The organism is Thalassovita gelatinovora (assembly GCF_001458355.1).
GTDB lineage: Bacteria > Pseudomonadota > Alphaproteobacteria > Rhodobacterales > Rhodobacteraceae > Thalassobius > Thalassobius gelatinovorus.
Genome location: NZ_CYSA01000019.1, coordinates 1 through 215,872, shown reverse-complemented (window position 1 = coordinate 215,872; position 215,872 = coordinate 1). Strand labels below are relative to the sequence as shown.

At 58.2% G+C, this 215,872-nt stretch carries 211 protein-coding genes and 1 tRNA gene; 115 read left to right on the top strand and 97 right to left on the bottom strand.

The features are described from left to right. Positions 1-430: 430 nt before the first annotated feature. Positions 431-2,410, top strand: a complete 1,980-nt coding sequence (locus tag TG4357_RS11275; protein WP_058263008.1) for an acetoacetate--CoA ligase — start codon at positions 431-433, stop codon at positions 2,408-2,410. A 367-nt stretch (positions 2,411-2,777) separates the two neighbouring features. Here the strand turns inward: TG4357_RS11275 and katG are convergent, their stop codons facing one another. Then, positions 2,778-4,943, bottom strand: a complete 2,166-nt coding sequence (katG, locus tag TG4357_RS11270) for a catalase/peroxidase HPI (protein WP_058262991.1) — start codon at positions 4,941-4,943, stop codon at positions 2,778-2,780. A gap of 357 nt (positions 4,944-5,300) precedes the next feature. Between katG and TG4357_RS11260 the strand changes: the two genes are divergently transcribed. Together TG4357_RS11260 and TG4357_RS11255 are read left to right on the top strand one after the other, a co-directional pair. Further along, positions 5,301-5,879, top strand: coding sequence for a nitroreductase family protein (locus TG4357_RS11260; RefSeq protein WP_058262989.1), 579 nt, complete (start codon positions 5,301-5,303; stop codon positions 5,877-5,879). Continuing rightward, positions 5,864-6,604, top strand: coding sequence for an EI24 domain-containing protein (locus tag TG4357_RS11255; protein WP_233487483.1), 741 nt, complete (start codon positions 5,864-5,866; stop codon positions 6,602-6,604). Before TG4357_RS11260 ends, TG4357_RS11255 begins: the two co-directional genes overlap by 16 nt. On the opposite strand, the gene TG4357_RS11250 is transcribed toward TG4357_RS11255, so the two are convergent. Further along, on the bottom strand, positions 6,552-6,830 hold the full coding sequence (locus TG4357_RS11250) for a DUF1467 family protein (protein ID WP_058262988.1): 279 nt from the start codon (positions 6,828-6,830) through the stop codon (positions 6,552-6,554). The genes TG4357_RS11255 and TG4357_RS11250 overlap by 53 nt on opposite strands. Beyond that, a complete protein-coding gene (mce, locus tag TG4357_RS11245; protein ID WP_058262987.1) occupies positions 6,830-7,234 on the bottom strand; it encodes a methylmalonyl-CoA epimerase in 405 nt (134 codons plus the stop codon). The genes TG4357_RS11250 and mce overlap by 1 nt, the downstream gene beginning before the upstream one ends. A 161-nt stretch (positions 7,235-7,395) precedes the next feature. Here mce and TG4357_RS11240 point away from each other — a divergent pair, with 161 nt between their 5' ends. Further along, positions 7,396-8,124 carry a response regulator gene (locus tag TG4357_RS11240; protein WP_058262986.1) on the top strand — a complete coding sequence of 243 codons (729 nt, stop codon included), beginning with the start codon at positions 7,396-7,398 and terminating at the stop codon, positions 8,122-8,124. Here TG4357_RS11240 and TG4357_RS11235 read toward each other — a convergent pair. Further along, a complete protein-coding gene (locus TG4357_RS11235; protein WP_058262985.1) occupies positions 8,107-8,820 on the bottom strand; it encodes a GNAT family N-acetyltransferase in 714 nt (237 codons plus the stop codon). The two genes, TG4357_RS11240 and TG4357_RS11235, sit on opposite strands and share 18 nt — an antisense overlap. Positions 8,821-9,109: 289 nt before the next feature. Between TG4357_RS11235 and TG4357_RS11230 the strand changes: the two genes are divergently transcribed. Next, on the top strand, positions 9,110-9,919 hold the full coding sequence (locus TG4357_RS11230; RefSeq protein ID WP_058262984.1) for a division plane positioning ATPase MipZ: 810 nt from the start codon (positions 9,110-9,112) through the stop codon (positions 9,917-9,919). A 66-nt stretch (positions 9,920-9,985) separates the two neighbouring features. Here the strand turns inward: TG4357_RS11230 and TG4357_RS11225 are convergent, their stop codons facing one another. After that, entirely contained in the window at positions 9,986-10,423 is a 438-nt protein-coding gene (locus TG4357_RS11225) for a MarR family winged helix-turn-helix transcriptional regulator (protein ID WP_058262983.1), read from the bottom strand. A 69-nt stretch (positions 10,424-10,492) separates the two neighbouring features. On the opposite strand from TG4357_RS11225, the gene hmgA reads away from it, so the two are divergent. The 7 genes from hmgA (at position 10,493) to TG4357_RS11190 (ending at position 18,406) form a co-directional block, all read left to right on the top strand. Continuing rightward, on the top strand, positions 10,493-11,854 hold the full coding sequence (hmgA, locus tag TG4357_RS11220; RefSeq protein ID WP_058262982.1) for a homogentisate 1,2-dioxygenase: 1,362 nt from the start codon (positions 10,493-10,495) through the stop codon (positions 11,852-11,854). A gap of 64 nt (positions 11,855-11,918) precedes the next feature. Beyond that, the gene (fahA, locus tag TG4357_RS11215; RefSeq protein ID WP_058262981.1) at positions 11,919-13,175 is read left to right on the top strand and encodes a fumarylacetoacetase; all 1,257 of its coding nucleotides are present in this window, start codon (positions 11,919-11,921) and stop codon (positions 13,173-13,175) included. A gap of 12 nt (positions 13,176-13,187) precedes the next feature. After that, entirely contained in the window at positions 13,188-14,138 is a 951-nt protein-coding gene (locus TG4357_RS11210) for an MBL fold metallo-hydrolase (RefSeq protein ID WP_058262980.1), read from the top strand. 117 nt (positions 14,139-14,255) lie between these two features. Beyond that, positions 14,256-15,866: an FAD-dependent oxidoreductase gene (locus TG4357_RS11205; RefSeq protein ID WP_058262979.1), complete on the top strand. Its 1,611-nt coding sequence runs from the start codon at positions 14,256-14,258 to the stop codon at positions 15,864-15,866. A gap of 4 nt (positions 15,867-15,870) precedes the next feature. Further along, on the top strand, positions 15,871-16,074 hold the full coding sequence (locus TG4357_RS11200) for a DUF2783 domain-containing protein (protein ID WP_058262978.1): 204 nt from the start codon (positions 15,871-15,873) through the stop codon (positions 16,072-16,074). A 147-nt stretch (positions 16,075-16,221) separates the two neighbouring features. Beyond that, positions 16,222-17,637, top strand: a complete 1,416-nt coding sequence (locus tag TG4357_RS11195; RefSeq protein WP_058262977.1) for a pyridoxal phosphate-dependent decarboxylase family protein — start codon at positions 16,222-16,224, stop codon at positions 17,635-17,637. Position 17,638: 1 nt separating this feature from the next. Further along, the gene (locus TG4357_RS11190) at positions 17,639-18,406 is read left to right on the top strand and encodes an aldolase/citrate lyase family protein (protein ID WP_058262976.1); all 768 of its coding nucleotides are present in this window, start codon (positions 17,639-17,641) and stop codon (positions 18,404-18,406) included. Positions 18,407-18,465: 59 nt separating this feature from the next. Here TG4357_RS11190 and TG4357_RS11185 read toward each other — a convergent pair whose 3' ends face one another. The 12 genes from TG4357_RS11185 to TG4357_RS11125 form a co-directional block, all read right to left on the bottom strand. Further along, entirely contained in the window at positions 18,466-18,909 is a 444-nt protein-coding gene (locus TG4357_RS11185) for a molybdenum cofactor biosynthesis protein MoaE (RefSeq protein WP_058262975.1), read from the bottom strand. Between the two features lies 1 nt (position 18,910). Next, on the bottom strand, positions 18,911-19,156 hold the full coding sequence (gene moaD / locus TG4357_RS11180; protein WP_058262974.1) for a molybdopterin converting factor subunit 1: 246 nt from the start codon (positions 19,154-19,156) through the stop codon (positions 18,911-18,913). Between the two features lies 1 nt (position 19,157). After that, positions 19,158-19,820, bottom strand: a complete 663-nt coding sequence (gene pgsA, locus TG4357_RS11175; RefSeq protein WP_058262973.1) for a CDP-diacylglycerol--glycerol-3-phosphate 3-phosphatidyltransferase — start codon at positions 19,818-19,820, stop codon at positions 19,158-19,160. Between the two features lie 223 nt (positions 19,821-20,043). Further along, entirely contained in the window at positions 20,044-22,269 is a 2,226-nt protein-coding gene (locus TG4357_RS11170; RefSeq protein ID WP_082644127.1) for an ATP-binding protein, read from the bottom strand. After that, positions 22,230-22,733: a hypothetical protein gene (locus TG4357_RS19310; RefSeq protein ID WP_058262971.1), complete on the bottom strand. Its 504-nt coding sequence runs from the start codon at positions 22,731-22,733 to the stop codon at positions 22,230-22,232. The genes TG4357_RS11170 and TG4357_RS19310 overlap by 40 nt, the downstream gene beginning before the upstream one ends. 200 nt (positions 22,734-22,933) lie before the next feature. Further along, positions 22,934-24,799: an excinuclease ABC subunit UvrC gene (uvrC, locus tag TG4357_RS11160; RefSeq protein ID WP_058262970.1), complete on the bottom strand. Its 1,866-nt coding sequence runs from the start codon at positions 24,797-24,799 to the stop codon at positions 22,934-22,936. 294 nt (positions 24,800-25,093) lie between these two features. Beyond that, positions 25,094-25,876: an SDR family oxidoreductase gene (locus tag TG4357_RS11155; RefSeq protein WP_058262969.1), complete on the bottom strand. Its 783-nt coding sequence runs from the start codon at positions 25,874-25,876 to the stop codon at positions 25,094-25,096. Positions 25,877-25,888: 12 nt separating this feature from the next. Then, the gene (locus TG4357_RS11150) at positions 25,889-26,833 is read right to left on the bottom strand and encodes a calcium/sodium antiporter (protein WP_058262968.1); all 945 of its coding nucleotides are present in this window, start codon (positions 26,831-26,833) and stop codon (positions 25,889-25,891) included. A 172-nt stretch (positions 26,834-27,005) separates the two neighbouring features. Then, on the bottom strand, positions 27,006-27,803 hold the full coding sequence (locus TG4357_RS11140) for a S49 family peptidase (protein ID WP_058263006.1): 798 nt from the start codon (positions 27,801-27,803) through the stop codon (positions 27,006-27,008). 90 nt (positions 27,804-27,893) lie between these two features. Beyond that, positions 27,894-29,078, bottom strand: coding sequence for a cation:proton antiporter (locus tag TG4357_RS11135; protein WP_058262966.1), 1,185 nt, complete (start codon positions 29,076-29,078; stop codon positions 27,894-27,896). Positions 29,079-29,094: 16 nt separating this feature from the next. Further along, a complete protein-coding gene (locus tag TG4357_RS11130) occupies positions 29,095-29,745 on the bottom strand; it encodes a GntR family transcriptional regulator (RefSeq protein WP_058262965.1) in 651 nt (216 codons plus the stop codon). A gap of 30 nt (positions 29,746-29,775) precedes the next feature. After that, positions 29,776-30,468, bottom strand: a complete 693-nt coding sequence (locus TG4357_RS11125; RefSeq protein WP_058262964.1) for a M48 family metallopeptidase — start codon at positions 30,466-30,468, stop codon at positions 29,776-29,778. Positions 30,469-30,589: 121 nt separating this feature from the next. On the opposite strand from TG4357_RS11125, the gene TG4357_RS11120 reads away from it, so the two are divergent. Together TG4357_RS11120 and TG4357_RS11115 are read left to right on the top strand one after the other, a co-directional pair. Next, positions 30,590-30,910, top strand: a complete 321-nt coding sequence (locus TG4357_RS11120) for a TIGR02300 family protein (protein WP_058262963.1) — start codon at positions 30,590-30,592, stop codon at positions 30,908-30,910. Between the two features lie 92 nt (positions 30,911-31,002). Continuing rightward, positions 31,003-31,078, top strand: a tRNA-Ala gene (locus TG4357_RS11115). 173 nt (positions 31,079-31,251) lie between these two features. On the opposite strand, the gene TG4357_RS11110 is transcribed toward TG4357_RS11115, so the two are convergent. Together TG4357_RS11110 and TG4357_RS11105 are read right to left on the bottom strand one after the other, a co-directional pair. Then, entirely contained in the window at positions 31,252-33,477 is a 2,226-nt protein-coding gene (locus tag TG4357_RS11110; RefSeq protein WP_058262962.1) for an ATP-binding protein, read from the bottom strand. Positions 33,478-33,544: 67 nt separating this feature from the next. Further along, positions 33,545-34,060 carry an aldo-keto reductase family protein gene (locus TG4357_RS11105; RefSeq protein WP_058262961.1) on the bottom strand — a complete coding sequence of 172 codons (516 nt, stop codon included), beginning with the start codon at positions 34,058-34,060 and terminating at the stop codon, positions 33,545-33,547. A gap of 668 nt (positions 34,061-34,728) precedes the next feature. Between TG4357_RS11105 and TG4357_RS11100 the strand changes: the two genes are divergently transcribed. Continuing rightward, a complete protein-coding gene (locus tag TG4357_RS11100) occupies positions 34,729-35,289 on the top strand; it encodes a DUF4202 domain-containing protein (RefSeq protein WP_058262960.1) in 561 nt (186 codons plus the stop codon). A gap of 6 nt (positions 35,290-35,295) precedes the next feature. Here TG4357_RS11100 and TG4357_RS11095 read toward each other — a convergent pair whose 3' ends face one another. Beyond that, positions 35,296-36,402: a class II histone deacetylase gene (locus TG4357_RS11095; protein WP_058262959.1), complete on the bottom strand. Its 1,107-nt coding sequence runs from the start codon at positions 36,400-36,402 to the stop codon at positions 35,296-35,298. Positions 36,403-36,506: 104 nt separating this feature from the next. Here TG4357_RS11095 and TG4357_RS11090 point away from each other — a divergent pair, with 104 nt between their 5' ends. Then, on the top strand, positions 36,507-36,767 hold the full coding sequence (locus TG4357_RS11090) for a DUF167 domain-containing protein (protein ID WP_058262958.1): 261 nt from the start codon (positions 36,507-36,509) through the stop codon (positions 36,765-36,767). Here the strand turns inward: TG4357_RS11090 and TG4357_RS11085 are convergent. Next, a complete protein-coding gene (locus TG4357_RS11085; protein ID WP_058262957.1) occupies positions 36,758-37,000 on the bottom strand; it encodes a DUF8831 family protein in 243 nt (80 codons plus the stop codon). The two genes, TG4357_RS11090 and TG4357_RS11085, sit on opposite strands and share 10 nt — an antisense overlap. Positions 37,001-37,277: 277 nt before the next feature. On the opposite strand from TG4357_RS11085, the gene TG4357_RS11080 reads away from it, so the two are divergent. The 6 genes from TG4357_RS11080 to TG4357_RS11055 all read left to right on the top strand — a co-directional run bounded on the left by TG4357_RS11080 (position 37,278) and on the right by TG4357_RS11055 (position 39,821). Further along, entirely contained in the window at positions 37,278-37,877 is a 600-nt protein-coding gene (locus TG4357_RS11080; RefSeq protein ID WP_058262956.1) for a M48 family metallopeptidase, read from the top strand. Between the two features lies 1 nt (position 37,878). Continuing rightward, positions 37,879-38,232 carry a YigZ family protein gene (locus TG4357_RS11075; protein WP_058262955.1) on the top strand — a complete coding sequence of 118 codons (354 nt, stop codon included), beginning with the start codon at positions 37,879-37,881 and terminating at the stop codon, positions 38,230-38,232. Between the two features lie 212 nt (positions 38,233-38,444). Beyond that, complete coding sequence (locus tag TG4357_RS11070) at positions 38,445-38,714, top strand: DUF6455 family protein (protein WP_058262954.1); 270 nt, start codon at positions 38,445-38,447, stop codon at positions 38,712-38,714. A gap of 2 nt (positions 38,715-38,716) precedes the next feature. Then, positions 38,717-39,025, top strand: coding sequence for a DUF6455 family protein (locus TG4357_RS11065; protein WP_058262953.1), 309 nt, complete (start codon positions 38,717-38,719; stop codon positions 39,023-39,025). Next, complete coding sequence (locus tag TG4357_RS11060) at positions 39,012-39,266, top strand: DUF6455 family protein (protein WP_058262952.1); 255 nt, start codon at positions 39,012-39,014, stop codon at positions 39,264-39,266. Before TG4357_RS11065 ends, TG4357_RS11060 begins: the two co-directional genes overlap by 14 nt. Before the next feature lie 204 nt (positions 39,267-39,470). Beyond that, positions 39,471-39,821, top strand: a complete 351-nt coding sequence (locus TG4357_RS11055) for a diacylglycerol kinase (RefSeq protein ID WP_058262951.1) — start codon at positions 39,471-39,473, stop codon at positions 39,819-39,821. Positions 39,822-39,898: 77 nt separating this feature from the next. On the opposite strand, the gene rimO is transcribed toward TG4357_RS11055, so the two are convergent. Then, on the bottom strand, positions 39,899-41,275 hold the full coding sequence (gene rimO, locus TG4357_RS11050; RefSeq protein ID WP_058263005.1) for a 30S ribosomal protein S12 methylthiotransferase RimO: 1,377 nt from the start codon (positions 41,273-41,275) through the stop codon (positions 39,899-39,901). A gap of 143 nt (positions 41,276-41,418) precedes the next feature. On the opposite strand from rimO, the gene TG4357_RS11045 reads away from it, so the two are divergent. After that, positions 41,419-43,341: an AsmA family protein gene (locus TG4357_RS11045; protein ID WP_058262950.1), complete on the top strand. Its 1,923-nt coding sequence runs from the start codon at positions 41,419-41,421 to the stop codon at positions 43,339-43,341. Here the strand turns inward: TG4357_RS11045 and TG4357_RS11040 are convergent, their stop codons facing one another. From TG4357_RS11040 to TG4357_RS11025, 4 genes are all read right to left on the bottom strand, one after another. Continuing rightward, complete coding sequence (locus tag TG4357_RS11040; RefSeq protein ID WP_058262949.1) at positions 43,342-43,824, bottom strand: transglycosylase SLT domain-containing protein; 483 nt, start codon at positions 43,822-43,824, stop codon at positions 43,342-43,344. It abuts the gene before it with no gap. Positions 43,825-43,973: 149 nt separating this feature from the next. After that, positions 43,974-44,900 (bottom strand): ornithine carbamoyltransferase, encoded by a 927-nt coding sequence (gene argF / locus TG4357_RS11035; protein WP_058263004.1) that lies wholly within the window; start codon positions 44,898-44,900, stop codon positions 43,974-43,976. A 103-nt stretch (positions 44,901-45,003) separates the two neighbouring features. Next, the gene (locus TG4357_RS11030; protein ID WP_058262948.1) at positions 45,004-46,173 is read right to left on the bottom strand and encodes an aspartate aminotransferase family protein; all 1,170 of its coding nucleotides are present in this window, start codon (positions 46,171-46,173) and stop codon (positions 45,004-45,006) included. A gap of 273 nt (positions 46,174-46,446) precedes the next feature. Next, positions 46,447-47,238 (bottom strand): ABC transporter permease, encoded by a 792-nt coding sequence (locus TG4357_RS11025; RefSeq protein ID WP_058262947.1) that lies wholly within the window; start codon positions 47,236-47,238, stop codon positions 46,447-46,449. Positions 47,239-47,380: 142 nt separating this feature from the next. Here TG4357_RS11025 and TG4357_RS11020 point away from each other — a divergent pair, with 142 nt between their 5' ends. Next, positions 47,381-47,959, top strand: coding sequence for a GcrA family cell cycle regulator (locus TG4357_RS11020; protein WP_058262946.1), 579 nt, complete (start codon positions 47,381-47,383; stop codon positions 47,957-47,959). 76 nt (positions 47,960-48,035) lie between these two features. Here the strand turns inward: TG4357_RS11020 and TG4357_RS11015 are convergent, their stop codons facing one another. The 3 genes from TG4357_RS11015 to hrpB all read right to left on the bottom strand — a co-directional run bounded on the left by TG4357_RS11015 (position 48,036) and on the right by hrpB (position 52,620). Continuing rightward, positions 48,036-49,517: an inorganic phosphate transporter gene (locus tag TG4357_RS11015; protein WP_058262945.1), complete on the bottom strand. Its 1,482-nt coding sequence runs from the start codon at positions 49,515-49,517 to the stop codon at positions 48,036-48,038. An 85-nt stretch (positions 49,518-49,602) separates the two neighbouring features. Continuing rightward, the gene (locus TG4357_RS11010) at positions 49,603-50,061 is read right to left on the bottom strand and encodes an NUDIX hydrolase (protein ID WP_058262944.1); all 459 of its coding nucleotides are present in this window, start codon (positions 50,059-50,061) and stop codon (positions 49,603-49,605) included. Positions 50,062-50,169: 108 nt separating this feature from the next. After that, on the bottom strand, positions 50,170-52,620 hold the full coding sequence (gene hrpB / locus TG4357_RS11005) for an ATP-dependent helicase HrpB (RefSeq protein ID WP_058263003.1): 2,451 nt from the start codon (positions 52,618-52,620) through the stop codon (positions 50,170-50,172). A gap of 209 nt (positions 52,621-52,829) precedes the next feature. On the opposite strand from hrpB, the gene meaB reads away from it, so the two are divergent. From meaB to TG4357_RS10980, 5 genes are all read left to right on the top strand, one after another. Beyond that, positions 52,830-53,816, top strand: coding sequence for a methylmalonyl Co-A mutase-associated GTPase MeaB (gene meaB / locus TG4357_RS11000; RefSeq protein ID WP_058262943.1), 987 nt, complete (start codon positions 52,830-52,832; stop codon positions 53,814-53,816). 176 nt (positions 53,817-53,992) lie between these two features. Then, entirely contained in the window at positions 53,993-55,879 is a 1,887-nt protein-coding gene (locus TG4357_RS10995; RefSeq protein ID WP_058262942.1) for an ABC transporter ATP-binding protein, read from the top strand. A gap of 91 nt (positions 55,880-55,970) precedes the next feature. After that, positions 55,971-56,258, top strand: a complete 288-nt coding sequence (gene rpmB, locus TG4357_RS10990; RefSeq protein ID WP_058262941.1) for a 50S ribosomal protein L28 — start codon at positions 55,971-55,973, stop codon at positions 56,256-56,258. Positions 56,259-56,373: 115 nt separating this feature from the next. Beyond that, positions 56,374-56,712, top strand: a complete 339-nt coding sequence (locus TG4357_RS10985) for a hypothetical protein (protein WP_139193650.1) — start codon at positions 56,374-56,376, stop codon at positions 56,710-56,712. Positions 56,713-56,762: 50 nt separating this feature from the next. Beyond that, a complete protein-coding gene (locus tag TG4357_RS10980; protein WP_058262939.1) occupies positions 56,763-57,272 on the top strand; it encodes a copper chaperone PCu(A)C in 510 nt (169 codons plus the stop codon). 97 nt (positions 57,273-57,369) lie between these two features. On the opposite strand, the gene TG4357_RS10975 is transcribed toward TG4357_RS10980, so the two are convergent. After that, entirely contained in the window at positions 57,370-58,062 is a 693-nt protein-coding gene (locus TG4357_RS10975) for an NAD-dependent deacylase (RefSeq protein WP_058262938.1), read from the bottom strand. 43 nt (positions 58,063-58,105) lie between these two features. Here TG4357_RS10975 and TG4357_RS10970 point away from each other — a divergent pair, with 43 nt between their 5' ends. Next, positions 58,106-58,540, top strand: a complete 435-nt coding sequence (locus TG4357_RS10970; protein ID WP_058262937.1) for a low molecular weight protein-tyrosine-phosphatase — start codon at positions 58,106-58,108, stop codon at positions 58,538-58,540. Between the two features lie 63 nt (positions 58,541-58,603). Here the strand turns inward: TG4357_RS10970 and TG4357_RS10965 are convergent, their stop codons facing one another. Further along, positions 58,604-59,467 (bottom strand): branched-chain amino acid aminotransferase, encoded by an 864-nt coding sequence (locus TG4357_RS10965; protein WP_058262936.1) that lies wholly within the window; start codon positions 59,465-59,467, stop codon positions 58,604-58,606. A 182-nt stretch (positions 59,468-59,649) separates the two neighbouring features. On the opposite strand from TG4357_RS10965, the gene TG4357_RS10960 reads away from it, so the two are divergent. Next, complete coding sequence (locus TG4357_RS10960; RefSeq protein ID WP_058262935.1) at positions 59,650-60,195, top strand: L,D-transpeptidase; 546 nt, start codon at positions 59,650-59,652, stop codon at positions 60,193-60,195. Between the two features lie 113 nt (positions 60,196-60,308). Here TG4357_RS10960 and trpS read toward each other — a convergent pair whose 3' ends face one another. Next, positions 60,309-61,355, bottom strand: coding sequence for a tryptophan--tRNA ligase (gene trpS, locus TG4357_RS10955; protein WP_058262934.1), 1,047 nt, complete (start codon positions 61,353-61,355; stop codon positions 60,309-60,311). Positions 61,356-61,427: 72 nt separating this feature from the next. Between trpS and TG4357_RS10950 the strand changes: the two genes are divergently transcribed. Continuing rightward, positions 61,428-62,111, top strand: coding sequence for a rhomboid family intramembrane serine protease (locus TG4357_RS10950; protein ID WP_058262933.1), 684 nt, complete (start codon positions 61,428-61,430; stop codon positions 62,109-62,111). A gap of 14 nt (positions 62,112-62,125) precedes the next feature. Here TG4357_RS10950 and murJ read toward each other — a convergent pair whose 3' ends face one another. From murJ to TG4357_RS10935, 3 genes are read right to left on the bottom strand one after another with little or no spacing between them, the layout of a single operon-like run. Beyond that, positions 62,126-63,676, bottom strand: a complete 1,551-nt coding sequence (gene murJ / locus TG4357_RS10945) for a murein biosynthesis integral membrane protein MurJ (RefSeq protein WP_058262932.1) — start codon at positions 63,674-63,676, stop codon at positions 62,126-62,128. Further along, the gene (locus TG4357_RS10940) at positions 63,673-66,438 is read right to left on the bottom strand and encodes a [protein-PII] uridylyltransferase (RefSeq protein ID WP_058262931.1); all 2,766 of its coding nucleotides are present in this window, start codon (positions 66,436-66,438) and stop codon (positions 63,673-63,675) included. Before TG4357_RS10940 ends, murJ begins: the two co-directional genes overlap by 4 nt. Before the next feature lie 19 nt (positions 66,439-66,457). Further along, positions 66,458-67,627 (bottom strand): penicillin-binding protein activator, encoded by a 1,170-nt coding sequence (locus TG4357_RS10935; protein ID WP_058262930.1) that lies wholly within the window; start codon positions 67,625-67,627, stop codon positions 66,458-66,460. A gap of 87 nt (positions 67,628-67,714) precedes the next feature. On the opposite strand from TG4357_RS10935, the gene rsmI reads away from it, so the two are divergent. Genes rsmI through gshB form a run of 3 tightly spaced genes read left to right on the top strand, consistent with a single transcriptional unit; the run spans position 67,715 to position 69,988 of the window. After that, on the top strand, positions 67,715-68,572 hold the full coding sequence (gene rsmI / locus TG4357_RS10930; protein WP_058263002.1) for a 16S rRNA (cytidine(1402)-2'-O)-methyltransferase: 858 nt from the start codon (positions 67,715-67,717) through the stop codon (positions 68,570-68,572). Between the two features lie 15 nt (positions 68,573-68,587). Continuing rightward, positions 68,588-68,995, top strand: a complete 408-nt coding sequence (locus tag TG4357_RS10925; protein ID WP_058262929.1) for a YraN family protein — start codon at positions 68,588-68,590, stop codon at positions 68,993-68,995. 57 nt (positions 68,996-69,052) lie between these two features. Continuing rightward, entirely contained in the window at positions 69,053-69,988 is a 936-nt protein-coding gene (gene gshB / locus TG4357_RS10920) for a glutathione synthase (RefSeq protein ID WP_058263001.1), read from the top strand. A gap of 24 nt (positions 69,989-70,012) precedes the next feature. Here the strand turns inward: gshB and TG4357_RS10915 are convergent, their stop codons facing one another. The 4 genes from TG4357_RS10915 to cobU all read right to left on the bottom strand — a co-directional run bounded on the left by TG4357_RS10915 (position 70,013) and on the right by cobU (position 73,467). After that, complete coding sequence (locus tag TG4357_RS10915; RefSeq protein ID WP_058262928.1) at positions 70,013-71,527, bottom strand: YifB family Mg chelatase-like AAA ATPase; 1,515 nt, start codon at positions 71,525-71,527, stop codon at positions 70,013-70,015. Positions 71,528-71,604: 77 nt separating this feature from the next. Beyond that, complete coding sequence (locus TG4357_RS10910) at positions 71,605-72,294, bottom strand: glutathione S-transferase (RefSeq protein WP_058262927.1); 690 nt, start codon at positions 72,292-72,294, stop codon at positions 71,605-71,607. Positions 72,295-72,376: 82 nt separating this feature from the next. Next, entirely contained in the window at positions 72,377-72,949 is a 573-nt protein-coding gene (locus tag TG4357_RS10905; protein WP_139193648.1) for a histidine phosphatase family protein, read from the bottom strand. Next, positions 72,949-73,467 carry a bifunctional adenosylcobinamide kinase/adenosylcobinamide-phosphate guanylyltransferase gene (cobU, locus tag TG4357_RS10900; protein WP_058262925.1) on the bottom strand — a complete coding sequence of 173 codons (519 nt, stop codon included), beginning with the start codon at positions 73,465-73,467 and terminating at the stop codon, positions 72,949-72,951. Before cobU ends, TG4357_RS10905 begins: the two co-directional genes overlap by 1 nt. 108 nt (positions 73,468-73,575) lie before the next feature. Here cobU and TG4357_RS10895 point away from each other — a divergent pair, with 108 nt between their 5' ends. The 7 genes from TG4357_RS10895 to TG4357_RS10865 all read left to right on the top strand — a co-directional run bounded on the left by TG4357_RS10895 (position 73,576) and on the right by TG4357_RS10865 (position 81,196). Beyond that, a complete protein-coding gene (locus tag TG4357_RS10895) occupies positions 73,576-74,454 on the top strand; it encodes an RNA polymerase factor sigma-32 (RefSeq protein WP_058262924.1) in 879 nt (292 codons plus the stop codon). After that, on the top strand, positions 74,451-75,254 hold the full coding sequence (locus TG4357_RS10890) for a ChaN family lipoprotein (RefSeq protein ID WP_058262923.1): 804 nt from the start codon (positions 74,451-74,453) through the stop codon (positions 75,252-75,254). Before TG4357_RS10895 ends, TG4357_RS10890 begins: the two co-directional genes overlap by 4 nt. Positions 75,255-75,318: 64 nt before the next feature. Continuing rightward, the gene (gene coaBC / locus TG4357_RS10885; protein ID WP_058262922.1) at positions 75,319-76,518 is read left to right on the top strand and encodes a bifunctional phosphopantothenoylcysteine decarboxylase/phosphopantothenate--cysteine ligase CoaBC; all 1,200 of its coding nucleotides are present in this window, start codon (positions 75,319-75,321) and stop codon (positions 76,516-76,518) included. 1 nt (position 76,519) lies between these two features. Then, positions 76,520-76,984, top strand: a complete 465-nt coding sequence (dut, locus tag TG4357_RS10880; RefSeq protein ID WP_058262921.1) for a dUTP diphosphatase — start codon at positions 76,520-76,522, stop codon at positions 76,982-76,984. Next, positions 76,984-78,024 (top strand): HesA/MoeB/ThiF family protein, encoded by a 1,041-nt coding sequence (locus TG4357_RS10875; protein ID WP_058262920.1) that lies wholly within the window; start codon positions 76,984-76,986, stop codon positions 78,022-78,024. Before dut ends, TG4357_RS10875 begins: the two co-directional genes overlap by 1 nt. A 56-nt stretch (positions 78,025-78,080) precedes the next feature. After that, the gene (locus TG4357_RS10870; RefSeq protein WP_058262919.1) at positions 78,081-80,096 is read left to right on the top strand and encodes a M3 family metallopeptidase; all 2,016 of its coding nucleotides are present in this window, start codon (positions 78,081-78,083) and stop codon (positions 80,094-80,096) included. After that, on the top strand, positions 80,093-81,196 hold the full coding sequence (locus tag TG4357_RS10865; protein ID WP_058262918.1) for an NAD(P)/FAD-dependent oxidoreductase: 1,104 nt from the start codon (positions 80,093-80,095) through the stop codon (positions 81,194-81,196). The genes TG4357_RS10870 and TG4357_RS10865 overlap by 4 nt, the downstream gene beginning before the upstream one ends. A 92-nt stretch (positions 81,197-81,288) precedes the next feature. On the opposite strand, the gene TG4357_RS10860 is transcribed toward TG4357_RS10865, so the two are convergent. From TG4357_RS10860 to TG4357_RS10840, 5 genes are all read right to left on the bottom strand, one after another. Beyond that, positions 81,289-82,785: a phosphomannomutase/phosphoglucomutase gene (locus TG4357_RS10860; RefSeq protein ID WP_058263000.1), complete on the bottom strand. Its 1,497-nt coding sequence runs from the start codon at positions 82,783-82,785 to the stop codon at positions 81,289-81,291. Positions 82,786-82,923: 138 nt separating this feature from the next. After that, on the bottom strand, positions 82,924-84,702 hold the full coding sequence (locus tag TG4357_RS10855; RefSeq protein ID WP_058262917.1) for a KpsE/RkpR family capsule polysaccharide export protein: 1,779 nt from the start codon (positions 84,700-84,702) through the stop codon (positions 82,924-82,926). Continuing rightward, a complete protein-coding gene (locus TG4357_RS10850; protein WP_058262916.1) occupies positions 84,680-85,339 on the bottom strand; it encodes an ABC transporter ATP-binding protein in 660 nt (219 codons plus the stop codon). The genes TG4357_RS10855 and TG4357_RS10850 overlap by 23 nt, the downstream gene beginning before the upstream one ends. 191 nt (positions 85,340-85,530) lie before the next feature. Next, a complete protein-coding gene (locus tag TG4357_RS10845) occupies positions 85,531-86,778 on the bottom strand; it encodes a Na+/H+ antiporter NhaA (RefSeq protein ID WP_058262915.1) in 1,248 nt (415 codons plus the stop codon). 170 nt (positions 86,779-86,948) lie between these two features. After that, on the bottom strand, positions 86,949-87,560 hold the full coding sequence (locus TG4357_RS10840) for a uracil-DNA glycosylase family protein (RefSeq protein WP_058262914.1): 612 nt from the start codon (positions 87,558-87,560) through the stop codon (positions 86,949-86,951). A 95-nt stretch (positions 87,561-87,655) separates the two neighbouring features. Here TG4357_RS10840 and TG4357_RS10835 point away from each other — a divergent pair, with 95 nt between their 5' ends. Beyond that, entirely contained in the window at positions 87,656-88,447 is a 792-nt protein-coding gene (locus TG4357_RS10835; protein WP_058262913.1) for an SseB family protein, read from the top strand. A gap of 41 nt (positions 88,448-88,488) precedes the next feature. Here the strand turns inward: TG4357_RS10835 and TG4357_RS10830 are convergent, their stop codons facing one another. The 6 genes from TG4357_RS10830 to TG4357_RS10805 are packed head-to-tail and all read right to left on the bottom strand — an operon-like array spanning position 88,489 to position 95,020. Beyond that, on the bottom strand, positions 88,489-89,421 hold the full coding sequence (locus TG4357_RS10830) for a 2-hydroxyacid dehydrogenase (protein ID WP_058262912.1): 933 nt from the start codon (positions 89,419-89,421) through the stop codon (positions 88,489-88,491). 3 nt (positions 89,422-89,424) lie between these two features. After that, positions 89,425-90,564, bottom strand: a complete 1,140-nt coding sequence (gene rodA, locus TG4357_RS10825; protein WP_058262911.1) for a rod shape-determining protein RodA — start codon at positions 90,562-90,564, stop codon at positions 89,425-89,427. Beyond that, positions 90,561-92,504 (bottom strand): penicillin-binding protein 2, encoded by a 1,944-nt coding sequence (gene mrdA, locus TG4357_RS10820; protein WP_058262910.1) that lies wholly within the window; start codon positions 92,502-92,504, stop codon positions 90,561-90,563. The genes rodA and mrdA overlap by 4 nt, the downstream gene beginning before the upstream one ends. Further along, positions 92,501-93,040, bottom strand: a complete 540-nt coding sequence (locus tag TG4357_RS10815) for a hypothetical protein (RefSeq protein ID WP_058262909.1) — start codon at positions 93,038-93,040, stop codon at positions 92,501-92,503. The genes mrdA and TG4357_RS10815 overlap by 4 nt, the downstream gene beginning before the upstream one ends. Continuing rightward, entirely contained in the window at positions 93,033-93,941 is a 909-nt protein-coding gene (gene mreC, locus TG4357_RS10810) for a rod shape-determining protein MreC (RefSeq protein WP_058262908.1), read from the bottom strand. Before mreC ends, TG4357_RS10815 begins: the two co-directional genes overlap by 8 nt. Positions 93,942-93,973: 32 nt before the next feature. After that, on the bottom strand, positions 93,974-95,020 hold the full coding sequence (locus TG4357_RS10805) for a rod shape-determining protein (protein WP_058262907.1): 1,047 nt from the start codon (positions 95,018-95,020) through the stop codon (positions 93,974-93,976). A 212-nt stretch (positions 95,021-95,232) separates the two neighbouring features. On the opposite strand from TG4357_RS10805, the gene TG4357_RS10800 reads away from it, so the two are divergent. Next, positions 95,233-96,018 (top strand): 23S rRNA (adenine(2030)-N(6))-methyltransferase RlmJ, encoded by a 786-nt coding sequence (locus TG4357_RS10800; protein WP_058262999.1) that lies wholly within the window; start codon positions 95,233-95,235, stop codon positions 96,016-96,018. 14 nt (positions 96,019-96,032) lie between these two features. Here the strand turns inward: TG4357_RS10800 and TG4357_RS10795 are convergent, their stop codons facing one another. Then, positions 96,033-96,851, bottom strand: coding sequence for a zinc-ribbon domain-containing protein (locus tag TG4357_RS10795; protein WP_058262906.1), 819 nt, complete (start codon positions 96,849-96,851; stop codon positions 96,033-96,035). A gap of 155 nt (positions 96,852-97,006) precedes the next feature. Between TG4357_RS10795 and TG4357_RS10790 the strand changes: the two genes are divergently transcribed. The 6 genes from TG4357_RS10790 to TG4357_RS10765 all read left to right on the top strand — a co-directional run bounded on the left by TG4357_RS10790 (position 97,007) and on the right by TG4357_RS10765 (position 101,292). After that, positions 97,007-97,684, top strand: coding sequence for a cell division ATP-binding protein FtsE (locus TG4357_RS10790; protein ID WP_058262905.1), 678 nt, complete (start codon positions 97,007-97,009; stop codon positions 97,682-97,684). After that, positions 97,681-98,583 carry a cell division protein FtsX gene (locus TG4357_RS10785; RefSeq protein WP_058262904.1) on the top strand — a complete coding sequence of 301 codons (903 nt, stop codon included), beginning with the start codon at positions 97,681-97,683 and terminating at the stop codon, positions 98,581-98,583. The genes TG4357_RS10790 and TG4357_RS10785 overlap by 4 nt, the downstream gene beginning before the upstream one ends. Continuing rightward, complete coding sequence (locus TG4357_RS10780) at positions 98,583-99,323, top strand: lysophospholipid acyltransferase family protein (RefSeq protein WP_058262903.1); 741 nt, start codon at positions 98,583-98,585, stop codon at positions 99,321-99,323. Before TG4357_RS10785 ends, TG4357_RS10780 begins: the two co-directional genes overlap by 1 nt. Further along, on the top strand, positions 99,310-99,915 hold the full coding sequence (locus TG4357_RS10775) for a pyridoxamine 5'-phosphate oxidase family protein (RefSeq protein WP_058262902.1): 606 nt from the start codon (positions 99,310-99,312) through the stop codon (positions 99,913-99,915). The genes TG4357_RS10780 and TG4357_RS10775 overlap by 14 nt, the downstream gene beginning before the upstream one ends. A 144-nt stretch (positions 99,916-100,059) precedes the next feature. Further along, the gene (locus TG4357_RS10770; protein WP_058262901.1) at positions 100,060-100,740 is read left to right on the top strand and encodes a nitroreductase; all 681 of its coding nucleotides are present in this window, start codon (positions 100,060-100,062) and stop codon (positions 100,738-100,740) included. 120 nt (positions 100,741-100,860) lie between these two features. Then, positions 100,861-101,292 (top strand): CBS domain-containing protein, encoded by a 432-nt coding sequence (locus TG4357_RS10765; protein ID WP_058262900.1) that lies wholly within the window; start codon positions 100,861-100,863, stop codon positions 101,290-101,292. Between the two features lie 48 nt (positions 101,293-101,340). On the opposite strand, the gene lpdA is transcribed toward TG4357_RS10765, so the two are convergent. The 8 genes from lpdA to TG4357_RS10725 form a co-directional block, all read right to left on the bottom strand. Next, positions 101,341-102,729: a dihydrolipoyl dehydrogenase gene (lpdA, locus tag TG4357_RS10760; protein WP_058262899.1), complete on the bottom strand. Its 1,389-nt coding sequence runs from the start codon at positions 102,727-102,729 to the stop codon at positions 101,341-101,343. A 120-nt stretch (positions 102,730-102,849) separates the two neighbouring features. Continuing rightward, entirely contained in the window at positions 102,850-103,827 is a 978-nt protein-coding gene (locus TG4357_RS10755) for a glycosyltransferase family 2 protein (RefSeq protein ID WP_058262898.1), read from the bottom strand. 152 nt (positions 103,828-103,979) lie between these two features. Continuing rightward, complete coding sequence (gene odhB / locus TG4357_RS10750; RefSeq protein WP_058262897.1) at positions 103,980-105,488, bottom strand: 2-oxoglutarate dehydrogenase complex dihydrolipoyllysine-residue succinyltransferase; 1,509 nt, start codon at positions 105,486-105,488, stop codon at positions 103,980-103,982. 3 nt (positions 105,489-105,491) lie between these two features. Beyond that, positions 105,492-108,461 carry a 2-oxoglutarate dehydrogenase E1 component gene (locus TG4357_RS10745; protein WP_058262896.1) on the bottom strand — a complete coding sequence of 990 codons (2,970 nt, stop codon included), beginning with the start codon at positions 108,459-108,461 and terminating at the stop codon, positions 105,492-105,494. Further along, entirely contained in the window at positions 108,454-108,618 is a 165-nt protein-coding gene (locus TG4357_RS19510; RefSeq protein ID WP_158509070.1) for a hypothetical protein, read from the bottom strand. Before TG4357_RS19510 ends, TG4357_RS10745 begins: the two co-directional genes overlap by 8 nt. A gap of 58 nt (positions 108,619-108,676) precedes the next feature. Beyond that, the gene (sucD, locus tag TG4357_RS10735; RefSeq protein ID WP_058262894.1) at positions 108,677-109,564 is read right to left on the bottom strand and encodes a succinate--CoA ligase subunit alpha; all 888 of its coding nucleotides are present in this window, start codon (positions 109,562-109,564) and stop codon (positions 108,677-108,679) included. Between the two features lie 4 nt (positions 109,565-109,568). Beyond that, on the bottom strand, positions 109,569-110,762 hold the full coding sequence (sucC, locus tag TG4357_RS10730) for an ADP-forming succinate--CoA ligase subunit beta (protein WP_058262893.1): 1,194 nt from the start codon (positions 110,760-110,762) through the stop codon (positions 109,569-109,571). 387 nt (positions 110,763-111,149) lie between these two features. Then, the gene (locus TG4357_RS10725; protein ID WP_058262892.1) at positions 111,150-111,563 is read right to left on the bottom strand and encodes a DUF4345 domain-containing protein; all 414 of its coding nucleotides are present in this window, start codon (positions 111,561-111,563) and stop codon (positions 111,150-111,152) included. A gap of 170 nt (positions 111,564-111,733) precedes the next feature. Here TG4357_RS10725 and TG4357_RS10720 point away from each other — a divergent pair, with 170 nt between their 5' ends. After that, the gene (locus TG4357_RS10720; RefSeq protein WP_058262891.1) at positions 111,734-112,234 is read left to right on the top strand and encodes a TetR/AcrR family transcriptional regulator; all 501 of its coding nucleotides are present in this window, start codon (positions 111,734-111,736) and stop codon (positions 112,232-112,234) included. Between the two features lie 67 nt (positions 112,235-112,301). Here the strand turns inward: TG4357_RS10720 and mdh are convergent, their stop codons facing one another. Continuing rightward, complete coding sequence (gene mdh, locus TG4357_RS10715; RefSeq protein WP_058262890.1) at positions 112,302-113,264, bottom strand: malate dehydrogenase; 963 nt, start codon at positions 113,262-113,264, stop codon at positions 112,302-112,304. 161 nt (positions 113,265-113,425) lie between these two features. Between mdh and TG4357_RS10710 the strand changes: the two genes are divergently transcribed. From TG4357_RS10710 to TG4357_RS10650, 13 genes are all read left to right on the top strand, one after another. Continuing rightward, entirely contained in the window at positions 113,426-114,178 is a 753-nt protein-coding gene (locus tag TG4357_RS10710; protein ID WP_058262889.1) for a sulfite exporter TauE/SafE family protein, read from the top strand. Between the two features lie 323 nt (positions 114,179-114,501). Continuing rightward, the gene (locus tag TG4357_RS10705; RefSeq protein ID WP_058262888.1) at positions 114,502-115,359 is read left to right on the top strand and encodes an HpcH/HpaI aldolase/citrate lyase family protein; all 858 of its coding nucleotides are present in this window, start codon (positions 114,502-114,504) and stop codon (positions 115,357-115,359) included. Between the two features lie 40 nt (positions 115,360-115,399). After that, positions 115,400-115,945, top strand: coding sequence for an NnrU family protein (locus TG4357_RS10700; protein ID WP_058262887.1), 546 nt, complete (start codon positions 115,400-115,402; stop codon positions 115,943-115,945). Positions 115,946-115,950: 5 nt separating this feature from the next. Further along, entirely contained in the window at positions 115,951-116,154 is a 204-nt protein-coding gene (locus TG4357_RS10695; protein WP_058262886.1) for a DUF1737 domain-containing protein, read from the top strand. After that, positions 116,154-117,185 (top strand): MaoC family dehydratase, encoded by a 1,032-nt coding sequence (locus tag TG4357_RS10690; protein WP_058262885.1) that lies wholly within the window; start codon positions 116,154-116,156, stop codon positions 117,183-117,185. The genes TG4357_RS10695 and TG4357_RS10690 overlap by 1 nt, the downstream gene beginning before the upstream one ends. Before the next feature lie 406 nt (positions 117,186-117,591). Then, positions 117,592-117,975: a succinate dehydrogenase, cytochrome b556 subunit gene (gene sdhC / locus TG4357_RS10685; protein ID WP_058262884.1), complete on the top strand. Its 384-nt coding sequence runs from the start codon at positions 117,592-117,594 to the stop codon at positions 117,973-117,975. Positions 117,976-117,988: 13 nt separating this feature from the next. Then, positions 117,989-118,360, top strand: coding sequence for a succinate dehydrogenase, hydrophobic membrane anchor protein (gene sdhD, locus TG4357_RS10680; RefSeq protein ID WP_058262883.1), 372 nt, complete (start codon positions 117,989-117,991; stop codon positions 118,358-118,360). A gap of 13 nt (positions 118,361-118,373) precedes the next feature. Further along, on the top strand, positions 118,374-120,179 hold the full coding sequence (gene sdhA, locus TG4357_RS10675; protein WP_058262882.1) for a succinate dehydrogenase flavoprotein subunit: 1,806 nt from the start codon (positions 118,374-118,376) through the stop codon (positions 120,177-120,179). Between the two features lie 9 nt (positions 120,180-120,188). After that, positions 120,189-120,980, top strand: coding sequence for an FkbM family methyltransferase (locus TG4357_RS10670; protein WP_058262881.1), 792 nt, complete (start codon positions 120,189-120,191; stop codon positions 120,978-120,980). Positions 120,981-121,055: 75 nt separating this feature from the next. Then, positions 121,056-121,838, top strand: coding sequence for a succinate dehydrogenase iron-sulfur subunit (locus TG4357_RS10665; protein ID WP_058262880.1), 783 nt, complete (start codon positions 121,056-121,058; stop codon positions 121,836-121,838). 172 nt (positions 121,839-122,010) lie between these two features. Then, entirely contained in the window at positions 122,011-122,163 is a 153-nt protein-coding gene (locus tag TG4357_RS19505; RefSeq protein WP_158509069.1) for a hypothetical protein, read from the top strand. A 124-nt stretch (positions 122,164-122,287) separates the two neighbouring features. Beyond that, positions 122,288-123,928: an FAD-binding dehydrogenase gene (locus TG4357_RS10660; RefSeq protein ID WP_058262879.1), complete on the top strand. Its 1,641-nt coding sequence runs from the start codon at positions 122,288-122,290 to the stop codon at positions 123,926-123,928. A gap of 264 nt (positions 123,929-124,192) precedes the next feature. Beyond that, positions 124,193-125,038, top strand: coding sequence for an urea carboxylase-associated family protein (locus tag TG4357_RS10650; protein WP_058262877.1), 846 nt, complete (start codon positions 124,193-124,195; stop codon positions 125,036-125,038). 57 nt (positions 125,039-125,095) lie between these two features. On the opposite strand, the gene glyA is transcribed toward TG4357_RS10650, so the two are convergent. Further along, positions 125,096-126,421 carry a serine hydroxymethyltransferase gene (gene glyA / locus TG4357_RS10645; protein WP_058262876.1) on the bottom strand — a complete coding sequence of 442 codons (1,326 nt, stop codon included), beginning with the start codon at positions 126,419-126,421 and terminating at the stop codon, positions 125,096-125,098. Between the two features lie 100 nt (positions 126,422-126,521). Between glyA and TG4357_RS10640 the strand changes: the two genes are divergently transcribed. Further along, complete coding sequence (locus TG4357_RS10640) at positions 126,522-127,394, top strand: LysR substrate-binding domain-containing protein (RefSeq protein WP_058262875.1); 873 nt, start codon at positions 126,522-126,524, stop codon at positions 127,392-127,394. Here the strand turns inward: TG4357_RS10640 and deoD are convergent. The 4 genes from deoD to TG4357_RS10620 all read right to left on the bottom strand — a co-directional run bounded on the left by deoD (position 127,374) and on the right by TG4357_RS10620 (position 130,972). Beyond that, complete coding sequence (deoD, locus tag TG4357_RS10635; protein ID WP_058262874.1) at positions 127,374-128,078, bottom strand: purine-nucleoside phosphorylase; 705 nt, start codon at positions 128,076-128,078, stop codon at positions 127,374-127,376. The genes TG4357_RS10640 and deoD overlap by 21 nt on opposite strands. A gap of 9 nt (positions 128,079-128,087) precedes the next feature. After that, positions 128,088-128,528, bottom strand: coding sequence for a GNAT family N-acetyltransferase (locus tag TG4357_RS10630; RefSeq protein WP_058262873.1), 441 nt, complete (start codon positions 128,526-128,528; stop codon positions 128,088-128,090). 118 nt (positions 128,529-128,646) lie between these two features. After that, positions 128,647-128,925: an acylphosphatase gene (locus TG4357_RS10625; protein WP_058262872.1), complete on the bottom strand. Its 279-nt coding sequence runs from the start codon at positions 128,923-128,925 to the stop codon at positions 128,647-128,649. A 67-nt stretch (positions 128,926-128,992) separates the two neighbouring features. Beyond that, positions 128,993-130,972: a protein meaA gene (locus TG4357_RS10620; protein WP_058262998.1), complete on the bottom strand. Its 1,980-nt coding sequence runs from the start codon at positions 130,970-130,972 to the stop codon at positions 128,993-128,995. A 151-nt stretch (positions 130,973-131,123) separates the two neighbouring features. On the opposite strand from TG4357_RS10620, the gene TG4357_RS10615 reads away from it, so the two are divergent. From TG4357_RS10615 to TG4357_RS10595, 5 genes are all read left to right on the top strand, one after another. After that, entirely contained in the window at positions 131,124-132,482 is a 1,359-nt protein-coding gene (locus tag TG4357_RS10615; protein ID WP_058262871.1) for a 1-acyl-sn-glycerol-3-phosphate acyltransferase, read from the top strand. Positions 132,483-132,617: 135 nt separating this feature from the next. Next, entirely contained in the window at positions 132,618-133,907 is a 1,290-nt protein-coding gene (ccrA, locus tag TG4357_RS10610; protein ID WP_058262870.1) for a crotonyl-CoA carboxylase/reductase, read from the top strand. 150 nt (positions 133,908-134,057) lie between these two features. Next, a complete protein-coding gene (locus tag TG4357_RS10605) occupies positions 134,058-134,600 on the top strand; it encodes a hypothetical protein (protein WP_058262869.1) in 543 nt (180 codons plus the stop codon). A 32-nt stretch (positions 134,601-134,632) separates the two neighbouring features. After that, a complete protein-coding gene (locus TG4357_RS10600; protein WP_058262868.1) occupies positions 134,633-136,165 on the top strand; it encodes an ATP-dependent DNA helicase in 1,533 nt (510 codons plus the stop codon). Further along, positions 136,162-136,881: an SDR family oxidoreductase gene (locus TG4357_RS10595; protein ID WP_058262867.1), complete on the top strand. Its 720-nt coding sequence runs from the start codon at positions 136,162-136,164 to the stop codon at positions 136,879-136,881. The genes TG4357_RS10600 and TG4357_RS10595 overlap by 4 nt, the downstream gene beginning before the upstream one ends. A 31-nt stretch (positions 136,882-136,912) precedes the next feature. Here TG4357_RS10595 and TG4357_RS10590 read toward each other — a convergent pair whose 3' ends face one another. The 7 genes from TG4357_RS10590 to TG4357_RS10560 all read right to left on the bottom strand — a co-directional run bounded on the left by TG4357_RS10590 (position 136,913) and on the right by TG4357_RS10560 (position 141,509). Beyond that, positions 136,913-137,650, bottom strand: coding sequence for a TIGR02186 family protein (locus tag TG4357_RS10590; protein ID WP_233487481.1), 738 nt, complete (start codon positions 137,648-137,650; stop codon positions 136,913-136,915). Between the two features lie 26 nt (positions 137,651-137,676). After that, complete coding sequence (locus tag TG4357_RS10585; RefSeq protein WP_058262865.1) at positions 137,677-138,603, bottom strand: sulfite exporter TauE/SafE family protein; 927 nt, start codon at positions 138,601-138,603, stop codon at positions 137,677-137,679. 402 nt (positions 138,604-139,005) lie between these two features. Then, positions 139,006-139,449, bottom strand: coding sequence for a GNAT family N-acetyltransferase (locus tag TG4357_RS10580; protein WP_058262864.1), 444 nt, complete (start codon positions 139,447-139,449; stop codon positions 139,006-139,008). After that, positions 139,439-140,038: a tRNA (adenosine(37)-N6)-threonylcarbamoyltransferase complex dimerization subunit type 1 TsaB gene (tsaB, locus tag TG4357_RS10575; RefSeq protein WP_058262863.1), complete on the bottom strand. Its 600-nt coding sequence runs from the start codon at positions 140,036-140,038 to the stop codon at positions 139,439-139,441. Before tsaB ends, TG4357_RS10580 begins: the two co-directional genes overlap by 11 nt. Beyond that, positions 140,028-140,591, bottom strand: a complete 564-nt coding sequence (locus TG4357_RS10570) for a NifU family protein (RefSeq protein WP_058262862.1) — start codon at positions 140,589-140,591, stop codon at positions 140,028-140,030. The genes tsaB and TG4357_RS10570 overlap by 11 nt, the downstream gene beginning before the upstream one ends. Before the next feature lie 90 nt (positions 140,592-140,681). Beyond that, positions 140,682-141,137, bottom strand: coding sequence for a universal stress protein (locus TG4357_RS10565; protein ID WP_058262861.1), 456 nt, complete (start codon positions 141,135-141,137; stop codon positions 140,682-140,684). Positions 141,138-141,206: 69 nt separating this feature from the next. Further along, positions 141,207-141,509, bottom strand: coding sequence for a hypothetical protein (locus TG4357_RS10560; RefSeq protein WP_058262860.1), 303 nt, complete (start codon positions 141,507-141,509; stop codon positions 141,207-141,209). 145 nt (positions 141,510-141,654) lie between these two features. Between TG4357_RS10560 and TG4357_RS10555 the strand changes: the two genes are divergently transcribed. Then, positions 141,655-142,239, top strand: coding sequence for a rhodanese-like domain-containing protein (locus TG4357_RS10555; protein WP_139193647.1), 585 nt, complete (start codon positions 141,655-141,657; stop codon positions 142,237-142,239). An 82-nt stretch (positions 142,240-142,321) separates the two neighbouring features. Here the strand turns inward: TG4357_RS10555 and TG4357_RS19500 are convergent, their stop codons facing one another. The 3 genes from TG4357_RS19500 to uvrB form a co-directional block, all read right to left on the bottom strand. After that, the gene (locus tag TG4357_RS19500; protein WP_058262858.1) at positions 142,322-142,963 is read right to left on the bottom strand and encodes an O-methyltransferase; all 642 of its coding nucleotides are present in this window, start codon (positions 142,961-142,963) and stop codon (positions 142,322-142,324) included. Between the two features lie 417 nt (positions 142,964-143,380). Beyond that, positions 143,381-144,007: a hypothetical protein gene (locus tag TG4357_RS10545; protein WP_058262857.1), complete on the bottom strand. Its 627-nt coding sequence runs from the start codon at positions 144,005-144,007 to the stop codon at positions 143,381-143,383. A gap of 6 nt (positions 144,008-144,013) precedes the next feature. Further along, positions 144,014-146,212 (bottom strand): excinuclease ABC subunit UvrB, encoded by a 2,199-nt coding sequence (gene uvrB / locus TG4357_RS10540; protein ID WP_058262856.1) that lies wholly within the window; start codon positions 146,210-146,212, stop codon positions 144,014-144,016. 156 nt (positions 146,213-146,368) lie between these two features. On the opposite strand from uvrB, the gene TG4357_RS10535 reads away from it, so the two are divergent. Together TG4357_RS10535 and TG4357_RS10530 are read left to right on the top strand one after the other, a co-directional pair. Further along, a complete protein-coding gene (locus tag TG4357_RS10535) occupies positions 146,369-146,680 on the top strand; it encodes an ETC complex I subunit (RefSeq protein WP_058262855.1) in 312 nt (103 codons plus the stop codon). Between the two features lie 344 nt (positions 146,681-147,024). After that, positions 147,025-147,687, top strand: coding sequence for a GntR family transcriptional regulator (locus TG4357_RS10530; protein ID WP_233487479.1), 663 nt, complete (start codon positions 147,025-147,027; stop codon positions 147,685-147,687). Between the two features lie 6 nt (positions 147,688-147,693). Here TG4357_RS10530 and TG4357_RS10525 read toward each other — a convergent pair whose 3' ends face one another. From TG4357_RS10525 to TG4357_RS10500, 6 genes are all read right to left on the bottom strand, one after another. After that, positions 147,694-148,560: a dioxygenase family protein gene (locus tag TG4357_RS10525; RefSeq protein WP_058262853.1), complete on the bottom strand. Its 867-nt coding sequence runs from the start codon at positions 148,558-148,560 to the stop codon at positions 147,694-147,696. Between the two features lie 9 nt (positions 148,561-148,569). After that, entirely contained in the window at positions 148,570-149,877 is a 1,308-nt protein-coding gene (locus TG4357_RS10520) for a TRAP transporter large permease (RefSeq protein ID WP_058262852.1), read from the bottom strand. Next, positions 149,874-150,452 (bottom strand): TRAP transporter small permease, encoded by a 579-nt coding sequence (locus TG4357_RS10515; protein WP_168370955.1) that lies wholly within the window; start codon positions 150,450-150,452, stop codon positions 149,874-149,876. Before TG4357_RS10515 ends, TG4357_RS10520 begins: the two co-directional genes overlap by 4 nt. Then, positions 150,449-151,531, bottom strand: a complete 1,083-nt coding sequence (locus TG4357_RS10510) for a C4-dicarboxylate TRAP transporter substrate-binding protein (protein WP_058262851.1) — start codon at positions 151,529-151,531, stop codon at positions 150,449-150,451. Before TG4357_RS10510 ends, TG4357_RS10515 begins: the two co-directional genes overlap by 4 nt. 97 nt (positions 151,532-151,628) lie before the next feature. Then, positions 151,629-152,282, bottom strand: a complete 654-nt coding sequence (locus TG4357_RS10505) for a malonic semialdehyde reductase (protein WP_082644123.1) — start codon at positions 152,280-152,282, stop codon at positions 151,629-151,631. After that, positions 152,279-153,163, bottom strand: coding sequence for a fumarylacetoacetate hydrolase family protein (locus TG4357_RS10500; protein ID WP_058262850.1), 885 nt, complete (start codon positions 153,161-153,163; stop codon positions 152,279-152,281). Before TG4357_RS10500 ends, TG4357_RS10505 begins: the two co-directional genes overlap by 4 nt. A 91-nt stretch (positions 153,164-153,254) precedes the next feature. Here TG4357_RS10500 and TG4357_RS10495 point away from each other — a divergent pair, with 91 nt between their 5' ends. From TG4357_RS10495 to TG4357_RS10460, 8 genes are all read left to right on the top strand, one after another. Then, positions 153,255-153,641: a YciI family protein gene (locus tag TG4357_RS10495; protein ID WP_058262849.1), complete on the top strand. Its 387-nt coding sequence runs from the start codon at positions 153,255-153,257 to the stop codon at positions 153,639-153,641. A gap of 129 nt (positions 153,642-153,770) precedes the next feature. Beyond that, entirely contained in the window at positions 153,771-155,087 is a 1,317-nt protein-coding gene (locus tag TG4357_RS10490; RefSeq protein WP_058262995.1) for a malonyl-CoA decarboxylase, read from the top strand. After that, entirely contained in the window at positions 155,084-156,586 is a 1,503-nt protein-coding gene (locus tag TG4357_RS10485; RefSeq protein ID WP_058262848.1) for a malonate--CoA ligase, read from the top strand. The genes TG4357_RS10490 and TG4357_RS10485 overlap by 4 nt, the downstream gene beginning before the upstream one ends. 57 nt (positions 156,587-156,643) lie before the next feature. Continuing rightward, entirely contained in the window at positions 156,644-157,684 is a 1,041-nt protein-coding gene (locus TG4357_RS10480) for a type 2 periplasmic-binding domain-containing protein (protein WP_058262847.1), read from the top strand. Positions 157,685-157,762: 78 nt separating this feature from the next. Then, the gene (locus tag TG4357_RS10475) at positions 157,763-158,389 is read left to right on the top strand and encodes a TRAP transporter small permease subunit (RefSeq protein WP_058262846.1); all 627 of its coding nucleotides are present in this window, start codon (positions 157,763-157,765) and stop codon (positions 158,387-158,389) included. Between the two features lies 1 nt (position 158,390). After that, positions 158,391-159,713 (top strand): TRAP transporter large permease, encoded by a 1,323-nt coding sequence (locus tag TG4357_RS10470; protein WP_058262845.1) that lies wholly within the window; start codon positions 158,391-158,393, stop codon positions 159,711-159,713. Positions 159,714-159,732: 19 nt separating this feature from the next. Continuing rightward, positions 159,733-160,218, top strand: coding sequence for a GlcG/HbpS family heme-binding protein (locus TG4357_RS10465; protein WP_058262844.1), 486 nt, complete (start codon positions 159,733-159,735; stop codon positions 160,216-160,218). A gap of 275 nt (positions 160,219-160,493) precedes the next feature. Further along, positions 160,494-161,894 (top strand): amidase family protein, encoded by a 1,401-nt coding sequence (locus tag TG4357_RS10460; RefSeq protein ID WP_058262843.1) that lies wholly within the window; start codon positions 160,494-160,496, stop codon positions 161,892-161,894. A gap of 47 nt (positions 161,895-161,941) precedes the next feature. Here the strand turns inward: TG4357_RS10460 and TG4357_RS10455 are convergent, their stop codons facing one another. The 7 genes from TG4357_RS10455 to TG4357_RS10425 all read right to left on the bottom strand — a co-directional run bounded on the left by TG4357_RS10455 (position 161,942) and on the right by TG4357_RS10425 (position 169,607). Next, positions 161,942-162,328, bottom strand: a complete 387-nt coding sequence (locus TG4357_RS10455) for a DUF302 domain-containing protein (RefSeq protein WP_058262842.1) — start codon at positions 162,326-162,328, stop codon at positions 161,942-161,944. Positions 162,329-162,611: 283 nt separating this feature from the next. Continuing rightward, positions 162,612-163,538 (bottom strand): 2-hydroxyacid dehydrogenase, encoded by a 927-nt coding sequence (locus TG4357_RS10450; protein ID WP_058262841.1) that lies wholly within the window; start codon positions 163,536-163,538, stop codon positions 162,612-162,614. Continuing rightward, complete coding sequence (locus tag TG4357_RS10445) at positions 163,535-165,157, bottom strand: ABC transporter ATP-binding protein (protein WP_058262840.1); 1,623 nt, start codon at positions 165,155-165,157, stop codon at positions 163,535-163,537. Before TG4357_RS10445 ends, TG4357_RS10450 begins: the two co-directional genes overlap by 4 nt. Next, complete coding sequence (locus TG4357_RS10440) at positions 165,154-165,993, bottom strand: ABC transporter permease (RefSeq protein WP_058262839.1); 840 nt, start codon at positions 165,991-165,993, stop codon at positions 165,154-165,156. Before TG4357_RS10440 ends, TG4357_RS10445 begins: the two co-directional genes overlap by 4 nt. A gap of 10 nt (positions 165,994-166,003) precedes the next feature. Then, on the bottom strand, positions 166,004-166,981 hold the full coding sequence (locus TG4357_RS10435; protein WP_058262838.1) for an ABC transporter permease: 978 nt from the start codon (positions 166,979-166,981) through the stop codon (positions 166,004-166,006). Positions 166,982-167,090: 109 nt separating this feature from the next. After that, positions 167,091-168,635 (bottom strand): ABC transporter substrate-binding protein, encoded by a 1,545-nt coding sequence (locus TG4357_RS10430; RefSeq protein ID WP_058262837.1) that lies wholly within the window; start codon positions 168,633-168,635, stop codon positions 167,091-167,093. A gap of 90 nt (positions 168,636-168,725) precedes the next feature. Beyond that, on the bottom strand, positions 168,726-169,607 hold the full coding sequence (locus TG4357_RS10425; protein ID WP_233487478.1) for a class II aldolase/adducin family protein: 882 nt from the start codon (positions 169,605-169,607) through the stop codon (positions 168,726-168,728). Positions 169,608-169,744: 137 nt separating this feature from the next. Here TG4357_RS10425 and TG4357_RS10420 point away from each other — a divergent pair, with 137 nt between their 5' ends. The 3 genes from TG4357_RS10420 to TG4357_RS10410 are packed head-to-tail and all read left to right on the top strand — an operon-like array spanning position 169,745 to position 172,892. Then, entirely contained in the window at positions 169,745-170,461 is a 717-nt protein-coding gene (locus TG4357_RS10420; protein WP_058262835.1) for a GntR family transcriptional regulator, read from the top strand. Further along, on the top strand, positions 170,458-171,486 hold the full coding sequence (locus tag TG4357_RS10415; RefSeq protein ID WP_058262834.1) for a histone deacetylase family protein: 1,029 nt from the start codon (positions 170,458-170,460) through the stop codon (positions 171,484-171,486). The genes TG4357_RS10420 and TG4357_RS10415 overlap by 4 nt, the downstream gene beginning before the upstream one ends. Positions 171,487-171,533: 47 nt before the next feature. Then, positions 171,534-172,892, top strand: a complete 1,359-nt coding sequence (locus tag TG4357_RS10410; protein ID WP_058262833.1) for an aspartate aminotransferase family protein — start codon at positions 171,534-171,536, stop codon at positions 172,890-172,892. 155 nt (positions 172,893-173,047) lie between these two features. Here the strand turns inward: TG4357_RS10410 and TG4357_RS10405 are convergent, their stop codons facing one another. Beyond that, positions 173,048-174,208 carry an NADH:flavin oxidoreductase/NADH oxidase gene (locus tag TG4357_RS10405; RefSeq protein ID WP_058262832.1) on the bottom strand — a complete coding sequence of 387 codons (1,161 nt, stop codon included), beginning with the start codon at positions 174,206-174,208 and terminating at the stop codon, positions 173,048-173,050. 193 nt (positions 174,209-174,401) lie between these two features. Here TG4357_RS10405 and TG4357_RS10400 point away from each other — a divergent pair, with 193 nt between their 5' ends. Both TG4357_RS10400 and TG4357_RS10395 read left to right on the top strand, forming a co-directional pair. After that, positions 174,402-175,301 (top strand): LysR family transcriptional regulator, encoded by a 900-nt coding sequence (locus TG4357_RS10400; RefSeq protein ID WP_058262831.1) that lies wholly within the window; start codon positions 174,402-174,404, stop codon positions 175,299-175,301. A gap of 421 nt (positions 175,302-175,722) precedes the next feature. Next, on the top strand, positions 175,723-177,006 hold the full coding sequence (locus TG4357_RS10395) for an acyl-CoA dehydrogenase family protein (RefSeq protein WP_058262994.1): 1,284 nt from the start codon (positions 175,723-175,725) through the stop codon (positions 177,004-177,006). Between the two features lie 175 nt (positions 177,007-177,181). On the opposite strand, the gene TG4357_RS10390 is transcribed toward TG4357_RS10395, so the two are convergent. Further along, positions 177,182-178,027 (bottom strand): transglutaminase-like domain-containing protein, encoded by an 846-nt coding sequence (locus tag TG4357_RS10390; RefSeq protein ID WP_058262830.1) that lies wholly within the window; start codon positions 178,025-178,027, stop codon positions 177,182-177,184. 240 nt (positions 178,028-178,267) lie between these two features. On the opposite strand from TG4357_RS10390, the gene TG4357_RS10385 reads away from it, so the two are divergent. The 3 genes from TG4357_RS10385 to TG4357_RS10375 are packed head-to-tail and all read left to right on the top strand — an operon-like array spanning position 178,268 to position 181,219. Beyond that, positions 178,268-179,317 carry a pyridoxal-phosphate dependent enzyme gene (locus TG4357_RS10385; protein WP_058262829.1) on the top strand — a complete coding sequence of 350 codons (1,050 nt, stop codon included), beginning with the start codon at positions 178,268-178,270 and terminating at the stop codon, positions 179,315-179,317. Next, positions 179,310-180,473 carry a M24 family metallopeptidase gene (locus TG4357_RS10380; RefSeq protein WP_058262828.1) on the top strand — a complete coding sequence of 388 codons (1,164 nt, stop codon included), beginning with the start codon at positions 179,310-179,312 and terminating at the stop codon, positions 180,471-180,473. The genes TG4357_RS10385 and TG4357_RS10380 overlap by 8 nt, the downstream gene beginning before the upstream one ends. Then, positions 180,473-181,219, top strand: a complete 747-nt coding sequence (locus tag TG4357_RS10375; protein ID WP_058262827.1) for a maleate cis-trans isomerase family protein — start codon at positions 180,473-180,475, stop codon at positions 181,217-181,219. Before TG4357_RS10380 ends, TG4357_RS10375 begins: the two co-directional genes overlap by 1 nt. 28 nt (positions 181,220-181,247) lie before the next feature. Here TG4357_RS10375 and pcaD read toward each other — a convergent pair whose 3' ends face one another. The 5 genes from pcaD to TG4357_RS10350 all read right to left on the bottom strand — a co-directional run bounded on the left by pcaD (position 181,248) and on the right by TG4357_RS10350 (position 185,955). Next, positions 181,248-182,036 (bottom strand): 3-oxoadipate enol-lactonase, encoded by a 789-nt coding sequence (pcaD, locus tag TG4357_RS10370; RefSeq protein ID WP_058262993.1) that lies wholly within the window; start codon positions 182,034-182,036, stop codon positions 181,248-181,250. A gap of 83 nt (positions 182,037-182,119) precedes the next feature. Then, the gene (locus tag TG4357_RS10365) at positions 182,120-183,322 is read right to left on the bottom strand and encodes an endonuclease/exonuclease/phosphatase family protein (protein WP_058262826.1); all 1,203 of its coding nucleotides are present in this window, start codon (positions 183,320-183,322) and stop codon (positions 182,120-182,122) included. Positions 183,323-183,459: 137 nt separating this feature from the next. Continuing rightward, entirely contained in the window at positions 183,460-184,431 is a 972-nt protein-coding gene (locus TG4357_RS10360; RefSeq protein ID WP_058262825.1) for a threonine ammonia-lyase, read from the bottom strand. 4 nt (positions 184,432-184,435) lie between these two features. After that, complete coding sequence (locus TG4357_RS10355) at positions 184,436-185,269, bottom strand: alpha/beta fold hydrolase (protein WP_058262824.1); 834 nt, start codon at positions 185,267-185,269, stop codon at positions 184,436-184,438. Then, complete coding sequence (locus tag TG4357_RS10350) at positions 185,269-185,955, bottom strand: haloacid dehalogenase type II (RefSeq protein WP_058262823.1); 687 nt, start codon at positions 185,953-185,955, stop codon at positions 185,269-185,271. Before TG4357_RS10350 ends, TG4357_RS10355 begins: the two co-directional genes overlap by 1 nt. 235 nt (positions 185,956-186,190) lie before the next feature. Between TG4357_RS10350 and TG4357_RS10345 the strand changes: the two genes are divergently transcribed. From TG4357_RS10345 to TG4357_RS10335, 3 genes are all read left to right on the top strand, one after another. Further along, positions 186,191-186,619, top strand: coding sequence for an FKBP-type peptidyl-prolyl cis-trans isomerase (locus TG4357_RS10345; protein ID WP_058262822.1), 429 nt, complete (start codon positions 186,191-186,193; stop codon positions 186,617-186,619). Positions 186,620-186,824: 205 nt separating this feature from the next. Next, positions 186,825-187,412 carry a hypothetical protein gene (locus TG4357_RS10340; RefSeq protein ID WP_058262821.1) on the top strand — a complete coding sequence of 196 codons (588 nt, stop codon included), beginning with the start codon at positions 186,825-186,827 and terminating at the stop codon, positions 187,410-187,412. Continuing rightward, positions 187,409-187,804, top strand: a complete 396-nt coding sequence (locus tag TG4357_RS10335; protein ID WP_058262820.1) for a GFA family protein — start codon at positions 187,409-187,411, stop codon at positions 187,802-187,804. Before TG4357_RS10340 ends, TG4357_RS10335 begins: the two co-directional genes overlap by 4 nt. 60 nt (positions 187,805-187,864) lie before the next feature. Here TG4357_RS10335 and TG4357_RS10330 read toward each other — a convergent pair whose 3' ends face one another. Further along, positions 187,865-188,605 carry an N-formylglutamate amidohydrolase gene (locus TG4357_RS10330; RefSeq protein WP_058262819.1) on the bottom strand — a complete coding sequence of 247 codons (741 nt, stop codon included), beginning with the start codon at positions 188,603-188,605 and terminating at the stop codon, positions 187,865-187,867. A 118-nt stretch (positions 188,606-188,723) separates the two neighbouring features. On the opposite strand from TG4357_RS10330, the gene pyk reads away from it, so the two are divergent. The 7 genes from pyk to pheT all read left to right on the top strand — a co-directional run bounded on the left by pyk (position 188,724) and on the right by pheT (position 195,241). Continuing rightward, entirely contained in the window at positions 188,724-190,172 is a 1,449-nt protein-coding gene (gene pyk, locus TG4357_RS10325) for a pyruvate kinase (RefSeq protein WP_058262818.1), read from the top strand. 29 nt (positions 190,173-190,201) lie between these two features. After that, positions 190,202-190,426: a hypothetical protein gene (locus tag TG4357_RS10320; protein WP_058262817.1), complete on the top strand. Its 225-nt coding sequence runs from the start codon at positions 190,202-190,204 to the stop codon at positions 190,424-190,426. 111 nt (positions 190,427-190,537) lie between these two features. Then, positions 190,538-190,738, top strand: coding sequence for a 50S ribosomal protein L35 (gene rpmI, locus TG4357_RS10315; RefSeq protein WP_058262816.1), 201 nt, complete (start codon positions 190,538-190,540; stop codon positions 190,736-190,738). Positions 190,739-190,753: 15 nt separating this feature from the next. Then, on the top strand, positions 190,754-191,116 hold the full coding sequence (rplT, locus tag TG4357_RS10310; RefSeq protein WP_058262815.1) for a 50S ribosomal protein L20: 363 nt from the start codon (positions 190,754-190,756) through the stop codon (positions 191,114-191,116). A gap of 113 nt (positions 191,117-191,229) precedes the next feature. Next, the gene (gene pheS, locus TG4357_RS10305) at positions 191,230-192,303 is read left to right on the top strand and encodes a phenylalanine--tRNA ligase subunit alpha (RefSeq protein WP_058262814.1); all 1,074 of its coding nucleotides are present in this window, start codon (positions 191,230-191,232) and stop codon (positions 192,301-192,303) included. Between the two features lie 92 nt (positions 192,304-192,395). After that, positions 192,396-192,818 (top strand): ASCH domain-containing protein, encoded by a 423-nt coding sequence (locus TG4357_RS10300; RefSeq protein ID WP_058262813.1) that lies wholly within the window; start codon positions 192,396-192,398, stop codon positions 192,816-192,818. 23 nt (positions 192,819-192,841) lie between these two features. Continuing rightward, entirely contained in the window at positions 192,842-195,241 is a 2,400-nt protein-coding gene (pheT, locus tag TG4357_RS10295; protein WP_058262812.1) for a phenylalanine--tRNA ligase subunit beta, read from the top strand. A 97-nt stretch (positions 195,242-195,338) separates the two neighbouring features. Here pheT and TG4357_RS10290 read toward each other — a convergent pair whose 3' ends face one another. Continuing rightward, positions 195,339-196,244 carry a LysR family transcriptional regulator gene (locus TG4357_RS10290; protein WP_058262811.1) on the bottom strand — a complete coding sequence of 302 codons (906 nt, stop codon included), beginning with the start codon at positions 196,242-196,244 and terminating at the stop codon, positions 195,339-195,341. 85 nt (positions 196,245-196,329) lie between these two features. Here TG4357_RS10290 and TG4357_RS10285 point away from each other — a divergent pair, with 85 nt between their 5' ends. The 16 genes from TG4357_RS10285 to tuf all read left to right on the top strand — a co-directional run. After that, positions 196,330-196,968, top strand: coding sequence for a class I SAM-dependent methyltransferase (locus TG4357_RS10285; RefSeq protein WP_058262810.1), 639 nt, complete (start codon positions 196,330-196,332; stop codon positions 196,966-196,968). Positions 196,969-197,044: 76 nt separating this feature from the next. Further along, entirely contained in the window at positions 197,045-197,494 is a 450-nt protein-coding gene (locus tag TG4357_RS10280; protein WP_058262809.1) for a YtoQ family protein, read from the top strand. Positions 197,495-197,559: 65 nt separating this feature from the next. Further along, positions 197,560-197,757 carry a preprotein translocase subunit SecE gene (gene secE / locus TG4357_RS10275; RefSeq protein WP_058262808.1) on the top strand — a complete coding sequence of 66 codons (198 nt, stop codon included), beginning with the start codon at positions 197,560-197,562 and terminating at the stop codon, positions 197,755-197,757. A gap of 197 nt (positions 197,758-197,954) precedes the next feature. Further along, a complete protein-coding gene (nusG, locus tag TG4357_RS10270; RefSeq protein WP_058262992.1) occupies positions 197,955-198,488 on the top strand; it encodes a transcription termination/antitermination protein NusG in 534 nt (177 codons plus the stop codon). Positions 198,489-198,615: 127 nt separating this feature from the next. After that, on the top strand, positions 198,616-199,041 hold the full coding sequence (gene rplK, locus TG4357_RS10265; RefSeq protein WP_058262807.1) for a 50S ribosomal protein L11: 426 nt from the start codon (positions 198,616-198,618) through the stop codon (positions 199,039-199,041). 1 nt (position 199,042) lies between these two features. Beyond that, positions 199,043-199,741 (top strand): 50S ribosomal protein L1, encoded by a 699-nt coding sequence (gene rplA / locus TG4357_RS10260; RefSeq protein WP_058262806.1) that lies wholly within the window; start codon positions 199,043-199,045, stop codon positions 199,739-199,741. Between the two features lie 369 nt (positions 199,742-200,110). Continuing rightward, positions 200,111-200,629 (top strand): 50S ribosomal protein L10, encoded by a 519-nt coding sequence (gene rplJ, locus TG4357_RS10255; RefSeq protein WP_058262805.1) that lies wholly within the window; start codon positions 200,111-200,113, stop codon positions 200,627-200,629. A gap of 71 nt (positions 200,630-200,700) precedes the next feature. Next, the gene (gene rplL / locus TG4357_RS10250; protein WP_058262804.1) at positions 200,701-201,081 is read left to right on the top strand and encodes a 50S ribosomal protein L7/L12; all 381 of its coding nucleotides are present in this window, start codon (positions 200,701-200,703) and stop codon (positions 201,079-201,081) included. 249 nt (positions 201,082-201,330) lie between these two features. Then, on the top strand, positions 201,331-205,467 hold the full coding sequence (gene rpoB / locus TG4357_RS10245) for a DNA-directed RNA polymerase subunit beta (RefSeq protein ID WP_058262803.1): 4,137 nt from the start codon (positions 201,331-201,333) through the stop codon (positions 205,465-205,467). 52 nt (positions 205,468-205,519) lie between these two features. Next, a complete protein-coding gene (gene rpoC, locus TG4357_RS10240; RefSeq protein WP_058262802.1) occupies positions 205,520-209,761 on the top strand; it encodes a DNA-directed RNA polymerase subunit beta' in 4,242 nt (1,413 codons plus the stop codon). Between the two features lie 156 nt (positions 209,762-209,917). Then, a complete protein-coding gene (locus TG4357_RS10235; protein ID WP_058262801.1) occupies positions 209,918-210,805 on the top strand; it encodes a DMT family transporter in 888 nt (295 codons plus the stop codon). Positions 210,806-210,812: 7 nt separating this feature from the next. Continuing rightward, entirely contained in the window at positions 210,813-211,658 is an 846-nt protein-coding gene (locus TG4357_RS10230) for a glycosyltransferase (protein WP_158509068.1), read from the top strand. 278 nt (positions 211,659-211,936) lie between these two features. Further along, the gene (rpsL, locus tag TG4357_RS10225) at positions 211,937-212,308 is read left to right on the top strand and encodes a 30S ribosomal protein S12 (RefSeq protein WP_005621086.1); all 372 of its coding nucleotides are present in this window, start codon (positions 211,937-211,939) and stop codon (positions 212,306-212,308) included. Positions 212,309-212,320: 12 nt separating this feature from the next. Next, positions 212,321-212,791 carry a 30S ribosomal protein S7 gene (rpsG, locus tag TG4357_RS10220; RefSeq protein WP_058262799.1) on the top strand — a complete coding sequence of 157 codons (471 nt, stop codon included), beginning with the start codon at positions 212,321-212,323 and terminating at the stop codon, positions 212,789-212,791. A 21-nt stretch (positions 212,792-212,812) separates the two neighbouring features. Continuing rightward, entirely contained in the window at positions 212,813-214,930 is a 2,118-nt protein-coding gene (gene fusA, locus TG4357_RS10215) for an elongation factor G (RefSeq protein WP_058262798.1), read from the top strand. 54 nt (positions 214,931-214,984) lie between these two features. After that, the coding region (gene tuf / locus TG4357_RS10210; RefSeq protein WP_058262797.1) for an elongation factor Tu at positions 214,985-215,872 on the top strand (888 nt) is incomplete at its 3' end.

Below are 215,872 nucleotides of genomic sequence, written 5' to 3'. Positions count from 1 at the left end.
CCTGCTTGAGGATATCGCGGGTGTTTGCTGTGATCGTTTGCTGAGCCATTTTGATGTCCTTGCGTCTTAAGTAGGGGCAGTCACGCGCCGTTGATTACCTAAACGACACTACAGACATTCATTTTAGCGCGATATTATCCAAAAGTAATTTTGCTCCCCTATTAAGTATATAAACCCCCATAAACTAACGAGCTTCAAACCCAACCAGAAGCAAAAATAATGCTCAAACTGAGATGAGGCAGGTCAAACCGCCGCTTTCCCCATAAGAAGTCATCCCCCGGATGAGGCCGGCGAAGGACACTAGGGCATTGATACATTGTGCTGAATTTGCCGTGGACGAAGCGCCCCATTTTATGACACCTTTGATCAACTCTTGTGTATGAAACAGCACGGTTTTTTTTCTGTGCGCAGTTTGGATTTGATCGACGCTATGAAGATACGTGAAAACGCCCCCGCATGGACCCCCACGGCTACATTTGCGGACAACAGCAACATGTCAGCTTTCATGCGCTGGCTTGAACAGCGTGAAGGTTTGAACTTTGCGGATTACGCGGCGCTGTGGGAATGGTCGGTTGAGCAACCCGCAGCATTCTGGGCGGCAATCTTTGACTGGGGAAAGGTGCAATCGCCGACTCCGTACCGCACTGAACTGGAACGAAGAGATATGCCAGGCGCTGTCTGGTTCCCGGGCGCGACTGTGAATTACGCCGCGCATGTGTTCAGCCATGTCCGCCCTGACCGGTGTGCCATCCGCCACGAGGCGGAGGACGGGACCTTGACCGAGGTTGACTGGACAACGCTTGAACAGAAAACGGCAGCGATGGCTGAATCGCTGCGTAAGCTGGGGGTCGAACAAGGGGATCGTGTGGTGGCCTATCTGCCCAATACGCCCGACACGATCATCGCCTTTCTGGCGACGGTTAGCATTGGGGCAATCTGGTCCCTATGTGCGCCCGATATGGGGGCCGCCACCGTGCTGGAGCGGTTCCGGCAAATCGAACCCAAGGCGATTCTGACCGTTTCGGGATATACATTTAACGGACGTGCGTATGATCGCAGTGCCGAAGTTTCACAATTGTTGGCAGGCTTGCCCACATTAGAGGCCTGGATTTCGATGGATTCCGCTGACGGGGTCGCGCATGGCAGGCTTGCGCGGCATGATTGGGCAGATATGACGGCGACGCAGGATGCCCCGTTTGAGCCAACAATGGTGCCCTTCGATCATCCTCTTTGGGTGGTTTATTCGTCCGGCACCACCGGCAGCCCCAAGGCGATCGTCCATGGACACGGCGGCGTCGTGCTTGAACAACTGAAGCTGCTGGGGCTGCATTGCGATGTCGGCCCGGATGATGTGTTCAGCTGGTACACCTCTACCGGCTGGATCATGTGGAACTGTCAGGTCGCCGGTTTGCTGACCGGGGCCACCATCGCTTTGGCCGAGGGAAGCCCGAGTTTCCCCGACGCGGGGCGTCTGTGGCGGTTCATCGAACGGGCCGATGTGACCCTGTTTGGAGCCGGGGCTGCGTGGTACACGCTGTGCATGAAAAACGGTATTGTGCCGCGCGAACAAGCGGATCTGAGCAAGCTCAGGATGCTTGGGTCTACCGGGTCGCCGTTGCCGCCGGAAGCGTATCAATGGGTGTATGAACAGGCGCGGAGCGATATTTGGATTGCGCCCATCGCCGGGGGCACCGATCTGGCAGGGGTCTTCTTGGCTGGGGCACCCACGCTGCCGGTCCGCATTGGTGAAATGCAGTGCCGTGCGCTTGGGGCCGGGGTGTATGCTTATGACGCGCAGGGCAAACCGATCTATGACGAAGTAGGCGAGCTGGTCTGTACAACGCCAATGCCTTCGATGCCGCTGTTTTTCTGGGGGGACGAAGATGGAAGCCGCCTGCATGGCAGCTATTTTGATACCTATCCTGGGGTCTGGCGCCAAGGCGACTGGGTCAAGGTCACGTCGGAAGGTGGGGCGATCATATACGGCCGTTCCGACGCCACGATCAACCGCCATGGCATCCGGATGGGGACGGCCGACATCTACCGCGTAGTCGATGAAATGGAGGGCGTCGATGACAGCCTTGTTGTGGATCTGGAATATCTGGGCAAACCGTCTTGCATGATCCTGTTTCTAAAGATGGCAGAAGGATCGTCCCTGACCCTAGGTATGAAAGAAGCCATTATCGCGGCTTTGAAAAGCAAGGTGTCACCGCATCATATCCCCAACCGGATCGAGGTCGCGCCGGATATTCCCTATACGCTGACCGGCAAGAAACTGGAGGTTCCGATCAAGCGGCGTCTGCTGGGGCAGGAAATGGCCGAGGTTGCCACGCCGGATGCTATGTCCAACCCGGACTGCCTGAGCTGGTATGACAGCTTCGCGGAGGATTTCCACGCGCAGGCGGGCTGATCCGGTGATTGGCCTTCACGTCCGAGGGTCTGGATGCCTGGATGTGAAGGCCGAGTTGCAGCAGTTATATGACAGCGATGTGTGGGGGTCGCGGTCGGCAGACGCGGTCTTTCCTTTGCATCGAAGCGACGACACGTCTTATGCGGTCCGGTCAATATCGGTTCCGAAAAAATGATATCGATCAACAATCTCGCCAAGCGCGTCATAGGCATTTGGGGCTAGGATATTCAGATCAACACTCTTCCCGGGCCCGAAGGGGGGCGGTCGCAATTCGGATAACAGGTTGACCAAAGAAAAGCTGAACTGGGCACCACAGGTTCATGCGGCGCCCAGTCTGTTTTCATAGATATGTTTTCACTTGGGCGGGTTAGGCCAAATCGAACCTGTCGGCGTTCATCACCTTGGTCCAGGCGGCCACGAAATCACGAACGAATTTGGCTTGATTATCGTCCTGGGCGTAAACTTCTGCATAGGCGCGCAGGACCGAATTCGAGCCAAATACCAGATCAACGCGGGTGGCTGTCCATTTGGTATCGCCGGAATTGCGATCAACGATGTCATACGCATTGCTGCCCGTCGGTTTCCATTGATTGCCCATGTCGGTCAGGTTGACGAAGAAATCGTTCGTCAGCGCCCCGGCACGGTCGGTGAACACGCCATGCGCAGTGCCGCCGTGGTTGGTGCCCAGAACCCGCATACCGCCGATCAGCGCGGTCATCTCATGCGCTGTCAGCCCCATCAACTGGGCCCGGTCGAGCAACATTTCTTCGGCACTGACCACATAGTCCTTCTTCATCCAGTTGCGGAAACCGTCGGCAACGGGTTCCAATACATCGAAGGATGCTGCATCGGTCATGTCGTCGGTTGCGTCGCCGCGGCCGGGTGCAAATGGAACCGAAAGATCGTGACCGGCTGCCTTGGCCGCCTGTTCGATACCGACGTTTCCGGCCAGAACGATGACATCAGCAATGCTTGCGCCATATTCCACCGCGATCGGTTCCAGAACGGCCAGAACCTTGGCCAGACGGGCCGGTTCGTTGCCGTCCCAGTCTTTTTGCGGAGCAAGGCGGATACGGGCACCATTCGCACCGCCGCGCATGTCAGAGCCGCGATAGGTGCGGGCGCTGTCCCAAGCGGTTGAAACCAGATCGGAAACCGACAGGCCAGAAGCCGCGATTTTCGACTTGATGGCTCCGATATCGTAGTTGTCCGGACCAGCCGGGATTGGATCCATCCAGATCAGTTCTTCGCCCGGAACGTCGGGACCGACATAACGCGCCTTCGGCCCCATGTCGCGGTGGGTCAGTTTGAACCATGCGCGGGCAAAGGTGTCCTTGAAATAATCCGGGTCGGCCATGAATTTTTCGCAGATGGCGCGATAGGCCGGGTCCACTTTCATTGCCATGTCGGCATCGGTCATCATCGGCATACGGCGGACCGAAGGGTCGGTCGCGTCAACCGGCATGTGGTCTTCGGTGATGTCGAACGGTTGCCACTGGTTTGCGCCAGCGGGGCTTTTGGTCAATTCCCAGTCATAGCCGAACAGCAGTTCGAAATAACCCATGTCGAAAGTGGTCGGGTTGGTGGTCCAGGCGCCTTCGACGCCCGAAGTGACCGCGTTGGTGGCTTTGCCGTCCATGTTCGGATTGATCCAGCCCAGCCCCTGATTTTCGACGCCTGCGGCTTCTGGTTCCGCGCCAAGCACACTGGCATCGCCGTTGCCATGCGCCTTGCCCACGGTGTGGCCCCCGGCGGTCAGCGCTGCAGTTTCTTCGTCGTCCATCGCCATGCGGGCGAAGGTTTCACGCACTTGTGCGGCGGTCTTCAGCGGGTCGGGATTGCCGTTCACCCCTTCTGGGTTCACATAGATCAGACCCATCTGCACGGCGGCCAGCGGGTTTTCCATCGTGGCGGGGTTGCCGACATCTTCGTAGCGTTCGTCAGACGGCGCCAACCATTCCTTTTCAGCACCCCAATAGGTATCGATTTCCGGGTGCCATATGTCTTGGCGACCAAACCCGAAGCCGAAGGTTTTCAGGCCCATCGATTCATAGGCTATGGTCCCGGCCAGAATGATCAGGTCGGCCCAGGAAACCTTATTGCCGTATTTCTTCTTGAGCGGCCAAAGCAGGCGACGCGCCTTGTCCAGGTTGCCGTTATCGGGCCAGGAATTGAGCGGTGCGAAACGGATGTTGCCACAGCCTGCACCGCCACGGCCATCGGCCAATCGGTAGGACCCCGCCGAGTGCCAGGCCATGCGGATCATCAAGCCGCCATAGTGACCGTAATCGGCAGGCCACCAATCCTGATTATCGGTCATCAACGCGTGCATGTCTTTCTTCAGCGCTTCCACGTCGAGCTTCTTGAGTTCTTCACGATAGTCGAAATCTTCGCCCATCGGATTTGTCTTGGAGTCGTGCTGATGCAAGATGTCGAGATTGAGTGCATTCGGCCACCAATCCATGACGGTTTTATCATTGGCAGTGATTGCGCCATGCATCACCGGGCATTTGCCGATATCGTTTCCATCCATCTGTGGTCTCCCATTTTGTGTTTCGATTCAAATCGCGCAGGAAATGAATGCCGCCGTCACCGAGGGATGCGCTGTCTTGTGCGTTTCCTCCCACGGCAGAGCGATTCCTCCCAGTTCTGGAATAACTCTAAGTCAAGAGAAGCATTAGAAGAAGTTTCATTTTCTGATGGCTTTGATAGTTATTGGTTATGAGAGATTTTGAAATCAGGGTCAGAAAGCCGATCTGGTGATCTTCGATCCCGGTTGGTGTGACCGGCGTTTTAATCCCCTGCGCAGACCCAATTAGTTCCCGGCAACGGCTTGACCCATCGTCGCGCAGGGCCGACATAAGGATTGTTGTAGACATGAAAGAAGACCATGCCCGAAAAAAATCCTGCCGCCTTGGAATTCCTGCTGACGCGCAGGTCCCGTCCGGCCAAGACTTTGATCACCCCGGTTCCCAATCGCGACGAATTGGTGCCGATCCTGACCGCTGCTGCGCGGACACCCGATCATGGCAAGTTGGAACCTTGGCGTTTCATCGTCATGGAAAAACCCGCGCTTGAGCGACTGGCCGGGATCGCGCGGACTCGGGGGGATGCGTTGGAATTGGACCCGGACCGGATCGCCAAGGGGGTGGATCAATTCGCTAACGGCAATCTGGTCGTGGCGGTGATCGAAATCATCAAACCGACTGACAAGGTCCCCGCGCTGGAACTGACCTATTCCGCCGGGGCGGTCTGCCTGGCAATGCTGAATGCCGCGCTGGCGTCGGGATGGGGCGCAAATTGGTTGTCGGGCTGGCCCAGCCATGATCGCGGTTTCATGACCGACGCTTTGGGGCTGGCCGAGGATGAACGGGTTGCCGGGTTCATTCATATAGGTACCGAAAAATCTGCCCCGTCTGACCGTCCCCGTCCGGATTTGGAGAACATCACCCAATGGCTTTCGGAATAATTTTTTCGTCCTTCTTTGCCGCGCTGGGTCAAATTGGTGACCGTCGGTTCCGCAGGGTGCTGTTTCTGGGCGTCGTGTTGACTTTTGCACTGCTGGTTGCGGTGTTTGCGGGGTTCTTGTGGTTTCTGCAATCCACCGTCGGGGATGAAGCGGTCATTCCGCTGATCGGTCCGGTGACGTGGCTTGACGATCTGCTGAGCTGGTCAAGTTTCTTCGTGATGATCGTGTTATCGGTGTTCCTGATGGTGCCGGTTGCGTCGGCCATCACGTCGATGTTTCTCGACGAAGTCGCGCAAGCGGTCGAGGATCGGCATTACCCGCATCTGCCACCGGCGCATAATGTCGGATTTTTCGAAGCGGTGAAGGATACCGTCAATTTTCTGGGTATCATCATTGCCGCCAACCTGCTGGCGGTGTTGTTGTATGTGATTTTTTCACCTGCCGCTCTGTTCATTTTCTGGGGAATGAACGGGTATTTGCTGGGCATGGAATATTTCACCCTTGCCGCGATCCGCAGGGTTGGTCGGGCCGAGGCAAAGGTTTTGCGAAAACGCTATCGCGTCACGATCTGGGCCGCTGGAACCCTGATGGCGGTGCCGTTGTCAGTGCCGCTTGTGAACCTGCTGATCCCGATCCTTGGCGCGGCCACGTTCACCCATATCTATCACAGGCTTACAGGTCGGGCTGTGCCATCCGGTGGAACCAGTCGAAATCCCGTACGGTGATCGTGCCCGTCAGGATGATGCCGGCAATGATGCACCACAATAAAACGGAGATGATCGTGGTAATGATCGCCTTCTTTTTCAGGTGATGTTCTTGCGGGGCGCCGGCATGGGTGCCCGGCACAACTGTCCCGACATCGCCTTGGGTTTTCAGGCGCAGTGGCAATATGATGAAGAAGGTCATGAACCAGATCACCGCGAACAGGACAATAGCAGAGGTGGGACCCATCAGACCTGTTCCAGTTCCACTAGGCAGCCGTTGAAATCTTTCGGGTGAAGGAACAGCACCGGCTTGCCATGGGCACCGATCTTGGGCTCGCCGGTTCCCAGAACGCGGGCGCCGGTTTCCTTCAGGTGATCGCGCGCGGCGATGATGTCGTCGACTTCATAGCAGACATGATGAATGCCGCCTGAAGGGTTCTTTTCCAGAAAGCCGTTGATCGGGCTGTCATCGCCCAGCGGGTACAGCAGTTCGATCTTGGTATTGGGCAATTCGATGAATACCACGGTCACGCCGTGATCGGGTTCGTCCTGCGGTTCCCCGACTTTGGCACCCAAGGCTGAGCGGTATTGTTCCGATGCGGCGTCCAAGTCAGGAACGGCGATGGCGACATGGTTCAGGCGGCCGATCATTTCTGGTCTCCTTAATCTGGCAAAGCTTGGCAGTCCTTATGCGGGTTGCTGCGTCGTGGTGCAAGAGACAGGGGGACGCAGAAGCGGTACCGACCCGTTAACGCAACCTTAGCCAGAACCGCGTGATGCTGGGACGTTTCAGTTTTGGAAAGGATATCAGAATGGACGATAGCGATCTTTTCGAAATTGCCCGATTTCCGACGCCAAGTCGGCCATTGCAGGGGGTGACGGTGCTGGTGGTCGAAGACAGTCGTTACGCCTCTGACGCGATGCGCCTTTTGTGCCTGCGCAGCGGCGCGCGGATTCGCCGTGCCGATAGCCTGACATCGGCAGAGCGGCATTTGTCAGCGTATCAACCCACTGTGATCAGCGTCGATCTTGGCCTGCCCGATGGCGATGGTCTGCAACTGATTGAAAAATTACACCGGGCCAAACCGCGTATCAGTGTCATTCTGGGAACCTGCGGTGACGATGCGGTTGCCGACGCGGTGAGTACCGCCGGTGCCGATGGTTTCTTGCTCAAACCGGTCCGCAGTCTGGCGAGCTTTCAGGAACTGGTTCTTTCATTGCTGCCGGAAGATTACCACCCGATGGGGCCGCGTATCGTCAATGACGATGTGGTCTGTCCCGATGCTGTCGCCTACGCCGAGGATTTGTTGCTTCTTCTAAGATTGCTGACTGACGATCCATCTGGCAAGACATTGGATTACGTTGCGCAATTTCTGTCCAGTGTGGCGCATATCGCGGGCGACAAGTCGCTGTTATCGGCTGGCGAAGAATTAGCTATCGTGCGGATGCAGCACAGCTCCTGCTGCCCCCCTGTCGCGCGGATCGCCGGATTGATCCAGAACCGCCTGAGCACTGGCCCGGGGTCAAAGAACCGGATCTGAACTGACCCGCACCAATCCGGTCAGGTCGCCCAATCGTTCTTTTTGCCGACCGTTTGCGTCGAAATTACCGGGCGACAGCCAAAAGGTGAAGGCTTCTTGCAGCGCGGGCCATTCCTGATCCGTGGCGGCGAACCATGCGGTATCGCGATTGCGCCCTTTCACGATCAGGTGTTGTCGAAAAATGCCTTCATAGCTTAGCCCCAAACGCTGTGCGGCACGGCGCGACCCGATGTTGCCGGCGTCGCATTTCCATTCGAACCGACGATATCCCTGATCGAAGGCCCATTTCATCATGAGAAAGAAAGCTTCGGTCGCGGCCCGCGTTTTTTGCAACGCAGGGGACAGGTTGATATGACCCAATTCAATTACCCCCATGCCAGGGGTGATCCGCAGATAGCTGGCAACCCCGCCGAACCGACCAGTTTCACTATCCCTGATCGCATAGAATAACGGATCGTCGTCCTGCGTTACATCGCGCATCCAGCGGTGATAAGCTGCTGCCGAATGGAATGGACCATAAGGAAGGTAATCCCAGACCGCATCATGACCTTCGAAGCTGCGGTACAGCAAGGCCGCATGGCGATCCGCCGACAGTTTTTCCAGCCGCGCATATCGACCTTCCAACACTGCGCCGGTGGGGGCAGGTGGGGTTTTCCAGTTTCTTAGCGCTGCGTCGGTTTTGGTCTGTCCGGGCATTAAGATCTCCGTTCTTCGTGGTCTCACGCTAACGGCCCTGCGAAGGGGATGAAAGAGAGAAACAAAGCCCAGGACGCGCGGATTTCCGTCGCCCGGGTGAACCGCGACAGCTGGCCAAGGCGTCGCCGTCCCACATCATTGTAACGGTTTTCTGCGGGGCTCTTCCATATTCTTGCAACACATGCCAATGAAGCCTCCAAATAGAATAACAATCCTTTGCAAAATTCCGCCGACACCATATCCTGTGGTAAATCGGCCGGAACAAGGCAGGTATAGGGGACAGTATCCAATGGCGCATATTATTGTCGTCGGGAATGAAAAAGGTGGTGCGGGCAAATCGACCGTGTCGATGCATATCGCCACGGCGTTGGCGCGGATGGGGCATAAAGTGGGTGTTCTGGATCTTGACCTGCGCCAGAAAACCTTTGGCCGTTATGTCGAAAATCGTAAGAATTTCCTTGAAAAATCTGGCTTGAACCTGCCAAGCCCGGACTATTACGACCTGCCCAGCGTTGAGCAAGACCAGCTCAAACCGGGTGAAAACCCCTATGACCATCGGCTTTCGGCGGCCATTGCCGCGCTGGAACCCGAACATGATTTCATCATGATCGACTGCCCCGGATCGCATACCAGACTGAGTCAGGTGGCACATTCGCTGGCCGATACCTTGGTTACCCCGTTGAATGACAGTTTTGTCGATTTCGACCTGCTGGCCAAAGTTGACCCGGATGGTAAAAAAATCCTTGGTCCTTCGGTTTATTCTGAAATGGTCTGGAATGCCCGGCAGCTTCGGGCGCAGGCCGGGCTGAAACCGATCGACTGGATCGTTTTGCGCAACCGACTGGGCGCACAGCATATGGTGAACAAGGAAAAGATGGGTCAGGCGCTGGACAATCTGGCCAAAAGGATCGGGTTCCGGGTGGCCCCGGGGTTCAATGAACGGGTCATCTTCCGTGAATTGTTCCCGCGCGGCCTGACTTTGCTGGACCTCAAGGATATTGGCGTGACCAGCCTGAACATTTCGAATGTCGCTGCACGGCAAGAACTGCGCGATTTGATCAAGGCGCTGAACTTGCCGGGAGTCACGCCGGATTTCTGAGATCCGGCGGTCATTCCGGACGGAGACCTTCGGCGGTTTCTTTGGTCCGCAGGTCGACCACGGGGGTCAACCCATCTTGGCCAATTTGCGCAACACTTGGCGCAATACCTTGTTTTCGTCCGGGCTCAGGCTGGCCGACAACCTGTTATCATAGGTTTGGGCCACGGTCAGCAGATCGTGATAAGCGGTTCGGCCCAGATGGGTCAGTTCCAAATATTCCAGACGCCGATCCTTGATGTCCTGTTGACGGGTCAGGAAGCGGCGTTCACCAAGCCGCGCCACGGCGCGGCTGATCTTGGTTTTATGCATCTTGGACCGCGTGCCGATTTCCTTGGCTGTCATCCGGCCATAGATACCGAGATGAAACAGTACCCGCCATTCGGTTCTGAGCATCCCGTAGCGGTCTTTGTAAACCTGTTGAAAGGCAAGGCTGCTTTCTTCGGCGGCTTGGTTTAAAAGATAGGGCAGGAAATTCTGCAAATCGAAATCATCTTTTTCTGTCATTTTCTGGCTCCTTTGGTTGTTAGTTACAAAAACAACTATTAACAGGACAAGCGAAAAGGAGGACGCGCCATGAATCACCAGACGAAACCGCACGCTTTCGTGCAGGCTCCGACCCCTGCAGGGACCACCCCCGGCTATATGCCGGGTTTTGGCAACGACTTCGAAACCGAAGCACTGCCCGGTGCATTGCCGCAGGGCATGAACAGCCCGCAGAAATGCGATTATGGTCTTTACGGTGAACAGCTTTCGGGAACAGCTTTCACCGCGCCCAGCCATCAAAACGAACGCACTTGGTGTTATCGTATCCGGCCTTCGGTCAAGCATTCGCATCGCTATGAAAAGATCGAACTGCCCTATTGGAAATCGGCGCCCAATGTCGATCCCGACGTGATTTCACTGGGCCAGTATCGCTGGGACCCGGTGCCGGTGTCCGACACCGGTCAGACATGGCTGACCGGGATGCGCACGATGACGACCGCAGGGGATGTGAATACCCAAGTCGGCATGGCGAGCCATATCTATCTGGTCACGGATTCGATGGTCGACAGCTATTTCTATTCCGCCGATTCCGAACTTCTGGTGGTGCCTCAGGAGGGCCGGTTGCGGTTTTGTACCGAACTGGGGATCATCGATCTGGAACCGAAGGAAATCGCCATCCTACCGCGCGGATTGCTGTACCGGGTCGAGGTATTGGAAGGCCCCTGCCGTGGCTTTGTCTGTGAAAACTACGGTCAGAAATTCGAATTGCCGGGGCGCGGACCAATCGGCGCCAACTGCATGGCGAACCGGCGCGATTTCAAAACGCCGGTGGCGGCGTTCGAAGACCGAGATGCAGACTCGATCGTGACGATCAAATGGTGCGGTCAGTTCCATGAAACGAAGATCGGTCATTCGCCGCTCGACGTGGTTGCATGGCATGGTAATTACGCCCCGGTGAAATACGATCTGCGGACCTATTGCCCGGTCGGGTCGATCTTGTTCGATCATCCTGATCCATCGATTTTCACTGTGCTGACCGCCGCGTCCGGCGTGCCGGGCACTGCCAATATCGATTTCGTGCTGTTCCGTGAACGCTGGATGGTTGCCGAAGACACCTTCCGCCCGCCATGGTATCACAAGAACATCATGTCGGAACTGATGGGCAACATTTACGGTCAGTATGACGCCAAACCACAGGGCTTCATTCCCGGCGGCATGAGCCTGCACAACATGATGCTGCCGCACGGACCGGACAAGAACGCCTTTGAAGGCGCGTCGAACGCCGATCTGAAGGCTGAAAAGCTTGAAAATACCATGAGTTTCATGTTCGAAACCCGCTTCCCGCAGCACCTGACGGCATTCGCCGCGAAAGAAGCGCCGCTACAGGACGATTACATCGATTGCTGGTCGGATATCGAAAAGAAATTCGACGGTACGCCGGGTAAGAAATAACCGGGCAAGAAATGAACGTGGCCGGTGGGCAACGTCCTACCGCCCGTGCAAAAAGGAAACGCGAATGACCCTGATGAAATCCTGGGTGGACAGCGCCAACGACGCCAACCACCCTTTCCCGCTGAACAACCTGCCCTATGGCGTGTTCTCGACCGAAGACGGCGATCCGCGCTGCGGCGTCGCGATCGGCGACATGATCTTTGACGTGACCGCGGCCGAGTCCGAAGATCTGATCGCGCTGACCGATTATCCGCTGTTCGACGTTCCGTTCTGGAACGAACTGATGGAAGAAGGCCCCGCCGTCTGGGCCGCGCTGCGCGAACGGCTGATCGCGCTGCTGTCGGAAGGATCGGCCGACCGTGCCACGGTCGAACCGTTGCTGGTTCCGATGGTCGAGGCGCAGATGCACTTGCCCTTCGCGGTCAGCGAATATACCGATTTCTATGCTGGCAAGAATCATGCGGTGAACGTCGGCACCATGTTCCGCGGCCCGGAAAACGCGCTGCCGCCGAACTGGCTTCATATTCCGATCGGTTACAATGGCCGCGCGTCGTCGGTGGTGGTGTCGGGGACCGATGTGCGTCGCCCCTGGGGGCAGTTGAAATCGCCCGAACATGACATGCCTGCCTTTCTGCCATCGCGCCGTTTTGATATCGAACTTGAGATGGGGGCCATCGTCGGCACTTCGTCCGATGGGCCGATTTCGGTTCAGGAAGCCGACAACAACATCTTCGGTTACGTGCTGTTGAACGATTGGTCGGCACGCGACATTCAGGCTTGGGAATATCAGCCATTGGGCCCGTTCCAGGCCAAGGCGACGGCGACCACGATCAGTCCGTGGATCGTGACCAAGGCAGCGTTGAATCCGTTCCGTTGCGATACGCCGACGCGCGAGGTCGCGTTGCTGGACCATCTCAAGGATTGCGGTCCGATGCTCTATGACATCGACCTTGAGGTGACGATGCAGCCCGAGGGCAGCACCGAAAGCACCATCACGCGGACCAATTACAAGGAAATGTATTATTCCGCCGCGCAGCAGCTGGCCCATCACAGCACCAGCGGTTGCCCGATGAATACCGGCGACCTGCTGGGATCGGGCACCATATCCGGTACCACCAAGGAAAGCCGCGGTTCACTTCTGGAACTCAGCTGGGGTGGTAAGGAACCGCTGACGCTACCCACAGGAGAGACCCGTAGCTTCATCGAAGACAATGACACGCTGACGCTGAAAGGCGCGGCAAAGGGCGATGGATATACCATCGGTTTCGGCACCTGTGTGGGAAAGGTTTTGCCCGCTCTTGATGACCCTTACAAACGCTAAAGGAATACCAAAATGGCCAAGGCATTCGCGTCCCAAGGGGACATGACCGAAAAAACCATCAGCTTCACCGAGGTGGGGGAAGGGCTTTATGCTTTCACCGCCGAAGGCGACCCGAACTCGGGCGTCATCATCGGCGACGACAGCGTGATGATCGTCGAGGCACAGGCCACCCCGCGGCTGGCCAACAAGGTGATCGAATGTGTGCGGTCTGTGACCGACAAACCAATCACCCATGTGGCGCTGACCCACTACCACGCGGTGCGTGTTTTGGGGGCTTCGGCCTTCGGTGCGCAGCAGATCATCATGTCCGACGCCGCGCGTGGTATGGTGGTGGAACGGGGTCAGGAAGACTGGGACAGCGAATTTCAACGCTTCCCGCGTCTGTTCGAAGGCCATGAAAGCATCCCCGGCCTGACCTTCCCCACGACCACGTTTAGCGACAGCATGACTGTTTACCTAGGCAATCGCCGGGTCGATATCATGCATCTGGGTCGTGCCCATACCGCAGGCGATGCGGTGATCCATGTGCCCGATCAGAACGTGATGTTCACTGGCGATATCGTCGAATACCATTCGGCCTGCTATTGCGGCGACGGTCATTTCGCCGATTGGGGCGACACGCTTGACGCGATCAAATGGTTTGATGTCGACGCCATCGCGCCGGGCCGGGGCGATGCTTTGGTCGGTTCCGAAATGGTCAATGCGGCGATCGAAAACACCCGCGATTTCGTGGCGAGCACCTATCGCCCGGCGGCCCGCGTCGCCGCGCGCGGTGGATCGCTGAAGGAAGCCTGGGACGCGGTGCGTGCCGAATGCGACCCAAAATTTGCCGATTACGCGATTTATGAACATTGCCTGCCGTTCAACGTGGCACGCGCTTATGACGAAGCGCGCGGCATCGAAACCCCGCGGATCTGGACCGCCCAGCGCGATCTGGAAATGTGGGAACAGTTGCAGGGCTGAGATTAGAGCCAAAGGGAACGCCCTGTCACGGGGCGTTCCGATCGGGATATCCCGACCCCCCTTGGGCCATAGGCGCAGGGGAACAAGAGAGATTTGTCTTATGCTGGGAGGAACCAGATGAACAAGATTTTCGAAACCCCCCTCTACCCTTATGCCCGCAGCGCCGATCAGGATGTGGCGGAGCCGGTGCGTCACAAGGCCGTCGTGGTGGGCGCTGGGCCGATCGGGCTTGGCGCTGCTATCGATTTGGCGCAACAGGGGATAGAAGTCGTTGTCGTGGATGACAACGACAAGGTCAGTTGGGGCAGTCGTGCGATCTGTTTCGCCAAACGGCCACTGGAAATCCTGGACCGGCTTGGTTGTGGCCATCCGATGGTCGACAAAGGCGTGGTATGGAATCAGGGCAAGGTGTTCTTTGATACCCGTCAGGTTTACGATTTCAACCTGTTGCCCGAGGATGGTCACGAATTCCCCGCCTTTATCAACCTGCAGCAATATTACTTCGAAGAATATCTTCTGAACCGTCTTCGTGAACTTGAAACCGAAGGCGCGTCGATCGAGTTGCGCGGAAACAACAAGGTTCTGAAGGTCGAAGACAAGGGCGATCACACGACGGTTCTGATCGATACGCCCGAAGGCCCCTACACGGTCGAGGCAGATTGGTTGATTGCCTGCGATGGTGCTGCATCGCCGATCCGGTCGATGCTGGGACTGGATTTCGTCGGTCGGATTTTCGAAGATAACTTCCTGATTGCCGATGTGATCATGGAGGCCGAGTTTCCCACCGAACGCTGGTTCTGGTTCGACCCGCCCTTCAACAAGGGACAATCGGCGCTGCTGCACAAACAGCCCGACGGGGTCTGGCGGATTGACCTGCAGCTTGGCTGGGACATCGACAAGGAAGAAGAAAAGAAACCCGAAAACGTCATTCCCCGCCTGAAGGCGATGTTGGGCGACGATGTGAAATTCGATCTGGAATGGGTGTCTATTTATACGTTCCAGTGTCGCCGGATGGAAAAATTCCGTCACAACCGGGTGATCTTTGCGGGTGATGCGGCGCATCAGGTGTCGCCGTTTGGAGCGCGTGGGGCCAATTCGGGATTGCAGGACACCGACAACCTGATCTGGAAGCTCAAGCTGGTGATCGACGGGCTTGCGCCTGAAAGCCTGCTCGACAGCTATGACGTTGAACGGGTCCATGGCGCCGACGAGAACATTCTCAATTCTTCGCGCTCGACCGATTTCATTACCCCGAAATCGGATATCAGCCGTGGATTCCGCGATGCGGTTCTGGACCTGTCCGAACATTATGAATTCGCCCGTCCGCTGGTCAATTCCGGCCGGCTTTCGGTGCCTTGCACCTATGACGGTTCGGCGTTGAACACGCCCGATGCATTGCCCGGTGGCCCGGAGCGGTCGCGCCCGGGATCGTCCTGTTCCGATGCACCGCTGGACGAAGGATACCTGCTGCAGCGGCTTGGCAACGATTTCACCCTGATGGCGATCAATACCGACGCCCCAGCAGAGTTGGAAGAAAGCGGGATCAAGGTCGGCAGCCTGTCGCTCTATAGCGAAGCGCTCGATCCGGCCTTGGCCGAACGCTATCTTGGGGAGGCGCAAAGTGCCGTCTATCTGATCCGCCCGGATCAACATGTCGCCGCCCGCTGGGAAAAATTCGACGAAGCCGCAACCCGCGCCGCGATCCGCCGCGCCATTGGCAAGGAGTAAGCAGATGTCCCTGACCCTGACGCCCAATATCGCAAATGCCGACGATTTCTATGCTGAATTGCTGGCCATCCACGAAGGCCGCAGCAAGGCGGAAAGCGACGCGCTGAACGCGCGGTTGATCCTGATCCTTGCCAACCATATTGGTGATCGCGCGGTACTGCGCGAAGCGCTGGCTGCCGCGTCGCAAGTGGCGAATGAAGAGACGTAGTAGCCCCTGCGCTGCCGAAAAAAACAAAGCGGCCCAACTTGGGCCGCTTTTTGATTCTTGACCTCGCTGGTTGTGGATGGTCGATTTCCCTTGCCGGTCATTCGGCACATATGTTAATTAACATGTTAATTTGTTAGGGAGGTGTCTATGCGCTGGAGCGAGTTCCCCAAATGGGGCAAATGGGCAGCGGATTGGGCCGCGCAGTATCATGCCGGTTTGCGCGACCGTCCGGTGCGGGCACAGACCAAACCCGGCGAAGTGATGGCGCAACTTCCGGCCGCGCCCCCCGATGCACCGCAGCCGATCGAAGATATTGTTGCGGATTTCGAAGCCATCGTGATGCCCGGCATCACCCATTGGCAGCATCCCCGCTTCTTCGCCTATTTCCCCTCCAACGCCTCGCCTGCCGCCGTTCTGGCCGACAACCTGGTCACCGCGATGGCACCGCAATGCATGTTGTGGCAGACCTCTCCGGCGGCGACCGAAATGGAAACAAGGATGATGGACTGGCTGCGCCAGTCGCTGGGCCTGCCCACGGGTTTTTCCGGTGTCATTCAGGACAGCGCATCCTCGGCGACGCTGGCCGCTGTGTTGGTGATGCGCGAACGCGCGCTGGGCTGGGATGGTAATGCGAACGGGTTGCCGGGACAGAAAACCCTGAGGATCTATTGTTCGAACGAGGTTCACACTTCGGTCGATCGGGCGATCTGGATCGCCGGGATCGGTCAGGCCAACCTGGTGCGTATTCCAACCCAGGGGCCGCTGCGCTCGATGGATACGGAAGCGTTGGACGCGGCCATCGAAGCCGATTTGCAAGCCGGATACCTGCCCGCTGGGGTGATCGCCTGTACCGGCGGCACTGGCACCGGTGCCTGTGATGACCTGACCGCGACCATCGCGGTTGCGAAGAAATACGATCTTTACACTCATGTCGATGCGGCTTGGGCCGGATCGGCGATGATCTGTCCGGAATACCGGGATTTATGGACCGGGGTGGAAAAGGCCGATTCAATCGTCTTCAACCCGCATAAATGGCTGGGGACGCAATTCGACCTGTCGGCCCATTTCGTCAAATCACCCGAAGATCTGACTCGCACATTGGCGATTCAACCGGAATACCTGAAAACCCACGGTGCCGATGGGATCATCAACTATTCCGAATGGTCGGTGCCCTTGGGGCGCCGGTTCCGGGCGCTGAAACTGTGGTTCCTGATCCGCGCCTACGGGCTGGACGGGTTGCGGCAGATGATCCGCAATCATGTCACCTGGTCACAAGCGCTGGCCGAACGGCTGCGATCCGTGCCGGATATAGAAATCGTCACCGACCCGGTGTTGTCGCTGTTCACCTTCCGCTGGATGCCGCAGGGGCATGATGCGGATGACGCCACGCTGGCCTTGATCAACGCGATCAACGACGATGGCCGCATCTACCTGACCCAGACCCGGACGGGGGGCAAACTGGTGATCCGCTTCCAGGCTGGGCAATTTGACTGTACCCAGGATGATATCGATACTGCCTTCGACGTGATCGTCGAAACCGCCAACCGACTGAAGGACGCCTGACATGCCCGCACCCCAAAACACCTTCAAAGCCGCGCTGAAGCGGGGCGACATGCAATATGGCTGCTGGGCCGGGTTCGCCGATCCCTATGCTACCGAAATCCTCGCCACCGCGAATTTCGACTGGCTGGTGATCGACGGCGAACATGCGCCCAACGACCTGCGCACGATCATGCACCAGTTGCAGATCCTCGATGGCAAACATTCCGAGGGTGTGGTGCGGTTGCCGATCGGCAATGACTGGTTGATCAAGCAGGCGCTGGATGTCGGTGCGCAGACGCTTTTGATCCCGATGGTGGAAACGGCAGAACAGGCGCGCGATCTGGTCCGCGCCTGCCGCTACCCGCCCGAAGGCATCCGCGGGTCGGGCGCGGCATTGGCCCGCGCCTCGCGGTTTTCTGACATTCCCGATTACATTCAAACTGCGAATGATCAGATTTGCCTGCTGGTGCAGGTCGAAACCCGCAAGGGGGTGGAAAACCTCGACGCGATCCTTGACGTGGACGGTGTCGACGGCGTCTTTATCGGGCCGTCGGATTTGGCGGCGGACTTAGGATATCCGGGGCAATCCGGCCATGAGGCTGTGCGCAATGTGATCAAGGACGGTATTGCCGCCATCGCGGCATCGGACAAGGCGGCTGGTATCCTTGCGGTCGACCACGGCGTCGCCGCCGAATACCGCGACTGGGGCGCACAATTTCTGGCCGTGGGCATTGATGTAGTCATGTTGGCCAAGGCCGCGCGTGACACGATGGCACAGTGGAAAGGCTAGGGGGCGCACAGCTACTCCTGCCGGAGGCGTCCGAAGGATGCCGCGGGCGCTGGTTCTGGTTACCAGCGATCCAGCGCGGCTTCGTCGGTGTCCTTGGAGGCGACCCATTCGGCGCCCGAACTGGTGAATTCCTTCTTCCAGAATGGCGCGCGGGATTTCAGATAATCCATCAGGAAGTCCGCCGCCGCAAAGGCATCGGCGCGGTGGCGCGACGATGTCGCCACCATCATGATCCGGTCATCGGGGCGCAAGACGCCATATCGGTGGATGATCAGCACATCGCCCAGATCCCAGCGTTGCATCGCTTCGCTGGCGATCTTTTCCAGCGCCTTTTCGGTCATGCCGGGATAATGTTCAATTTCCATTCGGTCCAAACCGGCCCCGGGCAGGTCGCGCACGATGCCGGTGAATGTCACCACCGCGCCCATTCCCGATTGCGCCTTGGCGAATGTGTCGGTTTCTGCGCCCAGGTCGAACGGTTCAGATTGCACCCGGAGGATCATCTTAACCCCCTGTCATTGGCGGGAAGAAGGCCACTTCACGTACACCTTCGAGCGAGGCGTCGAAATCGGTCAAATCCTGATCGACCGCAACGCGCAGTGCGGAGAGGTCGGCAAAGGCCGCCGCATAGCGGTCTTCGCGACCGCGCAATTCCTCGACCAGTTCGGCCACGGTCCTGGCCGAGGTGTCGAGTGTTTCGCGCGGAATACCGATCCGTTCACGCACCCATGCGAAATAGAGCACATCCATATCAGCCTTCCTTCAGATGCGGCAGCGCCTTGCGGAAATAGTCCGCGCCGGTAATCAAGGTCAGCAGCGCGGCAATCCAAAGCAGCACCAGTCCGACATTCCCAGCCCAGATCATGCCGCGCAGTTTCCAGCCCAGCCCATGAATATCTTCTTCGCGCCCTTCAAGGATGTCGGTGACGATAATTTGGTCCATGCCTTGGGTGCTCATGCCCAAATAGTGTTCGAACACGCCTTGGGCAAACAGCGTCGCGATGGCGACCATCTGAAAGGTGGTTTTCCACTTCGCCAGTTTGGTGACTTTCAGTGTTCCCGCGGTATCACCCAGATATTCCCGCAGGCCCGACACGAATACTTCACGAAACAGGATCACCGTTGCCGGCAGCACCAGCCAGGGCGACATCGAGGAATAGCCAACAATCACCATCAGCGCGATCACCACCATCGCCTTGTCGGCGATCGGGTCGAGCATGGTGCCGATCTTGCTTTCCTGCCCCCAGAGCCGGGCCAGATAGCCGTCGAACCAATCGGTCACTGCTGCGCCGACGAACAGCATCAGGGCGAACCAATCTGCATAGGGTCTGGTGAAATAGAGAAACATCACCGCTACACCTGGCGCGGCCAGAAGACGGATAACCGTCAGGATATTTGGGATCGTCCACTTCATGGCATTTTGAATACTCTTTCTGTTCGGTGGTGGGAAGCGGACGTTTCACCGCAAACTGCGCTTTCATCTGATTTTTTCGGGCGATCCCAAACCCGATGTGCAATTCAGTCCAGAAGGTGTGCTGATATAGCCATCCGCCGGAAAGCGTGACGAACGGAATCCACGTCCTGCGAATATTGCAATATCCGCTACTGGCGTTGTCAGGCGGGGGATGATCCCAAAGTTATGTGTTTTCCGGGGCCTTGATTGTATTTTGTTCACCGCTCCATTTTTGCAATACTCTTTCCAACTCGGCGGTTTGCACCGGCTTGGTCAGATAATCGGACATACCGGCTTGGTAGCAACGATCTGCTTCTTCCCTGAGCACACCAGCGGTGATTGCGATGATCGTGGTCTTGGGGGCACCAGTCCGGGCTTCTGTTTCGCGAATTTTACGCGTCATCTCCAGACCATCCATCACCGGCATCTGACAATCGGTCAGCACAGTCTGGTATTGATTGCTCTGCCACTTCTCAAAACCCTCAGCGCCATTCGTGGCGGTGTCATGGTCATGTCCAAGAAGTTTCAGTTGCTGCTTCAGGACAGACATGTTCAGCGGGTTGTCTTCGACGATCAGTATGGGCTGCGTTGGCACTTTCAGATCAACCGGTAGCTGTCGTTCCGCCGGTTCCGAATCGAGCAGACCAACCTGCTGTACCCGCCCGGTCATAAGGGCAATACCCCTGATCGTATCTGACAGGTGCCACGGGAACCGGTAAGAGACGTAGAGCTGTTTTCTGAGCCATCCCTTGGGGTGTTCGCGCGTCGGGTCCAGTACGATGACATTGCAAGCCGGATTACGATCGGTGATCTTGTCGATCATCAACAGGTTTTCGGCCAGCGTTTCAAGGGCCAGATAGATCACCGTATCATCATCGGCCGTTGCTGCGGCTTCAAGCAAGTCTTCCTCGGTTTGAGGCAGTATGACCGTGGCTCCTCTGGTTCCGTAGAATTTCGAGAGCCGCTCGTTGTAGACAGGGCTATCCAACTTGAGAACGAGTTTGGTGCCGGTGATGTTCGGCAGTTTTTCGCGGCAATCGGCGACCTTCAAAGGCAAATGCACCGTGAAAGCCGACCCTTTGTCCGGTTCGCTTTCGACCTCGATTTTTCCATCCATAAGATCGACCAGATTTCGGGTAATGACCAATCCAAGCCCTGTGCCGCCGAAGCGCCGCGTGGTCGAATCTTCGGCTTGTTGAAACGGACGGAATAGTTTCGCTATCGTTTCTTGGGACATGCCAATCCCGTTATCGCTTACCCGAAAGCGAATGAATTGGCGTTGTTCGTCGCAATCGACCCAAAGTTCAACAAAGCTGAGCTTGTCATTGCCCTTTTCCGCCCGGGTAAATTTGATTGCGTTGCTGAGCAGATTCAAAAGGATTTGGCGTAACCGCAAAGGGTCGCTTGCGATACAATCCGGAATATCGGGATCAATATAGATAAGCAGCCGCACATTGCTTTTATGTGCCACTGTTGCCATTGATTCCGCTGTCTTTTCGATCGCTTCCAGAAGTGGGAAACTGGTATTTTCGATCTCGAGTTTGCCTGCTTCGATCTTTGATGCATCAAGGATGTCATCAATGATGCGCATAAGAAAAAAGGATGAATCGTGGATCACGTCGACCATGCGCCGCTGATCTTCGTCCAGCTTGGTGGTTTTTTGCAGCAACTCGATCATGCCAACGATGCCGTTTATCGGCGTTCTGATTTCATGGCTCATGTTGGCCAGGAAAGACGATTTTGCCTGACTGGCATATTCCGCCTCTACACGTTTGGCGTGGTTCAGCTTTTCCGCCCGCTGGAACAGCATGATGATCATGAACACGATCAGTGCGATCATCAATGTGACCAACAGGAAATGAAGCGCAATCGAAGTTCGGTTATCAACCGTCTGAAATTGCGAAAATTCGGTCAGAAATTTTTTGTAGATGGCTTGTTCATATTGCGATGCAATTTGTTCGACGCGTTTCTCATTCGCCCACATTTGCGCAAGCTGCGTTTCGGTCGGGGAAAGTCCGGCGCTTTCCATCAGGTCCAGGTTTTCGCGGATATACTGGCGCGCCGACATGAGGGTCGAAAACTTATAGGCGGAAGAACTGTCACAAAAGCCAAGAGCGGCATTCAGGTAATCTCGTGCCTCATCGAAACCTTCGTCAAACTGACGCGCGACTGCGTTGTTGTAGGTTTCAATGCCTTTGTTGTGAAACAGGACGATCTTGAAGGTCAGCCGATTCGAGGTGACCGTGCTGATCACCTGTTGCGACTTTTCAAGTTGCTGAGCACCACTGCGATACATGAAGGAAGCATAGCCAACCACGGCAGCAACACCGATCAAGATGACTATGATATATCTGGCATTCCAGAATTTGGTTACTTGTTGAATTCGATCTTGGTGATCATCCACATCCATTTAGGTAACATTTCCTGATATTCCAATTGGTTGGGATCAAAATCCGGAAACACGATCCGCACTGGGCCCTTTTCTTCGAAACCGATATAATCACCATTGACCCGGGTGGCGAGCATGATGCGGAATTTGTTCCATTCCCGCTTCTCAAAATGAATTTCATAGTGGTCAATCGCTGTCGTTGTAAGTGATTGAACGGCATTAGTGCCAAGGACTGTAACCAAATCTTGGAGCAAGACACCGGTATAGACTTCACTGCGGTGTTCCAGAGGATTATATGCTTCGGCCTCTTGCAATCCCAATTTTTCCAGTTCCTTGACGGAAATACTGCCAGTTTGACCTCGAGCCAAAGCTCCGGTCAATCGAATCCTGTAGGTCCCATCTTCAGAAGCCATGGCGGGGGTGCCCGACGCTGCTGCGGATGCCACTAGCAAGGTCACAAGCAATCGCCGAAGCGATTTCCACATCAGCAACGGTCCCCTCCAACGTTTTGTCTTGGATTACTAGGAAGTGTTCTGCTTGAGCGTGATGATTTAAAGTTCATTCTTGGAATGTGGGGCTTGGGAAAAGATTCGTCAAATTCAATGTCGCGCTCAACGGTTACCTTTTCGGCAAGATGGGCGGCAGCGCGCGGTGGTTGTGTTTGGTCGAATTGGGCGGTGCCGGATCACCCCTTCTCGTGAAAGAAGTCGTAGATCGATTCTGCCAAGGTGCTGGAAATGCCATCGACCGCTTTCAAATCGGCCAGTGCCGCGCGGCTGACTGCTTTGGCTGATCCGAACCGTACCAGTAAGGCGCGTTTTCGGGTGGCACCAACCCCCGGAACATCATCCAGCGGTGTTGCGCCGATGGCTTTCGCCCGTTTCGCCCGATGCGTGCCGATGGCAAAGCGATGCGCTTCGTCGCGCAGGCGCTGGATGAAATACAATACCGGGTCGTTCATTCTGAGCGCAAAGGGCCTGCCGCCGGGGCGGTGGAATTCTTCCTTGCCGTGATCGCGGTCCACACCTTTGGCGACGCCAACCATGGGGATGTCTTCGACGCCGAATTCCTCCATGATCTGGTAAACCGCCGATACTTGCCCGGCACCGCCGTCAATCAACAGCAGGTCAGGCCACAGACCCTTGTCGCGGTCGGGGTCGTCTTTCAGCAACCGCTTGAACCGTCGGGAAAGCACCTCTTTCATCATGCCGAAATCGTCGCCGGGGGTCAGATCGTCGCCCTTGATGTTAAATTTTCGATATTGGTTCTTCATGAACCCGTCGGGTCCCGCCACGATCATGCCGCCGACAGCATTGGTCCCTTGAATATGGCTGTTGTCGTAAACTTCGATCCGCTGTGGCGGACCATCCAGCCCAAAGGCGTCGCCCAGTCCGGTCAACAGCTTCGATTGGGTGGCGCTTTCCGACATTTTCCGGGCCAGGCTTTCGCGGGCATTGCGCGCCGCACCCGCGACCAATTCGGCTTTTTCGCCCCGTTGTGGCACCAGAATTTCAACTTTGCGGCCCAATTTCTGGCCCAAGGCTTCTTCCATCAGGTCGGTGTTTTCAATCGGATGGGACAGGATGATTTGCCGCGGTGGTTCCTTGGTGTCGTAGAACTGACCCAGAAACGCCTCCAGCACTTCAGGGGCTTCGATTTCGGCCCCGACGCGGGGATAGAAATCGCGGTTACCCCAGTTTTGACCGGCACGGATGAAAAACACCTGAACACAGGCTTGGCCTTTTTCCAAATGAAGCGCCACGATATCGGCTTCGGTCACGGTGCGCGGATTGATCCCCTGCGCGGTCTGGACCTGGGTCATCGCCTTGATCCGATCCCGCAACCCTGCGGCGCGTTCGAATTCCATCGCTTCGGAGGCCGCCATCATCTCGACCGCCAGGCTTTGTTGAATCTCGGTCGATTTTCCGGACAGGAAGCGTTTGGCATCGGCCACGGACGTGGCGTAGTCGGTTTCGGAAATCTTCCCGACACAGGGGCCTGAACAGCGCTTGATCTGATACAGCAGGCAGGGCCGGGTTCGACCGGTGAACATTGCATCGGAACAGTTCCTGAGCAAAAACGCCTTTTGCAATTGGTTCAGTGTCCGGTTCACCGCGCCAGCGCTGGCGAACGGGCCATAATAACTGCCCTTCTGTTTCTTTGCACCACGATGTTTCTTGATTTGCGGGAAAGGATGGCCGTCGGTCACCAAGATATTTGGAAAGGATTTATCGTCCCGTAGCAGCACGTTGTAGTGCGGTTTCAACTGCTTGATCAGATTTTGTTCCAGCAGCAGCGCTTCGGTTTCCGTCCGCGTGGTCAGAAACATCATCGACGTGGTTTCGGAAATCATACGCGCGATCCGACCGGAATGGCCGGTGACGCGGGCATAATTTGACACCCGCGCCCGCAGGTTTCGCGCCTTGCCGACATACAGCACCCGCGCCTGTGCATCCAGCATCCGGTAAACACCCGGAGATGTGTCCAAGGTCTTCAGATAGGATTGAATCAGCGCGTGGCCGGTCAGCGAATCAGTGGTCGGGTCCGTCATGTCACAGAAATATGATTCCCTGCCCCCCGCTGCAATCTTTGGTGGATCAGAGCAAGAGAAAACCTGTCCACCATTTCTGTGGATAAGTCTGCAGATAACTTCCGTGCTTCTGGAAATTTTCGTTGTATTTGGTTGATTTCGCCGGTCTGCCTAAAAAATAGGCATGCAGGTAAGCTGTTGAATTTATAGGTAATTTTTTATATTAATAGGCAAGTGATTGAAAATAAATAGTATTTTATGACAGAGGCGTGACAATCCGGTGATCGGTGCAAAACTTGCCTCGGCAGGCCTGATTTATTCTTCGACACCCATGACATCTGGGGTCTGCCACCCCAAGTGCTGACCACCATCGGTACAGATCAATTGGCCGGTAACTGACGGCGAATCGAGGAAGAATCCAAGCGTAGCAGTGACGTCCGAGGGATTCGAACCACGCCTTAAAACAGTCGCGGCCCGTTGGCCTTTGAAATGGGTTTCGGACTGCCGTTCACCCTGCAATGTGGGTCCGGGACCAATGGCATTGACCCGCACTCTGGGGGCCAAGCCCTGCGCGGCGGTCTGGGTAAAGGCCCAAAGTCCCATCTTGGCCAGCGTATAGGACATGAATTCCGGCGTCAGTTTGCGCACCCGCTGGTCGATCATGTTGACCACTACGCCCTGCGCGACCGGTTCGCCTGCCTCATCTGGGATCGGATCGGGCACCTGCGCCGCCATCGCCTGTGTCAGGACAAAGGGCGCACGCAGATTGGATTCAAAATGCCGGTCCCAGCTTTCGCGGGTGGCGGTTTCCAACCGGTCATGTTCAAAGACCGACGCGTTGTTGACCAGACAGGTCACTGGGGTGTCGAAGCTGGCGCGGACTTTCGGGAACAGGGCTTGTGTTTCCGCTTCGGACAGCAGGTCAGCCTGAAACGCGACGGATTTGCGCCCCAAGGCGCGGATTTCATCAACCAGGGACTGAGCATGGGTGTCCGAACTGGCATAATGTACGGCGACATCGAAACCGCGCTGGGCCAGATAGGTGGCCATCGACCGTCCAAGCCGTTTTCCCGCGCCTGTGACCAATGCGACCGTCATATCATTGCCCCCTTAGATTAGCACCGCCACGATGTAGCCGATGTAGAGCAGTGACAAAAGTGCACCCCAAGCCCTGGTGATGTCTGTCTTGAAAAATACGAAGGGGATCAGCAACAGCGATGCACCCAGCATCACCCACAGGTCGAAACGCAGGAAGGCGGGGTCAACAGGAATCGGGCTGACCAAAGATGCGATACCGATAATGGCCAGCAGGTTGAACATGTTCGACCCGATCACATTGCCAAGCGCAACATCGGCCTGTCGGCGCAGCGCGGCCATAACCGTGGTTGCCAATTCCGGCAGAGACGTGCCGAGAGCGACCAGAGTCAACCCGATCACGCTTTCGGAAATATTGAACATCCGCGCGATCGTGACTGCGCTTTCCAGCAACAGGTTGGCCCCCAGCGGCAGGCCGATCAGGCCCAGCATGATATACATGACGATTTTCCACCAAGGCATATTGGGGTCGACGCCTTCGAGGTCTTCTTCAGCGTCTTCCCCTGCTGCGATATGGGCCCGTGCGTCGCGGAAAGCGTCGATCAAAACGCCGGTCAAAGCTGCCAACAGGATAATGCTGCTGATCCAGGTGAATTCGCCAAAGAAACACAGCGCCACAAACAGCACCGATCCACCGATCATCAAGACATAACTTTTACGGCTGTCGCATTCGCTGGTGTGCATCCGGGCCAGCAGCGCGGGCAGCCCCAGCACCAACAGGATGTTGGCGGTGTTCGATCCTACCACGTTGCCCAGAGCAATTCCCGGCACACCTTCCAGCGCGGCGGTGATTGAAATCAGCAGCTCGGGTGCCGATGTGCCGAAAGCCACGATCGTCAGGCTGACGATCAGCGCCGGAATGCCAACCCGCAGGCTGAGATTCACCGCCCCTTTGACCAGCGCGTCTCCCGCCAGCAATAGGATGATAAGCCCAAGTGCCCCAAAGAGCCATTCCGTCATGATTTAGCGTGCTCCCTTTTTGCAGGGGCAGGGGCCCTTGCCGATCCTGTAGCGCCCGCAACGCGGACATTTGGCTGCCTTCAGGCGGTCCTGTCCGGGAAAACGGAACTTTCCGAACATGGCCAGCACGGCCATACCGGCAAGGAAAAGAACGATGACTTTAAAAATCATGTCAGAGCCCAAAACGGGCATAAGCAGCCCGTTCCTCTATTGCAGTGACGGCATCATCGGCAAGTGACAGGCCAAAGCGCTGCATCACGCTGCGGCGGCGGCCATATCGAATGAAACGGGTCTTGTCGCCATAGATCTGTTTTAATCTGGGTTCGGCATGAGCCAGTCCATCGATCAGGCCCAGTTGCTGCGCCTTTTCTCCCATCCAGACCCGACCGCTGAACATATCCGGATCGTCGGTCAATTTCCCGGCCCGGCGGGACTTCACATAGGTCTCAAACACCTGATGCATGTCGCCAAGGATATCTTTCAGCCGCGCCACGTCGTCGGGCTTTTCCGGCAAGAACGGGTCCAGCATGGATTTCGATTTGACCGAAGTATAGACGCGGCGTTCGATCCCGTGGCGGGAAATGAAATCATGCGCCCCGAAGCTGGCGGATATTACCCCGATTGATCCGATGATCGATGCGGGATCGGCATGGATGTCATCCGCCGCAGCGGCCAGCCAATAACCGCCCGAAGCGGCGACATCTTCGACAAAGGCATGCACAGGCACCTGTTTGTCTTCCGACAGGCGGCGGATACGGGCGGCGATCAAGGCCGATTGGACCGGCGATCCGCCAGGTGAATTGATAATCAACGCCACCGCTGCGGGTTTGCCTTTGCGAAAGGCTTTTTCAATCACCGGGGCCAACGCGGAATCGTTCAGTGGCGCACGCCCACCGGCCGCGATCGTGCCATGCAGGCGGATTACGGCGACACGTGGACGGGATGTCAGGAAGGGCAATTTCAAGCTCATGAAACCCATGTAGAGATCGGATGCGGAGCAGACAAGGTACAGGCCAATCTGGCCCAGTCTTTCGTGGCGAAAATAGCGCGAAACCGAAGGCTAGGTGTGGCCATCCAACTTATGAGCGACCTGCCGCAACGCAATCATGGTCGACAGCGGTCCGATCAGTTCGAACAGAACTGTGGTGCCGATCACCAGCGCCAGCAGCGTTTCGGCATGTTCGGGGAATTTCTGTGCCGCGACCAAAGCCATGCCGACCGCGACCCCCGCCTGCGGCAACAGCGCCAGCCCGAACCAAGGCCGTTGCCAGCGCGGTATCCCGGCCCATGCCCCACCAATCATCCCACCAATGGCGCGGGACAAAATGCGCAGCACGACATACCCGGCCCCGATCCAACCGATCCCGGCAAGATGCGATAGGTTCAGCGAAGCCCCGGCAAGGATGAAAAACAGGATCATGAACGGCCATTGGATATGTTCGATTTCGTGAAAGGCATAGTCGTGGTGCTTGGCCCGGTTGGCCACAACGGCCCCCACGACCATACCGGTCAGCAGGAAGGACACGCCAAGCCACATCGAAACCCCAGCGGTAAGGAAAACCAGACCCAGAGCTTCGGACTGCAACGGTTCGCCTTTGCGGACCCGCCCGGTCAATGTCGCGGCGGGCAACCCGATCACCAATCCCAAGGCCAGCGCGCCGCCGATTTCCTTTGCTGCGTCTTGCAGTACCGCAAGTTCCACGTTGCCAGCTTGCAGGGCTTCGGCGACGACAACCGCCAGGCTGAAAACGATCATGCCCCAGGCATCGTCGATTGCCACGATTCCGCGCAACGTATCGGGAAAGCGCCCCTTTGCCCCCGATTGCGCAATGGTGTCCTGGGTCGACGCCGGGTCGGTGGCGCAGGCAATGGCCCCGGCACTCAGCGCCAGGGTTGGTGCGATCCCGATCAGCCAAAGCCCGCCCGCCACGCAAAAGACCGTGGTCAACACGATCGCGATGGATACACGTATGATTGCCCGACCGTTTGAAGTGATCTGGGCGGCTGTCAACCCGCCACCCAGAAGGAAAGCGACCATTGTCAGGGCCATGGCAGACAAAAATTCGTACCAATCCTGTACCGCAGCGGGAATCAGGTTCAGCCCGGCACTGCCGGCCAGAACACCACAGGATAAAAGCAAGGTAACGCGCGGCAAATGGGTGCGACGCCCGATTTCGTCAGCGGCCAATCCGGCTAGGAACAACATTCCAAGAACCATCAGCGTCTGGGCGATATTCACGTTCATGGCGTACATTTCAGTCTTACCCGGCCAACATTTTCAGGCCTTGGGTCACGTCCGAGCGCACCGCCAAACGCAAGCCCGGTTCATCCCCGGCCCGTAAGGCGGCAATGATCAGGCGGTGGTAATGCGGCGGTTCCTTGCGCCGCAAACGCCCGTAAAGCGCCCGCATCGTAGGTCCCAGTTGCAGCCAGACGGTTTCGGCCATTGCCAGCATCGCCGGCGCCTGTGCCCGCAGATACAGCGTGCGGTGAAATTCCAGATTGGTGCGGATATATCCGACCGCATCCTGACGCGTTATGGTTTCGGCGACGCTATTATTGATCGTCTGCAGCCGTTCGATCAGCGCCATGTGCGCCCGCGGCAGGGCGCGGCTGGCCAGTTCGACCTCGATCAGGGACCGCAGCGCGGCCAGTTCCTCGATCCTTTCGTTGCTCAATTCGGGCGTCGAAACCCGGCCCGAGGTCGACAGCGTCAGCGCCCCTTCGGCCACCAGACGACGCACCGATTCCCGCGCCGGTGTCATCGATACCCCGAATTCCTTGCCGATCCCGCGCAGGGTCAGGGCCTGACCCGGGGCGATTTCGCCATGCATGATGCGGCTGCGTAAGCCGCGATAAACACGGTCATGGGCAGAGCTGGGGGTGGATTCGGGGCGCGATGTGATAAGCATACCTTTTTTGTGATCACATCTTGTGGGATGTCAATTGCCAAACCGGAAGCGGTGCAATTTCGCGCCATTATCGCGCAGCCATGCGCGCGGTACATCATAGTCGCCATAGAGGTTTTCGACCTCTTTCCAGAATGTGGCGGAATGGTTCATGTGGCGCAGATGGGCGACCTCGTGCGCGGCGACATAGGTCAGTACCTCGGGCGGTGCCATGATCAGCCGCCAGGAATACATCAGCGCCCCGGCTGACGAACATGATCCCCAGCGCGAACGGGTGTCGCGTAAGGTCAGCCGGTGATATTCCTGCCCCAGCGCGGCGGCATAGCGATCTGATGCCTGTGACAGCCGCGTGCGCGCCAACTGTTTGAGATGCCCCGCCAGCCGCGCTCCAGCGCTATCGGGATTTCCGGGGACAAGGATTTCACCATGTTCCATGCGAATCCGCCGACCAGACCCTTGCACGACGCGCAGCAGTTCACCTTCACAGGGCAATTCGGTTCCCGGACCGACTGTATTGGCTTGGGGGGTTGTCCTCAGTTGTAGGCGCAGCCAGTCGGCCTTTTCTTCTGCAAAGGCGACGGCTTCGGATTTTGCTACCCCTCGGGGCAGGGTCAGCGTGACCTTGGCGTCCAATCCCGACACCCGCAGCGATATCCTGCGAGCCTGCGCCGAACGGCGCAGATAAACCCGAACCGGGGGATTGCCATCCAGAATATGTTGCCCCATATCGGCTTTGCCCGATCTCACGACCCATCTATCCTTTAAAGCCTTTGACTCACACGGCCCGTTATGGCAGGTGGCGCAGATCGTCGACAAGACCAATTGAATGAATTGAAAGGGATCGCAGATGCCCAAGGAAGAATGGGGTGTGAAACGTGTTTGCCCGACCACGGGCAAGCGGTTTTACGACCTGAACAAAGTTCCGATCGTCAGCCCGTATACCGGCGACATCGTCGAGATGCAGAATGGCAAGAGCCGGATGATTTCGGCCGACGCCGAAGATGCAGCCACCAAGAAGGCCGCAGCGGCTGAATCCGATGACGATACCGATCTGGTCGATGACGCAGATGTCGATGTCGATCTGGACGACGATCTGCTGGATGACGAAGAAGACGATAACGTTTCGTTGGATGAACTGGCGGATGTTCCAGCCGACGACGACGAATAATCACATTTCGTGACTGCGGGCGGAATTTTCCGCTTGATCCCGCCCGCAGCATTGCCTAAGTAGCGGCGCACAGGTCAAATCGGCCTGAAAATGGGGCCTTAGCTCAGCTGGGAGAGCGCTTGCATGGCATGCAAGAGGTCAGGGGTTCGATCCCCCTAGGCTCCACCAAATTCCCTGCATATTCAGTATTGTGGCCGTTTCCTGACGCTGGCGCTGGAACGGCGGTTTTGCGTTGCCAGCGGGTTTTTCATCGTGCCGAAAATAAAATAAGGCACCGTTCCCGGTGCCTTACCTGTAGGTTCGTGCTGTTTCCGGGGGGGGGGGCGGCTGCAAGCGCCGGTTTAACTCACCATCTGCACCTTCTGATGTGGTGGTGTCACGTTGCGTAACCAAAATTCCAGCTTGTCGCCTAGTTCTTCGATCGAGGTCGGCTTGATCAGGAAATCGTTCATCCCCGCCTCAAGGCATTCGATCTTCTGCTCTTCGAAGGCATCGGCGGTCAATGCGATGATCGGGGTCTTATTGCGGCCTTGCTCGGTTTCGGTTTCCCGGACTTTGCGGGCAAATTCGATCCCGTTCATCACCGGCATGTTACAGTCGCTCAGAATCAGGTCATAAGCCGCGCTGGACCACTGCTGAAGCCCCTGCGCACCATCCCCGACAATGTCCACATCATATCCCATGCGGCTTAGCTGGGTGCGTAGCACCATCTGATTGATCTGGTTGTCTTCGGCGAGCAGAATTCGTTTACGGTTCTGCGTTGCGGTTGGTGCAATGATTTCAGGTATATCGCCGGGAACGCCACGGGCTTCGGTGCGATCGCTGTTTTGCAGCGCGTCAAGCAGGCTGGACGGCAGAAGCGGTTTGGTGTCCATAACCGTACAATTGGCAGGCAGTGTCAGAGCGGGCACTGCGTCGCTGGCCAGCACGATGAAATGCACTCGCGGGTGACTATCGGTGATGCGGATCATGTTATCCAGCAGGTCCTGCGAAATCGCATGTTGCAGCAATACGACCGGCGGGGCATCGAATGTGTGCAGTAGATCTACGACTTGCTGATAGCTTTGCGCATCATGATACACGCCGTTGGCGGTGCGGATATGACCGCTAAGATTGCTGGCTTCTTTCGGGTCGGCAAAATAGCCGATTACCGCTTGATGCTTCAGGTCGATCTTATGTTCGTGACTGACGATTTTCTTGACCGGGAAATCGACACTGAAGGTTGATCCAACGCCCGGTTCGCTGCGGACATGGATTCGGCCTGACATCAATTCGACAATCTGTTTGGAAATGGTCAGCCCCAAGCCAGTGCCGCCGAACCGGTTCGATGTGTCGGCGGAGGCCTGAGTATAGGGGGAAAACAGCCGTTCGACCACCTCGGCGCTCATACCGATGCCGTTATCCGAAACCTCGAAATAGGCCCGCCCTGCTTCATGCGCCGAAAACGTGACGTCGACCGCGCCTTTCCTGCCGCTGACCTGCCCGGCCGAAAACTTGATCGCGTTGCTGCACAGATTCAGCAGAACCTGTTTCAACCGAGTGCCATCGGCATGGATGCTTTCGGGCAGATTGGGCGAGAAGGAAAAGGTCAGGTCGACATCCTTTTCCCGGGCGATCGACGAACACAATTGAACCGTTTCTTCGATCGTTTGGCGGAAATCGATCGGTGACGGGGCCAGTTCCATCCGCCCGGCTTCGATCTTGGCGATGTCCAGAATATCGTTGATGATCGCCAGAAGGGTCGAAGCCGAAGTCGCGATCAGCCCGACATTCTTTTTCTGGTCGGGCTTCATATCGGACGAAGACAGGATCTGTGTCACTCCGATGATGCCCTGCATCGGGGTGCGGATTTCATGGCTCATCGAAGCGAGGTATTTGGTCTTGGCCGCGCTTTTTTCCTCTGACGCGATCACTTCTTTGCTGCGCTCGGTTAGCTTGCGTTCCTTGTTGGTCAGCACATAGGCGAAAATCGACAGCGCGGCGATCATGATCACGTTTATAGCGAACAGGAAATTGAAATCGCGCTGCACATTTCCGACCAGATTGATTTCCTGTCGCCGGGCTGTCTGATTGGAAAAATCAGACAGGAAAATCAGTTCGGAATTGAATTCGAACATGTAGGCCTGAAGCTTGTCCGCAAGCCGCCGCCCCTGATCCGGATCGTTCGAGGCCAGATACTGCGTCACCTCGGTCCCGATCAGATCGACCATTCGCGGCAATGTTGCCACCACGGTCATCGACCCACCCTGTGGCAAATCGGATGTATCCCAATTCTGCGTCGGGCCGTCCTGGGTGCGGATTTGAAGGATTTCTTGATGGAACAAAATTTCTTCACGGGCGCTGTCCGAGCCGTGAAGCCGATATTCGTTCACCGAATCCAGCAATTTGCGGAACCGGAATTCGACCTGCATCAACGCATTGATGTCATCATACATTTCAAGATGGTTGAAAGTCAGATTGGGGCGTTCCCGTTTGACCGCAAACATGAACGGAAGCGCTGCCAGATAAATCAAAACCAGAAGTATCGGGAGTTTCTTGATGCCCGAAACTTTCTGAAAGATACTCATTACGGGTCTCCAAACATTCGCCCTACATGATCTTCCCTCGATGAGGGCGTCGGAGGGTTTATTCAAATCAGGTTCTTGAAAACAGGTCTTGTCCATAAATACGGATCGAAGCCGAGGTTTTTTTATCGGAAATCTCATCCAACACGATTTGACCGGAGCCGTCGTTTGACCAGAATTCGAGCTTGATCGAGTTGTGCTGCTCTTGTTGCTGCATTTTCTTTCCGTAAGGTGTCTGGTTCACGGCAGCCTCAATTTCCGCAAGCAAGGCCTCACGGTCCATCGGAATCGCCAAGTCGATGATCATCAGGCTATCCGTAGATGTTTTCGACACGATACGGGTGCCTTCGGGAAACCGGAAAAAAGTTTCATGCGCGATCTTGACCGCAGGCCCTTGCTCGGCGCCGCTGTCAGGACCGATCCTGATCGTCTGGGCAACGTTTCGCGACGCCTGAGCCTTGGGTTGCGGCGCAGCAGATGCCGAGGAGGATGTCGCTCCTTCCGGGCCAGAATAATTAGCCAAGACCATCAAATGGGCGGAAACGGACCCTACGGCGGCCAATACGGCTATTGGCTTCCACATCATCCCGTTTCCTTTCTGTTGAAAGACGCGCCCGAACGGGGTGGGCAACTGCAGATGCCATGCGCATAGAATGCTCTTGGGTCGGCCGCTGCCCGCAATATTAACTTTCTGTTAATATTCGGAAAACTTGATTTTCCGCAAATGGCCGCAATCATAACACTCTCTTTTTCATGTACGCGAAACAGCAGCATTGGTCTTCACTTACTAATCTAAATAACGTCACGCCCGCCGTTGGGTTTACCCGAAAAATCCCCGTAGACTTGCACAAGAGGCAAAAAAACAACCCAAGGGATAGTTTTGACGAATAAGATCGGGATTCCTGACATGGTTAAAAAGATGCAAACGGCAGAGATGTTTTTTCGATGAGAGCGTTTGGAAGCCCGTGAATCCAAAGGGTTTGGTGTCACGACGATCCGGTCGGTCAGGGCGTCCAATCGTCTAGTCGCGCTAGGCCAAATGTCCAGTCGGTTGTTTATCGCCAAAAAAATGACAATGCTTAGGATAGTTGATCTTTAGGGTAAAACACCCTGCCGGAGACGCCGGTCCTGATAAATCAAGATCGGCTGCAATGGAGTATTTGTCATGGGGGGACTTATTAGCTCGCTGAAACGCTTGCCTTCCAATGCGGATTGCGACGTATTGGCCCCCACCTGAACCAAAAGGGAAATCCCATGACCCGCCTGACAGATGCGCTTGCTGCCATAGACAGCGCCAATTCCGCCGATCCGACACTGGAAGGAGGCCGCCCTGCGGCGCTGCTTTATGGCGAAAGGATGAGCGAAGAGGTTGCGAAACTATTTCCGGATGCGTCCGAGGTTTTGCAGATTGCGGCACGTGGTCAGCATGTCGAACGCTGGTTGTTGCCGCGCAAGGACTATCCCGAAGGCAAGGCCGGGTATTACGCTTGGCGCAAGGAACAGGGCCGCCGGCACGGCGAACGGGTTGCCGGGATCATGGCCGAAGCGGGATACCTTGGGATCGATCAGGACCGTGTCCGGGTGTTGCTGCGCAAGGAGGGGATCAAGACGGACCCCGAAGTTCAGGCGCTGGAAGACGTGATCTGTTTCACCTTCATCCGGTGGTATCTGAAACCGTTTGCAGATGATCGCAGCCAAGAACAATTGGTCGATATCGTCACCAAGACCGCCCGCAAAATGTCTCCAGAGGGCCGGGCGCGGGCCTTAGCCGATTTCGACATGCCCGACGCTCTGGCCACCGCGTTTCGGGTCTGAGGCGCGTTACTGTAACAGTTCGGCCGCCATTTCACCGATCAAGCCGCTGATAAAGCTATCGAACCGGGCATTGGGTTGTCGCGCCTTGACGGTTTCGGCCATCGGGTCATTGGCGCGCAGGGCGCTGCCGGACAGTTCTTCCAGCACGGCATGCCCGCAGAACGGGACATAAACTTCGGAATAGCCGCCTTCATGGACCATGGCCACCCGGCCATCGCACAGGTCATCCGCTGCCTGCATGACCTGACGGGTCATCATGCGATAGGTTTCCGGCGTGCACATCATTCGGGACAGCATGTCATAGATGCTGGCATCGAAACCGCAGGCGACGATGATCACATCGGGTTTGAACCGGGTGAGCGCGGGCAGAACGATCCGGTCCATCGCTTCGATGTAACCGGTATGTCCGACCCCGGGCGGCAGTGGGATATTCATGTTGAAGCCTTCCCCCCGACCGCTGCCGCGCTGCGACAGTTCGCCAGTGTCCAGCGGGTAATTCCATTCCTGATGCAGCGAAATCGTCAAGACATCGTTACGGTCGAGAAAAATCGCTTCGGTGCCGTTGCCATGATGAACATCCCAATCCACCACCGCGATGCGCTGTGCCAATCCGGCGGCTTTGGCGGCTTCGATTGCGACGGCGATGTTGTTCAACAGGCAAAACCCGTTCGGCCAATCCGGCAGGCAGTGATGCCCCGGCGGGCGCGACAGCGCGTAGGCATTGTTCACATTGCCGCGCAGCACATCGAACAGTGCGGTCTTGGCCAACCCGGCAGACAGGGCCGCGATTTCGAAGCCGCCTTTCAAGAACGGGGTGCGCAGGCCCAATTCGCCGCCGCCCTGATCCGACAGATCCTTGAACTTGCGCAGGAATTCGTCGGGGTGCACACGGGCGAGGTCCTGCCATTCGGCCGCCGGGGCCTGCTGCATCGCCAATTCACCGGACAATCCGGTAACATCCATTAGGTTCTTCAGGCGCCGCTTGGTTTCTGGGTTTTCCGCCAATCCCCCCGCAGCCAGCGGTTGGACATGCCCGCCCAGCGGGAAAGTGACCGCATAGTCCCCACCGCCATGCCAGAAACAGCGTTCGTCCCAGTAAAAACCCGTGCTCATCGATGTCTCCTTTATTGTGCTCGCCCAATATTCGTGGCGGAAACGGGGATGTCCATGCCGTTAAAATCCGGTATGGTTCTGGCCGGATCAAACAAGGGGATGGCATGGCAAAGGACGATCTGAGTCATCTGGCCGTGGCAGGGGCCGAAATCACTGTGCGTGTCACACCGAAGGCATCTCGCAACAAGATCGTTGTGCAAGACGATGTGATCCGCGTCTATGTCACCACCGTGCCCGAAGCGGGTAAGGCGAACGCGGCGGTGCAAAAACTGCTGGCCAAGGCGCTGGGTCTGGCCAAAACCCGTTTGACGCTTGTGCGCGGGCAGACCGCCCGCGACAAAGTGTTTCGGATCGATCAGTCCTGATCCGCCGGGCGCAGTTTGTACACCCCTTCGGGAAGATCCAGCGCAGCCGCCAATTCCTGCATCTGAGACAGCGAAAAGGTGATTTTCTGCACCTTGTCCAGCCGTGCAACGTATTGTTCGACCGTGATGCAATCTTCGAAGGCGTTTATGGTGATATCTTCCTGCAAAGGCGCGGTGCCTTCGTCGATCAGGGTGACGACCGTCGCGTCGAAATCGTGTTCGATGGTAAACATGGGATCAAGATACGCGATGTCGGCCCCAAGACAAGCGCGATCATCTCCCGTTCGCGTGAAGAACTCTTTTCGCAGGCTGGTGCTTGCGTCGCGACATGGTAAAATGTCTTGGATTAGTTGAGGAAGTTGGATGCACAGGTTCTTGATCCTTTTTGTCGTTCTGGGGCTTTCGGGGTGTATGGCAGCTCCCGGTCCGGCGGGAAAACCGGCACCTACGGAAACTGCAGAACAAGGGGTTGTAAAGGTACCTCAAAAACCATCGCGCAAGGCGGCTAAGATGTTCGTTGATGTCGTGACGGCGGTCGAACCGGTGGCCGAAACGATGTGCAAAGAACAAGCGGCGAATTTGAATTGCGATTTCAGGATCGTGGTGGATGTGCAGGATCCCGAAGCCGCCAATGCCCACCAGTTTCTGTCGCGCCGCGGTCAACCGATCCTGTCGGTCAACTTTGCGATGATCAATACCGTGCGTAATTCCGAAGAAATGGCCTTTGTCCTCGGCCACGAAGCGGGCCATCATATCGCTGGGCATCTGGCCCGGCAGGAAGACAGCGCCCGGCAAGGGGCTATTGTGATGGCAGAATTGGCCTCGGTGAACGGTGCGACCACGACGGAAATCAAGAATGCACGCAAACTGGGCGCGGTGCTGGGCATGTTGCAATATTCCAAGGACTTCGAACTGGAGGCGGACCGGATCGGCACGATCATTGCGATCAAGGCGGGATATAATCCGGTGATCGGGGCGCGGTTCTTTAGTCGCTTGCCCAGTCCCGGCGACGAAATGCTGGGCACGCATCCGCCGAATGAGAAACGGATTGCCATCGTCCGGAAAACGGCCAGCGATTATCTTCTGGCCCCTGACGCTTTGCTGAATTGAAATGCTTCAACTTGAAAACGTCGTCAGTGATCGCGGATCACGATATGCCGTGTCCGGAGGGCTTGTTGCGAATGTCGAGGACATCGATGCCTTCCTGAAAACGCTTAAACGGCAAAAGAAATATGCCAAGGCCACCCATAACAGTTGGGCGGTGTTTCAGTCGGATGGTACCCAGCGCAAGAATGATGACGGGGAAAGCGGCGCAGGCAACGTGATCCTGCGCATGCTGGAACGTGAAGGGCTTACCGATCAGATCATCGTGGTGACACGCTGGTATGGTGGCAAGCATCTGGGCGGTGATCGCTTCCGCCATGTACAGACCTGTGTGAAGGCTTATCTCGACGCGCTTGGCTGAGTCGGGCCAGAGGTTTTGCCCCCATAGGCTGGGGTGGCAGCTAGGGAAATGCGCCGAACCGGGGCGGGCGGCGCAGCCCGGATTTTTGCCGAAACCATACATTTTTTAGGGTTTCAGCGCCCGAAAGGCGAAAATCGGCCTTTTTGATCCTCGTCAATGTCAGGCCGATCACTTGCGGTTAGCCTATTCAGCATGACGACAGGATTTAGCTGATGAAACCTCTGGGCGAAACGACCCGTCATTACTGGATGGCGCAACGGATGGCCAAGGCCACGCAAACCGATCTGTTCGGGGCTCAGGGCGCTGGTGTTTTGAGTCAGGAAAAATGGGCCGACATCGTTCAGACATGCCGTGGATGCAGTTGGGTCGATGGCTGCGAACATTGGTTGTCCAAGCAGGACGGCAACAGCGAAATTCCCAGAGAATGCCCGAATTTCGGGGCGTATATGCAGCTTAAAAAAGCCGCCTTGGAGGAGCAATAACAATGGGTATCGTAACGCCGCTTGGCGATCCGGTTTTTCACTTCTGGCTGACGCGGTCGGTGGCCCGCAGCGTGGGGGTGAACCTGAGCGATGCAATGAATGCAGGGCAACTCGATCCGCAAGGGTATGTCGAAATGGTGACGCGCTGCCGCCAATGCCGTTTTGTATCGCAATGCGAACAATGGCTGGCCGTGACCGGAGCCGGGGCGGACCGAGTGCCCGAGATGTGCGTGAATGAAGATAAACTAAATGCTTTGATCGCCCCTAAGCGGGCAACAGAAAGGGAGCAAGAAAACCATGGGTATTTTTAAGAAAATCAGTCACCATGCCGATGTTATGGACCGGATGGCCGAAACGATGGGTGCCGATTTTGCCAGCAGAATTCAAGCTGATCCAGCCGTCGCCTATCAATACCGTAGCGCTGTGATGCGCTGTAGTTCGTGCAAGCATGATGCGGAATGTTCAGTCTGGATGGACCATCATAGCAGCGCGTCTCAAACCCCGCGCTATTGCCGGAACAAAGACCTGTTGGAAGCGCTTTCCGAACACTGAAAGCTCCTTCTAGGGAGGCGGAATTGGGCGTGACTTGTAGGGGAGACAAGCCCAATTCCGCCTGACTCCGTGAGTGGAGCTATTATTAGAACGCGCCTTCTGGCGCATTCCGTCGCTGGGAATTTCTTTTTTGGCGTGTTTTTGCTTTTCGAACCGTCTTGATCGTATTGCCGGGCCGGTCCATGATCGTGGATCGGAGGGGATATGCTGTATTTTTTCAAACGCTTGCGCCTGCGTGTGATCTGGAGCTGGGACGGGTTTTCAGATGTCTGGCGCAGTGAATATTCTTTTCGCAGCTGGATCTGGGCGAATATCGCGTCAGCCGGTTTGGCTTTTGTCCTGCCGTTGACGGGGGGCGAACGGGCGTTGATTCTGGCGCTGGGCATTCTGGTGCTGGCGGCAGAGCTGTTCAATTCGGCCATCGAACGAGTGGTTGACGATATTTCCAGGCAAGAACGCGATCTGGCAAAGCAGGCCAAGGATGCCGGATCGGCGGCTGTCGCCGTGACGGCAACGGCTGTGGGCGTGGCGTGGGTGGCGGTGTTGGTTTGGTGATTGGCTGCCGTTCGGTCCAGCCAAGGCTCTGATTTAGCGGCACCCGACCCGCCCGGTTAGGTATGCGCGGGTATTGCTCAGGTCGTCAACACGCCCCATAAATCATATTCCCCGGCTTCATCGACCTCGACCCGTACGATATCGCCAACCGACAGGTTTTCGGTGCCTTCATCGATGAACAGGTTGCCATCGATTTCCGGTGCGTCGGCTTTGGTGCGGCAGGTGGCAATGCCGTCTGCATCGATATCATCGACGATCACATCCATCCGCTGACCGACCTTGGCGTCGAGCTTGGCTTCGGAAATCGCTTGGGCTTTGGCCATGAAGCGATCCCAGCGGTCCTGTTTGACCTCGTCCGCCACATGATCGGGCAAAGCGTTCGACCGTGCCCCGTCCACGTTTTCGTATTGGAAACATCCAACGCGGTCCAGTTGCGCTTCGTCCATCCAATCCAGCAGGGTTTGGAATTCGTCCTCGGTTTCGCCCGGGTAGCCGACGATGAAAGTCGACCGCAAGGTGATCTCGGGGCAAATGCTGCGCCATTCTGCGATCCGGTCCAACGTCCGTTCCGCCGCCGCAGGGCGCGCCATGCGTTTCAAAGTTGCCGGATGGGCGTGTTGGAACGGGATATCGAGATAGGGCAGGACCAAACCGTCTGCCATCAGCGGGATCAGGTCGCGCACGAACGGGTAGGGATAGACATAGTGCAGCCGCACCCAAGCCCCCAAAGACCCCAGATCCCGCGCCAGATCAACGATATGGGACCGATGGCCGCGTTCCGACCCGTGCTGCCGGTCCAGCCCATAGGCCGAGGTGTCCTGACTGATCACCAGCAATTCCTTGACGCCGCTTTCCACCAGCTTTTCGGCTTCGCGCATGACGGCAAAGGCTGGACGGCTGAGCAGCTTGCCGCGCATGTCGGGGATGATGCAGAATTTGCATTTGTGGTTACAGCCCTCGGATATCTTCAGATAGCTGTAATGGCGCGGGGTCAAGCTGACGCCACTGGCAGGCAACAGATCGACAAACGGATCGGGGTCGGGCGGCACCGCAGAGTGGACCGCATCCAGCACCTGTTCGTATTGATGCGGTCCGGTGACGGCTAGGACCCGCGGGTGTATGCCGGTGATATATTCGGGGTCGGCACCCAGACAGCCGGTGACGATCACCTTGCCGTTTTCTGTCAGCGCTTCGCCGATGGCTTCCAGGCTTTCGGCCTTGGCGCTGTCGAGAAAACCACAGGTATTCACGATCACCGCATCGGCCCCGGTGTAATCGGGGCTGATGCCATATCCTTCGGCCCTGAGCCGGGTCAGGATGCGTTCGCTGTCGACCAATGCCTTGGGACATCCCAAGGACACCATGCCGATGGTGGGTTGACCATGGCGGGGCGCATCCGAGATGTGTGCACGCGGGGCGAGGTCGGGGCGAAGTTCGGGCGGGTTTTGCGACATGAAGGGCATATAGGGGAGCGACCCGCCCGGTGCAAAGGAATTTGCCGAAAGGCGGGTTATCGCCGCCTTGTTGTTCAATTCCGTTGTTGTGGCGGTTCCCCTGAATTACGCTGGACCCGAAGCACAAGCGCAAGGGGGCCGCGATGCGTTGGGTATTTCGTCTGATCGGATTTGTTTTCGTGTTGATCGGCGTGGCTCTGGTTGGGGTGATCTTTCTGCCCGGCGACCGGATCGCGCAGGTGGCAGTGGATCAGATCAAGGCGCAGACCGGGCGATCGGTGGTTCTGAAGGGCGAAAGCAAGGTCAGCTATTATCCGGTTCTGGGTATCAGCACCGGGGCGTTGGAAATTGCCAATGCGGATTGGTCCGACAAGGGTCCGTTCATGGTGGCCGACAGCCTGAAGGTCGGGGTCGACCTGATGGCGCTGATCGGTGGCGAGGTGAAAATCACCGGGCTGGAAGCGGTCAATCCGGCAATCCTGTTGGAAAAACGCGCGGACGGTCGGGTGAACTGGGAATTGGGGGTCGAAGGGGTCGCGCCGTCGGGCCAGACTTCGGGCACCAGCAATGCTTTGGCGTTGTCGCTGGACCGGGCGCTGATTTCCGGCGGCAGCCTGCGCTATGTTGATCATGGGGCAGGCAGCGAAACCCGGATTGGGGAGATCGCGCTGGATTTGCGTTGGCCGGAGTATCGCGGCAATGCGGATTTCGATTTGTCCGCCCGGCCCGACGGGGCGGCAACCCTGTCAGTGACGGGGGATATCGACAATCTGGCTGCGCTGATCGAAGGCGACATTACCGACCTGTCGGTCACGGCCAAGGCCGGGGGCGGTCGGGTGGTTTTTACCGGGCGGGCAGGCTTGCCAAACCAGGCGCAAGGCAAGGTGACGGCCGATTTGCCCGATACGGGCACATTCATGGCAGCAATGGGCCTTGCCGGGGTCGATCTGCCTCAGGGGTTGGGACGCAAGGCGACGGTCGCGGCAGACCTGACGTTGACATCGGCCATGCAATTGAGCTTGCGGGCATTGCAAATCACGCTGGATCAGAACAGTTTTTCCGGGGACGTCGATGTCGATCTGGCTGCCAACGTGCCGACGGTGACGGCGAATCTGTCAGCGGGGGTAGTGGATCTGTCCGGGCTTGCTGGGTCCGGCGAATCGACCGGCGCGTCGGGGTGGTCGAAAGAACCGATAGATGCCAGCGCGCTGGGACTTTTCAACGGGCGGGCCGCGCTGAACCTGCAAGGCCTGCGCGTCGCGGGGCTGAGTTTCGGGGCGGCACAGCTCAGCGCCACGGTCGAGCAATCCCGCGCAGTGGTGGTATTGAACCAGATGGCGGGCTATTCGGGCGCGTTTTCGGGGCAGGTGGTGGCCAATAACCGCAACGGGCTAAGCGTTGGCGGCAAGGTACGGGCCAGCGCCGTAGAAGTGCAGAAACTGTTGGGGGATCTGGTCGGGATCACACGGTTTACCGGTCAAGCAGAAGCATCGCTCGACTACCTTGGGGCGGGCAATTCGGTGCATGCGATCATGAATTCTCTGTCGGGCAATGGATCTGTCAACATGGGGCGCGGCACCATCGAAGGCATCGATCTGGACAGCTTGATGCGCAAAGGGCTGGCCACGGGTGGGACCACCGTATTCGACAGCTTGTCGGCCAGTTTCACTATGGAAAAGGGCAATCTGTTCAACAAGGACCTGCTGTTAAAACTGCCGGTGATTTCCGCCAGTGGCGAAGGCCGCGTCGGGCTGGGTGCGCAAGATATCGACTACCTGTTCAGTCCCAAGGCCAGCAGCGCGTCGAATGAAAAAGGCGTGGTCATTCCGGTACGGATCAGGGGGCCATGGGCGGGGCCGAAAATCTGGCCCGATCTGGAAAAGGCGATCGATCTGAACTTGAAGGACGAAAAGGACGCTTTGCGCGAAAAGGCCGAAACCCGGGTCAAGGACAAGCTGAGCCAAGAACTAGGCGTCGAAGTGGAAGAGGGCCAAAGCGTCGAAGATGCGGTTAGACAGAAGATCGAGGACGAAGCGGTGAAGGGGCTTTTGAATCTGCTGAAATAATCAGCCGCGCAGCCCGGTTTCCTGCAATAGCCCACGACGCTTGGCTTCGTAGTAGTAGCCGCGCGCATACCACATCACTGCCTTGTCTTGACTGCCATCGGACACCATCCACGCCCCGCGCAGGTACTTGACCGCGTATTTCAGGTTGGTTTCGGCATTCAGCAGGTCCTTGGGTTTGCCGCGAAACCCCATGCCGCGTGCGGTCTGCGGCAGGATTTGCATCAGCCCGTAATAGGGGCCGTTGCGCGCCTTGGGCCGATACATGCTTTCGCGCTGAACTACCTTGTGGACCAAGCTGCGCGGCACCTCGTACTGATCGGCGTATTTATTGATCAGTTTGCGCAATTCCCGTGTTTCATTCGGGTACAATTGCGGTTCGGAGGATCGCGTGGACCGGGTTTCGCGCCCGCGACGCCCGCCGCAGGCAGACAGCGCAGCGGCGGAAAACAAAAACAATGCGGTGCGGCGTGAAAACGTCGTCATATCGAGACTCCTGAGAACTGGTTCGGGTTTTACAGGTCTCTGACACAGGACGATAGGGTCAGGCAAAAAGACAGCGGCTTTTTGCCGGTGGGTCGCGGCGGATCGGTTGCACCGTCAAGCGGCGCGTAGCCGCGACCGGCAGGCCAGCATTAGACCCCGAGGCACCAGCGCATGACCGCCTTTTGCGCATGCAGCCGGTTTTCGGCCTCGTCGAAGATCACCGAATGCGGCCCATCCATCACCGCGCTGGTCGCTTCGTCGTCGCGGTGCGCGGGCAGGCAATGCATGAACAGCGCATCGGGTTTGGCGTGACGCATCAGGTCTTCGTTGACCTGGTAGGGGCGCAGCTGATTGTGCCGCCTCTCGCGGGCCGATTGTGGATCGTGCATCGAAACCCAGGTGTCGGTGACCACAAGGTCGGCACCTTCGATCGCGGCAACCGGATCGCGGACGATCTCGACATTCGACCCCTTGGCGCGGGCTTCTTCGACGAACACCATTTCAGGGTCCAGCGGCGGTGGCCCGGTGAAGGTCAGGTCGAAGCCGAACTGCCCGGCCGCATGGGCGAAACTGGCAAAGACGTTGTTGCCATCGCCGCACCAGACCACCTTCTTGCCCTTGATCGATCCGCGATGTTCTTCAAAGGTCTGGATATCGGCCATGATCTGACACGGATGGGTGCGGTTGGTCAGCCCGTTGATCACCGGAACGGAGGCGTATTCGGCCATTTCCAGCAGGGTTTGTTCTTCGAATGTGCGGATCATGATCAGGTCGACATAGCGCGACAGCACACGGGCGGTATCGGCAATGGTTTCACCATGCCCCAGCTGCATGTCCGCGCCCGACAGAACCATCGTCTGGCCGCCCATCTGACGTACACCGACATCGAAGCTGACCCGGGTTCGGGTCGAGGGTTTTTCGAAGATCAGCGCGACCATCTGACCGTCCAGCGGCTGATCGTCATCAGGCGCACCTTTCGGGCGGCCATTGCGGGCGGTTTTCATCGCCTTGGCACTGTCGATCATTGCATGCAGGTCTTCAGGGGAGGTTCTATTGATGTCGAGAAAATGAGCCATTGTTTTGTCTTTCGTCGGAAACGGGGAGGAGGCGCTGCCCCCGTCGTTGAAAATCTGGGCGATTTTCAACGACACCCCCGGGATATTTTTGAACAGAAGAAGGTCAGCTGAGGCTTTGCGCGGCTTTGTCGAGCCGGTTGAACGCTTCGTCGATTTCTTCTTCGCTGAGATTGAGCGGCGGCAGCAGGCGGATCACGTTGTCGGCGGCAGGTACCGTGATCACCAGGTTGTCATATCCGGCTTTTACCAGGTCGGTATTGGTCACCTTGCATTTCAGACCTAGCATCAGGCCGGAGCCGCGCACGCTGTCGAAGATTTCAGGATGTGCCGCGACCAGTCCTTCCAGTTTCTGCCGGAACAGGCCCGAACGGGCGCGAACACCGTCGAGGAACGCGTCATCCGAGACGATATCCATGACCGCGCTGCCGACGGCGCAGGCCAGCGGGTTGCCGCCATAAGTCGATCCATGGGTGCCTGCGGTCATACCGCTGGCGGCGTCTTCGGTGGCCAGAACAGCCCCCAGCGGGAACCCGCCGCCAATGCCCTTGGCGACCATCATGATATCGGGAGTGATCCCGGCCCATTCATGGGCGAACAGCTTGCCGGTCCGGCCCATGCCGCATTGCACTTCGTCAAGGATCAAGAGAATGCCTTTTTCGTCGCAAAGCGCGCGCAGCGCTTTGAGATCGGCATCGGGTAGCGGCCGGATGCCGCCTTCGCCCTGTACCGGTTCGAGCAGGATCGCGCCCACCGTGTCGGTGATGGCGGCGTCGAGCGCTGCCATGTCACCCCAGGGCAGGTGAATGAAGCCCGGCAGGATCGGGCCGAACCCCTTGGTCATTTTTTCGGATCCTGCCGCAGCGATCCCGGCAGAGGAGCGACCGTGGAACGAACCCTCGAATGTGATGATATCGGTCTTTTCCGGTTGTCCTTTGTCGTACCAGTATTTGCGCGCCATCTTGACCGCCAATTCGCACGATTCGGTGCCGGAATTGGTGAAAAAGACGGTATCGGCAAAGGTCTGGTCAACCAATTTGTCGGCCAGCGCCTGTTGCTGCGGAATGTTGTAGAGGTTGGACACATGCCACAGCTTGCCCGCCTGTTCGGTCAATGCGGCGACCAGCGCGGGATGGGCATGGCCAAGCGCATTCACCGCGATCCCGGCCCCGAGATCCAGAAAACGTCGGCCATCCGCTTCGATCAGCCAAGAGCCTTCGCCCTTCACGAATGAAAGTGGCGCACGGGAATAAGTCGGCAGGACAGACGGGATCATGGTTTGAATCCTTGTTCCATGGAAGGCCCCGAGGTTGCATCGCGGGGACCGGGTGTCAACATTTTAGGTAAGGGTTTGCCGTATTTACGGCGGTTCAAAGCGGATCGGACGTCAGGCGCGGGTGCGTTGGCGTCGAATCGGAGCGATATGAATGCTTTTGAACATGGCCGGGCAAATAGCCTGTTCTGGCCGCTGACGGAAGGGAAAATCCGCATCCTGTGCGGGAGTGTGGTGAATGGATCACTGGGCGGGCAGACGGCCGGTGCCGCGGGATCAGTTTTTCAGTCTGAATCCGGTACGAAACATATTCCAGGCCAGCGCACTTACCACGGCGGTCGATCCCGCCGCCACCAGCAACGCCAGCCAGGGATTGCTGTCGGACACGCCCAGTACACCGTAACGCACCCCGTCGATCAGGTAGAAGATCGGGTTGAAATGGGTCAGTTCGCGGATCACTGGCGGCAGCGCGCTGACCGAATAGAAGGTACCGGAAAGGAAGGCCAAAGGTGTGACAATGAAATTGGTGATCGCGGCCATCTGGTCGAATTTATTGGCATAGATGCCCGCGGCCATGCCGATGGCCCCCATCAGGGTCGACCCCAGCACCACGAAGGCCAGCGCCCAGATCGGATGTTGCGGCACGATGCCCAGAAGCAGCACCAAACCGACACTGATCGCCAGCGCCACCATCACGCCTCGTGCAATGCCGCCAGCCAGATAGCCGATCACAAGTTCGAGCGGCGCCAGCGGTGGCATCAACGTGTCAACGATATTGCCCTGCACCTTGGAAATCATGATCGATGAGGATGTGTTGGCAAAGGCGTTCTGAATCACCGTCATCATCAGGATGCCCGGTGCGATGAAGGTCGAAAATGGCACCCCCATCACATCGCCGCGCGCCTTGCCGATGGCGAGTGAAAAGATCATTATAAACAGCGCGGCGGTGGTCAGAGGGGCCACCAAAGTTTGAGTCCAGACCGCCAAAAAGCGCTGCACTTCGCGTGCAGACAGCGTGTAAAGGCCCAGCCAGTTGACGCGCCCGAAGCGCCGTGTGCCCATTTCCATACTCGTTGCTCCTTCAGCGGCAGGTCGCCAGACCCGATTCGATGCCTTGTAACTCAGGCATGGATGGATAAAATAGGGGCTGATCTAGAAATATGAGGGCGGCCCGCGCAAGAGGGGCCGCTTTTTAGGTAAGGAAACCGGCATGTCCTGGACCGACGAGCGCGTTGAACTGTTGAAGAAAATGTGGGGCGAAGGGCAATCTGCCAGCCAGATCGCCAAAGAACTGGGCGGGGTCACCCGCAATGCGGTGATCGGCAAGGTGCATCGTCTGGGGCTGTCGAACCGGTCCAGCGGCACCGCCGCGTCGGATGCGCCCAAATCCGAGGCCAAGGCCAAGCCGGCCCCCGCCAAGCCCAAGGCCGAGGCAAAACCCAAGGCGAAACCAACCACCGAACCGGCGGCACCCGCTGCGGCGGCGCGTCCGGCTGCCATGCCTGCGCGCAAAGCGATTATTCCGGCTGGGCAACCGTTGCCGCCACAGCCGTCGGCCAATGAAATCAGCCCCGAAGCCTTGGCCAAGGTGAGCGAGATTGAAAAGAAGGCGAAGCGTCTGACCTTGCTGGAATTGACCGAACGGACCTGCAAATGGCCAGTGGGCGACCCGGCGACCGATGATTTTTGGTTTTGTGGGCTTCCGGTGCAAGCGGGCAAACCTTATTGCGAAGCGCATGTCGGCGTGGCGTTCCAACCGATGTCGTCGCGCCGCGATCGTCGCCGTTAAACAGTTCGTCAAATCTACAAAAGAAAGCCCCGCAGGTTTCTGCGGGGCTTTTCGTTATGCAGGTGAGGTGAACGGATCAGCCCGCGACCGAATACAGCAAGTAGTAAATACACGCCGACATCAGTGCAGCGGCGGGGACCGTGATGACCCAAGCTGCGACGATGGTCATGAAATGCGACCGCCGCACCAATTTGCGCCGACGACGTTCTTCCGGTGCCAGAAGCTTGGCTGAAGATTTCTTTTTGCTGTTCGCCCGATACCGGCGTTCGGTATGCCATTCACGGAAGAAACCGACGCCGAAAACACCGCCAACCGCGATATGGGTGGAACTGACCGGCAGTCCCAGCCAACTGGCCACGATCACCGTGATCGCGGCGGCCAGCGACACGCAATAGGCGCGCATCGGGTTCAGTTTGGTGATCTGACTCCCCACCATACGGATCAGTTTGGGTCCGAACAGGAACAGGCCAAACGAGATCCCGAAAGCACCGATCACCATGACCCAGCTGGGAATGGTTACCTTGGCTGCGATATCGCCTATGGTGGTGACATGGACAATCGCCGCCAGAGGGCCGACCGCGTTGGCAACATCATTGGCCCCATGTGCAAAGGACAATAGCGCCGCCGACAGGACCAGCGGTATGCCAAACAACACCTTCAGCGATTTGTTGCGATTTTCCAGCCCTTGGGACTGACGTCGGATCAATGGTACCGAAACCAGATAGAGAAGGACGCCGACGACAACGCCGATACCGACCGAGGTCAACAGGTCGATCTTGATGACATGTTTCAGACCCTTCAGGGACAAATATGCAGCAAAGGCCGCTGCCATGATACCGATCAGAACCGGGACCCAGCGGCGCGCTGCGGCAATCTTGTCTTCGGTATAGATGATTTTGGCCTTGATGAAGGCCAGAAACAGCGCAGCAATCACTCCGCCCAGAACTGGCGAAATGACCCAACTGGCAGCGATCTTTGCCATCGTTTCCCAATTGACGGAACTCAGCCCCGCTGCTGCGATACCCGCCCCCATGACGCCACCGACCACAGAATGCGTGGTCGAAACCGGTGCGCCGACCCAAGTTGCCAGATTGACCCAAAGCGCCGAGGAAATCAGCGCGGCCATCATGGCAAGGATGAAAACGGTGGGATCGGACATACCGGCTGGATCAATGATCCCCTTGGCAATGGTCGATACCACGTCACCACCCGCCAACAGCGCCCCGGCGCTTTCGCAAAGCGCCGCAATGAAGATTGCGCCGCCCATGGTCAGGGCGTTGGCCCCGACTGCCGGGCCCATATTGTTGGCCACATCGTTAGCCCCGATATTCAGCGCCATATAGGCGCCGAAGACCGCTGCTGCCGCAACGGTCAAAGTGCCGGAGCTTTGGCCAAAGAACATGGCCGCGATCAGGCCGGCCAGAATGATGAATGCCAGCGCGATCCCGGGTGCCACAAGAGGCCGTGAAACATAGTTTGCGGCGTATTCAACCTGTGAAATTCGCCCCAGATCTTTGTCGAGCGTCTTCCACTGTTTGCCAGTGTTCGGGTCAGTCATCGTGTTCTCCAGCAATCCTTCTGTGCGCCCTAGGTGCAGGGCGCTCTCAAATCAAGGATTTTGTCACGAAACTGTCGCAGAACCGTTACAAAGACAGCAGCAGCGCCTTCAGCCCTTTTTCGCTTACCAGCCGCGCCGCTGCTGCCGGAGCGACCCATTGCCGGGTGCGCTGATCGGCCTCGGGGTAATTGGCGCTAAGCTCTTCGACGTCGACCAGAAACGCCTCGGCTTCGATCGGGGTGATGTGCCCGTCATCGTGCAGTTTGTCATAGTGAAACCGGCCCAGCGGCTTTTTAGACACTTTGCCGGATTTGACACCCGCTTCTTCCCAAGCTTCCTGTAGGGCGGCTTCTGCGTTTGATTTGTTACGCATCGGCCAACCCTTGGGAACGATCCAGCGGCCGGTCCCGCGCGACGTGATCAGAAGAATCTGCTTTTCGCCGGATTTTACGCGCACGCAAATAGCCGCCACCTGCATTGCAGGCGGACGCAGAACCAGCCGACTGGCCAAGTGGGGCCAGGTTTTCTTTATGCGTTTGCTCATGAACTTCTGCTCGTTCTTGATTGATGCACGCCTTGCGGGACGTCTTGGCAGAGTTTTATATCAGAAAGATAACAGGAGCACAAAATTTTAGGGAATATGCCCGCATAATTAGCGTCCGCGTGGTTTTGCCCTGAGCGTCGGGTCGGCCTGTGTCGGGTCTTCGGGCCACGGGTGCTTTGGGTACTTGCCGCGCATATCCTTGCGCACATCCGCATAAGAACTGGCCCAGAATCCGGGAATGTCCATCGTTGTCTGCACCGGGCGTCTAGCCGGGGACAAAAGCGTGACTTTCAGCGGCGTGCGTCCCACCATGGGATGGCTGGTCTGGCCAAACATTTCCTGCAAGCGCAGGCTGATTTCGGGGACTTCGCCGGAATAATCTATCGGGATCTGCCGCCCGAGCGGGGTGGTGAAATGTGCTGGGGCAGCGCGGTCGAGCACCTGCATCTGGGTCCAGTCGAGCATCGCCCTGAGCGGATTGAGAAGGTCGAATTTTTTCCACCCTTCGGCGGTTTTGACGCCAGAAAGATGCGGTAGCAACCAGTCTTCGAGACTGTCCATCAGCGCGGGGTCGGACATGTCGGGCAGGGCGTTTTCAGCATCACGCACCAGCTTCACCCGGGCAATGAACCGTTTCGCGGCGTCGGATGGGACAAGGCCCAGATCGCGCACCCCGTCCAGCATGGCGCGGGCGATGGCTTCGGGCGGGGCGTCTTTCCAAATCCGGTCGTCCAGAACCACCGCGCCCAACTTTTCCTGTGTGCGTGCAATCACCCGGCGGTCGCGGCGGGACCATTCACAGTGATCGATCCAACCGATCTGATCGGCAAACAGACCGCGCAGTTCGGCTTCGTTGATCTGGATCGCCTGACGGATGCGGGCTTCGCGCGGATTGCCGTCAAGATCGGTGGCAACGATCAGCCGGGCCCCGGCAAGCGGATCGTGGTCGTCCATCACCGCGCCTTTGCCGCCCGACAGGATATAGCGCGCGGCGTCGCCCTTGCGGCGCAATCCGATCCGGTCGGGATAGGCGAGGGCGGCCATTTCGGCGTCGCTCATCCCTCCTTTGCGGTCGGGCTTCACACGCTTGGCCAGCCGCTTTGCTTCTGATTTGATCCGCTCAATAGCACCGCGATTGGCTGAGAAGGGATGGCGGTCAGTATAACCGCGCAGGTCGCGCAACGCCGATAGCCGTAGTGACAAATCCACCGGGGCAGATCGGGCCAACGGATCGCGATCGGCCAGTAGCGCGGCCAGCACGGCAGCATCAGGCCCGGCAACCGTCAGCATATGAGCAAGCCGCGGATGCAGCGGCAGCGCTGCCAAGGCGCGACCGTGATCGGTGATCCGATTTTGCGCATCAAGCGCCTGCAGCATCCGCAACAGGGACCGTGCTTCGGCAAATGCACCGGGATTGGGTGCGGTGAGAAGGGCCAGATCAGATGGTGATGCCCCCCAAAGCGCCAGTTCCAGCGCCAACCCGGCCAGATCGGCGGTTTCGATTTCCGCCGGTGGAAACGGTTGCAATCCGCCTTCTTCGCCCTTGGTCCAGAGCCGATAGCATTGCCCTTCGGCCACGCGCCCGGCGCGTCCTGTGCGCTGTGTGGCTTCGGCCTTGGTGACCTTTTCGGTCACCAGCCGAGACATGCCCGATCCGGGGTCGAAACGGGCCCGGCGGGCCCGGCCCGCATCGACCACCACGCGCACATCCTGAATCGTCAGCGACGTTTCCGCGATCGAGGTTGCCAGCACCACCTTGCGCCCGGACTTCGCCGGTTCGATCGCGGCGCGTTGTTTGCCGAACTCCATCGCGCCGAACAAGGGGCGAATATCGCAATCGGTGGGCAGGCGGCCTTTCAGAAGGGCTTCGGTGCGGCGAATTTCGCCTTCACCCGGCAAGAAGACCAGAACGCCACCTTCTGTTTCCGACACGGCTTGCTGAATTAAGGTTGCTGTGGCTTCTTCCAGCCGGGTTTTCGGCCCCAGCGGCCGATCAAGCCAACGGATATCCACCGGAAAGGCACGCCCCTGCGAGGTAATTACGGGCACATCGCCCATCAAAGCCGCCACCGGACCAGCGTCGAGCGTGGCAGACATCGCCAGCAGGATCAGGTCGTCGCGCAGCGCTTCGGCAATTTCGAGACAGAGCGCCAACCCTAGATCGGCATTGAGCGAACGTTCGTGGAATTCGTCGAAGATCACGGCACCAATGCCGGACAGTTCGGCATCTGACTGAATCATCCGGGTCAGGATACCTTCGGTCACGACTTCGATCCGGGTGGATTTCGAAATTTTTGCGTCGCCCCGGATACGGTAGCCAACAGTCTGCCCCACCGGTTCGCCAAGCGTCTGCGCCATCCGTTCGGCAGCGGCGCGGGCGGCCAGACGGCGGGGTTCCAGCATCAGGATGCGCCCCGTGGTCAGGCCTGCTTCTAGCATCGTCAACGGCACAACCGTGGTTTTACCCGCACCGGGGGGCGCTTGCAGCACCGCGCGGGAACGGTTGGTCAGCGCCGTAAGCAGGTCGGGCAGGGCGGAGTGGATGGGAAGGGTCGTCATGGCCTGTTTATCAATGATGTGCTGCGCGGGGTAAAGTGATCCGTCTGTATCGACTTTTTCCTTTCGGGTCGCCTGCAACCCGGTCGCGGCCAGCCATTTTCACGTTTTGGTTATGCGTTTTGCATCTTCGCAGGCTCTTTTTCTGTCGCTGTCTGGACAAATGGGCCCCGGTCAAGGCAAGAAAGCCCCCGGATCAACGGGATGATGCAATGGATATCGCAAAGCTCAGTGACAAGATCGTGGCCGGCGACCGTCGCGCCTTGGCCCGCGCCATCACCTTGGTGGAAAGCAGCCGCCCCGATCACCGCGAACACGCGGCCGAACTGATCGAAACGCTGCGCCGAAAAACCGATGCGCAGGCTGTTCGCATTGGTCTGTCGGGGACGCCGGGGGTGGGCAAATCCACCTTTATTGAAAGCTTCGGCATGATGTTGACCGAACAAGGGCTGCGGGTTGCGGTTCTGGCCGTCGATCCCAGTTCAGCCCGCTCCGGTGGGTCGATATTGGGCGACAAAACGCGGATGGAACTGCTGAGCCGCAATCCCAATGCATTCATTCGCCCGTCCCCCAGCGGAACCCACCTGGGCGGTGTGGCGCGGCGATCGCGCGAAGCGGTTGCCCTGTGCGAAGCTGCCGGGTTCGACGTGATCCTGATCGAAACCGTGGGTGTCGGCCAATCCGAAACCGTGGTGGCGGAAATGTCTGATCTGTTCATCCTGCTTCTGGCCCCGGCGGGGGGCGATGAATTGCAGGGGGTGAAGCGCGGCATCATGGAAATGGCCGATATCATTCTGGTCAACAAGGCCGATGGCGATCTGAAACCGACCGCGATGCGCACCTGTGCGGATTATGCCGGTGCCCTGCGCCTGCTGCGCAAACGCCCCTATGACCCCGAAGGGTTCCCCAAGGCGATGACCGTTTCAGCACTGGAACAGGATGGGCTATCCACGGCTTGGGACGAAATGAATACGCTGGTCAATTGGCGACGCGAAACCGGACATTTTACCGGCCGCCGGGCGGAACAGGCACGCTACTGGTTCGAAGACGAAGTGAAACAAGCGTTGCTGGCGCAGCTGCGCACCGGTCAGGCCCGCGCCGCGTTGGACCGGATCGGGGATCAGGTGGCCAAAGGTCAGACCACGCCATCGAAGGCCGCCGCGCAGTTGTTGCAGGAACTTCAAAAATCCTCCGAGTGACAAATGCGTCCCCTTCCGCTATCACTACCAGAGCCAAAAGACGGAGGGCACAGAATGTATTGCGGGATCACAAGCACCTTTTGACAAGGTAATCGATCCCGCGTGGCCGGTTGCTGAAAAACCGCCCCGCATCTGTGCTCTAACATTTCCCACAAATTCCATTTTTGGTGGCCACCATGTTTCGTTTCTTTGAAAATCTTGTCGATCCATTTACGTCTTTTGACGAAGCGACCCCACCAGGGACACTTTGGGCCTATCTGAAATCCCAGTTCGGGCCGTTCCGCAAATGGATGCTGGCCTTGGCGTTGAGCGGCATCGTCGTGGCGCTGATCGAAACCGGTCTGATTTTCTATTCCGGGCGGATCATTGATCTGCTGTCGGCCAATACGCCCGACATGCTGATGAGTCTGCATGGGCGCGAATTGCTGTTGGCTGCGGTCTTTGTCGTGACGGTGCGGCCTTTGTTCATCATGCTGAATCATCTGTTTCTGGAACAGATGTTGGCAGGTAATATGCAAGAACAGGTGCGTTGGCGGGCGCACAAGCACTTGCTGGGCCAATCGTCATCGTTTTTCCAAAATGATTTTGCCGGGCGGTTGACCAATCGGGTGATGCAACTGGGTGCTGCGGTCGAAGATGCAACCTATATGGCATTCGAAGGTATTTGGTATGCGCTGACCTATGTGGTCAGTGCCGCCTTGATCCTGTCGCAGGTCGATCCGTTGCTGGCGGTGCCGCTGATTCTTTGGGTCGTTCTGTATGTCGCCTATGTTCGCCACGTTGCGCGCCGTGTGGCGGTGGCATCCGAAAAATGGTCCGAAGCGCGTTCAACTGTGACGGCGCGGGTGGTGGATGCCTATAGCAATATCGAAACAATCAAGCTGTTCGCCGATGAAGGCACCGAAGAAGGCTATGTTCTATCGGCCATGAAACGGCTGCGGTTGCGGTTTCAACGATTTTTACGGCTGATGACGGAACTCAGCTTTGGTCTCAACGTGGTCAATGGCGTGCTGATCCTGGGTATGATGACGCCCGCGATCTGGTTGTGGATGCGCGGAACGATTTCGGTGGGTGAAGTCGCGGCGGCTTCGGCACTGACGCTGCGGCTGAACGGGATGTCGGGGTGGATTATGTGGGTTACGGTACGACTGTTCGAACATGCCGGCGTCATCCGCGAAGGGCTGCAATCGGTAGCGGTGCCACATGATGTGGTCGACGATGCCGATGCGGCGCGGTTGCAAGTCACCAACGCACGGATCGAATTCCGCGATATCAGCCACCACTACGGCAAAGGCGAAGGTGGGCTGGATCATATCAACCTGAATATCGAACCGGGTCAGAGGGTCGGGCTGGTTGGTCGGTCGGGGGCTGGGAAATCGAGTCTGGTCAATCTTTTGCTACGGTTCCGCGATACCGAAGCCGGACAAATTCTGATCGACGATCAGGATATTCGTCACGTGACGCAGGTGTCACTGCGCCAGGCCATCGGCATGGTCAGTCAGGATAATTCCCTGCTGCACCGTTCGATCCGGGCCAACATCCTGTACGGTCGGGCCGCTGCGCCCGAGGCCCAGATGATCGGGGCGGCGAAACAGGCCGAGGCGGACGAGTTTATCCGAAACCTGATCGATCCCAAGGGGCGTATTGGCTATGACGCACAAGTTGGTGAACGCGGTGTGAAGCTGTCAGGTGGGCAACGGCAACGGATCGCCATCGCGCGGGTCATTCTGAAGGACGCGCCGATTCTGGTACTGGACGAAGCCACCAGCGCGCTGGACAGCGAAGTCGAAGCCGCGATCCAAGAAACGCTGTTCGGCCTGATGCAGGGTAAAACGGTGATCGCCATTGCCCATCGGTTGTCGACGATTGCCCAGATGGACCGGATCGTGGTGATGGATCAGGGCCGGATCATCGAAGACGGCAGCCATGATGAATTGCTGGCGCAAGGCGGGGTCTATGCCCGGCTATGGGCGCGGCAATCGGGCGGTTTTCTCGGGGAAGAGGCCGAAACGGACAAACCATCGGCCTTGGGCCTTGACGCGCCCGCTGATTCCGCCTACTGACGCGAAACGGAATTCAGGGCGCTGCCTGCGGCGGCGTCCATTTATGTTGTAGGGGCCGGAAGTGCTCCGTTGATGAGACGAGGATAGACACATGTCGCGCCGCTGCGAACTGACCGGTAAAGGCCCGATGTCTGGCAACAATGTCAGCCACGCCAACAACAAAAACAAGCGTCGTTTCCTGCCCAACCTGAACGACGTTACGCTGCAATCCGAAACCTTGGGTCGCGGTTTCAAGATGCGCATCACCGCCGCTGCTTTGCGCTCGGTTGATCACCGTGGTGGGCTGGACGCGTTCTTGGCCAAAGCCAAGGATACCGAACTGTCGGCCAACGCGCTGAAGATCAAAAAAGACATCGCCAAGGCACAAGCCACAGCCTAAGTCTTTTTGACATCTCGAATTGGTGCAGCCCTGCCGGATACCCGGCGGGGCTGTTTCCTTTTGTCGCTTTCACATTCTCGTTCAGCACAATATATCTGCTTTGATGAAACCGGTGTTGCGCTCATATCTTGCCCTTGTGCTGGCTGCGCTGCTGACCTTGACCGGTCAGTCGATGGCGGTAGCGCGTGGTATGCCCAATGCCGCGGGTGAGATTGTTCTGTGCACCGGATTCGGCCCGATATCGGTATTGGTCGATCAAAACGGTCAGCCGGTGGGCAAGCCGCATATTTGTCCCGATTATGCCTTATCACTTTTCGCGCTGCATGAGGGACCGCCTCTCCAGTTCTTGCGTCCCTTGGGGCAGGTGGTCACGTTGCAGATCGAAACCGGCAGGGTGGTGGCCATGGGCGATATCGTTCCCGCAACCGCCCGCGGGCCACCTGCGATTTTTTGACAACTCGAAATCCAAACATTTATCCAACCGTCAAAAAAAAGGAGCGATCCATGTCGTTCAAATCCACCATTTTCGCCGCCGTTGCGGCCACTGTTCTTGCCGTCCCCGCCTTTGCAGACGGTATCATGGTCAAAGACCCTTATGCCCGCGCATCGTCGATGATGTCGAATTCCGGCGCGGCCTTCATGATGATCGAAAACCAAACCGGTCAGGACGATCATCTGGTTTCGGCCAGCTCGGACGCAGCCGAACGGGTAGAACTGCATACCCATATGGAAAACGCCGATGGCGTGATGAAGATGGTGCATGTGGAAGAAGGCTTCGATCTGCCCAAGGACGGCATGATTGCCATGCAGCGCGGTGGCAAACACGTGATGTTCCTGGGCCTGAAAGCCCCGTTCGAACAAGACGCGATCGTCACTGTGACCCTGAGCTTTGAAAAGGCGGGCGATGTCGTCGTCGAAGTACCGGTCGACCTGAACCGCAAGCCGATGGCTGGTAACATGGATCACAGCAAGATGGGGCATGGAAAAATGAAAATGGGCCAACCGTCGAACTAAGTCGGCAACCGGTCCATAGGACCGTTTTGGCAACGCAACAGCCGGGTTTCGTACCCGGCTGTTTTCGTTTCAGCTCTGCCCGGACCCGAAGCTGGCTTCAGCCGTTCAGCAGGTTTTTCACCCATAGCGGTACGGTTTCGGTCGCTTTTCCGAAATGGGTTTCGGAAAAATCGGACACGACCGACGAGGGTTCCAGATTCAGTTCCACCGTATGTGCTCCATGGCGGTCGGCATCTTGCACAAAGGCCGCAGCGGGATAGACTTCGCCTGATGTACCAATGGCGGCGAACAGATCGGCGTCGCGCAGATGGTCCCAGATTTCACCCATGTGATAGGGGATTTCACCAAACCAGACGATATCGGGCCGGGTTGCAGGGGTGGAACAGGCCGGGCACGGATCATCGGGCCGCATGGCGTCGGGTGCGGCCCAGCGGTGACCGCATTTGGCGCAAAGTGCCCCCGCCAAACGGCCATGCATATGCAGCACCGTGCGCGATCCGGCCGCTTCGTGCAACCCGTCCACATTCTGGGTGATGATGATCACTTGCGCGGGATGCTCGGCCTCCAGCAGGGCCAGCGCGGTGTGGGCGGAATTGGGCAGGGAACGGGTGGCTTGCAAGCGCCGCGCATTGTAAAAGTCGTGCACCAGCTGCGGATTGCGGGCAAACCCTTCGGGTGTTGCCACATCTTCGATCCGGTGTTGCGCCCAAAGCCCGCCTTCGTCACGAAAAGTACCAAGGCCGCTTTCAGCGGAAATGCCCGCGCCGGTCAGAATAACGATCTTTTCCATCTCTCCCCCTTACCCTAGATACTGTGCCGTAAAGGAGCCCCCTGTGACCAGCCATATCCTGTTCGTTTGCCTTGGAAACATCTGCCGATCCCCCGCAGCCGAGGGGGTGATGCGCAAATTGGCACCTGAATTGCGGCTCGACAGCGCGGGCACGTCGAATTGGCATGTGGGCGAAGCGCCGTATGGCCCGATGCAGAAGGCCGCCCTGCAGCGTCAGGTTGATTTGTCCGAACTGAGGGCACGGCAGTTCACGGTTTTGGATTTCAACAGGTTTGACCTGATTCTGGCGATGGATCGGGACAACCTGGCCAATATCGAAAACCTGCGGCCCGACGGTAGCGAAACGCCGGTGCGGCGGTTTGCAGAATATGCTGATCGGGGCGTTTCAGAGGTCCCCGATCCCTATTATACACGCGATTTCAACGGTGTTCTGGACCTGATCGAAGCCGCAGCGCGAGGATTGCTGGCCGGGCTTTAGGCGGGGCATTCAACAGCTGCGCCCAAATTCCTGCCCGGCCTGATGGTGTCTCAGGGGCTCTGCTCAGCCCTTCGAATGGGCCCAGTCCCAGTAAAGTTCGCGGGCGCGTTTGGTGATCGGGCCGACGGCGTAGGTTGTGTCGTCCAGCGCGGTGACCGGGGTGACCTTGTTCATGTTGCCCGACAGGAACACTTCGTCAGCCTGTTCGAAATCCTCGAAGGTCAACACGGCTTCATGAACCTTGAACCCATCCGCGCGCAGGTTCTTGATATGACGCGCTCGGGTGATCCCGGACAGGAAAGTGCCGTTTCCGATCGGTGTGAAAACCTCGCCATCGCGGACCATGAAAACATTCGCGGTGGCGCTTTCGGCGACATTGCCCATCGCGTCGGCGACCAAGGCATTGCCGAAGCCTTTCGATTTCGCTTCGGCGATCATCCGGGCATTGTTGGGATAAAGGCAGCCCGCCTTGGCATTGCAGACCGCGTTTTCCAGCACCGGGCGACGGAACCGGGTGCGGGTCAACGTGGTGGCCGCTTCGGCCGGGGCCATTGGCACGGCTTCCAGAGAAATTGCAAATCCGGTTTCGCCGGCCATCGGCATGATGCCAGTGCTATCACCATGTATCGCCCAATACATCGGGCGGATATAGACTGCGGTACCTTTGTCGAAACCGCGCAGGCCCTCGTGGACCAGATCGACCATGTCTTCATCCGACACCGTGGGTTCGATCATCAACGCCTTGGCGGATCGGTTCACCCGGGCGCAATGGGCGTCCAGATCGGGTGTCAAACCATCAACGAACCGGGCCCCGTCAAATACGGTACTGCCCAGCCACGCGCCATGATCGGCGGCATTCATCACAGGGTAGTCCCCCTGATGCCAGGTGTCTTTGAAATAGGTGCGGATCGTATTGCTGAGTGCCATGGTCTTCTCCTTCGTGGCGCAGACTAGGGGCGCGCACGGGGAAGGTCCATACCGTAGATCACCGGGGCAAGAGGTTCGGCGATGGCGGTGCATAGGCGGCCACGATGCCACACCATCTTGTGAATTGCGAATAGGTGCCTTTTGCTCAATTTGTCCCTGAAGCAAGCGAACAGGAGACATCAATGGCACCCAAGATATCGCGACGAACGGTTCTCGCCACAGGGTTGGCAGGACTGGCCAGTCCCGCATTGGCGGTCGAGACGGTTCGGCACAACGTATCCAGTTTCAAACGTGTCGACTGGCGCGATCATTTCGAGGATCTGGGCGGGGGGCTGATCATCGCGGATACCGCGTCGCGGGCTTTGCATTTCTGGAACGCGGATGAATCGATCTACCGGATCTTTCCCACCTCGGTTCCGCTGAGCGAGGATCTGACGCGGTTGGGATACACCAAGGTCGTGCGCAAGAAAGAAGGGCCGACATGGACACCGACGCCGTCGATGCGCGAACGCGACCCAAGCTTGCCACCGATGATCCCAGCCGGTCCGGAAAATCCGCTGGGGACACATGCGCTGTATCTCAGTTGGCAATATTACCGAATCCACGGCACGCATGACACGCGCAAAATCGGTCGGCGGTCATCGGATGGCTGCATCGGGCTTTATAATGAAATGATTGCCGAACTGTATGGCATGGTGGCGGTCGGAACCCGGGTCCGGCTGATCTGAGCACCGGTTGAGATGGGGCGGAGGAGGGGGCTTTCTGCCCCCTCTTGGCCTTCGGCCAATTCACCCCCGAGGATATTGTTCAGAACAGAAGAAGCCCCGGGGGGGGGGAAGGTTCACGAGCGGATCATGCCGGTGATATCGTAGGTTTTCTGCAGGATCGGCGTGGCGATTTCCCTGGCGCGGTCGGCACCGCGGCGCAGGATGCTGTCGATTTCACCCTGGTCCTGCATCAGCCGCGACATTTCGGTCGAAATCGGCGCGAGCTTCGCTACTGCAAGGTCGGCGAGCGCCGGTTTGAATGCTCCGAATTGCTGACCAGCATGTTCGGCGATCACCTGTTCCGGCGTCAGATCTGCCAGCGCGGCGTAGATGTTGACCAGGTTGCGCGCCTCGGGGCGGTCTTCTAGCCCCTCGATGCTGTCGGGCAGCGGTTCGGGATCGGTCTTGGCCTTGCGGATCTTCTTGGCGATGGCATCGGCATCGTCGGTGAGGTTGATCCGGCTCATGTCCGACGGATCGGATTTCGACATCTTCTTGGTGCCGTCGCGGAACGACATCACGCGGGTCGCCGCGCCCTCGATCACCGGTTCGGTGATGGGAAAGAAATCGACGCCGTAATCGTGGTTGAACTTGATCGCGATGTCGCGGGTCAGTTCCAGGTGTTGTTTCTGGTCCTCACCCACCGGCACATGGGTGGCGTGATAGACCAGGATGTCGGCCGCCATCAGCGCCGGATAGGCAAGCAGCCCCAACGAGGCATTCTGCGCGTTCTTGCCCGCTTTGTCCTTGAACTGGGTCATCCGCTGCATCCAGCCCAACCGGGCGACGCAGTTGAAGATCCAGGCCAACTGGGTGTGTTCGGGCACCTGGCTCTGGTTGAACAGAATCGATTTTTCCGGGTCGATGCCAGCGGCGATGAAGCCGGCGCACAATTCGCGGGTGGCGCGGGCCAAATCGGCAGGGTCCTGCCAGACGGTGATCGCATGCAGGTCGACCATGCAATAGATCGATTGAATGCCCTTGTTCTGAGCATCGGCGAAGCGTTTGAGCGCGCCGAGATAATTTCCCAAATGCAAGTTGCCTGTGGGTTGGATGCCCGAAAAGACCCGGGGGGTGAAACCGGCATTCGGGGTGGATTGCGTTTGGACCGCATCCGACATGGTACATCTCCGTCTGGATTTATCTGTGCGGCTGGCTTACCCATGGCCCAATGGCCCGTCAAGGAGAGCCCGATGAGCAGTCACAATAACAGCCCCCTGAATCCTTTGCCGCCGGTGGTCGCCGCCCTGGCCCTGTTGATCGTTGGAATCGAGGCGGTGTTTCAGCTTGGCGCGCGTGCTGGCTTTTTCGGGCCCGAAGCGGTGGGGTGGCGATTGGAGGCGGTGCAGCGCTATGCCTTTTCTTCGGATATCTTTGATTGGATGCTGTCGAATGGGCGCTGGCCAGCCGAACATGTGATCCGGTTGCTGTCCTACGCCTTTATCCATGTCAGCTTCACCCAAGCGCTGTTTGCCGGGGTGATGGTTCTTGCGCTGGGCAAGATGGTCGGAGAAGTGTTCAGCCAAGTTGCGGTTTTAGCGGTTTTTGTCGTTGGGGCTGTCATCGGGGCATTGGCGTATGGTGTTCTGGTGCAGACACCGATCCCGTTGATCGGGGCGTTTCCCGGGGCTTATGCGTTGATCGGGGCGTTCACTTATTTGTTATGGTTGCGGTTGGGGCAGCTGGGCGAACGGCAAACACGGGCCTTTTCACTGATCGGGTTCTTGATGGGAATCCAATTGGTCTTTGGTTTGCTCTTTGGGTCTCAGCCCGATTGGGTCGCTGATCTGGGCGGTTTTGTTTCGGGTTTTGTCCTGTCGATCTTCGTCTGTCCGGGCGGTTGGCGCCGGATGCGCGACCGGATGCGCCACCGCTGAAGGGGATGTGGGGGTCAGGAGCCCCGGCGCATCGTGCGTTTGAATTCGGACAGTCGGAACGCGCCGATCATTTGACCGATGGCGAAGTAGCTGACGATGCCCAACAGTACCAAAACGGCAAGCGCGCCATAGCGAATTCCGCCCATGCCAAGGAACGGCGTCAGCAGGACCATGCCGCCCCATAAAATGGCCCCCATCGCCAGCGCGGCAGCGACAATGCGCCAAATACGGGCGCGAAAGCGGGAATCAAACCGCGCCACATCGCCAAAACTGCGCGCCCCTTTTGTCAAAAGACCCACCATCACCCAACCGGCCAAAGTGGTCGCAATGGCCGAAGCCAGCCAGCCGATGACAAAGGCCAACCCGATGGCAACTGTGGCGTTTACCAGCATCGCCACCAGCGCATAATAAAAGGGCGTGCGGGTGTCTTCGCGGGCGAAGAACAGCGGTTGCAGGATCTTCTGCATTACGAAAGCGGGCAAGCCGAGGCCATAAATTGCCACCGCCACCGCGATGGCCGCGCTGTCATCGGCGCGGGTCGCGCCGCGTTCAAACAGGACCGAAACCAGCGGCAGCGGGATCACCACCAACGCCACGGCGGCAGGGATGGTCAGCGCCAACGATATTTCCGCCGCGCGGCTGAGCGCATCCCGTGACCCGGTGTCGTCGGCGTCTTTCAGGCGGCGTGACAGATCGGGCAGCAAAACGATCCCGATGGCGATGCCAACGACGCCCAGCGGCAACTGATAGAGCCGGTCCGCGGCATAAAGCCAGCCTACTGCGCGGTCGAAGTAGCTGGCCACTTGCTGCCCCACCAGCAGATTGACCTGAACCACGCCACCGGCCAAAGCGGCGGGAATCGCGACCCGCACCAAGCGGCGCATTTGGGGCGTCCAGCGTGGCCGCATCCAGGTCAGTTGAAAACCCGACCGCCGCGCCGCGATCCAAACCAGACCCATTTGCGCAACCCCGGCAACAGGGATGGTCCAGATCAAAGCAAAGGCGATATCGAAGCCGCCAAACACGGCAACGACCATCGCGCTGATCACCAGAATATTCAACAAGACCGGAGCGGCAGCGGCGGCGGCAAACCGGCCATGGGCATTCAAGACGCCGGATAACAGCGCGGCCAGCGAAATGAACAGGATATAGGGAAAGGCGATCCTGCCAAAGACCACGGACAGATCATATTGATCCTGACCGGCAAAACCCGACGCCAATCCGTAAATCAGCCACGGCATCACAAGCTGCGCCAGAAGCGTCAGCGCGATCAGTACCGACGCCAATCCGGCAAAGGCCTGACTGGCAAATGCGTCGGCGTTTTCTTCTCCCTCACCTGCCAGCCGCTTGGAATATTGCGGAATGAAAGCCATGTTGAACGCCCCTTCGGCAAAGAAGCGGCGGAACATGTTGGGCAGGCGGAAGGCGACGACATAGGCTTCATAGGCGGGGCCGGTGCCAAGGTAATTCAGGATTATCGCATCCCGAACGAAGCCCAGAATCCGGCTGGCCATGGTCCACATGCCGACGGTCAAAAAACCGGAAACCAAGCGGATCGGCTTCACGATCTGGCCCTTTCAGCACCTTTTTCGATGGCATCGCGCAGCTTCTTCACCAGTGTTTTCTGGCGCTGTTCGGAATGGAATTTCAACCCGAACATATCCTTGACATAGAAGCTGTCGACCACCTGTTCGCCATAGGTCGCGATCACCGCGCTGGCGATATAGACGTTGTTGGCCGCCAGCGTCCGGGTCAGGTCGAACAGCAAACCGGGCCGGTCGCGGGTATCGACCTCGATGATGGTGTAGATATCCGATCCTTCATTGTCGAAAGTGATCGATGTCGGAACCCGGAAGGCACGTTCGCGCTTCTTGATCTTGTCGCGTGAACGCATTGCTTCGGATGTCTTGACTTCGCCCAGCAGCGTTTTGTGGATCATCTGCCGTAACCGTGGCAGGCGGGCTTCTTCATAAGGGTGGCCATCGGCATCCTGAACCCAGAATACGGCGGTGGCGTAGCCATCTTTTGAAGTGTAGGTGCGGGCATCGACCACATTGGCCCCGACCAGAGCCAGCGCACCGGCGAGGCGCGAAAAAATTCCGGGATGGTCAACCAGCGCGAAACAGGCACGGGTGGCATCGCGATCTTCGTCCGGATGCAGATCAATCCGGACCTCGTCGTTGGGGATGTCGCGCAGCAGGTTGGCGAAGATGACATGAGTGTTGGTATCCAGACCATGCCAGTAGGGCGGATAGTGCCGCCCGGTTTCGGCTCGCAGCGCCGCCGGATCCCAGCCATCCAGCGCCTTGCGCAACTGTTTGCGCGCTTCCGCGCCGCGGTTTTTGCGGTTGAGGTCTTCCAGCCCATGTTCCAGCGCATCCGCAGTATCACGGTGCAATTGACGCAGCAGAACAGCTTTCCAGTTGTTCCAAGTACCGGGGCCGACGCCGCGGATATCGCAGACGGTCAGCACCGTCAGCAGATCCAGCCGCTTGCGCGTTTTGACCGCCTTGGCGAAATCGCGCAAAGTACGCGGGTCTGAAATATCGCGTTTCTGCGCCATGTCCGACATCAGCAGGTGATATCGCACCAACCATTCCACGGTTTCCGAATCGGATTTGTTCAGACCCAGACGCGGCGCGACCTTGCGTGCGATGCGGGCACCAAGGACGGAATGATCTTCGTCCCGACCCTTACCGATATCGTGCAGCAAAAGCGCAACATAGATCACCTTGCGATTAACGCCTTCTTTCAGAATCCGGCTGACCAGCGGCAATGGTTCCACCAATTCACCATGTTCGATTTCGCTCAGGTTGTGGATGCATTGGATCGTGTGTTCGTCGACCGTGTAATGATGATACATGTTGAATTGCATCATCGCCACGATCGGTTCGAATTCGGGGATGAAAGCGGCCAGTACCCCCAGTTCGTTCATCCGCCGCAGCGCCCGTTCCGGGTTGCCATGTTTCAGCATCAGGTCAAGGAAGATCCGCCGCGCTTCCTTGTCGTTTCGCATGTCGTCGTCGATCAGGTCGAGATTGGCTACCACCAGTCGCATCGCGTCAGGATGGATCAGCATCCCGGTCCGCAAGCCTTCTTCGAAAACCCGCAGCAGGTTCAGTTTGTCGGTCAAAAACGTTTCTTCGTTTTCGACTCCCAAGCGGCCATGCACCACCCTGTATCCTTTTTTGACTTTCGGAGTGCGGCGAAAAATGCGTTCCAGCAGGGGTTCGCTTTTGACATGCATCGCTTCCAGCTTGGTCAGGAAGATGCGGGTCAGGTCCCCGGTCGCGGTGGCATACCGGAAATAGTCCTGCATGAAATGTTCGACCGCGCGGCGCCCGCCCTTGTCTTCGTATCCCATGCGTTCAGCCACCTCGACCTGCAAATCGAAGGTCAATTGGTCCGAGGCGCGATTCGTCACCAGATGAAGATGGCACCGCACCGCCCAAAGAAAATCTTCGGCGGTCATGAAGGTCTCGTATTCTTCCTCGGTGAAGACATCGAGCTTCACAAGATCCTCGACCTTTTGCACGCCGTGCAGGTATTTCGCGATCCAGAACAGCGATTGCAGATCGCGCAAGCCACCTTTGCCCTCTTTCACGTTGGGTTCAACGACGTATCTCTGACCGCCCTGTCGTTTGTGGCGCTGGTCGCGTTCGGCCAGCTTGGCTTCGATGAATTCCGGCGCGGTGTTGCGAAACAGGTCATTGGACAAGCGGGTTGCCAATTCCTCGGCCAGCGCGGTGTCTCCGGCAAGGAATCGGTGTTCCAACAGTGCGGTTCGGATGGTGAAATCCTCGCGCCCCAATTTCAGACAGTCGCGTACGGTGCGCGACGCGTGGCCGACTTTCAGCCGCAGATCCCACAGGATATACAGCATGCTTTCGATCACCTTCTCGGCCCATTCGGTGGTCCGGGCCGGGGTCAAAAACAGCAAGTCCACATCTGAATAGGGGGCCATTTCACCGCGTCCATATCCGCCGACAGCAACCAGGCTCAGCCGGTCGTCGCTGTTGTTTTGCGGGGTCGGATGCAGCAGCCGGGTCGCCACATCCAGCGCGACGATGACGATGCAATCGGTTAACCATGTATAGGCCCGCGTGGTGGGCCGGGCGGCAAAGGGATCGGCGGTGAAGGCATCCGCGATTTTCGCCATGCCGGTCATGCGGGCGTCCATCAGGATCGGGACAACGGCGGCACGGATCGCCACTTCGTCAGTCGCTGAACCGATGGCGGCATCGATCTGCTGTCGGATGGTTTTGGCATCGAAGATGGATTCGGCCGGACAGATGAGACTGTCCGGCGCTGGGGGAAGGTCAAGCATATATATGTCTTCTGTTGGGTTAGAAACCGGAACCGGCAAAGCTGCGCGGCGCTGGGTCGATTACGACAACTTGCTTGTTTTGAATTTGAGCAACCGCCAGACCACGTTCATTGGTGCCGCCGGCAAGAAGCCGGAAAATTCCGTTCACCCCTTGGAAACCGGCCCCTTGCGTCAGCACCGCACCGGTCAGCGCATCGCTTTTGCCAGCCTGAACCAAGGCCCCAATCGCGGCGATCCCATCATAGGACAGACCACCGATTGGATGCGGCGCAACCCCGAAGGCTGCGGTGTACCGGCTGGAAAACCGCTGCGTCATCGTCGGGTCGGGCATCGCAAACCAGCCGTTTTGAACACCCGGAAGTTCCAGCGTTTGCGGCGGGATGTCCCACCGGGTCAGACCGATATACTGAGTGGTTTCGGGATCGACACCAGATTCGTCAAGAAGCTGGGTCAAAAGCGGCAACGCGCCTTCGGTCAGGGCGGTCAGGAATACCGAATCCGCGCCTTTCTGCACTTCGCTGCGAATCGACGGGATGGCTTGGATCACCCCTTGCTGTGACTTTTCGTATGCGACGGCACCGACCAGTTCGGCCCCCGAACGGGCTGCGGCGGATTGAACCGCGTTGCGCCCCAATTGACCGGCGACACTGTTGTCATGGGCCACCACGATACGGCCTTTGCCCTGCGCCGCGGCAAAGCGCACCATCCGGTCGGCCGTGTTCTGGAACGTCGGGCCCAGAATGAACAGGTTGCCACCAGCGATGGTCGTGTTGTTGGAGAAAGACAAGACATTGATGCCGCGCGATGCAACGGCCACCGCCGCAGCATTGGCGGATTCGCCGTAAACCGGGCCAAGAATGATCTTGGCACCATCCTGAACCGCTGCGATCGCCTGACTGCGTGCCTGTACGGGGTCGCCTGCGGTCGCATAGACGCGCAGGTCGATATTCACGCCCTCCAGATCGGATATCGCCAACCGGGCGGCGTTTTCAAGGCTTTGCGCCAGCAGGTCGTCACCGGCGTTCGGGCTGCCATGGGGTACCAGCAATGCCACCGGGACCGGGGCTTTGGTGTTGATCGAAGGACCGCCTCCGGTCGCGACCGGCTGACAGGCGGTGACGGCGATAAGGGACAGCAATACGGCAAGCGGCGCGATTGCCTTGCGGGCGGCTTTGAAAACGGCGAACATGGATGAAACGGCTCCTTCGTGACCGGCGAAAACACAGCTTGGGTCTTCGCTATAGCATAATAAAGACAGTGAGGTTCGGGTCCAGTGGTGAATCTGCAACAGACGAAACTGGCGCCGGGGCTTTACCTGATCGCCACGCCGATCGGCACGGCCCGTGATATCACGCTGCGGGCGCTTGATATCTTGGCATCGGCGGATGTTCTGGTGGCCGAAGACACCCGCAGCCTGCGCAAGCTGATGGAAATTCACGGGATCGGTTTGGGCGACAGGCCGATGTTGTCTTATCACGACCATAACGGGGCGCAGATGCGGCCACGCCTGTTGGCCCTGCTGGGCGAAGGTAAATCGATGGTCTATGCGTCCGAGGCGGGCACGCCGATGGTCGCCGACCCGGGTTTCGATCTGGCCCGTGTTGCCCGTGCCGAAGGGCATGACGTGACCAGTGCGCCGGGCGCTTCGGCGGTCATTACCGCGCTGACCTTGGCCGGTCTGCCAACTGACCGCTTCTTTTTTGCGGGTTTCCTGCCCAATGCCAAAGGGCAGCGGAAAACCGCTTTGGCCGCAGTGAAAGATGTACCGGGGACACTGGCCTTTTACGAATCGCCCAAGCGGGTTGCTGCGATGCTTGCCGATGCCGCCGAAGTCCTGGGCCCCGAACGTGACGCGGCGGTGTGCCGCGAACTGACCAAGAAATTCGAAGAAATCATCCGTGCGCCGCTGAGCGAATTGGCCGAAATCTGCAAAGAACGCAGCCTGAAGGGCGAAATCGTGGTTCTGGTGGATCGCGGGCATTTACCGAATATTGAGGATTCAGAGCTAGAGTTGAAACTGTCTGACCTGTTGACACGGTTAAGCGTGCGCGATGCGTCAGATCAACTGGCGGCGGAAACCGGGATTGCGCGGCGTCGGATTTACCAATTGGCGCTGAAACTGGATCACGCCTGACACCGGGGGATTTCAGTGGCGACAAAGCCTGCAACCGACCGATCTGTACCGGTGACCGAACGGGGCTTGCGTGGGAAAGTGGCTTATCTGTCCGGTCTGGCGGCCGAAGATCAGGTGGCGGAGGAGTATCAGTCGCGCGGCTATGTCTTGGCGCAAACCCGTTGGCGCGGTGCCAGCGGCGAAGTCGATCTGATTTTCGCAGACGGCGACGGCTTCGTCTTTGTCGAGGTGAAGAAAAGCCGCTCTTTTGATCGCGCTGCCGAACGGTTGGGCCACGCACAGATTGCGCGGCTATGTTCCTCTGCCGAAGAATATCTTGCCCAACAAGGCCGTTCGCTGATGACGGATCTTCGTTTTGACGTCGCTTTGGTCAATTCCCAAGGGGCAATCAAGATCCTTGAAAACGCTTTCGGGCATTTCTGATTTGCCTCTGGCCGGTGGTTGCGCCATGTAAATGGCGAAACTGAGCGAGGGATGACGATGAAGATCGCTTTTCAGATGGACCCGATCGGGCCTATCGACATCAATGCAGACAGCACGTTCCGAATTGCGGAAGAGGCGCAGGCGCGTGGGCATGAGCTGTTTTATTACACCCCCGATTGCCTGTCCTATCAAGAAGGCCGGGTTATCGCGCGCGGCTGGCCGCTGACGGTGCGCCGGGTCAAAGGGGATCATTACAGTCTGGGTGATGAACAAGAAGTCGATCTGTCCGACTACGACGTGGTCTGGCTGCGTCAAGATCCGCCATTCGATATGTTCTACATCACCACCACCCATCTGCTGCAACGGGTGCATCCGGGCACATTGGTGGTCAACGATCCGTTCTGGGTGCGAAATTACCCTGAAAAGCTGCTGGTGCTGGATTTCCCTGACCTGACTCCACCGACCACCATCGCCCGCGATCTGGCCACGATTCGGGCGTTCAAGGAAAAGCATGGCGATATCATCCTGAAACCGCTTTACGGCAATGGCGGTGCCGGGGTGTTCCGGCTGACCGAAAGTGATCGCAACCTGGCGTCGCTGCACGAATTGTTCACCGGGTTCAGCCGCGAACCCCTGATCGCACAGAAGTTCCTACCCGATGTCAGCAATGGCGACAAACGGGTGATCCTTGTCGATGGCGAACCGGTCGGTGCGATCAACCGGGTTCCGGCGGCGGGCGAAACACGTTCGAACATGCATGTCGGCGGGCGGCCGGAAAAGATCGGTCTGACCGAACGCGATCTGGAAATTTGTGCCCGGATCGGGTCACTTTTGCGCGAAAAGGGGCAGGTTTTTGTCGGGATCGACGTGATCGGTGATTACCTGACCGAAATCAACGTGACCTCACCCACCGGCATTCAGGAACTGGACCGTTTCGACGGCACCAACACTGCCGCAAAGATCTGGGAGGCGATCGAGGCACGACGCGGATAGTCCGGGCCTTTAACGGGCATCGTTTCAGGCATCACGATGCCCGGCCAGCCTGTAACTGATCGCCTCGGCCACGTGGTGCCGCTGCACGCTGTTGGACCCTTCCAGATCGGCAATGGTGCGGGCCACCCGCAGCACCCGGTGATATCCGCGTGCCGACAGGCCGAACCGTTCCGCGACCTTTCCAAGCAGCGCCTTGCCTTCGGCATCGGGACCGGCAACCCGTTCCAGCAGTTCACCTTCGGCTTCGGCATTCAGTGTCACGCCATCGACATCGGCGAACCGGTCAGCCTGAACCTGCCGGGTTCGGGCGACGCGTTCGGCGACCTGCACCGACGTATCGCCCGAAGCCGGCAGGTCGAGATCAGTATAGGCCACCGGCGGCACTTCGATTCGCAGATCGAACCGATCCAGCAGCGGGCCGCTGATCCGACCCATGTAATCTTCACCGCAATTGGGCGCGCGGTTGCAGGCGCGCGCCGGGTCGGTCAGGTGGCCGCATTTGCACGGGTTAGCGGCGGCAACCAGCATGAATCGGCAGGGGTATTGTACATGGGCATTGGCGCGCGACACCATCACTTCACCGGTTTCAACCGGTTGACGCAGGGTTTCCAGCACCGTGCGGGGAAATTCGGGGAATTCATCCATGAACAGAACGCCATTATGGGCCAGCGAAATTTCTCCCGGCTTTGCATTGCGCCCGCCGCCCACGATGGCTGCCATGGACGCGGTGTGATGCGGTTCCCGAAACGGTCGGACCCGGGAAATCCCGCCTTCGTCCAACAAACCGGCCAGCGAATGGATCATCGAAGTTTCCAACGCCTCCACCGCCGTCAGTGGTGGCAAGATGCCGGGAATACGCGCCGCCAACATCGATTTCCCCGATCCCGGTGGCCCGGTCATCAACAGGTGGTGCCGCCCGGCCGCAGAGATTTCCAATGCGCGTTTGGCCCGTTCCTGCCCCTTGACGTCGCGCAGGCAACGGCCCGATCGATCCGGCACGACTTCGCCCGGTTCGGCCGGGGTTAATGGGGATTGGCCGGTATAGTGGCGCACCACATCAGCAAGCCCCGTAGCGGCAATGACCTGACAGGCCCCGACCCAAGCCGCTTCCGCACCTGATGCCTTGGGGCAAAGCAGAATCCGGTCCTCAGCCGCAGCGGCCATCGCCGCGGGCAGGGCGCCGATCACGGGGATCAATGACCCGTCCAGCGACAGTTCGCCCAAGGCGGTGGTGCCTTCCACTGCGTCGCGGGGAATGATTTCCAACGCCGCCAGCAGCGCCAGCGCGATCGGCAGATCGAAATGGCTGCCTTCCTTAGGCATGTCGGCGGGCGACAGGTTGATGGTGATCCGTTTCGACGGCAAGGCGATGGCCAGCGATCCCAGCGCGGTGCGCACCCGATCACGCGCTTCTGACACCGCCTTGTCCGGCAGGCCGACGATGGCAAAGGCAGGCAGGCCCGGCGTCACGGCGCATTGCACCTCGACCCGCCGAGCCGTCACCCCTTCGAACGCCACGGTATAGGCCCGTGCCACCATGTCACCACCCCACCAATCTTTGGTGATCAAGGTTAACGGCGGTGGGCTTTAGGAACGGTTAACGTGCGTTTGCCGCTTCAGGTCGCTGGGCCCGGCCAAGCCTTCGTCGGTAACTTCAAGGCATAGGGCACCGGGTCGTAAGTTTTGGTCAGTCCCTGCGCACGCCATCGGCAGAAGGCGGGGTCGACCAAGGTCGTTTCGATATAGGCTTGGGCCTGATCCCCCACCGGCAGGTCATAGCCCGCTATTCGCGCGGCAACGGGGGCAAAAAACGCGTCGGCAAGGCTGTAGCGACCAAACAGCCACGGGCCACCTTGTCCGAATTCGGATCGGGCTTTGTCCCATAGCAGTTCCAACCGGTCAAGATCGGTGCGGACCGCGTCGGACACCGCAAATCCTTGATATTGGTGTAAAAGCTGCATCGGACATTCGGAGCGCAATGCAGTGAACCCGGCATGCATTTCGGCCACGATCCAACGGGCAAAGGCGCGGGCGTTGGCCTGTTGCGGCCACATATTGCGGTCGGGATGGCGGCTGTTCAATTCTTCCGCGATGGCAAGCGTTTCGCCGATGACAGTGCCTTCGGCGGTGCGTAGAACCGGCACCAGCCGGGCGGGGGCCAAGGCTGACAGGTCTTCTTTGAACGTCCCGCCGTAAAGCCCGACCAAGTGGGCTTTGAACGGCAAATCGAATTTTTCCAACATCAGCCAGCCGCGCAATGACCAACTGGAAAAACTGTGATCGCCGATATACAGTTCATATCGCATCCCTTAACCTCCTTGGGCAGTATCCGGGGCAGGGTAGCGGCAAAAAATCATCACAAAAATTAAATAATTTTTGCTGAATTGATCACAGAATTTGATTTATTTCAAGCGCCTGCCATTCCTCGCCATCCCAATGCAGTTCGGTCAGGGACAGATTTTCGATCCGATGAGAAAATGCCTCAAAGGCACCAATGTTCAACGCCTTTTGCACTTGGGTCAGGATGACCCCGAAATGAGCAACGGCAACGATATCGCGCTTTGGGTGATCGTTTAGCAACTGTGCAACGGCGCGATCGACCCTCGTGGTGACATCGTTCCAGCTTTCGCCATTTGGTGCGCGAATGTCGCCGGGATTTTCCCAAAACGACCGGATATGATCTTGATCTGCGACCGCATCGAAACGCTGTAATTCCCAATCCCCGAAATGGATTTCCCGTAAATCGGGGTCGTGCGGCAACCGGGTGCGATTGCCCGATATCGCATCGGCGGTGGTTACGGCGCGGCTCAGGTCCGAGGAAATGACCGCTGCCTTCGATGGCAAAGCGGCTTCAAGCCGCTGCAATCGCGCGGTATCAGACAGGTCGGCGGGCAGATCGGACCAGCCCACCATTGTTTTTGCATGCGTCGGGCCATGCCGGACCCAGAATAACCGCGCCATCAGATCTGCCCCTTCAAAACCAGTGGCAACCCGGCCATCACGGCCACGACCAAATCGGCCTGTTCGGCAATGCTTTGGTTTAGCCTACCCTGCGCATCGCGGAAGGTGCGAGCCAGAGCGTTTTCAGGGACGACAGACATCCCGACTTCGTTTGTAACCACCACGACCGGTGCGGCGCAGTCGTTCAGCGCGGTGATGAACCGCTCTTCCTCCGCCGCCAGATCGGATTCGGCGAGCAGGTGATTGCTGAGCCACATCGTGGCGCAGTCGAGCAATACAATCTGGCCTGGACGGGCTTTGGAAAGCGGAACAGATATATCCAACGGGGCTTCTATCGTTGACCAATTGTTACCGCGTTGGTGTCGATGCCGATCTATCTTGGCCTTCATTTCATCATCCCAAGCCTGCGCCGTAGCGACATAAACCATGTCGCAACCACTTTGAATCACGGCATTTTCTGCCCAGGATGATTTGCCGGATCCGGCCCCGCCTATCACCAGAGTTAATTTATTATGCATTTTTTGCACACCTTATTGTGAACTGGCGCATATTGCGGTGCGTAGCATTCCCGCTTGTAATGAAACAAGCCACTGCGCTGCGGCGCTTTCAATCGCGGGGGAACTGGAATGCCACTTGATGCACCAAATGACACCTCCCTGTCCCGCAAGGCCATGAAGGCCGAGCTTCTGGATGCGGAAACCGAACGACAACTCGCCTATGCTTGGCGCGATCACCGGGACGAAGCCGCGCTTCATCGGTTGATCACCGCCTATATGCGGCTGGCGATTTCAATGGCGGCCAAGTTCAAGCGCTATGGCGCGCCCATGAACGACCTGATTCAAGAAGCGGGTCTGGGCCTGATGAAAGCGGCAGACAAATTCGATCCCGATCGCGGGGTGCGGTTTTCGACCTATGCGGTGTGGTGGATCAAGGCTTCGATTCAGGATTATGTCATGCGCAACTGGTCGATGGTGCGCACCGGGTCCACGTCGTCGCAAAAATCGCTGTTTTTCAACCTGCGCCGGGTGCAGGCCCAATTGGAACGCGAAGCGCGCGCCCGCGGAGAAGATCTGGACCAGTATCAAATGCGGCAGGCGATTTCGATGGAAATCGGCGTCCCGCTGCGCGACGTCGAAATGATGGAAGGCCGATTGGCCGGTTCCGACTTTTCGCTGAATGCGACCCAAAGCAGCGAAGACGAAGGTCGTGAATGGATTGATACGCTGGAAGATGATGGCGCTGGGGCGGCCGAAATCGTCGAGGATTGGCATGACACCAAGACTTTGCGGGATTGGCTGGTCGCTGCGATTGGCAGCCTGAATGAACGCGAACAGTTCATCATCCGCGAACGCAAGCTGAGAGATCAGCCGCGCACACTGGAATCGCTGGGCGTCGAATTGAATCTCAGCAAGGAACGCGTGCGCCAACTGGAAGCGGCTGCGCTGAAAAAGATGAAAAAGCGACTGGAAGAAGAAAGCCTCGAGGTGCAAGACTTCCTTCTATGAAGACGTTCGGTTCTGGTCTGGGTTTGGTTGCGCTGCTGGCGCTGCCGGGGAGTGCGATGTCGGATCCGGTCGAGGCGCTGGTGCGGGACCGTGATGTGGTGATCTTGGGGGAAGTGCATGATAATCCCGCTCATCACCAGACACAGGCGCGTCTGACCGGCGTGGTTGGCCCCAAGGCCTTGGTCTTTGAAATGCTGACCGCGGATCAGGCCGACCGCATCACCGGCGAATTGCGCACCGACCCTGTGGCATTGGAAACGGCATTGGATTGGGACAACAGCGGCTGGCCCGATTTCGATATGTATTTTGAAATCATGCAGGCCGCCCCAACCGCCGCCATCTTTGGCGCTGCGATCCCGCGAAACGCAGCGCGGGCAGCGATGAAAACCGGGATCGTGCAAAGCTTTGGGTCCGAGGCTTCGGAGTATGGATTGGACCGGCCTCTGCCCGAAGATCAGCAAATCGTCCGGCTGGCCTTGCAACAAGAGGCGCATTGCAACGCGCTCCCAGATGATTTGTTGCCGATGATGGTTGAATTGCAGCGGCTGCGGGACGCCGAATTGGCCCGCACAACGTTACAGGCGCTGGGCGCGACGGGGGGACCGGTCGTGGTCATCACCGGAAACGGTCATGCAAGGGCCGATTGGGCGGTGCCGCTTTCGCTGCGAAAGCTGGCCCCTGAACGGAACATCGTGACCATCGGACAATCCGAACAGGGACATTCCCCCGATGGTGGCTTCGATGCGGTTATTGATGCACCGGCGGTGGACCGGCCCGATCCTTGCGACGCGTTTCGTTAAGCCGGTCTTGTCTCTCAATCACGACATGCCTACTGTCCGGCGCAACACAGATCGGGGGGGCGGCATGCTGAATGGTAAGCGCATTTTATTGATCATCGGGGGCGGGATTGCGGCGTTCAAAACGCCCGATCTGATTCGACGCCTGCGCGAACGCGGGGCGGCAGTAACGCCGGTGATGACCCGGGCCGCGCAAGAGTTCGTGACACCGCTGACGATTGCCTCGGTTTCGGGGGAAAAAGCCTATACCGACCTGTTTGATCTGACCGACGAAGCCGAGATGGGCCATATTCAGCTATCGCGTGCCGCAGACCTGATCGTGGTGGCACCTGCAACCGCCGATCTGATGGCCAAAATGGCAGGTGGACATGCCAATGACTTGGCTTCGACCCTGTTGATGGCGACCGATACGCCGGTGATGATTGCACCGGCGATGAATGTGCGGATGTGGGACCACGCTGCGACTCAACGTAATTTGGTCCAATTGCAGCAAGATGGGATCACCGTTCTGGGCCCGGACGAAGGCGATATGGCCTGTGGCGAATACGGACCCGGTCGGATGGTTGAACCGATGCAGATCGTCGAAGCGGTCGGGGCTGCTTTGTCCGATGGGCCGCTAAAGGGAAAACGGATTTTGGTGACATCGGGGCCAACCCATGAACCGATTGACCCAGTGCGGTACATCGCCAACAGGTCGTCTGGGGCACAGGGAACAGCGATTGCCAAGGCGCTTGTCGCGCTTGGCGCGGATGTGGTTTTCGTCACAGGCCCGGCCGACGTGCCGCCACCCTCTGGGGTCGCCGTGATCGCGGTGCAAACCGCGCAACAGATGCTCGACGCGGTGCAAAATACGCTGCCGGTCGATGTCGCGGTGTTTGCCGCCGCCGTTGCCGATTGGCGGGTGGCATCGTCTTCGGCATCGAAGATCAAGAAACAAAACGGGCAATTGCCGGTGCTCGAATTCGCCGAAAACCCCGATATTCTGGCGACGGTTAGCCAGATGAAATCGGGTCGTCCGGGGTTGGTGGTCGGCTTCGCCGCAGAAACCGATGACGTGATCGCACATGCACAGGCGAAACGGGCACGCAAGCAATGCGACTGGATTGTGGCCAATGATGTCAGCCCAGAAACCGGAATCATGGGCGGCAGCGAAAACGCCGTCATCCTGATCCGCGACGACGCGGTCGAACAATGGCCAAGGCTGAGCAAAGATGAAACCGCCCGGCGGTTGGCGGTTCGGATCGTCGAAGAATTGGAGAGGGCGTAATATGGTGCAAATCGCGGTGATCTGGGATCAAGGTGCGGATCGGTCTATTCCATTGCCGACCTACGCGACTGTCGGGGCGGCGGGGGCGGATATCCGTGCCAATTTCGCCCCCGATTTCCGCGAAGAAGGGATGACCATTGCGCCGGGTTTCCGGGCGGTGATCCAGACCGGGCTGCGGTTCGAAATCCCCGAAGGGTTTGAGGTGCAGATCCGACCGCGTTCGGGTCTGGCGCTGAAACACGGGATCACGATTCCCAACAGCCCCGGCACCATCGACAGCGATTATCGCGGTCCCGTCGGGGTGATCTTGCACAATGCCAGCAACCAACCTTTCCATGTTGCCCATGGGGATCGGGTCGCGCAAATGGTCGTGGCTCCGGTAGTGCAGGCGCAATTCGCCATCGTAGACGGGTTGAGTGATACCGGCCGGGGCGAAGGCGGGTTCGGGTCGACCGGGCACGGCTGATGGGGCTGGTTCTGATCATTGCGGCGGCGCTCTGGGTGATCGGGGCTGCGCTCAAAACGCCCTATGCGTTACGCGGCTTGATGATCGGGCTGTTATGGCTTGCGGTGGTGGCGCTGCACCTTGTGCTGCCTGAAGGGCACGTTTTGCGCCAATCCACCGGCGGTTCTGCCGCACCTTGGCTGCTGCTGGGTGGTTTCGTGGTGTTGGTTCTGGTCTATCGTCAGGGGTTGGGCTGGGCGCGGAACCGGGCGCAACCCGAACCGGGGACGAACACAAAACCCGCAGGCAGTTTCAGTGAAACAGAACTCAATCGTTATGCCCGCCATATCATGCTGCGCGAAATTGGCGGCACGGGTCAGAAGAAGCTGAAAAATGCACGGGTTTTGGTGATTGGGGCCGGTGGCTTGGGGGCGCCCGCATTGATGTACCTGGCCGCAGCAGGGGTCGGTACAATCGGTGTGATCGACGACGATGAGGTCGACAATTCCAACCTGCAACGGCAGGTGATCCACCGCGATGCGGATATTGGCAGCGCCAAGGTGTTTTCCGCCAAAGCCACGATGCAAGCGCAGAACCCTTTCGTGACGGTGCGCCCTTACAAGCGGCGGCTGGAACCAGATATGGCGACAGAACTGTTTTCCGATTACGATCTGATCCTTGACGGCACCGACAATTTTACCACCCGCTACCTGTCCAACGAAACAGCGGTGAAGCTGGGTAAGCCGCTGATTTCAGGTGCCTTGTCGCAATGGGAAGGTCAATTGAGCGTGTTTGATCCGGCCACATCCGGCCCTTGTTATCAGTGTATCTTTCCCGAAGCACCGGCGCCCGGTCTGGCACCGTCTTGCGCCGAAGCGGGGGTGATCGGACCTTTGCCCGGAGTGGTGGGCGCAATGATGGCGGTCGAAGCGATCAAGCTGATTACCGGTGCAGGGGCTGCGCTGCGCGGTGAAATGCTGATCTATGACGCGCTCTGGGGCGAAACCCGCAAGATCAGGCTGAAGCCGCGCGACGACTGTCCGATCTGTGGTGGGCATTAGGGGGCTGGAAGTCGGAAAACATCAGGCCTACCTTGCCGTGCAAAGGAGACCTGTTCATGACCAACCCGCTTCTGTCCCATTGGGACACACCGTTTGAAATCGCCCCGTTCGATCGGATCGAAGATGCCGATTTTGCCCCCGCTTTCGACATCGCGCTTGCCGAACACAATGCCGAAATTGCCGCGATTTCAGGCAATCCCGAAGCTCCGACTTTCGCCAACACGATTGAAGCGCTGGAAGCTGCAGGCGAGGGGATGCACAAGGTTCTGTCAGTTTTTTACACAGTGGCCGGGGCCGACAGCAATCCTGTGCGCGAAGGTTTGCAACGCGACTTTTCACCAAAGCTTGCCGCCCATTACGCGGCGATTTCATCGAATAAACCCCTGTTTCAGCGGGTGGAGGATCTGTGGCAGCGCAAAGATGATCTGGGGCTGAACGCGGAACAGGAACGGGTTCTAATGTTGACCCGTCGCGGCTTTGTACGTGCGGGCGCCGCATTGGAAGGCGCCGCGGATGCACGGATGGCCGCGATCAAGGGACGTCTGGCGACTTTGGGCACCGAATTCACCCAAAACCTGCTGGCCGATGAACGTGAATGGTTCATGGAAGTGGCCGAGGACGATCTTGAAGGTTTGCCCGATTTTGTCACGGGAGCAATGCGCGCCGCAGGCAAGGAAAAAGGTGTCGATGGTCCCATCGTCACCACCTCGCGGTCGATCATCACACCGTTTTTGCAATTTTCACCGCGCCGTAATTTGCGCGAACAGGCCTATCGTGCCTTCGTGTCGCGGGGGGCGAATGGCGGACAACATGACAACCGTGCCATCGCCGCCGAAATCCTGAAGCTGCGCGAAGAACGTGCGCAGTTGCTGGGCTATGACAATTTCGCCGCCTACAAGCTGGAAACCGAAATGGCGAAGACACCTGAAAAGGTGGAAGACCTTCTGCTTGCCGTCTGGCAGCCAGCCAAGACGCAGGCGGAAGCGGATGCCAAGGTGCTTGAACAGATGATGCATGACGACGGCATCAATGGCGATCTGGAAGCGTGGGATTGGCATTATTACGCTGCCCGACGTCGCAAGGCGGAACACGATCTGGATGAAGCGGCACTGAAACCCTATCTGCAGCTTGACCGCATGATCGAAGCCGCTTTCGACTGCGCCAACCGGCTGTTCGGGCTGGAGTTCAAACCGCTGGATGCGGCGCTTTACCATCCCGATTGCCGTGCATGGAACGTGACGCGGGGCGGCAAGCACGTCGCCGTTTTCATCGGCGACTATTTCGCGCGCGGATCGAAACGGTCGGGCGCGTGGTGTTCGGCGATGCGGGCGCAGGCGAAGTTTCCCAAAGACCAGACTCCAGTCGTGATCAATGTCTGCAACTTCGCCAAGGCCGATCCGGCGCTTTTGTCCTATGACGATGCGCGTACTCTGTTCCACGAATTCGGCCATGCGCTGCACCAGATGTTGTCGAACGTGACCTATGAAAGCATATCCGGCACATCAGTGGCGCGCGATTTTGTTGAATTGCCGAGCCAGCTTTTTGAACATTGGCTGGAAGTGCCCGAAGTCCTGTCGCAATTCGCCACTCATGCCGAAACCGGGGAACCGATGCCGCAGGAGATGTTGGATAAGGTGTTGGGCGCTGCGAATTTCGACCAAGGGTTCCAGACGGTAGAGTATGTTGCCTCGGCCCTTGTCGATCTGGCTTTTCACAAAGGGGCAGCACCTGCCGACCCGATGGCGATGCAGGCTGACATTCTGGACCGGCTGGGCATGCCGAAACAGATCGCGATGCGCCATGCCACGCCGCAATTCGCCCATGTGTTTTCCGGTGACGGCTACAGTTCGGGTTATTACAGCTATATGTGGTCGGAAGTGATGGATGCCGACGCGTTCGCGGCCTTCGAGGAGGTGGGAAACCCGTTCGACCCAGAAATGGCACGGGCGTTGGAAGCCAATATCCTGTCCACCGGCGGATCGCAGGAGGCGGAAGCGCTTTATACCGCCTTCCGAGGCCGGATGCCGGGGGTTGAAGCGCTGCTCAAAGGGCGCGGGTTGGCAGCAGTATGACCGGCGCTGATGTCATCGTTATCGGCGGAGGTATCGCCGGGGTCAGCGCTGCCGCACGGTTGGCAGATCACATGTCGGTTCTGCTTCTCGAAGCGGAACCGCGCACGGGGTATCACGCCACCGGGCGGTCGGCGGCGATATTCATCCGCAATTACGGCAATGCGGCTTTGCGTGCGCTGAACGCGGCCTCGGCACCGTTCATGGAAGCCCCGGACGGGGTGGCGGACAGTTCCCTGCTGTCGCCACGCGGCGAATTGCTGTTGGCGCAAGATGACGAATTGGATCAGCTAGATGCCTATGTCGCGGACGCGACCGGGATGGAAATGCTGAGTCCGGCGCAAGCGGTGGAATTAGTGCCGATCCTGCGGCCGGATTGCATCGCCCGGGCAGCGATCGAATGGGATGCGCAGGATATCGACGTGGATCGCATGTTGGCGGGCTTTGCGCGGCTGCTGACGGCGCGCGGTGGCCGGATCGTGACTGGGGCGATGGTGACGGCGTTACGGCGCGGGGGTGATGGCTGGCAAGTCAGCGCGGGCGGCACTGAATATACCGCGCCCATCGTGGTGAATGCCGCCGGGGCATGGGCTGGTGCGGTTGCAGACATGGCTGGGGCGTTGCCGATCGCGGTGCAACCGATGCGCCGCTCGGCGGCGATCCTGCCCGCACCGGAAGGCCGAGATGTGCGTCGCTGGCCGCTTTTCGGCAGTATTTCCGAACAGTGGTATGCCAAACCAGAAGCCGGCAAGTTGATGGTCAGTCCGGCGGATGAAGACCCGATCGAACCACAAGACGCCTGGGCCGACGATATGGTGCTGGCCGAAGGTTTGCACCGGTTCGAACAAGCGGTGACCGTGCCCGTTACCCGGGTCGAACACAGCTGGGCCGGACTGCGCAGCTTTGCGCCCGACCGGACCCCGCTGGTCGGTTTCGATCCACAGGTCGAAGGGTTTTTCTGGCTGGCCGGGCAGGGCGGCTATGGGGTGCAGACGGCCCCGGCGTTGTCGCGGCTGACTGCCGCGTTGATTGCAGGGGATCACCCGGATGTTGCACCGGAAGTAATCGCGGCTCTCGATCCCAAGCGGTTCTTGACAGCCTAGAGGAAGGAGGGGGCGCTGCCCCCTCTGCGCGCGCCGCGCGCATTCACCCCCGGAGTAATTTTACCAAGAAGAAGCTGAAGGGCTGTACGGTGTCAGATCGTTTGATCGTAGTCACCGACCAGAGGTTCGGTCCGTATCACCGCATCGATTTCTGCGAAGATGGCGCGCATTTCTGCTTCGCTTTCACTGGATTCGATGACCACCACCAGGTTCGGGGTGTTCGATGACGCCCGCACCAGCCCCCAGGAACCGTTTTCAAGGATTACCCGGGCACCGTTTACCGTCACCACTTCCTTGATTGCCTTGCCCGCGAAAGTATCTCCAGCCGCCGCCTTGGCGACCAGTTTTTCCACCAGCCGGTCCAGCACGGCATATTTTTCCGTATCGGCACAATAGGGCGACATGGTCGGTGTTGACCACGTTTTCGGCAGCGCCTTGCGCAGATCGGACATTTTCATATCCGGGTTGCGGTCCATCAGTTTGCAGATTTCCACAGCCACCCGCATGCCATCATCATAGCCGCGCCCGATATCACCGGCGAGGAAATAGTGACCGGATTTTTCGAACCCCGCCAACGCGCCAAGGGCATGAACCCGGCGTTTCATGTGGCTGTGGCCGGTTTTCCAGTAATCGGCCTTGATGTCATATTTCTGCAATTCAGGATCGGAGGCGAACAGTCCGGTCGATTTCACATCCGCGACGAAGGTCGATCCTGGGTAAAGCTTGGCCAGATCACGGGCCATGATCACCCCGAATTTATCGGCGAAAATTTCTTCGCCTTCGTCATCGACCACGCCGCAACGATCGCCGTCGCCATCAAAGCCAAGGGCAAAATCTGCCCCGCTGGCTTTGACGCTGTTGGACATGTCGTGCAGCATTTCCATCGCTTCGGGATTGGGGTTGTAATGCGGGAAGGTGTAATCGAGCCGATTGTGGCTTGGCACGACTTCAACGCCAAGCCGTTCGAACAGCAGAGGACCAAAGGCCGAGGCGGTGCCGTTACCAGTGGCGCAGACGACCTTGAGCTTGCGGGACATTTTGAAATCACCCACCAGATCGTCCATATAGGCATCGAACACGCCATCGACGATTTCATAGCTGCCGCCGGGGGCTGTCACGCCTTTGCCTTCCAGAACGATGTCTTTCAATTCGGACATTTCATCAGGGCCGTGGGTCAACGGGCGTTGGAACCCCATCTTGACCCCGGTCCAGCCATTGGGGTTATGCGACGCGGTCACCATCGCCACGGCGGGTGCGTCGAGGTGGAATTGGCTGAAATAGGCCATCGGCGTGATGCACGGGCCGATATCCTTGACCTGAATGCCGGCTTGCATCAGTCCGATCACCAGCGCCTGTTTGATCGTCACAGAATAATCGCGGTAATCGTTGCCGACAGCGATCACCGGGTCGAGCCCGTGTTTGCGCATCTGGGTGCCGATCCCAAGACCAAGCGCAGTCATCCCAGGCAGATTGATTTCGTCGGGATATTTCCACCGCGCATCGTATTCGCGAAAACCGGTTGGTTTGATCATCGGATCTTTGAGGAATTCCCAAGTATTTGGGGTGACGTCGAAATTGGGCTTGGTCACTGTAAGGCTCGCTTCGAGATTGAAATTACTGCTGACTTGTATGCCCAGCATATGGCGGGAATACAACAAAACGGGTTGATTTTTTCGGTAATCGAAAAGGGGCTGCTTGCGGATGACGCAAACAGCCCCGGATACAGATCAGGTGGAAACCTGTTCGCGCAGGATCGATGCAGTGAGCGACAGCATCAGATAAGCCCCGGACAATACCAGAAAGGCCAAGATCGTGTTTTCGAAGGCGCGAGGATAGGCGGCGGCGTCTGGTGCCACGGGGCGCACCGAGGTGGTCAGGTAGCGCACCTGACGGTTGGCTTCCATGGCGGTCTGCTTTTCATTCTGCAGCGCCGATTGCAAGAAGAGATCAGCGGTGGCCAGATCGGCCTGCGCCATCTGGATCTGTGCCGCCTTGGCGGCCAGCGAGGTGTCGCCGTCCTTGGCTTGGTTCAGGCGTGCTTTTTGCCGGTTCAGTTCTTCCCGCAGCAGGCGGGTTTCGGTTTCCAGCGCTTGCACTTTCGATTTGTTGGGCCGTGGGTTGTTCAACTGCGTTTGCAGTTGCAAATCTTTATCCTGAAGCTGCATTTCCACATTGTTGACCAGCGCCCGGATGCTTGCCATTTCGCCTTCGGGATCAAGCAGGGTGCCTTCTTGCAGCAAAACAAGCTTCTGCTGCGCCTCGCGGCGTTCCTTGCTGGCTTCTTCCAAGGTGGTGCGGGCTTCGCGCATCTGGTCTTCGCGCTTGCGCCGCGACAGGTCGTCAACCCGTTTTTCGGCATAGGAAATCAGATGTTCGGAAAACGCGGCGCTGACCTGCGGATCGGTGGCGATCACTTCCATCTTGATCACCCCTTCGGTTGGGTCATAGCCGATTTTCACATAGCGTTTGAAAAGCTTGTAGGCTGTTTCGTCGGTCGCATCAGGTGGCAGCCGCTTGATCGGATCGATGAAGTCCTGACTGAAATGCGCCTTGAACCCCATATCCTTTTCCAGCCGCTGCATCGCGTCGCGCGACATCAGATAGCTTTGTACCGCGATCGCATCCTGGTTGGTGGCGAATTGGGTGCCGGATAACAGACCACCCAAGGCCGACCCGCCGGTGGCGTCGGCTTCGAGGATCAGGAATTCTGCTTTGGTCGCATAAAGCGGCGAGGCGACGAAATAGAAATACCAGCCGACAAGGATCGTTGGCAAAAAGATGAAAAAGGACAACCGTGTCAGCAGCAAAGTCAGTTTGCGACGGCGACGGCGTGCAATATCTCGCTGAATTTGCATGATTTCGGCGCTGCGGCGGTCGGCGGGACTGAATTCGGTCGAAGGCAAATTCTTGTCGGGCGACGGCACGGTTTGTGGCAATTGTTGCGGCGCTGTTTTCGCCGGTAGCTGGTCCGTTGCATCGGGTTGATCATCCCGAGGCACGACAAGTTCCAGCATGGTCGACCGTTCGAACGGATCGATCCCGTTGGCGCGCAGCAGGCGGACGGCGTCGAAATCCGACGTCGGTGCCAGTCCGTGTTTTTGCGCCACCCGGCGCGCCATGCGCAATTGACGCCCAGTCAGGCCTTCTTTGCGGATTGCATCGATTTCCTGATCCACCTGAGTTTCGGAAGCAGACGACACCATGCCCTGCATTGCGGGGTCTTGAGTTTGTTTCTGGTCCGGGATCTGGGGCCCGCGTTCCACCTGCAATTTACGAACCTGCGGCCTAGGCTGTGCGGTGCCATTTCCGGCGGCAGAAGCGGCTTCGGATCGGGTGCGCACATCGGAAATGTAAGTGCGCGTCGGCTGACCGGGGGCGGCGGTTTTAGGGGCCAGAGCCTGATCGGGGACATCCTGCATCGCATCGGTTTGCGGCTGTGCGGCCGCGCCACCGGTCGGCATGGTGCGGCGAATGCGGAATTTCTTAGCCTTGGGTTTCATAGTCATAGAGCTGTTTCGCTTCTTCCAAGGTGTCAAACATATGCAGCTGGCCATTCATCAGAACAGCCGCTGAACGGGCAAATTTTTCCAACGTCGCGGGCTGGTGCGAGACGATGATCACAGTCGTGGTACGCAGGCGTTCGCGCAGGATGTCGCCGGCTTTCTTGTTGAATTCGACATCGGTCGATCCGGGCATACCTTCGTCGATCAGATAAATATCGAACTCCAGCGCTAACAGCAATGCAAAGGAAAACCGCGCCTTCATCCCCGAGGAATAGGTGCCCAAGGGCTGTTCGAAATATTCCCCCAAGCCGCAAAGCCAGCGGCAGAAAGCTTCTACATAATCGGGGTCCAATCCGTAAAGGCGGGCGATATAGCGGCTGTTTTCCACCGCCGAATGCTTGTTGACCACGCCGCCCATGAATCCCAGCGGGAAAGACACCCGGCTACTGCGGCGGATCACACCTTCGTCCGGTTTTTCTAACCCTGCCATCATATTGACAAGGGTCGTTTTGCCAGTGCCGTTGGGGGCCAGAATGCCAAGTGATTGTCCCAATTCCACGCGGAAGGACACGCGGTCAAGGATCACCTTGCGCTGTGTTCCGGTCCAAAAGGACTTGCTGACATTCTCAAATTCGAGCATCGCGGGCTTGGTTCCTCCTCGTGGTCCCCAGTTTAGCGATCTGATCTTAAAGGTTCCTTTGCCGCTTCGTTAACGACCAGATTGGTACTTAAGTATAGATATGCCATGCAGTAGAGGGCAAAATTAAGGCTAAATATAGAAAAACCGGCACCTTTCGGAGCCGGTTTCTTTGATTTGAGGTCGATGTCGGGTCAGAATTCTTGCTTAACAACTCGGAAAAACTTGCCGACAATCAATGATAGTCCGGCTGCGCTGAAGCTGAACAGTGCCCCCATTTTTGCAGCGTCCTGAACCGGACCGCCGGGGAAGGCGACCGAAGCCACGAACAACGATACCGTAAAGCCGATCGCCGCGACACAGCCGATCACCAGCAAATCGATGGTACGCATGCCCTGCGGCAGGCCGAGACGCAAAACATGTGCGCCAACGACACCGAAGATCAAAATCCCCACCGGCTTGCCAACCAAAAGGCCGAACAGCACCAGCCAAGTCGGTTCGGAAATCGCTGAAAATTCCACACCGGCATTCAGCAATCCGAAGAAGAACAAGATAATTTCAACAGGGTGTTTCAGCAAATGTTCGATCTGATTTAGCAGATCCGATAAATATTGTTCGGCTTCGCTGAATATACCAAAGGCGCGATCGGCATGCGGGATCGTGGGCACGATCGGCAGCAGGCCCAAAGCGGGGTGAATGCCCGCTTCTTGAAATCCGAACCAGCTGACGCAACCCGCGATCAGATACGGCCAGAATTTCAGCTTCTGCCGCACCCAAGTTGAAACCGGGCGGGCCTGATTGCCACGATCCATATACCGCGGCAGCCAGTTTGCCAGAGCAAATACCGCAATTGCTGCGCCGAGTGACAAGAACAACCATTCGGGGGCCAGTTCCGACGATGGATAGAATACTGCCAGAATGATCAGTCCGGCAGCGTCATCGGCGATCGCCAGCAGCAGCAGGAAACGCACCGCCGGATGCCCCGCGCCAAAGACCATTCTGCCAACCAGATAAGAAAATGCGATATCGGTGGCCGTCGGGATCGCCCAACCGTTTTGAACGTCGCCATAAGTGTCGGGCCAGATGAAATACGCCATGCCGAGATAGACCGCGATTGGCCCCAACATGCCGCCCACGGTGGCGAAAAGGGGTGTTGCCGCCTTTTTCCCACGCAGCGATCCGTTTTTCAGGATGATGGCTTCCCACACTTCTTTTGCGGCAATGGCAAAGAAGAACGCCATCAGCACATCATTGATCAGGTAATGCAAAGTCAGGGTGCGGCTTCCGTCATGCATTTGGCCGATCGGTGCGTGTTCCCAGATCGCAAAATCGACGATTTGGTGATAGCTATGTGCGTCCAGATTTGCCCAAATCAGGGCCGTCACCGCACCGAAAATCAACAGCAGTGAATAGTTGGTTAAGAAGTTCCAGACGCGATACATGTAATCTCCAACCTCTAGCCCTTGGAATTTCCGCGACAGTTAGGCGAAATGGCCTAGGTCGGCAAGGTTTTGAGCCGTAAATTTGACTAATAGCGGCGTCTAGGTCACGAATCTTTGACCGCAGGATGACGTCGACCCGTGGCGTTCCCGCGATTTGACTGGGGCAGAGCTTAAGAACTGTGTTGCTGGTTGGATTGGGTCTGATCCATCACGGACCGTATCGTCGCTTTGAGTTCCGGCAAAAGGTCGGCTTCGAACCAAGGATTGCGCCGCAGCCAGCCAGTATTGCGCCAAGATGGATGCGGCAGCACGAAAACTCCGGGCGCATGGCGTTGCCAGTTTTGCACCGTTTCTGTCAGCGGGCCTTTTTCCCCCAGATGGTTGCGATGGGCATAGGCCCCGACCAATATCTTGAGTTGCAGCGCAGGCAGTTCCTCCATCACCTTGTCTTGCCATGTTCCGGCACAGATCGGCGGTGGTGGTAAATCGGCGCGTTTGGCGTTGTAGCCGGGAAAGCAGAAAGCTGCCGGTACACAGGCGACAAGATTCAGATCGTAGAATTCTTCTTGGCTAAGTCCCAGCCAATCCCGCAACCGGTCGCCGGATCGGTCGAAGAACGGCTTGCCTGCCTCATGCACCCGCAGCCCCGGGGCCTGACCGGCGATCAATATCCGGGCCGAGGGCCGGAACCACGGCACCGGGCGCGGCGTATGCCTCGTCGCGGTTGCGGCGAAACGGTCGGCGCAGATCCGGCAGGCGGCGATGTCTTTGGCCAGACTCATATGTCATTCCTCGTCCTGTGACCATTCGCGGGGCGGATTAGGCTTGCTCAAAGATGGAGGGCGAAGTACCGCAGGGCAAGCCGAAAGGATGACCGATGACCGACCTGACTGCACTGGACAATGCCCATGCCGCAATGACGGCAGATGACACGAACGACGCGGCGAGGCTGCGGTTTTATGAACGTCTGGCCGATAGCGAGCTGTTTTTGTTGCTGAGCGAAGAACCCGCAGATGAAAATGTGACGCCCGAACTGTTCGATCTGTCCGATCATCGTTTCGTTCTGGTGTTCGACCGTGAAGACCGGCTGACGCAATTCACCGGCGCCCCTGCACCCTATGCCGCTCTGTCGGGGCGGGTGATTGCCGGGCTGCTGGCAGGGCAGGACATCGGACTGGGTGTTAATCTGGATGTGGCGCCTTCGGCGATCCTGATCCCGCCCGAGGCGGTCAACTGGTTGGCCGAAACGCTTGGTCACGCACCCGAACAGGCCGAGGCGCGGATCGAAGAAATCGGGCGTCCGACCGGGTTGCCCGAGGTGCTGCTTCAGGGGCTGGATGCCAAGCTCGCCACTGCGGCAGGGTTGGCGCATTCGGCCTATCTGGCGACGGCGGTTTACGAAGGCGGTGGCCGCAATCACCTGCTGGCCTTTGTCGATGCAACGCCCGGGGCCGAAGACGCTTTGGCCAAGGCGGTGTCCGAAGCGCTGACGTTTTCCGGGGTTGAGGCCGGGGCGCTGGATGTCAGTTTCGTGCGTGCCAGCGACCCGCTGGCGGCGAAGCTGGCGCAATGGGGGTTGCGATTCGATCTGCCGCAGCCGGAACAACCGCAGGAAATCGGTCGAAATGCGCCCGGATCAGACCCGGACAAACCCCCCATTTTGCGCTGACCGCTGACGGCCTCTGCCGGAGCGTTTCGCAGCGCGTCCCGTCAATACCCAAGTCCCCGATCCACCAGATGCAAAAACGGCTCGCCTGCCTCTCCGCGCCGGATGTTTTCTGCAATCACTTCCGAAGCCGTTTCGGGCCGCGTTTCTGACGCGATATGCGGTGTCACCGTCACATTCGGATGCGCCCAATAAGCATGTTCGGCCGGCAGCGGTTCAACGCGGAACACATCAAGCGTGGCGCGCGCAATTTTTCCATCATCCAGCGCGTCCAGCAAAGCGTCGTCATCGATCAACTGACCTCGGCCGGGATTGATCACACATGCGCCTTGCGGCATCCAGCTCAGGCTTTCAGCATTCAGCACGTTTTCGGTGGCCGGGGTGAAGGGCAACAGCAGCACCAGAATATCGGCCTGTTCCAGCGTTGCTTTCAGCCCGGCATCGCCAGAATAGCAACTGACGCCGTCAATCTGTTTGGGGCTTCGGCTCCAGCCGCTGACCGGGAAACCTAGTCCGGCCAAAGCTTGCGCACAGGCGCTGCCAAGCGCGCCAAGCCCAAGAACACTCACCCGGCGGCTACGCGCCAGCGGCGGCACCCGTGGCAGCCAGTCGCCGTCCTGATGGCGAAGCGTGTAATCGATATCCAGATGATGGCGCAGCACGTGGCCGGTCACCCATTCCGTCATGCCCTGAGTCAGGCCGAAATCGACCATCCGGGCTAATGGCATGTTGAGCGTAGCGTTTCCGGTGACAGTTTCCACCCCCGCCCAAAGGCTCAAAACGGCCTTGGCGCGGGTATAGGGGGTGAAATCCTGCAACGGGCTTGAAGGCGCATAGACGATATAATCCACCTCTTCAGGTGTCAGATCGCGGGACAGGTTGGCAGGAACCCCCGCATCCGTCAGCGCCTTTTCCAACGTGCCCTTATAGACGTCCCAATTGACATCGTTATGGGCGAACAGGACATTGACCGTCATGTGTTACCTCGGTTTGTGAATATGTGCGCTTTGAACCAAACCGAAAGCGGCCAGAAGTACAAGCATTGCCGACCCGCCATAGCTGACCAGCGGCAGCGGCACCCCCACCACCGGTGCCAACCCCATCACCATCGACATATTGACGGCGAAGAACAGGAAGAACGTGACCGCGATGCCCAACGTCAGCAGCGACGAAAACCGATCCTTGTTCGACATCGCCGAAGATATGCAAAAAACGATGATCAACAGGTACAGCGTCAGCAGCGAAAACGCCCCCAGGAACCCGAATTCTTCGGCTAGGGTGGTGAAAATGAAATCGGTGTGCTTTTCTGGCAGGAAATTCAACCGCGACTGGGTGCCCTGCATGAAACCACGCCCGGCCCAGCCGCCGGATCCAAGTGCAATTTTTGACTGGGTGATGTGATACCCCGCCCCCAACGGATCGCTGGACGGATCAAGGAAGGTATCGATCCTGCGATATTGGTAATCCTTCAGCATTTGCCAACCGGTACCCCGGGATTGGAACACGGCCGTGATCAGCCCGACCCCCATGGCGATTACGGCTGCGAAATAGCCCCAATGCACACCTGCAAAAAACATCATCGCCGCACCGGCAAAAACCAGCAGCAAAGAGGTTCCCAGATCGGGCTGTTTCAACACCAATGCGGTGGGCAGCAGGATCAGGAACACCGGGATCATCACCCAAACCGGGCGAGAGACCCGTTTCAGGGGCAACCAATCGTAATAGGCCGCCAGCAGCATCACCAAGGTGATCTTGGACAATTCCGAAGGTTGCAGCCGCATAAAACCCAGATCGATCCAGCGCTGTGCCCCCATGCCAACCGCGCCGAATAGATCGACAAATATCAGCAATAGCAGGGACCCCAGATAGGCGACCCCTGCCATGTTGCGCCAGAACCAGATCGGTACCATGCCGACCATGACCATGACCACCATCCCTAGGGCAAACCGTTTCATCTGTGGTGCGGCCCAAGGCGTGAATGACCCGCCTGCCACCGAATAGAGCATCAGAAACCCGAACCCTGCCACAGCGGTCAGCAACAGCGCCAGCGGCCAGTTTAGATAAAGCAGCTTGCGCAGGCCCGCTGGGACGGTCTTTACGGAATATTCAAGATAGCTCATGCGCGCGACCGGGCGGTGCTGAGCAAGTCGGGCCGTTCCCGGCGCAGCCTTTCCTGCTGCGCTTTGATCCGGGATCGGTCGGCGGCGGGATAGGCTTCGAGCGGCGGATCACCGTCATAGAGCGCCTGCAAGGTAACGTCACGGGCGATCGGCGCGGCAACGGTCGATCCGCCACCGCCGTGTTCAACCACCACCGCCACCGCGTATTTAGGCGACTTGTAGGGGGCAAAGTCGACGAACAGGGCATGGTCGCGCCGTTCCCAGGGCAAGTCCTTGTTGCTGGTTACCCCGCGGGCGCGCTCGGCGGTCGTAATATTGCGCACTTGGCTGGTGCCGGTTTTTCCTGCCATTCGAAACGCATCTTCGATGATACGGCTGCGATAGGCGGTTCCTCGGCGGTTGTTTGACACCGCGAACATCGCCTTGCGCACCTGTTTAAGCAATTCTTCGTCCACCGCCAAGGCTTCGCCACCGCGATGCGGCTGCTCGACGCCATCGATCGTTTTGATCAGCCGCGGTTCGACGGCACGACCGGTGGCCAGCCGGGCGCTCATCACTGCCAGTTGCAGCGGAGAAGCCAGCACATAGCCCTGTCCGATCGAAGCGTTGACCGTGTCACCGATCACCCAATCCTGATCGTAGGTTTCCTTCTTCCACGCTTTGGTCGGAGCGCGGCCCCGGGCGACAGCCGACATTGGAATGTCATACCGCTGACTCAGTCCAAGCTGTTCGGCCATGGCCGAGATATTTTCGATCCCCACCCGCATGGCCAGATCATAATAATAGACGTCACAGCTTTCTCTGAGCGAGGTTTCCAGATCGACATGGCCATGACCGGCCCGTTTCCAGCAATGGAAACGCCGGTTGGAAATCTCGATATGGCCGCGGCAGTACACGGTTTCATCGGGCGTCACCACGCCTGCATCCAGCGCCGCAAGCGCTGTGACCATCTTGAAGGTCGACCCGGGCGGATACAGCCCCTGCACCGTCTTGTTGGCCAGCGGCCGATAGGGGTTTTCGGTCAATCCCTTGTAGTCGGCCACAGATATACCGCGCACGAAAAGGTTCGGGTCGAATGTCGGGGCAGAGGCACAGGCCAGAATGTCGCCGGTATTGCAATCCAACACCACGGCGGCGGCGCTTTCCTGACCTAGTCGGGCCTGAACATAGTTCTGCAACCGGTGATCGAGGGTCAGTTGCAGGTTTGCGCCGGCCTGACCTTCGCGCCGGTCCAGTTCCCGCATCACCCGGCCAACCGCGTTTACTTCGACCCGTTTCGCCCCGGCCTTGCCGCGCAGTTGCTCTTCCAGTTTAGCTTCAAGCCCGACTTTACCGATCTGGAAACGTGGAATGCGCAACAATTGGTCGGGGTCTTCGATCTTGCTGAGGTCGTAATCGGATACCGGCCCGACATAGCCCGTCACATGGGCAAAATCAGGACCCAGTGGATATTGGCGCGACAATCCGACTTCGGGGGTTATCCCGGGCAAGGCGGGCGCATTGACCGCGACCCGGCTGATGGCTTCCCAACTGACCCGGTCGGCAACCGTTACCGGCAAAAACGGTGCGCTGCGTTTCATTTCGGCCAAGGCGCGGTTCAGTTCTTCTTCGTCCAGTTCGACCAGTGCCGATAGTCGGCGGATGACGTCATCCACGTCACCTGCGTCTTCGCGCACGATGGTGATCCGGTAGCTTGGTTCGTTCTTGGCGATGACCATGCCGTGGCGGTCGAACACTTCGCCGCGTGCGGGCGGAATCAGGCGGATATTGATCCGGTTTTCTTCGGCCAGAAGACGGAATTCATCGGCCTGATCGACCTGCATATAGCGCATCCTCAGCGCCAGAAGACCACCAAAGCCGATCTGCGCCCCACCCAACAAAAGGGCACGGCGGGAGACCTTGCGCGCACTGTCGACGCTTTCGCGGGGTGAGCGTCTCATGACCCGTGCCTCAGCGCTTCGGCGTCATTGGCCGCGATGGGGCGCACCCCGAACAAGAAATGCGACAGCGCCGCGATCAAGGGATAGGTCAGTATGGTCATGATCAACTGGATCAGGGTCAACCCGACCGGGGCCTGCGGGATCAACAGGATCGCCAGCACCAGCCGATTGCCAAGCATGACCAGAAGCAGCGCACCGGATACAATCAACCATTCCACAGGAAAAGTCTGGTCGCGCAGGCTGCGCGAACGCCGCTTGAGCGCTTCGCACGCCAGCACGGTCAGCGCCGCCAGCAATCCCGGCGGGCGCTGAAACAGCAGATCGCCCAACAGGAAGACAACCGCGACCAGAATTGCCGGAACGTAGTCGGGGCGGCGCACGGCCCAGACAAAGGTGATCAGGATCAGAAGATCGGGACCGGTCCAGCGCCGCGGCACCGTTTCCAGCGGCAGGAGCTGAAAAAACACAATGGCCAGCGACAGTGCAACAAAGGCAAGCTGCATCGTCCAGCGTCGGGATAGCAGCGCGTTATTCATTGATTGCGTCCTTTGCCGGGTCGGCGGTGGCGAGAGGTACCCCATCCGGGACGATCAATGCACCGGCATCAGTAATCGCTTCGGTTCCCGGATTGCGCAGCACCCGCAAAAATTCCAGCCGTTCGTAATCGGCCGACAGGCGCACCCGCATTCGGCCGCCGGGATCCTGTGCCACCTGTCCGACCAGCAGACCCGCGGGAAATACCCCGCCATCGCCCGATGAAACCACCCGGTCGCCCGGTCGAACCAGATCCGGGTCTTCCAGAAATGTGATCGGCGGCGCGGCAGTATTGTCCCCGGCAATCATCGCGTGTTGATCCGAGGGCTGAATCATCACCGGAATCCGGCTGGACGTATCGGTCAGCAGGATCACCCGCGAGGTATTCTTGCCGACGCCAGAAATCCGTCCGACCAACCCGATTCCGTCCATCGTCGCCCAGCCATCGACGATCCCGTCACGGGCACCTACGTTCAGCAATACCGATTGCCGGAATGGTGATCCGCTATCGGCCAACACCACGCCGGTGACATAGGTCAGGCGCGGATCCAGCCGGACCTTGTTCAGATCCAGCAGGCGCGCGTTTTCCTGTTCCAGCTGCAACGCGGCTTCTTTCCAAGCCTTCATCTGCTGCAATTCGCGGCGTAATTCGCGGTTCTGGTCGACGATGCGTTGATAGGATTGGAAATCGTGGATCAGGTTCACCGTTCCGGTGACTGGTGCCATGGCCCAATCGAAACTGGGCACCACCTTGTCGACCACTTGGGCCCGGAACCGTTCCACCCGCGGGCTGTCGATCCGCCACACCAGAAAAATTCCGATCAGGCAGAGGACGATCACCCCCGTCAGCAACCGCTTCAGGGGCCCCAGATAGTCTTCGCCCTGTGATCTGTCTTTCGCCACGGATACCCCTTTTTCAGCAAAAGGTGGGTCGCTCAGCTGTCGTAGTCAATCGCGTGCCGCAGTTGTTTTTCGTATTCCAGCGCCTTGCCGGTGCCCAGAGCAACGCAATTCAGGCTTTCGTCTGCAATGGAAACCGACAACCCGGTTGATTCCCGCAGTGCCAGATCGAGATCACCGAGCAATGCGCCGCCACCGGTCAGCATCACGCCACGGTCGACAATATCAGCGGCCAGATCCGGAGGGGTCGCTTCCAGCGCAGTCATCACCGCTTCGCAAATCTGCTGCACCGGTTCGGACAGGGCTTCTGCCACTTGGGCCTGGCTGATTTCGGTTTCCTTTGGCACGCCGTTCAACAGGTCGCGCCCGCGGATCTGCATCGACGCGCCGCGCCCATCATCGGGCATCCGGGCGGTGCCGATGGTGGTCTTGATCCGTTCTGCGGTGCTTTCACCGACCAGCAGGTTCTGGTTGCGTCGCAGGTAGTTGATGATCGCTTCGTCCATCCGGTCGCCACCGACGCGAACAGAACGGGCATAGACGATGTCCCCCAAGCTCAGCACCGCGACTTCGGTGGTGCCGCCACCGATATCGACGACCATGTTGCCAGTCGGGTCGGTGATCGGCATACCGGCACCGATCGCGGCCGCAATCGGTTCGGCGATCAGCCCGGCGCGGCGGGCGCCAGCAGACAGAACCGATTGACGGATCGCGCGTTTTTCAACCGGGGTAGCCCCATGCGGAACGCAGACGATGATTTTCGGTTTAGAAAAGGTCGACCGCTTGTGCACCTTGCGGATGAAGTGCTTGATCATTTCCTCGGCGACGTCGAAATCCGCGATCACGCCGTCGCGCATCGGGCGGATCGCTTCGATTGACCCGGGGGTGCGGCCCAGCATCAGCTTGGCGTCTTCGCCCACTGCAAGAACCTTTTTCACGCCATCCTTGACGTGATAGGCCACCACCGATGGTTCGCTCAGGATGACGCCGCGGCCTTTGACATAGACCAGCGTGTTTGCCGTACCCAGGTCGATCGCCATGTCTGACGAAAACAGGCCCGGCAGTTTGTCGAAGAATGCCATGCGGATGGTGCCCTTTGGTGAAAATACCCATTCAGCCTCCGCGACTCTGCGGTCTGGAAGCAGATGCTGTTATAGGGGCAGGTGGCACAATGGAAAAGGGCCGATCCGGTGTAAATCAGCGTCTTTTCGCCCAGCCTGCCCGGAAAGCGGGCAAAGGCCGATTGCCATGGCCTGACCTGACACCGTATCAGCAGATAAAAGAAGGCGCGGACATGCTGTCATATCAACATATTTATCATGCAGGAAACTTGGCGGATGTGCAGAAACATGCACTGCTGGCCCGAATGCTGAGCTATATGACGGTCAAGGACAAACCGTTGAGCTATTTCGAAACTCATGCCGGACGCGGGCTTTATGCACTGGATGCGGCCGAGGCGGTCAAAACCGGCGAAGCGTCGGCAGGTATCGATGCGGTCGAGGCGCTGGGCTGGTTTTCCCAAGATCATCCCTACATGGCCGCGCTGACGCAGGTCCGGGCACAATACGGGGGCCGCAGCTATCCCGGATCGCCTGTACTGGCGGCGCAATTGCTGCGCCCACAGGATCGGATGACGCTGGCCGAACTGCATCCGCGTGAATTCGAAGCGCTGGATCGGACCATGAACGGCACCGGCGCGCGCTGCCTGAAGCAAGACGGGTTCGAGATGCTTCTGGCCGCAACCCCGCCCGAACCGCGTCGTGGTCTGGTGCTGATCGATCCCAGCTACGAGCTGAAAAGCGATTACGACATGCTGCCCGGTTTTGTCGCCAAACTGCACCGTAAATGGAATGTCGGGGTCGTGGCATTGTGGTATCCAATCCTGACCAGCGGGGCGCACCAGCCGATGTTGCAGGCGCTGGAGGCCAAGGATCTGCCCGGCGTTTTACGTCATGAGGTGCAGTTTGGCCCGGCAAGGCCCGGCCATCGGATGATCGGGTCGGGCCTGTACCTGATCAACACGCCGTTCGGCACCAGTGACGAAGCCGACCGGCTGTCGACCCTGTTCGCAGCGCTTTAATGCGGTGCTGATGCTCAGCTGGCGGCTTCGGAACTAAGAGCATCCAGTTTGACCAGCAAAGCTTGGATTTGTGCGTCCAGCACCCCACGTGCCTGATCGATGACGGTGACATAAGATGTCAGAACCGGCTGCAACGCCGGAACTTTGGTGCTGATCGGGACGGAATAAAGATAAACCGTCCAAAACGCCGCTGCCACCGCAATGGCCAGCACGAAGCCACGGCGGAACCCGCTGCGACGCGGTTGCGTTTCGACATCTGTTGGCATGCCGGGGGCGGCGTGGTCATCCGCTTCGGCCGGGCGACGGTCCGAAGCGGCGCGCAGAGAAGAATTGATTTCATCGATATCGGGCAGCAGGTCGCGGCGCGAAGACGGCGCGTCTTCGGCCATGATGTCTGGTTCTGGTTCCTGTTCTTCTTCTGACGCCCCACGCATCCGCGCCATCCGTGCCTGCGCTTCGCGCGATCGGCGGGATGCTTCATCTTCGGGTTCTCTAAGCCCCAGTTCAGGCTGGCTTTCCAATCCTGTGCTGCGTTCGGCTTCGCGCGCCAGGGCTTCGCGCTCTGCTTCGGCCTTCAGCACTTCTGCAATCGACGGATCAAGTTGACGCCGTTGAGGTGATTTGGTTTCTGGGGCGGGTTCCGGTGTCAGTCCGGCTTCTGGCAAAGCCTCTTGTTCCATTTCCAACGCGTCCGGGGATGCGGCGGCGTCATCGGGGTGATGCTGGAACCAGGTTTGACCGCAATTGGAACATTGCACGTCACGACCGGCCTGTGGAACCACGCCATCAGGCACTTCATACTGCGCGCCGCAATTCGGGCAAGTTAACCGCATTTCGCCCCCTTTTTCCCGTTCTACGGGAACCCCTGTCTTCGCCGACTATATGGCGGATCACCGAGTTCGAAAAGCGTAAAGGTAAACAGAGCTTTGCTGCATTGCATCTGCGCTGCACCTCGTGCAGAAAAAGACAGCTTTCAAAGGGGGCGGCGGTGATCGAATTAGAAAACGTAGCCTATAGTTATGGTGGCGGCGAGTTGTTGAGTGAAATCTCGGTCAAATTGGCGCCCGGGTCGTTTCATTTCCTGACCGGCCCGTCCGGCGCAGGCAAGACTACGTTCATGAAGCTTTGTTATGGCGCATTGCTGCCCACAGCCGGGCATGTCCGGCTGTTCAATCACGACGTCCGGTTAATGGACCGCGACGATATCGCGCTCAATCGTCGCAGGATCGGAGTGGTCCATCAGGATTGCCAGTTTCTCGATCACTTGCCGGTGCATGAAAACATTGCATTGCCTCTGTCTGTCTCGGGGCGCGACAGCTTGGACGAACTGGCCAATCTGAAGGAACTGGTGAGCTGGGTCGGATTGAAATCCCGGGCCGAGGCGTTGCCTCCGGAATTATCGGGGGGAGAAAGGCAGCGCGCGGCACTGGCCCGTGCGGTGATCATGTCCCCCGATGTGGTGCTGGCGGATGAACCGACTGGCAATGTCGATTGGGAAATGTCACAACGCCTGCTGCAATTGCTGATCGAACTGAACCGGATGGGCAAAACCATTCTGATCGCCACCCATGATTTGAACCTGATCCGCGCCGCCAAAAGCCAGGTGCAGGCACGGGTGCTGCGGATCGCCAACCGACGGGTGCAATTGGCGGGGGCGGATCTATGAAATTGCTGTCCCGTTGTTCCGCGTTTTTTGTAGGTGATGCCCAAGCCGACCGAGTGGTGCCGCCGACTGGGTTTACCGCGAACCTGACCATATTCAGCGCTGCCGCGATGGGGTTCTTGGCGGTGTTCGCGCTGGCGCTGTCATTGGCTGCTGGACGGTTGGCGGATCGCTGGAGCAATGAATTGGCCCGCAGTTCGACTTTGCGGATTTCGGCCCCGGCCGACCAGATGGATGCCCAGATCGCCGCCGCTTTGCGGGTGTTGGAAACGACGCCCGGCGTGGCCACCGCCCACGCGTTGAACGACGATGAACAGCGCACCTTGCTGGAACCGTTTTTCGGTCCGGATCTGCCGCTGGATACCTTGCCCATCCCCCAACTTATCGCAATCAATGAATCCGTTCAGGGCTATGACGCCACCGGCCTGCGGTTGCGGCTGGCTGCGGAAGTGCCCGGCGCGGTTCTGGACGATCATACCCGCTGGCGTAAACCGCTGGTCCGGGCCGCGTCGCGGCTGCGGTTGTTGGGCTGGACCGCTTTCCTGCTGATTGGCGGTGCGATGGCGGCGATGATTACGCTGGCGGCGCAGTCGGCCCTAGCCGCCAATACCCAAGTGATTTCGGTGCTGCGGTTGGTCGGGGCGCAAGACAGCTATATTGCCGGGGCTTTTGTGCGCCGCTTCACCTTGCGCGGGTTCTCCGGGGCCGCGATTGGCATGGTGGCTGGCGTTGTCGCCATTGCCTTGTTGCCTGCAGCTCAGGATGAGGGCGGGTTTCTGACCGGCCTTGGGTTCCACGGGGCGCATTGGCTCTGGCCGCTGCTGATCCCGATGGTCGGTGGCATTGTCGCTTTTGCTGCTACCCGCGCCGCCGCCCGCCGCAAATTGAAGGAACTGCCCTAATGGCCTATGCTTGGCGCTGGTTCCGCAGTCTGATCTTTGTCGGCCAGATGTATGTAATGATGGGGATCATGGGCATCGTTTTCTTTCCTTGGGCCGTGTTCAGCCGGAAAGGCGCTTTTTTCACCTGTAAAGCCTATTGCCGCTGGGTTCTGTGGACGGCCCGCTGGATGATCGGATTGCGCGGTGAAATTCGTGGGGAGGTGCCGACTGACGAAGTCATGATTGCGGCCAAGCATCAGTCTTTTTTTGATATTTTGCTGATTTTCCACGCCCTGCCAGCAGCGAAATTCATCATGAAGCGGGAATTGCTGTGGGCACCGATCATTGGCCAATACGCCTATCGCATTGGTTGTGTTCCGGTGGATCGCGGCAAGCGTGGTTTGGCGATCAAGAAGATGGTTGCCGATGTCGCCAAGGGAACACAAATTCCCGGTCAACTGGTGATCTATCCGCAGGGTACCCGGGTCGCGGCAGGGGATCGCAAGCCTTACAAGGTCGGTACGGCGGTGTTGTCCGACGAATTGGGCCAAGATTGTGTGCCGACGGCCACCAATGTGGGCGTGTTCTGGAAACGCACCGGGATTTACCGCAAGCCGGGACTGGCAGTGGTCGAATTTTTACCACGCATTCCGCACGGATTGCCGCGTAAGGAATTCATGGCGCGTTTGGAAGACGAGGTTGAAACAGCATCGAATGCCTTGATGCGTGAAGCGGGGTTTGATCCGGATGGAATGGATTGAAAGCATAGAAGCGCTTGAGGTGCTATATGGCGAACCGGGCGCGGCATCGCTGAAAAAGGTGGCGCGGCGGCTGACGCCGGACTACCGGCGCTGGATCATGGCGTCACGGTTTTGCGTGGTCTCTACCGTGGGGCCGGAGGGCATTGATGGCAGCCCGCGCGGTGACGATGGTCCGGTGGTGCTGGAACTGAATGAAAACACTTTGGCGCTGCCCGACTGGCGCGGCAATAACCGGATCGACACGTTGTGCAATATCGTGCGCGATCCGCGTATCGCGCTGATGTTCCTGGTGCCGGGGTCATCAAATGCGGTGCGGGTCAACGGCGCGGCGCGGGTGACGGCGGATGCCGGTCTGATCGCGCGCTTTGACCGCGACGGCAAGAAACCCCGCACAGTTATCGTGATTCGCATTGACGAAATCTATACCCAATGCGGCCGCGCGATCCTGCGGTCGCGTTTATGGTCGGGCGCGGATGAAAGCGCCGACTTGCCCACGGTGGGACAAATCCTGTCGGCGATGACCGTGGGCGATTTCGACGGCGATGGCTATGACCGCGACTGGGCCGGGCGTGCCGCAAAGACCATGTGGTGAGGCCGAGGGCGGTTGGCCGCAGGTTACGCAGAGCAAATGTTTTTATATTGCCCCGCTTTGGACCACTGTGACGCCGCGTCCTGCGTTGACCCTTCTCCCTGATTGTCGAACCCTTGCGCAGGAGACATTGAAAGGGAGAGCAGGATGGAACTGGAACAGGCAATGATGGGGCGGCGCAGCATTCGGGGCTATAAATCGGACCCCGTGCCACGCGAATTGCTGGAAGAAATCATCGCACTTGCTGGCCGTGCACCATCCTCGATGAATACGCAGCCTTGGCATTTTCACGTACTGACCGGCGAACCGCTGGAAAGGGTGCGGCAGGGCAATTCGGAAAAGATGCTGGCCGGTGTGCCGCCACAGCGGGAAATTTCTGATCATGGCAGCTATGAGGGCGTCCACCGGGAACGCCAAGTCGAGATTGCCAAGCAGCTATTCGCCGCCATGGGGATTGCCCGCGAAGACAAGGAAATGCGGCAAGATTGGGTGATGCGCGGTTTTCGCCAGTTCGACGCGCCGGTTTCGATCGTGGTGACCTTTGACAAATCTGCAGGGATGCATGGCACCATTGCCCATTTCGATCTTGGGGCGGTGACCCACGGGTTGGTGCTGGCGGCATGGAACCGGGGCTTGGGAACGGTGATCAACGGGCAAGGCATCATGCAATCGCCCGTCGTTCGCGAAGTGGCGCAGATCCCCGATGATCAGGTGATCATGACCTGCGTGGCGCTGGGATGGCCGAACGAAGATTTCCCGGCCAATACCGTGCAGTCAACGCGTCGCCCGGTGGCGGAAACCACCCGCTTTATCGGGTTTCCCGAATAACGCTGCGGGCCCGGACATTCCTTCTCGGTCCGCCCGGGCCCCATTACACCTCTGTCGCCCTGAGCGACTGGATCGCTAGTTGTCTGGTGTTTCCTTGGTCTTGCGGCTAGAAAAGGAACCATGAGCACGACAACCATTCGAAATATTCTTGGCACCCGCAAGGTGCATTCCGTTTCGCCAGAAACCCCGATTCAGGAAGCGGCCCGACTTATGGCCGAACTGAACGTGGGGGCGTTGGCGGTTCTCGATGGGGCTACGCTTAAAGGTATCCTGTCTGAACGCGACATCGTGTTCCGCGTCGTGGCGCAGGGCCTGTCCTTGGCCGATACGCCGGTCAGCACGGCGATGACCGCAGACCCGGTGACCATCGACATAGATGACGCGGTTTCCGAAGCGCTGATCGTGCGGCTGGGCGAGTCGTTCCGCCATCTTCCTGTGCTGGAAACGGGCCGGGTGGCCGGGCTGTTATCCTACCGCGATATCCCGGCGGAATACGCGATGCTTTACGAACGGTTCCGTGAAATGTCCGGAGCGCGCGCGGATCAGAAGTGAAAGGCCACCCTTGCGGGTGACCTTTGTTTTGTCTGCCTGTGCGGCTGATTACGCGTGGATCGCGCCGTCACCACAGGCCAGCGCAGCTTCGCGCACGGCTTCCGAAAAGGTCGGGTGCGCGTGGCAGGTCAGCGCCACGTCTTCGGCCGAGGCACCGAATTCCATCGCCACGCAAATTTCGTGGATCAGGTCGCCCGCGCCGGGGCCGATGATGTGGCAGCCCAGAACCCGGTCGGTTTCAGCATCCGCCAGCAACTTGACGAAGCCCTCGCCCTGAAACACGGCCTTGGCGCGGGCATTGCCCATGAAGGAAAATTTGCCAGCTTTGTAAGCGACGCCTTCTTGCTTCAACTGTTCTTCGGTCTTGCCCACCGTGGCGATTTCGGGCGCGGTGTAGATTACACCGGGGATCACGCCGTAATTCACATGCCCTGCCTTGCCGGCGACAACTTCGGCGCAGGCCATGCCTTCGTCTTCGGCCTTGTGCGCCAGCATCGGCCCGTCGATCACATCGCCGATGGCATAGATGCCTTTGACACTGGTCTGCCAATGGTCATCGGTCTTGATCTGGCCGCGCGGGCTGATTTCCACGCCGAGCGCTTCAAGTCCCAACCCATCTGTGTAGGGTTTCCGGCCCGTTGCAACCAGAACCACGTCGGCGTCGAGCGTGGCTTCGCTGTCATCCTTGCGCAGCTTGTAGGTCACCTTGGCCTTGGTCTTGGTGGCGTCGACTTTCTGCACCGCCGCGCCCATGATGAAGTCCAGCCCTTGTTTTTTCAGTATCCGCTGGAAGGTCCTTTGCACTTCGGCATCCATGCCCGGGGTGATCTGATCGAGGAATTCCACCACCGTGACCTCGGAACCCAGACGTTTATAGACTGAGCCCAATTCCAGCCCGATAACACCGGCACCGATCACCACCAATTTCTTCGGAATCTTCGGCAGTTCCAGCGCCCCGGTGGAACTGACCACCACTTTTTCGTCGATCTTGACCCCGGGGATTGAGGACGCTTCGGACCCGGTTGCGACGATGATGTTCTTGGCGTCATGGATATCGTCGCCGACCTGCACCTTGCCTGTGGCAGGGATCGAAGCCCGGCCTTTGATCCAGTCGATCTTGTTCTTCTTGAACAGGAATTCAATTCCCTTGGTGTTGCCTGCCACGACCTCGTCCTTGTAGGACAGCATCTGTTTCCAATCGACCGAAGGCGATTTGCCCTTCAGCCCCATCTTGGCGAAATTATGTTCCGCTTCGTGCAACTGGTGGGAAGCATGAAGCAACGCCTTGGACGGGATGCAGCCCACGTTCAGGCAGGTGCCGCCCAAGGTGTCGCGGCTTTCGACACAGGCGGTTTTGAGGCCAAGCTGGGCGCAGCGGATGGCTGCTACATAGCCGCCGGGGCCAGCGCCGATTACGATTACGTCATATTGTGCCATTGGCTGTCTCCGTCAGATCTTTGAGCGTTTGTTGGATGGGTTTAGCGGGCGGGGCGGGGAGTGTTTGCCCCCCACGGCCCCTGCGGGCCTCCCCCCGAGGGTATTTGCGAACAGAAGAAGTCATGCAGCCCCCCTTTTGGTCCAGGCGCGGAGGGTTTTCGGGGTCAGGATTGTGGCGCGGCGGGTTTCAAACCAGTCTTGGCAGGTGCGTTCTGCGGTGGCAATCTGCTGATCACTGCGCAGCGCGGCAAGGCGGCGGTCTGTGTCGGGCCAGTGACGCAGGATGGCGCGGTCTTCGACATCGTTGCGATTGGCCTGTCGGTGCCAGCTGGAGTGCAGCAGGTATTTGTCCATGCCCTGTTTGCCTTGGCCATCGCCGCGGTCATTTTTCATCAAGAACAGGTCCTGTGATTTGACCCCGTAATGGTTCAGCCGCGCATTGCGGGCGCGGCACGATACTTCCCGGTCGCGGAAGCGGGCGGATTTGGCATCGTAAAGCGTGCGATTGGAGAGCCATTCGTCATCCGGCGACAGCACCAGCGGGTTTTCGGCCAGCGGGTCCAGCGGGTTGTGATCGGTGGCACGGGCAAAGCTGGCGACGCGGAACAGGCATTTGGATTTGGTTTCGCCCGGCGTGGGTCCGGGTTCGGCGCGGGTGAAGCTTCGCAGCACTGACGCACCCGGGGTCCAGTGGGTCAGGCCGCTATCGCCGAAATTGCGCCAGCAGATCGGGACGACATCGGCGCGGCCGACAAGGGTCAGCAGGTCGGCAATTTTGCCGTCGCCGAGATCGATCAGCAGAAATTCATCGCTGTCGATATGCAGGCACCAGGTAAAGCCATTGTCGCGCAGATGTTTCAGCGCGAGGTCCATACCGTAATCCTGTGGATTGCTTCCTTCGGGGAGGGTCTGTCGGATATGGATAATATGGCCCAAGGCAGCCAACTGGTCGAGCAGCGCGTCGGAGCCGTCAGTATTGTCATTGCTGACGATAACGATGGCGTCGAAGCCAAGCCCCTGATGATAGGCGATCCATTCCAGCACGAAGATCCCTTCGTTGCGCATGCAGGAAACGAGGGCGGTTTTTTCCGGGGTCATCTCGGCCCGACCTTCCGGTTTTTCCGGGCGGGATCTTCTGACGGAAAGTACATCACGAGGATCAACACGAAAACCCTTCCTGTTGCGGACAAGGCGGGCCGCAGCCCGCCCCATCGCGGTGTCGTAGGCCGGGCTTCAGCCCGGCCCTGCCTTTAGAGATCCATCAGCAACCGGCGCGGGTCTTCCAGCGCTTCCTTGACGCGCACGAGGAAGGTCACGGCACCCTTGCCGTCGACGATGCGGTGATCGTAGCTGAGCGCCAGATACATCATCGGGCGGATCTTGATTTCGCCGTTGATGACCATCGGCCGGTCCTGGATCTTGTGCATGCCGAGGATCCCCGATTGCGGCGGGTTCAGGATCGGCGAGGACATCAGCGAGCCGTAGACACCGCCGTTGGAGATGGTAAAGGTGCCGCCCTGCATTTCGGCCATGCTGAGTTTACCATCGCGGGCGCGCTTGCCCTTTTCGGCAATCGCTTTTTCGATCTCGGCAAAGGACATCTGGTCGGCATCGCGGATCACCGGAACCACCAGCCCCTGCGGCGTGCCCGCAGCGATGCCCATATGGACGAAGTTCTTGTAGACGATGTCGGTCCCGTCGATTTCGGCGTTCACTTCCGGCACTTCTTTCAGCGCGTGGCAGCAAGCCTTGGTGAAGAAGGACATGAAGCCAAGTTTCACGCCGTGTTTTTTCTCGAACAGTTCCTTGTATTCTTTGCGCAAAGCCATCGTTTCGGTCATGTCCACCTCGTTATAGGTGGTCAGGATCGCAGCCGCGTTCTGCGCGTCCTTCAGACGCCGCGCAATGGTTTGGCGCAGGCGGGTCATCTTGACCCGTTCTTCGCGACCAGCGTCGTCGGCATTGACCGGGCCGCGCGGCATTGCGGTTGGCTGCGGGGATGCCGCTGCGGGCGCAGTGGTGGCAGACGCAATGGCCTTGGCTACGTCTTCTTTCATCACGCGGCCATCTTTGCCGCTTGCGGTGACGGCGTCGCGGCTGATGCCGGCTTCGGCCATGGCTTTCTTGGCAGAAGGGGCGTCTTCGACATCCTTGCCACCAGCAGCGGGGGCTGTGGTGGAGGCGGATTGCATGTCCGCTGCGGGCGCGGCCACGGTTCCGGCGGCACCTGCTGCAATGACCGCCAGTTTGGCACTGGCATCAACGGTACTGCCTTCAGGGGCCACGATTTCTGCCAGCACACCGGCGGCGGGGCTGGGCACTTCGACCGACACTTTGTCGGTTTCCAGTTCGCACAGCATTTCATCCTGTGCCACGGCGTCGCCGACTTTCTTGAACCAACTTGAAACGGTGGCCTCGGTCACCGATTCACCCAAAGAGGGGACCATCACATCCACCGATTTTCCGGCGGCTGCGGTCGGGGCGGCGTCGTTGGCGGCCGGAGCAGGGGCCGCTGCGGTTGCCCCTTCAGTGATGTTTGCCAGCAGGGCATCAACGCCCACGGTGGTGCCTTCGGATGCCACGATTTCGGTCAGAGTGCCTGCCGCGGGACTGGGCACTTCGACGGTTACCTTGTCGGTTTCCAGTTCGCACAGCATTTCATCGGCTGCGACGACATCGCCGGGTTTCTTGAACCAGGTGGCAACCGTCGCTTCGGTGACGGATTCGCCGAGGGTGGGGACACGTACTTCGGTCGTCATCGGTTAATTTCCTTCGATGGTCAGCGCGTCGTCGACGAGCTGTTGTTGCTGGGCTTTATGCTGGCTGGCTAGACCGGTCGCCGGCGATGCCGAGGCCGAGCGGCCGACATAGGTCGGACGGGTATGCTTGGCGCCGATCCGGGTCAGAACCCATTCGATATTGGGTTCGATGAAGTTCCAGCCGCCTTGGTTCTTGGGTTCTTCCTGACACCAAACCATTTCGGCATTCTTGAAGCGTTCAAGTTCCTTCACCATGGTCATGGCGGGGAACGGATAGAACTGTTCAAGCCGCATCAGGTACACATTGTCCAGACCGCGTGCATCGCGTTCTTCCAGCAGGTCGAAATAGACTTTGCCGGAACACAGGACGACGCGCTTGATCTGGTCATCCGGGGCAAGTTTGGTATCGGAATGGCCTTTTTCGGCGTCATCCCACAACACCCGGTGGAACGAAGATCCGGTCTGGAAATCCTCGGCATCGGAAATGCACAGTTTGTGACGCAGCAGCGATTTCGGTGTCATCAGGATCAGTGGCTTGCGGTAGGTACGGTGCAGTTGCCGCCGCAGGATGTGAAAATAGTTCGCCGGCGTGGTGCAGTTCGCCACGATCCAGTTATCGCCGCCACACATGGTCAGGAACCGTTCCAGACGGGCCGAGCTGTGTTCCGGCCCCTGGCCTTCGAACCCATGCGGCAGCAGGCAGACCAAGCCCGACATGCGCAGCCACTTGGCTTCGCCCGAGCTGATGAACTGATCGAACATGATCTGAGCGCCGTTGGCGAAATCGCCAAACTGGGCTTCCCACATGGTCAGTGCATTCGGTTCGGCAAGCGAATAGCCGTATTCGAAGCCCAGCACCGCATATTCCGACAGCATCGAGTCGATGACTTCGTAACGGGCCTGACCTTCTCGGATGTGGTTCAGCGGATAGTAGCGTTCTTCGGTTTCCTGATTTACCAACCCCGAATGGCGCTGCGAAAAGGTGCCACGGGTCGAATCCTGACCAGACAGACGGATCGGATACCCTTCGGTCAGAAGCGAACCAAAAGCCAGAGCTTCGCCGGTGGACCAGTCAAATCCGGTGCCGGTTTCGAACATCTTCTTCTTGGTTTCCAGCAACCGGGAAACGGTTTTATGCAGTGGGAACCCTTCAGGCGCACGGGTCAGCGAATCGCCGACTTGGGCCATGGTTTCTGGCGAAATCGCGGTTTGGCCACGCTGGTATTTGTTGCGTTCTTGCTTATCAAGATGCGACCAGCGGCCATCCAGCCAATCGGCCTTGTTCGGCTTGAAGTCCTTGCCCGCTTCGAATTCTTCATTCAGATGGGCCTGAAACGAGGCTTTCATGTCCTCGATTTCGCCTTCCGGGATCAACCCGTCCTTGACCAGACGTTCTGTATAAAGCTGAAGCGTGGTCTTGTGCTTCTTGATCTGATTGTACATCAGCGGATTGGTGAACATTGGTTCGTCACCTTCGTTATGGCCGAAGCGGCGATAACAGAAGATGTCGATCACGACGTCCTTGTGGAATTTCTGGCGGAATTCTGTCGCCACCTTGGCGGCGTGTACCACTGCTTCGGGATCGTCGCCATTCACGTGGAAAATGGGAGCTTCGACCATCAGCGCGATATCAGTCGGATAGGGTGATGACCGCGAAAAATGCGGCGCGGTGGTAAACCCGATCTGGTTGTTCACGACAATGTGGATGGTGCCGCCGGTTCTGTGGCCACGCAGGCCCGACAGGCCGAAACATTCCGCGACAACGCCTTGACCGGCAAAGGCGGCGTCACCATGCAGCAGCACAGGGATCACCGATACACGATCAGGATCGTTCATCTGGTCGGTCTTGGCGCGGACCTTGCCCAGAACGACCGGGTTCACCGCTTCCAGGTGCGACGGGTTTGCGGTCAGCGACAGGTGGACTTTGTTATTGTCGAATTCGCGGTCTGACGATGCGCCGAGATGGTACTTCACATCGCCCGATCCGTCGACGTCTTCGGGTTTGAAGCTGCCGCCTTGGAACTCATTGAAAATGGCGCGATAGGGTTTTTCCATCACGTTGGCCAGAACCGACAACCGGCCCCTATGTGGCATCCCGACGACAACTTCCTTTGCCCCCAGGCTACCGCCACGCTTGATGATCTGTTCCATCGCAGGGATCAGCGCTTCACCGCCATCAAGGCCGAACCGCTTGGTACCCATGTATTTGACATGCAGGAACTTTTCAAAACCCTCGGCCTCGACCAGCTTGTTCAGGATCGCTTTGCGCCCCTCGCGGGTAAAGGTGATTTCCTTGTTGAAGCCTTCGATCCGTTCTTTCAGCCAGCCAGCTTCTTCGGGGTTCGAAATGTGCATGTATTGCAGTGCGAAGGTGCCACAATAGGTGCGTTTCACGATATCGAGGATTTGCCGCAGTGATGCGATCTGCAAACCCAGCACGTTGTCGATGAAAATCGGTCGGTCCATGTCGGCTTCGGTGAAGCCATAGGATTTCGGGTCCAGTTCGGGATGCGGGTTTTCTTCCTGCATGCCCAGCGGATCCAGATCGGCCACCAGATGACCGCGAATCCGGTAAGCGCGGATAATCATCAGGGCCCGGATCGAATCCAGAACGGCGCGTTTGACTTCCTCATCGCTGACCTCGACGCCTTTTTCGGCGGCCTTGGCGGCGATTTTCTTGCCGGCTTCCTTGCCTTCCTTGATCGGGGCGGCGGGCCATTGACCATCCAGAGCGGCGGTCAGATCGTCATTCGGAACCGGCGGCCAGTCAGCGCGGGCCCAGGACGGGCCTTGGGCTTCGGCCTTCACGTCCATGTCCGTATCGCCGAGCTGGCGGAAAAATTCCTGCCACGCCTCATCGACCGCATTGGGATCGTTGGCGTATCGGGCATAAAGCTGTTCGAGATATTCCGCGTTATGCCCCTGCATGAAACTGGAGGCGTGGAAGGTATCGTTCGGAGACTGATCATTCATGGCGCTGTTCCTCGAATGAGGCGGGGGATGAGGAGGAATAAGTGAGTGGATTGGGGCGAAGCATCGCCCCGTCCCAGAAACGAGTCGTCGGGTCGGCCTTTTTGACCGATACGACGGTGATCGGGACCAAAGCCCCGATCAAGGCGACAAAGAGCATGACCGCCGGAATGTCCCGAATGCGGCTGTGCCCGTTATGGTCGCATGGAGGCTCCATATCAGCCGAGTTCGATCGCTTTCAGCACGGCTTCACCCAAAGTGGCTGGGCTGTCGGCGACAACGATCCCGGCGGCTTTCATTGCTTCGATCTTGTCTTCCGCGCCGCCCTTGCCACCGGCAACGATGGCACCGGCATGGCCCATGCGACGGCCCGGAGGGGCGGTGCGCCCGGCGATGAAACCGGCAACCGGCTTCCAGCGGCCTTTTTTCTTCTGTTCGGCCAGGAATGCGGCGGCTTCTTCTTCGGCCGAGCCCCCGATTTCACCGATCATGATGATCGACTGGGTTTCATCGTCGTCCAGGAACATGTCCAGCACGTCGATATGTTCGGTGCCCTTGATCGGGTCGCCGCCAATGCCCACAGCCGAAGATTGGCCCAGACCGATATCCGAGGTCTGCTTGACCGCTTCATAAGTCAGGGTGCCGGAGCGAGACACAACACCAACCGAACCACGTTTGTGGATATGGCCGGGCATGATACCGATCTTGCAGGCACCGGGGGTGATGACACCAGGGCAGTTCGGGCCGATCAGGCGCGATTTGCTATCTTCCAGCGCGCGCTTCACCTTCATCATGTCCAGCACCGGGATGCCTTCGGTGATACAGACGATCAGTTCCATTTCCGCGTCGATCGCTTCGAGGATCGAGTCGGCCGCGAACGGCGGGGGAACATAGATCACGGTAGCGTTGGCTTCGGTTTTCGCCATCGCTTCGTGGACCGAGTTGAAGACCGGCAGGCCCAGATGGTCCATGCCGCCCTTGCCGGGGGTGACACCGCCGACCATCTTGGTGCCATAAGCAATGGCTTGTTCGGTGTGGAAGGTGCCTTGCGAGCCGGTCAGGCCCTGACAGATCACCTTGGTGTTTTCGTCTACGAGTACTGCCATTGTCTTAGCCCTTCACCGCTTTCACGATCTTTTCTGCACCATCCGACAGGTTGTCGGCGGCGATCACATCAAGACCCGAAGTGTTGATGATTTCTTTGCCTTGTTCGACATTGGTGCCTTCCAGACGTACGACCAGCGGAACTTGCAGGCCGACTTCTTTCACTGCAGCGATCACGCCTTCGGCGATGACATCGCAGCGCATGATGCCGCCGAAGATGTTGACCAGGATGCCTTTGACGTTGGGATCACTGGTGATGATCTTGAACGCTTCGGTCACTTTTTCCTTGGTCGCGCCGCCGCCCACATCGAGGAAGTTGGCAGGCTCGGCACCGTAAAGCTTGATGATGTCCATCGTGGCCATCGCCAAACCGGCACCGTTCACCATGCACCCAATTTCGCCGTCCAGCGCGATATAGTTCAGGTCGAATTTGCTGGCTGCCAATTCCTTGGGGTCTTCTTCGGTTTCGTCACGCAAAGCGGCGACATCGGCATGGCGGTAAATCGCGTTGCCATCGAACCCCAGCTTGGCGTCCAGCACTTTCAGGTCGCCATTGTCCATAACGATCAGCGGGTTGATTTCCAGCATCTCCATGTCCTTCTCGACGAAGGCTTTATAGAGCTGACCCATCAACTTGACGCATTGTTTGACCTGACCGCCGGTCAGACCCAGAGAAAAGGCGATGCGGCGGCCATGGAACGGCATGTAGCCGGTGGCCGGATCGACGCTGAAGCTGAGAATTTTTTCCGGGGTATTGGCGGCGACTTCTTCGATGTCCATGCCGCCTTCGGTCGAGCAAACGAAAGAAATCCGCGACGTCTGGCGATCCACCAGCAGCGCCAGGTACAATTCGCGTTCGATGTCGGACCCGTCTTCGATATAGATCCGGTTGACCTGCTTGCCCGCCGGGCCGGTCTGATGCGTGACCAGGGTACGGCCCAGCATTTTCTTGGCTTCTTCGGCGGCTTCCTCTACCGACTTGGCCAGGCGCACGCCGCCTTTTTCACCGGCATCGGCTTCCTTGAAGGACCCTTTGCCGCGGCCACCTGCGTGGATTTGTGCCTTAACCACCCAAAGCGGACCGTCGAGTTCGCCTGCGGCAGTTTTTGCGTTCTCGGCCTTCAGGACGACACGTCCTTCCGATACCGGGGCGCCGTATTCGCGAAGCAGTGCTTTCGCCTGATACTCATGAATGTTCATGAAATTGTCCCGTCTTGCTACGATTAAGCATGGTCTGACATAGGCCAACGCAATGTTTAATTGTTTTTTTAGGGCGTGGCGGGATTTGGCGGATATTTCTGCGTTTTGTGATCACAGCTTTGAAAAGTGTGATCACAAACGCGGAGTCTGCTTTTGACGTGATTCGCAGTCCGCCAAATTTATTCAAATAGCCGAAGATTATCAGGTCAAGTTTTTCCGCAGGGCCGAAGAACGCGGCCCCTGTCGGTTTTTTTAACGGTGGCTTGCCGCGTCTGCGGGGCGGGTCGTGTCGAAGGGAGCGCGCAGAGTGTACGGGTTCGGCGCAAAAAAAAAGGCGGGCCTCATCACCCAGATGAGACCCGCCTGTTTTCGGTTCTGAATGCGGACTTAATTCGCAGCCATCGGCGTGCCGTTCCCGGCTCCTTTGCCCCGCCACAGCAAGACGAGCGCGGTCAGCCCCAAGACCCATTCAATGGCCATGACCGTGGCGAGCGTCGTGTCCGGCGCCCCGTCGAAGCCAAGGCTGACAACGCGACCCAGACCGTAGCCGAGATAGGCCAGGGCAGACAGCAGCAGCGCCAGTTCGATGCGGCTGCCCCGCAGCGCGGACCAGAGCACGAACAGGCCGCAGACCAGCAAGACCATCCCGCCCGAACGCAGGTCGGAGCGCAGCAGGGTCATGTCGGGCAGGCTATGACCCGAACTGGCATACATCACGTCCGGTGCGAAGCTGAGCATCAGGCCGACCAGTAGCAGGACGGCCGAAGACAGGAAGAGGAAGGGTTTGATGAATTTTGTCATGGTAAGTCTCTTTTTGACACGGTGTAAGAATGTTGGTTAGATGCCGCAAAACCTTACATCATGTCAATTAAAAATCTTACATCATGTCAAATAAGCGAACGAAAACCCGCCATCTCCTTCTGGATACTGTACTTTCTCTGTTGCTCGCCCCCGAGGGATCGCTCCTGCGGATGATCGATGTGGCCAAGGCCGCAGGGGTCACCCGGCAAACGGTCTATGACCATTTCACCAATCGGTCCGAGATGCTGACCGCTGCGATTCTGCATTTCGGCGACCAGCTGGATGTCGACGCCCGGCTGGCACCCAGCCGCGCCGCACCGGATGGGCGCAGCCGCCTCACCGCTTATACCCAGGCGATGCTGGAATTCTTTCCCGCTATTTACCCGTTGAAACAATCGCTGATGCGGATGGGACCCGGCGACGAGGAGGCCAAATCCGCCTGGGAGGACCGCATTCGCGCGATGAAGGAAGGCTGCGCGGCGGCGGTCAGCGCGCTCAAAGCCGATGGCGATCTGCTGGATCACCTGACCGAGGCAAGGGCGACAGATTTGTATTTCACCCTGCTTAACATGGACGGCTGGGCGCATTGCGTGTTGGAAAACGGCTGGCCGGAAGTTGAGTATCTGGCCGAAATGCAGCGGGTCACCCATCTGGCGCTGGTGAAGCCCTGAGCCGAAAGCAAAGAAAAAGGGCCCGGAAACCGGACCCTTTCGAGATGCCTTGCAGGTGATCTGACGCTTATGCCAGCGACGGATCGATTTCCTTACACGCGGCGACTAGGCCTTTCACGGCGTCGACCGACTTGTCGAACATGACCTGTTCTTCTTTGGTCAGCTTGATGTCGATAACTTTTTCGATGCCACCAGCGCCGATCACGGTCGGCACGCCGACATACATGTCCTTGACGCCAATTTCGCCATCGCAATAAGCGGCGCAGGGAAGAACGCGCTTCTGATCCTTGAGATAGGCTTCGGCCATTTCGATTGCCGAAGTGGCGGGTGCATAGAAGGCCGACCCGGTTTTCAGCAGGCCAACAATTTCGGCGCCGCCGTCACGGGTGCGCTGCACGATGGCGTCCAGCTTGTCCTGCGTGGTCCAGCCCATTGCGACCAGATCGGGCAGCGGAATGCCGCCAACGGTCGAATAGCGAACCGACGGCACCATGGTGTCGCCGTGGCCGCCCAGAACAAAGGCGGTGACGTCTTTCATCGACACGCCGAATTCCACCGACAGGAAATGGCTGAAACGGGCGCTGTCCAGAACGCCGGCCATGCCACAGACTTTGTTCGCGGGCAGACCCGAGAATTGCTGCAGGGCCCAGACCATCGCGTCCAGCGGGTTGGTGATGCAGATCACGAATGCGTTTGGTGCGTGGTCGCGAATGCCTTCGCCGACCGACTTCATGACCTTCAGGTTGATACCCAGCAGGTCATCGCGGCTCATGCCGGGTTTGCGCGGCACGCCTGCGGTCACGATGCATACATCGGCACCGGCGATGTCCTCATAGGACTGGGTGCCTTTCAGCGTCGCGTCGAAGCCTTCCGAAGGGCCTGATTCAGCGATGTCCAACGCTTTGCCTTCGGGGGTGCCTTCGGCAATGTCGAACAGAACGACGTCGCCGAGTTCTTTCAGGGCTACGAGGTGGGCAAGGGTGCCACCGATCTGTCCTGCGCCGATGAGGGCGATCTTGGGTCTGGCCATGGAATTTATCTCCGGTCCGTTGAGAAATCGCGCATGGGGTAGACCCTTCCGGTCTTTCACGCAAGGGTGCTGCGATGCGGCACCGGGATTTTTGTGACTGTGATGTGACGATTTTTGCAGCTAAATCAGGCATGATAGCGCGAACGAAAGGGGTTGCGGAAATGCAGATGGATTTGATGGCTTCGGCGATTGCCGCAGCTGCTGCGGTTTTTGCGGGTATTTCCAAGGGCGGTTTTGGGTCTGGGGCTGCTTTCGCTTCTGCCGCGATTCTCGCCATCGTGTTGGAACCGGCTCAGGCACTTGGTATCATGCTGCCGCTGTTGATGCTGATCGATGTCTCGACCCTGCGACCCTATTGGAAAAAGTGGAACTGGCCTGATGCTCGGATACTGATCTTGGGCGCGTTGCCGGGGGTTGTTCTGGGCGGTTGGCTGTACCAGAGCGTCGATGCCGATATTCTCCGCGTGCTGATCGGAGGAATCGCGGTGGTTTTTGTGCTGTGGCAGGTGGGAATGCGACTTGGCGTAATTTCAGCCCCAAAGCGATCGCTGCCGATCTGGGGCGGGGCAATTGCCGGGGTGGTCACCGGCTTTACCAGCTTTGTCAGTCACGCGGGTGGGCCGCCTGCTGCGGTTTATCTTCTGTCACGGAAGTTGGGCAAAACCCCGTATCAGGCGACGACCGTGCTCATCTTCTGGGCCATCAACCTGTTCAAATTTGTTTTGTATGGGTTTCTTGGTATCTTTACATATCAGACTTTGCTGGCGGATATCGTGTTGGCCCCGTTTGCCCTGCTGGGGGCATGGATCGGGGTGCGGTTGCATTACAAGGTTTCGGACCGGGTCTTTTTCGGGCTGACATATGTTTTGCTGATCCTGACCGGGACGAAACTGATCTGGGATGGTGTGACCTGACCACGCCGGATCAGGCCCCGTGCCCCCCCTGTTTCCGGCAACTTTGCCCGCTATGCCAAGGCAAACTGTCCGGTCGACCAGCCCCAAAAAGACCCGAATCGAAGGGTTGGACATCTTGTCGTTCATGTTGGGAGGATTTGGCCGAACGGTGATCCCGCTTCTGATCCGGTGGGGTGGAGAGGCACATCAGTGGTTGAAGCCGCGGTAAACGTGACGTTACGCAGGATCATTGTCTTGCGATTTCTGCAATGCGGCAAAAATCTGCTTGAAGTTTTTGATTAAAAATGCCCAATTCCGCGCAAGATTGTTGCGAGGAGATGCAAATGGACATGACCGCCCGCCCTTATCGTTCGGTACTCTATATTCCCGGGTCTAAGGACCGGGCGCTGGAGAAGGCCCGCAGCCTGCCGGTCGATGCGATCATCTTTGACCTTGAAGACGCAGTAACCCCCGATGCCAAGGTTGACGCCCGCGCGACGCTGAAGGCGGCGCTGGGGCAGGGCGGCTATGGCAATCGTGTCAAGATCATCCGGATCAACGGGCTTGATACCGAATGGGGGGCAGGTGATGTCGAAGCGCTGCGCGACGCGGACGCCGATGCTTTCCTGCTGCCCAAGGTCAATTCGGCCGCAGATGTGCAGGCGCTGGCCGATCTTTTGGGCAATGGCAAACCGATCTGGGCGATGATGGAAACCCCTCTGGGCATTCTCAATGCGCTGGAAATCGCCGCCCACCCGCAACTGGCCGGTTTCGTGGCGGGGACCAATGATTTGGCTAAGGAATTGAATTGCCGGTTCCGCGCCGACCGTTTACCGATGCAAGTGGCGTTGCAAACCATCCTGTTGGCGGCACGGTCGCATAACGTGGTTGCCATCGATGGGGTCTATAATCAGTTCAAGGATGACGAGGGGTTGAAGGTCGAATGCGATCAGGGCCGCGATCTGGGCTATGATGGCAAAACCCTGATCCATCCAGCGCAGGTGGACGTAACCAACGCCGCCTTCGCCCCTTCCGAGGCTGAGATCGAGCTGGCCAAACGCCAAATCGCCGCCTTTGAAGAAATCGAAGCCGCTGGGCAGGGCGTCGCGGTGGTTGATGGCAAGATCGTCGAAAATCTGCATGTCGAAACCGCGAAAAAAGCCCTGGCCAAGGCTGCGGCTATTGCCGAACTGGCCAAATAAGGCACAGTAGCGCCCAGAAATTTCTCTAATGGAGGCCTTCATGATCTGGCTTGTTCTGGGCGTATTGCTGTGGTCCGCAGCGCATTTGTTCAAACGGGTGGCACCCGAATTGCGCGCCACTTGGGGCGAAAAGGGCAAGGGGCCGATCGCGTTGGCGCTGCTTGTGTCGTTGGTGCTGATGGTGGTCGGGTACCGTATGGCGGACGGCGCAGTATTCTGGGGACGCTCCCCGATGCTGGCCGGGATCAACAACCTGCTGATGCTGGTTTCGATCTATTTCTTTGCTGCTTCGGGCATGAAAACCCGGATCACAGCGAAAGTGCGCCATCCGCAATTGACCGGGGTCAAGGTCTGGGCCTTGGGCCACTTGATCGTGAACGGCGACGTGCCGTCCTTCATTCTATTCGGTGGTTTGATGATCTGGGCCGTATTGGAAGTGGTCCTGATCAATAAAATCGAACCGGACTGGAAGAAACCGACCGAATTTTCGACCGGCAAGGAAATCGGTGCCGCTGTCGGGACGGTTTTGGTGTTCGGCGTAATCGCCATGATCCACATCTGGCTTGGCTATAACCCGTTTGGATGACACCCATGAAAATCTATCGTTTTCTGACTGCCGATGACACCTCGGCCTTCTGCCACAAGGTGACAGAGGCTCTGAACAAAGGCTGGGCGCTGCATGGCGATCCGACTTATGCCTTTGATACCGCCAACGGGGTCATGCGCTGTGGACAGGCGGTGATCAAAGACACCCCCGGCGAATACCATCCCGAACTGAAACTTGGAGACCAATGATGGCGAAGACCAATGCAGGCCGCTTTTTCGAGGATTACAAGCTGGGCGATGTTATCGCACATGCGGTTCCGCGTACCGTGGGCGAAGGTGAACGGGCGCTTTATCACGCGCTCTATCCCGCCCGTCACGCGCTTTATTCCTCTGATGAATTTGCCCGTGACTGTGGTCTGGAAGCAAGTCCGCTTGACGATCTGGCCGCGTTCCACGTGGTGTTCGGCAAGACGGTACCGGATGTGTCGCTGAACGCGGTGGCCAATCTGGGGTATGCCGAAGGCCGTTGGTTGCAACCGGTCTATCCCGGCGACACGTTGCGGTCGGTGTCCGAAGTGATCGGGCTGAAACAGAATTCCAATGGTAAATCCGGCGTCGTTTACGTGCGCACCCGTGGCATGAACCAGATGGGGGAAGTGGTTCTGGACTACGTCCGTTGGGTGATGGTGCGCAAACGCGATCTGGACGCAGCTGCCCCTGATACCGTTATCCCCGATCTACGCACGGTGATCCCGGCCGAAGATCTGGTGATCCCCGACGGGTTGGATTTTTCCAATTATGATTTCGTTCAGGCGGGCGAACCGCATCGTTGGGGCGATTATGAAATCGGTGAAAAGATCGACCATGTGGATGGGGTGACGATTGAAGAAGCCGAACATATGCTGGCAACTCGCTTGTGGCAGAACACCGCCAAGGTACATTTCGACGCTACCTTCCGCCCTGACGGACAGCGGTTGATCTATGGTGGTCACATTATTTCGATGGCCCGCGCGCTGTCGTTCAACGGGCTGGCCAATGCGCAGATGATCGTCGGCCTGAATGGTGGGGCCCACGCCAACCCCTGTTTCAGCGGATTGACGGTCAAAGCCTGGTCCGAAGTCCTGGACAAGGCCGAAACATCCGCACCGGGCGTCGGCGCGATCCGGTTGCGGCTGGTCGCCACTAAGGGTGGCGATGCGTTCCAACTGAAGGGCGAGGATGGGAAATACTTGCCTGAAGTTCTGTTAGACCTTGATTATTGGGCCTTGATGCCGATCTGATCACTGTTGACTCGAATGATCACACGGTCGCAGTGAACTCCGGTTTCGCGCCTTTGCTGCGGATCGAGTTTTCAGGCAATCCTGTGGTCAGCCGGACGCCCGTTACCGACTGATCGCGACACGGGATATTGAAGTGCCCCGATGTCGGATGATTTGGCGTCATGTGCATTGATTGAATGAAGCGGCGTTGCTGCATATGCAAAGTTACGTTCTGGAATCGCTCTCAATTCCGATAAAATCAATAAGGTTATTTTTGTGATCACACTGGGTTTCGCTGTGATCACAAATGATTGGATTTCTGAATTTTATGCAAAGTTTAGCGCTATAGCTGCACCCGTTGCGCGTGACATGAGCGAAAAAAACGGTAAGAAGGGGGTTAAGCAAGGGAACCCTGAAAGGATCTGATATGGCTGATGTGAAAAAGGCCGAGCGCCCGCTTTCTCCGCACATCCTAATCTATCGCCCGCAGCTGACAGCGATCACCTCTATTCTGACGCGGATCACCGGCAATGCTTTGATTGTCAGTGTTGTTCTGGTCGTGTGGTGGTTGCTGGCCGCGGCGACAAGTGCTGAATATTATGCTCTGGCCGATGCCGTCCTGACTTCGTGGTTTGGCGATCTGGTCATGACCCTGTCGGTGCTGGGTCTGTGGTATCATTACCTCGCGGGTCTGCGTCACCTCGCTTTTGATGCGGGCAAAGGGATGGATTTGCCTACTGCTGAAAAACTGGGTTGGGCCTGCCTGATCGGATCGGTCGTGTTGACCGTCCTGACCCTGATTATCGTTTAACCGGAGCCAAGCCATGCGTTATCTGACCGCCCGCAAACGCGCCGAGGGCAAAGGCGCTTCCCATACCGGGACCGAACATCACTGGTACATGACCGTCAGTTCGGTCGGACTGGCCTGTATGGTCCCGCTTTTCATCTTCATCTTGGGCCGTGCCCTTGGATCGTCACACGACGACGTGCTGGCCACGTTTTCCCGTCCATTCACGGCGGTTTTAACCGGTCTGGTTCTTCTGGTCGGCCTGCGCCACTTCGCAAAAGGTGCTCAGATGATGATCGAAGATTATGCACAAGGCACCACGCGCAAGCTGCTGGTGATGTTCGTGATCGGCCTGTCCTACGTTCTGACCGCATTCGGTCTGTTCGCCCTGGCCAAGATCGCGCTCTGAAGGAATTAGAAAAATGGCTGCATACGAATACGAGACGCACGATTATGACGTGGTTGTCGTCGGTGCCGGCGGTGCCGGACTGCGTGCCACTTTGGGCATGGCCGAACAGGGCCTGCGCACCGCTTGCGTAACCAAGGTGTTCCCGACCCGGTCGCATACTGTGGCGGCACAGGGCGGTATTGCCGCTTCGCTGTCCAACATGGGTCCCGATAACTGGCAATGGCACATGTACGACACCGTCAAGGGGTCGGACTGGCTGGGTGATACCGACGCGATGGAATACCTCGCCCGTGAAGCGCCCAAGGCGGTTTACGAACTGGAACATTACGGCGTGCCATTTTCGCGCACGGAAGAGGGCAAAATCTATCAGCGCCCCTTTGGTGGTCATACCACCGAATTCGGTGACGGCCCGCCGGTGCAGCGCACCTGCGCCGCAGCCGACCGGACCGGCCATGCGATCCTGCACACGCTTTACGGTCAGTCGCTGAAGAACAATGCCGAATTCTACGTCGAATATTTCGCCATCGACCTGATCATGTCCGAAGATGGCGTGTGCCAGGGCGTGGTGTGCTGGAAACTCGATGACGGCACCATGCACGTGTTCAATGCCAAGATGGTGGTGCTGGCCACTGGCGGGTATGGCCGCGCGTTCTTCTCGGCCACCTCGGCGCATACCTGCACCGGCGATGGCGGCGGCATGGTGGCGCGTGCCGGTCTGGCATTGCAGGACATGGAATTCGTGCAGTTCCACCCGACCGGCATCTACGGCTCGGGCTGCCTGATCACCGAAGGTGCGCGTGGGGAAGGCGGTTATCTGACCAACTCCGAAGGCGAACGATTCATGGAGCGCTATGCGCCTCAGTATAAAGATCTGGCACCGCGCGATTACGTGTCGCGTTCGATCACGATGGAAATCCGCGAAGGTCGCGGGGTTGGTGAAATGGGCGATCATATTCACCTGAACCTGTCGCACCTGCCCGCCGAAGCTTTGGCTGAACGCCTGCCGGGCATTTCCGAAAGCGCCAAGATTTTTGCCGGTGTCGATCTGCACAAGGAACCGATCCCGGTTCTGCCGACCGTTCACTATAACATGGGCGGCATCCCGACCAATTACTGGGGCGAGGTTCTGAACCCGAGCAAGGATGACCCGACTGCCATCGTGCCGGGCCTGATGGCCGCTGGCGAAGCTGGCTGCGCTTCGGTGCATGGGGCCAACCGCCTTGGCTCCAACTCGTTGATCGACCTTGTTGTGTTTGGTCGCGCGGCTTCGATCCGGGCAGGACAGATTGTCGATCCCGATGCGCCGAACCCGGAACTGAACCAAGCCTCGATCGACAAGGCGTTCGACCGGTTCGACGGGTTGCGCAACGGCAACGGGAATACGCCCACCGCTGAATTGCGGTTGGAAATGCAACGCACCATGCAAGCAGACGCAGCTGTGTTCCGGACCGACAAGACCCTGAAGGAAGGGGTTGAGAAGATGACCGCGATCGCCGCCAAGCTGGACGATCTGAAAGTCACCGATACCTCGCTGATCTGGAACAGCGATTTGATGGAAACGCTGGAATTGACCAACCTGATGCCGAACGCTTTGGCCACCATCGTCGGGGCGGAGGCACGCAAGGAATCCCGTGGTGCCCATGCCCACGAAGATTACCCGGATCGCGACGACAAGAACTGGCGTATTCACACCGTCAGCCGTGTTGAAGGCAACAAGGTCGATCTCAGCTACCGTCCGGTGATCGTCGATCCGCTGAGCACCGAAGCCGAAGGCGGTATTTCTCTGGCGAAAATCGCACCCAAGGCGCGGACGTTCTAAGGAAGCGCGATGGACCGGAACCAGCAAAAACACCTACGCAAAGCGTTTCAGGCCGCCGGGCCCAAGGTCCGGCGTCACCTGCGAGCGTTATTGCCTCAAAGCGCGATCAGCTTTGCGGGGGTGGAACTGCTGGTCAACCCGCAGGACAACTACACCGAACAGTGCATCTGGTTGAACGGCGAACCGCCCGAGGCGCAATCGTTGAAAGCGTTGACGGATATGATCGCCGGCAAGCGGGCGCTGGTGCTGGATATTGGCGGCAATTGCGGTGCGTTTGCCGTGCCTCTGGCCCGTGCTGCCGGCGACGGGTCGCGGGTGATCGCCTTTGAACCCAACCCGGTGATGCTGGGGCGCTTGGGCGAAAACGTGCGCCGCAACGACCTTGGCCATGTTGTGCGCATCGAAGGCTGCGCCTTGGGGGCCGAGGAAGGCGAAGCCAAACTGATGCTGCGGGCCGGAAATTACGGTCAGGCATCGTTGCGCGGCGTCGCCGCGAGCAAGGTCGACGGCGCAGTCTGCGTGCCGGTCCGGCCCTTGGCCCCGTATCTGAAGGGCGCGGATGATTACGATGTCTGCGTCATGAAGATAGATGTCGAAGGCTTCGAAGATTCGGTGCTGAACCCATGGCTGGATCAAGCGGGCGAGGCTGACATGCCCGACGCGATCCTGATGGAAACCGAACATGCAAAAGAATGGGATACTGACCTGATCGGGCGGGTTACTGCCGCAGGCTACAGCGCCTCGTTTGAAGGTGAAGGAAACACTTTGTTTGTCCGCGACGCGGGCCGACTAAGCACTTAACGCGGCGCTGGCCGCAGCAAAGATCACAAGGGCTCCGGGCTGCGACCCCGGGCCGTCCAAGCAGGAGATGCGACAATGGTCCAACTGACGCTCCCCAAGAATTCTCGGGTTCGTACCGGGAAAACCTGGCCCAAACCCGAGGGCGCGACGAATGTGCGCAAATTCCAGATCTATCGCTGGAACCCTGATGACGGCGAGAATCCCCGGGTGGATTCCTATTTCGTCGACATGGATAAATGTGGTCCGATGATTCTGGACGCGCTGATCAAGATCAAAAACGAAATTGACCCGACCCTGACCTTCCGCCGGTCCTGCCGCGAAGGCATCTGCGGGTCCTGTGCGATGAATATCGACGGCATCAACACGCTGGCCTGCATCTATGGTATGGACGAGGTCAAATCGGCCACGGTCAAGATTTACCCGCTGCCGCATATGCCGGTGGTCAAGGATTTGATCCCCGACCTGACCCATTTTTACGCCCAGCATGCCAGCATCATGCCGTGGTTGGAGACCAAGACAAACCGCCCGGCGAAAGAATGGAAGCAGTCGATCGAGGACCGCAAGAAACTCGATGGTCTGTATGAATGCGTGATGTGCGCCAGCTGCTCGACCTCCTGCCCCAGCTATTGGTGGAACAGCGACAAATATCTTGGCCCGGCTGCGCTGCTGCATGCCTATCGCTGGATCATCGACAGCCGGGATGAGGCCACCGGCGAACGGTTGGACGAACTGGAAGATCCGTTCAAACTGTATCGCTGTCACACGATCATGAACTGCACCAAGACCTGCCCCAAAGGGTTGAACCCGGCTGCGGCGATTGCCGAAATCAAGCGCATGATGGTCAACCGCACCGTGTAAGGTTTCATGCAGTTCGAACCATTCAAAAGGTCCGCCATCAGGCGGGCCTTTTTCTTTACCTATGGTCAATTTTGCAAATGCTGCATAGCGGCAAGGCACGATTGTCGGATGTTATTTTCGGCCCGATCGCTATCTTCAAAGCCACAGGGGGGATCATCAAAGAACCGAGGCTATGATGTCCAACACCGCACAAACCCAACAACAGCAGGCTCGCCAAGCCCTTGAAGTCTTGGAACAGGCTTATGCCTATTACACGGCAGAACCCACTGTGGCGACCAAGGGCGAAAACTTCGTGGAATACTACGAATACGCCGCTGCTGCCTAAATCGCTACTCCCATCCGGAAAAGACAAAGGGCGCACCCGTGATCGGGCGCGCCTTTTCTTTACGCAAGGTTCGTGTTTGCGAATGCACCTCCTCGGCCTAGCCTGACCGTCGGGAGGAACAATCATGGTCGATGTTATCGTTGTGGGCGCGGGTCTTGCCGGTCTTGTCGCAGCATCCGAAGCCGTTGCACGCGGGCGCAAGGTTCTTTTGCTGGACCAAGAAGGCGAACAATCGCTGGGGGGACAGGCGTTTTGGTCGCTGGGCGGGCTGTTCATGATCGATACGCCGGAACAGCGACGGATGGGCATCCGTGACAGTCATGAACTGGCAACGATGGATTGGATGGGAAGCGCCGGTTTTGACCGCGCCGAAGACGCCAACCCCCGCAAGGTGGCAGACGCCTATCTGGATTTTGCGGCGGGGGAAATGCGCCCTTGGCTGAAAAACCTTGGCATGCGCTGGTTCCCGGTGGTGGGGTGGGCCGAACGCGGCGGTGCGCTGGCCGATGGGCATGGCAATTCGGTGCCAAGGTTTCACGTAACTTGGGGCACCGGTCCTGGGGTTGTTGCACCGTTTGAACGGCTGGTGCATGCGGCGGCAGCGGATGGTCGGCTCAGGTTCGGGTTCCGCCACCGGGTGACGGATCTGATCGTGGAAAATGGTGCGGTGGCCGGCGTTTGCGGTGAGGTGCTGCGCCCAGATGCGGCTGATCGGGGACGGTCCACCACGCGCGCCAGCGTCGGGCAGTTCGAACACCGCGCCGGGGCGGTGATCGTGACCTCGGGCGGGATCGGTGGCAATCACGACATGGTGCGCGCCCATTGGCCGGTTGATCGGCTTGGCCCGGCACCGCAGCGCATGGTGGCCGGGGTGCCGGATTACGTCGATGGACAGATGCAGCAGGCAGCCAAGGCCGCCGGGGCCGGAGCCATCAACGAAGACCGGATGTGGCATTACACAGAAGGTTTGGCGAATTGGGATCCGATTTGGCCCAATCACGGCATTCGCATCCTGCCTGGTCCCAGTTCGGTCTGGTTCGATGCCTTGGGGCAGCGGATGCAGGCCCCTTGTCTGCCGGGGTTCGACACGCTGGCAACCTTGCGGCGTATTCTGTCAACCGGGCACGAACATAGCTGGTTTATCCTGAGCCAGAAAATCATCGAAAAGGAATTCGCGCTGTCGGGCAGCGAACAAAACCCCGACCTGACAGCAGGCAAATGGTCGGCGGTGATCAAGGCGCGACTGGCAGGCAAAGGGGCCCCGGCTCCGGTCGAGGCGTTCAAATCTCATGGCGAGGATTTCATCGTCGCAAATTCCCTGCCCGCACTGATCGACGGCATGAACCGGCTGACCCCCGATGCGCCACTGGACCCGGCCCGAATCACCGCGCAAATGCAGGCGCGCGACGCCCAGATCGACAACCCATTCGCCAAGGACGCGCAAGTGATCGCGATCCGGCAGGCCCGTGCTTATCGCGGCGACAGGCTGATCCGCACCGCGAAACCGCACAAGATCCTCGATCCTGCCAACGGGCCGTTGATTGCGGTGCGGTTGAATATCCTGACCCGTAAATCGCTGGGTGGGCTTCACACCGATCTTGATGGGCAGGTTCTGCGCCCCGACGGTTCGGCCTTTCCGGGGCTTTTTGCCGCCGGGGAAGTCGCGGGTTTCGGTGGCGGCGGCTATCACGGCTATAATGCGCTTGAAGGGACGTTTTTGGGTGGTTGTATCTTTTCTGGGCGGATGGCGGGGCGGGCGGTCTGACTTTCCCCTTTGGGTCGGAACCTGTAGACCGGCGGCATGATTTATCCCATCGGCCTGATTGTCGCCTTCATCCTGATCATGATTTTTTCGAACCGTCGGACGCGGCACTGTAAATGGCGTGCCGACCGGCGCGGCGATCGCGATGGGCAAAGCTGTTATCGCTGTGCGGTTTGCGGTGCCGAAAGCTTTACAATGGACAATTCCCCACCCAAAGTTTGCTGTCAGAAAACGCCACCCCCGGCTTTTTAATGACCCGAGGCCAATATGACTGATATTCCCGCCGATGCCGAAGCTCGCCGCGCGATTGCGCCGGTGATCGCTTATCCCAACGACAGCTTGCCGCGATGTGATCTGGATCTTTACCGGACTGCCCGGGCCGGGGCGCAAAAGGTGGACGAAGTTCTGGTTGCGCCGCGCGATGCAGGCTGTTTCCGGGTCAAGGCTGGGCAGTTTTTCCGCATCAGTTCGGTTGAGGGGGCGCAAGTCGGCGATCTGAACCTGTGGAATGCCAATGATCTGTCCGAACGGTTTTATTCCGGCAAGACAAGGGCGCTGCATGGTACCCATTTGACGGTAGGGGAACGGATGTGGTCGGCTTTCCCCTATCTACGTCCGATGGCGACGATCATCGACGATACGCTGGGCTGGTATGGGATCGATCCCTATGGCGGATCGGTGCACGATGTGATCGGTACTCGCTGTGATCCTTATACCCATACCCTGCTGACCGGTGGGCAGTATCATCATTGCTGCCATTCCAATTTGACCCGGGCGTTGGCCGATGCAACGGGCATGAGCCTGACAGAGGCAGAACCGCATGTTCATGACGTGCTGAATGTTTTCATGTGTACCGGGTTTACCCGCGACACCGGGCAGTATTTCATGAAGGCCAGTCCTGTCCGGCCCGGTGATTACCTGGAATTTTTTGCCGAAATCGATCTGCTGGGGGCTTTGTCGGCCTGTCCGGGCGGGGATTGTTCCGCCGAACATTCCAGCGATTCCACCGCCTGCTATCCGCTTTTGGTCGAGGTCTTTGCGGCCAAACCGGGGGCATTGTCGAGCTGGGCGATACCGCAGGTGAATGGCTACGACCGCAGCCACGGGCGGTAAGGTCGGACCGGGGCGCTGCCCCGGACCCCGGAGTATTTTTGCCAAGAAGAAACCGGATCAGTTGGCGTTGATGAAATGCAGCTTGTCGAAGCCTTGCCGCCAAGCAGAAACTTCGCTGGCCAGCGTTTCTGGTGCGTTCGAGCGCAGGGCACTGGCGATCAGCCGGGCCAGTTCCGGCATATGGTCCGGGGTCATGCCCCAGCGAACAAGTTCTGGCGTCCCGAGACGCAGACCGTTCATGTCACCGTCAAGTTCCGGCAGTGGCAAACCGATGCCGCAGGCCAGGAATCCCGCTTTGCGCAGGGTTTTCGACGCCGTCTGACCGCCGCCGAACCGGGTCGCATCCAGCGCGAATTGATGCGACGTGGTGGCCCCCTTTTCGGCTCCAAAGACCGGCAGATCCAGATCGCTAAGCGATCTGGCCAGCGCCCGGGCGGTATCGACCATCATCCGGGCATAGTCGGTGCCGTGATCGCGCCAATCCAGCATGGTCATCGCCAAGGCGGCGGATTTGGCGGCATCGAAATTGGCGGTCATGCCGGGAAAGGCAATCGCGTCGAGCCGTTGAGCAATATCGGCGTCATTGCTGACGATCAGGCCGGAAGGCGGGCCGCCAAGCGATTTATAGGTGCTCATCGTCATCAGATGCGCACCCTGATCCAGCGGGTTAGGCCAAGCGCCCCCGGCGATGATCCCGCATTGATGCGCCGCGTCGAACAGCACATACGCGCCGACTTCATCCGCGATGTCGCGGATGTCGGCGACTGGGTGGGGGAACAGGTTGAGGCTGCCGCCGATGGTTATGATCTTTGGTTTGATGCGTCGCGCCAAGTCGGCCAGCCTGTCCAGATCGACGCTGTAGCCGTTGACATCTACCGGGGCGGCGTGGCTTTGCAGATCGTACAGCCCGGCGCAACCGGCCGCGTGATGGGTGACATGGCCGCCGATGCTGGCCGGTGGGGTGATGATCGCATCGCCGGGTTTCGCCAAGGCCATGAAGCCATAAAGATTGGCAATCGCCCCCGACGGCACCCGGATTTCGGCATATTTGGCCGCGAAAATTTCACCGCAAAGTTCGGCTGTGATGACCTCGATTTCTTCGATCGCTTCCAGCCCCATTTCATATTTGTCGCCGGGATACCCAAGCGACGGTCTGGTGCCGAGCCCAGAGGCCAAGAGCGCCTCGGCGCGCGGGTTCATCACATTGGTGGCCGGGTTCAGGTTGAAGCAATCGCGTTCATGGATCGCCTTGTTGCGGATCGCCAAGGCGTCAATCCGGTTGGCAAGCTCTGTGCTGGTGCTGTTGGACACTTTGGTCGACAGTTCCTGAATAAAGGTTTCGCATCGGGTCGGAACCCAGCTTCTCGAGGCCAGATGGGGCATCGGAGTCTCCTGTTTCTGTTCCAGGCCACAAAATCCGGTTCCATGCTATCGCGCAAATCAGATTTCATCTATTCTAGGCCCAGTAAAACTGAGTCTAATCATGCCTGTTCATCCACCACGCCCCACCGGCCCAGCCCTGAATGCTCTGCGCGCTTTCGAAGCCGCCGCCCGTCTGGGGGGCTTTTCCAAGGCGGCGGAAGAACTCTGCGTCACCTCCGGCGCGGTGGCGCAGCAGGTTAAGGGGCTGGAAGACTGGGCCGGGGCAGACCTGTTTGAGCGGCAGCCGCAGGGAGTGGTTCTGAATGATCTGGGGCGGCAGGTTTTGCCGCTGGCCGAACGTGCCTTTGATCAACTGGCCGCCACGGTGCAGGAAATCCGCGCCGTCGCCAGCCCCAACCGGCTGCATATCGCGGCGCTGCCAGCCGTGGCGCAACTGTGGCTGTCGCCGCGTCTGCCGGCCATCCGCCGGGCACTGCCGGATCTGGTGATTTCGGTTACGGCAATGGAACAGGCACCCAATCTGGGGCGGGACCCATTCGACCTGACATTGTTTCTGGGCGATCCTGAAGACGGTCAGGTGGTCGCGACGGATGAAATTCTGCCGGTATGTGCCCCTGACGTGGCGGGTCGGGTGATGCAGGTCGCTGATCTGGCGCAGTTGCCCTGCCTGTCCGACAGCAGTTGGTCACAAGACTGGGCGGTCTGGTTGCAGGCACGGGCAGGGGCAGAGACACCACAATTGCGCGGCCCTGTTTTTTCGCTCTATGCGCTGGCGGTACAAGAAGCAGTGAACGGGGCCGGGGTGTTGATGGGGCATCAATGCCTGATCGAACAGGATCTCAAAGCGGGTCGGCTGGTCAGCCCTTTTCCGCAGGCTGTGCCGACGGGAAAGGCGCTTGTTCTGACCGCGCGAAAACCGGTGCGGCCCCCGTTGGCGCGCCTGATCGCAGCGTTAAGCGAAAGCCGCCTCTAGCGCGATTTCGACCATGTCGCCAAAGGAGCGTTCGCGGTCTGCCGATGGCAAGGCTTCATGGCGGATCAGGTGATCTGACACGGTTAGTACGGCCAAGGCCCGCACGCCATAGCGCAAGGCGAGATTATATAGCTCGGCTGCTTCCATTTCGACTCCCAGAATACCGTGACGGGTCATCTGTTCGTTCAGATCTGGCCGTTCGTCATAGAAAACATCGGCGGAATAGATACCGCCGACATGGGCCGAAACGCCTTTGGCCTCGGCCGCTTCGGCCGCGGCTTTCAATAGCGACCAGTCGGCCGAAGGGGCAAAGTTGAAGTCCCTGAAAATCCCGGATGACGGCGTTGAAACCGAAGACGCGGTCATCGCCAAGATTACGTCGCGCAGCTTCACCTTGTCTTGCATGGCGCCGCAGGACCCGATGCGGATCAGCGTTTTCGCACCATAATCGCGGATCAGTTCATTAGCATAGATCGATAGGGACGGCATTCCCATGCCAGAGCCGTGGATGGTTACCGGATTGCCTTTGTAATGGCCGGTGAACCCCAACATGCCACGCACATCATTGACCTGCTTGGGGGCGTCCAGAAAGGTTTCTGCGGCCCATTTGGCGCGATAGGGGTCGCCCGGCAGCAGGACGGTTGGCGCGATCTCTCCAGGCTGGGCGCCGATATGGATGGTCATGGCAGGGTCCTAGCGTTGGTATTTGATGAACGGGGTCAACGTTGCAATTCGGTCATAAAGTTTCCGCGCGGTGTGATTGAAGTCCTGCGTCATCCAGTACACCGAAGGGGTGCCGTTTTCATCGGCAGCTTTGTAAACCGCCTCGATCAGGGCGCGACCGATGCCTTGGCCCCGCACATCGGGGTCGGCATAGAGATCCTGAAGGTAACACACGTCTTCCTGCCGCCAATTATGCGGGTGGTAGATGTAATGCACCAATCCGACAGGTTTGCCATCCAGAAGTGCCAGCAGGGCGTGTTGGTTTTCCTTTTCGGAATCAATCAGCCGGGCGAAGGTGTTCTGATAGACCTCTTCCGGCACCGTGCTTTGGTAGAATTCCAGATAAGCGGTCCACAGACGCCGCCAATCGGCTTCGTCAGCGGCACAAAGGGGGCGGATGTCCAAAGCCATTTCAAATCCTCGCTTTTTTGGGACACAATGCAGAACCCGATCTTGTAAGGCAACCTTTGAGAAATGGCGACGTTGAGAGCGCAAGTTACTGTGCCCCTCCGACGTGCTGCGGGGGGATTCAATACCGGATGTAAAAACCTGACAAGGCATCGTCGTGAGGGACCATTTCGGTTTGCACATCGAGGACCGAGGCCGCGCCGGGCCCTTCCCACAATTCGTCGATCATGGCGAGAACTGCGCCTTTTTGCCCGTCGAACAGGGCACTGACCGATCCGTTATCTTCGTTGCAAACCCATCCCGACAGGCCCAACCGGTCGGCGCGGGACCGGGTCCAGGCGCGAAAGGCGACACCTTGAACGCGGCCTGTCACCCGGGCTTTCATGGCAATGTTTCCCATGTTGTCCCCTTTTGGTAGAGGGCAAGGATAAGTCCGAATGGGGCAGGCAAGCAAGTGTGGCTGGGCTTTACTCTGCCGCCACCACCTGCGGATCAACCAGCATCACGATGTCTTTCATGATCGCGTTCAGTTCGAAATCCTTCGGTGTATAGACTTTGGCCACACCCATTTCCAGCAACCGAGCCGCATCGTTGTCGGGAATGATCCCGCCGACGATCACCGGAATATGGCCCAAACCGGCGTCGCGCATCCGCTCCATCAGGTCTTCGACCAGCGGCATATGCGATCCCGACAGGATCGACAGACCAACAACATGCGCCTGATTTTCCTGCGCTGCCTTGACCAATTCTTCGGGCGTCAGCCGGATGCCTTCATAATCGATATCCATGCCGCAATCGCGGGCGCGGAATGCGATCTGTTCGGCACCGTTGGAATGCCCGTCCAGCCCTGGCTTGCCGACCAGGAATTTCAATCGGCGGCCCAGCTTGTCGCTGGCCATATTCACCGCCTCGCGGATGTCTTCCAACCCTTCGGTTTTGTTGCTGACCGATTTCGACACCCCGGTCGGACCGCGATATTCGCCGAACACTGCCCGCATCTGGGTGGCCCATTCACCGGTGGTGACACCCGCCTTTGCCGCTGCAATCGAAGCAGGCATGACATTGTCGCCGTTCTGAGCGGCGCTGCGCAGATCGGCCAAGGCCTTTTCCACCGCCGCTTGATCGCGGTCGGCTTTCCAATCCTGCAATCTTTGTACCTGATCGGCCTCCATCGCGGGATCAACGGTCATGATACCGCCATCGCCGGTCATCAGCGGCGACGCTTCGCCTTCGGTCCACTTGTTCACGCCGACCACGATGGTTTCGTTCTTTTCGATCCGGTTCAGACGCTCGGCATTGGAATCGACCAAACGGCCTTTCATGTATTCGATCGATGCAACTGCCCCGCCCATACTGTCGAGATTGGCCAATTCGTGCCGCGCACCGTCTTTCAGCGCTTCGACCTTGGCGTCGACGGCAGGGTTGCCGTCGAACAAGTCTTCGTATTCCAGCAGGTCGGTTTCATAGGCCATGATCTGTTGCATGCGCAGCGACCATTGCTGATCCCACGGGCGCGGCAGGCCCAGAGCTTCGTTCCAGGCGGGCAACTGCACAGCGCGCGCACGGGCCTTTTTCGACAGGGTCACCGCCAGCATTTCGATCAGGATGCGGTAGACGTTGTTTTCCGGCTGCTGTTCGGTCAGGCCCAGCGAATTCACCTGCACCCCATAGCGGAAGCGGCGGAATTTGGGGTTTTCGACGCCGTAGCGTTGCTCACAGATCTCATCCCACAAATCGACAAAGGCGCGCATCTTGCACATCTCGGTGACGAAGCGGATGCCCGCATTCACGAAGAAGCTGATGCGCCCGACCATGGCCGGGAAATCTTCGGCCGGGACGCGTGGACGCAGTTCATCCAGAACCGCCTGTGCCGTGGCCAGTGCAAAGGACAATTCCTGTTCTGGTGTCGCGCCTGCTTCTTGCAGATGGTAAGAACAGACGTTCATCGGGTTCCATTTCGGCACGCTGGAATAGCAATATTCGGCCACGTCTGCGATCATCTTCAACGAAGGTTTCGGCGGACAAATATAGGTGCCGCGGCTCAGGTATTCCTTGATCAGATCGTTCTGGACGGTGCCTTGCAGTTTGCTGACATCGGCCCCCTGTTCTTCGGCTGCCGCGATATAAAGCGACAACAGCCAAGGCGCGGTGGCATTGATCGTCATCGAAGTGTTCATCTGTTCCAGCGGAATTTCGTCGAACAGCGCCCGCATGTCGCCCAGATGGCAGACCGGTACGCCAACCTTGCCGACTTCTCCCTTGGCCAGAATATGATCGCTGTCATAGCCGGTCTGGGTCGGCAGGTCGAAGGCAACCGACAAACCGGTCTGACCCTTGGACAGATTGGAACGATACAGCGCGTTCGACGCTTTCGCGGTCGAATGGCCCGCATAGGTGCGAAACAGCCACGGGCGATCGGCTTGGCGGTCTTTGTTTGTCTCGGTCATGGCGGCCTCGTGAATCAGGGTGGGCAATAATCTTTCGTCTTGGCGTTGATACTTGGAATTTTGTGGCGCTGTCAATTCGCCGCAATGCGGCATTTTCAGATTATTGCCCCTTGTGATTTACCGGGATGCAAAACCGCGCCATGGTGCACGAATGACTGCCACAGTAGAAATGCCGCTTTGGGTTCTGGCTTTGTTGATCGCCTTTGCAGCGGTCACCTTCGCGTCACATTTCCTGTTTCCGTCGGTACGCTGGTTTTTTCGTAAACGGATGGAGCGGCTGGTCGCGCGGCTGAACACGCGTCTGACCCGACCGATCGAACCGTTCAAGCTGGCGCGCCGGTACGACATGATCCAGCGGCTGATTTATGACCCCGAGATTGGTCAGGCGATCACCGACTATGCGGCAAGCGAAGGTATTCCGGAAAACGTCGCCTTTGAACGCGCCCGCCGTTACGCCGGTGAAATCGTACCCGCCTTCAGCGTCTGGACCTATTTTAGCTTTGCCGCGCGCGTGGCGCGTTGGCTGTGCCGCAGTTTTTATCAGGTTCGGGTGATTAACTTTGACGGTGAACGCATTGAACAGCTGGATACCGATGCGACGGTGGTTTTGGTGATGAACCATCGCAGCAACATGGATTACGTGTTGCTGACCCATCTGGCCGCGCCGCGTGGTGCGCTCAGCTATGCGGTGGGTGAATGGGCCCGGATCTGGCCGCTCAGCCGGTTGATCCGCGCCTTGGGGGCCTATTTCATCCGGCGCCGGGATGGTGATCTTCTCTATCGTGAAATTTTAGCGAAGTATATTTATCTGGCGACACGGGCCGGGGTCACGCAGGCGGTTTTTCCCGAAGGCCGGCTTAGCCTGACCGGTCGTTTGTCCGATCCCAAACTGGGTATCTTGAAATATATTGTCGACGCCCGCGATCCGAACGGCCGCGAAGTGATCTTTGTACCGGTGGCGCTGAATTATGATCACGTGCTGGAAGACTGCACGCTGCTGGCCGCTGCCGAAAAATCAGCGCGAAGGTTTCGAGTGCCGCTGCGGTCTGTGTTGTCTGGGGTGCTGAAAGTGATCTGGATGGGCCCGGCCGGGCGCAGGCGGCGCTATGGACATGCTGGCGTGTGTTTTGGAAAACCGCTGCCGCTTGCCGGATTCGAGGGCGATGTACAGGCATTGGCCGACGAGATGATGCGCCGAATATCGGCCGCAATGCCGGTGCTGCCGGTGCCGGTTCTGGCCCACCTTCTGCTGACCCACGGGGCGATGGATCGGGTGACGTTGGAACTGCAAATGAAAAAACTGTTGAGGGAAAGCGATCATTCGGCGGTTTATTGGCCGCGCGACCATGCGGGGTTGGCACTGGAACAGGCCATTACGCTGTTGGAACAACGGAATCTGATCCGGCTGGACGGCGAAACCGTCGTGCCGATTGAACATGAAAAGCCGCTACTTCAGTTTTACGCGGCCTCTGTAGATCATATCTTTGCTCCTGCAGCATCAACCGCATAGGTTTTTCTGCACTTGCGAGGTCATAAAATTACAAAAACGACTTAAATCGGATTGCATTGTTGCGCGAGCGTCTTTATCTCTCGGGGTAGACGGCGCGATTCTGCATCGCGGCATGACCTAAACTTGGAGGCAAAGATGGCTCTGGATACTGACACGGGGATCGCCCCTTACGAAGCGCCTGAAAAGGATCTTTATGAAATCGGCGAAATGCCCCCGTTGGGCTATGTGCCGGAGAAAATGTACGCTTGGGCAATCCGCCAGGACCGTCATGGCGAACCGGATAAATCGTTCCAGGTTGAAGTCGTCGATACCTGGAAAATCGACAGCCACGAAGTGCTGGTTCTGGTTATGGCTGCGGGCGTGAACTACAACGGTGTCTGGGCCGGGCTTGGCGTACCAATTTCGCCCTTCGATTCCCACAAGCATCCTTACCACATCGCCGGGTCTGACGCGTCGGGCATCGTTTGGGCCGTGGGCGACAAGGTCAAGACTTGGAAAGTCGGCGACGAGGTCGTGATCCATTGTAACCAAGATGATGGTGACGATGAGGAATGCAATGGCGGCGACCCGATGTTTTCGCCGACGCAGCGGATCTGGGGCTATGAAACCTATGACGGGTCGTTCGCTCAGTTCACCCGGGTTCAGGCGCAGCAACTGCTGCCGCGCCCCAAGCACCTGACCTGGGAAGAAAGCGCCTGCTACACGCTGACGCTGGCCACCGCGTACCGGATGCTGTTCGGTCATCACCCGCATGAGTTGAAGCCGGGCCAGAATGTTTTGGTCTGGGGCGCGTCGGGCGGGTTGGGGTCGTTTGCGATCCAGCTGGCCAATGCCGCCGGGGCCAATGCCATCGGGGTGATTTCGGATGAGGACAAGCGCGAATTCGTGATGAACCTCGGCGCCAAGGGCGTGATCAACCGCAAGGATTTCGACTGCTGGGGGCAATTGCCCACGGTAAACACGCCGGAATACAATGCGTGGCTGAAAGAGGCGCGCAAATTCGGCAAGGCGATCTGGGACATTCTGGGCAAGGGTGTCAGCGTCGATATGGTGTTCGAACATCCCGGCGAAGCGACCTTCCCGGTTTCGACCCTGGTGGTCAAGAAGGGAGGCATGGTCGTGATCTGTGCTGGCACTTCGGGTTTCAACTGTACCTTCGACGTTCGCTATATGTGGATGCACCAGAAGCGTTTGCAGGGGTCACATTTCGCCCATCTGAAGCAGGCGGCAGCGGCAAACAAGCTGATGATTGAACGGCGTATCGATCCCACCATGTCGGAAGTTTTCCCTTGGGCGGAAATCCCCGATGCACATGTCAAGATGCTGCACAATGAACACAAGCCGGGCAACATGGCGGTGCTGGTTCAGGCCCCCCGGACCGGGCTGCGCACCCTCGAAGACGTGTTGGATGCAGGCAAGAAATAAATCTGTTTTCCACGGTTGAAAATAAGATCCGCGGCGTTCCTGAAAACGCTGCGGATTTTTCCTGAATACCCCGTTGTTGCGGCGTATGTATCGGTTTTCTCATGTTAACCGGCCCTGACTAGCGTTTTCCCTTTGGCGTGGGGAAAACCGATGTTGCGTTACCTTTCCACCGAGCAACTGCATCGCTCCCCCTATCTGCGTGACAGCATGGAACAGGATACCGGCGCCCCCCTTGATCCAAGAGGCGGTGACGATCCGCTTTACCTACTGTGGCAACGCGGTGATGGCCGTCATGGCGGATCCATGCGGTTTTTGCCCCTATCGGGCTGCTTGCCGGTCTGGCAATGCAGCCGGTTTTGTCTGTCACCTGATCCCGATCCGTTGGTCGCTGCTGCGCTGTTTCTGGGGGCGGCAGAAATCTTTGATCGGTTCCGATTGCACCATTTCAGATGCTGCTGTGACGCCCGATTTACGCGGCTTTGCATTGGAATCGGGGCGCGTCCGCATTTGCAGACCTGCAAAGGCGCGACAGATACCGCTTCATTAGTCCCGAACGCAACGGTCAAGGCCCGCGCGGCGCGGCTGGCACGGTTGACACTGGGGCAATCGGCGATGTGGTTCGAACGCGCCTTTCCGGGCTGTTCGGACCGGAAAGAAACGCAGATCCACATGTTTACGAAACAGCGGCCCTAGCCCTTTGTGCGACCCCGATATAGGGTCGCGCCATGACCGTTCCCGCGCTGCAATTTTCCCATGATCAGGCCGAAGCCTATGACCGTATCGCCGATGTTTTGCGGTCGGCTGGTGTGGATTTGGCCGAAGGTATCCTGACCCCACCACAGGACGGAAAAAATCGGGTTCTCGCCGTGACCGGCAAGGCCGGATCGGGCAAGACCTTGTTGCTTGCCGAGCTGTATAAGGCGCTGGAAGCGGCGGGCGTCGATGTGGTTTCAGGCGATTATGAAGGGCGCAAACGTAAAGACCGGCGCACGTTGGCAATCCTGGCCCCGACCAACAAGGCGGCCAGTGTGTTGCGCAACCGGCGCGTTCCGGCAACCACGATTCATCGCATTCTTTACACCCCGGTCTATGACCCGGAATATGAAAAGATCGCTGAATGGTTGGCAGGGAACGGTGAAAAGCCGGACATCGAGGGCCTGACCGACGAAGCGCTGGACCGGGCCCATGCGTTTTACCAGTTGCATAAATCGATCCCCGGGGCCTTGGCGGCGGCGGGGCTGCGTGGATCGGATTTTATCACTGGCTGGAAACGCCGTGACGATCCTCTCGATATTGGTTTTGTCGACGAATCTTCGATGCTCGATGAAAAGCAGTTCGCGGATCTCAAGGAAATATTCCCCACTTTGCTGCTGTTCGGCGATCCGGCCCAGCTGGCCCCGGTGGGGCAATCGGGTCAGATGGTGTTCGACACCATGCCGGAACCCGCAGTTCTGAACCTGCACCGTATCCACCGGCAGGATGCCGACAATCCGATCTTGGACCTGGCTCATGCGTTGGCCGATCCGGCGCTGGGGTTTGAAGATTTCGAACGCATGGTCGAACAGGCCGCAAAGACCGATGATCGCGTGGTCTGGGCTCAGCGGGTCGAAGTCGATCTAATGGCGCGGTCACCTGTTCTGGTTTGGCGCAATGCGACCCGTGTCCGGTTGATCAATGCGTTTCGAGCCGTCTATGACGCCCCCGACGATGCGCTGCTGGAAGGTGAGCCGTTGATTTGTGACGGGCTTGAATTGCCGCTCAAACATCGCAAAAAACGGTTGGACCTGGAAGCGCGGGGGCTGATCAAGGGGGCGCAGGTGATCTATCTGGGCCGGGGTCGGAAAACCGGGTTTTCACGGCTGCATGTGATCGGAGCCGAAGACCCGCAAGTGTCTGCCGCCTCGATTGTTAAGATCGAAAAGCCGGACGAAGAAGAACCCTTCATTCCCTTTGCCGCCCGGATGGGGGCGGTGTTCCTGCATGGTGCTGCGGTGACGATCCACAAGGCGCAAGGGTCGCAATGGCGCGATGTGCAGGTTTTCGCCCCCGACCTGTACGCTGCGGCCCGAATGGGCCGGGTTGAAGCCGGGCAACCCTTGTGGAAACGTCTGGCCTATGTCGCCATCACCCGCGCCGAAGAACGACTGCATTGGGTGGTGCGGCCACGATTGTCGAAACCCAGCGGACCGCTGCGGGTCGATGATCTGCGCACAGTACCCGCCGCACCGTTGAGCCTGTTGCAGGAGGAAAAGGAATGAAAACGATACTCATCACCGGTGCCAGCGCCGGGATCGGCGCGGCCTGCGCCCGAACTTTCCTGGACCATGGGTGGCGTGTCGGGCTCTTGGCCCGGGGCGAAGCCGCGCTGACACAGGTCGCCGACGGGAAAGCAAACGCAATTGTCCTGCCCTGTGACGTGACCGATCCCGACAGTGTTGATGCCGCTTTCGACCGCTTCGTGGATTGGGCTGGACGGCTGGACGTTCTGTTCAACAATGCCGGCATGTTCGGCTCCGCCGCCCCGATCGACGAAATCAGCGTCGAGGAATGGAACCTGGTGCGGTCGGTGAATCTCGACGGGATGTTCTATTGCGCCCGCGCGGCCTTCGCCCGGATGCGGGCGCAAAACCCTCAGGGCGGGCGGATCATCAACAACGGGTCGATCAGCGCCCATGTGCCGCGCGAAGGGTCGGTGACCTATACCACGACCAAGCACGCGATCACCGGCCTGACCAGGACGTTGTCGCTGGACGGGCGCGCCTTCGACATCGCCTGCGGCCAGATCGATATCGGCAACGCGCGGACCGAACTTCTGGAAGGCATCATCGCAAGGAACCCCGACAACCCGCCGCCGACCATGTCGGTGGATGATGTCGCCAAGGCGGTGCTGCAAATGGCAGAGCTGGCACCCGAAGCAAACGTGCAATTCCTGACCCTGATGGCAACCAAGATGCCCTATATCGGGCGCGGCTGAGGGTCGCAAAATTGGTCAAGTCAGCCCGCAGCTATCCTTCGCGGATCAGCCGGAAGGCGGCCGACGCCCCCCATCCGGCGACAACGGCGATGACCAAGGACAATATTCCATAAATCGGTGCGTGTTCATGCGCCAGATTATACAAGAACCGTTCAAGCCCAACCTTGCGCACGTCAATGGTGGTTGTAAATTGCGATATCACGCTGCCGCCTCGGGTCAGGAAAATCCGCGCTTGGTAATCTCCTTCAGTCAAGTTTGAAGGCAGTGAGATCGAAGTTCGAAACAGCGTCTGTTGATCAACCACAACCGCATTTTCCAACACTTGGTAACTGTTGTTTTCCTGCTGAATACGGACCAAGGCGGTGCTGAATTCCTTGGTGTTGCCGAATTCCACCGTGCTGGTCACGGTTTGAATATTACGATCTACCGTGATGTTGTAGCGTTCGTTTTCTATCCGCTCCAGCACCTCGGACAGAGGACCGCTGGAAGCGACGGCATAAAAAGCCGGAGCGCTATCGACTTCCAGAACCTTTGAATTGATCCAAATTCCGAAACGCCGTTCCTTGCGTCGTATCAACAACGGACCGGACGGCCCTTCGACGGTAACGATCACTTCTAGCGGGTCGTCCGGGATCGGGGATTCGCGTTTGACCGCACCGAAAAGCAGGATGTCGGACCCGTCGAACCGCGCCGTGATGGCCACCCGGTTTTGTGACAATCCCAGCACGATTTCTTCGTCTTCTGCCATCGCCTGCAGGGGCGTAAACATGAGCAATAACAGCAAAAGAAACCGTATCATTTTTCCGCCCCCGGTTGGGCCAGAGAATAAAGCTCAGACGGTTCGATCAACAGCTCCAGCGCGATCTTGCCGCAGACTGACAGCACCAGCAGCGCCAACAACACACGCAGCATTTCCGCCTTCAGCTTGACCCCGATACTTGTGCCTACCTGTGCTCCGATTACGCCGCCGATAAGCAAGAACAGCGCCAATGGCAGATCGACGGTGTTATTGGTGATTGCATGCAGCAGGGTGGTGAATCCGGCAACGAAAATGATCTGGAACAGAGATGTGCCGACCACAACCTTGGTCGGCATGCCCAGAATATAAATCATAGCAGGGACCATGATGAAACCACCGCCCACCCCCATGATCGCCGCCAGCAAACCCACGGCGAATCCGACGATCAAAGGCGGGATCGCCGAGATATAAAGGCTGGAGGTGCGAAACCGCATCTTGAAGGGCAACGCGTGAATCCAATTGCGCTGCTTGCGCTTTTTCGGCACTACGCCGCCTGCTTTGCGGGCGCGCTGAATCGCGCGCAGGCTTTCGACGAACATCAGTGCCCCGATGATGCCCAAAAACACAACATAGCAAAGCCGTACCAGCAGATCGACCTGGCCCAGCGACCTGAGATAGTTGAACACAACCACCCCGATACCCGACCCGGCCATTCCACCAGCCAGAAGCACATATCCCATTTTTAGATCGACGGTTTTGCGCCTCAGATGTGCCATCAAGCCGGAAACCGACGAAGCAACGATCTGATTGGCCGAGGTCGCCACCGCTACGGCTGGCGGGATGCCGACAAAAAACAGCAGTGGTGTAATGAGGAATCCGCCGCCGACGCCAAAGATGCCCGACAGGATACCCACAATTCCGCCCAGACCAAACAGGAGGAACGCGTTGACCGAGACTTCTGCGATGGGCAGGTAAATATTCATGTCCGTACCTAGCTCGACCTGAGCCGCGTAATCAAGCACGCCGCGTTGCGAACGGTATCAAGTGCGCTTTGGTGTGCTCCACAGGGCATAACCGGTCCGTTTCTGTCGCTACTCAGGCGTATTTTTGTATAAGCTTGGTCCACCACACGCGGATGAAACGCCATGCTGGCAAACCCTGCGAGAATCATAAAGGTCAAAAACCAGAAGCGGTTCCGCAAGCTGAACGACGTTTGGAGTGACGGCGGCAACCATGCCATGGAATTGTGACATCACGTTTGAAATGCTTTCCGGAATGGTTAGGTTTCATGCGTGAAACGACAATCATTTGGCATGCGGGTTCTGATTTTTCTGACCTGATTTCGAATGATTTTTGAAACGGATTGTTAGGAAATTGTCGGAAAATTATGACTCAGGGGTCGATTTTGACCAACCCGAGATCAATGAGCGGGCTAAGAGCAGCGCCGCCACAGTGCTTCCGTCTGGCTGACGGTAATATCCGGGACGTTTCGCAGTCTGATCATAGCCCGCTGTCCGATACAGATGTAGTGCAGCCAGGTTGTTTTCGGCCACGTCCAGAAACGATGTTTCCGCTCCACGTGTTCGCGCCGTCGCGTGGTACTGTTCCAGCACCGAACGGCCCTGACCTTGCCCCTGAAAGACCGGCTCGGTAGCAAGTGTCAGCAATTCGGCCTCTCCTGCGATTACGCGGCCCAAGGCGAAGGCATGGTCGGAGCAGACAAGGAAAACATGCGGCGATTGCTGCAAGGACTGGAATTCCGACGCCGTCCAAGGCCGTTGAGCGGAAAACGCGGCCCGGTGGATGCGGGCCAGTTCTTCATCTGTCATCGGTCAGAATAACCGGTGCAGGATCGCGTGGCGGTGCTGCGTCGGCGGCTTTGATGTAAAGCGGGGCAGGGGGCTGGGCATCCTCGGAATAGGTCGCGGAAACGATCCGGGCGATGTTCTCAACAAGCCGCGCCGAAGACGGAACGGCGCAGAGCAGCCGATCCAGCAAATCCGCGTCTTCCCGCGCCACCATTCGGGCGGGTTCACCGTCAGGGGCAATATAGAGTTGATCACGGGGGGCCGGAACAATCGGGATATGTGGTGCGTCATGGTCTAGGCTGATGGCAGCAAATGTGGTTACACCAATCGCCGGAACGTCCAGCGCCAGCGCCAACCCGCGCGCGGCAGATACTGAAATCCGAATGCCGGTGAAATTGCCCGGCCCAGTGCCAACACCGATAGCATTTAGATCGGTCCAATCCTTGCCTGCTTCGGCCAATACTTCTTCCAACAGAGGCATCAGCCGTTCCGCCTGTCCCCGGCCCATGTCTTCGGATCGGGTGATGATGATCGCATCACCCGACAGCAAAGCGGCCGCGCAATGCGCGGCCGATGTGTCAAACGCCAAGACCAGTGGATCAGACGGCAACAGGACGTACCTCGGTCACTTCGGGGATATAATGGCGCAGCAGGTTTTCGATGCCCATTTTCAACGTCAGGGTCGAAGACGGGCAACCAGCGCAAGCGCCTTGCATATGCAGATAAACCACGCCGCGGTCGAAGCCGTGGAAGGTGATGTCACCGCCATCCTGCGCCACGGCGGGACGTACGCGAGTGTCCAGCAATTCCTTGATCTGTCCTACGATTTCAGCGTCCGGGCCGTCGTGGTCGGCATGGCCCGAAGCGGTAACGCCTTCTCCTGCCATGACCGGCTGTCCGGATTGATAATGTTCCATGATCGCGCCCAGAATGCCGGGTTTGATGTGATCCCATTCGACACCGTCGGCTTTGGTCACGGTGACGAAATCACCACCAAAGAACACGCCACTTACGCCACTGACCGCGAAAATCCGCTGTGCCAAAGGGGATGTGCCCGCTGCATCTGCTGACGGGAAATCCGCGGTGCCCGCGCCAAGAACGGCCTGACCGGGCAGGAATTTCAGCGTCGCCGGGTTCGGTGTGGATTCTGTCTGAATAAACATCGCGAGGATACCTTTCTAGTTAAGTCAGGATATGCGCTCGGCAACGCCCGAAGTCAAGGTTTAGAATGGTTCTAAGACTGTCGGGCAGGCTCAGGTGATCGCGTCCAGACGGTCTTTGGACAGATCGCCGGGCACAATGGTAATCGGAACCGGCAGGCTGCCTGCGCTGCGGCTGAGCTGAGTTACCAACGGGCCCGGTCCCTTCTTTCCATTACCCGCGCCGAGTACAAGTATGCCAATCGCGGGATCGTCTTCGATTTCACTCAATATCTCGGTAACCGGTTCACCTTCGCGGATCACCAATTCGGGATCGATGCCCTGACGGTCGCGCATCCATTTGGCAAACACTTCGTAATGCACTTCGATCCGTTCGCGGGTTTCTGCCCGCATGATGTCGCTGACACCGATCCAGTGATTGAATTCTTCCGGCGGAATGACTGACAATATCTTTACGCCGCCGCCGGATTTGGCCGCGCGCATTGCGGCGAACCGCATCGCGTTCAGGCATTCACGACTGTCATCCAGGATGACAAGAAATTTACGCATCCCCTACTCCCCGTTTTGCCGGATCATGGCGCAGGCGGTATGATCTGGCAACAAGACAGTGGCGATCGTTCACTTGCACGTCGCTGATGCGGCAGCGCCGAATTCCTTGTAGCGCAGCCAGAATTTTTCATGGGTCCGGCTATCGGATTGGCGAATTTCCTGCGCTTTGTGCGGATCTTGGAAAAACTTAGCGGCGCGGCGCTGATCGGCGCGGCTCAGCGTCTGGTTCGCCACGTCCTGAATGCAGCGGCACAAGGCCCAGCTTTTCTGTTTTTGATTCGAGGCCATACAGGCCTGGTCGATCGGTCCGGCCTCGGCTGTGATCGGTGCGATGGCCGTGGCCAATAAAGCGGCCCAAAGGAAGCGTTTCATATATCTGCCTCGTGTTGGGGGCGCGCCGGTGTTTACACCTTATTTCGTACCGCCCCACATGTTACTCTACGTGCTCAACGACGAATTATGCCTGAGGGCGCAGATGAATTCAATTGGTCTCGCTGTCGCGGGGAAGAGGGGTATGATGAAAAAGTTATTGGTTTTGCTGGCACTGATGGCCGCACCGTCCTGGGCCGAGGACAAACCTGTCAATATCACCCGGGATACCGCATCGGTGACGATTCCGCTGCCTGACGGCACGGCGGAAATCCGGCGTATCGGTGATAACGATCACCGGATCGGCGACGACTGGGGCCGGACATCGCGCGCCTGCCCACCGTTTTGCATTCAGCCGATATCGCCCGCGCCCGGTGTCACCACGATCGGTGAACTTGAACTGATCGAACTGTTGCAAGACCCCGAAGTGGTGGTGATGGACAGCCGCACACCGGAATGGTTCGAAGGCGGGTCGATCCCGGGCGCGATCAATGTGCCCTATACGCAGGTGATCGATCATCTGGGCGAATTCGGCTGTGACATCGATTTTGACGGCTATGTCTGTGAAAACCCCAATCGCGTCGCGTTGTTCTGCAACGGCAACTGGTGCGGTCAATCCCCGACGGCGATCCGCAACATGATCGAAGCGGGCTTCCCTGCCGATCACATTTACTACTATCGTGGCGGTATGCAGGCTTGGCGGTTGCTGGGTTTGACCGTGACAGGGGAATAACGTGATGCGCTGGGTTTTGATGACGGGCTTTTTCGTTTTGGCCGGATGCGGGGTGCCGTTCGTGCCGTTGGTCTGATCCGCCTCAGCCCGGTTTGCGCGCCACACCCCAATCGGCGCCGGGGTGTTCGCGAACGTGGGTATAACCCAGATGCGGCAGCACCGTGTCCCAGACCAACCGGACCGTGCGGGCCTCTTGTTCGTCCTGCGAAAACGACTTTGTCATCGCGGGATTTTTCTGATGGTGGCGCGATGTCGCCATTGACCAGTTCATATCGTCCAGCACCAGAATACCACCCGGTTTGAGCAGCATATCGACCAGCAGAACACCAAAGCCGGTGCCGTCCCAATGATGCCCGCCGTCGAAATAGCACAGGTCGAATTGTGGCCTTGGCATGGTGTTGATCAGTTTCTGCAATTCCCAGGTATAGGACCGATGGGCGATGCGCGGTGTGACCCGGTGTTCCAGCCCGGCGGTTGTCAGCAGATCGTGGATATTCGGGGACCGGTTGGCCGCGCTGGGCCGGTCGATGGTGACCAGATGCCCGGCGCCCTGATCTTCCAGAATGGCCCCGATATAGGCGCTGCTTTTGCCCTGGAAAAAGCCGATTTCCAAGATTTCCTGCGCGCCGTGGTCCTGAATGATCTGCCGCAGCAGAGCGGCATGGGCCTGATCCATATAGGGGATATCTGCAAAGCTCTGAGTGATGAAGTTGAATTTCGACATGGCTGCCCCGGAATTGACTGCTGCGTTGTGATTGTTATGGCACGCAGTTGGAGCAGGGGGAACCGGGAGCGTTCGGCAACAAAGCTCGGGTGTGACGGACCAGAAATCCGCCCTCCGGTTTGCTGGCGCGGAACAAGGGCGCAGCCCGCCGCGCCATCGCCATGCTGCAAGCATGCCTCCGGCATGACGCCGCCCCCCGGTCCGGCGATTGGGTCGGGTCCGCACATCGTTCGGAGGGTCTGCGGGGTGTCGGGATAAACCGCCCAGTCGCAACCGCCGGATCGCCGCACCGCGGCCCAGAGATAGCGCGGGTTGTGACGGGTTGGCTTGAGAAGGGCCGGTCCGGCACGGGGTAGGGTGCGGGGTTACCCCAACTTTGTGCATGTGGTGCCGGGGATGGTGGGCTGGAAGCCCACCCTACGGCTTGCTTTCCTCAACTGGCATCATTCTCATTGCCCAGAGTCTTAAATAGAATTCAATCGAATTCAGGATGACCTGTGCTTCATCTAGATCGTAATGTGCTCTTGTGTATCCTGGCAGTGTCGCAACTTCCCTTATTACATCAATCGTGTCTTCAAATGCGTCAATCAGCCAATGCTCATAATACCCTGAGAGCATTGGCCTAGGGTGAGCAAGGAAATTACGCATTTTTTTTAGGTGACTTAATCCAAGACTGGGGCGAGAGAGCTTTTCGACATCGCTTTCGTTGATAACCACTTCAGACTTCAAATTAGCTCGTTGCAAGAGTCTACCAATGCCTGCGATATTCTCGGTGAATGATTTTTCCATTAGGTCGTGAAATTCTTGCGAATTCGAACTCAGGCCGTCTTCATAGAAATTACCAACTGTCTTCTCGAAATTATCATTATAAATCCCGAAACCATCAGTTCTTGTTAGCTTTTCAATAAGGATCGCGTAGAGCGCGTCGTGCAGCCCTATTACTATCCATCGAATATTTGCCTCGTCTTTGCGTTTTCTGCGGATGTTTTCATCAACCAAATGGAGGCAACTAATAAAATGTGAGGCGCGGTCATAAATAAACATAGACACCTATTTCCCCCTCCGCTTCTTCACACCACCCCGTTGCCCCGGCCGTCCCGCGGTTGAGCGCCCGCGCGCGGCGCCGGCCGCCTCGACCGCGTCCTCGACCGCCGATTGCCGCGCCAAGGGATCGTCGGACACCACCAGATCGACCGCTTCCAGCCGCTTGATTTCGTCGCGCAGCCGGGCGGCTTCTTCAAATTCCAGGTTCTCGGCGGCCTTGCGCATTTCCACCCGCAGCCCGTCCAAATGCGCCTCGAGATTGGCACCGTGCATCGGCTTGTCGATCTTGGCCGTGATCCGTGACTGATCGGTATCGCCCTTGTAGAGCCCTGCCAGAATATCCTCGACATTCTTCTTCACCGTGGCCGGGGTAATGCCGTGTTCTTCGTTATAGGCGATCTGCTTGGTCCGCCGCCGTTCGGTTTCGCCCAAGGCCCGTTCCATCGATCCGGTGATCCGGTCGGCATACATGATCACCCGGCCTTCGGCATTACGCGCCGCCCGGCCGATGGTCTGCACCAGCGACGTTTCCGAGCGCAGGAAGCCTTCCTTGTCGGCGTCCAGAATGGCGACCAGACCACATTCGGGAATATCCAGTCCTTCGCGCAACAGGTTGATTCCGATCAGCACGTCGAAGGCGCCAAGCCGCAGGTCGCGCAGGATCTCGATCCGCTCGATCGTATCGATGTCGCTGTGCATGTAACGTACCCGGATGCCCTGTTCATGCATGTATTCGGTCAGGTCTTCAGCCATACGCTTGGTCAGGGTCGTCACCAAGGTGCGCATGCCGTCGGCGGCCACTTTGCGCACCTCGTCCAGCAGGTCATCCACCTGCATATCGACGGGACGGATTTCGATCACCGGGTCCAACAGCCCGGTCGGTCGGATCACCTGTTCGGTGAACACGCCGCCGGTTTGTTCCAACTCCCACGACGCCGGAGTGGCCGAAACGAACACCGATTGCGGTCGCATCGCGTCCCATTCTTCGAACTTGAGGGGCCGGTTGTCCATGCAGGATGGTAACCGGAACCCATGTTCGGCCAGCGTCATCTTGCGTCGGAAGTCACCTTTGTACATGCCACCGATCTGCGGCACGGACACATGGGATTCGTCGGCGAAAACGATCGCTTCGTCGGGGATGAATTCGAACAGGGTGGGCGGCGGTTCCCCCGGCGCGCGCCCGGTCAGATAACGCGAATAGTTTTCGATCCCGCTGCAAACCCCGGTGGCTTCCAGCATTTCCAGATCGAAATTGGTGCGTTGTTCCAATCGCTGTGCTTCCAGCAGCTTGGCTTCGCCCACCAGTTGGTCCAGCCGTTGGCGCAGTTCCTTCTTGATGCCTTGAATCGCCTGTTGCATCGTCGGTTTCGGCGTCACGTAATGTGAATTCGCATAAATCCGGATGCGGTCGAACGTGTCGGTCTTGGCCCCGGTCAGCGGGTCGAATTCGGTGATCGTTTCCAATTCTTCGCCAAAAAACGACAATTTCCAGGCCCGGTCATCCAGGTGGGCGGGCCAGATTTCCAGAACATCACCGCGCACCCGGAAGCTGCCGCGCTGGAAACCGACATCGTTGCGGCGGTATTGCTGGGCGACCAGATCGGTGATGATCTGACGCTGATCATATTCATTGCCCGCGACTAGGTCCTGGGTCATCGCGCCATAGGTTTCCACCGATCCGATGCCATAGATGCACGACACCGAGGCGACGATGATCACGTCATCGCGTTCCAGCAGCGCCCGTGTGGCCGAATGGCGCATCCGGTCGATCTGTTCGTTGATCTGAGATTCCTTTTCGATGAAAGTATCGGACCGCGCCACATAGGCTTCGGGTTGGTAATAGTCGTAATAGGATACGAAGTATTCCACCGCGTTGTCTGGGAAGAAGCCCTTGAATTCCCCATATAATTGCGCCGCCAGCGTCTTGTTCGGGGCCAGAATGATCGCGGGTCTTTGGGTTTCCTCGATCACCTTGGCCATGGTGAAGGTCTTACCGGTCCCAGTGGCACCCAACAGGACCTGATCGCGATCCCCGGCATTGACCCCCGAGGTCAGTTCGGCAATCGCCGTCGGCTGATCCCCGGCGGGGCTGAAATCGGTATGCATCACGAACCGTTTACCGCCTTCCAGCTTGTCGCGGGACTTCACATCCGGGGCCGGGGCGTGCAGCAGCGGGGCGGATTTGTCGGAATGGGCATAGGGCATGAGAGTCTCCGGCGGTTGCTGCAAGATTTGATCACTTTTTGTTCTACTTCAACCCCCAACTAGTGAATCCTGCTGACCGCCTGACGCCTGCAGCTTTCCGGCTCTTGCAAAAATGCCGCGTATTCACGATAAGACAGCAAAGAAGAGGAGTCGCGGATGCGAGCACGTATCTATCAACCCGCCCGCAATGCCATGCAATCGGGAATGGCCAAGACCCGGCAATGGGTTCTGGATTATGAACCGGCTGAAGCGCGTGAAGTGGATCCGCTGATGGGCTGGACATCCAGCGCGGATACCCAGACCCAGGTCCGGCTGAAATTCGACAGCAAGGAAGCGGCGCTGGATTATGCCAAGGAACACGGGCTGGATGCGGTAGTGCTCGACCCCCATAAACGCAAACCCAACCTGCGTGCGGGCGGCTATGGCGAAAACTTTGCCACCAATCGCCGGGCACCTTGGACCCACTAATATTTGTGTTGATCCGCGTCAGGTTGGCGCGGAGATTCGAAAATCTAGGCATTTTGAACAGGCCGCCTGCTCTGCGTCCGTAGCGGCGCAGCTTTAAGCACGATCAACAGTGATCCTTTCCTTTGGGTGGTTAAGGTATTTTCGCGTCTGACTGATCTTGCCCAGAGGCGCATCACGGATTTTTCCCGACGGTCAGGCTGCCCCCGGCACAATGCGCAGGATAACGAACAAACAGTCTTTTTCGTGCATCCCTAAGGGATCTTATGACGTTTGTGCTTTGAACTCTGGGAAAAAGTCGATATTTATTCGGTATGCCAGAAAATGATCTCTCCGAAGCGGTTTCCTTGTCTCAACCTTCGCAAGTCACGTCGGCGACGCAGGGGGCGTATAATGCCATCCGCAGGATGATCCTTGTCGGGGATCTGCGTCCGGGTGAAAAGCTCAAGATCGACACGCTGAAGGCGCGTCTGGATACCGGCGCGTCGCCGGTGCGAGAGGCGCTGAGCCTTCTCACCTCGGATCAGTTGGTCGAAAGGATCGACCAGCGCGGGTTTCGCGCGGCCCCCGCCAGCCAGCGTAATTTCGAAGAAATTCTCAAACTGCGCTGCTCACTCGAAGAAATGGCGCTGCGCCAAAGCATCGGCAATGCGGACGACGCTTGGGAAGAACGATTGGTGCTGAGCCTTCACCGCATGTCGCGTGAGAAATCCAAGATATCGGAAGCCTATGAAGATCTGCACAAGGCGTTTCACATGACGCTTCTGTCGAATTGCGACTCTTCGATCTTGTTGAAGTTCTGTAGCCAGCTTTACGACCTGAATGTGCGCTATCGGTATCTTGCCGGGCGGTCGCTGGATTATAAAACCCGCAACGTCGGCGACGAACACGCGGAAATCCTGTCAGCCGCGCTTCAGCACGATGCCGATCTGGCGTCCGAGCGTTTGATCAACCACTACCAGAAGACTGGCGCGTTTCTGCGCCAGTCCGGTCTGGTCTCCGAAAGCTGACCGCCTTCAGTTGCGCACCAGCGTAAAATCGAAATCGACGCGGGCAAAGGGGCCGTCTACCTTTCCCGACAGTGCGAACCCGTCGGGAAAGCTGCCCGCCGGCTGTGGTTTGTAGGTCATCACCAGATCGCTGCGCACACCGAACACCGTATCCTGATCGAGATAGGGATCATCGGCGGGAAAGACCTCGGTCACGAGGTCGCGAAAGCCTTGCGCCTTGACGATGAAATGCAGGTGAGAGGGACGCCAGGGATGGCGACCGGCGGCGTTCAGTATCTCTCCGACAGGGCCATCGGTGGGCACGGTATAGCTGACCGGGCGCACGGTGGTGAAAGCGTAGCGACCATTTTCATCCGCCGTCATAAGCCCGTGGAAGGACATGATGTCCTGATCCGGGTCTTGGCTGGAATAAAGCCCGTTCGGGGCGGTCTGCCAGATGTCGATTTCAGCCCCGGGTACCGGGTTGCCGTCGGCATCTCGCACCTGCCCTTCGACCAGCAGCACTTCATCGTCGAAGTCACCGCGCATGTCGTCACCGATCTCCATCGGCGGGGCATCGGAGACATGGAAAGGACCAAGCACGCTGGAACTGGTGGCGCCTTGGCGCGAATTGATCATGTCGACCAGCGAAGACAGGCCCATCACGTCCGACAACAACACGAATTCGTTGCGTTCGGGGGTGGTGATTTTTGCTGCCCATTCCAGTGCTTCAAGCGCTTTGCGCCATTCGTCATGAGTCAGGCCGACTTCCCGGGTGAAGGCGTGCAAATGTGTGGCAAGACTTCCAATCACTTCACGAAAACGGGGATCGGTATCGGGGCCGAAATAGCTCTGAAAGACCTCGGTGATATTGTCGGGGGTGACGGTGCGCATGACGGGCTCCTAATTCAGAAGGGCGAGGCTGAGTTGCGGGAAGCAGATCAGCAGGATCAGCACGACCAGCATCACACCCGCAAAGGGCAGTGCGCCCAGGAACACGTCCTTGAGCGTGATACGGTCGTCGTTGAGGGTGGCTTTGATGACAAAGCAAGAGATGCCAAGCGGTGGTGTGAGCAGGCCGATTTCGGCGCCGATCACGGTGATGATGCCGAACCAGACCAGCGAAAGCCCCATCGGTTCGATCAGTGGCAAGAACAAGGGCACCACGATCAGGATGATCGACGACGTGTCGAGGATCGTACCCAGGAACAGCATCAGGATAACGTAGAATATCATGATCTGCACAAAGCCGAAGCTGGAGGCCGCAAGCATATCCGCCAGTTCGTTCGGCAGGCCAGCAAGGCCCAGCATCCGGCTGTAGATTGAAGCCGCAGTGATCAGGAACAGGATCGCGGCGGTGATGTGCCCGGTTTCGATCAATGTCTCCCACAGGCCGCGCCAAGTCATCGAGCGGCGCAAAACAGCGATAAGAAGACCCAGCAGCGACCCCGCAGCACCCGCCTCGACCGCAGTCAGCCAGCCAAGGTAAATGCCACCGATCACGGTGAAAATCAGCGCCAGCATTGGCAGGGTCTTGGATGCGATTTCGGTCCAGGGCATCGGTTCGTAGTGATCCGCTGGGCGGCCGCCGACAAATCCGGGCGCGAAACGACCCATCGCCCAAATCGCAAAGATATAGGCGCCGGCCAGCAGCAGACCTGGGACAACTCCAGCCAGAAACATGTCGCCCACCGATTGCTCGGCGACAAAGGAATAGATGATCAGCATGGCCGACGGCGGGATGATCATGCCAAGAACCGACGATCCAGCCACCACACCCACGGCAAAGCGTGGCTTGTAGTCATATGTCAGCATTTCGGGCACTGCGACCTTGGAAAAGACCGACGCCGAAGCGATGGAACTGCCGGTAACGGCGGCAAATGCGGCGTTGGCACCCACGGTGGCCATGCCGATACCGCCTTTGACCCGCCGGAATCCGGTGCTCATCACGCCGTAAATGTCAGTTCCCAGCCCGGCCTTGGACACCACGAGCCCCATGAAACTGAACAGCGGCACGGTGGCAAAGGTGTATTCCATTGCACTGTCGCCGACCGCGATCTTGAGTAGGTTCATGGCAAGGTCGAAATTGTCGCGCATCAGCCAGATCGACACGAAGGACACGACACTCAGAGCGATGGGAATATAGACCCCGAGATAGATCATAACGATGATCGCGACGACCGAAGCGATGCCGATTTCGATAGGACTCATGATTGCTCCGGCGTTGATGCATTGATGTTGCGCGAGGGGCCGATGGACTTCAGTGCAAAGATCGCAGCGCATAGAGCGGTACCGAACAGGATGGTCAGCTTTATCGGCCACCAAGGCGCGGTAAAGACACCGGGGATGCCGAAATAATCCTGTGTATCCCACATCTTTAGAAACTCTGGAAAGATGGTGATGGCGATCAGTGCCATCAGAACGAACGAAAGCCCGTCGATGAGCCGGCGCATCGCAGATGCGACGCGGGGATGGCGCGCGCCGATCACAATTAAAAGTCCGTCCGAACGGGTCAACCGTTCGACCCGGATCACGTCGGGCAGTTGCAAGAACACGATCAGAACCATTGCGAATTGCACCAGTTCAACCGCGCCGTGGAAGGGGCGGTTGAACAGGCCGCGCGCGACGATGTCGTAATTCACCACCAGAACAAGTCCCAGCACAACAAGGGTGCCGGTGACATTGGCTGCGATGGCCACGCCATTCGTGGCCCGCGTCAGTCCGTTCAAAGTGCGGCGCAGACCCGAAGGCTGCGCCGCATCCGAAGATTTGCGAGAAGGGTTCAATTCGACAGCCCGGCGGTCCAATCCCGCAGGCCGGTAAAGCCGTCGGCATTCAGCTTGCCCAGATAGGCGCGCAGCATCCCGGACCCGTCGCTGCCGCTGGCATTCAGTCCTGCGGCCCATTCGGCGGCGATGTCGGGCATCGAATTGACCCACGCCATCCGCGCTTCGTCACTCATTTCGATGATGGTGCCCCCGGCGGCAACATAGGCTTCGCGGCTGGCGGCGGCTTTTTCCATCGCCAGATTGGCGAGATGGTCACGATAGGCGATCGAAACCTCCTGAAGTGCGGTTTTCACCTCGTCCGGCAGTCCATCCCAGTAGTCTTTGTTGACGGTCACGGTTTTGGTATTCACTGCGCCCAGATCGGCAACCAGCATGTAAGGCGCCACTTCAGCCATTTTGAAGGTGGCGGCCGCTTCGGGCCAAAGCATAGCGCTGTCGACCAGCCCGGTCTGGACCATGTTGTAGAAATCGGTCAGGCCCCCACGTACGCCAGCCGCGCCATTGATACCTTCGACGTAACGCAGGTTCATGCCGGCCCCCGCGATCTTGGTCCCTTCCAGATCGGCAAGGCTGTTGATCGGTTCCTTGGTGAACAGTTGATACGTGTCCAGAACGACACCAGTGGCAAGGTACACTTGGTTTTGAGCTTCGAATTCTGCCTGCATGGCGGGAAATTCACGGGCGATTTCGTCCACGGCCTTGGCCACGGCAGGGGCATTTGACGCGACAAAGGGGGTCACGGCGGAAATGGCCTGGCTTGGCAGCTTCGAGGAATGGAAGATTGTCGTGACAATACCGATGTCACCAAGCCCCAGTTGGATACCTTCAAGCACCCCACGCGGCTTGACCACGGTGCCACCATAGCTTTCGCGCCAATCCATCTGGTAATTGCCGGTTTCGGCCAGTTTCTTGTCGACCTCGGGAATGAAGAAGTTGCTGAACTCCTGTACCCACATCGCGCGGGCCGGATAGCCGTCGATGACATTGGCGGTGATGACCTCTTGCGCCGAACCGGGACTGGTCGTGCATAGGGTCATGGTTGCGGCGAATGCCACGCTTGCAAGCAGTTGTTTCATGGTGTCCTCCCAGACTGGGCCAGTGCCCGTTTTTTCCCGCCGCTGTAGTCAGATCACGGTCGGGATAACTTGTTGTTGCGCGGCATATTTCCCGCGTTCATATGATGCTGCATACCTGATCAAAGCCGAACCGCGGCAGCTTTTGAAAAAGCGCGGTTTCGTCAGCATAGCCTAGGTTGCAGAGAAAGTTCGATTTCCAACCGTTCTCAGAGAAAAATTCAGCATCGACGGTGACGTTGGAAAAGCCGGACATCGCGCCAACATCCAACCCTACGGCCCGTGCCGCGATCATGAAATATGCGCCCTGAAGGGACGAATTTCGAAAGGCGGTCGCTTCTGAATGTTCGGGCTTGCCTTCGAAGTGGGGGCGGCGATCCTCGTGCGGAAACAGGAAGGGCAATTGGGTCCAGAACTGCGGATCATAGGCGATGATGGCCGTCACCGGGGCGGCCATCATCTTGTCGATGTTCTTTTCCTTAAGCGATTTGGCCAGTCGCGCCTTGGCTTCTACGCTGCGTACGAAGACAAAGCGCGCCGGGCAGGTGTTCATGCTGGTTGGGCCGGCAATCGTGATCTCGTAGATTTCTTGCAGCAGCGCATCCGGCACCGGCCTGTCAGTCCAGGCATAATGCGAACGTGCATCGCGCAGGATCAGATCGATCGAAGCATCATCCAGCCGTTCGCGGGCGGCACGTACCGCCCGAACGGCCGCCTGCGCCGAGGCGCGGGCAGTATTGAGCGTGTCGCTCACGACGTCACCTTTTGCGTTGCGATATCGGCCTCGTCCATGACCGGGCTTGCACAGATGCCGATGCGTTCGATTTCGATCTCGACGGTTTCGCCGGGCTTGAGCCAACGCGGGTTCGGTTTCTTGGCGTGGCCGACACCCGGAGGTGTGCCCATGGCAATCAGGTCGCCCGGCTCCAGCGTGGTGAATTCCGACATGATCGCAATGGTTTGTGCCACCGACCAGATCATATTGCCGGTGTTGGAACTTTGCAGGACCTCGTCGCCGACGCGGCTTTCGATCTTGAGACCGGCCGCGCCTGCGGGCAGATCCTCGGGGGTGACGACATAGGGGCCAATGGCGCCGGTATTGTCGAAATTCTTGCCCGGGGTCCACTGGTGCGTCTTACGCTGGTAATCGCGCAGCGACCCGTCATTGAACACAGTGTAGCCAAAGACATGGTCCAGCGCGTCTTCTTCGGTGATATAGCGCCCGCCCTTGCCGATGACGATCATCAGCTCGGCTTCGTAGTCCAGCTTGTCCGAACAGCGTGGCCGTACCATAGGTTCACCTGCCGCCATGATCGAATTGCGCGTCCGCATGAAGATCGCCGGATAGTCCGGGATGTCGTATCCGCCTTCCTTGATGTGCTCGATGTAGTTCAGTCCCAAGCAAAGAATCTTGCCCGGTGCGGTGACGGGCAAAGCAGGTTCGATGCTTGCGGCATCTTCGGTGGTGCCGGACACATCACCATTGCGCAGCTTTTCCATCAGGGCGGGGGTCGTGATCAGTCCTATCAGATCTGTGCCCGCCTCTGGCATTGCCGCCGTGAGGTTCAGCGCCTTCGTATCTTCGATCAGATAAACGGCGGTGCTGTCGGCGGATTTGCCTACCATGAGCTTCATAAGGAGTTCCTTTAATCCGTTTTTTGCTATCTTTGGCGATAATATTATCGTATGTCAAATAATATCGATTTTAATTTTGGGGTGAACGAGGATGCCAAGGTGGGACGCGTATAAGCAAGAAGCCAAGGGGCGGGGGGGCTTGGCGCTGGAGTTGTTTGTGGTGGTTTCGACGCCAGCCTCTGGGCCTGAAGCGGTCAAGGCTACCTTGCCTGCGCATTTGGCCTATCAACGAAAGCTCGAAGAAACAGGGCAACTGGTGCTGGCGGGGCCCCTTTCTGATGACAGCGGCAACGAAATGCAGGGGGCCGGTATGATCATCTACCGTGCTGAGACGATGGAGGCTGCCATGGCGCTGGCACAGGCTGATCCGATGCACAGCGCGAAGGCGCGCAATTTCACCTTGCGCAAATGGCTCGTAAACGAAGGCGCTTTGAATATGTCGGTCGGTTTGTCCACGGGACGGGTCAGCCTGAGCTGATCACTTCAGTCACGTCGAAAATAAAATAATCGATTTTTTATTGTATCGTTAAATTTAATCGATATACATAGACTGGAATCACGCGCACTCGGGGCGCGCCAAAACCTTGACCCGATAGGAATGGAACCGATGTTGCAGTCCAGCTTTCTGACGGATCTTCTGGCGTCCATTACCAATCGGGCGCAACAGACTACGGCGACGAAGGATGCGCGCCCGATCAATGAATTGTGCCATGTTTTGCTGTCCGACATCGGCGATGTGTCGGCGATCAAGGTGGCGCGTGCGGTCCTGCAGAAATACCGTGCAATGGACAAAGATCAGAGGATGGATTTTTTCCGTCATCTGGCAGATGATTTCGACATAGATCCCGACGCCGTCGCGACACTTGCCCACAGTTACGAAAAATCCCGGTCCACCGAAGATCTGGCCGCGCTTGCCGCGCAGGCGGAACCACGTCGTCAGGAAATCTTGCGACGCCTGAACCGGGTCCCCGGAGCCACGGCTGATCTGGTTGCGATGCGCTGTGATCTGTTCGAGGCGATCCGCCAAGAACCGACATTGGCCCGTATCGATCTGGATTTCGCACATCTCTTCGTATCCTGGTTCAATCCCGGTTTTCTGGTGCTACGGCGAATTAACTGGAACAGCCCGGCGAATATCCTTGAAAAGATCATCGCCTACGAGGCTGTGCACGCTATCGACAGCTGGGATGCCCTGCGGTTGCGGCTTCTGCCCGAGGATCGTCAGTGTTTCGCCTATTTCCACCCCTGTATGCCCGAAGAGCCGCTGATATTTGTCGAAGTGGCGCTGACCAACGGTATTCCCGGCAATATTCAATCGGTTCTGACCGAAGATCGCGCCGCAACCCCGGCGGATAAGATGGACACGGCGGTGTTCTATTCGATCTCGAACTGTCAGGCCGGTTTGCGTGGTATTTCGTTCGGCAACGCGTTGATCAAGCATGTGGTCGAGGATCTGTCGGCCAGCTTGCCGCAGCTCAAGACATTTGTCACGCTTTCACCAATCCCGGGTTTCCGCGCCTGGATCGATGGCGTTCAGGAAACACTTTCCGGGACCGAGGCGGAGGCTTTGAAGGTCGCCTTGGCACAATCGGGCAGCAGGGACGACAAGTCCAACGACACGCTGCGCCGCTATATCGCGCATTACCTGGTGAAGGAAAAACGCCCTCGGGGCGACCCGGCAAATGTGGTGGCGCGTTTTCATCTAGGCAACGGGGCCATCGTTCAGGATGTACACGCGGATGGTGACGCGTCCGACAATGGTCAGCGCACATCTTATGGCACGATGGTCAATTACCTTTACGACCCGGCCCGGATCGACCGCAACATCGAAGGGTTCACCACGACAGGCACCGTCGCCACATCGCGCACGATTGCTTCTCTTCTCAAATCCGCCCCCATCCCGGCAAGCAAGGCAGACTCATGAGCAACGTCCTTTTCGATCCTCTCTTTGGCCGTCACGCCAAGAATGACGCGCCCTTCCTGATGCTGGAAAAGGGTCGGGCACTGAGCTACGGCGATTTTGTTGCCCTGTCGGCCCGGTTGGCCAACGTCTTTGCCGAAATCGGACTGACCAAGGGCGATCGCGTGGCGTTGCAAGTCGCCAAGTCACCCGAGGCGCTTGCGGTCTATGCCGCCTGCCTGCGCAGCGGCTTGGTGTTGTTGCCACTCAATACCGCCTATACCACCAGTGAATTGGCCTATTTTCTGGGCGACGCAGAACCGGGACTGGTGATCTGCGACGCTGAGGATGCCGTTGCCATGACCGGTATTCTGAAGGGAGCCGCGCTGCACACACTGAATGCCGACGGCAGCGGTAGTCTGAGCGATGCCGCAGATGCCATGCCCGCTGTTCATGCGGTGGTGGAGTGCGGTGCCGACGATCTGGCAGCGATCCTCTATACCTCGGGGACGACCGGGCGTTCCAAAGGCGCGATGTTGAGCCATGCTAATCTGTTGTCGAACGCTACCGCGCTGGCCGATCTGTGGCGGTTCACCGATGCGGATGTCTTGTTGCATGCCTTGCCGATTTTCCATACCCACGGGCTTTTCGTGGCGGTGAACGTTTCGGCTCTGTCGGGAGCGGCGATGATCTTTCACGCCGCCTTCAAGGCAGAAAAACTGTTGGCTGACCTGCCGCGCGCCACGGTTCTGATGGGGGTGCCGACCTTCTACACGCGTCTGTTGGCGGAACCGTCTTTTACGCGCGAAGCGACCGCACATATGCGGCTTTTCGTGTCTGGCAGTGCGCCGCTTCTGGCCGATACCCACACTGACTTCGAGGCCCGCACCGGTCACCGCATCCTTGAACGCTACGGCATGACCGAAACCAACATGAACGCGTCGAACCCCTACGAAGGGGATCGACGCCCCGGCACGGTTGGTTTTCCCCTGCCCGGAACCGAAATTCGGATCTCCGACCCCGACACCGGCATCGAAGTGCCGCAAGGCGAGACGGGGATGATCGAAGTGCGCGGTCCCAACGTCTTTTCCGGCTACTGGCGGATGCCGGAAAAAACCGCAGAAGAGCTGCGTGAGAATGGCTTTTTCATTACCGGGGACCTCGGACAGATCGACCCTGACGGCTATCTTGTGATTGTTGGGCGCCAGAAGGATCTTATCATTTCGGGCGGCTACAACATTTATCCCAAGGAAATCGAGGTGCTGCTGGACGCGTTGCCCGGCGTCCGAGAATCCGCCGTCTTCGGCGTGGCTGATCCGGATTTCGGAGAGGCAACCATCGGCGTCGTCGTCCCCGAACCGGGGAACACGCTCGATCCTGCCGCGCTTTTGTCCGAAATCACGCCGCATTTGGCCCGCTTCAAGCATCCCCGCCGGATCGAGATCGTGGCCGACCTGCCGCGCAACACCATGGGAAAGGTGCAAAAGAACATTCTGCGCCAGACCTATACGTCCGACGCCTGAACCGCACGGGGCAGAGGGGCCCTGTGTTTGAACCAACAATCTTTTGAGGAGGAAAAGATGACAAAGACCCTGAAACCGCTGGCCGCTGCTGCGCTGGCCTGCCTTACACTGCAATCACCGGCACAGGCCGCCAACATTGAAGGCCCGTCGGTGTTCTGGAAAATCTCGATGTACGGCAACCCACGGGCGCTGACATCCGGGATGGAAGCACTGGCCGCCAAAGCCGCCGAAGAAACCGACGGCAAATTCCAGATCAAGATATTCTACGCTGACCAACTTGGAAATTCGCGCGAAAACCTTGATGGGCTCAAGCTCAACGCCTTTGAAGGCGCGGGCATCTGCAACTTCTACCATCCCGGTAAGAACCCGGCATGGATGGTGTTTTCGCTGCCCTTCCTGCCGATCGGCGATCCCGAGGTACACAAATACACCTTCAAGAAGATGTTCGAACATCCCGCCATCGTCGCCGACATGGCGCGATGGAACGCCATGCCCTACGCATCGGGGCTGCTGCCTCAATACGAAATCATGGGCAAAGGCCCTGCACCGACCGAAATCGACGGCTGGAGCGGCCTGCGGGTGCGCGCCGGTGGCGGATTGGGCGATGCGATGGAAAAGCTTGGGGCTATCAATCAGACCCTGTCGGCGTCAGAAACTCTGACGGCGTTCCAAAACGGCACCGTCGATGCGGCAGCCTTTCCGATGACCTATGCGCATGTGGCCTTCAAGATCAACGAAGAGGCCGATTGGTACACATCCAATCTCGCGCCGGGCACGTCGGAATGTGGTTGGGTGCTGAACAAGACGGCATTCGAAGCGCTGCCCGCTGCCTATCAAGACTTCCTGATGGACAACCGGGATCTGGTTCTGGACACCGAACAGGCGTCCTATGCGGCAGCGGACGAGGGCAATTTCAAGCTGTTCGAAGAAACGCTGGACAAGATCACCTACACGGACGAGCAGATCGCTGAAATCCGCGAACGGGCCGCGCTCCCGGTCTGGCAAGAATGGGTCGCCGCCAACGAAGGCAACTTCGACGCGCAGGAGGTTCTGAATGATCTTTTGCGCTATGCGGAAGAAGCCAAGACCGCGAAGTAAATTCTTCGCAGTTTGTTTTCGGGATCGCGGCTTCCTCCGCGATCCCATTCTATTACTCTTGGCAAGGACGTGATCAGGATGCGTGTTTCCAACGACGCCCAGGCGTCTGGCTGGATTGGCCGGTGTGACCGGTTCATGATGCCAGTCGAAGACGCTGCTAACTTTATCGCCGCGACGTTTATCTTTCTGCTGATGCTGTTGGGCGTGGCGCAGATTGTCATGCGGACCTTCTTTAACAATCCGCTGTCAGGCTACATCGATCTGGTCGAGCTATCGATGGCCGGCATGGCGTTCCTTGGGGCGGCGTATACCCAGCGTATGGGCGCACATATCCGAATGGAGCTGCTGTTGGGGCGTCTCTGGGGACGGTCTTACTGGTTGGCGGAAATCGTCGGGTCGCTTCTGGGGATGGCAATCGTTGCTGTGTTGATCTGGTATAGCTGGGACCATTTCCTGCGATCCTACCAGATCGGCGACACGACCATAGACGCAGAATACCCGGTCTGGCCATCCAAGCTGTTGGTGCCCATCGCTTTCGCCTTTTGGTTCCTGCGGCTGGGCATCCAGTTGGCCGGATCCGTACGGTTGTTCATTTACCCCAGCCACGCGCACGAAGGCGTGGTGTCACTCAAGGATGCCGCTGAAACGGCCCGTGAAGAAGCCCACGAAGTGCTTGGTGACGAAGCCGATAAGGAAGGACGCTGACATGCTGATCGGCATCGGATTTTCAAACCCTCTACTGGTCGGGCTGATCGGGATTGGCCTGTTATTGATTCTTGTCGTGATCGGCGTGCGCGTGGTGATCGCGGCCGCGACGGTTGGTCTGCTGGGGCTGGTCGAACTGATCGGCTGGGGGCCGGCAGCGGGCATCGTCGGGATCGTGCCGCACGCCAAGTCATCGACCTATGCGCTTAGCGTGCTGCCCATGTTTATTTTTATCGGGTTCGTCGCTTTTCACGCTGGTATGACAACGCAACTCTTTGATGCTGCGCGAAAATGGCTAAGCTGGCTGCCCGGCGGGCTTGCCGTGGCCACGGTCTTTGCGACCGCCGGGTTTGCGGCCGTGTCCGGTGCGTCAACGGCGACATCTGCGGTCTTTGCCCGCGTCGCTGTGCCCGAAATGCTGAAATACGGCTATGATCGCAAGCTGGCGGCGGGTGTCGTTGCGGCTGGTGGTACGCTTGCCACGTTGATTCCACCTTCGGCCATTCTGGTGATCTATGCGATCATCGTCGAAGAAAGCGTCGGCAAGCTGCTGCTTGCGGGGTTCTTGCCGGGGCTGGTGTCGGCCATCGTGTATGCGTTGATTATTATCCTTTGGGCGATGTTTCGCCCGCACGAGGCTCCTGCTGTCCCGTCATCGACGTGGAAAGAACGGGCCGTGTCGCTGCCGCCGCTGATGCCGATCATGCTGGTCGTCGCGATTATCATCTCGGCGATCTACCAAGGCTGGGCCACCCCGACCGAAGCCGGAGCATTGGGCGCGGCAGTGGTCTTTGTCGTCGCGATTGCCCGTGGTGCCGGTCTCAAGGCGATTTCGGGTTCTCTGATGGAAACAGCCAAGCTGACGGTGATGATCTTTTCGCTGATCTGGGGCGTCACGATTTTCGTGCGCTTTCTAGGGTTTTCCGGGGTGGCCGATGCGTTTACGTCCTGGGTCGTATCGATTGATGCACCGCCGTTGGTCATCATGATCTGCATCCTGCTTGCCTATGCGGTGCTGGGAATGTTCATGGATGCGATCGGCATGCTTTTGTTGACCCTGCCGGTGGTATATCCGGCGGTGATGGCGCTGGGCTACGATTCCATCTGGTTCGGTATCATCGTCGTCAAGATGGCAGAGGTCTGTCTTGTCACGCCCCCTATCGGGCTGAACTGTTTCGTCGTCAACGCGGTCAGGCCGGATATACCGCTGTCGGACGTGTTTCGGGGGATCACGATCTTTTTCGTCGCGGATGTGGTAACGATCATCGTGCTGCTGCTTTTCCCCGAAATCGTGACATGGCTGCCCGAAATGATGAGCCGATGAACTTGAGCAAGGAAACAACATGAAACTGAAATCGAGTCTTCCGCTGGAAACGGCTACGGCCATTCTGGAAAAAGCGCTGGAAATCGGACGGCAGGAAGGCATGAAACCGCTGACCGTGGTGGTGCTGGATTCAGGGGGGCGCATGAAAGCGATGCAATCCGAAGACGGCAGCGGCCTGCTGCGCTTCGATATCGCTTTTGGCAAGGCGTGGGGATCGCTTGGTATGGGGATGCCCAGCCGGCAGATCCGTGATTATCTGTCCGCGCGCCCGAACTTCCAGACCGCGCTGGCGGCCGCGTCGGATGGGCGGTTTGTCCCAGTGCCGGGCGGGACTTTGATCGAGGACGCCGACGGCATGACCATCGGCGCAGTCGGGATCAGCGGCGATTCTTCGGAAAAGGATGAATACTGTGGTGTTCTTGCGATCCGCAGTGTCGGGCTTGCGTCGAACCCACCGAATTTTGACCCGGATTGGCGTAAATCGTCGCTGTCGGATCAACATTAACGACAAGCCGGGGCGGTGAAGGATCATGCGGGGACTATCCGCATGATCCGTTAAATTCGTATACGATGAAAAAGGGTAGCCACCCCTGCGCGGTACCTTTCTCGCTCTATGATTGGCGTCGACCGCGACAGATGCCTCAAACTTGGGCCGCATTGGCAAATTTCTGTTCTTCCGAGAAGATAACAGGGTTCGCAATATCGGCTCATTCTTCCTGGCCCTGTGCTACGGGGGCGATACGTGCAATGTTCTCCGGTGAATCCCAAAGGAGATGTTTCATGTCGCAAATCTGGAATCTTACCGCTTCCGAAATCGCCACAGCAGTGCGATCGAAAGCTCTGTCGGCGACGGAAGTGACCAAGGCGCATCTACAGCGCATTGCCGATGTGAACCCAACGGTAAACGCGGTGGTGCAGGAATTTCCAGAAGATGCATTGCAGGCAGCTCGACAAGTCGATGAAGCCATTGCGCGCGGCGAAGATCCGGGCGTTCTGTGCGGCGTTCCGGTGACAATCAAGGTGAATGTGGATCAAGAAGGTCAAGCGACAACAAACGGGCTCAGATTGCAGGAAAATCTGGTGGCGCAGCATGACAGTCCGGTGGTTTCAAACATCCGCAAAGCAGGCGGGGTGATTATCGGGCGTACCAACACGCCGGCTTTTTCGCTGCGCTGGTTTACCAATAACAACCTGCATGGGCAAACGCTGAACCCGCGAAACAAGGCGATAACGCCGGGCGGATCTTCTGGTGGCGCGGCCGCGGCGGTTGCGGCAGGGCTTTGCGCCATAGGGCACGGCACTGATATCGCGGGGTCCATCCGCTACCCTGCTTATGCCTGCGGTCTTCACGGCCTGCGCCCCACTTTCGGAAGAATTCCGGCCTACAATGCCAGCGCGCCGGACCGTTTCATCGGGGCGCAGATTATGGCGGTGTCCGGGCCGATTGCCCGCAGCATTTCCGACATTGGGATATCGTTGGCCGCCATGGCCGCGCCGGATTTGCGCGACCCGTGGTACGTATCCGCGCCGATGGCGGGCGGGGATTACCAAAAACGTGCTGCGTTGACGATCGCACCAGACGGCATGCCCGTTGCCGACGAAGTCCGGGCCGCCTTGTTCGACACTGCGGAAAGATTGAAGGCAGCAGGTTGGATAGTCGAAGAGGTCGCGTGCCCACCGATGCGGCTTGCTGCTGAAATCAATGCGCAACTTTGGATGGCGGATACCCAATTCGGCGCACGCGAAATGATCGAACGCGAAGCAGAGCCGGATTCGCAGTTTGTCTTCGAACACATGACAAGGGATGCCGGTGAAGTTGGCTTTGACACGTTGATGAAGTCGCTTCAGGCACGGGTCGCATTGGTGCGGCAATGGGAATTGTTTTTGAAGGACTATCCTGTTCTCATTTGCCCGGTTTCAGGAGAGTTGCCGTTCGCTCAGCAACAGGATGTCAGTTCCGAAGATGCTTTCGCGGCCGCGATGGAGGCACAACTTATCCAACGGGCTTTGCCCGTGATCGGCGTCCCTGCGCTGTCAGTCGCAACTGGTGAAGCCGATCACAGGCCGGTCGGCGTGCAATTGATCGGACCTCGATTCCGCGAAGATATCCTGTTGGCTGCCGGGCAGGACATTGAAAACGCCGGCAACGTGCCTGTGGTGACAACCCCGAACTGGGCTTGATCCCCCGGCGGCGCATCAAGGGGGAATTCGCTCAGGTCAGAAACAGATCAGATAGCCGCGACAGCCTTTGCAAGCAGATCACGCACCTGACCCGCGACCTCATGCAGGTCCGGGTTGTTGATCGCTTGCATGGAAGCTTCGGGATCAATCGCGCTGACCTCGACACCGTTTTCGACTTCGCGAAGGATCACGTTACAGGGCAGCATTGCGCCGACCCGTGGCTCCATCCCGATCGCCTGAAAGGCCATCTGCGGATTGCATGCCCCGAGGATTCGATAGGATTTCATATCGACGTCCAGCTTCTTCTTCATTGTCGCCTTGACGTCGATTTCGGTCAGAACACCAAAGCCATTTTGCGCAAGGGCGGCGCGGGTACGGGCATCGGCATCGTCGAACGTGCTGCCGGTTAGGATGCGATTGATTGTGTAACTCACGAAAAAACTCCTTCTTTCTACGACTGTAGCGACGCCAAAATTTCAAGGCACCGTCGGAACTGTTCGGGCGCGGCTCTACGCACAAATTGGGATGGATCGCGTGTCTGCATATCCTCACGTTACTCTAACATTTGCCTGAACTTTAACCTTGTTTCAGATCAGATGCCGAGCTGCGCAATCCTTCCACTCCAAACAGATGGTGAGAGGCGAGGCCGAGTAAAAGGAGACGCTGGTGAAAATTAATCACCCTTTGATCATTTCCAAGTAGGCGATCAGAGCAGAACTAGTCTGTTAAACCGTTTTGCGAGAGCGTAGAAAGTCCCGCCCGCACCGAACGGACGACGGCTGCTGCTTCGGGTGTGCTGGCCACATGCGGGGTCAGGAAAAGCTTCGGATGATCCCAAAGCGGGCTTTCAGGCGGCAACGGTTCGGTCCCGAACACGTCAAGTGACGCGCCTGAAATCTGCCCGCTTTCGAGGGCATCCAGCAGATCGGACTCGATCAATTGCGCGCCGCGCCCCATCTGGATCAAAACAGCACCTTTGGGCAGCGCCGCAAAGAGGTCGCGGTTCAGAATGCCTTGGGTTTCCGGGGTTAGTGGCATGACATTGATCAGGATATCCGTGCCAGCCAGAAACGATTGCGTTTGGTCGGTGGTCATGTGGCGCATGCCCGGTTCGGCGGGCGTGGGGGGACGGCGTGAAAGGGTCGTCACGTCATATCCCAGCGCGGTCAGCCCTTTTCCGATGGCGCGCCCCATCAGGCCAAACCCCATGATCCCGATACGTTTGTGCCGGGGGGATTGCTTGCCCACATCGCGCTGCCAACTGTGGCTTTTCTGGGCTTTCAAATAGGCCCCCATGTCGCGATGGTGCCAAACCACGTGAAAGGCGGCGAAGCCTGCCATCTGTTGCGCTTGATCCGGATCTTCGACCCGGAACACCGGCACATCGGGCAATGAGGGACATTCCAGTATCCCGTCGATCCCTGCGGCGATGGAAAACACCGCGCGCAGATTGGGATAGGGCACAAAGGCATCATCTTCGGGTTTCCAGGTCAGCACATATTCGACGGCTTCCGGGACTGAAACCGCTTCTGGCGGTATCAGGTCTATTTCAGGTGCGAATTCGAGAAAGGGCTGTTCATATAGCGCCATCAAATCCAGTGCAGAACAGGTGGCGACAATGCCGGAACGCCGGTCCTTGATCATGTCAAGGCCGCCTCGGCAAGACCCCAACCGCCCCCCGGTACAGCGGCGAGCAGGCGCTTGGTATAGTCATCCTGCGGGTTCAGGAACACGTCGGACACCGGCCCGATTTCGACGAGCTTGCCTTTTTGCATGACGGCGATGCGGTCGCAAAGCTGGGCAGCAACGCGCAGGTCATGGGTGATGAAGAGGATCGATAAGTTCAGCTTGCTGCGAAGATCGCGGAGCAGATCCAGAACCTGCGCCTGAATCGACACGTCGAGGGCCGAAACGGCTTCGTCTGCGATGATCAGATCCGGGTCCATGGCCAATGCGCGGGCGATCCCGATACGTTGCCGTTGTCCGCCAGAAAATTCGTGCGGGAAGCGATCCACCGCGTCTGCGCCAAGACCGACGATTTCCATCAATTCGTGCGCGCGGGCACGGGCCTGTTCTTTGGGCACCGCCTTGGCGATGGGGCCATCCGTCAGTGCGCGCAGGATCTTGTGCCGTGGGTTGAGCGACGCATAAGGGTCCTGAAACACCATTTGAACCTTGTAACGCGCACGGCGCAATTCGGTTTCGCTGAGCGCGGCCATATCGCTGCCACCAACGAGGATTTGGCCGCTATCCGGCGTCACCAACCGGACCACCGCCCGGCCCAATGTGGATTTCCCCGAACCGGATTCGCCTACCAGCCCCAAGACTTCACCCTTGGCGATGGACAGCGAAATATTGTCGATGGCGCGCACTTCGCGGTGCGGTTTCATGAAGCCGCCACCGGTGCGGAAAACCTTATTCAGCGCCTTTATTTCCAGTGCCGGAGAATTCTGCACCTCAGCATTTTGCGGGACCAGCCCCGACGGGATGGCAGCCAAAAGGTGCTTGGTATAATCGTGTTGCGGGGTTTTCAGCACCGCATCGGTAGTGCCCCGTTCAACGATTTTCCCGTAGCGCATGACAAGCACCTTATCGGCGATTTCGGCCACGACACCGAAATCATGGGTGATGAATATCACCGCCATGTCACGCTTTTTGCGTAGGTCGAGGATCAGTTTGAGGATCTGGGCCTGTGTTGTCACGTCGAGCGCCGTTGTCGGTTCGTCCGCGATCAAGATCTGCGGTTCAAGCGCCAGCGCCATCGCGATCATTGCCCGCTGACGTTGCCCGCCCGAGAGTTGGAACGGATAGGCACGGATGATTTTTTCCGGGTCGGGCAAGTCGACCTCGCGCACCAGATCCAGCGCCCGTTTGCGCCGTTCCGACGGTGTATGTCGCTTGTGGGCTTCGAACACTTCGCTGATCTGGTCGCCAATCCGCATGAGCGGATTGAGCGCTGTCATCGGTTCCTGAAAGATCATTGCGATCTTGGCACCGCGCAGATCTTGGCTTTCCGCTTCGGTTTGGCGCAGGATGTTCTTGCCTTCGAAAACAGCGCGGCCCGCACCGACGCTCACCCCTTCGGGCAGAAGGCCCATCAGGGCATTGGCCGTCATCGACTTGCCCGAACCGCTTTCACCAACAACGCAAAGGATTTCACCCTTGTCGAGCGTATAGCTGCAATCGTCCACGGCGAATTGCCGATCCGCCCCGTCGGGAAGCTTGATGCTGAGATGCTCGATCGAAAGAACTGGATTGGTCATGTGCGTCCCTTCCGTGACAGGTGGGGATTCAAGGCGTCGTTCAACCCTTCACCGATCAGGTTCAGCGCCAGAACGGTCAACACGATGGCAAGGCCGGGGAAGAAACTGAGCCACCAGGCCGACCGGATCACGGTGCGCGCCGCGCCGATCTGATATCCCCATGACATGATATTGGGGTCGCCAAGACCAAGGAATGATAGCGAACTTTCAAGCAAGATTGCGGTTGCGACCATCAAGGACGCCATGACGATGATCGGCGAAACGGTGTTGGGCAGGACTTGCCCCACAAGGATGCGCAGATTCGAAAGACCGGCCAGGCGGGCGGCATCGACATATTCGCGCTTGGACACTGACATGACCTCGGCCCGGACGAGCCGCGCCACCGGGGGCCAACTGACGATGGCAATCGACAGGGTGATCGATGTCAATGACGGTTCAAGAATGGCCACAAGCACGATGGCCAGAGCAAAGTTCGGGATGGTTTGAAAGAATTCTGTAAAGCGCATCGCACCTTCGTCCAGCCAACCACCATAAAATCCCGCCACCGCACCCAGCGGCACACCGATTAACAGGGCCATGACCGTCGAAATCAACCCGACCAGCAAGGAAACCTGCGCACCATAAACAAGCCCGGCAGCCACGTTCCGGCCCAGCGTGTCGGTGCCAAGCGGCAAGCCGTCAACGGCATATGGTGCGAGAAAGGGGCGTTGGACCATTGGCCAGGGGCCGCGTGGGTAAATCATCGGCGCAATCAGCGCGATGATGATGACGGCCAGCAACAGGACCAGCCCGAAGACTGCGCCGCGATTTCTGGCAAAGCGTTTCCAGAAGCTCATGTTTGTCTCCTCAGGCCGTATGCCGGATGCGTGGATCGATCAGGCCGTAAACGATGTCGGTCACGATGTTGAACAGGATTACCATCGCGGCAGACACCAGAAACACGCCAAGAATGGTGTTGTAGTCCCGCGCTGCGAGGCTTTCGAACATCAGCCGTCCGATGCCCGGCCAGGCGAACACCGTTTCGGTCAGCACTGCGCCGCCGATCAGTTGTCCTGCCTGCAGACCGGCCAATGTAACGACGGGTAAAAGCGCGTTGCGCAGGATATGGCGGCGACGGATCACCGACGGGGACAGGCCCTTGGCTCGCGCGGTTTTGACGAAATCCTGTTGCGCGACTTCCAGCATCGACGCCCGCGTCATGCGCATATAGACCGCCATGAAGAAAAGCCCCAGCGTCAGGGCGGGCAGGACCAGATGGGACAGGATGTCCCCAACCCGTTGCAGCCCGGTATAGTCTGCGCCAACGGTTTCATAGCCAAACCCGGGCAGCCAGCCGAGTTGCACCGAGAACACCAGCACCGCCATCAGCGCCGCCCAGTAAAGCGGCGTGGCGTAAAAGATCAGCGCAAAGCCGGTCAGCAGGCTGTCGGCAGGTTTGCCCACCCGCGCCGAAGCAGCCACGCCCAGCATGATCCCTAAGGTCAGCGAGATACCGAAGGCCGTCAATGTCAGGATGAGTGTGGCAGGCAGCCGGTCAAGGATAAGATCCAGCACCGGTGCGCCTTGTCGGAACGAATAGCCAAGATCAAGCGTCAGCACGTTTCCAACATAAGTTCCGAGCTGGATGTAAAAAGGTTGGTCCAGACCGAACTGGGCCCGCAGATCGGCAATCATCTGTTCGTCAGCAGCACCCGCTTCGCCAGCCAGTACTGCGGCAGGGTCGCCCGGGGCGGCGTGAATGAGAAAAAAGTTCAGGATCGCGATGGCAAGTAGCGTCAATACTGCCTTGAACAAACGTCCTAGAACGGGTCCGACAATGGTCATTGGTCGTCCTTTGTCCGGCGGGACGGCCAGGGGTGCTTTGTCCGCCGTGGCCGCATTATTGTGTCTGTGCTAAAGCGCGGGGCTGGAATTCCAGCCCCGCGCCTTTCGATTACTCTTCGATCCAGGCGTCGCGCAGGCCGTTGTTGAGCCCGACACCGGTGGTGATCAGGTTCTTGACGTTGCAACGATAGATCGTCGGGAATTCGATTTCGAGCAGCCAGGCAACGGGCACATCTTCGACGATCTCTTTCTGGATTTCGTTGTAGAGCGCGGCCCGTTTTGCCAAGTCGGGTTCAACTGCGGCGGCGTCCCATTTTTTGTCGAGTTCGGGATTTTCATACCCTTCGACGTTGTTCCACGGGCTGCCTTTCTTGATCTGACTCATGGTATAGTTGCGCGACACGCCCAAGGCCGGATCGCCGTATTGGTAAAGATAGGTGAAGGCCATATCGTAATCCCAATTGGCCGTCTTTTCATTCCAGCCGGCAACATCGGCAGATTCGATTTCGACGACGATGCCGACTTCGCCAAGGTTCTGTTTGACCGCTTCGGCCCATCGTTGCCAGGTTTCGCCATAGGGTAGCGGCAGCAGGCGGACGGGTGTGCCGTCATAACCCATGTCAGCCAACAGTGCCTTGGCCTTTTCCGGGTCATGCGGATACATTGGTACGTCATCGGAATAGAAGTTGGTCTTGGTCGAAACCGGACCCGTGGGCACGGTGCCGAAACCGTTCCAAACCACGTCTTTCACGAATTCACGATCCAGCCCGAACATCACGGCTTGGCGGAACCGCTTGTCGGCGGTCGGGCCTTCGCGGTTGTTCAGCCACATCCAGGCATGGGGTGCGAAGAATTCCCAGCCCGCCGAGGTCGAGCAGACATCTTCCATTTCGGTCAGGCGCTTGACGTCCCAGTTTTCGACGGCGCCGCCGGGCAACACGTCGACTTCACCGGTTTCAAAGGCCACTGCGCGCGCGGCGGCATCAGGAACCACGCGGTAATACACTTCGTCCAGGTGCGGCAGGCCATCGAGGTAGTAGTCATCGTTCTTGACCAGATGGATATAACTGCCCTTGACCCATTCCTTGAACTTGAAAGGGCCGGTTCCGATGGGGGTCGCGTTCATCGGGTTGGTCGCGTAGTCGGTGCCTTCATAGATGTGTTTCGGCACGATCGGCATCGAGCCGGTTTCGAAAGCGTTGATGAAGGGGCCGTAAGGTTCCTTCATGTGGATGACCACGGTCAGATCGTCAGGTGTTTCAATGCTTTCCACATGGCTGAACGACGCGCGGAAGCGGGCGTGACTGTCCTTGAGGAATTCAGTTGTGAACAGCACATCAGCCGAGGTGAAGGGTTCGCCGTCATGCCATGTCACACCTTCGTTCAGGTGGAAGGTGTAGGTCATGCCGTCTTCGGCAATTTCCCAGCTTTTGGCCAGCGAAGGCTGCGGCTCCAGATCGGAGTTGTAGCGCAGCAGACCTTCGTAAAGCTGACCGGCAACCATCTGGGTCGGGCCGTTTTGCACCAAACCCAGCATCAGCCCAGGCGGTTCGGGCTGGATTACTACGTCGAGGCGGCCACCATCGGTTTGAGCCGATACGCTTTGCGCGAAAGCGGCTGCAACCAGAAAGGTTGTGAGCTTAAAATACTTCATGTCTTCATCCCTGTTTCTTTGATTTGGGTGATGAGGTGTGCGTGTTTGCACGCACTATTGTTGGTTATTGGTCGCGGTCAGGCCGTGGCATCACGCGGCATAACCGGGCGTTTTGCCGTCCAGAAGCCGCAGCATGGCCATCCATTCGGGGTCATTGCCAGATCGGATGATCTCGTCATATGAGCTGGCATATTGTCCCGCTGTATGTGCAGCCACGTTGTCGGACAGAGGGGCGGGCGTCAATCCCATCGACAGGGCCGCAATCTGTGCCTTGCAGGATCGTTCAAGGTTGAGAGCCAACCGCACAGCTTCGGCAATGGTGCGGCCACAGACCAGAACACCGTGATTGCGCAGGAACATTACGTTCTTGGCGCCAAGGTCGGAAACGATCCGGCTGCGTTCGTCCAGATCCAGTGCAATGCCTTCGTAATCGTGATAGGCGATGGCACCGTGGAACTGAGCGGACCATTGATTGAGCGGCAGCAGGCCTTCTTTGACCGAACTGATGGCGACGCCGGCAACGGTATGGGTATGCAGTACGCAGGTTGCATCATGGCGGGCCATGTGAACCGCGGAATGGATCGTAAATCCAGCAGCATTCACCCCCGCACCGTAAGGATCATCCAGAACGTTTCCCAATTCGTCGATGGTTACGAGGGTCGAGGCCGTGACTTCATCGAAGCGCAAACCAAACGGGTTCAACAAGAACCGTTTCTGACCATCCGGGCCATCGGCCAAACGGGCAGAGATATGGGTGTAGATGCTGTCATCCATTCCCATGAGGGCGATCATTCTGTACGCGGCGGCCAGATCGTGGCGCAGCGCCGCCTCGTCATATTCCGCTGGAGATGTTGTTGCGGCGGATTGCCCGCCGATGGAATGGGGTTTCATCGCTCCGGCCACGCTCTGGCCGCTTGGCGTGTCATCGTTTCGACCCGGCTGCGGACGTCGGCCTGCTACTTTATCGGTCATTCTTTGCCCCATTCGCTTTGTTGAGGTCAGCAAAAGGGCGTTGCGCTGTAGAGTCAAGGTAATTGTCGACAATCGACAAATACTGAGATAGTCAAAAATGAAAATGCGCTAATAATTGTGCCAACTAGGGGCCGTATATGGGCAAGGGCGACAAAGGTTTGCATGACCAAGCGGGGGGCTTTTCACCTCTGAGCCGGGATGGATTGGTCAATCAAGTCGCAGGTTCGCTGGTCGAAGCGATCCTGTCGGGGCGGCTTTCTCCTGGGGATCGACTGGCCGAATCCACCATCGCCCGACAGATGGACCTGAGCCGCGCGCCGGTTCGCGAGGCGCTGCGCTTGTTGGAAAGCTCTGGCCTTGTCGACTACAAAACAAACCGCGGTTTTTTTGTGCATACCGTGTCGGCAGCAACGATGGATAACCTGTATGAGCTTCGGATCGTGATTGAATCCGCCGCCATCGCCCGGCTGGTTGAAGCCAATGCCGAAGCGGCGCTTCCCGGTCTCAAGGCGCAGTTGAGCAGACTTCATCGTCTAGCCGGCAAAGCCACCGACATGATCACGCATGTGAATGCCGACCTTCAGTTTCACCGCCTGATTTGCGAAGGGTCGGGGAACCCGCGCTATTTGCAGGTCTTTGAGCAGATTGCCAATGAAACAAAATTGGGCCTTTTAGTGATCGGACGTCTGTACGATGATCCTCGAAAGTTGGCGGAAACCCATGAACCCATTCTGGCCGCGATCGAAGCGCGTGACAGTACTGCGGCTGTAGACGCGATTGACTATCACATCGGCGTCGCACGTGAAGTCGTTACCAAATCCTTTGCAACGGATGAAGAAAGCTCTGACATATGAAATGTTTTTATGCAGCCTCTACCGAATTACATGATCCGGTTTTTCGTCTCTCTGCCGGTGTGGTTGCGCAGAATGCCGAACAGGCAGAGCGCGCACATTTGCTTCTGGCTGGGCTGGCGAAGCTGGGTTTCGCCACCGAAGAACCCGCAGCGGATGTCCCTCGCGACATACTCGAAAAAGTCCATACCCAGCGGTTCCTGCAATTCATGGAAACGGCATGGGACGAATGGCAGACTTTGCCGAATGCCGGTAAGGAAGTTGTCCCTAACGTCCATGCCTTGAACAAGGTCAAAACCTATCCCAGCCATATTCTGGGAAAGGCGGGTTGGCACCTTGGCGACACCTCGGCCCCGATCGGTGAACATAGCTGGGAAGCGGCATTGGCCGGGGCGGCCACGGCTTATGCTGCGGCGCAGGCCGTGTTGCAGGGCGCGGATGCGGCTTATGGCCTGTGCCGCCCGCCGGGGCATCACAGTTCGGCTGACGTGGCTGCAGGTCATTGCATCGTGAACAACACCGCCACCGCTGTGGAAACGCTGCGGACAAAAAATCGCAAGGTCGCCGTGCTGGATATCGACGTCCATCACGGTAACGGGACACAGGACATTTTTTACGAACGCGGCGACGTGTTGACGATTTCGATCCACGCAACGCCCGAAGATTATTATCCGTTCTTTGTCGGTTATGCGAATGAAGCCGGGGCTGGTGCGGGCGAAGGGTTCAACGTCAACATGCCGCTGGCGCGCTCGACCTCGGATGACGGATGGTGTGACACGATCGCGACCGCCCTTGACCGTATCGCAGAATTTGCGCCAGATGCGCTTGTCGTCGCCCTTGGGCTGGACGCACACGAAAATGATCCGCTCAAGGGGCTGCAAGTTACCTTCGACGGGTTCACCCGGGCTGGCAGCATGATTGCCGGGGCGGGTCTGCCAACCGTTTTGATTCAGGAGGGGGGATATCTCTCACCTGATCTGAGCACTTCACTTACCGCATTTCTTTCCGGATACACCGGGAGAAAATAACTCTTTCGCAAACGCTGCACCTTGCCACCGAGAAACCGGAGATCCTGATGACCACTCGTTCAAATTCGCTGCAAGAAACTGATATCGCCTATCAACTGCACCCCTACACCAATGCCCGCGTTCACGAAAAGCAGGGTCCGATGATCATCACCAAAGGTGACGGGTGCTATGTCTATGATAGCGAGGGCAAAAAATATCTCGAAGGGCTCGCCGGGCTGTGGTCGGTCGGCGTCGGCTTTTCGCAACCGCGTCTGGTCGAAGCAGCGGCCAAGCAGATGGCCGAGCTGCCCTACTATCAGAACTTCGCCCATAAAGCGCATGCGCCGGGCATTCTGCTGTCGGAAAAGCTGGTGGAAATCACGCCGGAACATCTGACCAAGGTTTTCTATACCAACTCTGGCTCCGAGGCGAATGACACCGTGGTCAAATTCGTCTGGTTCATGAACAACATGCTGGGCCGCCCGGAAAAGAAAAAGTTTCTGTCGCGCAACAAGGCCTATCACGGCATTACCGTCGCCTCTGGCTCTTTGACTGGTCTGCCGGGTAACCAGAAAGGCTTCGACCTACCCGCGATCCCGGTCGTTCATCTGACCTGTCCGCACTACTATCGCTGGGCCGAAGACGGCGAGACCGAGGCGGAATTTACCGCGCGTTTGTTGAAAGAAGCTGAGGAAACAATCCTTGCCGAAGGCCCCGAAACCATCGCCGCCTTTATTGGTGAACCGGTGATGGGCGCGGGTGGTGTGATGACCCCGCCCGAAGGTTATTGGCCGGGTATCGAAGCGCTTTGCCGGAAATACGATATCCTGATTGTGTCGGATGAGGTGATCAACGGGTTCGGCCGTACCGGCAAACCCTTTGGCTGTGAACGCTATGGTTTCAAACCCGATATCCTGGTGACGTCGAAGCAGTTGACGTCGTCCTATATGCCCCTGGCAGCGATCCTGATGACGGACGAGGTTTATCAGGTGATTGCCGATTACACCGAACAATTGGGCACTTTGGGGCATGGCTTTACCGCCGGGGGCAACCCGGTGGCCTGTGCGGTCGCATTGGAAAACATCAAGATCATCGAAGAACAAGATCTGATGGGCAACGTCGCCCGGCTCGAGGACAAGTTCCAGTCGGGACTGCGTAAATTTTCGGATCATCCGATGGTGGGTGAAGTTCGCGGTGTCGGCCTGATCGCCGGGATCGAACTGGTGGCCGACAAAGCGACCAAGAAAAGTTATGAACCGGCGGGGTATATCGCTGCGACGGCTTCTAAACTTGCCGCAGAGCAGGGTCTGATCGTGCGTAATATTTATGAAACGATCGGCCTGTGCCCGCCGATGATCATCGACGAGGCCCAGATTGATGAACTTCTGGAAAAGTTGGGTGCTGCGCTTGAAGGTCTGCCAACCTGATCGGTCGCTACATCCTTGATCTTGCTAATTATCGATCAGGATTATCGGTCGGAATAAACAATTTTGGGCCTGCCATCGATGGATGGCAGGCCCAAAATGTCTGGCGATTATCGCGGTTCCTGGAACCGGATCACTGAAGTCTGAACCGTTGCGGCTCAGGATTTGACGCTGTCCTCGTGCACATAAAAATCAGATGTCCTTTGTCGGCCTGCCAGCCACCAACCCGACTGTTCGGGCCAGGTTTCAAACGTTGCGTCATGCCCCAGATCACGCGCCGCGTTAAGCGCCCAGTTCGGATCGACAAGCGCTTCGCGGCCGATGGCGATCAGATCCGCACTTCCTTGGGTCAGAATGTTTTCGGCCTGCTGCGGATGGGTGATCAACCCGACGGCCATGGTGGTCATCTCGGCATCTTGACGCACCCGTTCGGCATAGCCGACTTGAAAACCCGGTTGACGTTTCTGTCCCGTTGAGGAGGTCGCCGATCCCGCAATTCCGCTGGACGAACAGTCCATCACATCGACCCCGATACGGCGAAGTTCGCGGGCCAGAACGACGGTATCGTCAAGCGTCCAGCCATCCGGATGTCCGTCCACGGCAGAGGTGCGGAAAAACAGCGGCAGATCGTCGGGCCAGATCGTTCGCACCCTTTCCGCAACGTCCAGCGCCAGCCGCATCCGCCCGGACAGGTCACCGCCATAGGCATCTGTGCGCTGGTTCGAAAGCGGCGACAGGAAACTGTGAATCAGATAGCCATGCGCGCCGTGGATTTCCGCGATCTTGTACCCGGCGGCAAGCGCACGCACCGCAGCCGCGGCATAGTCATCCAGCAACGCGTCGATATCAGCCTCGGTCAGCGCATGCGGAACCGGCCAACCTTTGGCGACGGGTACAGCAGACGGGCCTGCCGGTGTCCACGGCATGTCCCCCCGCGCGATGTCAGCCTCATCCAAAGGACCGTTTCCGAACCATGGGCGCTGCATGCCACCTTTGGGGCCTGCATGTCCCAGTTGGATGGCCGGGATAGCCCCGTTGCGCAATGCGAATTGGGTAATGCGGGCATGACCGGTGATTTGGCTATCGGTCCACAAGCCGGGGCATCCGTGGGTGATCCGGCCCCGTTTTTGGACTGCCGTGGCTTCGGTGAAGATAATCCCGGCCCCACCCATCGCGAAGCGACCCAGATGCGCCAAATGCCAATCTTCCATATGTCCGTCATGCGCCGAATACTGGCACATCGGGGAAATCACGACGCGGTTGCGAGTCGTGATCCCGCGCAGGGTCAGCGGCTGAAACAGGTGCGGTGCGGTGGTCATCGTTGATCCTTTGGTTGTTTGGGGGCGACGCTATCTTGCGATTCAGTGCGTGGCAATTGATCTCCGGCATCAATTTCAAAGCCGGAACGGGCGGGTGGGGGCAACCGGGCCGTCGATTTTGCGCACAGTGCTAGCATCACTCATATTTACCCGATAGATAAGGTTCATTCATGGAATTAATGGAGCCGGCCGGGTGAAACTGACGCAGATCGACCTCAATCTGTTTGTTGTCTTCGATACAATCTATGCCGAACGCAATCTGACCCGCGCGGCTGACCGATTGTCGATCACTCAGCCTGCGGTAAGCAATGCGCTGGCGCGGCTGCGAACCAATTTCAAGGATCCACTGTTTATTCGCACCAGCAGCGGCATGCAGCCTACTGCCTTTGCCGAAAGCATTGCCGACCGGGTCGCAGAAGCGTTGCAATCGTTGCAGATCGCGGCTCAGCCAGCGGTATTTTTCAATCCTGCCGCCAGTGACCGGCGATTCCAGATCAGCATGTTGGATTTCAACGAGGCGACCTTTCTACCGCTGATCGGTCGCGCATTGCAAAAAGAAGCACCTTCGACAACGCTGCACAGTTTCCGGGTGCCGCGCGCGGAACTGCGTCCTTCGTTGGAGCGTGGCCATGTCGATCTGGCGATTGATATTCCGCTCAATGACAATGCCGACCTGATCAGCCACACCCTGCGTTCGGAAAAGTTTGTCTGCGCAGTACGCAAAGGTCACCCTGTCTTGCACGATGAATTCACCCTGGACAGTTATTTGGCGCTGGGCCACGTGCATGTGTCGGGCCGACCACGGGGGCGGGGCGCGGTTGATATTGCGCTTCGTCGTATGCGATTGAAAAGAAATATTATTTTTCAGCTTCAAAGTTATCTTGCGGTCAATAGATTGGTGCAAAATTCCGACCTTGCGGTCACGGTGACTGCGGGATGGGCGCGGGCGCTGAACCTCGAAGTGCTACAGTTGCCCATTGACCTTGCCCCGATGGAGATCAAGTTGCATCGGCATGTGCGTTCTAACGGTGACGCCGCGATTGTCTGGCTGTTTGATCTGATCAAGGATTTGCCGGTGACTCTGCACGATTGAAATGCCCGTGATATGCAGCGGAACAAAGTCCGTTCACGGGGTATTCCATGAAATTTTGAGCAGTATTCCGGTCAGGTTGTTCATCGTGAGGTACTATCACCATTGTGAATGATTTCAATTATCAAAATAAATTTCATAAACAGTACGGTTTGGGGCAATATGGCGTCGAGGATCAAAGCCCGAAACACAGTTGGCGCATCAATATGCAGTGCCGGAGTTTCGGTAAGCGATCCGATGGGAGGGAAGGTTGAATGCGATCCTCGCGCAGGAATGTGGTGCGCCAAAGGGCTTGGTCCGGACTGGATCATGTTGCGCCAGGATCGCGACCGCAAACCCGCAACTGATATATTCGCAAATCCATCGGAGGCTGAAGCCGCCGATGCTGACACTGGAGATCTGAATGGTACAATCCACAGACAATATGAACAATCTGGAAATGTCCGAAAAAGCCCGGCCTTTGCTGGATGGTGTGGTCAAGCATATTCAGGAAAACGTCGACCCTATCACCAATGAATTCTATGCTCTCGGCGAAGGCCGGGCAGATCGCTGGTCCTATGCTCCGGGTCAGTTGGAACTGCTGGAAGGGGCCAAACAAAAGGCACGCGACGCCGGGCTGTGGAATTTCTTCCTGCCCAATGCGGAAACCGGTGAAGGTCTGTCCAATCTCGATTATGCCTATATCGCCGCCGAGTTAGGCAAAAGCCCGCTGGCACCGGAGACCCTGAACTGTTCGGCGCCCGATACCGGCAATATGGAAGTGTTGGAACGTGTCGGGACGCCTGCGCAGAAGGAAAAGTGGCTGAAGCCGCTGCTGGCAGGTGAAATCCGGTCGGCGTTTGCCATGACCGAACCCAATGTCGCGTCTTCTGATGCGCGCAACATTTCCACCAGCGCGGTTCTGGAAAACGGCGAATGGGTGATCAACGGCGAAAAATATTACATTTCAGGTGCCGGTGATCCGCGTTGCAAGATCATGATTGTGATGGCCAAGACGTCGCCCGATGCCGAAACGTTCAAGCAGCAAAGCCAAATCTTGGTGCCTGTTGACACGCCCGGCGTGGAAATCGTTGGCCCGATGCATGTGTTCGGACATGATGATGCGCCGCACGGCCATATGCATATCCGGTTCACCAATGTGCGCGTGCCCGAGGAAAATATCCTGTGGGGCGAAGGTCGTGGCTTCGAGATCAGTCAGGTCCGATTGGGACCGGGTCGGATTCACCATTGCATGCGCTCGATCGGTGCCGCCGAAAGCGCGCTGGAAATGCTGATTGCTCGCGGTGTCAGCCGTGAAGCCTTTGGTAAGCGGATCGTCGATCTGGGCAAGAACATGGAAACCATCAGCCGCGCCCGGATCGATATCGAAGCAATGCGCCTGATGGTTCTGAAAGCCGCCAAGGCAATGGATACGCTGGGCAACAAGGAAGCCCGTATCTGGGTGTCGATGATCAAGGCAATGGTGCCCGAAAAGGCCTGCGAAATTATCGATGCGGCGATGCAAGTGCATGGCGCGACTGGTCTGTCGCAATGGACGCCACTGTCGGGCATGTATACCGGACAGCGCACGCTGCGTTTCGCCGATGGACCGGACGAAGTGCATCATCAGGTCGTGGCCCGCGCCGAGGTCAGAGAATTCGAAGCGTCGAACGAACGTCAGGCATTGGTAAGCGGCAAGATGCAGGGCAAAATTTTCGCTGGGCCGTAAGGGCTGCAAAAGTAACGAGCAAAGCTGTAAGCTTTGTTCAGGATTGTGCGCGGCGGGAGAGATCCCGCCGCGCAAATTGTATCAACCCTTCATCGACTTAGCGAACAGCCTTGATACAGCACGTCCTGGGGCCTTTTGAATAAGGCGCAAAATCCCATCTTCAGTCCTTGACCGCTCAGAGCGGTTGGCGCTGTCCTGAAGAAGGATCGGCCTCATCTTCGATCTCATTGATCCACACTTCGAACCCCCTGAGGTCATGTTGACCGAAACTATGGGTCAACGGCACATCGGCGGCATCACGCCCGCGTGCGATCAGGACGCGTCCAAAGCGGGTATCGTTGTTGCGCGGATCGAACACCCACCACTTGCCGCCAAGATACACCTCCATCCAGGCGGCAAAATCCATTGCGGCGTGGGTCTGTGGTTGCCCAATGTCACTTATATATCCGGTGCAGTACCTTGTCGGGATGTTGAGACAGCGGCACAACGCGACCGCCAGATGGGTGAAATCCCGGCAAACACCGACGCCTTCGTTCAATGTCTCTACCGCTGTCCGGGTCGGTCGCGATTGTTCATAACCGAACTGGACATGATTGTGGACGAAGTCGCACACCGCCTGGACGCGGGCCCAGCCAAGCGGTTCATGGTTGAAACGGTTCCAGGCGAAATCCGAAAGAACGTCGCTTTCGCAGTACCGGCTGGCCAGCAAAAACGGCAGCACATCGCTGGGAAGCTGTTCGACCGGCTGTTGTTCTGCGGATTGATCGACCGGGTCTGAAAGCCCGGCATCGTTGAGAACCCCATCGGTTGAAACCGTGAACAGGCCTGCGGGGGCGATCAACCTGCTGCACCAGTTGCCAAAGCCATCACGGTAAGCCTCGATCGGGACTGGCGGATCGGTGACCAGAAGGTCGGGCCGTTCCAGATCGCTGGCGCGGGAATAATGGACGTTGAGCAGCATGATCATCGGGGTCGGTTGCGGCAGCCAGAAAGACAATCGGCATCCCAGTCGAATACGCATTATAAGGCTCCGGAAATTTTGTTGCGTTCAAAGATCAGCTGTGCACACCAGTGTCCCGGCAGGGTTGCCGATGGTCCCGCGCGGTCTGACATGTCTTGCAGCATAGCCACGTTATGCGGCCATGTCTCCACCGGTAAGCTTGGAGAAGGATCGGGACCAGTTCAACCGATATTCCATAAAACGTTTGGCCGAGGGCAGGACCCGCTGCTAAGGCTAAGGAAAAGCGAGGGATTACCGACCATGCCTGCTCTTCTTGAAAACCCGTTTCGCGGCAGCGGCCTTCAAGGCGCGACCCGGTTTCCAATGAGCGACGCAACGGCGGTTGGCGAATTGCTGTCCCTGTGCCCGGTGCATGGACAAACCGCGTTGCTGGACCAGCCAGACCTGGCGGCGCAACTGGGCATTGCCAAACTGTATATCAAGGACGAACGGGACCGCATGGGACTGGGCAGTTTCAAGGCGCTTGGCGCGGCGTATGCCATCGCGCGGGAAGCAGCCGGGGTGGTTCGGAACGGCGATTGGAAACAGGCGCTTGCCGGGCGGGTCTTCGTGACGGCGAGCGCGGGAAATCACGGTCTGTCTGTTGCCGCAGGCGCGCGGGTGTTCGGGGCTAGGGCGGTTATTTACCTGGCCGAAACCGTGCCCGAAGCCTTTGCCGACCGATTGCGGGCAAAAGGGGCGGACGTGATGCGTGCCGGGGCAACCTATGAAGCCAGCATGAACGCGGCGGCAGCGGCGGCAGAGGACCAAGGTTGGACCCTACTGTCGGACAGTTCATGGCCCGGTTACGAAGATCTGCCAAGCCGGGTTATGGAAGGGTATCTGCAACTTGCTGCCGAAACGGCGGCACAGATCGACACAATCCCCACCCATATTTTCCTGCAGGCAGGTGTTGGTGGATTGGCGGCGGCGGTTGCTGCATATGCGCGGGCCGTTTGGGGGGATGATCCGGTTGTTATCGTTGTCGAACCCGATGCCGCCCCGGCATTGATCGAAAGCATCCGTGCCGGGCGGTTGATCACCACAGAAGGACCGGTGTCGTCGATGGGGCGATTGGATTGCAAGACCCCGTCGATGATCGCGCTGGCGGAGCTGGCGCGCGATGCTGACATGTTCGTGACGATCAGCGAAGCCGAGGCTGAAACGGCGGTTGCCCGGCTGGCCGAAAACGGATTGCCTACGACCCCGTCCGGTGGGGCCGGTTTGGCGGCGTTGTTCGCTGCGCGCCCGCCATTGGCACCCGAGGCCCGGGTTCTCACCATCCTGAGCGAAGGCCCCGAAGATGGCTGAGCCATTGCTGATTTTTCCCACAGCGGAATACCGGCTGCGGGTTGAACGGTTGCAACGGCGGATGCAGGCCGCCGGGCAGGACGCGCTTTTGCTGACAACGCCTGCGGATGTCTTTTATGTCACCGGGTTTTTGACCCGGTTTTGGGAAAGTCCGGCGCGACCGTGGTTCATCATCGTTCCGGCCTCGGGGCGACCTATCGCGGTGATCCCGGCGATCGGTGCCGATCTGATGCGGCGCTGCTGGGTGACGGATATTCGCACTTGGGACGCCCCGAACCCAGAAGACGATGGTGTCTCCCTATTGGCTGATACGCTGGCCGGTCTGGTGCCGGAAACAGGCTGTATCGGGGTGCCGATGCAGCTTGAAACCCATCTGCGGATGCCGCTGGCCGATTACGCGCGGGTGGGTGCACGCATCGCGCCGCGTCGTTTTGTTGATGCGACCGATACAGTGCAACGAGTGCGGGAAGTGAAATCCGAGGCCGAGATTGAAAAAATTCGTGTGATCTGTGGCGTCGCAGACCGTGCCTTTGCCCGCGTCCCCGAATTCTCCGGGGCGGGGCGGCCGCTTGATTTGGTGTTCCGCGATTTCCAGATCGCGCTGTTGCAGGAAGGTGCCGATTGGGTGAGCTACGTCGCGGGTGGTGCCGGTCCGGGCGGATATGGTGACGTGATTTCACCGGCCGGGCCGCAGCCACTTGCCTTGGGCGATGTTCTGATGCTCGACACCGGGGCGGTGCGTGATGGGTATTTCTGCGATTTCGACCGCAATTATGCGATTGGACGCGCCGATGATGGCGCACGCCGGGCCCATGCCGCGCTGTTTGCTGCGACCGATACCGCGCTGGCGGAGCTGCGCCCGGGCATGACGGCGCTTGATTTGCATGGCGTTTTGACTGGGGCGTTGCGGGCACACGGGGCGACGCCCGGCGGGGGCCGCTTGGGTCACGGGTTGGGGCTGACATTGACCGAATGGCCATCTGTCACCGCAAAAGATGACACGGTGTTGCGCGAAGGCATGGTATTGACGCTGGAACCCGGTGTCGAAATCGAGCCGGGAAAGATCATGGTCCACGAGGAAAACCTCGTGCTGCGAGCGGACGGGGCAGAATTGCTGTCGACACGCACCCAGCCTGATTTGCCGGAGATTCACTGATGACGTCTTTCCCCTACCGTTTGACTGGCCCGATTGGTGCCAAGGCAACGCTTGGCCTGATCGTGCTGCAGGTCGATGAAACGGTGGAGCAGGATTTTCGCCGGGCTTTTGCGGTGCCTGACGTGGCGCTTCATATGTCGCGCATCCCGTCGGGGGCTGAATTGACCCCGGGTACGATTGCCGCGATGGAGGCCGAATTACCACGGGCCGCCGCATTGCTACCGCCGAGTGCCCAATTCGATGCCGTTGGCTATGCCTGCACCTCGGGGACCACCCTGATCGGGGCGCAAAAGGTCACGTCCCTTGTTACCGGCAGCGCAAATACCCGTGCGGTCAGCAATCCGTTAACCGCCAGCGTCGCCGCGTTGCAGGTGGTCAAGGCCCGGTCCATCGCCATCGTTTCCCCTTATATCGCGTCGGTCGCCGATGCCATTTCCATGACGTTCGGGGCGCATGGCTTCGACGTGCGGGACACGATTTCCTTCGGTGAAGACATCGAGGCACGGGTGGCGCGGATCGACCCGCAATCGATCCACGCCGCAGCGATGCAAGCGGGCCGGGCGGACGGCGTGGAAGCGGTGTTTCTGTCCTGCACCAACTTGCGCACCTTCGACATTATCGATGATCTGGAAAACCGTCTTGGCTTGCCGGTGATCAGCAGCAATCAGGCGCTGGTCTGGCATATGGCCCGCAGTTGCGGCGCGCCGGTGACCGCCGAAGCGCCGGGCGGTTTGTTCCGGCTTTGATCGGGTGCGGCCCCGTATGGGCATCGGTTCAGATGTGTCTGATGTCGCGCAGAAATCCGGTCAGAGCGGTGGCGTATTCCTCTGGCCGTTCGACACAGGGCAGGTGGCCGGCCTTGCGGATCAGATGGAATTTCGATCCGGGGACCAGATCCACCGTTTCGCGCACCAGATCAGGAGGGGTTGATCCGTCTTCGGACCCTGCAATGCCAAGCACGGGAAGGCGCAAACCGCTGGTGGGGGTATAGAAATCGGTGCCTGAAATTGCGGCGCAACAGCCGATATAGCCTTCGATTGGTTGCCGGACCATCATGTTGCGCCACGCGGTCAGTTCATTGCTTTCGCGGAAGGGGCGGGAAAACCAGCGTTCCATCGTGGCATCGGCCAGCGCCTCGATCCCGTTTTGCCGGGTTGCGGCGATCCGGTCTTGCCACATTTCGGGCTGGCCGATCTTGGCCGCCGTGTTGGACAGAACCAGTGCGCGCACCTGATCAAGCCGCTTGACCGCCAACCCCTGCGCGATCATGCCGCCGATGGACAAGCCAACGAAAACGGCCCCCTTGACGTTCAACTGATCGAGCAGCTTTTCCGTGTCGCGCACCAGCGTGCCCATGGAATAGGGACCGGGCGGGCAATCGCTGAGCCCGTGGCCGCGTTTGTCATAGCGGATGATGCGCAGCCCCGCTGGCAGCAGGTGAACCACCTTGTCCCAGAGCCGTAAGTCGGTGCCCAGCGAATTGGCAAAGACGATGGGCGCACCGTTCGGGTCGCCATCTTCGCGGTAATGGAGCTTGATGTCTCCAAGATCGGAGATGTTCATGGGGGCGTCCTTGTCGTGATCGGGTTGCAGGAAGGTCGGAGAAAACCGTGCCGGGGTCAAAGGGACAATAGGGCGCGGTGTGCCTACTTGTCTTCAACCCCCAGCCGGATATGCGCCATGATCTGTCCGTGGTCCGAGGCGAGCTTGTTATAGGGTGCTTCGGGGTGTGACCCGTCGGTGATGTGATCGTTGAAGGTGCTGAAATATTTCATTTCGCCGATCCGTTTCTTGTAATCGGGATGGAAATGGCGGCTGAGGAAAATCTGGTCGATGGATTCATAAACACCGCCAAAGGCCGCCGTATAGACCATGTCGCGCATGGATTTGCGCACGAACAGCTTTTCCGCGGAATGCAGCCGCACACGTTCGACCGCGTCATTGATGCGCTTGGCTTCTTCGTGGGAATAGCGATCGGTTTCATGCTGCGCATTGTGGCGCAGCATCCAGCTATAGTTGATGAACGGGGTTTCGCCGGACACGATTTCGGAACTGACCGAATGTTCACCGTCGTTGAAGTCGCCAAGCGCGATCACCGGGCGGCCCTTGTCCAATTCCGCCAGAATGGCGCGGCGCAGCACCCAGGCTTCGGCCATCCGGCGCAGCGCGCTGCGCAGGCTCCCTATGGCGCGGCCGGCTGGGTCGTACCGGGTCAGGTCCGCTTCGGGTGCGAAGGGCGCACCAGGACGTTTGACAAATTCGCCCAGCTTCGATTTGAAATGACTGCAAAAAACGGTGATCACCTCACGGCCGACCGGCACCCGGACCTTGAGGATCGGGCGCGACAGGCGGGAAATCGTGTAATGCCCCGCATCTTCGCCGGTCAATTCGCGAAATGGGATGACGAGCGGATCATCAAGATCCTGAATGATCTCGGGGCGATCAGCAAAGCCCATGCGCGACAGGATGGCAACTCCGGGGCGGCGTTGTCCCGGCAGGTCGTTATCGTTGCTGTTGGGGGCAAAGGCCAATGCGGCATCACGGTAAGGCGTGTAGCCCAGTTTCCGGAAAATCGCCTTTTTGTGATACCGTTTCGATGCATCGGGGATGACGGCGGCGTTATAGGCTTCGCCCCTGATATCGGCTTCTTCGATCACGTCGCGCAGGGCGTCTTCTTCGAACACTTCCTGAAACCCGACGATATCGGCATCCATAGTCAGGATCTGATCTGCAACCCAATCGAGTTTCCAGGCGTATTCTTCGGGTGTGTAGGTCTGGAACTGGTAATATTCCTGATTGGCACCGATCAGGTTTTTGATGTTGAAACTGGCGATGGTGAAATTGGTCATGGGAATGTGGCCTGTTAAAAGGGGGTCTGTCTGCGTCAACAAAGGCTTTAACCAAGACAATCGCGAAACGGCTTTGCGATCAAGCCGGGGCGCGTTTTTATTCCCGATAGACCGCTGTTTGATCGCGGCAGTTTCGATCAGGCGAAATCCTGCAACGCCTTGATGAACATGGCCGGATCGACATTGCCACCCGAGGCGATGGCGATCACCGTGTCTGTTTCGATTTCGTCGCCGTGAAACAGCACCGCTGCCAATGCCGCCGCACCGCCGGGTTCGATTACGATTTTCAGCCGTAAAAAAGCCAGCGCCATAGCGCGCAGACAGTCTTCGTCGCTGACCGCGATACCGTTGCCGCAAAGCCGCTGCATGATCGGGAAGGTCATATCGCCCGGCTGTGGCGTAATGATCGCGTCACAGATCGATCCTGTCAGTCGTGGATTGCGTTCGATATGACCGCTGGCGATTGAACGTTTGACGTCGTCGAACCCTACGGGTTCGCAAGGCCGTGCCACCATGTCGGGGGCATGTTTTTCCAACGCCAGCGCCACACCCGACGTCAATCCGCCACCGCCGCAGGGGATCAGCACCTCGGCCTTCGTGATGCCGTGCCCGGCCGCTTGATCGGCAATTTCCAGTCCCGCCGTTCCCTGACCCGCAATCACCTGCGGTTCGTCGAAGGGCTTGATCAGGGTCAGGCCGCGCTCAGCGGCCAGTGTCGCGCCAAGCGCGTCGCGGTCTTCGGTCGCGCGGTCATAAAGCACCACTTCTGCCCCCAAAGCGCGGGTGTTTTCGATTTTCAGTTTTGGGGCGTCCGAGGGCATCACGATCACTGCCGGTGCGCCATGTTGTGCAGCGGCATAGGCCACGCCCTGCGCATGATTGCCGCTGGAAAAGGCGATCACGCCACGGGCGCGGGTTTCCGGATCAAGCGCCGAAAGCGCCGACCAACCACCGCGAAACTTGAAGCTTCCAGTATGTTGCAGGCATTCGGGTTTCACGAAAACCCGGCGCCCGGCAATGTCATCGAGAAAGGGCGATGACAGCAGCGGGGTCTTCCGGGCATGGCCTTCCAGCCGTTTGGCGGCGGCTTCGATCATGTCGATATTCATTGCTTCATGCCTGTTTCAGTTTTTCCAGCCAGTCCGACAGCGCGACCTGCGCTTCGGCTTCGTCGAGAAACGGAATATGCGCCCGGTCGGGCACATGGGCAACGACCAGATTGGGATTTCGCCGCTTCATTCCTGCAACTGTCTCAAAACTGAGCAGATCGGAATTGCCGCCGTGGATGATTGCACAGGGCAGCGGCGCGATGGCGTCGAAATAGGGCCACAGATCGGCCGTGCCGGTGGCTCCGGCTTCGATCACCGCGTCGCGCAGTTTGGGGTCGTAATTCAGCCTGACACCTTCGGGGGTTTCAACATGGGTATGGGTGACTTCCTTGCGCCAACGGTTCAACGGGACGCCGGGGAAAAGCGGTTCCATCGCCTGTTTGCGCGCGGCGGCGGCTTCGTCGAATGTCTTGAACTCCGGGTGCTGGCCAAGATGACCCATGATGTAATCAAGCCCGCCAGTTTCCAGCACCGGGCCAATATCGTTCAGGCAGACGCCCAGCAGCCGGTCCTTAGCCACCGCCGCCAGTCCCATCGCGATCAACCCGCCGCGCGAAGTGCCGATGATCGCCGCCTTGTCGATGCCCAGATGATCGAGCAATTCCAGCACATCCTTGGATTCGCGTGGGACGTTGTAGCTAAGGTAATCTTCGGCCCAATCGGATTGGCCCCGGCCGCGATAATCCAGCCGGATCATTCGGTATCCGGCTAATTGCGGGGCGACGAAATCGAAATCGCGCGCGTTGCGGGTCAGGCCCGACAAGCATAGGACCGGCAGGCCCTGTCCCTGGTCTTCGTAATGCAGCGACAGGCCGTCGGATGTGGTGAATTTGGGCATCAGGATCTCGCGAGTTCTGGAATTTGGGTCAGGTCGGTCAGGACGTGATCAGGTTTGGCGTGCAAAAGGTCCGTCGGATCCCCGGCGCGGTTCACCCAGGCCGTGGCGAAGCCATAGCCCGAAGCCGATGCCGCATCCCAACCGTTGGAAGATACAAAAAGAACCTCAGCATTGTCGCAGCCGAAACGCTGACCGACCAGGTCATAGACAATCGGCGCGGGTTTGAAGATGCCGACGCTTTCGACGGACAGCACATCGTCGAGCAGATCGCCGATCCCGGCGCTGTCGACCGCGCCTTGCAGCATGTCGGGCGATCCATTCGACAGGATTGCGGTGTTTAGCCCGGCCGCCTTCAGATCGGACAACATCTTTGGCACTTCAGGATAGGCCTGCAATTGCCAATAAAGCGCCAGCAGCCGTTCGCGCAGATCGTCATCGCCTTGTAATCCGCCGGCTTCCAGCGCCCAATCCAGCCCGTCCTGGGTGACTTGCCAAAAATCGCAGTGGCTGCCGGTCAGTGCGCGTATCCAACTGTATTGCAGCTGTTTCAGGCGCCAATGCTCGGCTAGTTTCGGCCAGACCTCGGCCAATTTTTCGCGTCCGGGTTCGGCTGCGGCCTGACGTGCCGCAGCCGCGACATCGAACAGAGTACCGTAGGCGTCAAAAACGCATGTGGTGATTGTCATCGAGATTTCCTCCTTGCAGCAAGGTTTGCACTTCTGACAGGTCAGGGAAAGGTCGGAGTTTTACGTATATCTACAACCCTGCGGCCTGCGCCATTTCGGCTGGTCACAAGGCGGGAAGGCGGGTCGATTTGCAATCGTGGTCGGCTGCGGTTACGCTTGCCCAATCATCCAGAGCACCCGCCTGCTGGACTCGGCGGCCTCATTTTCCAATCCCCCACACATCACAGGATATTCTATGACCCAGGTTAAAACGGGCGACACCGTTCGTATTCACTATACCGGCACTTTGGCAGACGGATCGGTTTTCGACAGTTCAGAAGGTCGCGATCCGCTGGAATTCCAGGTCGATGCCGGCCAGATCATTCCGGGGCTGGACGCGGCGCTGCCGGGGATGCAGGTCGGCGACAAGAAAGTTGTCGAAGTGCCCTGCGACCAAGCCTACGGTGAAACCAACCCGCAAGCGGTTCAAGCTGTGCCGCGGGCCGAAATCCCCGCTGATATGCCGCTTGAAGTCGGTGGTCAGTTGCAGGTGCAGACCGCGGATGGTCAGGTGCTTCCGGTCACCATCGCCGAAGTGACCGAGGAAACGGTAACGCTGGACGCCAATCACCCACTGGCCGGTGAAGCCCTGACCTTCGCCATCGAACTGGTCAGCATCGCCTGAGCGCGACACGTCAGAACGATCGGGTTCGAACGTAAATTCTATTTGCGTTTACAAGCGTCTTAAAAAGGCATTTGTGCAAGGTGCGCGAGCGCCTTGCCCTTTGTCTGCCCCAACCGAATTGAACCAGCCTGGCACTGGGCGAATGATTTGGTTTGCAGTCAAGCTGTGCTAATCTTGCGAATTCAACCCGACGTGAGGCCCCCGCATGAGCAACAAAGCCGAAACCCTTCTTGAGCGTATCCGCGAATTGCAGGAACAGGTCGAGGTAGAGCTGTCCAAGCGTCGCCGCGCGTTCCGCTACAAGTTGGAAAACGGGCGTGTGGTTTTTGACGATGAGGTGCGTACGCAGCACCGGCAATTGCGGGTGAAGCTGCTGCGTTTTCTGGCCCGGACAAGGCCGATGGTGGTGCTGTCCGCGCCGGTGATCTATGCGCTGATCGTGCCCTTTGCCATTCTGGACATGTTCGTGACCATCTACCACGCGATCTGTTTCCCGGTTTACGGCATCCCCAAGGTACGTCGCCGCGATCATATTCGGATCGATCGTCAACATCTGGCTTATCTCAACGGATTGCAGAAACTGAATTGCATCTATTGCGGCTATTGCAACGGGGTGATCGGGTATACCCGCGAAATCGCCGGCCGGACCGAAGCCTATTGGTGTCCGATAAAGCATTCCGACCGGATCAATGGTCCGCATGATCATTATACCGGCTTTGTGGATTATGGCGACGGGGAACGCTTTCAGGCCGGTCTGGCAAAGTCGCGGCAGGGGTTGAAGGATCTGGAATGACAGCGCGGGTCTGGCAGGGCGGCTGTCACTGCGGCTTCATCCGCTTCGAAGTCGCCGCAGATATCGACCATGTCCGGGTTTGCGACTGTTCTATCTGTCATCAGCGCGGGGCATTGAATTTTCGGGTGCCGGATAGGGCATTGACGCTGCATCACCCGGATTTGGACGATTTACGGCTGTATCAATGGGGCAGTGGCACGGCCAAGGACTATTTTTGTCCCCGTTGTGGGATTTTACCCTTTCGCCGCCCTTCAGAACCGACCCGGCAAGAACGGGCCGAGGGAATGCAGCCATTTGACGGTTGGGCGGTCAATACCCGCTGTCTGGCAGGTTTTGACCCGTCCTTGGTGCCGGTGGTGCGAATCGCGGGCAGTCGGGTCGCGCTTGATTAGCTCCCGTCCAAGTTTTGTGTCTTGAAACCGGGCGGGCATGGAAATCGGCGCGATCACGCCTCAAACTCCGATTTGTGCCAGCGCTTGTTCCATGATCGGGGCCAACCGATGGCCCCACGCGACCTGATGGTCTTCGGTTTCGATCAGATCATTGCGCAGTTCGATCAGGATATTGGGGCGCTGATAGGCAATCGCGTGACGCGCAATCGCATCCCCCGGCAGGTGACCGCCATAAGGTTCGTTTTCGCCCACGCAAAGGTCTTTTTCGTCGCGCAACAACCGCAGCAGCGGCTTGGCCAGCCGGGTATCGGAGGCATGCAGTACGCCGATATGCCAAGGCCGGGGATCACGGCCCTGTAATTGCCGGGTGAAACTGTGCACCGACAGGATGACAGTATCGTCACGCCGCCCCGCCAGTTCCGCCAGCGCGGTGTGATAAGGACGATAGCAGCCGTTTAACCGGCGTTCCAGCTCTTCTGAACCGGCATGACGATTGGCGGGGATGATGGTGCCATCGTACAGTTTCATCAACAGGGTCGGGTCGTCTTCGCCCCGGTTCGGGTCGATCACCAGACGCGAAAAATTCGACAGGATTGCGGGCGCGTTCATCGCTTCGGCCAGCGCTTCGGTTAGTCCCGCCGCGCCGACATCATAGGCTATGTGGCGTTCCATGTCGCTCTGGCCCAGACCCAGTTGGCCATCGTTGACAAAGGGCGGCACGGTGTTGGCGGCGTGATCGCAGGTGATCAGCCAACGTGACGGGCGGTCGGCCCCGATTATGCGATAAGGTTCGTAAGTCATGAAAGTTTCACTTCCTTTCATGTCCCTGTACGGCAGAATGCAGCAAATGGGAATTGTCTGTATCGCCACAATCGCTATAAGTTAGCGTTAACACAATCTGCCGCAATCAGGAGACGGAATGAGACGCTTTCGCAATGTGAAGATCGTGGCGACGCTTGGGCCGGCTTCGAACGATTATGCAATGATCCGCAAACTGCACGAAGCTGGGGCCGATGTGTTCCGGTTGAACATGAGCCATGGCAGCCACGATGAAATCCGCGAACGCCATGCGATGATTCGTCAGGTCGAAAGCGATCTGGATAATCCGATCGGTATTCTGGCCGATCTACAAGGGCCCAAACTGCGTGTCGGGGTTTTTGCCAATGACGAAGAAATGCTGGAAAACGGCGCGACGTTCCGGTTGGATCTGGACCCGGCACCGGGCGATGTGACTCGGGTTTGCCTGCCGCATCCGGAAATTTTTGCAGCGCTTGAAGTCGGGGCAGGCCTGTTGGTCAATGACGGCAAGATCCGGTTGCGGGTGACCGATTGCGGGGCAGAATTTGCGGAATGCGAAGTGATCAATGGCGGCATGATTTCGAACCGCAAAGGGGTCAATGTGCCCGATGTGGTTTTGCCGCTGGCGGCGCTGTCGGAAAAGGATCGCAAAGATCTTGAATTCGTCTGTCAACTGGGGGTGGATTGGCTCGCACTGAGCTTTGTTCAGCGGCCCGAAGACGTCTGGGAAGCCCGGCAATTGGCCAATGGCCGGGCCGCGATCCTGTCGAAGATCGAAAAGCCGGCGGCGGTAAAAGCCTTTGACGAAATCCTTGAGGTCAGTGACGGGGTAATGGTGGCGCGCGGCGATCTGGGCGTCGAATTGCCGGTGCAGAACGTGCCGCCGATCCAGAAACGGCTGATCCGCAAATGCCGCAAGGCGGCCAAGCCCGTGATCGTCGCCACCCAAATGTTGGAATCGATGATTGAATCGCCGATGCCGACCCGTGCCGAAGTGTCCGACGTGGCGAATGCGATTTACGAAGGCGCCGACGCCATCATGTTGAGCGCGGAATCGGCAGCGGGGGATTTCCCGGTCGAAGCCGTCAAAACGATGGACGATATCGCAATCGAGGTCGAAAGCGACGAAACCTATCGCGATGTCATCGATGCGTCGCGGTCGGCGGATCGTAAAACCGTTGCCGACGGCATTGTGGCCGCTGCCCGTGAAATAGCCGAAACCACTCATATCAAGGCAATCTGTTGTTTTACCCAATCTGGCACGACCGCTGCGCTGGTGGCGCGCGAACGGCCGCGGGTGCCAATCATCGCGATGACGCCCTTGCGGGACACCGCGCGACGTCTTGCCCTGACCTGGGGCACCGATTGCGTGGTCATCAAAGAACCCGTTGACCGGTTCAAGCAGGCGGTGGTCAATTCGGCCCGCGCGGCTAGGATGGGTGGCTATGCTGGTGAAGACGATCAGATTCTTGTCACTGCCGGGGTTCCCTTCAACGTGACCGGCACCACCAACATTCTGCGGGTTGCCCCCTGCGCGGAACATTTGATCTATGCTACCGACCCGGAGTAACCTTGCCCTTTAGAGGTGTGGAGGGAACAATGGATTCCGATCTCGTGTTGGTCGTTGGCGTGACGGTCTTAGGGCTTTCGATCCCGTCGATCGTGTCGAACTGGAGCGATGGTGTGATACCGCGGGTGCCGGTGCTGAGCCTTCTGCTGGGCGTTGCGTTGACGGTATACGCTTATGTACTGAAAGCGGATGGCGTCGACCTTGCCGATATCCCGATGGCTTATGTCCGGGTGGTCGGGCGGTTTTTGAACTGATTTTCGCTTGCAATCGTGGCGGTTCCTTCGTAAAGGGGCGGCCTGTCTGCGCGGCCGGCCGGTAGAGGCATGCCGAGTCGCGTGTAATCGTTGAATGACAAGGAGACGAAAATGCCCAAGATGAAGACGAAGTCGAGCGCCAAAAAGCGCTTCAAGGTGACCGCGACCGGAAAGGTCCTGGGGGGTCAGGCCGGCAAACGCCACGGCATGATCAAACGCACCAAGAAATTCATCCGCGACGCACGCGGCAACACCACGCTGTCGGCTCCCGACGCAAAAACCGTCAAGGGCTTCATGCCCTACGACCGCTAAGAGAGGAGAGCAGACATGTCCCGCGTTAAAGGTGGTACCACAACTCACGCCCGTCACAAGAAGGTCATCAAGGCAGCCAAAGGTTATTATGGCCGCCGCAAGAATACCTTCAAGGTCGCCCGTCAGGCCGTCGACAAGGCGAACCAATATGCAACCCGCGACCGTAAGAACCGCAAGCGGAATTTCCGCGCATTGTGGATTCAGCGGATCAACGCCGCAGTGCGCAGCCATGACGAAGCGCTGACCTATTCGCGCTTCATCAACGGTCTGGGCCTGGCCGGTATCGAAGTCGACCGTAAGGTTCTGGCCGATCTGGCCGTGCACGAACCCGAAGCGTTCGGTGCCATCGTCGAAAAGGCGAAGGCCGCGCTCGCGTAAATCCCGCACCGGGATCAAGTTTAAAGAAGCCGCGGACCTTTTGGGGTCTCGCGGCTTCTTGCGTTTTGGGCCTGTGCTGGGTAGCAGGGGCTTAACGGAATTGGAGGGATCGGATGGACGATCTGAAACAGAAATACCTTAGCGCCATTGCCGATGCGGGCGATGAAGCCGCTTTGGAAGACATCCGCGTTCAGGCGGTGGGTAAAAAGGGCGAAGTCAGCCTGAAAATGCGCGAGCTGGGCAAGATGAGCCCAGAAGAGCGTCAGGTGGCCGGTCCCGCGCTCAACGCGCTGAAGGACGAACTCAACTCGGCGCTGGCGGCGAAGAAATCCGCGCTGGCCGATGCCGCGCTGGATGAACGGTTGCGCACAGAATGGCTGGATGTGACCCTGCCGGGGCGTGGCGACCGTCGGGGCAGCATTCACCCGATCAGCCAGGTCAGCGAAGAAGTGGCCGCGATCTTTGCTAATCTCGGCTTTGCCGTGGCCGAAGGGCCGCAGATCGAAACCGACTGGTACAATTTCGACAGTCTGAACATTCCGCCGCATCACCCCGCGCGGCAGGAATTCGACACGTTCTATATGCACCGCGCCGAAGGCGACGACCGCCCGCCGCATGTGCTGCGTACTCATACCAGCCCGGTGCAGACCCGGGCGATGGAAAAACAGGGCGCACCGATCCGGGTGATCGCGCCGGGCCGGGTGTATCGCTCCGATTACGACCAGACCCATACGCCGATGTTCCATCAGGTCGAAGGGTTGGCCATCGACAAAGATATTTCGATGGCGAACCTGAAATGGGTGCTGGAAGAATTCTTTGCTGCGTTTTTCGAAATCGACGGTATCAAGACCCGTTTCCGGGCGTCGCATTTCCCATTCACCGAACCCTCGGCCGAAGTTGACATCCAATGTTCCTGGGTCAATGGACAGTTGAAGATCGGCGAAGGCGACGATTGGATGGAGGTTCTGGGTTCGGGTATGGTGCATCCGAATGTTTTGTCGGCTGCGGGCGTGAACCCGGACGAATGGCAGGGCTTTGCCTTCGGCATGGGGATCGACCGGCTGGCGATGCTGAAATACGGCATTCCCGACCTGCGGGCGTTCTTTGACAGCGACCTGCGCTGGCTGCGCCATTACGGGTTTGCATCGCTTGATGTGCCGACCTTGCACGGTGGGTTGTCGCGGTGATCCACCACGATCGTTTCTTGCGGGACGGTCGAGATGGTTGCCTGTTATCCGACGGCATTGAACGCGCCAGCTCTGCGATTGGGAATTAAGCAATGATTGACGAAATGGAAGACCTGCAAGTTACCTATCCGGGGGCGGGAACGTTCACTTTCAGCGATGAAAAGGTCCAATCCGACGCTTTGCTGGAATTGGTGCGTGCGGGTAAGAAAACCGCAAATAGCGCGGCTTTGGCCGAATTCGATGGTGACCCCGAAGCATTGCCCAAGGTGGGCCGTCACGACATTGCCGCCAACTGGGATGGCACAGCTGCTTTGATCATCCGCACCGTATCGGTTCAACAGATCCGGTTTTGCGATGTCACCGAAGCGATGGCTGTGACCGAAGGCGAAGACAATACGCTGGATGCCTGGCGCAAGCGGCATGAAGCTGCTTTCAGGCGTGATGGCGGTTTTGACCCTGAAATGATGCTGGTGTTCGAAACTTTCGAACTGGTTGAGGATTTGGCAGACCGCTGAGCGGTGCCTTTGGAGGACATAAAATGAAATTCACCCTTTCCTGGCTGAAAGAACACCTCGAAACCGAGGCGTCTCTGGATGAAATCCTTTACGCGCTGACCGATCTGGGTCTTGAAGTGGAAGAGGTCGAAGACCCGGCCTCGAAACTGGCCTCCTTCACGCTGGCCAAAGTCAAACATGCCGAACAGCATCCTGATGCGGATCGACTGCGCGTTTGCACGGTGGAAACCGACGAGGGCGACAAGCAGATCGTCTGTGGTGCACCGAACGCGCGGGAAGGCATCACCGTGGTCCTGTGCAAGCCCGGCGATTACGTACCCGGCATCGATGTGACGCTGAGCGTCGGCAATATTCGCGGCGTCGAAAGTCACGGTATGATGGCGTCGGAACGCGAATTGGAACTGTCGGACGAACACAACGGTATTATCGAACTGCCCTCGGGCGAGGTCGGGCAGAAATTTATCGACTGGCTTGCCGAAAACGATCCGGCCAAGGTCGATCCGGTGATCGATATCGCGATCACGCCGAACCGTCCCGATGCGTTGGGCGTGCGCGGCATTGCCCGCGATCTGGCGGCAAGAGGTCTGGGCGAACTGAAGCCGGTTGCTGCACATGACGTTGAAGGCCAATATTCCTGCCCGATCAAGGTGGTGATCGACGCAGATGCACAAGAAGACGGCTGCGAAGTGTTTGCGGGGCGACTGATCAGGAGCGTGAAAAACGGGCCCAGCCCGGAATGGCTGCAACAGCGGTTGCGGGCGATCGGGCTGCGACCGATTTCGGCGCTGGTCGATGTGACCAATTTTTTCACCTATGACCGCAACAGGCCGCTGCACGTGTTTGACGCTGGCAAGGTCAAGGGCACCTTGCATGTGCATCGCACCAAGGGTGGTGAAACCATGGTCGGTCTGGACGAAAAGGAATACAGCTTTCCCGAAGGCTGCGTGGTGATTTCCGACGAAAATGGCGTTGAATCCATTGGCGGCGTCATGGGCGGTTTGGCATCAGGCTGTACCTTGGATACGGTCGATGTGTTTCTCGAAGCTGCTGTCTGGGACCCGATCCAGATCGCCAAGACTGGCCGCGTACTGAAGATCAACACCGATGCGCGCTATCGCAACGAACGTGGCATTGATCCTGCTTATAACATGCAGGCGATGGAAGACGCGGCGCAGATGATCCTCGATCTTTGCGGCGGTGAAGCGTCCGACGTGGTGGTGGCCGGGTCGGTGCCGGATGTGGCGCGAGCTTATACCCTGAATGCGGGTCGGGTTGTATCGCTGGTCGGCATGGATATTCCTGAATCCGAACAGCGTCAGACCCTGACCAAGCTGGGGTTCCGGATGGAAGGCAATCTGGCCCACGTGCCCAGTTGGCGCCCCGATGTGCAAGGCCCGGCCGATCTGGTCGAAGAAGTGGCGCGGATTGCATCGCTGACCAAGCTGGAACCGAAGCCCTTGGCGCGACCCTCGGTTGGTGTGCCGCGTCCGATCCTGTCTCCGATACAGGTGCGCGAACAGATGGCACGGCGCACTGCGGCGCAGTTGGGCTATAATGAATGCGTGACCTATTCCTTCATCGATCGGGCTTCGGCCCTGCTGTTCGGTGGGGGATCGGATGCAACGATGTTGGAAAATCCGATTTCCAGCGAGATGAGCCATATGCGCCCCGATCTGTTGCCCGGCCTGTTGCAGGCGGCAGCCCGCAATCAGGCGCGCGGCTTCCATGATCTGGCGCTGTTTGAATGCGGCCCGGCCTTTGCCGGTGGCGAACCGGGCGAACAGAGGTTGCAAGTGACCGGCCTGTTGGTCGGGCGTAGCGGGCCGAAGGATGTGCATGGCGCGTCGCGTCCGGTCGATGTCTATGACGCCAAGGCCGATGCCGAGGCGGTTTTGGCCGCCATTGGGGCGCCCGCCAAGGTGCAGGTGTTGCGCAATGGTGAAGGCTGGTGGCATCCGGGCCGCCATGGCCAGATTTGTCTGGGGCCCAAAAAGGTGCTGGGCGTCTTTGGCGAATTGCATCCCAAGGTGTTGGCCGAAATGGACGTGAAAGGCCCTGCCGTGGGTTTCACCATCTGGCCCGAAGAGGTGCCGTTGCCGAAGAAGAAAGCGGCCACGCGCCCGGCGCTGGAACTGCGCGATCTGCAGGCGGTGGAACGCGATTTCGCCTTCGTGGTGGATGCGCAGATCGAGGCGCTGACCCTGGTCAATGCCGCAGCCGGGGCCGACAAGGCGCTGATCGAAGACGTGCGGGTGTTTGATCAGTTCATCGGCGGCAGCCTAGGCGAGGGCAAGAAGTCCATCGCCATCACCGTGCGGTTGCAGCCGACCCAAACGACGCTAAAGGAAAAAGACATCGAAGCGGTGGCCGCCAAGATCGTCGAGAAGGTCAGCAAGGCGACCGGCGGGGTGCTGCGCGGCTGAATGCGTGGCGGGAATATCCCGCTGCGGGATTTGCAAGGGCCGCCTTTGGGGTGGCCCTTTGCTTATGGAACGCGGGCAGGGGGGGCATGATGAACCGTCAGGGGCGGATCTCGCTGCTTTTCGACAGGAAATCGGCCAGCAGGTCGAAGACCAGCCGGATGCGCCGGCTGGTATGCAATTCGCGGTGGGTGGCCAGCCAAACCGGGAAAACAACAGGCTCAAGTTCGGGCAGAATCTTTTCCATGCCAGGCACCAACCGCGCCACGGCTTCGTCCATCGTGGCGATGCCAAAGCCCTGACGCGAAAGTTCCCAGCCGACCAAAGCACTTCCAGACCCGATGCGGAAATTATCGGTGGTGACCGGCAGACCCAGCGGGGTCAGATATTCGCACATTCGTTCGGCATCGCCGAAATGGATGAAATCGTGATCTGCCAGATCGTCCAGGCTTTGAGGGCGTCCCATCCGGTCGAGATACTCAGTGGACGCATAGAAATATGCCGAAGCCTCGCGCACCAACCGGGCGATCAGGTCGGGTTGTTCGGGCCGCAGGTTCCGGATCGCGACATCAGCTTCGCGTCGCATCAGGTCACTGATATCGTTGGTCGCAACGATATCAACCTGCAACCGTGGGGCCTGTAGCTGCAACTGTTTCAGCGCCGGTGGTAACACGAAGGCGGAAAATATATCCGAGGCGGTGATCCGGATCAGCCCGTCGATTGCTTGTGATTGGCCCGAAGCGACCAGCGCCACCCGGCTGGCAGCGTCCCCCATGGCTCGGACATGTTCGAGAAGTTCAGTCCCGGCGCGGGTCAGGATCAGGCTGCGCCCGACCCGTTCGAACAGCATCAGCCCAAGCTCATCCTCGAGGGCTGCGACCTGTCGGCCCAGTGTCGGTTGGGTCAGCCGGAGTTTGCGCGCAGCGGCAGAAAGCGAGCCTTCTTCGGCGGTTGCAAGAAACGCGCGGACATGGTTCCAGTCGAAGGGCAGCAGGGTGTTTTCCATGCGAATACGTATAAAGCACCTGCGAAATTCCGCAATTTCTAATGGATTTATGCATGGCTATGTTGCGTCATGAAGGAGAACCGCCATGCAAAGCGCCGCCAAATTTTGGGACAAGATGGCCCATCGTTATGCCGAAACACCAATCCGCGACATGGATTCGTATGAATATACATTGGAACGGACCCGGTCTTATCTGAAGCAGAGCGACCGGGTTCTGGAGCTGGGATGTGGTACCGGGACCACTGCCGTGAACTTGGCCGGGTCCGCCGGAGTTGTCGTCGCCAGCGATTTGGCAGCTGAAATGGTGCAGATCGGCAAGACTCGCGCCGCTGAAGCCAACGCTGATAACGTGTATTTCGTGCAGGCGGATGTTGACGATGCAGAGTTGCGTGAAGATCCTTATGACGTTGTCATGGCATTCAACCTGTTGCATCTGATCGAAGACATTGATGTGGCTTTGGCGCATATTCGCGACATGGTGAAACCGGGCGGGGTGTTCATTTCGAAAACTGTCTGTCTGGCCGAATCCGGTGGGTCGCTGAAGCTGCGGGCGATCAAGCTGGCCTTGCCGTTAATGCAATTGCTGGGCAAGGCGCCTTTCGTGCGGTTCTTTTCCATCGGCGCTTTGGAACGGGCGTTTGAAAAAGCCGGTTTCGAGATTATCGAGTCGGGGAATTTTCCGGCCCGTCCGCCCAGTCGCTATCTGGTCGTGCGCCGGAAATGACCGTCGCAACCCGGTCTTATGCTGGGCTTTGACGGCGAAGCGGGTTACCATGACCTTAGCGAAAACGGAGGCTTTGATGACGTTGAAAATCTATCTGTCTGGTGAAATCCATACCGATTGGCGCGAACAGATCATCGACGGGGCCGCTGGGCTGGATGTGGAATTCAGCGCACCGGTGACCGATCACGATGCCAGCGACAATTGCGGCGTGGCGATCATGGGGGCGGAACCGGACAAATTCTGGCACGATCACAAGGGGGCCAAGCTGAACGCGATCCGCACCCGTAAAGGTATTGCCGATGCGGATATCGTGGTGGTGCGGTTCGGCGACAAGTATAAACAATGGAACGCGGCCTTTGATGCGGGCTATGCCGCCGCATTGGGAAAGTCGCTGATCGTGCTGCACGGACCTGATCATCAGCACGCTTTGAAAGAGGTCGACGCCGCCGCTTTGGCCGTGGCCGAGGAACCGCGTCAGGTGGTCGAAATGCTGCGCTACGTGCTGAGCGGCAGCTTGCCGGTCTGAGCCCCCTTGAATTCACCCCGGGATACGCGTATCTGCGGCCCATCCCAGACAGAAAAGACGAAAGCATGGCACGCACAAATCCGCTTCAGTTCATTCAGCAGGTCCGCAGCGAAGTGGGCAAGGTCGCCTGGCCGACCCGGCGCGAGGTGTTGCTGACCACCGTGATGGTGTTCATCATGGCGACGGTGACCGCGATTTTCTTTGCGCTGGTCGATCTGGCGATCAAGGGCGGGTTGCGCGGACTGTTGTCGATGTTCGGCTAAGGTCTGGGGCCTTTGTTTGATGCCTTTTCTCTTGAATTCGAAAGGGTTCGGGGGTAGGTGACAGGCCTCATCCGGAAATGGCGTGCGGCGATTCGAGTTGCACGCCGCTTTTTTATTTTCGGGAGAAACGGGCGAAAGCTCGGAATTGATTGGAATTTCTGCCCTTTGGGGCGCGTGGATGCAAGGACGGGATCAAGATGGCGAAGCGTTGGTATTCGGTGAGCGTTCTCTCGAACTTCGAGAAGAAAGTCGCCGAGCAGATTCGTCAATCCGCAGAAGAAAACGGTCTGCAGGACGAAATCGATGAAGTTCTGGTGCCGACCGAAGAAGTGATCGAGGTGCGCCGCGGTAAGAAGGTGACAACCGAACGCCGTTTCATGCCCGGTTACGTTCTGGTGCGGATGGAAATGAGCGACCAAGGTTATCACTTGATCAATTCGATCAACCGCGTCACCGGTTTCTTGGGTCCGCAAGGCCGCCCGATGCCGATGCGTGACGCAGAAGTGAACCAGATCCTGAACCGCGTGCAGGAAGGCGAAGAAGCGCCGCGTACGCTGATCCGCTTCGAAGTGGGCGAGAGGGTCAAGGTCAACGACGGCCCGTTCGAAGATTTCGACGGCATGATCGAGGAAGTGGACGAAGATTCGCAGAAGCTGAAAGTTTCCGTGTCGATCTTTGGCCGCGAAACCCCGGTCGAACTGGATTTCGCTCAGGTCACCAAACAGATCTGATCGAATGGCCGCCAGTCGTGGCGGCCCCCGACGTGGGAGGCGAGGGCATCGCGATGTCCAGACCAGACCACACAACTGAGCAGCCCCGAGATCGCGTTCGAGGGGTGTTGGAAAAAGGAGAGGCCACATGGCCAAGAAACTCGTCGGCACACTGAAACTGCAGGTGCCCGCCGGTCAAGCAAACCCGTCCCCGCCGGTTGGTCCGGCGCTGGGTCAGCGCGGCATCAACATCATGGAATTCTGCAAGGCGTTCAACGCCAAGACGCAGGACATGGAAGCGGGCGCACCGTGCCCGACCATCATCAGCTATTATCAGGACAAGTCCTTCACCATGGACATCAAGACGCCGCCCGCGTCATATTACCTGAAAAAAGCTGCCAAGCTGAAGTCGGGCGCCAAGACGCCCGGTCGTGAAACCGTGGGTTCGGTCAGTGTCGCTCAGGTGAAAGAAATCGCCGAAGCCAAGATGAAAGACCTGAACGCCAACGATATTGAAGCGGCGATGCAGATCATCCTCGGGTCCGCCCGGTCCATGGGCATTGAGGTGAAGTAAGATGGCAAAGCTTGGAAAACGCACCACCGCTGCCCGCGAAGCTTTCGCAGGCAAAGAAAATCTGACCGTTGAAGAAGCGGTCGCACTGGTCAAGGCAAATGCCAACGCCAAATTCGATGAAACCATCGAAATCGCGATGAATCTGGGCGTCGACACTCGTCACGCCGATCAGATGGTTCGCGGCGTTGTCAGCCTGCCCAACGGCACCGGCAAAACCGTGCGCGTCGCCGTGTTCGCCCGTGGCCCCAAGGCAGAAGAAGCTCAGGCCGCAGGCGCGGATATCGTTGGCGCCGAAGACTTGATGGAAGCCATCCAGGGCGGCAAGATCGATTTCGATCGTTGCATCGCGACCCCGGATATGATGCCTGTTGTCGGTCGTCTGGGTAAAATCTTGGGTCCGCGCAACCTGATGCCGAACCCCAAGGTCGGTACCGTGACCATGGATGTGAAAGAGGCTGTCGCTGCCGCCAAGGGTGGTGAAGTTCAGTTCCGCGCCGAAAAAGCCGGTGTGGTTCACGCTGGTGTTGGCAAGGCATCCTTCGATGAAGCCAAGCTGGTCGAGAACGTCAAGGCGTTCGTTTCGGCCGTTGCCAAGGCCAAGCCGACGGGAGCCAAAGGCGCTTACATGAAGAAGATCGCGATCAGCTCGACCATGGGTCCGGGCGTCAGCATCGACGTGTCGTCGGCAAACGTCGGGTAAGCGAACTTCGAACTGATTTGAGATAAGGGCGCCTTTTGGCGTCCTTATTTTTTGGTGACGGAATTTTTGGCGTCCAAGAGCGAGGGCAGGAATGAGAAATATTTTGCCTTCCCCTCTTGGAAACCCCCGATAACTGGTCTAGACAGCACTGCGGAATAAAGCGTGCGATTCTTCGTGCGCTTTATTTTGTTTCGTCCAAGACGGTGGGTGGTGTCATTTGGTGCCTTAATTTCCTGCCTGAGACGGGAATAACCAATTCAGCCTGGGTTCCTCGGGCGATTTTGGCTTTGCCCCGTAATTCGGACTTAGTCGCCGGGCTTGCCCGGCAGTGAAGAGCCGGGGGGAAACCCCCATAATTGGAGTGAAACTGTGGATAGAGCACAAAAAGAGAAGTTGGTCGACGAACTCGGCCAGATCTTTGAAAGCTCTGGCGTTGTGGTCGTAGCCCACTACGCAGGTCTCACGGTTGCTGAGATGCAGGACCTTCGTGCTCGCGCCCGCGAAGCCGGTGGGTCCGTACGTGTCGCCAAGAACAAGCTCGCCAAAATCGCTCTGGAAGGAAAGCCCTGCGCAAGCATTGCTGACTACCTTTCGGGTATGACCGTTCTGACCTATTCCGAGGACCCCGTGGCAGCTGCCAAGGTGGCCGAGGGCTTCGCCAAGGATAATTCGAAATTCGAAATCCTCGGCGGTGCAATGGGTGAGAACGCTCTGGATCGTGACGGCGTTGCAGCCGTGTCGAAAATGCCTTCGCGCGAGGAACTTATTGCCTCGATCGTTGGTTGTATCGCCGCACCTGCATCGAATATCGCCGGCGCGATTGGCGCTCCTGCTTCGAATATCGCGAGCATTCTTTCGACCATCGAAGAGAAGGCGGAAGCCGCGTAAGCAACCTTTTGATCTGCGTGGGGTAAGAACCTTCACGTTGGAACACATCTAAACGAACGGAAAACAGTAAAATGGCTGATCTGAAAGCACTTGCTGAGCAAATCGTAGGTCTGACCCTGCTGGAAGCTCAAGAACTGAAAACCATCCTGAAAGACGAATACGGCATCGAGCCCGCCGCTGGTGGCGCTGTGATGATGGCGGCAGCTGGTGGCGACGCCGGTGGCGCAGCTGCTGAAGAGCAGACCGAATTCGACGTCATCCTGAAATCGGCCGGCGCCTCCAAGATCAACGTGATCAAGGAAGTCCGCGGCATCACCGGTCTGGGCCTGAAAGAAGCCAAAGAACTGGTCGAAGCAGGTGGCAAAGCCGTGAAAGAAGGCGTGTCGAAAGACGAAGCCGAAGAAATCAAAGGCAAGCTGGAAGCAGCTGGCGCCGAAGTCGAACTGAAGTAATCGGCTTTGGGGGCGCAAATGCCCCGTTAAATTCAGGCTGGGTCCGGGAATCCGGGCCCAGCCGAACCTGTCTTAGCAAGTGCCTCTCTGATTTGAGGTGGGGCGTTTTCTAAGGTTTGGTTCTGTGATCGGGAGGTTTCTGGTGGGACAGAAACCATGAATGGATCGTAATCAACCTGTTTCAAATGGACGTGCTGCCGGGGCCCGACGGCAGGCGCGACCGATTGGAAACGAAAGGTGACGACTGTCATGGCTCAAAGCTTCCTTGGCCAGAAACGTTTGCGTAAATATTATGGCAAAATCCGCGAAGTGCTGGAGATGCCGAACCTGATCGAGGTTCAAAAATCCTCGTACGATCTTTTCCTCCGTTCCGGCGATGCTGCTCAGCCCACCGAGGGCGAAGGCATCATGGGGGTGTTCCAGTCGGTATTCCCGATCAAGGATTTCAACGAAACCAGCGTTCTGGAATTCGTGAAATACGAACTGGAAAAGCCGAAATACGACGTTGAGGAATGCATGCAGCGCGATATGACCTACAGCGCGCCGCTGAAGGTTACCTTGCGCCTGATCGTGTTCGATGTCGACGAAGATACCGGTGCGAAATCGGTCAAGGATATCAAAGAACAGGACGTTTTCATGGGCGATATGCCCCTGATGACACCGAACGGCACCTTCGTTGTGAATGGCACCGAACGGGTGATCGTTTCTCAGATGCACCGGTCGCCCGGTGTGTTCTTCGACCACGACAAAGGCAAGACCCACAGCTCGGGCAAGCTGCTGTTCGCCTGCCGCATTATTCCCTATCGCGGCTCGTGGCTGGATTTCGAATTCGATGCCAAGGATATCGTGTTCGCCCGCATCGACCGTCGTCGTAAACTGCCTGTGACCACCCTGCTTTATGCGCTGGGGCTCGATCAGGAAGGCATCATGGATGCCTATTACAACACCGTCGAATTCAAATTGGAAAAGAGCAAGGGCTGGGTCACCAAGTTCTTCCCCGATCGTGCCCGCGGCACCCGTCCCACCTATGATCTGGTTGATGCAGCCACAGGCGAAGTGATCTGCGAAGCTGGCAAGAAAGTTACCCCGCGCGCAGTCAAGAAGATCATCGACGAAGGCAAGATCACCGAATTGCTGGTGCCGTTCGAACATATCGTCGGTAAATTCGTGTCCAAGGACATCATCAACGAAGAAACCGGCGCGATCTATGTCGAAGCGGGCGATGAACTGACCCTGGAATTCGGTAAGGATGGCGAAGTTTCCGGCGGTAGCCTTCAAGAACTGATGGATGCCGGTATCACCGAAATCCCGGTTCTGGACATCGATAACATTACCGTAGGCGCTTACATGCGTAACACTATGGCGATGGACAAAAACATGGGCCGCGATACCGCGCTGATGGACATCTATCGCGTGATGCGTCCGGGTGAACCGCCGACCGTTGAAGCAGCCTCGGCACTGTTCGACACGCTGTTCTTTGATTCCGAACGGTACGACCTGTCGGCCGTGGGCCGGGTCAAGATGAACATGCGTCTGGCGCTGGATGCGGAAGACACTCAACGGACCCTGCGCAAGGAAGACATCATTTCCTGCATCAAGGCGCTGGTCGATTTGCGGGATGGTCGTGGCGATATTGACGATATTGACCACCTCGGCAACCGTCGTGTGCGCTCTGTCGGCGAACTGATGGAAAACCAGTACCGTGTTGGTCTGTTGCGGATGGAACGCGCGATCAAGGAGCGGATGTCGTCGGTCGAAATCGACACTGTCATGCCGCAAGACCTGATCAACGCGAAACCTGCCGCGGCTGCGGTGCGTGAATTCTTCGGCTCGTCGCAGTTGTCGCAATTCATGGACCAAACCAACCCGCTGTCCGAAGTTACCCACAAACGCCGCCTGTCGGCGCTTGGGCCGGGTGGTTTGACCCGCGAACGGGCCGGCTTCGAAGTGCGCGACGTGCACCCGACCCACTATGGTCGGATGTGCCCGATTGAAACGCCGGAAGGGCCGAACATTGGTCTGATCAACTCGCTGGCCACTTTTGCCCGCGTGAACAAATATGGCTTCATCGAAACCCCGTATCGTGTCGTAACCGACGCCAAGGTGACCGACGAAGTTCATTACATGTCGGCGACCGAAGAAATGCGCCACACCGTGGCACAGGCCAACGCGACGCTGGACGAAGACGGCAAGTTCATCAACGATCTTGTGTCGACTCGTCAGTCGGGCGATTACACCTTGGCACCGCGCGAAAACGTAGACCTGATCGACGTCAGCCCGAAACAGCTGGTGTCGGTTGCTGCCTCGCTGATCCCGTTCCTTGAAAACGACGACGCCAACCGCGCCCTGATGGGTTCGAATATGCAACGTCAGGCCGTTCCGCTGCTGCGCGCCGAAGCGCCGCTGGTCGGCACCGGGATCGAAGAAATCGTGGCCCGGGATTCCGGCGCTGCGATCATGGCGAAGCGCGGCGGCATCATCGACCAGATCGATGCGCAGCGGATCGTGATCCGTGCGACCGAAGATCTGGAACTGGGCGATGCCGGTGTAGACATCTACCGGATGCGCAAATTCCAGCGCTCGAACCAGAACACCTGCATCAACCAGCGTCCGCTGGTTAAAGTCGGTGAGACGGTTCAGAAGGGCGAAGTGATTGCTGATGGTCCGTCCACCGATATCGGTGAGCTGGCGCTGGGGAAAAACGTGATCGTCGCGTTTATGCCCTGGAATGGCTATAACTACGAAGATTCGATCCTGATTTCCGAACGAATTTCCCGTGATGACGTCTTTACTTCGATCCATATCGAGGAATTCGAAGTCGCCGCCCGCGATACCAAACTGGGGCCGGAAGAAATCACCCGAGACATTCCCAATGTGGGTGAAGAAGCGCTGCGCAACCTCGACGAGGCGGGCATCGTTTACATCGGCGCGGATGTGGAACCGGGCGATATTCTGGTTGGCAAGATTACACCGAAGGGCGAAAGCCCGATGACTCCGGAAGAAAAGCTGCTGCGCGCCATCTTTGGTGAAAAGGCATCTGACGTGCGCGACACTTCGCTGCGCGTGAAACCGGGCGATTTCGGGACTGTGGTCGAAGTCCGCGTGTTCAACCGTCACGGCGTCGAAAAAGACGAACGTGCGTTGCAGATCGAACGCGAAGAAGTCGAACGTCTGGCCCGTGACCGGGATGACGAATTGGCGATCCTGGATCGGAACATCTATGCCCGTCTGAAAGACTTGATCATGGGCAAAGTGGCCGTGAAAGGCCCCAAGGGTGTCAAGGCCAGTTCGGTTGTGACCGAAGAAGTGCTGGAAACACTGACCCGTGGTCAGTGGTGGCAACTGGCGCTGGAAGAAGAATCCGACGCCCAGATCGTTGAAGCCCTGCACGAACAATACGAAGTGCAGAAGCGCGCTCTGGATGCCCGGTTCGAAGACAAGGTCGAAAAAGTCCGTCGTGGCGACGATCTGCCGCCGGGTGTGATGAAGATGGTCAAAGTCTTTATCGCGGTGAAGCGTAAGCTGCAGCCGGGCGATAAAATGGCCGGTCGTCACGGCAACAAGGGTGTTATTTCCCGCGTTGTTCCGATGGAAGACATGCCATTCCTCGAAGACGGGACGCCGGTCGATTTCTGTCTGAACCCGCTGGGCGTGCCGTCGCGTATGAACGTCGGTCAGATTTTGGAAACCCATATGGGCTGGGCCGCACGCGGTCTGGGTCTGAAAGTGGACGATGCGTTGCAAGCCTATCGTCGCACCGGCGATTTGACGCCGGTACGCGAAGCCATGCGCGAAGCCTACGGCGAAGAGGTCTATGAAGAAGGCCTGGTCGACATGGACGAAGATCGTCTGGTCGAAGCCGCAGGTAACGTCACCCGCGGTGTGCCGATCGCAACACCTGTTTTCGACGGTGCGAAAGAAGCCGACGTAAACGACGCCCTGCGTCGCGCCGGGTTCGATCAGTCGGGGCAATCGATCCTGTTCGATGGTCGCACTGGTGAACAGTTCGCGCGCAAAGTGACGGTGGGTATGAAATACCTGCTGAAACTGCACCACTTGGTGGACGACAAGATTCACGCCCGTTCCACCGGTCCGTACAGCCTCGTTACCCAGCAGCCGCTGGGTGGTAAGGCGCAATTCGGTGGTCAGCGTTTCGGTGAAATGGAAGTCTGGGCTCTGGAAGCTTACGGCGCTGCCTACACCTTGCAAGAAATGCTGACGGTGAAATCGGATGACGTGGCAGGCCGGACCAAGGTCTATGAATCGATCGTCAAGGGCGAGGACAATTATGAAGCGGGCGTACCGGAATCGTTCAACGTTCTGGTGAAAGAAGTCCGTGGCCTCGGCCTGAACATGGAACTCCTGGATGCGGAGGAAGAGGATTGAGGGCGTCGCGCCCTCATCCCGTCCCCCCTTCCGCAAAATTTGAGGTATCAAAATGAACCAGGAAATCACGAATAACCCGTTCAATCCGCTGACCCCGCCCAAGGTCTTTGATGAAATCCGCGTGTCGCTGGCATCGCCAGAACGGATTCTGTCTTGGTCTTATGGTGAGATCAAAAAACCCGAAACCATCAACTATCGGACCTTCAAGCCTGAACGCGACGGCTTGTTCTGCGCCCGGATCTTTGGCCCGATCAAAGATTACGAATGCCTGTGCGGCAAATACAAGCGGATGAAATACCGCGGCGTTGTCTGCGAAAAATGCGGCGTTGAAGTCACGCTGCAGAAAGTTCGCCGCGAACGTATGGGCCATATCGAACTGGCGTCGCCGGTTGCGCATATCTGGTTCCTGAAATCGCTGCCGAGCCGCATCGGCCTGATGCTGGACATGACGCTGCGCGATCTGGAGCGGGTTCTGTATTTCGAAAACTATGTTGTCATCGAGCCGGGTCTGACCGATCTGCAATACGGCCAGATGATGACCGAAGAAGAATACATGGACGCCCAGGACGCCTATGGCATGGACGCTTTCACCGCCAATATCGGTGCCGAAGCGATCCGTGAAATGCTGTCCGCGATCGATCTGGAGGCCGAAGCCGAACAGCTGCGCGCCGATCTGAAAGAAGCGACTGGCGAACTGAAGCCGAAGAAGATCATCAAGCGCCTGAAAGTGGTGGAAAGCTTCCTGGAATCGGGCAACCGTCCGGAATGGATGATCCTGACCGTGGTTCCGGTCATCCCGCCGGAACTGCGCCCGCTGGTGCCGCTGGATGGTGGCCGCTTTGCGACCTCGGATCTGAACGATCTGTATCGCCGGGTGATCAACCGGAACAACCGCCTGAAACGACTGATCGAATTGCGTGCGCCCGATATCATCGTGCGTAACGAAAAGCGGATGCTGCAGGAATCGGTAGATGCCCTGTTCGACAATGGTCGTCGTGGCCGCGTGATCACCGGCGCCAATAAGCGCCCGCTGAAATCGCTGTCGGACATGCTGAAGGGTAAGCAGGGTCGCTTCCGTCAGAACCTTTTGGGGAAACGGGTCGACTTCTCGGGGCGTTCGGTCATCGTGACCGGTCCGGAACTGAAGCTGCACCAATGCGGTCTGCCGAAAAAGATGGCGCTGGAACTGTTCAAGCCGTTTATCTATTCGCGGCTGGAGGCCCGTGGCCTGTCCAGCACCGTGAAGCAGGCGAAAAAGCTGGTGGAAAAGGAACGCCCCGAAGTCTGGGATATCTTGGATGAGGTGATCCGCGAACATCCGGTGATGCTGAACCGGGCGCCGACGCTGCACCGTTTGGGCATTCAGGCGTTCGAACCCACGCTGATCGAAGGCAAAGCCATTCAGCTGCACCCGCTGGTCTGTTCGGCCTTCAACGCAGACTTTGACGGCGACCAGATGGCAGTCCATGTTCCGCTGAGCCTGGAAGCGCAGTTGGAAGCGCGCGTTTTGATGATGTCGACGAACAACGTTCTGTCGCCCGCCAACGGTGCCCCGATCATCGTTCCGTCGCAGGATATGATCCTTGGCATCTATTACACCACTCTCATGCGCGAAGGCATGAAGGGCGAAGGCATGGTGTTCTCGAACATCGATGAAGTGCAATACGCGCTGGATACCGGTGCGGTGCATTTGCATTCCCGCATCACAGCACGGGTGCCGCAGATCGACGAAAACGGAATGGAAGTGGTTAAGCGCTATGAAACCACTCCGGGCCGGGTCCGTCTGGGCGCGCTGCTGCCGCAGAACGCCAAGGCACCGTTCGATCTGGTCAACCGCTTGTTGCGGAAGAAAGAAGTGCAGCAGGTCATCGACACCGTCTATCGTTATTGCGGTCAGAAGGAATCGGTTATCTTCTGTGATCAGATCATGTCGATGGGTTTCCGCGAAGCGTTCAAGGCCGGGATTTCCTTCGGCAAGGACGACATGGTGATCCCCGACAACAAGTGGGAAATCGTCGACGAGACCCGTGATCAGGTGAAAGATTTCGAACAGCAGTACATGGACGGCCTGATCACTCAGGGCGAAAAGTACAACAAGGTGGTCGATGCCTGGTCGAAATGTAACGACAAGGTCACCGATGCGATGATGGGCACGATTTCGGCCGTGAAGACCGACGAAAACGGTGCCGAAATGGAGCCGAACAGCGTTTACATGATGGCTCACTCAGGTGCCCGGGGTTCGGTCACGCAGATGAAACAGTTGGGCGGTATGCGCGGCCTGATGGCCAAGCCGAATGGCGACATCATCGAAACGCCGATCATTTCGAACTTTAAAGAAGGCCTGACCGTGCTTGAGTACTTCAACTCGACACACGGCGCACGGAAAGGTCTGTCCGATACCGCTCTGAAAACGGCGAACTCGGGCTATCTGACCCGTCGTCTGGTTGACGTGGCGCAAGATTGCATTATCCGCGAAAACGATTGCGGCACTGAAAATTCGATCTTCGTCGAAGCGGCGGTGAACGATGGTGAAGTGGTCGCATCGTTGGCCGAACGGATCCTTGGACGGGTCACGTCCGAAGACGTGATGGCACCGGGGTCTGATGAAGTCGTTGTGCCCAAGGGGACGATGATCGACGAACGCACCGCCGACGCGATCGAAGCCGCCGGTGTGTTGTCGATGCAGATCCGCAGCCCGCTGACCTGTGACGCCGACGACGGCGTTTGCGCAATGTGTTACGGTCGTGACCTGGCGCGCGGCACCAAGGTGAATACCGGCGAAGCCGTCGGCATCATCGCGGCGCAGTCGATCGGGGAACCCGGGACACAGCTGACGATGCGGACCTTCCACATCGGCGGTGTTGCTCAGGGTGGCCAGCAGTCCTTCCTGGAAGCCAGCCAGGACGGCAAGGTCGAGTTCGAAAATGCGCAACTGATCACCAACTCCAATGGCGAAGTTCTGACCATCGGACGGAACCTGAAGCTGCGGATCATGGGTGAAAACGGCGAAGAACGCGCCAGCCACAAGCTCGATTACGGCACCAAGCTGTTCGTTGCCGAAGGCCAGCAGGTCAAACGCGGTGACAAGCTGTTCGAATGGGATCCCTATACCCTGCCGATCATTGCCGAAAAATCGGGGACGGCGAAATTTGTCGACCTGGTCAGCGGCATTGCCGTGCGCGATGAAACCGATGATGCAACCGGCATGACCCAGAAGATCGTGATCGACTGGCGTGCAGCCCCCAAAGGGAACGAACTGAAACCGGAAATCATTCTGGTCGATGGAGACGGTGAACCGGTGCGCAACGCGGCTGGAAACCCGATCACCTACCCGATGTCGGTCGACGCCATCTTGTCGATTGAAGAAAGTCAGGACGTTCAGGCCGGTGACGTCGTTGCGCGGATTCCGCGTGAAGGCGCCAAGACCAAGGACATTACCGGTGGTCTGCCGCGAGTCGCGGAACTGTTCGAAGCCCGTCGTCCGAAGGATCACGCGATCATCGCCGAAATCGATGGTTACGTGCGCTTTGGCCGCGACTACAAGAACAAGCGCCGTATCTCGATCGAACCAGCGGATGAAAACCGCGAACCGGTCGAATACATGGTGCCCAAGGGCAAGCACATCCCGGTGCAGGAAGGCGACTTCGTGCAGAAGGGGGATTACATCATGGACGGCAACCCGGCGCCGCATGACATCCTTGCCATCATGGGGGTCGGCGCGTTGGCCGATTACATGATCAACGAGGTGCAGGAGGTCTATCGTCTGCAAGGCGTGAAGATCAACGACAAGCACATCGAAGTGATCGTGCGCCAGATGCTGAAGAAGTGGGAAATCGACGACAGCGGCGATACCACGCTTCTGAAGGGCGAACATGTCGAAAAGGCCGAACTGGAAGAAGCCAACGAAAAGGCAATCGCTCGTGGCGGTCGTCCGGCAACCGGTGGCCCGATCCTGCTGGGGATCACCAAGGCGTCGTTGCAGACCCGATCCTTCATGTCGGCTGCATCGTTCCAAGAAACAACCCGCGTGCTGACCGAAGCTTCGGTTCAGGGTAAGCGCGACCGGCTGATCGGCCTGAAGGAAAACATCCTTGTTGGCCGTCTGATCCCGGCCGGGACCGGTGGTGCGACCGCACGGGTGCGCAAGATCGCGCGTTCACGTGACAACGTCGTACTGGAAGCCCGCCGCGAAGAAGCCGAAGCGGCCGCAGCTTTGGCGGCCCCGATCGACGATGTGGTCGGTAGCGACGATTTCGACAATCTGGTGCAAACGCCGGAAAGCCGCGACGAATAAACGTCCGAAACTGATGACGAAAAGGCCCTCGCATTTGCGGGGGCCTTTTCAGTTTGCGGGGCAGGGGGGCTCAGAGCGGTCGGGATGGTTCTTTTCTCTGGACGGCGCAACGAAAAATATGCAGCAGTTGCGGGTCTTTAATTCCGAGATCCCCAAATGCCCCTTTCTGACAATATGCGTGGTGCATTGCTGATGATGGCTTCTATGGCGGCCTTCACCATCAACGACACCTTCATGAAGGTGCTGTCAGGCGATGTACCGCTTTTTCAGCTCTTGTTCCTGCGTGGAATACTGACTTCTCTGTTCACAGGGGTCTGGGCATGGCGGCTAGGTGTCTTACACTTTCGGTTGCCGCGCCGCGATCTGGGGTTGATCGCGCTTCGCATCGTGGCAGAAATCGGCTCTGCCTATTTTTTCCTGACCGCGCTGTTCCATATGCCCATCGCCAACGTCACGGCGATCCTGCAATCGTTGCCGCTAACGGTGTCTCTGCTGGCGGCTCTGCTCTTTCGTGAAAGCCTCGGCTGGCGCCGGATGTCAGCGATCCTTGTCGGGTTGCTGGGGGTTTTGCTGATCGTACGGCCGGGGGCTGAGGGATTCACGCTGTATTCCGTCTATGCGCTGATCGCGGTGGGGTTCGTGACGATGCGTGATCTGGTCACCCGCAGGCTGTCGCGCAGCACCCCATCGATGCTGGTGACATGGACAACGTCAATGTCGGTGATGGTGTTTTTTGGCTTGGCCGGTCTGGGCCGGGATTGGGTGGAAATGGACGTGCGGACATGGGGGGTCATCGTGGCGTCTTCGGTATCGATCATTGCCGGATATCTGTGTTCGGTGCTGGTCATGCGGGTTGGCGAAATCAGCTTTATCGCACCGTTTCGCTATACCGGACTTATCTGGGCCTTGACGCTGGGTTGGTTCGTTTTCGGTGACTGGCCGGCCCCATTGACGCTGATCGGGGCGGCAATTGTTGTCTGCAGTGGTGTTTTCATGCTTTACCGGGAAGGCCAGATTGCCAAGCAGACGAAACGTAACGGGTGAATTGAATTTGACAGTCGAAGTCCAAATCCTTGGCTTGTGCCGGTGGTCCTATCCTTCCGCCCCTGGGGCATTTCAGAAAGAAGAAGAAGGTGGGTTCGAAACGCTGCGGCAAGCGCTTTACGATCCGCTAAGGTTGCAATTACGGCTGTTTTATCTGGAACAGGTCGTGCTGCCATCGCTCAGGGCGCAGACAGATCCGGATTTCAAGATCATTCTGTTGATGGGGGATACTCTGCCAGACCCGACGCGATCGCAGGTGCTGGACCTTATTGCCGACATTCCCCAGATCAAGCCGGTGTTCGCCCGTGAAGGTCAACACCATCAAGACGTCTGTCGCGACGTGATGGTGGCCGAACGCGATATGGATGTGCGCGCAGTGGCTGAATTCCGCTTGGACGACGACGATGCAGTTTCGGTTGATTTCGTCGAACGAACCCGCGATTTCTTTCCCAAGGTAAAGGGCATCTTTCGCAACGGCGGAAAACTGGCGCTGGATTTCAATAAGGGTTTCATCCTGCAAACCGACTTGTCGGGGGTCAAACTGATCCCGGTGACGACGCGGTACTGGACCCCGGGGTTGGTGCTGTATCTGCGGCCACAGGCAGCCGAAAGCCTTCTGCATTTCAATCATGCGCAGATGTGGAAACGCATCCCGATGCTGTCTTTCCCGCGGGTGCCGATGTTCCTGCGCGGGGCGCATGGAGAAAACGACAGTTCGGTCAGCTATAATCCGCATAATTCCGAAGAAGTTTGGTTCGACAAGGACAAGCTGCCCGAAACTATGATGGAGCGTTTCAACATTCCCTTGGACAGGTTGAAAATGGCATGGGACACGGTCCTTGGCCAAGAATGACGCGGACGCCCCGGCGCTTGTTGACAAGCCTTCCGACTCCCCCTATACGCGCCACATCCGGCAAAGAGGGACGCCCCTGTCGCCGATATCAAAATTGCAGTGGCCAAGTCCCAAGCTACTTTGAAGCTTCGGTCCTCTGGGAACTCACCGCGTCGTTCGCCTCGGAATGGGAACGATTGCGGTTTTTGTGTTATGCGGACGCGCGTGATGCAAAGAATTGAAACCGTCGGTGGCTCCGGTCACTGGCAGATGTGTTAGGAAACGGGGAAAGCGACCCAATGCCAACGATTCAGCAGCTGATCCGCAAACCGCGGCAGCCCAAAGTCAAACGTTCGAAATCCATGCACCTGGAACAGTGCCCGCAAAAGCGTGGCGTGTGTACCCGTGTGTATACCACCACGCCGAAGAAGCCGAACTCGGCTATGCGTAAAGTTGCAAAGGTTCGCCTGACCAACGGTTTCGAAGTCATTTCGTACATTCCCGGTGAAAGCCACAACCTTCAGGAACACTCTGTTGTCCTGATCCGTGGCGGCCGAGTGAAAGACCTTCCGGGTGTCCGTTACCACATTCTGCGTGGTGTTTTGGATACCCAGGGCGTCAAAGACCGTAAACAACGTCGTTCGAAATACGGCGCCAAGCGTCCGAAGTAAGGAGATCACGAAATGTCTCGTCGTCACGCTGCTGAGAAGCGCGAAGTCCTGCCCGACGCCAAGTATGGCGATCGCGTACTGACCAAATTCATGAACAACCTGATGATCGACGGTAAAAAATCGGTCGCGGAAAAAATCGTCTACAATGCGCTGGAGCGTATTGAAGTCAAGATCAAACGCGCCCCCGTCGAAGTGTTCCACGAAGCGTTGGACAACATCAAACCGGCCGTCGAAGTTCGTTCGCGCCGTGTTGGTGGTGCAACCTATCAGGTACCCGTCGAAGTGCGCCCCGAGCGCCGCGAAGCTCTGGCCATCCGCTGGCTGATCAACGCATCGCGCGCCCGCAATGAAAACACGATGGAAGAACGCCTCGCCGGCGAATTGCTGGATGCAGTTCAATCGCGCGGTTCCGCCGTGAAGAAACGCGAAGACACCCACAAAATGGCCGACGCGAACAAAGCGTTCAGCCATTATCGCTGGTAAATCCACGAAGGTACGAAACCAATGGCACGCGAATATCCGCTCGAACTGTACCGTAACTTCGGTATCATGGCGCACATCGATGCAGGTAAAACCACCTGCTCGGAACGCATCCTGTTTTACACCGGCAAATCCCACAACATTGGTGAGGTGCACGATGGTGCGGCCACCATGGACTGGATGGAGCAGGAACAGGAACGCGGCATCACCATCACTTCGGCTGCGACCACCACTTTCTGGGAACGCACCGAAGATGGCGTGAATGCTGACACTCCGAAGCACCGGATGAACATCATCGACACCCCCGGCCACGTTGACTTCACAATCGAAGTCGAACGCTCGCTGGCGGTTCTCGACGGTGCGGTTGCTGTTCTCGACGCCAACGCCGGTGTCGAGCCGCAGACCGAAACCGTTTGGCGTCAGGCCGACCGGTACAAGGTTCCGCGTATCGTCTTCGTCAACAAGATGGACAAGATCGGCGCAGACTTCTTCAACTGCGTGCACATGGTCGAAGACCGCACCGGCGCACGCGCCGTTCCTGTGGGTATTCCGATTGGTGCCGAAACCGAACTGGAAGGCCTGATCGATCTGGTCACCATGGAAGAATGGCTGTGGCAGGGTGAAGACCTTGGCGCATCATGGGTCAAAGCACCGATCCGCGACAGCCTGAAGGACATGGCCGACGAATGGCGTGGCAAAATGATCGAAGCCGCCGTCGAAGAAGACGACGATGCGATGGAAGCCTATCTTGAAGGTGAAGAGCCCGATATCGCCACCCTGCGCAAATTGCTGCGCAAAGGCACCTTGGCGCTGCACTTCGTTCCGGTCTTGGGTGGTTCCGCGTTCAAAAACAAAGGTGTTCAACCGCTGCTGAACGCGGTGATCGATTATCTGCCCAGCCCGATGGACGTTGTCGATTACATGGGCTTCGCCCCTGATGACGAAACCGAAGAGCGTAATATCCCCCGCCGTGCGGATGATAATATGCCCTTCGCAGGCTTGGCGTTCAAAATCATGAACGACCCCTTTGTTGGTTCGCTGACCTTCACCCGGATCTATTCCGGTGTGCTGAAAAAGGGCGATTCGATCCTGAATGCGACCAAAGGCAAAAAAGAACGCGTTGGCCGTATGATGATGATGCACTCGATCAACCGCGAGGAAATCGAGGAAGCCTTCGCAGGCGACATCATCGCACTGGCAGGTCTGAAAGATACCACAACGGGCGATACCTTGTGCGATATCAAGGAACCGGTGGTTCTGGAAACCATGACCTTCCCCGATCCGGTGATCGAAATCGCTGTCGAACCCAAAACCAAGGGTGACCAGGAAAAAATGTCTCAGGGTCTGGCCCGTCTGGCTGCAGAAGACCCGTCTTTCCGCGTGGAAACTGACCTGGAATCGGGTCAGACCATCATGAAGGGCATGGGCGAACTCCACCTGGACATTCTGGTTGACCGCCTGAAGCGTGAATTCAAGGTTGAGGCCAATATCGGTGCGCCGCAGGTGGCTTACCGTGAAACCATCAGCCACGAAGCTGAAATCGATTACACCCACAAGAAACAGTCGGGTGGTTCGGGTCAGTTCGCGCGGATCAAGATGGTCATCACACCAACCGAAGCGGGCGAAGGTTTTTCTTTCGAATCCAAAGTCGTTGGCGGGTCGGTGCCGAAGGAATACATTCCGGGCGTCGAAAAAGGCATCAAGTCTGTCATGGATAGCGGCCCAATGGCCGGTTTCCCGGTGATCGACTTCAAGGTGTCCCTGATCGATGGTGCGTATCATGACGTTGACTCGTCGGTTCTGGCCTTTGAAATCGCGGCCCGTGCAGGGATGCGTGAAGGTCTGAAAAAGGCCGGCGCGAAGCTGCTTGAACCGATCATGAAAGTCGAAGTGATCACCCCGGAAGAATATACCGGCGGTATCATCGGCGACTTGACGTCCCGTCGGGGTCAGGTGTCTGGTCAGGAAAACCGTGGCAATGCCATCGCAATCGACGCGAATGTGCCGCTGGCCAACATGTTCGGCTACATCAACACTCTGCGTTCGATGTCGTCGGGCCGTGCCCAGTTCACCATGCAGTTCTCGCATTACGATCCGGTGCCGCAGAATATCAGCGACGAAATTCAGGCGAAATACGCCTAAAAGAATTCGGGGGACCGGCTGCTCGGTCCCCCTCCAAAGACAAAGGAGGCCATCATGGCAAAGGAAAAGTTTGAGCGTAACAAACCGCACGTCAACATCGGCACGATCGGCCACGTTGACCACGGTAAAACCACGCTGACCGCAGCAATCACCAAATATTTCGGTGACTTCAAAGCGTACGATCAGATTGACGGCGCCCCGGAAGAAAAAGCCCGCGGCATCACCATCTCGACCGCGCATGTGGAATACGAAACCGACAAGCGTCACTACGCTCACGTCGACTGCCCCGGCCACGCTGACTATGTGAAAAACATGATCACCGGTGCGGCGCAGATGGACGGCGCGATCTTGGTTGTGAACGCGGCTGACGGCCCGATGCCGCAGACCCGTGAACACATCCTGCTGGGCCGCCAGGTCGGCATCCCGTCGATGGTGGTGTTCCTCAACAAAGTTGACCAGGTCGACGACGAGGAACTGCTGGAGCTGGTGGAAATGGAAGTCCGCGAGCTGCTGAACGAATACGGTTACCCGGGCGACGATATCCCGATCATCGCGGGTTCGGCGCTGGCCGCGCTGGAAGGCCGCGATCCGGAAATCGGCGAAAATAAGATCCGCGAACTGATGGCGGCCGTGGATGACTATATCCCCGAGCCCGTACGTGCCATCGACCAGCCGTTCCTGATGCCGATCGAAGACGTGTTCTCGATCTCGGGTCGTGGGACCGTTGTGACCGGTCGTGTCGAACGCGGCGTGATCAATGTCGGCGACACCATCGAAATCGTTGGGATCAAAGACACTCAGACCACCACCTGTACCGGTGTTGAAATGTTCCGCAAGCTGCTGGATCGCGGTGAAGCGGGCGACAATATCGGCGCGCTGCTGCGCGGTATCGACCGTGAAGCGGTTGAGCGTGGTCAGGTTCTGTGCAAGCCCGGATCGGTG

Excerpts from the sequence above, each read along its gene's own strand:
- TG4357_RS11020 (WP_058262946.1), top strand. The coding sequence starts at position 47,381 with ATGTCCTGGACCGACGAGCGCGTTGAACTGTTGAAGAAAATGTGGGGC.
- TG4357_RS11155 (WP_058262969.1), bottom strand. The coding sequence starts at position 25,876 with ATGACGGTCGCATTGGTCACAGGCGCGGGAAAACGGCTTGGACGGTCG.
- rpmB (WP_058262941.1), top strand. The coding sequence starts at position 55,971 with ATGTCGCGCCGCTGCGAACTGACCGGTAAAGGCCCGATGTCTGGCAAC.
- TG4357_RS10555 (WP_139193647.1), top strand. The coding sequence starts at position 141,655 with ATGAAAAAGTTATTGGTTTTGCTGGCACTGATGGCCGCACCGTCCTGG.
- TG4357_RS11225 (WP_058262983.1), bottom strand. The coding sequence starts at position 10,423 with ATGACAGAAAAAGATGATTTCGATTTGCAGAATTTCCTGCCCTATCTT.
- secE (WP_058262808.1), top strand. The coding sequence starts at position 197,560 with ATGGCACGCACAAATCCGCTTCAGTTCATTCAGCAGGTCCGCAGCGAA.
- TG4357_RS10720 (WP_058262891.1), top strand. The coding sequence starts at position 111,734 with ATGATCGATGTGGCCAAGGCCGCAGGGGTCACCCGGCAAACGGTCTAT.
- TG4357_RS10905 (WP_139193648.1), bottom strand. The coding sequence starts at position 72,949 with ATGGCGCGGTTATTCTGGGTCCGGCATGGCCCGACGCATGCAAAAACA.
- TG4357_RS11045 (WP_058262950.1), top strand. The coding sequence starts at position 41,419 with ATGCGTTGGGTATTTCGTCTGATCGGATTTGTTTTCGTGTTGATCGGC.
- TG4357_RS10815 (WP_058262909.1), bottom strand. The coding sequence starts at position 93,040 with ATGAATAACGCGCTGCTATCCCGACGCTGGACGATGCAGCTTGCCTTT.
- TG4357_RS10875 (WP_058262920.1), top strand. The coding sequence starts at position 76,984 with ATGGGGCTGGTTCTGATCATTGCGGCGGCGCTCTGGGTGATCGGGGCT.
- rplL (WP_058262804.1), top strand. The coding sequence starts at position 200,701 with ATGGCTGATCTGAAAGCACTTGCTGAGCAAATCGTAGGTCTGACCCTG.
- TG4357_RS10405 (WP_058262832.1), bottom strand. The coding sequence starts at position 174,208 with ATGACCACCGCACCGCACCTGTTTCAGCCGCTGACCCTGCGCGGGATC.
- TG4357_RS10450 (WP_058262841.1), bottom strand. The coding sequence starts at position 163,538 with ATGATCAAGGACCGGCGTTCCGGCATTGTCGCCACCTGTTCTGCACTG.
- TG4357_RS10285 (WP_058262810.1), top strand. The coding sequence starts at position 196,330 with ATGCAAAGCGCCGCCAAATTTTGGGACAAGATGGCCCATCGTTATGCC.
- TG4357_RS10545 (WP_058262857.1), bottom strand. The coding sequence starts at position 144,007 with ATGTTTATTTATGACCGCGCCTCACATTTTATTAGTTGCCTCCATTTG.
- rplT (WP_058262815.1), top strand. The coding sequence starts at position 190,754 with ATGTCCCGCGTTAAAGGTGGTACCACAACTCACGCCCGTCACAAGAAG.
- TG4357_RS11025 (WP_058262947.1), bottom strand. The coding sequence starts at position 47,238 with ATGGAAATGGGCACACGGCGCTTCGGGCGCGTCAACTGGCTGGGCCTT.
- argF (WP_058263004.1), bottom strand. The coding sequence starts at position 44,900 with ATGGCTCATTTTCTCGACATCAATAGAACCTCCCCTGAAGACCTGCAT.
- TG4357_RS10620 (WP_058262998.1), bottom strand. The coding sequence starts at position 130,972 with ATGACCGAGACAAACAAAGACCGCCAAGCCGATCGCCCGTGGCTGTTT.
- TG4357_RS11230 (WP_058262984.1), top strand. The coding sequence starts at position 9,110 with ATGGCGCATATTATTGTCGTCGGGAATGAAAAAGGTGGTGCGGGCAAA.
- TG4357_RS11200 (WP_058262978.1), top strand. The coding sequence starts at position 15,871 with ATGTCCCTGACCCTGACGCCCAATATCGCAAATGCCGACGATTTCTAT.
- TG4357_RS10605 (WP_058262869.1), top strand. The coding sequence starts at position 134,058 with ATGTTGCGTTACCTTTCCACCGAGCAACTGCATCGCTCCCCCTATCTG.
- TG4357_RS19510 (WP_158509070.1), bottom strand. The coding sequence starts at position 108,618 with ATGCTCTTTGTCGCCTTGATCGGGGCTTTGGTCCCGATCACCGTCGTA.
- TG4357_RS19310 (WP_058262971.1), bottom strand. The coding sequence starts at position 22,733 with ATGTGGAAATCGCTTCGGCGATTGCTTGTGACCTTGCTAGTGGCATCC.
- TG4357_RS10835 (WP_058262913.1), top strand. The coding sequence starts at position 87,656 with ATGACCGACCTGACTGCACTGGACAATGCCCATGCCGCAATGACGGCA.
- uvrB (WP_058262856.1), bottom strand. The coding sequence starts at position 146,212 with ATGCCCTATGCCCATTCCGACAAATCCGCCCCGCTGCTGCACGCCCCG.
- TG4357_RS10300 (WP_058262813.1), top strand. The coding sequence starts at position 192,396 with ATGATTGACGAAATGGAAGACCTGCAAGTTACCTATCCGGGGGCGGGA.
- TG4357_RS10380 (WP_058262828.1), top strand. The coding sequence starts at position 179,310 with ATGGCTGAGCCATTGCTGATTTTTCCCACAGCGGAATACCGGCTGCGG.
- TG4357_RS10910 (WP_058262927.1), bottom strand. The coding sequence starts at position 72,294 with ATGCGATATGAACTGTATATCGGCGATCACAGTTTTTCCAGTTGGTCA.
- TG4357_RS19500 (WP_058262858.1), bottom strand. The coding sequence starts at position 142,963 with ATGTCGAAATTCAACTTCATCACTCAGAGCTTTGCAGATATCCCCTAT.
- TG4357_RS11255 (WP_233487483.1), top strand. The coding sequence starts at position 5,864 with ATGGCTTTCGGAATAATTTTTTCGTCCTTCTTTGCCGCGCTGGGTCAA.
- TG4357_RS10710 (WP_058262889.1), top strand. The coding sequence starts at position 113,426 with ATGCAGATGGATTTGATGGCTTCGGCGATTGCCGCAGCTGCTGCGGTT.
- TG4357_RS10360 (WP_058262825.1), bottom strand. The coding sequence starts at position 184,431 with ATGAATATCGACATGATCGAAGCCGCCGCCAAACGGCTGGAAGGCCAT.
- TG4357_RS10290 (WP_058262811.1), bottom strand. The coding sequence starts at position 196,244 with ATGGAAAACACCCTGCTGCCCTTCGACTGGAACCATGTCCGCGCGTTT.
- mrdA (WP_058262910.1), bottom strand. The coding sequence starts at position 92,504 with ATGAGACGCTCACCCCGCGAAAGCGTCGACAGTGCGCGCAAGGTCTCC.
- TG4357_RS10630 (WP_058262873.1), bottom strand. The coding sequence starts at position 128,528 with ATGGCTTTGGACATCCGCCCCCTTTGTGCCGCTGACGAAGCCGATTGG.
- TG4357_RS10940 (WP_058262931.1), bottom strand. The coding sequence starts at position 66,438 with ATGCTTGACCTTCCCCCAGCGCCGGACAGTCTCATCTGTCCGGCCGAA.
- TG4357_RS10745 (WP_058262896.1), bottom strand. The coding sequence starts at position 108,461 with ATGAATGATCAGTCTCCGAACGATACCTTCCACGCCTCCAGTTTCATG.
- TG4357_RS11095 (WP_058262959.1), bottom strand. The coding sequence starts at position 36,402 with ATGAGCACGGGTTTTTACTGGGACGAACGCTGTTTCTGGCATGGCGGT.
- rplA (WP_058262806.1), top strand. The coding sequence starts at position 199,043 with ATGGCAAAGCTTGGAAAACGCACCACCGCTGCCCGCGAAGCTTTCGCA.
- TG4357_RS11275 (WP_058263008.1), top strand. The coding sequence starts at position 431 with ATGAAGATACGTGAAAACGCCCCCGCATGGACCCCCACGGCTACATTT.
- TG4357_RS10430 (WP_058262837.1), bottom strand. The coding sequence starts at position 168,635 with ATGAAGTATTTTAAGCTCACAACCTTTCTGGTTGCAGCCGCTTTCGCG.
- TG4357_RS10870 (WP_058262919.1), top strand. The coding sequence starts at position 78,081 with ATGACCAACCCGCTTCTGTCCCATTGGGACACACCGTTTGAAATCGCC.
- TG4357_RS10470 (WP_058262845.1), top strand. The coding sequence starts at position 158,391 with ATGCTGATCGGCATCGGATTTTCAAACCCTCTACTGGTCGGGCTGATC.
- TG4357_RS10420 (WP_058262835.1), top strand. The coding sequence starts at position 169,745 with ATGGGCAAGGGCGACAAAGGTTTGCATGACCAAGCGGGGGGCTTTTCA.
- TG4357_RS10460 (WP_058262843.1), top strand. The coding sequence starts at position 160,494 with ATGTCGCAAATCTGGAATCTTACCGCTTCCGAAATCGCCACAGCAGTG.
- TG4357_RS10600 (WP_058262868.1), top strand. The coding sequence starts at position 134,633 with ATGACCGTTCCCGCGCTGCAATTTTCCCATGATCAGGCCGAAGCCTAT.
- TG4357_RS10755 (WP_058262898.1), bottom strand. The coding sequence starts at position 103,827 with ATGACCCCGGAAAAAACCGCCCTCGTTTCCTGCATGCGCAACGAAGGG.
- TG4357_RS10975 (WP_058262938.1), bottom strand. The coding sequence starts at position 58,062 with ATGGAAAAGATCGTTATTCTGACCGGCGCGGGCATTTCCGCTGAAAGC.
- TG4357_RS11125 (WP_058262964.1), bottom strand. The coding sequence starts at position 30,468 with ATGGGGCAACATATTCTGGATGGCAATCCCCCGGTTCGGGTTTATCTG.
- TG4357_RS10785 (WP_058262904.1), top strand. The coding sequence starts at position 97,681 with ATGAAATTGCTGTCCCGTTGTTCCGCGTTTTTTGTAGGTGATGCCCAA.
- rpoB (WP_058262803.1), top strand. The coding sequence starts at position 201,331 with ATGGCTCAAAGCTTCCTTGGCCAGAAACGTTTGCGTAAATATTATGGC.
- TG4357_RS11190 (WP_058262976.1), top strand. The coding sequence starts at position 17,639 with ATGCCCGCACCCCAAAACACCTTCAAAGCCGCGCTGAAGCGGGGCGAC.
- TG4357_RS10640 (WP_058262875.1), top strand. The coding sequence starts at position 126,522 with ATGCCTGTTCATCCACCACGCCCCACCGGCCCAGCCCTGAATGCTCTG.
- TG4357_RS10475 (WP_058262846.1), top strand. The coding sequence starts at position 157,763 with ATGCGTGTTTCCAACGACGCCCAGGCGTCTGGCTGGATTGGCCGGTGT.
- gshB (WP_058263001.1), top strand. The coding sequence starts at position 69,053 with ATGAAGATCGCTTTTCAGATGGACCCGATCGGGCCTATCGACATCAAT.
- TG4357_RS11090 (WP_058262958.1), top strand. The coding sequence starts at position 36,507 with ATGGCAAAGGACGATCTGAGTCATCTGGCCGTGGCAGGGGCCGAAATC.
- hrpB (WP_058263003.1), bottom strand. The coding sequence starts at position 52,620 with ATGACGACCCTTCCCATCCACTCCGCCCTGCCCGACCTGCTTACGGCG.
- TG4357_RS10390 (WP_058262830.1), bottom strand. The coding sequence starts at position 178,027 with ATGCGTATTCGACTGGGATGCCGATTGTCTTTCTGGCTGCCGCAACCG.
- TG4357_RS10855 (WP_058262917.1), bottom strand. The coding sequence starts at position 84,702 with ATGACTATGAAACCCAAGGCTAAGAAATTCCGCATTCGCCGCACCATG.
- deoD (WP_058262874.1), bottom strand. The coding sequence starts at position 128,078 with ATGACCATCCATATCGGCGCCCAGCCTGGAGAGATCGCGCCAACCGTC.
- TG4357_RS11150 (WP_058262968.1), bottom strand. The coding sequence starts at position 26,833 with ATGACGGAATGGCTCTTTGGGGCACTTGGGCTTATCATCCTATTGCTG.
- sdhC (WP_058262884.1), top strand. The coding sequence starts at position 117,592 with ATGGCTGATGTGAAAAAGGCCGAGCGCCCGCTTTCTCCGCACATCCTA.
- fahA (WP_058262981.1), top strand. The coding sequence starts at position 11,919 with ATGACCCTGATGAAATCCTGGGTGGACAGCGCCAACGACGCCAACCAC.
- TG4357_RS11105 (WP_058262961.1), bottom strand. The coding sequence starts at position 34,060 with ATGATGTGGAAGCCAATAGCCGTATTGGCCGCCGTAGGGTCCGTTTCC.
- TG4357_RS10280 (WP_058262809.1), top strand. The coding sequence starts at position 197,045 with ATGACGTTGAAAATCTATCTGTCTGGTGAAATCCATACCGATTGGCGC.
- TG4357_RS11085 (WP_058262957.1), bottom strand. The coding sequence starts at position 37,000 with ATGTTTACCATCGAACACGATTTCGACGCGACGGTCGTCACCCTGATC.
- TG4357_RS10355 (WP_058262824.1), bottom strand. The coding sequence starts at position 185,269 with ATGCCCAAATTCACCACATCCGACGGCCTGTCGCTGCATTACGAAGAC.
- TG4357_RS10235 (WP_058262801.1), top strand. The coding sequence starts at position 209,918 with ATGCCCCTTTCTGACAATATGCGTGGTGCATTGCTGATGATGGCTTCT.
- TG4357_RS11030 (WP_058262948.1), bottom strand. The coding sequence starts at position 46,173 with ATGATCCCGTCTGTCCTGCCGACTTATTCCCGTGCGCCACTTTCATTC.
- TG4357_RS11100 (WP_058262960.1), top strand. The coding sequence starts at position 34,729 with ATGACCCGCCTGACAGATGCGCTTGCTGCCATAGACAGCGCCAATTCC.
- sucD (WP_058262894.1), bottom strand. The coding sequence starts at position 109,564 with ATGGCAGTACTCGTAGACGAAAACACCAAGGTGATCTGTCAGGGCCTG.
- TG4357_RS10895 (WP_058262924.1), top strand. The coding sequence starts at position 73,576 with ATGCCACTTGATGCACCAAATGACACCTCCCTGTCCCGCAAGGCCATG.
- pheT (WP_058262812.1), top strand. The coding sequence starts at position 192,842 with ATGAAATTCACCCTTTCCTGGCTGAAAGAACACCTCGAAACCGAGGCG.
- mce (WP_058262987.1), bottom strand. The coding sequence starts at position 7,234 with ATGATCGGCCGCCTGAACCATGTCGCCATCGCCGTTCCTGACTTGGAC.
- TG4357_RS10445 (WP_058262840.1), bottom strand. The coding sequence starts at position 165,157 with ATGACCAATCCAGTTCTTTCGATCGAGCATCTCAGCATCAAGCTTCCC.
- TG4357_RS10865 (WP_058262918.1), top strand. The coding sequence starts at position 80,093 with ATGACCGGCGCTGATGTCATCGTTATCGGCGGAGGTATCGCCGGGGTC.
- TG4357_RS10495 (WP_058262849.1), top strand. The coding sequence starts at position 153,255 with ATGCCAAGGTGGGACGCGTATAAGCAAGAAGCCAAGGGGCGGGGGGGC.
- uvrC (WP_058262970.1), bottom strand. The coding sequence starts at position 24,799 with ATGACGGACCCGACCACTGATTCGCTGACCGGCCACGCGCTGATTCAA.
- TG4357_RS10980 (WP_058262939.1), top strand. The coding sequence starts at position 56,763 with ATGTCGTTCAAATCCACCATTTTCGCCGCCGTTGCGGCCACTGTTCTT.
- dut (WP_058262921.1), top strand. The coding sequence starts at position 76,520 with ATGGTGCAAATCGCGGTGATCTGGGATCAAGGTGCGGATCGGTCTATT.
- TG4357_RS10335 (WP_058262820.1), top strand. The coding sequence starts at position 187,409 with ATGACAGCGCGGGTCTGGCAGGGCGGCTGTCACTGCGGCTTCATCCGC.
- TG4357_RS10510 (WP_058262851.1), bottom strand. The coding sequence starts at position 151,531 with ATGAAACAACTGCTTGCAAGCGTGGCATTCGCCGCAACCATGACCCTA.
- sdhD (WP_058262883.1), top strand. The coding sequence starts at position 117,989 with ATGCGTTATCTGACCGCCCGCAAACGCGCCGAGGGCAAAGGCGCTTCC.
- TG4357_RS11060 (WP_058262952.1), top strand. The coding sequence starts at position 39,012 with ATGGGTATTTTTAAGAAAATCAGTCACCATGCCGATGTTATGGACCGG.
- TG4357_RS10690 (WP_058262885.1), top strand. The coding sequence starts at position 116,154 with ATGGCGAAGACCAATGCAGGCCGCTTTTTCGAGGATTACAAGCTGGGC.
- pheS (WP_058262814.1), top strand. The coding sequence starts at position 191,230 with ATGGACGATCTGAAACAGAAATACCTTAGCGCCATTGCCGATGCGGGC.
- TG4357_RS10320 (WP_058262817.1), top strand. The coding sequence starts at position 190,202 with ATGGATTCCGATCTCGTGTTGGTCGTTGGCGTGACGGTCTTAGGGCTT.
- TG4357_RS11015 (WP_058262945.1), bottom strand. The coding sequence starts at position 49,517 with ATGACTGACCCGAACACTGGCAAACAGTGGAAGACGCTCGACAAAGAT.
- TG4357_RS11070 (WP_058262954.1), top strand. The coding sequence starts at position 38,445 with ATGAAACCTCTGGGCGAAACGACCCGTCATTACTGGATGGCGCAACGG.
- TG4357_RS10585 (WP_058262865.1), bottom strand. The coding sequence starts at position 138,603 with ATGAATATTTACCTGCCCATCGCAGAAGTCTCGGTCAACGCGTTCCTC.
- moaD (WP_058262974.1), bottom strand. The coding sequence starts at position 19,156 with ATGGATGTGCTCTATTTCGCATGGGTGCGTGAACGGATCGGTATTCCG.
- TG4357_RS10375 (WP_058262827.1), top strand. The coding sequence starts at position 180,473 with ATGACGTCTTTCCCCTACCGTTTGACTGGCCCGATTGGTGCCAAGGCA.
- fusA (WP_058262798.1), top strand. The coding sequence starts at position 212,813 with ATGGCACGCGAATATCCGCTCGAACTGTACCGTAACTTCGGTATCATG.
- TG4357_RS10795 (WP_058262906.1), bottom strand. The coding sequence starts at position 96,851 with ATGCGGTTAACTTGCCCGAATTGCGGCGCGCAGTATGAAGTGCCTGAT.
- TG4357_RS10830 (WP_058262912.1), bottom strand. The coding sequence starts at position 89,421 with ATGACGGTCAATGTCCTGTTCGCCCATAACGATGTCAATTGGGACGTC.
- TG4357_RS10915 (WP_058262928.1), bottom strand. The coding sequence starts at position 71,527 with ATGGTGGCACGGGCCTATACCGTGGCGTTCGAAGGGGTGACGGCTCGG.
- TG4357_RS10665 (WP_058262880.1), top strand. The coding sequence starts at position 121,056 with ATGGTCCAACTGACGCTCCCCAAGAATTCTCGGGTTCGTACCGGGAAA.
- sucC (WP_058262893.1), bottom strand. The coding sequence starts at position 110,762 with ATGAACATTCATGAGTATCAGGCGAAAGCACTGCTTCGCGAATACGGC.
- TG4357_RS10890 (WP_058262923.1), top strand. The coding sequence starts at position 74,451 with ATGAAGACGTTCGGTTCTGGTCTGGGTTTGGTTGCGCTGCTGGCGCTG.
- TG4357_RS11250 (WP_058262988.1), bottom strand. The coding sequence starts at position 6,830 with ATGGGTCCCACCTCTGCTATTGTCCTGTTCGCGGTGATCTGGTTCATG.
- TG4357_RS10845 (WP_058262915.1), bottom strand. The coding sequence starts at position 86,778 with ATGTATCGCGTCTGGAACTTCTTAACCAACTATTCACTGCTGTTGATT.
- TG4357_RS10615 (WP_058262871.1), top strand. The coding sequence starts at position 131,124 with ATGACTGCCACAGTAGAAATGCCGCTTTGGGTTCTGGCTTTGTTGATC.
- pcaD (WP_058262993.1), bottom strand. The coding sequence starts at position 182,036 with ATGAACATCTCCGATCTTGGAGACATCAAGCTCCATTACCGCGAAGAT.
- TG4357_RS10570 (WP_058262862.1), bottom strand. The coding sequence starts at position 140,591 with ATGTTTATTCAGACAGAATCCACACCGAACCCGGCGACGCTGAAATTC.
- TG4357_RS10650 (WP_058262877.1), top strand. The coding sequence starts at position 124,193 with ATGACTGATATTCCCGCCGATGCCGAAGCTCGCCGCGCGATTGCGCCG.
- TG4357_RS10770 (WP_058262901.1), top strand. The coding sequence starts at position 100,060 with ATGGAACTGGAACAGGCAATGATGGGGCGGCGCAGCATTCGGGGCTAT.
- trpS (WP_058262934.1), bottom strand. The coding sequence starts at position 61,355 with ATGTCGGATGCGGTCCAAACGCAATCCACCCCGAATGCCGGTTTCACC.
- TG4357_RS11065 (WP_058262953.1), top strand. The coding sequence starts at position 38,717 with ATGGGTATCGTAACGCCGCTTGGCGATCCGGTTTTTCACTTCTGGCTG.
- TG4357_RS11010 (WP_058262944.1), bottom strand. The coding sequence starts at position 50,061 with ATGAGCAAACGCATAAAGAAAACCTGGCCCCACTTGGCCAGTCGGCTG.
- TG4357_RS10565 (WP_058262861.1), bottom strand. The coding sequence starts at position 141,137 with ATGCGTAAATTTCTTGTCATCCTGGATGACAGTCGTGAATGCCTGAAC.
- TG4357_RS11040 (WP_058262949.1), bottom strand. The coding sequence starts at position 43,824 with ATGACGACGTTTTCACGCCGCACCGCATTGTTTTTGTTTTCCGCCGCT.
- TG4357_RS11110 (WP_058262962.1), bottom strand. The coding sequence starts at position 33,477 with ATGAGTATCTTTCAGAAAGTTTCGGGCATCAAGAAACTCCCGATACTT.
- TG4357_RS11210 (WP_058262980.1), top strand. The coding sequence starts at position 13,188 with ATGGCCAAGGCATTCGCGTCCCAAGGGGACATGACCGAAAAAACCATC.
- TG4357_RS10590 (WP_233487481.1), bottom strand. The coding sequence starts at position 137,650 with ATGTTTACGCCCCTGCAGGCGATGGCAGAAGACGAAGAAATCGTGCTG.
- rimO (WP_058263005.1), bottom strand. The coding sequence starts at position 41,275 with ATGTCGCAAAACCCGCCCGAACTTCGCCCCGACCTCGCCCCGCGTGCA.
- glyA (WP_058262876.1), bottom strand. The coding sequence starts at position 126,421 with ATGCCCCATCTGGCCTCGAGAAGCTGGGTTCCGACCCGATGCGAAACC.
- TG4357_RS10560 (WP_058262860.1), bottom strand. The coding sequence starts at position 141,509 with ATGAAACGCTTCCTTTGGGCCGCTTTATTGGCCACGGCCATCGCACCG.
- TG4357_RS11260 (WP_058262989.1), top strand. The coding sequence starts at position 5,301 with ATGCCCGAAAAAAATCCTGCCGCCTTGGAATTCCTGCTGACGCGCAGG.
- TG4357_RS10330 (WP_058262819.1), bottom strand. The coding sequence starts at position 188,605 with ATGACTTACGAACCTTATCGCATAATCGGGGCCGACCGCCCGTCACGT.
- lpdA (WP_058262899.1), bottom strand. The coding sequence starts at position 102,729 with ATGGCACAATATGACGTAATCGTAATCGGCGCTGGCCCCGGCGGCTAT.
- TG4357_RS10580 (WP_058262864.1), bottom strand. The coding sequence starts at position 139,449 with ATGACAGATGAAGAACTGGCCCGCATCCACCGGGCCGCGTTTTCCGCT.
- pgsA (WP_058262973.1), bottom strand. The coding sequence starts at position 19,820 with ATGAAGTGGACGATCCCAAATATCCTGACGGTTATCCGTCTTCTGGCC.
- TG4357_RS10525 (WP_058262853.1), bottom strand. The coding sequence starts at position 148,560 with ATGCGCACCGTCACCCCCGACAATATCACCGAGGTCTTTCAGAGCTAT.
- TG4357_RS10800 (WP_058262999.1), top strand. The coding sequence starts at position 95,233 with ATGCTGTCATATCAACATATTTATCATGCAGGAAACTTGGCGGATGTG.
- rodA (WP_058262911.1), bottom strand. The coding sequence starts at position 90,564 with ATGAGCTATCTTGAATATTCCGTAAAGACCGTCCCAGCGGGCCTGCGC.
- TG4357_RS10435 (WP_058262838.1), bottom strand. The coding sequence starts at position 166,981 with ATGACCATTGTCGGACCCGTTCTAGGACGTTTGTTCAAGGCAGTATTG.
- TG4357_RS10415 (WP_058262834.1), top strand. The coding sequence starts at position 170,458 with ATGAAATGTTTTTATGCAGCCTCTACCGAATTACATGATCCGGTTTTT.
- katG (WP_058262991.1), bottom strand. The coding sequence starts at position 4,943 with ATGGATGGAAACGATATCGGCAAATGCCCGGTGATGCATGGCGCAATC.
- TG4357_RS10950 (WP_058262933.1), top strand. The coding sequence starts at position 61,428 with ATGAGCAGTCACAATAACAGCCCCCTGAATCCTTTGCCGCCGGTGGTC.
- TG4357_RS10725 (WP_058262892.1), bottom strand. The coding sequence starts at position 111,563 with ATGACAAAATTCATCAAACCCTTCCTCTTCCTGTCTTCGGCCGTCCTG.
- ccrA (WP_058262870.1), top strand. The coding sequence starts at position 132,618 with ATGGCTCTGGATACTGACACGGGGATCGCCCCTTACGAAGCGCCTGAA.
- TG4357_RS10425 (WP_233487478.1), bottom strand. The coding sequence starts at position 169,607 with ATGACCGATAAAGTAGCAGGCCGACGTCCGCAGCCGGGTCGAAACGAT.
- TG4357_RS11080 (WP_058262956.1), top strand. The coding sequence starts at position 37,278 with ATGTTCGTTGATGTCGTGACGGCGGTCGAACCGGTGGCCGAAACGATG.
- TG4357_RS11135 (WP_058262966.1), bottom strand. The coding sequence starts at position 29,078 with ATGAACGTGAATATCGCCCAGACGCTGATGGTTCTTGGAATGTTGTTC.
- TG4357_RS10465 (WP_058262844.1), top strand. The coding sequence starts at position 159,733 with ATGAAACTGAAATCGAGTCTTCCGCTGGAAACGGCTACGGCCATTCTG.
- rpoC (WP_058262802.1), top strand. The coding sequence starts at position 205,520 with ATGAACCAGGAAATCACGAATAACCCGTTCAATCCGCTGACCCCGCCC.
- TG4357_RS10410 (WP_058262833.1), top strand. The coding sequence starts at position 171,534 with ATGACCACTCGTTCAAATTCGCTGCAAGAAACTGATATCGCCTATCAA.
- TG4357_RS10350 (WP_058262823.1), bottom strand. The coding sequence starts at position 185,955 with ATGACAATCACCACATGCGTTTTTGACGCCTACGGTACTCTGTTCGAT.
- TG4357_RS10345 (WP_058262822.1), top strand. The coding sequence starts at position 186,191 with ATGACCCAGGTTAAAACGGGCGACACCGTTCGTATTCACTATACCGGC.
- TG4357_RS11170 (WP_082644127.1), bottom strand. The coding sequence starts at position 22,269 with ATGGATGTGGATGATCACCAAGATCGAATTCAACAAGTAACCAAATTC.
- sdhA (WP_058262882.1), top strand. The coding sequence starts at position 118,374 with ATGGCTGCATACGAATACGAGACGCACGATTATGACGTGGTTGTCGTC.
- rplK (WP_058262807.1), top strand. The coding sequence starts at position 198,616 with ATGGCCAAGAAACTCGTCGGCACACTGAAACTGCAGGTGCCCGCCGGT.
- rpsG (WP_058262799.1), top strand. The coding sequence starts at position 212,321 with ATGTCTCGTCGTCACGCTGCTGAGAAGCGCGAAGTCCTGCCCGACGCC.
- TG4357_RS10670 (WP_058262881.1), top strand. The coding sequence starts at position 120,189 with ATGGACCGGAACCAGCAAAAACACCTACGCAAAGCGTTTCAGGCCGCC.
- meaB (WP_058262943.1), top strand. The coding sequence starts at position 52,830 with ATGGATATCGCAAAGCTCAGTGACAAGATCGTGGCCGGCGACCGTCGC.
- TG4357_RS10535 (WP_058262855.1), top strand. The coding sequence starts at position 146,369 with ATGCGAGCACGTATCTATCAACCCGCCCGCAATGCCATGCAATCGGGA.
- hmgA (WP_058262982.1), top strand. The coding sequence starts at position 10,493 with ATGAATCACCAGACGAAACCGCACGCTTTCGTGCAGGCTCCGACCCCT.
- TG4357_RS11205 (WP_058262979.1), top strand. The coding sequence starts at position 14,256 with ATGAACAAGATTTTCGAAACCCCCCTCTACCCTTATGCCCGCAGCGCC.
- TG4357_RS11235 (WP_058262985.1), bottom strand. The coding sequence starts at position 8,820 with ATGCCCGGACAGACCAAAACCGACGCAGCGCTAAGAAACTGGAAAACC.
- TG4357_RS10700 (WP_058262887.1), top strand. The coding sequence starts at position 115,400 with ATGATCTGGCTTGTTCTGGGCGTATTGCTGTGGTCCGCAGCGCATTTG.
- TG4357_RS11240 (WP_058262986.1), top strand. The coding sequence starts at position 7,396 with ATGGACGATAGCGATCTTTTCGAAATTGCCCGATTTCCGACGCCAAGT.
- TG4357_RS11185 (WP_058262975.1), bottom strand. The coding sequence starts at position 18,909 with ATGATCCTCCGGGTGCAATCTGAACCGTTCGACCTGGGCGCAGAAACC.
- rpsL (WP_005621086.1), top strand. The coding sequence starts at position 211,937 with ATGCCAACGATTCAGCAGCTGATCCGCAAACCGCGGCAGCCCAAAGTC.
- TG4357_RS11140 (WP_058263006.1), bottom strand. The coding sequence starts at position 27,803 with ATGAGCTTGAAATTGCCCTTCCTGACATCCCGTCCACGTGTCGCCGTA.
- TG4357_RS10660 (WP_058262879.1), top strand. The coding sequence starts at position 122,288 with ATGGTCGATGTTATCGTTGTGGGCGCGGGTCTTGCCGGTCTTGTCGCA.
- TG4357_RS10850 (WP_058262916.1), bottom strand. The coding sequence starts at position 85,339 with ATGCTCGAATTTGAGAATGTCAGCAAGTCCTTTTGGACCGGAACACAG.
- TG4357_RS11130 (WP_058262965.1), bottom strand. The coding sequence starts at position 29,745 with ATGCTTATCACATCGCGCCCCGAATCCACCCCCAGCTCTGCCCATGAC.
- TG4357_RS10595 (WP_058262867.1), top strand. The coding sequence starts at position 136,162 with ATGAAAACGATACTCATCACCGGTGCCAGCGCCGGGATCGGCGCGGCC.
- TG4357_RS10500 (WP_058262850.1), bottom strand. The coding sequence starts at position 153,163 with ATGAAGCTCATGGTAGGCAAATCCGCCGACAGCACCGCCGTTTATCTG.
- TG4357_RS10780 (WP_058262903.1), top strand. The coding sequence starts at position 98,583 with ATGGCCTATGCTTGGCGCTGGTTCCGCAGTCTGATCTTTGTCGGCCAG.
- TG4357_RS10935 (WP_058262930.1), bottom strand. The coding sequence starts at position 67,627 with ATGTTCGCCGTTTTCAAAGCCGCCCGCAAGGCAATCGCGCCGCTTGCC.
- TG4357_RS10440 (WP_058262839.1), bottom strand. The coding sequence starts at position 165,993 with ATGAGCTTCTGGAAACGCTTTGCCAGAAATCGCGGCGCAGTCTTCGGG.
- TG4357_RS10485 (WP_058262848.1), top strand. The coding sequence starts at position 155,084 with ATGAGCAACGTCCTTTTCGATCCTCTCTTTGGCCGTCACGCCAAGAAT.
- TG4357_RS10385 (WP_058262829.1), top strand. The coding sequence starts at position 178,268 with ATGCCTGCTCTTCTTGAAAACCCGTTTCGCGGCAGCGGCCTTCAAGGC.
- TG4357_RS10480 (WP_058262847.1), top strand. The coding sequence starts at position 156,644 with ATGACAAAGACCCTGAAACCGCTGGCCGCTGCTGCGCTGGCCTGCCTT.
- TG4357_RS10695 (WP_058262886.1), top strand. The coding sequence starts at position 115,951 with ATGAAAATCTATCGTTTTCTGACTGCCGATGACACCTCGGCCTTCTGC.
- coaBC (WP_058262922.1), top strand. The coding sequence starts at position 75,319 with ATGCTGAATGGTAAGCGCATTTTATTGATCATCGGGGGCGGGATTGCG.
- TG4357_RS10805 (WP_058262907.1), bottom strand. The coding sequence starts at position 95,020 with ATGGCATTCTTCGACAAACTGCCGGGCCTGTTTTCGTCAGACATGGCG.
- TG4357_RS11120 (WP_058262963.1), top strand. The coding sequence starts at position 30,590 with ATGCCCAAGGAAGAATGGGGTGTGAAACGTGTTTGCCCGACCACGGGC.
- TG4357_RS10995 (WP_058262942.1), top strand. The coding sequence starts at position 53,993 with ATGTTTCGTTTCTTTGAAAATCTTGTCGATCCATTTACGTCTTTTGAC.
- odhB (WP_058262897.1), bottom strand. The coding sequence starts at position 105,488 with ATGACGACCGAAGTACGTGTCCCCACCCTCGGCGAATCCGTCACCGAA.
- TG4357_RS10960 (WP_058262935.1), top strand. The coding sequence starts at position 59,650 with ATGGCACCCAAGATATCGCGACGAACGGTTCTCGCCACAGGGTTGGCA.
- TG4357_RS10520 (WP_058262852.1), bottom strand. The coding sequence starts at position 149,877 with ATGAGTCCTATCGAAATCGGCATCGCTTCGGTCGTCGCGATCATCGTT.
- TG4357_RS11055 (WP_058262951.1), top strand. The coding sequence starts at position 39,471 with ATGCTGTATTTTTTCAAACGCTTGCGCCTGCGTGTGATCTGGAGCTGG.
- rpmI (WP_058262816.1), top strand. The coding sequence starts at position 190,538 with ATGCCCAAGATGAAGACGAAGTCGAGCGCCAAAAAGCGCTTCAAGGTG.
- TG4357_RS10840 (WP_058262914.1), bottom strand. The coding sequence starts at position 87,560 with ATGAGTCTGGCCAAAGACATCGCCGCCTGCCGGATCTGCGCCGACCGT.
- TG4357_RS10765 (WP_058262900.1), top strand. The coding sequence starts at position 100,861 with ATGAGCACGACAACCATTCGAAATATTCTTGGCACCCGCAAGGTGCAT.
- cobU (WP_058262925.1), bottom strand. The coding sequence starts at position 73,467 with ATGCATAATAAATTAACTCTGGTGATAGGCGGGGCCGGATCCGGCAAA.
- TG4357_RS10775 (WP_058262902.1), top strand. The coding sequence starts at position 99,310 with ATGGAATGGATTGAAAGCATAGAAGCGCTTGAGGTGCTATATGGCGAA.
- nusG (WP_058262992.1), top strand. The coding sequence starts at position 197,955 with ATGGCGAAGCGTTGGTATTCGGTGAGCGTTCTCTCGAACTTCGAGAAG.
- TG4357_RS10705 (WP_058262888.1), top strand. The coding sequence starts at position 114,502 with ATGGACATGACCGCCCGCCCTTATCGTTCGGTACTCTATATTCCCGGG.
- TG4357_RS10490 (WP_058262995.1), top strand. The coding sequence starts at position 153,771 with ATGTTGCAGTCCAGCTTTCTGACGGATCTTCTGGCGTCCATTACCAAT.
- TG4357_RS19505 (WP_158509069.1), top strand. The coding sequence starts at position 122,011 with ATGATGTCCAACACCGCACAAACCCAACAACAGCAGGCTCGCCAAGCC.
- TG4357_RS10395 (WP_058262994.1), top strand. The coding sequence starts at position 175,723 with ATGAACAATCTGGAAATGTCCGAAAAAGCCCGGCCTTTGCTGGATGGT.
- TG4357_RS10340 (WP_058262821.1), top strand. The coding sequence starts at position 186,825 with ATGAGCAACAAAGCCGAAACCCTTCTTGAGCGTATCCGCGAATTGCAG.
- TG4357_RS11075 (WP_058262955.1), top strand. The coding sequence starts at position 37,879 with ATGCTTCAACTTGAAAACGTCGTCAGTGATCGCGGATCACGATATGCC.
- pyk (WP_058262818.1), top strand. The coding sequence starts at position 188,724 with ATGAGACGCTTTCGCAATGTGAAGATCGTGGCGACGCTTGGGCCGGCT.
- TG4357_RS10965 (WP_058262936.1), bottom strand. The coding sequence starts at position 59,467 with ATGGCACTCAGCAATACGATCCGCACCTATTTCAAAGACACCTGGCAT.
- TG4357_RS10365 (WP_058262826.1), bottom strand. The coding sequence starts at position 183,322 with ATGACCAATTTCACCATCGCCAGTTTCAACATCAAAAACCTGATCGGT.
- TG4357_RS11195 (WP_058262977.1), top strand. The coding sequence starts at position 16,222 with ATGCGCTGGAGCGAGTTCCCCAAATGGGGCAAATGGGCAGCGGATTGG.
- TG4357_RS10625 (WP_058262872.1), bottom strand. The coding sequence starts at position 128,925 with ATGGGAAACATTGCCATGAAAGCCCGGGTGACAGGCCGCGTTCAAGGT.
- mdh (WP_058262890.1), bottom strand. The coding sequence starts at position 113,264 with ATGGCCAGACCCAAGATCGCCCTCATCGGCGCAGGACAGATCGGTGGC.